Raw genomic sequence first — 230686 nt, 5'->3', positions numbered from 1 at the left:
GGCTTCACCCGCGTGCGCACCCCGTACGTGTCCGACGCGGATGCGGCCCGGGTCGCCGACGACACCGCCCGCCTGACCGAAGACCCGGCCGCGTACCTCGACGTCTATCCGGGCCCCGTCGACTGGAAGCCCGCCTTCATGGACGACGACGCCGACACCCTGATGACCGAAACTGCCTGACCACCCATGTAACTCGCTATCAAGAAAGGAGAGTTGGCCTGATGGCCGAGGATCGCCTCACGCAGCGCACCGTGACCGTGGTCATGGCGGTCATCGCCCTGCTGGCATTCGTGTTCTCCTTCGGCAACGTCTGGGCACTGGCCCTGCGTCTCGGGGTGCCCCGCCCGGTCGCGCCGCTGATCGCCCCCATGGTCGACCTGTCCGTGATCGGGCTCCTCGTCGGTCTGCGCCTGCTGTCCCTGCGCGGCGTCCCGCAGGAGGAGCTGACGGCCGCAACCCGGCTGACGCACCTGTGCGGCCTGCTGACCCTGGCCCTGAACGTCGCCGAACCCCTGGCAGCCGGACACTACGGCCGTGCCGCCGTCGATGCGGTCGCGCCGCTGCTGCTGCTCGGCTGGGGCCAGGTCGGCCCGCAGTTCCTCCGCCACTTCCACGCCCTGAGCGCCCTGAACCCGGCGCAGGCCCCCGTCCCTGTTCCGGCCGTGGAACACCAGCCGGACCCGATCACGTTGCTCGAACCCGCACCGGAGCCCGTCCTCACACCGCCCTCCGGGCTGGTGCCTGCCCCGGCTGTGGTCGTCACCGCTGAGCCCGATCCTGCTCCCGCGCCGGCCAAGAGGACCGCGTCCGCCGCGCTCCCGGCCGTCCCTGAGGCCCTGCTGACCGCTGCCCGGCGCATCGCCGAGACGCACCACGCTGAACAGGGCGAGCACATCACGCCCGGTCAGCTGAAGGCCCGCCTGGGCGTCACGCTGCCGCTGGCCACCGCCGCACACGCTCAGCTCTCCGCCTGAGCCCCGCCGGCCCTTTCCCCACCTGACCGAGCCGCCCGACCGGGCTCGGTTTGCCATGCCCCGAGCAGCACCAACACGCCTTTCTGCCTAGCTGGTTGCTGCTCGGGGCCACCCCACCCGACAGAAGGGACACGCCCCGAATGGTCACCCTGGACCTGCGCCACGTGGCAAGCCCCGCCGTGCGGGACCTGATCCACCTGGTCAACCTGCCCGACTTCGACCGCGCACACCAGCAGATCGACCGCCTCGGCGGCTGCACCGAACCCGTGCGCCTGATCGGCCAGACCACCACCATCGACACGGCCACCGGCGAGGTACTGCGCTCCTACACCACCGCCGCCGAGCCAACCGGCAGCCTGCTGACGGCCTGCGGCAACCGCCGCGCCTCACGCTGCCCGGCCTGCTCCCGCGTCTACGCCGCCGACACCTTCCAACTGATCCGGGCGGGCCTGACCGGCGGTAAGAGCGTGCCGGACACCGTCCGCACCCACCCCCGCGTGTTCGCCACGCTCACCGCGCCCTCCTTCGGCCCCGTCCACAACCGCCCCACCGACACGGGCGGCGCACTGCGGCCCTGCCGGTGCGGCAAGCTCCACGAACCCACGGACGCGCTGCTCGGCACGCCGCTGGACCCGAAGACCTACGACTACCCGGGCGCGGTGCTGTTCAACGCCCACGCCGGAGCCCTGTGGGCGCGCTTCACGATCTACCTGCGCCGCGAGATCGCCGCCCGGCTCGGCCTGACCCAGAAGGCGGCCCGCGCCGTGCTGCGTGTCTCCTTCGCCAAGGTCGCCGAGTACCAGAAGCGCGGCCTGGTCCACTTCCACGCCGTCATCCGCCTCGACGGCCCGGACGGCAGCACCCAGCCCCCACCGCCCTCCGCCACCGTCACCGTCACCATGCTCAACGACGCCATCCGGGCCGCCGCCGACCGCGTCTCGATCAACGTCGTCTCGGACGCGGTCGGAGAACGCGAACTCACCTGGGGCGAACAGCTCGACGTGCGCGAAATCGCCGCCTTCGGCACCAACGCCGAGCTCACCGATCATGCGGTCGCCGCCTACGTGGCCAAGTACGCCACCAAGTCCGCCGACTCCTCCGGCGCTCTCGACCGCGCCCTGTTCTGCCGCCCCTGCCAGGGACGCGGCATGACCCTGGCCGCGCACGGAACCCCGCTCACGTGCACCGCCTGCGGCGGCACCGGACAGGCCCGGCCGCTGCCGCGCCTCGCCGTCGAACGCCACGTGCGGCAGATGATCCGCACTTGCTGGGAGCTGGGCAAGCGCCCGGAGTTCGCCGACCTCAAGCTCTGGAAGTGGGCGCACATGCTCGGCTTCCGGGGCCACTTCTCCACCAAGTCCCGCTGCTACTCCGTCACCCTCGGCCAGCTGCGCGACGAGCGCCGCGCCTGGCGCACCGAACAGGCCCGCGCACACGCCGGCCTGCCCAACCTCGACCCGAGCACGACCCTCGTCATCAGCCACTGGTCCTACCACGGCTCGGGCTACAGCCCAGGCGCGGAACTCCTGGCCGCCGCTGTCTGGCACCGCAGAGAACTGGAGCGGCAGTTCACCGCAGAGGGCCGCTGCTGATGACCACACTGCTTACGGTTCCGAGCACGGGCGAAGACCTGCTGACGGTCCCCCAGGTCATGGCCCGCCTCCAGCTCGGCCGCTCCGCCGTCTACGACCTGCTCCGCTCCCGGCAGCTCGCCTCCATCACCCTCGGCCGCGCCCGCCGCATCCCCGCCCACGCACTCAACGACTTCATCCGCACCCGACTCGAACAGGACGCTTCCTAATGTCGTTGTCAAGCCGTCTCGGTCACTGGGGGTGTGATGTGGTAGCACCGTCGGTCACGGATCAGCGCCCACAGGACATTGACCCGTCGGCGGGCCAGGGCCATCACGGCCTGGACATGCTTCTTCCCCTCGGCGCGCTTCCGGTCGTAGAACACCCGCGAGTTCGGATCACAGCGGATGCTCACCAACGCCGAGGTATAGAAGACCCGTTGGAGCCTGCGGTGGTAGACGGTCGGCCGATGCAGGTTGCCACTGACCTTGCCCGAGTCGCGTGGCGCCGGGGCGACACCGGCGAAGGCCGCCAAAGCGTCCGGCGAGGCGAAGCCATCCAGGCTGCCGCCGACTCCGGCCAGGAACTCGGCGCCGAGCACGGCGCCGATGCCGGGGACGCTCTCGACTATCTCGGCGAGTTCGTGCTCGCGAAACCGGCCCTCGATGAGCTTGTCCATCTCGGTGATCTGCTCGTTGAGGGCCATCACCCCCTCGGCCAGAGTGTGGACCAGCCTGGCGATGGTCTTCTCCCCGGGGACGGAGGTGTGCTGGCGCTGGGCGGCCTCGACGGCCGCTTCGGCCAGGGCTCTGGCATTGCGGACCTTACGGTTGGCCAGCCACTTGGTCAGCCGCGCGACGCCGACGCGGCGGATCGCGGCCGGCGTCTGATGCTCGGTCAGCAGCTTGAGCGGACCGAGGTTGGTCACATCCAGGGCCCGCTCCAGGGACGGGAACATGCTCAGCAGGGTGCCGCGCAGACGGTTGACGGCGCGGGTGCGGTCCTCGACCAGGTCGGCACGGCGGCCGGTCAGCAGCTTGAGCTCGATCGCGGCCTCGTCGCCGGGACGGATGGGCTGCAGATCGCGGCGCATCCTGGCCTGGTCGGCGATCACGTAGGCGTCGCGGGCGTCGGTCTTGCCTTCCCCGCGGTAGCCGTCGGACGCGCGGTTCACCAGGCGGCCGGGGATGTACAGGACCTCCTGGCCGTGGGCGACGAGCAGGCTCAGCAGCAGGGCGGGTTCCCCGCCGGTCATGTCGATCGCCCAGGTCACCTGGTCGCCGCCGGCCAGGGCGAGGACGTCGCCGATCAGCTGCAGCAGCTCGGGCTCGTCGTTGGCGACCCGCCGCGACATCAGGGTCTTGCCCTCGGTGTCCAGGGCCAGGCCGTGGTGGTGGCCTTTGCCGCTGTCGATCCCCGCCCATATCCGGCTCATCGTGCTCCTGACGTGCGTGTTCGTTCTGTTCGTACCACGGACGACCTCGCCGGCATTGCTCTACTCAGCGACTTGCTCGCACTTCCTAATCGGCGGCCGAGTCGTCGTGGGGTGCTGGGCGGCGAAGCGTCGTATGCCACGAGACGGCAGCCGCCTGATAGCCACACCCAGCACCCCTGGGCGACCCAACCTTACGAGTGGCTCGATCAACCCAGCTCAGAAGGTAGAGCCGCCTGATGACCACACCCCGCGACACCCCCGCCTCCCGCCGCGTCCGGGCCAACGGCGACGGCACCGTCTACCAGCGCAAGGACGGCCGCTGGGAAGCCGCCGGCTACGTCCTCGCCCCCGGCGACACCCGCAAGCGCGTCCGCGTCTACGGCATCACCCGCAAGGAAGCCCTCGCCAAGCTCACCGAGAAGATCGCCACCAGCAACCGCGGCGTCCCCATGGTCTCCGCACAGGGCAGCGTCGCTGCCTACCTGACGTACTGGCTGGAGAACGTCGCCATCCACCAGCTCCGCGAGACCACCCACACCCGCTACACCGCCTGCGTCACCCAGTACCTCATCCCGGGCTTGGGCAAAAAGAAGCTCGCCAAGCTCGCCGCGAAGGACGTGCGAGCCTGGCTGAACGGGCTGCGGATCGTCTGCCAGTGCTGCGCTCGCGGCATCGACGCCCGGCGCAGGCCCGACGCCCAGGCCGACCGCCGGCCGCGCTGCTGCGCCATCGGGAAGTGCTGCCACAAGTACCTCTCCCCGCTGACGCTCGCCTACATCCACTCCGTCCTCAAGTCCGCGCTGGAGCACGCTGTCCGTGAGGAGGAGATCCCGCGCAACGTCGCCCGCAACGTCCGCACCGGCACACCCCGCCCCCGCCGCTTCGACCCCCTCACCGCCGACGAAGCCCGGCACTTCCTCACGGCCGCCCACGGCCACCGCTTCCAGACTCTGTTCGAACTCGCCCTTCGCACCGGGCTCCGCAAGGGCGAACTCCTCGGCCTGCGCTGGGAAGACCTCGACCTCGACAACGGCACCGCAAGCATCCGCCGCACCCTCCAGCGCACCCGGACCGGCGGGCTCACCACCCTGCCGACCAAGACCATCAGCTCGGAACGCCGCATCGTCCTCCCGACCGCCTGCATCACCTCGCTCCGCGCGCACCGCGACCGGCAGGCCCGCGAGAAGCAGCAGGCCGGTGAAGAGTGGGTGGACAACGGTCTCGTCTTCACACGCCCGGACGGCCACCCCATCGAACCCGCCACCCTCACCCGCCACTTCAACGCGCTCCTCCGCCGCTCTCGCCTGAGGGCGATCCGGTTCCACGACCTGAGGCACTCGACCGCGACCCTCCTCCTGGAACAGGGCGTCGAACTCGTCGTCATCAAGGAGTTGCTGGGGCATGCCCACATCGGCGTCACCGCGACGGTGTACGCCCACGTCCGCCTCCGCCTCCAGCGCGACGCCATCGACCTCCTTGGCCGCACCCTCGGCAAGACCTCCGAGGCCGCCACCAACCCCGACGACGGCGACGGCCCGCCGCTTTGTGCAGCCCCCGTCCGCTGACGTTGCCGTCAACTACTGCCGTCAAGACGCCATGTAGCCCTCCCCGGAACAGCTCCGGGGAGGGCTACATGGCGTCTTCATATACTTACTTTATGACGCGGACTCTTGAGTTCAGATCGCCTCTCAAAGATCCCAGTTGTTTAGTTCGGCAAACTCCTCGATAGAAGGAATCAGCTGCACGGCAAATGCGCTTGCTGATGCCTGCGCTTGAGTTGCCGCCGAGCGGCCAGTCACACCTTGAGCGGAATCTTCTGACCCCTGAGACAAAAGAGCAAGGACTTCACGCTCGGCGTCAATCTCCATTTGTACTAGCCGCCCCGGAGGAGGAGGCTCTTCTCCGTACCTTACAATTACGGGATTTTCTCCTGACAGCTTGAAGTCGAGCATGGAGAGCAGTGACCTGAGGGCATTGATGGACATCTCCACCTTCGGGACTGAAGGCCTCAAGGAGACGGCAAGAGCATTTCCCACGAGCCCCACCGCCTGAGTCACATAGAACTCTGGGCGAGAGGAATCATCCTCGCCATCCTGAGGTTCCATCTCCAGCTCATCCAACGCCTCGGCGCACTCGTCCTGGACAGACTCGCCAGCAGCTGCCGCCCAAGCAAGCTCAAGCGAGGCATCGACCCACGTCAAGTACTCCGAAGGGCCTAGGGCTCGACAGAAAGTCACCCCCCGTTCCGCAGCTGCAGCACAGATCAGCATCAGCTCAGAGTCCGAAGCGTTCGAAATTGCCTGAATTTCTGACGGAATCTCCATGTCCCTCTAGCCTCCAGTGGCCCAGAAGATTGTGAATGGGGAGTTCTGTGCAGCATGACCGCGGATCCCTGCGCCACCCAACGTCACCCCGCGAACGTTCAGCATGGGCGAACAGATGGCAACGCAGAAGTTTCGCGATGCCGCACCGAACACTGCATGCTCATTTGGCCCCAAGCTGTTAAGGATCCCTTCCTCTGCATGCCCAGCCGCCTGCACGAATTCCTCTCCCGGCCGAAGTGTCCATCCGGAAGGCATTGCACCGCCCCCATTGATTCCGATCCGAGTGGTGAATGCCTTCGTCTCAGAGTTGAAGACACCAATTACCGCCGTGGTGCCCTTCACGTCCGCCATGAAGTAATCATTGCGGGACGCCTGCAACTCTTCCGCACGGTTGAGAGCAAGCATTGCATCGTCTTCAGTTGCAACCCCAGGACCACAGTTGTGAACTAGGACCGGCGTGGCCCCCGCCAGCACATAGTACGTGTGGAGGCTGTCGACGGTCAGGTTGTACATATCCGCGGAGCCGGGCTTGATGCTCACGTCGAGGACGGTGACGTGCTGGTCGGTCGTGGTGACCAGGTTGTGGCCAGCGGTCAGCTGGCCCGCCGGTACCCATTCATGCGTGGTGTCGTCCCAGAAGCGGTGCTTGGAGGTGGTGTGGATGGTTTCGGGAGAGCCCCCGTCGGGCTGGACGGACAGGTCGATCAGATCGTTGTCGTGGTTGATCCAGGTGGCGATGACGGGGTGCGCGCCCTGATCCTTTGCCGTTCCGGGGTCAGCGGCCTCCACTTGGTCGCCGGGGATGATGGCGGCGATCGGCTTGGTCGTGCCGTCGCTCATGAGGACAGCGGTTTCGGGCGTGAAGCTGCACTTGCCTCCGACCGTTTCGGCGAGTCGCGAGGCTGCGCTGATCTCTTCGGCGTCTGCGGCGGCTGCGGCGCCCGCGGCGGGGACCGGTGCCACCTTCTTGGTGATCAGTGCAACGGCGGCAAGTGTGGTGATTTGCCCGCCGAGGTAGGCGTATTCGCCGTTCTGGTATTCGTCATACATGGCCTCGCCTGTGTGGTACAGGTCGACTCCAGCCTTCATGGCGAGGAGGCCGGGGTTGGCCATCGTGGCGACATTGCCGCACGACCCGAGGTCTCCGGTCACACAGCCCCCGACCTCGACGAAGGGCTGGGCAGCGCCCTTGACCATTCCGACGCCGGTATCCATGACCCCCTTCCAGAAGCCGCGCTTCTTCTTCTTGGGCGGGCTGTACGGCGGACTGGGTCGGTAGCCGTGGCCGTAGGTGTTGTTGATCTGGTTCTGCAGCTGGCCGGTGGTGCCGGCTGAGATGCCGGTTTCGGAGTCCCAGGCCATGAGGCCGGTGGGGTCGCTTCTGCCGATGGGGTTGCTGCCGGCGTAGTTGTAGCCGCCGAGTTGTTGGGCGTCGGTGGCTTCGAAGACGGGGTCGAGGCTGATGAAGCGGCCTGTGACGGGGTCGTACTGGCGGGCTCCGAGGATGGTGAGGCCGGTGGATCCGGAGGTGGGGGCGTTGAGGAAGCCGCGGTTGTCGGGCCAGGTGACGCTGGTGCCGCGAGGTGCGCCGTAGGGGGTGAACTGGCGCCAGGTGGGGGTTTGGCAGGTGTTGTCGAGGACCAGGCCGGCGGTGCCGTGGGGGTCGGCGATTTCGAATCGGTAGTTGGTGGTGCTGCCGGTGCGGACAACGGTTCCGCCGCCGGGCAGCGGGAGGTAGCGGGTGCTGGTGGTGGTGCCGAGGGTGGTGTTGAGGGCGATCTGCTGCCCGGGAAGGTAGAGGGTGGTGGTGCCGGGGTCCTTCTGGAGGAGGACGTTGCCGTCGGCGTCGTAGACGTAGTTGGTGTTTCCTGCGGTGCCGCCGGTGATGGAGCTGAGGCGACCCGCGTCGTCCCAGGTCAGGGTCTGGGTACCGGCGGCGGTGGTGGTGCGCTTGAGGGCGTTACCGGCGGTGTCGTACTGCAGGGCGGTGCCGCCGGTGGAGGCGGAGGTAAGCGTGTGCGGCTGGTTCTTGCCGTTGCCGTTGTAGGTGTAGGTGGTAGTGGTGTCGGCGCCGCCGGTGGTGGAATGCTCGGTCTGGTTGGTGCGGTTGCCGAGGGCGTCGAAGGACCAGTCGGTCCAGTAGGCGCCGCCGGTGATCGCGTCACCGACCGTCGAGTGGGCGGCTGGGGTGGGGGTGGCCGCGCAGGAGTCGGTGGCGGTCCAGGCCTGCTTGAGGCGGTCGAGCTGGTCGTAGCCGTAACACTGGGTCTCGGAGGTCGCGCCGAGACGGGTGGAGACCTGGCGGGTGACGTTGCCGGCCTGGTCGTAGTAGTAGTGCTGGCGGTCGACGTCGCTCGGGGCGCCGGTGGTGGCGCGCTGGGTGAGCTGCTCGGTCAGGCGGCCGGTGTGCGGGTCGTAGGTGTTGGTGAGGATGCCGTAGCTGGTGGTGCTGCCGATCTGGGTCTGCAAGACGCGGCTGTAGGCGTCGTAGGTGGTGTCCTGGGCATAGCCGTAGCTGGCGGTGGCCAGGCCGGCGGGCAGGTCGAAGACGGGCTTGTAGGTGTGGAGGGCGGTTTCGGACGGGAGGCCGTTTCCGCCGGGGTAGACGTCGGTGTAGGGCAGGCCGGCGTTGCTGGTGTAGGTGTGCGTGAAGACGTAGGGCTTGCCGAGGGTGGCGCCCTCCGTGGTCGACGGGATGGTGATGGTCTCGCCGAGGGATTCGCCAAAGACGTTGTATCCGGAGGCCTGGGTCACATAGGCGGCGCCGTTGCTGTAGGAGGTGCTGGTGGTGGCGTGGCCGATGGGGTTGGTCACGCCGACGACGCTGTTGTCGTTGTCGTAGACCCAGGAGGCGATCGCGTTCGCCGTGGCCTGTCCGGAGACCGGTGCCGTGTACGTGGCGGTCTTGCGGTTGAGCTTGTCGTAGGTGTAGCTGACGGTCTTTGTGCGGGAGTCGGTGGTCTGGGTGAGGTTGCCAACTGCGTCGTAGAGCATGGAGCTGGCGCCGGCGTCGGGGTCGTTCTTGCCGGTGACCTGGCCGAGCAGGTTGTAGGTGCTGGTCCAGGTGGAGCCGGCGGCGGTGACGGTGTTCTGCTTGCCGTGGCCGTCGAAGCCGTAGGTGATGGCCTGGCTGGTGCCGCCGGTGAGGGTGTAGGTGCCGGTGAAGGTGTCGGCCGGAGGGGTGACGGTCGGGCGCGCGGTGTAGTCGTCGAGTTCGACGGTGCGGCCGAGTGGGTCGGTGACCGTGGCCTTGACGGTGCCGCCGGCGGGCGGGATCACCGTGGTCCGGTCACCGCCGTAGACGGTGGTGGTGGTCTCCTGAACGACGGCGTTCTTCAGCGAGTCGACCTTGACCGCGCGGCCGAGGCCGTCGTAGGTGGTGACGTCCTGGCTCGGTACGGCGTTGTCATCGGACGACGCGAGCTCGAGGGCGGGCGTGTTCGCAGGATCCCAGTAGGCGTTGTTCTTCTTGCGAACCCAACCGCGGGAGTCGAAGAACGACTCGGTGACCAGGCGGCCGCCCTGCGGGGTCGGCGTCTGGGTCTGCCGCACCCGGCCGAACGAGTCGTAGACCGTGAGGGAGGTGACGTAGCCAAGCGCTTCGTTCAGGGTGTCGCTGGTGGTACCGGACAGCCCGGTGTTGGAGACCGTGTAGGAGAACTTCTTGTTCGCCGGGGCGGTGGTCGGGCGGGACTCGGTCCATACGCCGGTGAGTCGGCCCAGCGCGTCGGACTGACTGGTGGCGGTGATGTTGTTGGCGTCAGTCGCCGCCGTGGTCAGACCGCGGGCGGGGGCGAACGTCGTTTTGACCATCTGGTTCTTGGCGTTGGTGATGGTCGTGCCGGTGGTCAGACCGACGCTGTTGACCGTGTACGCGGTGATGGTGGTGTTGCCGTTGGCGTCGGTAGCGGCCAGCGGGCGGCCGTAGGTGTCGTAGGTAGTGCGCTTGGCGGTCTGCCAGGTGAACGCGCCGCTGGCGTAGTCGGCGGCCTGGCGGATCATGGTGGCGTTGCCGACGGTGGGCGGCGTGGTCTGCGGGAACGTGGTGGAGAAGTTGGTGTCGTCGTAGAAGGTGCGGGTCGCGGACTGCACCTGGGCGGGCCGGTTGACGCTCGCCGGGGCGGTCAGCGTGTTGTAGCCGGCCGGTGCCGAGGCGATCGTGCCCTCGGTGAAGCCGCCGCACGCCACCGAGTCGCTCTCCTGGGAGGCTGCGAGGCCGACCAGGTTGAGCGTGGTGTTCGCCGGGGCGTACGTGTAGGTGGTGCACTGGTCATACGCCGCAACCACCGGCACGGTGTGGCTGTAGCCGGCGGTCAATAGGCCGAAGTTGTTGTCGGCCAGGTCTGCAACGTAGGTGTTGTCGGTCTCGGTGACGCGCCAGGTGGTGCTGCCGGAGGAGGTGATGGCCTGGCGGGTGTAGGTCTCGGCCTCCTTGGCGGTGCCGGCGGTCAGCGCGGGCAGCCCGGTGCGGTTACGGGTCGCGGTCGCCGGCGAGACCCAGTAGGACGTGATCGTCAAGCTGTCGATCACCGTGCCGTCGCCCTTGTAGCTGGTGCTCTCCAGTTCGCTGCCGGAGAGCTTGTCGCTGTCGGTGTGTGCGGCGCCCTGCGAGTCGGTCAGGCTGACGGGACGGATGGTGACCGGGTTGACGGTGGCGTAGTCCCCGTCCATGCCGCGGTAGTAGCTGACGGTGTCCTTGGTCTTGCGGTCGTTGGTGCCGTCACCGGTGTAGGTGGTGACGGTGGCGTAGCCGCGGAACTGGCCCCAGGTGCGGTACTTGGCCTGGACGGTCTCGTTGTCGTCGTAGTGCCAGGCCGCGCCGCCGGTGTAGGCGTAGGTGCTGTCCTTTTTCAGGGCGCCGCCGGTCTGGTCGGATTCGAGGACCTGGGTGACGGCGTACTTCTCGAACCAGTCGGTGACCGGGTCGGTGTAGAACGGAGGGGTCCAGCTGACCGGGTAGCAGGAGGAGGTGTTGGTTGCGGGGTTGGCCGCGGCCACGTAGGCCGCGGTGCACGGGTTCGGCAGCCCGTAGGTGACGCCGATCAGTTCGCCGAGTTCGGTGGTGATCGAGGTAAGGCGGTAGCGGTACATGCCGGGGAAGTTGGCGGTGTCGACCCGGTTCTGCTTGGTGTCACCGCCGAAGACCACCGGCGGCAGCGGCAGCGGGATCGAGGAGCTGGAGCCGCCGGCGCTGGTGTCGTTGCCAGTACGGGTGACCTGGGTCAGCCACAGGGTGGGCGAAGTGCCGTCACCGGTGGGCGGCTCGCTCTGCAGCAGGTCGTAGGTGTCCACCGGCAGGTACTTGGCGGCGGAGGTGGAGTACTGGCTGGTGGTGATCTGCTTCAGACGGACGGTGGAGAAGAACGCCGGCGCGTGCGAGGTGCACGTGGCGCCGCTGTTGCAGATCAGATCGAACGGCACATCCGGATACTGGGTACCCGCGTTGGACCCCGAGATCGGGTCGCAGGTGGCAAGAGTGCAGCGCGACCCGGGTGTGAAGGCGATCTGGTCCGGGACGGTGCCATAGGCGCCGCTGTCGCGGAAGCCGTAGTCGATCCGCGCTAGGTAGGAGTCGCGGACGTACTTGGTGTTGGACTGGCCGTTGTTCTGGGCGTAGTAGTTGGTGTCCTGCGTGTACCAGTAGGACATCGCCTGGCTGCGGGCGTCCTTGACGTAGTCCAGGTGCCACTTGTAGGCCATGGTGCACACCGAGGAGGAGAACCCTGCGGCGTTGTAGCAGGGGTCGCCGGAGTGCGCGGAGTACACCGGCATCGAGTCGACGGAGTTGGTGACCGCCTTGCCCGAGGTCCAGCCAGGTAGCTGGTTGCGGCCGAAGGAGTACACCGTGCCGGTGCGGTCGGTGACCGTCCAGTAGTCGGTGTTGTAGGTGCCCGAGCCGTTGTTGGAGTTGGTGACGTGGGCGATCTTCTCGCCGTTGTCGCTCTGCGGCTTCCAGGTGCTCTTGGCGGAGTCCCAGACCAGCGCGGTCGACGAGCCGTTCAGCGACAGGGTCAGGATCGGCCCGGCGTAGCACTCGTCACTGGTCTCCGACGGCGACGCGGTGCCCTCGGGCTTGTCCGCACAGGAGGTGAACGTCTGCTCGATGAACGAGTCCGGGGTCGACCAGCCGTCACCGACCCACGAGGCCTGTGCCTGGGTGGAGGCGGTCTTGCCGTCCACCGACGCCGAGTCGTACCCGAGTGCGAACTTCGGGGTCAGCGAGGTCGACGCGCCGGGGATCTGGACCGGGTAGGCGTAGGTGAAGGATCCGCCGGCACCGCCTGCAGTCCACGAGCCGGACGGGGAGAGCGCGCCGGCGGCGTAGCTGCCTGCCGCACTGCCCTCCTGGCCGGTGGAGTCGGTGGCGGCCAAGACCTGCGGGGCCGCCGCGGTCGACGCCTGATGGGCAGTCGTGCCGTCACCGGACCAGACCGCGGGAACAGCACGCCCCATGGTGGCGTCCGCCGCGGTGTGGGTGACGGCGGGAGTGCCGAGCTCGACCTCGGCCGAGACGGTGGACGCCTTCGCGTCCCGCTGCGTGGCCAGGGGGGTCTGCACCCGGCACGAAGGGACATCCGGTGTGGTCAGTGCGCAGGCGGGCAGGGAGACCAGGTGCAGGCGGGAGGCGTAGTTGCCGCCGTAGGCCTCCGCGAAGGACGAGTAGTCGACGCCGATGCGGACTCCGCCCTGTCCGTTACCTGACGGAGCGACGCTGAAGACGACGCCGGAGACCCCGAGGCCGGCCGACTTCTGATGGTCCAGGACGGTGACACCGACGTCGGCCGGACCCTGATAAGTGCCGGTGGCGGACTTCTTGGCCTGAACCCAGATGGGCGTTCCGGCAGCGGTCTGCCTCGCGCCGTCAGCCTTTGCCGCAGGAGCTGCGAGGTGGGCGCTGCCCTTCGCCGCCTTCGGCCAAGCCGTGGCGCGCGGCATGTACGTCTGCTGCGTCTTGGCGGTCTGCTGAGCCACCTTGGGCTTGAGATTGCGCACACCCTTGACCGCCACCGTCGACGGCGCGGCCGGGGACCAGGCCGACGTGTGATCAGCGCCGTGAGCCGGTGCGGCAATCAGCGCAGAGAGCAACGCCACCGCGCTCACCCCGCCCAACCATCGCAAGGACGCTGGTCGCCCGGATATCAACGGCCGGCCTGATGGCGCGGCGGAGCGACTGTCGGTTCTATGGAGCATCGAGCGATCACACCTCTTGGATCGGCTACACGAGGGCAGCACTGATCACCCGGTGTGATCAACTCCCCCGGTTCGACGACTATCGCAAAGTCCACCGCTCCGCGTAACAAGGCAATGGCCCTCGCGGATCTTGATTGACCAACTCTTTACCTCCGCTGCCGTTGGCATATACGACATATCATCGGCAAACCTCCCAACCCGATATGACAGCAGTTCAGGTGCCTTGCCGAGTTGTCCTACCGCTGTGCGACGCTCCTGCCGGACGACCAGCTGACCTGCCACCGTCCGCATCCGAACATGACGAAAGGGCGGGGACTCCTGTGCCACCTTCTATGGCGACGAGACGTGCGCTCGCCGCGACACTGGGCGCGACGCTCACAGCTCTGTCACTGACCACACTCGTGGTGCCCGCACAGGCGGACACCACGCGCTCCACCACGAAGGCTTCGCCTGCCGCGCCCCTGACTGCCGAGCAGGCTGCCGTGAAGGCGCGTACGTCCCGGGCGGCCGTCGTGGTGGATGCCGCGACGACCGCCACTGACCAGCTGACGGCCAACCCGAACGGCAGTTTCACCCTTACCCAGGCCGTCATGCCGGTGCGCAAGTACCAGGACGGTTCTTGGAAGCCGCTCGACGCCACCCTGGTCAAGCACGCCGACGGCTCGATCGGCCCCGTGCTGTCCACCAGTGGCCTCACCGTCTCGGCGGGCGGCGACGGGCCGTTGGCCGTGATGAAGAACGGCGGCCGCTCGCTTTCGATATCGCTCCCCGCAGCACTGACCAACAAGCTGCCCAGCCCCGTCCTCGACGGCGCCACCGCCACGTACCACCTGCTGACCGGCATCGACCTCACGATCACCGCCGACGCACAGGGCGGCTTCTCCGAGGTCCTGGTCGTCAAGGACGCCACCGCGGCGGCCAACCCGGCCCTGAAGTCCCTCGCGTTCACCACGAAGACCACGGGCGTCGACCTCGCCACGGACGTGGCCGGCAACATCACCGCCAAGGACAAGTCCGGCAAGGTGGCGTTCTCCGCCCCCGCGCCTGTCCGCGGCGTCTGGGACTCCGCCATCGACACCGCGGCCCCGACCGTCACCGATCCCACCAACGGTGCGACGCTCGACGCCCACAGCGGCAGCCCCGCCCGCTCCAGCGCGGCGGCGCCGGGCGCCACCGCGCACACCGCGCCGCTGAAGGCCGCCTACAGCGAGGGCGCCATCACCCTCACCCCCGACGCGAGCCTGCTTTCCGGCACGAACACCGTCTGGCCGCTCTACATCGACCCGACATACTCTGCGGGCGGCTCCGTCCTTGGCTGGACCTACGTCAGCTCGTACTACTCCGGCACCAGTTACTGGAATACCACCGACCCCGAGGGTCTGCGCGTGGGTTACAACGACTGGGCCTCCCCGTACTACGTGGGCCGCGCCTTCGCCCGCATGTCGGTACCCAGCAGCATCTACGGCGCACAGATCAGCTCGTCCCGGTTCTACGCCACCGAGAGCTGGTCGCCCACGTGCAACCAGCCACGCGACGTCGAACTGTGGGGGACCGGCGCGATCTCCTCATCCACCACGTGGAACAACCAGCCGTCCTGGAACAGCAAGTCCGACACCCGGTACGTCGCCTTCGGCAACACCTGCAGCCCCCAATCGGTGGGGTTCGACACCACGAGCCTGATGCAGAGCGCCGCCAGCGGTTCCTGGCCTGACCTGACGCTGGGCCTGCGCGCGTCCAACGAGTCGGACGACTACGGGTGGAAGAAGTTCCAGCCGTCCACGATGTACATGTCCACCACGTACAACCACGCACCCAGCACGCCGTCCTCGCTGAGCACCTCGCCGGCCACGGCATGCGCGGCGGCCACCCCGACCGTCATCGGAAACGGCGACCTGACACTGCGGGCGGTCGTCTCCGACCCCGACGGCGGCAGCCTCGGTGTCGCGTTCAGCCTCGTGAAGACCGCCACCGGCGCGGTCGTCGCTTCCTCCAGCACCGGCGATCTGTCGGCCAACTCGGGGACCACGGCTAGCCTGCTCGTCGCACGGGACAAGCTCATCACAGAAGCCGGCGGCACGCCGACGACGTTCTCCTGGAACGTCTACACGAGCGACGGTTCCGTCAACAGTGGGACCAGCACCACCTGCAAGTTCACCTTCGACCCGACCGCACCGGGCAAGCCGAGCGCTGACGTGGGCTCTGGCCCCTTCACGGTCGGCACGCCGACCCAGGTGAGCATTAAAGCCAACCCGACCGGCACCACCCCGGCCAGCTACGTCTATCAGGTCAACGGCGCCGCTCCCACCACCGTGACCGCGGTCAACGGTGCCGCCACCGTCAGCATCAAACCGACCCGGGCGCACACCGTACTGACCGTCACCGCCCTGTCTGCAGGCGGAAACCCCAGCGGTGACAGCGACGTGGAGGAGATCGACGCGGCGCCCCCGGCTGACGCTCCGGAGAACGACCTCACCGGCGATGGCCGGGCAGACCTCACGACCGTCGGCAAGCAGGCCGCGCTGCCGTCCGGGCTCTGGCTAGCGAGCGGCACCACCACCCGCTCCCTCAACGCCGCCGCCGACGACATCGGCGCCCAAGGCATCACCGGGACCAACGGCTCTGCCGCCGACTGGAACGGCACCCAGGCGATCGTCGGCCACTTCCGGTCCGGATCCGGCTTCAACGACGTCCTCGAGTACAACCCCGCCACCGGCGCCGGCCAGGTCTTCTACGGCAACGGCGACGGCTCCGCGCTGTCCCCGCTGGTTGGCAAGGGCACCCCGTCGGTCGCATTCACCTTGCCTAACACCACCACCAAGGCCACCCGTGTCGCCAACGCCGGCCAGCTGTACATCACCGCGGCCGGCGGGGCGCCAAACCCCTTCCCGTCCCTGCTCACCATCCTCAACGGGTCGCTCTACCTCCAGGCCAGCTCACAACAGCCGGGCGGCTTTTTCCCACCCGACCAGGACATCAGCGACACCAACCCCACCGGCACGGGCAACTGGACCGGCTGGACCATCGTGACCGCACTGGTCAACAACCTCCCGGCGATGTTCGCCCGCTCCGACAACGGCGGCCAGCTGTACTACTACAGCCCCACCGACCTGGTCGCCCTGGCCGGCTATAACGCCGTCACCCCCGTCCCGTTCCCGGGCAGCGGCTGGTCCGCCGCCACCAAGCCGGTCATCCAGGCCGCCGATATCGACCGCGACGGCACTGTGGACCTGTGGGCACTCGACACGAACGGCTCGGCCACGGCCTACCTGTTCAACGGCACCACCCTCACTGGGCAGACCGGTCAGACCCTGGTCACCTCCGCCCACACCTGGGCCCTCGCCGATGGCACCGACGGCCAGGCCACCACCGCCGCCGACAGCACGGGCTCAGGCTCCCTGAACCTGACGGGTCAGACCGGCGCCACCTGGAGCATGAAGGACCTATTCAAGCCAGACGTCCACCTCGACGGCACCGCCACGGGTGTCATGAGCACCAGCACGAGCGCGCTGAACGTCGCGGCCGACTTCACCGTCTCAGTCTGGGCCAAGCCGGACGCCTCCGGCGGCGTGCTCCTGTCCCAGGACGGCAACAGCACCAGCGGCTTCATGCTCTACCCCGACAGTGCCACCAACCAGTGGTACTTCTGCCTGGCCAAGGCCGACAGCGGCTGGTCCTACGACTGCACGCATGCTGGCGTCGGCGGCGGGCTCGTCCAACCCGGGGTGTGGACGCACCTGACCGCGACCTACAACCACACCACCAGCGTGATGGCGCTGTACATCAACGGCATCGTCGTCGGATCCGCACCCCACAGCCTGGTCAACGGATTCACCAAGGGCTTCCGGGTCGGCGACTACCTCAACGCCGCCACCCACCAGTCCTTCTACACGGGCGCCGTCTCCAACGTGCAGGTCTGGGCCAATGCCCTGACTCCCACCCAGGCCGCGCTGCTGTCCGGCACCCCCGGATACGTGCTCTTCCCGAGTGACGACACGAACTACCCGAGCGGCAGCACCTGGACCGCCGGTCGGGCCAACATGTCGTTCAACGGCGGCTTGCTCACCATCAGCAACCCCGGGTACGGCACCTGGACGCTCGGCAGCACAGGCCACACCGGCGCGGTGATGTCCCTGCAGCTCGACGGCAATTTCGCTGCCTACCCGCAGGCGGCACACACCACCGGTACCTCGCTCTGGGCCAGCGGCACCTCACAGGCCGGCGATGCCATGTTCCTCCAGCCCGACGGCAACCTGGTCATCTACCGGCCCGACGGTACGGCCATCTGGTCTTCCGGCACCTACAGCCGGGGCCTGCACAACAACGCCGCGGTCGACGAGTCCGGCGGGACGGGCAAGCTCCGCTTCGCCGACTTCAACGGCGACGGCAAGGCCGACGCCATCACCATCGCCGACAGCGGCGCCATCAGTGTGTCGCTCAGCAACGGCGGCGACGGACACGGCGGTTGGACCAGCCTCGGGCAGGTCGCCACCGGCGTCACCAGCGACAAGACCCGGATCCGGTTCGCCGACTTCAACGGCGACGGCAAGGCCGACTACATCACCATCGGCAGCACAGGCGCCGTGAACGTCTTCGTGAACAACGGCGGCGACGGGCACGGCGGCTGGATCGGCCTCGGTCAGGTCGCCACCGGCGTGATCAGCAACCCCGACCAGGTCCGCTTCGCCGACTTCGACGGCGACGGCAAGACGGACTACATCGTCACCCAGACGAGCGGCGCGGTCGGCGTCTTCCGCAACACCAACGGCGCCGGCGGGTGGACCGACCTCGGCCAGGTCGCCACAGGGGTCACCAGCGACCGCACCCGGATCCGTTGGACCGACCTCGACGGCGACGGCAAGGCGGACTACACCATCATTAACACGGACGGGAGCGTCACCTCATACATCAACCACGTCGTCGGCGGCGGCGGCTGGGTCCTGCGCCCCAAGGTGTCGTCGGGGCACACGACCAACCAGAGCTTGGTCGACTTCACCGACATCGACGGTGACGGCCGTGGCGACTACCTGGTGATCAACGGCGCCACCAACGCCTACACCGCGAACGGCGGCGACGACTTCGCCACCCCGGGCTGGATCGACTACGGCCAGATCCTGGGCGCGGTCTGATCAACCCACATCCGCCCTCGGTTCACGGTCTGTTGTGCCGCGAACCGGGGGCGGACCTGTGTCCGCCCTTGTCAGCCGCAGCACTGGGCTCAGCCGACTGCGACGAGACGCTCCGCGTCCACGGGTTCGGCGGCGGTGCGGCAGTCGTGGCAGAGGGATGGTTCGGGGGCTCGGAAGGCGCGTTCGCAGCCGTCGCAGGTCTGGAGGGGGACCACCACCACGGGGTCGGGGGCGGTGGGTGGGAGGAGGGCGGCCAGGCGGTAGGCGAGGAGGCGGGCCGGGCGGCGTTCGATGTGGGTGGGGAGGCCGGTGGTGAGGGTGGTGGCGAGCTGGTGGGGTTCGATGCCTCGGGCGAGCCATTCGGTGACGGCCGGGGCGAGTTGGGCGATCTCATGTTCCGAGAGGAGGAGGCGCGGGTCTCGGCTGCGCAGGGAGCTCAGGACGGCGACGGCCTGCGGGTCGGCGGGCGCGGTCGGGGGCTCGACGGGGCGCCGAGGTTCAGGTGCGGGCTTCGGGGGCGGGGCGGCGGCGGTGCGCGGCACGTCGTACGCGAAGGTGCGGGTGCGGATGCGGCCGCCCGTGGTGCGCTCGCGGCGCCGCTCCAGGTAGCCGGCCGCTTCGAGTTCGTTGAGGGCACGCGCGATGAGGATCTCGCCCTCGCTGAAGTGCGCGCAGAGGGCGGCGATGCTCACGGGTGCGCCGTCCGGCAGCGAGAGGATGTACACCCCGACGCCCACCGTGACCGCGCTGCCCGGGAGTTGGGCCAGGCGGTTGGAGATCACGGTGAAGTTGGCGGTGAGGCGGGTGCGGACGTGGAGCACGCCGGACATGGGCGGGCTAGACTGCGAATCAGCCATCGGGAAGGTCTGACTTCCTAGGTGGTCAGGCCCTCGGCCGGGAGTGCAATCCCGCCGGGGGCCGTCTGCGTTTATGGGGGTTGTTTGCGGCGAGCGTACCCCCACCCGGCCCGCTGCCGCGCCCAAGTCACCCGTAGGAGTGACGGGTTGGCGGGAGGGTGGGTGGGGAGAGTTCTCTTCCAGGGTTCTTTCTGGTGATCACGTGCCTCACCGCCCCCTCGCCCGCCACGACCCGGTGAGCCCGCTCAGCCAGTGGGCCCGCTCAGGAGGCACGAGCCCGCGTGCCCGTCGCCACGAGGGCGGCGACCGGGAGAGCCCCGTCGTACTGCGCCACGAGGCGGTCGTAGGCGGCGCGGATCCGGCGGACGGTCCGGTCGTCCTGACCCTCGATCAGGGAGGAGGTGAGGACCGTCCCGGCGAGGACGTCCCGCCACCACCGGTCGGGGTCCACCGCGTGCGTCCAGCCGACCCGGGAGACCTGAACGTCCACCAGGCCTGCGTCGCGCAGCAGCCCCGCGAAGGCCTCCGGCGCGGCATACGCGGCGAACGGCGAGGTGCCGGGAAGGTCGGCCGGCGGGGTCGCTCCGGCGGCAGCCGCGGCGTCGAAGAAGACGCCCTGGGCGCGGTTGCGGGCGAGGGTGTCCCAGCAGGAGAGGACGACCCGGCCGCCCGGCCGGACGACCCGCTGCAGGTCCCGGGCGGCCGCCTGCGGGTCGGGCACGTGGTTGATCACGAAGGCGCCCACCGCGGCGTCGAACTCGCCCTCGGCGAAGGGGAGTCCGGGCAGCGCGGCGCACAGCACCTTGGCGCCGGGCAGCGCTTCGGCGGCCACCGCCACCATCTGCTCCACCGCATCGGTGGCGACCACCTCGGCCCCGCGGGCCAGAGCGAGCGCAGCCAACCTGCCACTGCCGCAGCCGACTTCCAGCATCCGGGTACCGGCGGCCACCCCGGCGGCGTCGAGAAGCGTCTCGTGCAGGCCGGCCGTCATCGCCCCGAACCCGTCGTCATAGGTACCGCTGCGCCGCGCCCAGCCACTGCGCTCGAACTCCGCGAAATCGGTCATGTCTCCTGCGCCTTCCGACGTGAGGGATCGTCTTCCGGCCGCGCCACCGCCACTATTGCACGTCGAACTCGTTGCCCTCCGGGTCGGCCATGTTCGTGAACTCGGCGCCCTGGGCCTTGACCTCCCGGAGGACGGTGGCGCCCAGGGACTGCAGCCGGGCGACCTCGGCGGCCCGGCGCTCGGGGCCCGCGTGCACGTCGATGTGCAGGCGGTTCTTGACCTGCTTGCCCTCGGGGACGGCCTGGAAGAGGATCCGGCGGCCCAGGCCCGTACCGGTGGCGGGGTCGACCTCGTCGTCCGGGTGGCGGACGGCGACCAGTTCACGGAAGGCCGGGCGTCCGCCGACCTCGACGAGGTCGTCCGGGGTGACCGCGCCGACGCCGAGCAGCCGCTCGATCAGCACGCTGTTGTCCTCGACGACGTACCCAAGGGCCTCGGCCCAGAAGGCGGCCTGCCGGTGCGGGTCGCCGCTGTCGATCACGAGCTTCCAGTTGAGTGCCATACGGCCAGTCTGTACCCCGGGTACGACAGAAGGGGCGGAGTGCCCAAGGACACTCCACCCCTTCTACGGGGTCACTCCGAGGTCACTCCGAGGCCGTGTTCTCCGGGAAGTGACAGGCCACCTGGTGCCCGGTCTTCGCAGCCACCAGCGGCGGCTCCTCCGAGGCGCAGATGTCCTGGGCCTTCCAGCACCGCGTACGGAAGCGGCAGCCGCTCGGCGGGTTGATCGGCGACGGTACGTCACCGGTCAGCAGGATCCGCTCGCGCTGTTCCTTGCGCTTGGGGTCCGGCACCGGCACGGCCGACATCAGCGCGGTGGTGTACGGGTGCATCGGGGACTTGTACAGCGAGTCCCGGTCCGCGATCTCGACGATCTTGCCGAGGTACATCACCGCGACCCGGTCCGAGACGTGCCGGACCACCGAGAGGTCGTGCGCGATGATCAGGTACGTCAGCCCGAGCTCGCTCTGCAGGTCGTCCAGCAGGTTGACCACCTGCGCCTGGATCGACACGTCCAGCGCCGAGACCGGCTCGTCCGCGACGATCATCTTCGGCTTGAGCGCCAGCGCGCGGGCGATGCCGATGCGCTGCCGCTGGCCGCCGGAGAACTCGTGCGGGTAGCGGTTGTAGTGCTCGGGGCTGAGACCGCAGAGCTCCAGCAGGTCCTGGACGGCGCGCTTGGTGCCGTGCTCGGTCTGGACCTTCTGCAGGCGGAACGGCGCACCGACGATGGTCCCGACGGTCTGCCGCGGGTTCAGCGAGGAGTACGGGTCCTGGAAGATCATCTGGATGTCGCGGCGCAGCGGACGCATCGCCCCGACACCCAGGTGGGTGATGTCCTTGCCCTCGAACTCGATGGTCCCGCTGGTCGGTTCGGCCAGCCGGGTGACCAGCCGGCCCATGGTGGACTTGCCGCAACCGGACTCGCCCACCACACCGAGGGTCTCCCCCGCGTTCACGGTGAAGTCGATCCCGTCCACGGCGCGGACCGCACCGACCTGCCGGCGCAGCAGGCCCTTGGTGATCGGGAAGTGCTTCGTGAGGCCCGACACCCGGAGCAGCGGCTCACGCTCGGAGGCCGGCACGGGCGAAGCCCCAGGGATTACTTTGGGCGTCGCCGTCTGACTGTCCGTCATGGGGGTATCTCCTGAGGGGTGGTGCGGGCTCACAGCCGGGGCGCGATCTCGTCGGTGAAGATCCGGTGCCGGTCGGCGATCGGCAGGTGGCAGGCGGCGAAGTGCTTGTCCGCGGCCTCGGCCAGCGTCGGCACCTCGGTCGTGGACCGGCCACCGGTCAGCTCCGCGTACGGGCAGCGCGGGTGGAACGCGCAACCGGACGGCACGTTGATCAGGCTGGGCGGGGTGCCCTTGACCGGGATCAGCCGGTCCTGGAGCTCCCGGTCGAGCCGCGGCATCGAACCGAGCAGACCCCAGGTGTAGGGGTGCTCGGGGGACTCGAACAGGGTCGAGGCCGGGCCGCGCTCGATGCACTTGCCGCCGTACATCACCAGGATGTCGTCGGCGAGTTCGGCGACGACGCCCAGGTCGTGGGTGATGATGATGACGGCCGAGCCGAACTCCTTCTGCAGGTCCCGGATGAGGTCCAGGATCTGCGCCTGGACGGTGACGTCCAGGGCGGTGGTCGGCTCGTCGGCGATCAGCAGGGACGGGTCGTTGACCAGTGCCATGGCGATCATCGCGCGCTGGCGCATACCGCCGGAGAACTCGTGCGGGTACGCGTCCACCCGCTTGTCCGGCTGCGGGATGCCCACGCGGTCGAGCATCTCGATGGCGCGGACGCGGGCCTGCTTCTTGCTGGTGCCCGGGTGGTGCGCCCGGTAGCCCTCGATGATCTGAGCGCCGACCGTGTAGTACGGGTGCATGGCGGTCAGCGGGTCCTGGAAGATCATGGCCATCTTCTGGCCGCGCAGCTGCCGGACCCGGTCCGGGGAGGCGCCGATCAGCTCCTCGCCGTCCAGCCAGACCTCGCCGCTGATCCGGGGGGCACCGCGCTTGGTGCCCATCCGGTGCAGACCCATGATGGAGAGCGAGGTCACGGACTTGCCGGAGCCGGACTCACCCACGATGCCGAGGGTCTTGCCCTTCTCCAGCGAGAAGTTGAGCCCGTCGACGGACTTGACCAGGCCGTCGTCGGTGGGGAAGTGCACCCGCAGGTCGCGGACGGTGAGGAAGCCCTCGGGGGCCTGGGGGGCCTCGGCGCGCACCTCGGCGGCCGTGGCGGTGTTCTCGGTCTTGCTCATGACAGCCTCACCCGAGGATCGACAACGGCGTACAACACGTCAACCAGCAGGTTTGCCAGGATGATGAAGAAGCCGGCGAAGAGGGTCACACCCATGATCACCGGGAGGTCGCTGGAGGCGATCGAGGAGACCGCCTCGTAGCCCAGACCACGGAAGTTGAAGGTGGTCTCGGTGAGTACCGCACCACCGATCAGGCCGCCGAGGTCCATGCCGAACACGGTGAGGATCGGGGTGAGGGTGGAGCGCATGGCGTGCTTGCCGATGACGGTCCGCTCGCCCAGGCCCTTGGCCCGCGCGGTGCGGATGTAGTCCTCGCCGAGCACCTCCAGCAGCGTGGCCCGGGTGAGCCGGGCGTACGTCGCGGCGTAGAGGAAGGCCAGGGTGATCCAGGGCAGGAGCAGGTTCTGGAACCACGCGACCGGGTCCTTGCCGAGGTCGACGTAGTCGTGCGGGAACCAGCCGAGCTGGTAGACGAAGATCGCGCTGGCCAGCATGCCGGTGAAGTAGATCGGCAGCGAGACACCGGCCAGGGCGGTGGTCATGGTGAAGCGGTCCAGCAGGGTGCGGCGCTTGAGCGCGGACACCACACCGGTCGCCGTACCGAAGACCAGCCAGAGCACGGAGGCACCGGCGGCGAGCGAGGCGGTGACGCCCAGTCGGTCGAGAAGGACCGGCCAGACCTCCTGCTCGGTCTTGAACGAGTAACCGAAGCACGGCGCCGCACAGTGGGTGATGTCGGTGCCGGTGCTGTAGTCGCGTCCGACGAACAGGCCCTTCAGGAACAGGTAGAACTGCTCGATGATCGGCTTGTCGAGGCCCATCTTGTGCCGGACACCCTCGACCGCGACCTTGTCGGCGATCTTGCCGACGTAGTAGAGCGCCGGGTCGGTACCGGTGAGCTTCGGCACCATGAAGAAGATGCCGAAGGTGACCGCGGAGACCACCAGCAGCATGGCGACGACATTGACGAGCCGTCGAATGAAATACACGAGCATTGCGGTCGACCCCGCCGGGCGCCGGCCGGAACCCCTGTAGGAGTTCCGGCCGGCCCCGGCAGAGCCTTCACCTGCCCTTCGGACTAGCTGTGCGAACTTCGGGAGCGGAGCGGGTCAGGTCACTTGCCGTCGGAGACGCCCAGGGCCTGGAAGTCCACCTCGCCGAAGGCGTCGTTGACGAAGACGTTGGTCAGGCGCGGGTTGCGGTAGTTCAGCGCCTTGTCGGCCACGATCGGCAGCCAGACGGCGGAGTCGACGACCGTGTGGTTGATCTGCTTGTAGATCTCGGCGGCCTTCGCCGGGTCCTTCTCCGCCGCGGCCTTGTCGAACAGCGCGTTGATCGCCGGGTCGTTGGTCTCCGGGTAGTTGCTGTTGCCGGTCTTGGTGATGAAGCGGCCGTCCATCAGCGGCTGCATGTAGCCGGCGCCGTTCGGGTAGTCAGCACCCCAGCCGGCCACGATCAGGCCGTAGCCCTTGCTGTGGACGGTGTCGGGCGAACCCGCGACGGAGGCGAGCAGCTTGCCGTCGTACTGGTCGACGTTCACCGTGACGTTGATGGCCTTGAGGGCGGTCTGCAGCGCGACGGCCGAGTTGACCTCCTTGGCCTTGTTGCCACGGACGGCGATGGTGGTGGTGAAGCCGTCAGGCTTGCCGCACTCCTTGAGCTCCGCCTTCGCCTTGTCCAGGTTCGGCTTGCCCTTGGTCAGCTCGAACGGGTCGTAGTCGTCGGAGCCGAGGATGTTCGGGGGCAGCATCGAGCCGAAGGTCGAACCGGCCACCGAGCCACCGCGAGCGGTCTGCAGGGCGGTGGTGTCGGCCGCGTACATCACGGCCTTGCGGCAGTGGATGTTGTCGAAGGGGGCGACCTTCGGGACGATCGAGATGAAGCGGATGAAGCCGTTGTACGGGTCGTCCGTGTTGGCCTTCAGCGCCGGGTCGGTCAGGACCTTGGCCTGGGCGGCCTGGGAGAGACCGGTCTGGGCCCAGTCGAGGTCCGCGGTGCCGTCGAGCTGACGGGCGTCCATGTCGTCGGCGTTGGTGGTGATCGTCAGCTTGACGACGTCCGGCAGCGCCTTGCGGAACGGGTCGGAGGCCGGGTCCCAGTTCTCGTTGCGGACCAGCTCGTAGTTCTTGCCGGGCTCAACGGTCTTGAACTTGTACGGGCCGGAGGAGACCGGCTTGTCACCGTACTTGGCACCGGTGTCCAGCTTCTGCGGGACCGGCGAGGCCGAGCCCATCGCGAGCAGGAACGGGAAGGAGGAGTCCGGCGCGGCCAGGTGGAAGACGATCGTGGTGTCGTCCGGGGTCTCCACCGTCTTCAGACCCAGCTTGTTCGGGTCGCTGTCGGTGTAGGGGCCCTTGTAGTTCTGGCCCTGGTCCAGGGAGTTGATCAGGTAGGTCGGGCCACCCGCGACGACGTCCTGCGCGAAGATGCGCTCGATGCCGTACTTGATGTCCTTGGTGGTGATCGGCGAGCCGTCCTCGAACTTCAGACCCTTCTTCAGCTTGAAGGTGTAGGTCTTGCCGTCGGCGGCGATCTCCGGCTGCGCGGCGGCGAGGTCCGGAACGAGCTTCAGGCCCTCCTTGCCCGGCTTGCCGTCGAAGGCGAGCAGGGTACGAGCGTAGAAGCGCTCGTAGTTCCACACCGAGGCGTAGTAGGCACGGCCCGGGTCCAGGGAGTCAACGTCCGTGCTGGACCACAGGTTGAGCGTGCCACCCTTCTTGTCGGAGGCGTTCAGCACCTTGTCGACTGCGGCATTGAAGCCGCCCTTCGAGCTGGCGCTGGCCTCGCTGCTCGTGCCGCCCCCCTTCGAGCCACCGCACGCGGCGGTGGTGAGGGCCAGCGTGGCCACCAGTGCGGCAGCGGCGAGCGTCCTGTTTCGCGTCATGGGTACGGATCCTCCTGAAGGTGTGCGGGCCTGAGCGGTCCGCCGGGGGGCTGTTAGTCCCCCGAGTGGGTGGGGCCGGATACGGGTGCCGGCCGGTGGGGGGTGCGGCTGTGCGGGCTCAGTTGCCCTTGGGGTCGAGCGCGTCGCGCAGGCCGTCGCCGAAGAGATTGAAGGCGAGCACCGTGATGAAGATCGCCAGACCGGGCACGATCATGTAGGTCGGGTCGACCTGGTAGATCTTCGTGGCATCGGAGAGCATCTGGCCCCAGGACGGCGTCGGCGGCTTCACACCGGCGCCGAGGAAGCTGAGGGCGGCCTCGCTCAGGATGTTGGTGGGGATGATCAGGGTCGCGTAGACCAGGATCGGCGCCACCAGGTTGGGGAGCAGCTCGCGCAGCAGGATGTGCACACTGCCGGCGCCGAGGCTGCGGGCCGCGTCGACGAACTCGCGTTCTCGCATCGACAGGGCCTGTCCGCGGACGATTCGCCCGATGTACGGCCAGCCGAAGAAGCCGATCACCAGGACCAGGATCGCCATTCGCACGCCGCTGCCGGTGAGACCGAGCAGCGAGTTCGGCATGACCGAGACCAGCGCGATGCTGAACAGCAGCTGCGGGAAGGCCAGCAGGACGTCCATGACCCTGCTGATCACCGAGTCGACCCAGCCGCCGAAGTAGCCGGCCGCGATACCCATCAGCACGCCGATGACCACCGAGACACCGGCGGCCAGGAAGGCCACGGTGAGGGAGATCCGGGCGCCGTACAGGATGCGGCTGAAGACGTCGCGGCCGAAGGTCGGGTCCACCCCGAACAGGAAGTCACCGCTGATGCCGCCGTAGGCGCCCTTCGGGAGCCCGAGGTCCGGGTTGATCTGGTCCGGGTGCGGCTCGTCGACCGGGTGGCCGAACAGGGAGGTCAGCACCGGGGCGAAGATCGCCGCGAGAATCAGCAGGATCACCACGATGCCGCCCGCGAGGGCGACCTTGTCCCGCTTGAGGCGGTCCCAGGCGATCCGGCCGGGCGACCGGCCCTGGATCTTCTTCGACGGGGCCTCTACGGGCGCCGCGTCAGGCTGGGCCTCTGCGGCGGAGCCGGTGGTCTCGGTGGGTGTGGTCATGAGTCAGTTCGTTCCCCTCGCCGACGGTGGCCGGCCCACGGTCCTGGCCGTACACGGTGCACCGGGCCCGGTAGGGCTCGGGCCGAGGACGGTCCGGTTATCGCGATTGGTGCGGTGTGGTGCAGGTGCGTCGGTGCGGTGGTGCCGTTCGCCGGTGCGGCGTTGCAGAAATCGTTGTTGGGGGGGTTGCGCACCGGGCCGACGTGCAGTGTGGGGGCACGTGGTCGGTGCACGGGAAGTGCGTAATGCCAGGGAAATGCGGGGCGGAGCAGGTGCACCGAGGTGCTGCCGCGCAGTGTGCGCATGCGCGGGATCCACAGGTCAGGACGCGCGTTGCCTTCGTGGGGCGGTCCCGCGCACTGCACTGCGCAGACTCTCCGTCATTCGGACAGGCTTACGCCAGACCTGCCAACCGAAGGATGCCCAACTGTGATCTGTCTGCATGCACAGGCGATCTTCCCGCATAACGCTCTTCACACAGCTGTTACACAGCTGTCAAGACGTGTGCCTACGGAACCTCAGATCGGCGCAAAAGCATGACCGATCGACCCATGGTGGGTGGACGAAGGAGCGGTGTCCGGGACGAGCGTCAGCGGCCCTGGTAGCCGGGCCAGGGCTGCTGGGGCCAGCCCGGGGCGGGCGGACCCTGGGGCGGGCCCTGAGGGGCGCCGCCGTAGCCGTAGCCGGGGTACGGCGCGGGGGGAGGCGGGGCCAGCTGCGCGTCGCGGTCGAAGAACGGCCGGGCGTGCGCCCGCATCCACATGGCGACCGGGTCGTACTCGTCGGCCAGCACGACGGTGGAGACCGCCAGGCCCTCGGGGGCGTGCGCGACCGCCCGCTGCACCAGGGCCCTCGCCGCCTCGACGGCGGGCGGGGAGGTGTCGTACAGCTCCAGGCCGATCGCCAGGTACGGCTCGCCGAGTGCCGGGCGCACCCAGGCCCGGCGCAGCGCTCGGACGGGGCGGACCTCGGCGGCCTGCTGCTCCAGCAGGCCGTAGAACTGCGGTGCCTGGACCTGGGGTTCACCCAGCTGGAGCGGGCCGGCCGGCAGCCGGTCGAGCCCGGCCGCGACCCGGCGCAGGTCGGCCCAGGGGATGCCGACGCCACCGCCGGGGACGTGCGGATTCAGCCAGAGGCCCCAGCGGGTGCGGTACAGCGCGTTCGCGATCTCCGGGCCGGAGATCACCTCGTGCGCGCGGGCCCAGCCGCTCGCGGCGAGCTGCTCGGGGGAGGTGACGGCGGGGGCGTAGCCGTGGCCGCTGATGTCCATGTTCCCGTACTGGGCGTCCGGGCTGCCGGGGGTGCCGTGCCAGAGCAGCATCCAGACCTGGCCCTCGGCCAGGGCGCGCAGCAGGTTCTCGTACGCCTCGTACCCCTCCGGCGCGACCTCGCCGAGGGCGCGCTCGATCGCGCCGCCGCCTGCCGCTCCGGAGCTCATGGGCCCTCTTCCGTCGTCTTCCGATGTCGCCGCACGGGTGTCGTTGCACGGTCTGTCGGGGAGCACCTTATTGGGCCGGGCCGACAGCCGTCATACCACCGTCCCCCTACCGGCCGGTCACCCCCGGGCGTAGAACGGCTGCACCCGGGTGAGCAGCCACTCCACGACCGGGTCCGCGACCAGGTCGAGCAGCACCAGATGGACGCCCCAGGGCAGCGGGGCGGTTCCCAGGGCGCGGCCGAGCGCCTCGTTGGCCTGGCCGGGATCGGTGGGCATGGCGGGGTCGAACTGGACGCCGACGAACAGCGCCGGGGCCTCCCCCTCCACACTCGCCAGCGCCCGGCGGGCCGTCAGGACGCCCGGCAGCGCGGCGAGTTCGGAGGCGGCTGCGGCAAGGAAGGCGTACGGCTCCTCGTGCGGCTCGAGCTCCCGCAGGGCGACCCGCGCGCCGTCCGGCTGCTGCTGCCAGCGCTCGCCCTGCGGACCGCGCCGCAGCTCGCCGACCCCCTCCGGCGGCACCGGGATGCCCACCGGGGCCTCCGGGTTGACGGCGATGCCGACGCCGAGCGGCAGCCCGCGGGCGAACTCCCAGACCGGGGCGATCGCGAAGGCCATCCCCGGGGCGTGCTGCAGGAACTGGTCCTGCGAGGAGAAGACCGGCACGTACGGGGTGCCCGCGAGCTCGATGGTGGGCAGGTCGAGCGCCTGGCCCTGCGGGTCGGCACCAGCCGGCAGCGGGATCCAGACCTGACTGCGTGCCAGCACCTCGATCACCCTGGGCGTCGCACCCGGGTCCCCGAGGGCGGCGGTGAGCACCTGCTCCAGCTCGTTGGCGGGCCAGCTGCCGCCGGGTGGAGCCGCGCCCGGCTCGGCCCATGCCTGTGTCTCGCCCGCCGGGTAGCCCATCGGCCTCTGTACCGCCCCTCGTCTGATCGCGCTGCGAAAAGCCTAGCGTCCGGCGCCAGGGCGCGGCCCCTCTCCCGCGGAGCGCTCGGGGCATGCCATGATGAGCGCGCCCAAACTTCATATCGGCCGTTCGAACCCGCGCGGGAGAGTCCGGAGTGCCCCTGGGGGTACAGCCGGCGCCGAAGGAGCAAGTCCTCCCCGGAATCTCTCAGGCACCCCTACCGCATGGGCGAGGCACATCTGGAAAGTGGACACGGCCGCGCCGTGCGCCCACCCACGGTGCAAGCCGCCATTCTTAGTGGCGGTGAAGCTCTCAGGTTGTGACGACAGACGGGGAGACTCCACCCCCGCATGCCCGTAAGCAGCCAAGGAGTCCCGCCACCATGTCCCCTCGCCTCACCGCACTCGACTCGCTGCACCGCGCCCTCGGCGCGACGATGACCGACTTCGCCGGCTGGGACATGCCGCTGCGCTACGGCAGCGAGCGCGAGGAGCACGTCGCGGTCCGCACCAAGGCCGGTCTGTTCGACCTGTCCCACATGGGCGAGATCACCGTGACCGGCCCGCAGGCCGGCGAGCTGCTCGACCACGCGCTGGTCGGCTTCATCTCGGCGCTGGGCGTGCTGCGCGCCCGCTACACCATGATCTGCCGCGAGGACGGCGGCATCCTGGACGACCTGATCGTCTACCGCACCGCCGAGAACGAGTACATGGTCGTCGCCAACGCCTCCAACGCCCAGGTGGTGCTGGACGCGCTGACCGAGCGTGCGGCCGGCTTCGACGCCGTCGTCCGCGACGACCGGGACGCGTACGCGCTGCTCGCCGTCCAGGGCCCCGAGGCCAACGGCATCCTCGCTTCCGTCACCGACGCCGACCTGCCCGGCCTCAAGTACTACGCGCTGCTGCCCGCCACCGTGGCCGGCAAGGACGTCTGGCTCGCCCGGACGGGCTACACCGGCGAGGACGGCTTCGAGATCTTCTGCGCCCCGGCCGACGCCGAGCACCTGTGGCAGGCGCTGACCGAGGCCGGCTCCGCCCAGGGCCTGGTCCCCTGCGGCCTGTCCTGCCGGGACACCCTGCGCCTGGAGGCGGGCATGCCGCTGTACGGGCACGAGCTGAACACCGACCTCACCCCGTTCGACGCCGGTCTCGGCCGGGTCGTCCGCTTCGACAAGACCACCAACGGCGGCGCCTTCGTCGGCCGCAAGGCCCTTGAGGAGGCCGCCGCACAGGCCGAGACCAACCCGCCGCGCAAGCTGGTCGGCCTGGTCTCCGAGGGCAAGCGCGTCCCGCGAGCCGAGTACGCCGTCGTCAGCACGGACGGCACGCCGATCGGGCGGATCACCTCCGGCGCCCCCTCCCCCACCCTGGGCAAGCCGATCGCCATCGCGTACGTGGACGCGGCGTTCGCCGAGCCCGGTACGGCCGTGGCCGTCGACGTGCGCGGCAAGCACGAGCCGGTCGAGGTCGTCGCGCTGCCGTTCTACAAGCGCGCCCGCTGAGCTCGCTGAGCCGTAGTACCCCCCATGTCCGGTCCGCTCAGCGGACGGCTTCGCCCTACCCTCTTGCGATCCTGGAGAATGACGCCATGAGCAACCCCACGCACCTGCAGTACACCAAGGAGCACGAGTGGCTGACCGCCGCTGCCGACGGTGTGTCGACGGTCGGCATCACCGCTCACGCGGCCGACGCGCTCGGTGACATCGTGTACGTGCAGCTCCCCGAGGTCGGGGAGACCGTCACCGCAGGTGAGACCTGTGGCGAGCTCGAGTCCACCAAGTCGGTCAGCGACCTGTACTCGCCCGCCACCGGCGAGGTCGTCGAGGTCAACCAGGCCGTCATCGACGACCCGGCCCTCGTGAACGCCGAGCCCTTCGAGGGCGGCTGGCTGTTCAAGGTCCGGGCCGAGGCGACGGACAGCCTGCTCGACGCCGACGAGTACGCCGCCTTCATCGGCGCCTGACCCACCTGTGACGGGGGCGGCCGCAGCGCGGCGGCCGCCCTTCCCCCCGCTTGGCCCCACTGCCCGCTCCGCCCCAGGGAAGACCCACTCATGACGGTTCTGAACCAGTCCCTGCACGCGCTCGACCCGGAGATCGCCGCCGCGGTCGACGCCGAGCTGCACCGCCAGCAGACCACCCTCGAGATGATCGCCTCCGAGAACTTCGCCCCCGTGGCGGTCATGGAGGCCCAGGGCTCGGTCCTGACCAACAAGTACGCCGAGGGCTACCCCGGCAAGCGCTACTACGGCGGCTGCGAGTTCGTCGACGTGGCCGAGCAGATCGCCATCGACCGGGTGAAGGCGCTGTTCGGCGCCGAGCACGCCAACGTCCAGCCGCACTCCGGCGCGCAGGCCAACGCCGCCGCCATGTTCGCGCTGATCCAGCCGGGCGACACCATCCTGGGCCTGAGCCTGGCCCACGGCGGCCACCTGACCCACGGCATGAAGATCAACTTCTCCGGCAAGCTCTACAACGTCGCCGCCTACCACGTCGACGAGAAGACCAACCTGGTCGACATGGCCGAGGTCGAGCGCCTCGCCAAGGAGCACCAGCCCAAGCTGATCATCGCCGGCTGGTCCGCCTACCCCCGCCAGCTCGACTTCGCCGAGTTCCGCCGCATCGCGGACGAGGTCGGCGCCCTCCTCATGGTCGACATGGCCCACTTCGCCGGCCTGGTCGCCGCCGGCCTGCACCCCTCCCCCGTCCCCTACGCGGACGTGGTCACCACCACCACCCACAAGACCCTGGGCGGCCCGCGCGGCGGCGTCATCCTCTGCAAGGAGCAGTGGGCCAAGAAGATCAACTCCGCGGTCTTCCCCGGCCAGCAGGGCGGCCCGCTCGAGCACGTGATCGCCGCCAAGGCCGTCGCCTTCAAGGTCGCCGCCTCCGAGGAGTTCAAGGAGCGCCAGCAGCGCACCCTCGAGGGCGCCAAGATCCTCGCCGAGCGCCTGCTCCAGGCCGACCTCACCGAGGCCGGCGTCTCCGTCCTCTCCGGCGGCACCGACGTCCACCTCGTCCTGGTCGACCTGCGCAACAGCGAGCTCGACGGCCAGCAGGCCGAGGACCGCCTCCACGAGGTCGGCATCACCGTCAACCGCAACGCCATCCCGAACGACCCCCGCCCCCCGATGGTCACCTCCGGCCTGCGCATCGGCACCCCGGCCCTCGCCACCCGCGGCTTCCAGGCCGAGGACTTCCGCGAGGTCGCCGACATCATCGCCGAGGCCCTCCTCCCCGCCTTCGACGAGGCCAAGGCCGAGGCCCTCAAGACCCGCGTCACCGCCCTGGCCGTGAAGTACCCGCTGTACCCGGAGCTGTAAAAGTTCCAGCTCAGGTGACCGGCCTCACCCCGCCGGGCCATCTGGAATTCCGGGGCACCGCGCACACTGGACAGTGCGTGCGGTGCCCCGTTCCGTGCTCAGTCCTTCCCCACGAGACCAGACAAGGACGTCACCCCGTGGCCATCAGCGTCTTCGACCTCTTCTCCATCGGCATCGGCCCATCCAGCTCGCACACCGTCGGCCCGATGCGAGCGGCCCGGATGTTCGCCCGCCGGCTGAAGTCGGAGGGGCTGCTCGCCGAGGTCACGTCCGTCCGCGCGGAGCTCTTCGGCTCCCTCGGCGCCACCGGCCACGGCCACGGCACCCCGAAGGCCGTCCTGCTCGGTCTGGAGGGCAACTCGCCGCGCACCGTCGACGTCGACCAGGCCGACGCGGACGTCGACCGGATCAAGGCCGAGAAGCGGCTCAGCCTGCTCGGCACCCAGGTCATCGACTTCGACCCGGACACCCAGCTGATCCTGCACCGCCGCCGCTCGCTGCCGTACCACGCCAACGGCATGACCCTGTGGGCCTTCGACGCCGCCGGGGCGACCGTCCTGGAGAAGACGTACTACTCGGTCGGCGGCGGCTTCGTGGTCGACGAGGACGCGATCGGCGCGGACCGCGTCGTCCCGGACGACACCCTGCTGCGCTACCCCTTCCGTACCGGCGAGGAGCTGCTGCGCCTCACCCGGGAGACCGGGCTCTCCATCTCCGGCCTGATGCTGGAGAACGAGAAGGCCTGGCGCAGCGAGGCGGAGATCCGGGCCGGGCTGCTGGAGATCTGGCGGGTCATGCAGGAGTGCGTCGCGGCCGGGATGGCACGCGAGGGCATACTCCCGGGCGGCCTCAAGGTCCGCCGGCGGGCGGCCAGCGGGGCGCGGGCGCTGCGCGCCGAGGGCATCGGCCCGGCCAACGCGATGGAGTGGGTGACCCTCTACGCGATGGCGGTCAACGAGGAGAACGCCTCGGGCCGCCGGGTGGTCACCGCCCCGACCAACGGCGCGGCCGGCATCATCCCGGCCGTCCTGCACTACTTCCTGAACTTCATCCCCGGCGCCGACGACGACGGCATCGTCCGCTTCCTGCTGGCGGCCGGTGCGATCGGCATGCTGTTCAAGGAGAACGCCTCCATCTCCGGCGCCGAGGTCGGCTGCCAGGGCGAGGTCGGCTCGGCCTGCTCGATGGCGGCCGGCGGTCTGGCCGAGGTCCTCGGCGGCACCCCCGAGCAGGTCGAGAACGCCGCCGAGATCGGCATCGAGCACAACCTGGGCCTCACCTGCGACCCGGTCGGCGGCCTGGTCCAGATCCCCTGCATCGAACGCAACGGCATGGCCTCCGTGAAGGCCGTCACCGCCGCCCGGATGGCCCTGCGCGGCGACGGACGGCACCACGTCTCCCTCGACAAGGCGATCAAGACCATGAAGGAGACCGGCGCCGACATGAAGGTCAAGTACAAGGAGACCTCGCGCGGCGGCCTCGCCGTGAACGTCATCGAGTGCTGACCTGACCGCACACAGCCGAAGGGCGCCGACCTCTGGTCGGCGCCCTTCGTGCTTCCCCGGCCCGGTCAGAGTTCCGTCAGGGCAGCGTCAGGCACGCGTGTTCGGATGTGCCGGAGAGACCCAGGACATGACGGAGGCAGCGACACGATGGCCGAGCGAACCCCGACGATCGAGAAGTTGGAAGCACTTCCCCGATCAGAGCGTGTGGACGCTCTCGAGTCGCTGGTGACGGCGGAGTTCAAGGACGCCCTGTTCATGGACGAGGACGAGGAGCTCCCGTTCGAGAGCCCCTTCTTCGAACTGGGTCTGACCTCGCTGCGACTCACCGAGATCAAGGAGCGTCTGGAGACGCTGCTCGGCGGCGAGATCGACACCAACGCACTGTTCAACAGCCCCACCGTGGCCCAGCTGCTGATCCACCTCACCAGCGACGTGCTGCCAGACCTCTTCGCCGGTACGTGAGCACGGAACCTTCGTCGCCGCACCGCCACCGCTACCCAGGGAAAGGAGGCACGGCAGTGCCAGACACTTCCGCGCCTGCGCAAGACCGGCTCCCCGCCGCCACCACCGCCAGCCAGTCACAGCAGGAGCCGGTCGCCATCATCGGTGTCGGCCTGCGGTTCCCAGGCGGGAACGACACCCTCGAAGGCTTCGACGAGTTCCTGCGCACCGGCAGCTCCGGCATCGTCCCGGTGCCCGAGGAGCGCTGGGACAAGTCGGTGTTCGCTCCGACCGGTGAGGAGGACCGCGGCAAGGTCCGCACCACCAGCGGCGGCTTCCTGGACGGGATCGACCAGTTCGACGCCCAGTTCTTCAACATCTCGCCGAAGGAGGCCCAGTACGTCGACCCCCAGCAGCGCATCCTGCTGGAGACCGTCTGGTCCGCCCTCGAGGACGCCAACGTCAACCCGGCCACCCTGCGGCACGGCAACGGCGGCGTCTACATCGGCACCAGCTCGATCGACTACGCGCTGGAGCTCGACTCCCTCCCGTACGAGGAGCTGGACGGCCACCTCGCCTCCGGCATCACCGCGTTCCCGATCTCCGGGCGGGTCTCGTACTTCCTCGGCTGGCGCGGGCCCAGCATGAGCATCGACACCGCCTGCGCCTCCTCGCTGACCGCGCTGCACCTGGCGGTCGAAGGGCTGCGCCGCGGCGAGTGCGACATCGCCCTGGCCGGCGGGGTGAACATCCTGCACCACCCCCGGATCTTCGTGATCTTCTCGAACGGCAACATGCTGGCCCCCGACGGCCAGTGCAAGACCTTCGACGAGTCGGCCAACGGCTACTCCCGGGCCGAGGGCGCCGGGGCGCTGGTCCTCAAGCGGCTCTCCGACGCGCAGCGCGACGGCGACCGCATCCTCGCCGTGGTGCGCGGCACCGCGATCGGCCAGGACGGCGAGAGTGCCGGCCTGACGGTGCCCAACGGCACCGCGCAGGAGACCGTGATGCGCACCGCCCTGGCCAACGCGGGCCTGGAGCCGGGCGACGTCCAGTACGTCGAGGCGCACGGCACCGGCACCCCGCTGGGCGACCCCATCGAGATGGGCGCGATCTGCGACGTCTTCGCCGACTCGCACACCAAGGACGACCCGCTGGTGGTCGGCTCGGTGAAGACCAACATCGGCCATGCCGAGCCCGCCGCCGGCGTGGTCGGCGTGGTCAAGACCGTGCTCCAGCTGCGGGCGAGCACGATCTACCCGCACCTCAACTTCAGCACCCCGTCCCCGCGCATCCCGTGGGACCGCTACGCGGTGACCGTGCCGACCGAGTGCCGTCCGTGGGACGCCGAGGTCAAGCGGGCCGCGATCAACAGCTTCGGCTTCGCGGGCGCCATCGCGGCGGCCGTCCTGGAGGAGGCCCCGCCCACCGCCGGTGAGGCGCAGCAGGCCACCGTCACCGGCGGCCACGTCTTCACGCTGTCCGCCAAGAACCGCAAGAGCCTGGCGCACCAGGTCGAGGCGTACCGGACCTTCCTCGCCGAGAACCCGGACGCGCCGGTCGGGGACATCGCCTACACCGGCAACGTCGGCCGCAGCCACTTCAACCAGCGCGTCGCCGGGGTCGTGCACGACCGCGCCGAGCTGGCCGCCTTCCTGGACAAGCAGGCGGCCGCGCTGGAGAAGGAGAAGAAGAGCGGTGGCGACTTCCGCAAGGTGGCCTTCCTGTTCACCGGGCAGGGTTCGCAGTACGTCGGCATGGGCAGCGCGCTCTACGAGCAGTTCCCGGTCTACCGCGAGCAGGTGGACGAGTGCGACCGGCTCTTCGCCCCGCTGCTCGGCCGCTCCATCAAGGACATGGTCCTCGGGCACTCGGACGACGCCGAGGAGATCCACCAGACCCGCTACACCCAGCCGGCACTGTTCACTGTCGAGTACGCACTCGCCAAGCTCTGGCTGTCCTGGGGAGCCCGGCCCAACGCGCTGATCGGCCACAGCATCGGCGAGGTGGTGGCCGCCGCCGTGGCCGGCCTCTTCAGCCTGGAGGACGCCGTCACCCTGGTGGCGGCCCGCGCCCGGCTGATGCAGTCGGTGACCGCTCCGGGCGGCATGGCCGCGGTCGCCGCGCCCGCCGACGAGATCGCCCCGCTGCTGGAGAGCTACCCCGACCTCGCGATCGCCGGCATCAACTCCCCGCAGCAGTGCGTGGTCTCCGGCGGCGAGGACTCCCTCACCGCGCTCGGTGCCGAGCTCACCGCGCAGGGCCTGAAGGTCAGCCGGCTCTCGGTCTCGCACGCCTTCCACTCGCCGCTGATGGCCGAGGTGTACGACGAGTTCCGGGCCGCCATCGCGCACATCACCTACCGCGAGCCGGTCTTCACCCTGATCTCCAACGTCACCGGCCAGGTCGCCCGCCCGGCCGAACTGTCCACGCCCGACTACTGGGTGCGGCACATCGGCGCCCCCGTCGACTTCCTCGCCGGGATGCGGACCCTGGAGCGCCGGGGCAAGCACGTCCTGATCGAGCTCGGCCCCTCCCCGACGCTCACCAGCCTCGCCCGGCAGTGCGTCACCCCGCAGGACCACCGCTGGCTGAGCAGCCTGCACCGCGACGACACCGACGGCAGCACGCTGCGCGCGGCCGTCGCCCAGTTCTACACCGCCGGACTCCCCTTCTCCTGGGCCGAGTTCCACCGCGGCCGGGAGGGGCGGCGCACCCCGCTGCCGCACTACGTCTTCGACCGCAAGCGCTACTGGCTGCCCTTCAAGGGCGAGCGCCACGGTCTCGGCTCCCGGCAGGCGTCCGGCGAGATCAGCCACCCGCTGCTCGGCGCCGAGATCACCACGCCGGAGCAACTGGCGGAGGGCGTACGCGAGTTCTCCACCCGGCTGTCCGCCGAGAACCCGGCCTACCTGGTCGACCACAAGGTCGCCGGTCAGGTCGTCTTCCCCGGCACCGGTTACCTGGAGACCCTGCTGGCCCTGCAGGACGCCGTGCACGGGGAGACCCGGCGCGCGATCCAGGACGTCACGATGCGCGAGGCGCTGTTCCTTCCCGAGGAGGGCGCCGTCGAACTGCGTACCCGGGTACGGCAGTTGCCCGACGGCACGGCCTCCGTGGAGGTCGTCAGCCTGGTCGGCGCGATCGAGCGGCTGCACACCACCGCCACGCTGGCCGCCGAGCCGGCGGCCGACCCGGCCCTCGCCCTGGAGCTGCGCGCCCTCGTGGACGCGGCCGGCGAGCCGGACGACGCCCTCGGCTCGGACGAGGTCTACGCCGCGTACTCGGGCGCGGGCCTGGACTACGGCCCGTGGTTCCGCCGGATGGGCCGGGTCGACCGGTACGGCGAGGACCTCGCCGTCGGCGAGCTGCAGGGCCTGGCCGCCGGTGCGCTCGAGCACATCCCGCCGGCCCTGCTGGACGCCGCCACCCACGCCTTCGCGGCGGTGGGCGACGACGGCAGCAGCTACCTGCCGGTGCGCTTCGGGAGCTTCCGGCTCTTCAAGAAGCCCAAGGCCGAGCAGCTGCGCGCGGTGCTGCGCCGGGGCGCGGCCGACCACCCCGAGGTGGACGTCTCGCTGGACCTGGTGGTCCTGGAGGGCGAGCAGCCGGTCTTCGAGCTGCGCGGCCTCGGGCTCAAGCGGATCGCCGACCCCGGCCGCCGCAAGCGGCACTTCCTGCACGAGCTGCGCTGGGTCAAGCGCTCGCTGGTGGCCCAGGGCGGCCTCGGCGCCCGGCATGCGCTGCTGGTCGGCCGGACCGCCGAGGAGCTCGCCGAGCTGGCCGCGGCGGCGCCCGGGGCGGAGGTGCGGCTCAGCTTCGCCGAGAACCCGGCCGCGGTCGCCCAGGCCCTGCGCGAGGGCCAGGTGACCGACGTCGCCTGGTTCTGGCGGGCGGGATCGGACGACCTGCGGGCCGAGAGCGAGCGCAACTACCGCGAGCTGCTCGAGCTGCTGGCCGTCCTCGACCAGGAGGGCTTCGGCCGCAACCAGCGGCTCTGGCTGGTGACCGAGCAGGGTCAGCAGCTGCCGGGCGACCTCGTGACGGCCCAGGGCCCGTCGGCCGCGGCCAGCCTCTGGGGCTTCGGCCACGTGGTGCTCAACGAGAGCCCGGTGTACCGGACCACGATGGTGGACCTGCCTGCCGAGGGCGGGGCGCAGGGCCTGCTGGACGAGTGGACCTCGCGGGACAGCGGCGAGTTCCAGGTGGCGTTCCGCGGCGGCCACCGCCACGTACGGCGCCTGCTGCCCCGCGCCGGCGAGACCGGGGACGGCAACGTCGAGCTGGCGGTCAAGGAGTACGGCCAGTTCTCCGGGATCAAGGTGGTGCCCGCCGAGGACGTCACCCCGGTCGGGGACCAGATCCAGGTGGAGGTCGAGGCCGCCGGCCTCAACTTCAAGGACGTGCTCAACGCGCTCGGCCTGCTCAAGGAGTTCGGCGAGCAGCCGCTCGGCTTCGAGTGCGCGGGCACCGTGGTGGCCACCGGCCCCGACGCCGGCTTCCGGGTCGGCGACCAGGTCATCGTCAACTACCTGGGCGTCTTCAAGCGCCGGATCACCGTCCCCTCGGCGGTGGCGGTGCGCAAGCCGGCCGCGCTCAGCATGACCGACGCCGCGGCGCTGATCTCGGTGTACGTCACCGCGTACTACGCCCTGCACCAGCTGGCCGGAATGAAGGCCGGTGACCGGGTGCTGGTGCACGCCGCCGCCGGTGGTGTCGGCCAGGCCGCGGTGCAGCTGGCCAAGCTGGCCGGGGCCGAGGTCTTCGCCACCGCCAGCCCGCACAAGTGGCCGCTGCTGCGGTCGCAGGGCGTGGAGCACCTGATGAACTCCCGCACGCTGGACTTCGCCGAGGAGATCGAGCGGATCACCGGTGGCGCCGGCGTGGACATCGTCCTCAACAGCCTCAACAAGGACTACATCCCGGCGGGCATGCGCGCCCTCGGGCAGGGCGGCCGGTTCATCGAGCTGGGCAAGGTCGGCGCCTGGACGCCGGAGCAGGTCAGCGCCGAGCGCCCGGACGTGACGTACCACAACTTCGACCTCAGCGAGCTGCCCGAGGAGCAGCTGATCCCCGTCAACCAGGAGATCATGGGCCGGATCGTGGCCCTGGTCGAGGCCGGTGAACTCCCGGCGATCCCGGCCACGGTGTACAGCCTGGACGAGGTCGAGGAGGCCTTCGGGGTCCTCAGCCGCGGCGCCAACATCGGCAAGCTGGTGCTGAGCTTCACCGATCAGCACGCCCCGGCGGCGCGCGAGGTCACCGTCCGGCCCGACCGCACCTACCTGATCACCGGCGGCCTGGGCGCCCTGGGCCTGGTGACGGCGCAGAAGCTGGTCGACCTGGGGGCCAGGCACATCGCCCTGGTGGGGCGTCGCTCGGCGGCCGCCGAGGACGTCGTCCACCTGGAGAAGCGGCTGCGCGAGCGCGCCGAGGTGACGGTGTTCCAGGGCGATGTGGCCGAGCCGGCCGACGTCGCCAGGATCTTCGCCGAGCTGCGGCAGCACCCTCCGGTGGGCGGCATCGTCCACTCGGCGGGCACCATCGCGGACAAGCCGGTGACCGCCCTCACCTGGGAGGACATCGACCAGGTGTTCCGGCCCAAGGTGTACGGCAGCTGGCTGCTGCACGAGGCCGCGGCGGACCTCCCCGAGCTGGAGTTCTTCGTCGGGTACTCCTCGGCGGCCGCGGTGATCGGCGCCCAGACCCAGGGCAACTACGCGGCGGCCAACGCCTTCCTGGACGACCTGATGATCCGCCGGTCCCGCCAGGGGCTGCCCGGGCTGAGCATCAACTGGGGCCCGTGGGGCGAGGTCGGCATGTCGGCCCGGCTCAGCGATCAGCTGATCAGGCGCTGGGAGGACGAGGGCGTCCGGCTGTTCACCCCCTCCCGGGGTACCAGGGCGCTGGCCCAGCTGCTCGGCGCGCCGGTGGCCCAGGTGGTGGCGGGCGAGTGCGACTGGGACACCTTCACCGCGTCCAAGCCGGTGGACAACGCGCTCTACCGGGAGCTGCTGCACGAGGGCGGCGCCGCGGTCCGCGGCCTCGACCTGGACGCGCTGCTCCTGCTGCCGGCCGAGGAACGCGCCGCCGCCGTGGACGAGTTCGTCCGCGCCCGGGTCGCCGATGTGCTGCACATCGAGGACGTGGACACGGTGGACTCCAACACGGCCTTCGGCCAGCTGGGTCTGGACTCGCTGATGGCGGTGGAGCTCAAGAACGGCCTGGAGACGGCCTTCCGGGTCCCGCTGCCCTCGACGATCGCCTTCGACTTCCCCTCCGCCGGGCTGCTCGCCGAGTTCATCGACCAGCAACTCTCCCCCGCACCGGAGCAGGCCGCCGCCTGAGCGCGCGGTACTCCGTCCGGTGAACGCCTCCGGGACCGCGAACCCTCGCGCGGTCCCGGAGGCGCACCCGCCTTCCGACGTCCGGCTTGCGGCCGGACCCGAGACCCATCGGATGCGAATGCCATGAACGACCACAGTCTGCGTACCCTCGCCGCGAGATCCGCCCATCACGCCGTGCACCGGGCCGACCATCCGGCCGTCATCTGCGAGGACCGGCAGCTCAGTTACGCCGAGCTGCACCGCGAGAGCAACCGCACCGCCCACGCCCTGCGCGCGGCCGGCCTGGAGCGCGGCTCCCGGGTGGCGTACCTGGGCCGGGAGTCCGAGCACTTCTTCGACATCGCCCTCGGCTGCGCCAAGAGCGGCGCCGTCGTCCTCGGTGTGAACTGGCGGCTGACGGCGGCCGAGATCGACCACATCCTGCGCGACTCGACCGCCGAACTGCTCTTCGTGGAGCGGGAGTTCCTGGCGGTCGCCGAGCGCGTCCGCCCGGAGCTGCCGACCCTGCGCGCGGTGGTCGCGATCGACACGCCGGAGGAGCGGTACGCCGGCTTCCACGCCTGGAAGGCCGGCCACCCCGACACCGACCTCGACCCCGGGACCGGCCCGGACGACGCGGTGGTGCAGATCTACACCAGCGGCACCACCGGCCTGCCCAAGGGCGCGGTGATCGCGCACCGGGCCTTCTTCACCTACATCGAGGAGACCGCCAAGGCCGGGAACGACTGGATCGACTGGCGGCCGGACGACATCAGCCTGATCGCCTTCAGCGGCGCCAGCGCGGCCGGTATGGGCTGGTTCATGCACGGCTTCAACGTCGGCGCCACCAACGTGGTGATGCGGCAGTTCATCGCCTCCGACGCCGTCCGGCTGGTCGAGCAACTCGGCATCACCACCACCTTCGTGGCCCCCGCGATGCTGGAGATGATGCTCGCCGAGACCACGGCCGACCTGCCCTTCCGGTCGCTGCGCAAGGTCGTGTACGGCGGCGCACCGATCGGCCGCGAGCTGCTGGAGCGGGCGCTGACCAGGGTGGGCAGCGAGTTCGCGCAGCTGTACTGCAGCACCGAGACCGGCAGCATCGTGACCGTGCTGCCGCCGGTCGACCACGTCCCCGGCAGCCCGCTGCTGGGCTCGGCGGGCCTGGCCTGCCCCGGCAACGAGGTCAAGATCACCGACAAGGAGGGCCGGACGCTTCCCCCCGGCACCCCCGGCCAGGTCTGCATCCGGACGCCCGCCGGCTTCCTCGGCTACTGGAACCGGCCGGAACAGACCGGCGAGACGCTGGTCGACGGCTGGATCCGGATGGGCGACGCCGGCCTCCTGGACGAGAACGGCTACCTCTTCCTGCTCGACCGGATCAACGACACGATCATCGTGGCCGGCCAGAACATCTACCCGGTCGAGGTCGAGAACGCCCTGCGCGAGCACCCCGCCGTGGCCGAGGCCGCGGTGGTCGGGGCCCCGCACCAGCGCTGGGGCGAGGCGGTGCACGCCTTCGTGGTGCCGCACCAGGACCAGCGGGTCCGCGCCCGCGAGCTGCTGCTCTTCCTGCGCGACCGGCTCGCCGACTTCAAGATCCCCACGGGCTACGACTTCGTCGACGCCCTGCCCCGCAACCCCAACGGCAAGGTGCTCCGCCGCGTGCTGCGCGAGGAACTGCAGCAGCGGGCGACGGAGCGCCGGTCCGCCTGAATCCCACCATGAGGAGTGCCCCATGAACCAGTGGCTCCAGCCCGCCGAGACCGACCCCGAGGCCCCGCTGCGGCTGTTCCTGTTCCACTACGCCGGCGGCGGCGCCTCGATGTACCGGGACTGGCCGCCGCTGCTGCCGGGCGACATCGCCTACCAGTGCATCCAGATGCCCGGCCGTCAGGAGCGCCGTACGGAGGCGGCGTTCACCGACATCGAGCCGCTGGTCGACATGATGGCCGAGCAGATCGCGGCCGACCTGGACGACCGCCCGTTCGCCTTCTTCGGCCACTGCATGGGCGGCCAGCTGGCCTACCGGACGGCGGTGGCCCTGGAGCGGGCGGGCGAGCGCGGCCCCTCGCTGCTGGGCGTCGCCTCCTGGGCGCCGGAGGGCTTCCACACCGTGCCGCCGGAGCAGGCCGACCGGCCGCAGGCGGAGATCCTGGAGTGGATGGGCAGCCTGGGATCGATGCCCGAGGAGATCCTCCAGGACAAGGAGATGCTGTCGATGCTGATCCCGGTGATGCGGGCGGACCTCCAGGTCTGCGCGAGTTACCGGGACGACGCCGCCGCGGTGTCCTGCCCGGTGGTGACGTACAGCGCCAAGACGGACCCGCTGGTGGAGTCCGCGGCGATGGCCTCCTGGCGCAGCCGTACGCCCGACTACCTGGGCAACAGCGAATTCGTGGGCGGGCACTTCTTCATCCACGACGAGGCGCTGGCCATCTCCGCCGACTTCACCCGGCTGATGCGGCGCTATGCGGGAGCGGTGACGCGCTAGCGGGCACACGGAAGGGGGCCGGTCTCGGTGAGGCCGGCCCCCTTCCGTGTGCCCGCTAGAACGCCGGGGGCTTGTCTATGAACTGGTACGAGCCGGCCACCCGGCCGTCCTCGGCGAGCACGAAGAAGTTGGAGCCGATCGAGGCGGCCTCGCCGTTCTCGGTGGAGACCAGGACCCAGCCGAACTTCACCGTGTGGTGGTGGCCCACCGCGTCGTTCGACGATCTGAAGGCGAAGCTGCCGCGCTCCGCGTAGTACTGCTGGGCGAAGGCGACCTGCTCGGCGATCGCCTGGTGGCCGCGCACGTGCACGACCTCGTTGACGTACTCCCCGTCCTCGGTCCACAGTTCCGCGACGGCGGCGCGGACGAGATCCGGGTCCTTCTCGTTCCACAGGGCGACGTAGCGGTCGGCGAGCTCGTTGTACCCGGCCATGGCGGGTCTCCTCTCGTTGGGTGCCTGGTGTGTCAGGTGGTGGTCGGGTGAGAACCCGGCGGCCAGCAGCAGCCGGTCCCACTCCGGCGGCGGCAGGGCCAGGTGCTCGGCCAGCCGGCGGACCATGCCCCGGCTGGGGGCCGAGCGGCCGGTCTCCACGAAGCTGAGGTGCCTGGTGGAGACCTCCGCCCGGATGGCGAGTTCGCCTTGCGTGAGCCGGCGCTGCTCGCGCCAGTGCCGCAGCAGCTCGCCCACCGGGCGGCGGATGTGGGCGTGGCCGCTCCGGCGGCCGACGCCGTTCATATAACTGGTACTCATGTGGCGGTCGCCGTCCCCGTTCTGGCTCTCCACGATCGGTCCAGGTAGCCGGAACGGCCGCACGGAGAACCCGTACGGCCGCTCCGACGCCCCTCTCACTTACCGGTGTTGCCTCGCGGCAGCAGCTGGACGATGGCGGCGAGCACCACGCCGATCCCGATCGAGTAGAAGAGGCTGAGCTGGAAGGCGTGCGCGTAGGTGGCCGGACCCGCCGACAGGTCGAGGGCGTTGTAGAAGATCAGGCCGATCAGCGCCACGCCCAGGGCGTTGCCGATCTGCAGTGCGGTGGACAGGACGCCGGACGCGGCGCCCGCGTACTGCGGGTTGATCCGGGTGAGCACGGTGGCCGCCAGGGGCGCGACCGCCATACCCATGCCCGCACCGTCGAGCACCAGGCCGGGGACCAGCCACCAGACGCTGCCGCCGACACCGATCTGGTGCACCTCGACGCCGACCAGGACCAGGCCGACCGAGCAGAGCAGACCGCCCAGCGCGAGCACCTGGCGCCCGAGCTTGGCCGCGATCTTGTGCGCGGTGGTCGAGGTGACCAGGTACCCGGCACCGATCGCCACGAAGACCACACCGGCCTCCAGAGCGTCCAGGCCCCGGCCGAACTGGATGTACAGCGCGAAGACCAGGAAGAACGAGGCCTGGCCCATCCAGAAGACCAGCTGGGCCAGCAGGCCCGCGGTGAAGGCCCGGTCGGTGAACATCGAGAGGTTGACCAGCGGGGAACCGCCCTTGGCCGTCAGCGCACGCTCGTACAGCGCGAAGGCCAGGAACAGCACCACGGAGCCGACCAGCGACGCCTCGGTCCACAGCGGCCAGCCCTGCTCACGGCCCTGGATCAGCGGCAGCACCAGGGCCACCAGCGCACCGGTGACCAGCACCATGCCGACCAGGTCGAGCTTGGACTTGACCGGCGACTTGGACTCCGGCACGTACTTGAAGGTCAGCAGCAGCGCGACGATGCCGATCGGAAGGTTGATCAGGAAGCAGGAACGCCACCCGAGGTCGAAGAGGTCGGCCTTCATCAGCAGACCGCCGATGAGCTGGCCGAAGACCGCGGCCAGGCCCATCGCCAGGCCGTACATGCTGAAGGCCCGGAGCTGGGCCGCGCCCTGGTAGACGGTCCGCAGCACGGCGAGGACCTGCGGCGACATCAGCGCCGCGGTCGCACCCTGGGCGAGGCGAGCCACGACCAGGAAGCCGGCGCTGGGAGCGACGCCGCAGAGCACCGAGGTGAGGGTGAACAGCGCCAGGCCGGTCGCGAACATCGCACGCCGGCCGAAGATGTCACCCAGCCGCCCGCCGGTGATCAGGCCGGCGCCGTACGTCAGGCCGAAGCCCGCGACGATCCACTGGATCGCCGAGGCGCTGGCCTTGAGGTCCTGCTGTGCCGAGGGGATGGCGACATTGACGATGAAGAAGTCGAGCGTGGCCATGAAGACGCCCGTGAGGACAATCCACATGGCCCCGGGGCCGGCGGCCGGCGGTGTCTGCGGCGGAGCGGGCTGCGCCGCCGCCACTTCTGGATTGGCATTAGTGGTCATGTGGAACTCCTGATCGATCATGGTTGCCGGCCTTCGCGGAAATGCGAGCCCGACGGGATTGGGAGGCCGACGGGATACCGGCCTCAGTGCCTCCATGTCGGTGACGCGGAAACAGGCATGAAGCCTTCGACCGCCCACGTATCAGAAACTCCCACGCGCCATGCAGGGGCGGCCAGTGATCCGCGCATCGATCAGATGTGAAAATCTCATGCCTGACACCAGGGCCCGCGACACCGTCACGCGAACGGTGCCAGCAGGCCCTGACGCCACGCTGACGCGACCCTGACACAGACCTGTCAGGTCAGGTCAGGCCGGGAGGATGTCGAAGAACTGGTAGTCGTACCGGATCCGGCCGTCCTCGTCGACGATGATGAAGTCGACGCCGCCCATCGACACCTCGTCACCACCGGCCGCCGGCACCATCTCCCAGGTGAAGCGCACCGAGTTGTTGTTGACGTCGGGCTTGCCGTTCGCGCCGACCCGGAACTTGAAGCCCTTGGTGACGAACTGCTCGTACACCTCGGTCACGACGGCCTCGATCGCCTCGTATCCACGCAGCGCGGCCTGCGGGAACACGTGCTCGCCGTCCTCCGTCCACAGCGAACGGATCTGGGCGCTGCGGCTCTCGGCGTCCGTCTCGTTCCAAACCGCGATATAGCGGTCGACGAGCTTCTCGAAGTCGGTCACAGCCAATTTCCTCTCTCCATCGGTAAAGTTCCGATGGCTCAAGGCTCGCAGCGCAAATGCGTCGCGTCGATTACGCCGGAGGTAATGCGCACAGCCGCCGGGGAGGAGGTCCGGCTGAGCTCAAGCGGGGCTCCAGGTGACGGTGTGACTCTCCGGACCGCCGCCACCCGGTACGGATGGGACGGCCTTCTCGAACGGGAGAGCCAATGAAGTTCACAGTTCTGGGATCCGTCGGGGCCGTCGTGGACGGCCGATTCAGCGCCATCTCGGGCACCCGGCAGCGCATCCTGCTGGCCACCCTGCTGATCAGGGCCGGCCGGCTGGTACCGACCGAGCAGCTCTACACCGAGCTGTGGGGCGACAATCCCCCCGACACCGTGGAGAACGCCCTGCAGGCCCACGTCTCCCGGCTGCGGCGCACCCTGCGGCAGCTCGCCGGCAGCTCGCCGGCGGCACCGGCGCTGATCACCCAGGCGTCCGGCTACGTCCTCGACGTCGCCCCCGACGATCTGGACATGAGCGTGTTCCGCGACCGCCTCACCCGCTCCAGGCTCGCGGTGGAGAACGACCCGGCGCAGGCAGGCCGGCTGCTGGACGAGGCGCTGTCCCTCTGGCAGGGCGCGCCGCTGCAGGACGTCACCGCAAGTGCGCTCTGCCGCAGCGTGGCCCTCCAGCTGGACGAGGAGTACCTGGCGGCCCTGGAGGACAAGCTGGAGCTGGGCATCCGCTGCAACCAGCCGGCATCGACGATCAGCGAGCTCCGGCGGCTGAGCGTCATCCACCCGTGGCGGGAGCGGATCACCGAGCTGCTGATGCTGGCCCTGTACCTCTCCGGCCGCCAGGCCGAGGCGGTCGAGGCCTACAACACGGCCCGTACCAGGCTGATCGACGAGCTCGGCATGGAGCCGTCGCCGCAGCTCAAGCGGCTCTTCCGGGAGATCCTCAACCAGGAGCCCTCGCTGCACCTGCCCTCCCCGCCGCAGCTCCAGCCGGTCTGAGCATCCGTCAACCGCGAAGGGCCCGCCGGAGATCCGGCGGGCCCTTCGCGTTGGCTCAGCGCTCGGTACCGCCACCGGGCAGCAGCCGGCGGAAGCCCGTGTACGGCACCAGCGCCTCGGGCAGCAGCACCGAGCCGTCGGGCTGGACGCCCTGCTCCAGCAGAGCCGCCAGGGTGCGGCCGATCGGCAGGGCCGAGCCGTTCAGGGTGGCCACCGGCACCTTTCGGCCGTCGGCGCTGCGGTACCGGACACCCGCGCGGCGGGCCTGGAAGGTCCCGCAGTCCGAGACCGAGGACACCTCGCGGAAGGCCCCGCTGCCGGGCATCCAGACCTCGAGGTCGTACGTCATCCGGGCGGAGAAGCCCATGTCGCCGGCCGGCAGCAGCATCACCCGGTACGACAGCCCCAGGCGCTCCAGGCACTCGGAGGCCTGGCGGACCATCAGCTCCAGCTCGTCCTGGGCCTTCTCGGGTTCACAGATCCGGACCAGCTCCACCTTTCCGAACTGGTGCAGCCGCAGGATGCCCCGGGTGTCCCGGCCGTAGGCTCCGGCCTCGGCGCGGTAGCAGGGGGTGTGGGCGGTGAACGCCAGCGGCAGCGAGCGCGGGTTCAGCAGCTCCCCGGCGACCAGGTTGGTGAGCGGCACCTCGGCGGTCGGGATCAGGAACAGCTCCCGGCCACCGACCGAGGTGGCGAACAGCTCCTCCTCGAACTTGGGCAGCTGCCCCGTCGCCGTCATGGTCTCCCGGGTGACCAGGTGCGGGACGGAGTACTCGGTGTACCCGTGCTCGGTGGTGTGCAGGTCGAGGAAGAACGCCGCCAGCGCCCGCTCCAGCCGGGCACCCGGACCGGCGGCCACGCTGAAGCGGGCCCCCGAGAGCCTGGCCGCCCGGGTGCTGTCCAGAATGCCCAACTCGGCGCCGACCTCGGCATGGTGGCGTGACTCGGCGGCGTCGCGGACCGGCGGCCCGCCCCGGCGCACCTCGACCGCCTCCTTCTCCGAGTCACCGTCGGGGACGGAGTCGAGCGGCAGGTTGGGGATCTGCAGCAGCAGCTCGGTGAGCTCCTGCTCGGCGGTCCGCACCTCGGCCTCTGCGGTCTGCACCTTCTCCCGCAGCAGCCGCGACTCCTCGCGGTCCGCCTCCGAGGGCCCCTGGGCACCGGCCTGCCGCGGACGCGAGGACGCCCGCTTGAGCTCGGAGCGCAGCAGGGCCACCTCGTCCAGGCCGGCGGCGCGGCGGCGATGCGCGGCCCACAGCCCGTCCAGGTCCAGTTGGTACCTGCGGCGGGCGAGCCGGCGGGTGGCCTCCGGCCCCTGATCGATCAGCTCACGTACGTCGTGCACAGGGCTCTCCTTCACGGATCGTCAGTCAGTTGCACTCTCACCGCCGCAGCGCTTGGGCACCCGATCGGCCATGCAGCACCCGGGGGCGCGGGGCTCTGCTCGATCAACTGCGCGCGCGACCAGCCCTCTACGGAGGTGCATGGTCTGTCGCGCAGTTCCCCGCGCCCCTGAGGAGCTGCTCCCACCTGCGAGGAACCGCGGGGACCGGTCCTCTACGGAGGCGCCTGGCCGGCAGCGCAGTTCCCCCGCGCCCCTGGGGAGCTGCCCCTAAGCGAGAACGGGTTCCGGGGTTTCCACGGCCGGAGTCCGGTCGGGCTCGGCGCTGCGGTGGGTCTGGGCCAGGTTGCGGTAGCGGTCGGGCTTGGCGGACTTCAGCCAGGCGGCGTAGACCAGGCCGATCACGGCCAGTGCCGGGAGCACCCAGGGGAGCTGGCCGACCACGGCGGACTGCGTACCGGTCAGCAGGTCGAAGTTCCCGACCACCAGCCAGACCGTGGCCGCCAGGCCCAGGAAGCCGAGCAGCGGCGCGACCGTCCCCTGCCACCAGCCGAGCCCGGGGGCCCGGCGCCGCAGCCCGAGCACGGAGAGCGCGGCGAGCGCCTGCAGCACCACGATGCCCAGCGTGCCGAGGCCCAGCATGCTGGTCGTCATGTCGGCGTACGGGTCCAGGCCGGCCACCGCGAAGCCCGTCGCGGCGAGCGCGTTGACCACGCTCTGCACGAGGCTCGCCCGGTGCGGCGCACCGTACTTGGGGTGTACGGCGCCCAGCCCGGCAGGCAGCAGCCCGTCGTCGGCGAGCACCTGGGCGTAGCGGTTGGCCGCGCTGTGCAGGGCCAGTGTCGCGGCGAAGAGGCTGGTGCAGAGCATCACCTCGAGCAGCGTGGCTCCCGTGCTGCCCAGGTAGTCGGTGCCCAGGCCGAAGAACAGGTTCCCCATCTGCTCGGTGGCCGTGCTGCGCACGCTGTCGCTGCCGACCGCGCCGACCGCGACCCAGCTGGTGAGCGCGTAGAAGCCGGCGATGAGCAGGACGGCGATGTACGTGGCACGCGGCACGCTGCGCTTGGGGTCCTTGGCCTCCTTGCCGTAGAGCGCGGCCGACTCGAAGCCGATGAAGGAGACGAAGGCGAACATGACCGAGACGCCCAGCCCCTGGCCGAACACCTCCTTGGGCGCGAAGGAGGCCGCGGGCAGGGCGTGGATGCCGTGCCTGGCCAGCACCGCCAGGTCCAGGACGAAGAGGATGCCGATCTCACCCAGCATCAGGACCGCCAGCACCCGCGCGCTGATCGCGATCTCCCGGTAGCCGAGGACGGCGACGGCGGCCACGCCCACGCCCGCGCACAGCTCCCAGGGGACGTCGATGCCGTGGCCGGCCAGCACCAGCTTGGTGAAGTAGCCCAGCGCGCCGACCAGTCCGACGGTCGCGCAGTTGTAGGCGAGGACGGCGAGGAAGCCGCCCGAGACCGCCGTCGGGCGGCCGAGGCCGTCGGCGATGGAGGCGTAGAAGCCGCCGGAGCCTCCGGTACGCCGGGCGCTCACGGCGTACCCGACCGAGAAGCAGAGCAGGGTCGCGCCGGCGAAGACGAAGGCGGCGGGGACGCCCGCGCCGTTGCCGATCGCGAAGGCCAGCGGCACCGTACCGACCATGGCGGACAGCGGCGCCGCGGCGGCGACGATCAGGAAGACGATGTGGCCGGTGCCCAGGCGCGCCGCGGCGCCGGGTCTGGCGGGTGAGGTGCTGCTGGATGACATGAGGATTCTCCAAGGGGAGGGGAGACTGCCGGTCAGGCAGCGGCTATCGCCAACACGGCGTTCTGGCCGCCGAATCCGAAGGAGTTGCTCAGGGCGAGGTCGACTCGCTGCGCGGTCGCCGCGGTGGCGACCGTGATGTCGAGCCGGGGATCGAGGGTCTTCAGGTTGGCGGTGGGCGGGACGAGGCCCTGTTCGATGGTGAGGACGCTGAACACCGCCTCCACCGCGCCAGCCGCGCCCAGCAGGTGGCCGGTCGACCCCTTGGTGGAGGTCACCAGCGGGGAGCCGGGGAGCACCCGTTGCAGCATCCGGGCCTCGGCCAGGTCGTTCAGCGGGGTCGAGGTCCCGTGTGCGTTGACGTGCCGGACGTCGCCCGGTGCGGCACCGGCGTCGGCCAGTGCGGCCCGTACGGCGGCCTCCACGCCCACCCCCTCGGGGTGCGGGGTGGTCATGTGGTGGGCGTCCGCGCTCGAGCCGTACCCGACCACCCGGGCGCGGACGCGGGCGCCGCGCGCCCGCGCGTCGGCCGTGCGCTCCAGGACGAGCACGCCGCTGCCCTCCCCCGCGACGAAGCCGTCACGGTCGGCGTCGAACGGGCGGGAGGCCGAGCCCGGGTCGTCCTCCCGCTTGGAGAGGGCGCCCATCTGGGCGAAGCCGGCCATGACCAGTGGGGTGATCATGGCCTCGCTCCCTCCCGCCAGCACGATGTCGCAGCGGTCCAGCAGCAGCAGGTCCCGCGCGGTGCCGATCGCGGTCGCGCCGGAGGCGCAGGCGGTGGCGACCACCAGGTTGGGGCCGGTGGCGCCGAACTCGATGGCCGTCTGACCGGCCAGCATGTTGGGCAGCTGCATGGGGAGCAGCAGTGGGGAGACCTTGGCCGGGCTCTGCTCGACCAGGATCCGGTGCTGCTCCTCGACCGTGCCGGGGCCGCCGTCCGCGCAGCCCAGCACGACGCCCACCCGGGCGCCGTCCCAGGTCTGCGGGTCGAGCCCGGCGTCGGCGATCGCCTCCCGGGCGGCGACCAGGGCGAACTGCGTGAAGCGGTCCAGGCGGTGGGCCCGGCGGCCGCCCAGCAGCGCGCCGGGGTCGAAGTCCGGCACCCGGCAGGAGATCTTCACCGGGTTGTGCTCGAGAACGGGGTCGTGGGCGGCGGTGGGCCGCCCTTCGCAGACCGCCGCCCAGCTCGGCCCGACCCCGATGCCTCCCGGGGTGACCAGGCCGAGCCCGGTGACGGCGATGTCGTGACGGTCCATCAGACCTTCAGGCTCCGGCTCTCGATCAGCTCGGCCATCTCGCCGATGGTCTCGGCCTCCAGCAGTTCGTCGTCGCTGATGGTGATGCCGAGCTCGTTCTCCAGCACCAGTGACAGCTCGACGACGGCCAGCGAGTCGAGCTCGATGTCGTCCTTGGTGGACTCCGGCGTGACCTGCTCCGGGGTCACCTTGAGCTTGCTGACCAGGATTTCCTTCAGGGTGTCGAACATGGTGGTTCCTTTCGATGCGGAAGGGTCGAGGTGCTCTGTTCCTCAGGTCCGGAGTTGGGGCCACACGACGGTCGCGGCGCCCCAGGCGAGGCCGCCGCCGAAGGCGGTGAGCAGCACCCGCTGACCGGCGGCCAGGCTGCCGTCGGCCGCCGACTCGGAGAGCAGCACCGGGATCGAGGCGACGCCGGTGTTGCCGACCCGCTCGATGTTGGAGAGCTGCCGCTCGGCCGGGATGCCGAGCCGCTCGGCGACGGCCGCGAGGATGCGGGCGTTGGCCTGGTGGGCGGCGAAGCGGTCGACGTCCTCCAGGGTCCAGCCGGCCGCGGCGACGGCCTGCTGGGAGGCGCTGGTCATCCGTTCCACCGCGTGGCGGTAGATGTCCCGGCCGCGCATCTTGAAGTACTCGTCGCCGGGCTCGGGTTCGCGGCCCGAGGACCGCTGGCGGGAGCCGCCGGCCGGCACCTCGATCAGGTCGCTGAGCTCGCCGTCGCTGCCCAGCACCACCGGGCCCAGCGCGCCGGGTTCGTCCGCGTTCCCGGCCCGCAGGACCACCGCGCCGGCGCCGTCCGCGAAGATGACGGCGGTGCTGCGGTCCTGCGGGTCGATGATGGTGGTGAAGGCGTCGGCGGCGATCAGGAGCACCCGGTCCGCGGTGCCGGCGGCGATCAGCCCCGCACCGGTGGCCAGGGCGTAGAGGAATCCGCTGCACACGGCCGAGACGTCGAAGGCCGCGACACCGCCCAGCCCGAGCCTGGCCGCCACGTCGGGGGCGGTGGCCGGGCAGGGGCGGTCGGGGGTGGTGGTGGCCAGCACGACCGCGTCCACCTGGGACTCGTCGGCGGACTTCAGCGCCCGCCGCCCGGCCTCCACCGCCAGGTCGGAGGTGGCCATGCCGGGCGACACGACGTGGCGGGTGGAGATGCCGGTACGGGTGCGGATCCACTCGTCCGAGGTGTCCAGTCGGGCCGTCAGGTCCTCGTTGGTCACCAGCTGCGGCGGCAGGTAGGAGCCGATCCCGGCGATCACCGCGGCCCGGCCGGCCGCCGCGGTCATGACCCGTCCCCGGAGACACCGGTGAGGAGTTCGAGCGGGATGCCCATGTAGGCCATCCGGCTCTCGGCCATCTCGTCGGTCCAGCGCTCGGCCATGTCGTAGCGCTGGTCCGGGGTGGTGTCCAGCATCCGTACGCCGGGCCAGATCTCGTAGTCGCCGATCAGGTCGGCGTGCTGGTGCATGCCCTCCTGGAACAGCTCCTCGCGGTGGATGACGAACTCCCGGTCCGGCACCTCGTCCCAGAGCTTGCGCCCGGCGGCCAGGATCTCGGCCAGCCGCGGCCGGTACTCCGGGTGCTTCACCAGGTGGTCGCGCAGGATGGTGGCGGCCACGGTGAGGTGGCGGATCTCGTCGATGCCGGTGCCGCGCGAGATCTCGCCGGTCGCCGGGGACAGCGGGGTCCACTTGCGCTCGCTGAGCTCGGCGGCCGGGGCGAGCACGCCCTCGATGACGATGGCGAAGACCGCCACTCCCCCGGCGAAGTCGCCCTGGTCGCGGATGATCTCCAGGGTGAAGTCCTCCACCGGCTGCAGCACCCGGCGGCGGTAGTCGGCGGCCATCTCGTCGATGTCGCGGAGCAGGGTCTCGGCGGGCAGGCCCAGCTCGACCAGGTGGTTGCGGAAGACCCGGGCGTGGCGGGCCTCGTCGATCAGCTGGGTGGCGTAGAACTCCAGCTCGGGGATCCCGGGGGCGGCGGCCACGTAGTGGGCGAGGAGCCGGGTGGCGATCTCCTCCGACAGGCCGCGGTACCCGAACTCCAGCACCAGGGCGTCGCGCAGCGGGCCCGGCTTGCGCAGGAAGTCCGGTACCAGGGCGTCCTTGTGGTGTCCGGTCTCGCCGCGCTCGCGCAGGGTGCCCTGCGCCACCTCGGTGATCCAGTACGCGAGGTTGCACTCCTCGGGGCCGAGGGTGAGATCCTTCGCACCGTCGAGCAGTCCGGGAGCCTCGTTCCAGTCGGCCTCCCGTGCCACGGAAACACTCATGGTGCCGTGTTCTCCTTCTTGGTGGGCGTGTCGTTCCTGGGTGCGACGGGGTTCAGGGCGCCGGCGAACAGGCCTCCGGCGAAGCTGAGCAGCGGGTCACCGTCGCCGGTGACGGCGTGGACCACCCGGCCCAGCAGGACCTCGTGGTCGCCGACCACCGTCGAGCCGACGAGCCGGCAGGTGTAGTGGGCCAGCGCCCCCTCCAGCAGCGGAGCGCGGCCGTACGGGTCGGCGTGCCACGGCAGCCCGGCGAACTGCTCGGCGCCGTCCGGGCGGGAGCTGTCGGCGAACCAGCGGGCCACCGGGCCCTGGGTGCCGCCGAGCACGTTGACCGAGAACCGGCCCTCGGCGGCGGCGAGTTCGGCGAAGACCGAGCCGGCCTTGAGGCAGGCGCCGAGGATCAGCGGGCTCAGCGAGACGGTGGTGACCGTGCTGACCGTGGTCCCGTGCAGCCGGTCCGAGTGGCTGACCGTCAGCACCGAGACCGGCGAGGCCAGGTGGCGCAGCGCCCGGCGGCGCTGGGCCGGGTCCGGGGCCGGCCGGCCGCCGGACCGCAGCGACTGCGCGGTCCGCGGCTCGGCTGCGACGCTCACCGCACCGCCTCGGCAGTGGCCCGCTCGGGCGTGCGCTCGGCGAGCGGCTTGACGATCCGGATGTGGCCGACCGGGGTCGGCTCGATCGCGTGGCCCACCGGCTTGGGGTGGTCCAGGCCGAGGTCGTCCAGCAGCCGCAGGTAGCCCTGCTGCCGTACGGGCTCGAAGGGGAGCGCGAAGGACTTCATGAAGTTGCCGAAGATGCCGCGGTCGCCGAAGAGGTGGAACGGCAGGACCAGCAGCGCCCACTCGGGCTTCACCAGCCAGCACCACAGCGCGGCGACCGCGCCCTGGGTGATCAGGCTGTGCATGGTGTTGTAGAGGACGTAGTACACCTTCGAGATCGGCCGGCCGCCGCTCTTCTTGAAGGCGATGGCGCCGGGGATGTAGCCGATCAGGTCGATGTAGAGGAACAGCCCGATGGCCGGCAGCCACCGGATGTCGCCGAGGTGGGCGATGATGAAGCCCGTGGTCACCGCGAGGGCGACGAGGTACTCCGCCCGGTGCAGGGAGTAGGTTCTGGGGCTCTCGAAGGGGTTGGCCTGGTCCACGGTTTCAGCTCCTAGGCAGTCGCAGCGGCGGGGGTGCCGAGATCGACGTCACCGGTGATCGAGACGCTCGCGAACAGGCCGGTGACGGCCCAGGCGACGGTCTCCTTGATGACCCGCTCGGCGATCGGGTCGAGGATGCCCTCGAGGCTGGGGATGCCGAAGTCGAAGTCCGCCTCGAAGTGGACGGCCACGTCGTCGCCGTCCTGGCGGAACACCCACTTGCCCTCGAAGCTGTCGAAGTCGCCGTCGGTCTGCTCGAAGCGGACCTCCAGGTCGTTCCTGAGGAAGTGGTCGTCCTCGGTCCAGCGCAGCAGGCCGCTGCGGAAGTGCAGCTCCCAACTGGAACTGCCCACCGGCTCCGGCAGGGTGGAGTGCACCGTGGTGGCCCGCACGTGCGGGGCCAGCTCCGGGTACCGCTCCCACTTCAGGACGTTGTCGAAGACGTCCTCGGCCCGCTCATTGCGCACCACGGCGTCGAGTTCTACGTGCCGCACGTCAGTTACCGCCTTCCGGCATCGTGGCCGAGCCCCGGACCAGATCCAGGGTCGCCTTGTCGAAGGAGTCGAGGAGGAAGTCCACATCGCGGTCGGTGAGGATGGCGGGCGGGGTGAACCGCACCACCGAACTGCCGTTCATCGAGTGGTTGGCGACGACCCCGTGGTTGAACAGCTCGATCAGGAGCTCGCCGGCGAGACCCGCCTCGACCAGCTCCAGACCGATGAGCAGACCCCGGCCGCGGACGTCGACCACCAGCTCGGGGATGTTGCGGTACGCGATCTCGGCGATCGCCGGCAGCAGCCGGGCGCCGAGGTCCATCGCCCGGGTGACCAGGCGCTCCTCCTGGATCGCGCGGACCGCGCCCTGGACGGCCGCCATCAGCAGCGGCTGGCCGGAGAAGGTGGCGGTGTGGATGTACGGGTCCTTGTCGAAGGGACGGAAGGCCTTCCGGGTGGCGATGGCCGCCGAGACCGGGACCACGCCGCCGCCCAGCGCCTTGCCGGCCAGCAGGACGTCGGGGGTGACGCCCTCGGCGTCGGCGCCCCACCACTCGCCGAGCCGGCCCATGCCGGTCTGCACCTCGTCCAGGATCAGGAAGCCGTCGTACTCGCGGACCAGCTCCTCGACCCGCTTGAGGTAGCCCGGGGGCGGAAGGATCACGCCGCCCTCGCCCTGGACCGGCTCGATGATGACGCAGACCTCGCCCGGGTGGGCGGCGAGCTCCTGCTCCAGGGCGTCCGCGTCGCCGAACGGCAGGTGCAGGAAGTCCGGGATGAGCGGCCGGAAGGGGGCCTGGTAGACCTCCTTGGCGGTCGCCGACAGGGCGCCCAGGGTCTTGCCGTGGTAGCCGCCGCGCATCGAGACGGTGCGCTTGCGGCCGTTGGCGCGGGCCAGCTTGAGGCCGGTCTCGACCGCCTCGGCGCCGGAGAGCGCGAAGTGCACCCGGTCGAGGCCGGGCGGCGTGATCGCGGTGAGGGCCTCCGCGGCGCGGGCGACGGTGGGCTCCAGCAGGATGCGGGTGGCCACCGGGTGGGTGTGCAGCTGGCGCTCGACGGCCTCGATCACGATCGGGTGCCGGGCGCCCATGATGAACACGCCGTACCCACCACAGTTGAGGAAGCGCTCCCCGTCGCTCGTGGTCAGCCAGGCGCCGGAGGACTCCACCTCCATGTGGCTGCCGAACAGCTCGGCGAGGGTGGCCCTGCCCTTGCTGAGGTGGGCCCGGTACAGGCCGAGGATCTCCTCCTCGGTGTCGACACCAGCTGCCGGTGCGATCGTCGTGGTCACGGGGTCTGCTCCTCCTTCGGTGGTCGGCCGGCCCGGTCAGGACAGCTCTAGTGGGGCGCCGTTGAAGTAGCGGGCCAGGGGCTCCGCACTGCTGCTCCGGGACGGCGGGTGGAAGGCCAGCGGCCGTACGGCGGTGGCCAGTCGGGCGTGGTCGGAGGACCGGATGAAGTCGAGCCCGCCCAGCAGTTCGAGGGCGAGGTCGGCGGCCCGGTTCATGGCGTCCTGGGCGGCGAAGCGGGCGAGCAGCACCTGGGCCACCGCCTCCTCGCCGTCCAGCCCGTCCCGGACGGCGCGGGCGGCGCCCTCCAGCAGGGCGTACGCGGACTCGCTGAGCACCGCGACCGCGGCGCGCTCCCCGGCGGTACCCCGGCCGCGCTCCAGCACCTGCTCGGTGAGCGCGGCGGCGGCGCCGGTGTAGCCGGCCGAGATCAGCAGCTCGAACCAGACGAAGCCGGCGGTCTGCAGGTCGTCCAGGCGGTGCGGGTCCTCGGCGGAGGTGCGGACGACCAGCTCCTCGGGGACGAACACGTCCTCCAGCCGGACCTCGTCGCTCTCCGCCGCGGCCAGCACGTCGTTGCCCCAGAAGGGGTGCACCGACAGCCCCGGGGAGTCCGCGGCGACCAGTGCGAGGGCGAGCTCCGGGTCGCCGGAGGCGCCGGGCACCGCGATGCTCGCGGTCAGCAGGTCCATCGAACCGGCCAGGCTGCACGGCTTCTTGGAGCCGGCCAGCCGGTAGCCGCCCTCCACCGGGGTGGCGGTGACCGAGGGGGTGAGGATGTTCTGCTGGGTACGGCCCTCGGCCCAGCCGGAGGCCATCAGCCGCTGCTCCGGGACGACGCTGTGCAGCAGCTGCAGCTGCGCCTCGCCGAGCCGGCCGGACTGGGCCGCGAGCGAGTACAGCATCGCGGCGGTGAAGTGGTGCATGGTCACCGCGGCCGCCAGCGAGGGCGACAGCGAGCCCAGCGCCCGCTGGACCCGCACCGCCTCCAGCGGGTCGGCCCCCAGGCCGCCGTACCCGACGGGCACCAGCAGGCCGACCCCGTCGTGCTTGCGGAACAGGTCGATCACGGGGCTGTCCGGCGCCTCGCGTTCGGCGTACGGGATGTCTGCCAGGGCCTTCACAAGCCCCGGGTGGAACCGCTCGCACGTGTCGCGAGCAGTGTCGAGTGAGCGCACGGGAACACCTCCGGTGGTGCGGCGCGGGTCGGCGGCCTCCCGGTCAGGAGCCGAAGACCGCCTCGCGCGGGCTGATGTCGTGGGCGATGCTCACGCCCTGGATGTGCGAGGTCTTGAGCATCGGGTAGTTGGCCTCGCCGTAGACGCCGCCGGTCAGGCCGGTGCCGCCGTGGCTGGGGAGGTACGGCAGGAAGCCGATGTGGGAGTCGTTGATCTTCAGCAGGCCACCGTTGGTGACGCGCTGCACGAAGGCGTTGATGACCCGGGCGGACCGGGCCCACAGGGAGTTCCGCAGGCCGTACTCGTTGCTGTTGACGAAGTCGATGAAGTTCGCCAGCAGTTCGTCGTTCGGGGCGGCCTCGGGGACGACGATCGGCAGCAGCGGGAAGAAGGTCTCGTGCCGGACGACGTCGTACTTGCGCGCCCCGGCCAGGCCGTCGACCCGGACCACGGTCGGCTGCAGGAAGACACCGGTCTCGGACGGCGTGCCGTCCAGCTCGGTGCGCTGGCCACCGGTGATCAGCTCGGCGCCGTTCTCCAGGGCCTGGTTCAGCAGGGTGAAGAACTTCTCGCTGCGGCGCACCGGCGAGAGCAGCACGTCCTCGTCCTCCGGGTACCCGGGGCGGACGGTCTTGACCTGCTCCTTGACCTCGGCGATCAGCTCCTCGGCCACGTTCGGGTGCACCAGCACGTAGTTGGGCACCATGCAGATCTGGCCGGAGCCGTAGAAGGACTCGGTGATCGCCTCGGCGGCGTGCTTGATGTTGGCACCCTCCCAGACGATGATGCCGTCGTTGCCGGCCAGTTCGAGGATGGGCTTCTTGCCGTTGGCGACGCACTGCTCCTGGAAGCGCAGGCCCTCCTGGCTGCCGCCGATGTAGAAGATGTCCTGGATCAGCGGGCTCTCCACCCAGCGGTCCAGGGTCTGCTTGGGGTTGCCGCACACCGCGTTGAGGACGCCGGGCGGGGCGCCGACCTCCTCCAGCAGCGGGGCCACCACGTCCCGGATCACGTACATGGTGCTGAGCGCGATGCTGCGGGGGGCGCGGACCACGACGGAGTTCCCGGCCATCAGGGCGAGCACGGCGAGGGCGGCGCTGGGGGCCGGGGCGTTCTGCGGCGGGTTGAAGGCCACCACTCCGTCCGGCTGGCGGCGCACGATCAGGCGGCGGCCGTTGTGCTCGAACTCGGTGTGCATACGCTCCCGGTACCAGCGCAGGCTCTCCTCGCTGTAGACCTGGAGCAGGCAGCTGAGCTCCCAGCGGGCCAGCTTGACCGGGTGCGCCTCGGCCACCAGCATCTCCAGGAACTCGTCCTGGCGGCGGATCAGCTCCTCACGAAAGAGGGTGCCCAGACGCATCCGCCGCTCCAGCGGAACGGCCGCCCACTCGGGGGCCGCGGCGGCGGCCGCCTCGGAGGCGAGGTCGATCCCGTTGTCGCCGGCGATGGCGCAGCGGCCCACCACGTACGGGTGGTGCTTGGCCTCGGACTCGGGGTCCTGCTCCAGGGCGCGCTTGAGGCTGACGCTGGTGAAGACGTCCTCCAGCAGTGACCGGGCGCTGACGGTGTAGACCCAGCCGTCGCCCTCCACGTCCTTTCCGGCGATGTACAGCTTGTAGCTGCGCAGCGCTTTCTCGCGCCCGGTTTCCCCGGGGTTCGCGGAGGACAAACCCTCCGCCTTTCCTCCAGCAAGTATCATCTGGCCTCTCCGATTCGGGCACGCGGGTTTTCGGTCCGAAGCACCTTGATGCTGGCAGCGGCTTCTGACCCGGCCCTGACCTTCCGCTGACATTTCACGGCGGGCCGGCCTGCGGACAGCGAAAAGCGGCCACGGATCCCGTGACCGCCTGGCGGAACGTTGTGGCGGAGAGGGCAGGATTCGAACCTGCGAAGGCGGGCTGACCACCCGACCAGGGCCGAAGCCCCGGTCCCCGATAAACCGCTCCGGGCACCTCTCCATGCTTCCTTGCTTTCCCGGCCGGTTTTCCCGTGCCGTTCACGTTGACGACTCTGACAGTCCGTTCTGACATCGGACTGACGCGCCGCTGACGCCTCCCAAGGAGTTCCGGCAACCCCTTCCGACGCCGTTTTATGAATGCTCTACTTTCCTCAATCCCACCGGCAATTCAGCAGGAGAAGGCGAGGAGACGACGTGACTACGGCAACGACTGCGGTGAATCCGGTCCTGGATGCCATCCGCACCCACACCCAGGCCGACAACCCGAGTTCCTTCCTGGCACTCAACAGCGGCAACAGCATCTTCACCACCCCCGACACCGAGGGCGTGGTGGTCTACCGCCAGGCCGGCCAGTACCTGGTCCAGTTCGGCGGACCGTTCGCCGCGGCGGACTCGTACGACACCCTGGTGGACCGCTTCGTCGAGCACGCGCAGGAGCGGCGGCTGAAGCTGGTGACCGTCCAGCTGCAGCACAGCGACGCGCTGGCGTACGCGCGCCACGGCTTCACGGTGAACCAGATCGGCGCCTCCTGGGCGGTGAACCTGCCCGAGTTCTCGCTGCGCGGCAGCCGCTTCATGCAGCTGCGCAACAAGATCTCCCGGGCGTTCCGCAACGGCCTGCAGGTCCAGGAGGTCGACGCCGAGCAGTGGTACGGCGCGCTGCACGAGATCGACTCGCAGTGGCTGCCCTCCAAGGGCGAGCACGCCCGCCAGCTGGACTTCCTGGTCGGGCAGTACGGCGGCCCGGCCCAGGAGCACCGCCGGCTGTTCGTCGGCACGATCGACGGCGCCCCGGTCGCGTACATCTCGTACTCCCCGGTGTACGGCAGCCGGGCCGGCTGGATGCACGACCTCAGCCGCCGGGTGCCGGGCGGCTCGCCGGGCCTGATGGAGGCGATCAACTCCACCGCCATCGAGGTCTTCCGCAGCGAGGGCGTGGAGTGGCTGCACTTCGGCTTCACGCCGTTCACCGGCCTGGACGCCGAGCGCGAACTGCCCGGCCACAGCGCGTCCTTCCAGTGGCTCATGCACTTCCTGTGGGAGCACGGCGAGGCCGTCTACCCGGCGCAGACCCAGCTCGCCTACAAGGAGAAGTGGGCGCCGGACCTGCTGCTCCCCGAGTACGTCGCCTTCCACGGGCAGGCCTCACTGGCCTCCTTCGCCCACATCTTCCGTGCCTGCAACGCCTTCTGACGAGGAGTCACAGTCATGACCGAGCAGCAGCCCACCGTCGAGGAGCTCCAGGGATCCCTGGTCGAGTCCTTCATGGCGATCGTCGGCGCACCCGACGACACCGAGATCGCCGACCGCGCCGACGAGATCGTCCGCACCCTGGACGCCAGACTCGCCGCGGCCTGAGCCCGTCGCCTGCGCCGACCCGCCCGGAAGCACCGTCAGCCGAGCATCAGTGCCGTATCAGTGCACTGACCGACGCTTGACCGTGCTTCCGCAGCGCATTCACGCCCAAGGAGTTCACGGTATGCAGTCTCTGAACACCGGCACCACCCGCACCGCCAAACTCGCGTCGGTCGACGCGCCACGCAAGTCCGCCGAGCCCGGCACAGGAGCGTCCGCGACCTTCGCCGAGCTGCTGCAGCGGGTGAAGGCCGAGGGCCTGCTGGACCTGGACCCGCGCTACTACGTCGGCAGGCTGGCCCTCAACACCTCGCTGATCCTGGCCGGTCTGGTCGCGTTCTTCGCGATCGGCGACTCCTGGTTCACGCTGATCGTCGCCGTGTGGATGGGTCTGTGCGGCGGCCAGAGCGCCTTCATGTGGCACGACGCCGGCCACAAGGCGATGTTCCGCAGCAAGAACCTGGCCAACGCGGTCGGTTACTTCCACGCCAACCTCGTCAACGGGGTGAGCTACGGCTGGTGGGTCAACCACCACAACCGGCACCACAGCCACCCGAACCACCTCGACATGGACCCGGACATCGGGCGCCGCACCGCGATCTTCGACCTCAAGCAGTACGCCAGCCGTACCCGCACCCAGAAGTTCGTGGTCCGCTACCAGTCGGTGCTCTTCTTCGTCCTGCTCGTCCTGGAGAACGCCAAGCAGCAGAAGACCGCGGTCAAGGCCATCGCCAAGGGCGAGACCAAGCACCCGGTGCTGGAGTCCGCGATCCTGGTTGCCCGCGCCGCGATCTACCTGGCGGCGGTCTTCACCGTGCTGTCCCCGCTGCTCGCCGTCGCGTTCATCCTGGTCCAGACGGCCGCCCTGGGCATCTACTTCGGCCTGATCTTCGCGCCCAACCACAAGGGCATGGCGATCCGTGACGGCGAGGAGGAGACCCTGGACTGGCTGGAGCGCCAGGTCCTCACCTCCCGGAACATCCGGCCCTCCTGGCTGATGGACTTCCTGTACGGCGGCCTGAACTACCAGGTCGAGCACCACCTCTTCCCGGCGATGCCGCAGAAGAGCCTGCCCCGCGCGCGGGAGCTGACCCGCGAGTACTGCGCCGAGCGCGGTGTCCCGTACGTCGAGATGGGGTTCTGGGCCTCGTACAAGGAGGTCGCCACCTTCCTGCACGACGTCAGCGCGCCCGTCCGCGCCGGCGAAGCCGCCTGATCGATCCGACCGCCCGGGGCGGCCGGTGGTACCCCGCACGTCGGGTACCACCGGCCGCCCCGCTTCATCCGCCGCCTCAAGGAGCGACATGTCCACCGACACCGCAGTACTGACCAGACCGCCGGCCCGGGGTTCGGTCGGGGACCGGCTCGACCGGATGCCGATCACCCCGATGCACCGCAGGCTCACGGCCGTCGTCGGCGTGGGCCTGTTCTTCGACACCTTCGAGAACAACCTCTCCGGCACCATCTCCAAGGTCCTCCAGCACGACTTCGCCCTCACCGGCACCAGCCTCAAGCTGATCCTGGCCTCGGCCTTCCTCGGGCAGTTCCTGGGATCACTGCTGCTGGGCCGGTTCGCCGACCGCTTCGGCCGCCGACGGGCCTTCCTGCTCAACCTCGCCCTCTACTCCGGCTTCTCCCTCGCGGGGGCCTTCTCGCCGAACGCGGCCTGGCTGATCGCCACCCGCTTCCTGGCCGGCATCGGCATCGGCGCCGAACAGGCCCTCTCCGACTGCTACCTGGCGGACGTGCTCCCCAAGTCCAAGCGCGGCCGGTACATCGCCTGGGCGTACACCATCGCCTTCTGCGGCGTCCCCGCGGTGGGCTTCGCCGCACTGTGGCTGGTGCCGCTGACGCCGCTGGGCGTGTCCGGCTGGCGCTGGCTCTTCGTGCTGGGCTCGCTGGGCTCGGCGGTGGTCTGGGTGCTGCGGCGTCAGCTGATCGAGTCGCCGCGCTGGCTCGCCGCCGTCGGCCGGCACGCCGAGGCCGAGCAGCTGGTGGCCAAGCTGGAGGGCACCACCCAGGTCGCGGCCCTGACCCCGGACACCGCCGTCCTGACCCGCCCGAAGGTGCGCGAGGTCTTCCGGGCGCCCTACCGCCGGCGCACCACGATGCTCTGGATCTTCTGCATCCTGTCGGTCGTCGGCTACTACGGCTTCGGCACGATGGCCCCGCAGCTGCTGGCCGCCAAGGGGTACGGCGTGGTCACCGGCCTCGGCTTCAGCGCCCTGTGCTTCCTGGGCTACCCGGTCGGCTCGGCCCTCGCGGTGCCGGTGATGGACCGGATCGAGCGCAAGGTGCTGGTCGCGCTCTCGGCCTCCGCGATGGCGCTGGCCGGCCTGGGCTTCGCGTACGCCGGATCGGCGGCGCTGGTGGTGGTCCTGGGCTTCGGCTACACGCTGGCCAGCAACATCTTCTCCACCGTCTCGCACGTCTACCTCTCCGAGCAGTACCCGACCGCGATCCGGGCGGCCGCCTCGGGGGCGGCGTACTCGCTGTCCAAGCTCAGCGCCGCGGCCCTGCCGTTCGTGCTGATCCCGGTGCTGCAGTCGTACGGCGCGGGGTCGCTCTTCCTGCTGATCGCAGCCGCGATGGCCGTCCTGGCCGTCAACGTCCTGACCCTCGGCCACCGCACCACCGGCACCTCGGTCAACTGACAGCCGGTTGCACCACCCAGGGGCGCGAGGAACTGCGCGAGGCGGGAGACCGCAGACCGTTGCCTTCCGCTGCGCGCAGTTCTCGCCCAGCGTTCGGCCGGGAGGTACCCCCACGCGCCCCTGGGATGCCCAATCCTGATCGGTGCACTGCCGGCGGAGCCCCTCGCTGCACAGCAGAAGGCCCGCGGACGGATCCTTGAGATCCTGCCGCGGGCCTTCTGGCTTCCGGCGTCAGTGGGTCAGCGACCCGGCCGACTCGGTGGCGAGGAAACCCGCCAGCTCCGCCACCGTGGGGTACTCCCAGGCCAGCGTCGGGTCCAGCGAGAAGCCGAAGGCGTCCTCGATGTCGCCGTAGAGGTGAAGGGCCGCGACGGAGTCCAGCCCGTACTCGGTGAACGGCACAGTCGCGTCCAGCTCCTGCACCGGACGGGAGACGTGCACACTCAGCCTCCCGATCAACCAATCACGGATGTCCTGCTCAGAGCTACCCGGTCCTGGTACCGCCATCTGACACTCCTTCAGAGAAAGGTTCCCACTCAGGTCACTGCGGCCAGGGTGCACCCGCAGCCTCAACGGTGGCTGGAGTCATCCTGGAGGCCGTCCGGCTCGGCGGAGTCCCAGCTCCGCGGGGTACGGAAGCCGCTGTCCCGCACCCAGGGCGCCCGCCCGCCGCCCCCGCCCGGCGCCGGCGCGCCGTCCTTCCGCCGCCGCAGGGCGGCCAGCAGCACCGCGCTGACGACCGCGATCTCCCAGTCCCGGGGAGAGCCGGCGGTGAAGACCAGGCCGCTCATACCGGCGGGTTCCCGTGCTTGCGGGCGGGCAGCGACTCCCGCTTGGCCCGGAGCATGGCGAGCGAGCGGATGAGCACCGCACGGGTCTCGGCCGGGTCGATGACGTCGTCCACGAGGCCGCGCTCGGCCGCGTAGTACGGGTGCATCAGCTGCTCCCGGTACTCCTTCACCCGCAGTTGGCGGGTCTCCTCCGGGTCGTCGGAGGCCGCGATCTCCCGGCGGAAGATGACGTTGGCCGCGCCCTCGGCACCCATCACGGCGATCTCGTTGGTGGGCCAGGCGAAGGAGAGGTCGGCGCCGATGGAACGCGAGTCCATGACGATGTAAGCACCGCCGTAGGCCTTGCGCAGGATCAGCTGGATGCGCGGCACGGTGGCGTTGCAGTACGCGTACAGCAGCTTGGCGCCGTGCCGGATGATGCCGCCGTGCTCCTGGTCGACACCGGGCAGGAAGCCGGGCACGTCCACCAGGGTCACCAGCGGGATGTTGAACGCGTCGCAGGTCTGCACGAAGCGCGCGGCCTTCTCCGAGGCCTGGATGTCCAGCACCCCGGCGAACCTGGCCGGCTGGTTGGCGATGACGCCCACCACCTTGCCGTCCAGGCGGGCGAGCGCGCAGAGGACGTTGGTCGCCCAGCTCTCGTGGACCTCCAGGAACTCGCCGTCGTCGACGATCTCCTCGATCACGGCGCGCATGTCGTAGGACCGGCCCGGGTCGGCCGGCACCAGGTCGAGCAGCGCGTCGTTGCGGCGGTCGGCGGGGTCCGCGGCCGGTTCGGCCGGGGGCAGCTCGCGGTTGTTCTGCGGGAGCAGCGAGAGGAGGTAGCGGACCTCCTCCAGGCAGCTCCGCTCGTCGTCGTGCACGAAAGCGGCGACGCCGGAGACGCCAGAGTGGACGTCGGCGCCGCCGAGCCCGTTGTGCGTGATCTTCTCGCCGGTGACGGCCTGGACGACGTCGGGGCCGGTGATGAACATCTGCGAGGTCTCGCGGACCATGAAGATGAAGTCGGTCAGCGCGGGCGAGTACGCGGCGCCGCCGGCGCACGGGCCGAGCATCACGCTGATCTGCGGGATGACGCCCGAGGCCTTGGTGTTGCGCTGGAAGATGCCGCCGTAGCCGGCCAGGGCGGTGACGCCCTCCTGGATGCGGGCGCCGGCGCCGTCGTTCAGCGAGACCAGCGGGGCACCGGCCGCGATGGCCATGTCCATGATCTTGTGGATCTTCTGCGCGTGGGCCTCGCCCAGCGCCCCGCCGAAGATCCGGAAGTCGTGGGCGAAGACGAAGACCGTACGGCCGTGCACGGTGCCCCAGCCGGTCACCACGCCATCGGTGTGGGGGCGCCGGTCCTCCAGACCGAAGCCGGTGGCGCGGTGCCGCCGGAACGGCTCGACCTCGGTGAACGAGCCCTCGTCCAGGAGCAGTTCGATCCGCTCCCGGGCGGTGAGCTTGCCCTTGGCGTGCTGGGCCTCGGTGGCCGCCGGACTGGGGCCCTGGCGGACCCGTTCCCGCAGACTGTGCAACTCCGCGGCGGCCGCGTGGAGATCGGCCCGGGGCACGAGAGCCTGGGGCCGCTCCGCCGGGCGCGGCACCACGGTGGTGGCGACGGATACGTCGGCCAGATCCTGAGTGAGCGTCATGGCGTCCTCTCGGGTCGGTCGGTGCTCGACAGCCGACCGTAGGAACGCCTTCTCGAGGGTCTCTGGAACCGTGGTGGAGCAGGAGCCTCCGGTGTCTCAGCCCACCAGCCGGTCGAGCTCCAGCCGCTCGGCGTCGAGGTCGTGGCTCAACCTCGGGTCGGCGACCAGGATCGACTGGTGCAACTGCTGGATCCGGGGCGAGGGTTCGAGCCCCAGCTCGGCGTCCAGCGTCCCACGCAGACGTCGGTACGTCTCCAGGGCCTGCCAGGCGCGCCCCGCCCGGTACTGGGCGATCATGAACTGGGCGTGCAGCCCCTCGTGCATCGGGTGCCGCGCGGAGAGCACGGTCAGCTCGCTGAGCAGGTCGGTGTGCCGCCCCAGCCGCAGGTCCGCCCCGATCCGGCCCTCCAGGGCGCCGAGCCTGGCCTCCTGCAGCCGCAGGGCCTCGATCTCCAGCACCCGGCCGATCTGCACGTCCACCAGGGCGGGGCCGCGCCACAGCGCCAGGGCCTGCCCGAGCAGCAGGGAGGCGGTCCGGTCGTCCCCGGCGTGCAGCGCGGCACGGCCGAGGCCGGCCTGCCGCTCGAACTCGTGGACGTCGATGTTCCCCGGCTGGACCTCCAGCAGGTACCCGCCGTGATGGGTGGTCAGGATATCCTTGGCGGAACACCCCGGACGGTCGCCGAGCGCCTCGGCGATCCGCCGGCGCAGCTGCAGCACGTACGTCTGCAGCGTGGTGGTGGCACTGCGGGGCGGGTGGTCCCCCCAGAGCTCCTCGATCAGCGTCGGTACGGTCACCACCCGGCCCGCCTGCAGCGCCAGCAGGGCGAGGACCTGGCGGGGCTTCGCTGCGCTGGGTACGACGGATGTCTCCTGTTCATGTGCACTCAGCGAGCCCAGAAGCCCGATCTCCATCAGAACCATCTCCTTACGAGGCGGGAGCCTTCAGAGCCTTGCAGAGCGACCGCCCCCGGGGCAGCGAGGAGATCATGCGATCCGTATGAATATTTCAGTCCGTCAGATTGTGAAATCCTCACGCCCACCCCGTGATCGCTCCACTGTTCGAACTCGCTCCCCCGCACCCAAACTCTTGGACAGCACCACACGCACCGGACAAGCGGATTCTCATTACCAACGGGAGTATCGACGTGATCATCGAGACCACGCACCGCAGACCGCACCGCACGCTTGATGTGGAACGTGACTGGCGCTTTGCCGAACTCGTCGTGCGGACCAGGATCGAGCCCGACCTCGAGGCCCGCTACGCGATCGACCCCACCTCCGTGCTGGCCGAGTTCGGCCTGCACCTCGCCCCCGGCGCGGCGGTCCCCGCCGTACGCCCCCACCAGGAGACCGGTCTGGTCATCGAGCGGCTGGACGAGGCCGCTCTGAGCGGGGTCGCCATGTTCACGTTCTGCTACGACGGCGTCTGACGCCCATGACGGGGGACATCTCAGCACTCGGCCCGCTGCTCGGCTTCAAGAGCCACCTGCGGGCCGAGGTGGTTTCCGGGGATGCCGTCTACCTCCTCTCCGACCGCGGGACGACGGTCCTCGACGGAGCCCATGTGGAGGCCCTGGCCCCGCTGCTCGACGGCACCCGGGACATGTACGCGGTGGTCAGGGAGGCGGACGCGCGGGTGCCGGCCGCCGCCACCGTCCAGGTACTGGCCTCGCTCGCCGAGGCCGGCCTGGTCTCCTACAGCGCCAGGTCGGCCCCGGCCGCCGGGCACGACCGCCCCTCGCTCGCCTTCTGGGAGCTGGCCGGACTACCGGGAGCGGGGGCCGCCGAGCGGCTCTCCGCCGCCCGGGTCCGGCTGGTGACCACCGGCGCGGTGGACGAACAGCAGGCCCGGTCCGAGCTGCGCTCGGCCGGACTCCCGGTGGCGACGGGGGCCTTCGCCGGGGAGTGCACCCTGACGGTCGTCCTGTGCGACGACTATCTCGATCCGCGCCTGGCGGACATCGACGCCGAGCAACGGGCCGCCGGGCTCCCCTGGCTGCTCGCCAAGATCGGCGGCTCCACCCCCTGGATCGGCCCGGTCTTCCAACCCGGCGCCGGGCCCTGCTGGAACTGCCTGGCCCACCGGCTGCGCGTGCACCGGCAGCCGGAGCTGGCGGTCCAGCGCGCCCTGGGACTCGACGCCCCGCTGACCGGCCCGGAGGCCTCCACCGCCCCCGGCCGCAGCGCGGGCCTCCAGCTGACGGTGCTGGAGACCGCCAAGTGGCTCGCCGGCTACCGCTACCAGGGCCAGCAGGCCGTGTACACGCTGGACGCCCTGAGCCTCGAGGGCCGCCACCACCCCGTCCAGCGCCGCCCGCAGTGCCCGGAGTGCGGTGACCCCGGACTCCTCTCGGCCCAGGTACGGCGACCGGTGATCCCGGTCTCCCGGCCCAAGCTCTCGCTGGACGGCAACGGGCACCGCTCGCTGACCCCGCAGCAGGTCATGGACCGCTTCGGGCACCTGGTCAGCCCGGTGACCGGCGTGGTGAAGTCGATCCGCCGCGACCCGCGCGGGCCGGCCTTCCTCAACTGCTACGACTCCGGCCCCAGCGCGGCCGCGGCCAACGCCGGCCCCGCGGCCGTACGGGCCGGACTGCGCAGCCGTAACGGCGGCAAGGGCGCCACCGACCTGGACGCCCGGGTCAGCGCGCTCTGCGAGGCCCTGGAGCGCACCTCCGGGACCTTCCACGGGGACGAACCGCGGCTCCGCGCCAGTCTCCTGGACGCCGGGGCCGATGCGATCCACCCCAACAGCTGCCAGCTCTACGCCGACTTCCAGTACCGCGACCGGGCCCGCTGGAACGCGAGTCACCACGCCTTCCAGGCCGTGTGCGACCCACTGGAGGAGAGCACCCCGATCGACTGGACACCGGTCTGGTCGCTCACCGCAGGGCGCCACCGGCTGCTGCCCACGTCCCTCCTCTACTACAACACCCCCCGGCCGGACGGCCGGTGCTTCGCCCGCGCGGACTCCAACGGGTGCGCCGCCGGGAGCAGCCTGGAGGACGCCATCGTCCAGGGCTTCCTGGAGCTGGTGGAACGGGACGCGGTGGCCCTGTGGTGGTACAACCGCACCCGGCAGCCCGCCGTGGACCTGGCGGCGTTCGACGACCCGTGGGTCGCCGAACTGCGCCGGGGCCACCGGGACCTGGGCCGTGAGACCTGGCTGCTGGACGTCACCTCGGACCTGGGCATCCCGGTCGTCGTGGCACTCTCCCGGCGCACCGACAAGCCGGCCCAGGACATCGTCCTCGGCTTCGGCGCGCACTTCGACCCGGCCGTGGCCGTGCGCCGTGCGCTGGCGGAGGTGAACCAGCTGCTTCCCGCCGCGGTCGCCGTGGGCCCCGACAGCAGCGGGTACGCCGGGCTCGCCCCCGAGCTGCGGGACTGGTGGCAGTCGGCCACCGTCGAGAACCAGCCCTACCTGCTGCCCGATCCGGGGCAGGCCGCGAGGACCGCGGCCGACTTCCCCCGCGTCGTCCGCACCGATCTGCGGGACGACGTGGCGGCCATCACCGACCTGGTCCAGGACCGCGGCATGGAGCTGCTGGTCCTGGACCAGACCAGACCCGACATCGGCCTACCGGTCGTCCGGGTCCTGGTCCCGGGGTTACGGCACTTCTGGGCGCGGTTCGGGCCCGGGCGGCTGTACGACGTGCCGGTACGGCTGGGGCGGCTGACCTCGCCCACCCCGCCCACCGAGCTCAACCCCATCCCTCTCTTCACCTGAAGCCGCGTCGATCCGGAGAACACCGTGCGCACGTCCTCCCGTACCCCAGAGGCGGGATCCCCCCGCCTCGTCCGTCTGTGGTCCCTGCGGGAGGACGTGCTGGTGGAGGCCGCGCCCGAGGGCGGTGGCGTACTGCTGCACGGCCGCTGGGGCACCGAGCGGGTGACGGACGCCGACCCGGTCACCGGCGAGGCGCTGCGGCGGATGTGCCTGGGGCCGGTCTCGCTGGAGAACGTGCTCTCCGAGGCCGAGCGCGGAGCCGCCGAGCGGATCACCGGGCTGCTGGAGCGCTTCCAGCACCTGGTGGTCCGCTCGCTGGCCCTGGAGGGCGGCGAGCACCCGCTGCTGTCGGTCGTCCCGATGTCCCCGCACGCGGCGCTCGATCCGCACGTGCCGGTACCGGACCGGCCGGTCAGGCTCTCCCGGTTCGCCGCGCTGCACAGCGACGGGGACGGATTCACCCTGGAGTCGCCGCTCTCGCTGCACCGCGTCCTGCTGGAGGACAGCGACTCCGTCGCGCTGGTCGGGGCGCTCGGCTGGGCATCCTCCCCCGAGGAGATCGCGGCCGCGTCCGCACTGCCGAGGACGGTGGTCCTCGAGATCATCGCCCTCCTGGTGGCCGCCGACCTCGCCGTGACCGGCGAGACGCCGCTGGCCGACTCGGGACCGGGGTTCGCCGAGGACTCCGACCCCGCGCTGGCCACCTGGTCGCCGGTGGACCTGCTCTTCCACACCCGCAGCACCACCGGCCGGCACGACAACGACTTCGGCGCCACCTACCCCAGCCTGGGCCGGCTGGCCCCGGAGCCCGCCGTCAAGCAGACCCCCGACGGGCCGCGCTTTCCGCTGCCACGGCCGACGCTCCGTCAGGTCCTGGCCACCGACCCGCCGTTCACCGTGGTGCTGGAGAACTGCCGCTCGCGCTGCCGCTTCGACCCGGACGGCACCGCGCTGACCGTCCATCAGCTCGGGGAGCTGCTGTACCGCGCGATGCGTGTACGGTCCATCGGCAGCGTGCCGGTCGGCCCGGTCGAGTACCAGGTCAGCGACCGCCCGTACCCGAGCGTCGGGGGCAGCCACCCGCTGGAGGTCTACCTGACCGTGGACCACTGCACCGGGCTGCCGCGCGGCGCCTACCACTACGACCCCGTCCGGCACAGCCTGACCATGGTCAACAAGGGCGAGGAGGAGCTCGACGAACTCCTCACCGTCGCCCGGACGGCCGCCGGCACGCCGACCGCCTGCCCGGTGCTGATCACCCTGGCCGCCCGGTTCCCGCGTACCGCCTGGAAGTTCAGCGGACTCGGCTACTCGATGGTGCTGCAGGAGGCGGGCACGGCGGTCCAGACGCTCTGCCTGGCCGGCACCGCGATGGGCCTGGCGACCGCGGCGCTCGGCACGGCCGACATCGACGTCGGCGCCAGGGCGGCCGGCACCGACTGGCGGGTCGAGTCAGCGGTGGGGCAGCTGATCGTCGGGCCGCGCGGCAGGCAACTGCCCGGCGGATCCGCCCCCGCTCCGGGGGGTGCCCCGCACTTCAGGTCCCTCGACGACCCGGACTGGGCGGAGGCGTCCGTGGAATGGCCTGTCTGACGCACCGTCTGCGGGTTACTATGCCACCCGGCCGCGGATCCTCGGGAGGTTTCGGGATGGCACGTGGAGCGAGCGCTTCCGAAGAACTGCCCGCACCATCCAGACCGTTACTCACCGAAGAGCCCGAACGCCGGGCCGTCCCACCGGTCGATCTGCCGAGCATCGCGCTGCACGCACCCGCGCCGCGGATCGCCATCGGCATCCTCTACTTCGCCCTGTCCGCGGTCCTGCTGCAGACGACGGTGAACCTGCTCTCGATCGATCCCCGCCCGGCCGTCCTGTTCATCTGCCTGGGCTGCTTCGCCCCGATCTACGTGATGCAGCTGGTGCACTCGCTGCCCCGGGCCAAGGCGCTCCGGGAGCGGTACCGCTACTGGACGCTGCCCGCCCAGGCCGTTCTGACCTACGCGCCGATCCTGGTGCTGGGCCGTAGTTGGGGGGCGGCGGCCGGGTTCCTCGCCGCCTCGATGCTCCTGCTCCTGCCGGGCAGGGCCTCCTGGGCGATGTTCGGCCTGGTGGCCGGCTCCATGGGCGTCCTCGGCATCATCACCGACTCCGGCCTGGTCGGGACCCTCTACATGGTGGTGTCCACCATGATGTCCGGGCTGATGGTCTTCGGCCTCAGCCGGCTCTCCAACCTGGTCACCGAACTGCACCAGGCACGCGGTCAGTTGGCCCGGATAGCCGTCGCACAGGAACGGCTGCGGTTCGCCCGCGACCTGCACGACCTGCTCGGCTACAGCCTCTCCTCGATCACCCTGAAGAGCGAGGTGGCGATCCGGCTGGTCTCCCGCCACCCCGACCGGACCCGCGACGAGTTGGCGTCCATCCTGGACATCTCACGGCAGGCGCTCGCTGACGTCCGGGCGGTGGCCAGCAGCTACCGGGACATGTCGCTGATCAGCGAGGCCGCCTCGGCCGAGGCGATCCTGGCCACGGCCGACATCACCGCGCACGTCAAGGTCGCCTGCGAGCCGCTCGCCGACCCCGCCGACACGGTGCTGGCCACCGTGCTGCGCGAGGGCGTCACGAACATGCTGCGGCACAGCAAGGTCCAGCACTGCCGCATCGAGGCCGACGAACGCGCCGGCGTGGTCACCCTCAGCATCGTCAACGACGGCCTGGGCAGCAATCCCGACGCCACGCCGGAGCCGCGCCGGGGCAGCGGGATCGACAACCTCCGGGCCCGGGTGCAGGCGGTCGGCGGCAGGCTGACCGCCGGGGTCTGCGAGGACGGCCTCTTCCAGCTCGTCGCCGAGGTGCCGCGCAACGGCCGACGCTGAGCGGCTGCGCCGCGGCAGCCAGTTGGACTGTCCAGGGGCGCGTGGGGGCACCTCCCGGCCGAAGGCTGGGGGAGAACTGCGCGAAGCCGGTAGGGCACAGGTCGTTGCCTTCCGATCTCGCGCCGTTCCTCGCGCCCCTGTTGTGGTTGCCCGACTGCCCTTGCCTACTGACGAAGAATCGTCACTGCAGCCAGCCCGCTTCTTCCGCGATCCGGATCGCGTCGACCCGGTTACGCGCGTTGAGCTTGGACACGGCATTGGTCAGGTAGTTGCGGACCGTCCCCACCGAGAGGAAGAGCACCCCGGCGATCTCCGCGGCGTCCGCACCCCGGGCGGCGATCCTGAGTACCTCGACCTCGCGTCTGGTGAGCGGGTTCTCCGCCGAGTCCCAGGCCGCCAGGGCGAGTTGCGGGTCGATCACCCGGTCGCCCGCCGCCACCTTCCGGATCGCCTCGGCCAACTGGTCCGGCGGCGCGTCCTTCAGGATGAACCCCGCCGCGCGGGCTGCCAGGGCGCGGCGCAGCGTACCCGGCCTGCCGAGGCTGGTCAGGATCAGCGTCCGGCAGGTCGGGACGTGCTCGTGCAGCAGTGCGGTGGCGGTCAGGCCGTCGATGCCCGGCAGGTCGATGTCCACCACGGCGACGTCGGGTTTGTGCAGTTGGGCCGCGGGGAGGATCTGGTTGCCGTTCTCGGCTTCCGCCACCACCTCGATGTCCGGTTCCAGTCCGAGCAGCACCACCAGTGCTCCTCTGACCATGTGCATGTCCTCAGCCAGCAGAATCCGGATCACAGGCCCCCCGCCTCGACAACCACCCGCAACAGCCGGGCCGCTCAGTGTGACTGCGCGATTGTAGCCCGATCACGGTCCGTTGACGGGGTTGCTGAGAGCACTCTCAGGAAGCGTCCAGGAGAGCCTGCATCAGGCCGTCGTCGAGCATGGTGTCGGCGGCTATGTCGTGGGTGTCGCCGAAGCCGGCGTCGTACAGGGCGGCGCTCACCGTGAAGCGCCGGTCGACGATCCAGGTGCCGAAGCTCCACTCCGCGCCGGTCCCCGGGGAGCCGTCCGGCCGCAGGACCTTGACCTCCGGTGCTCCGGGCTCGAAGCCGAACTCGGTGAAGCGGAACCGCAGGCCCTGCCCGATCGCCTTGCTGTACGCCTCCTTGAGCGTCCACAGGCGGACCAGGGCGGAGTTCCGTCTGGCCGGGGCCAGCTCCTCCAGGAGCGTGAGCTCGTGCGGGGTGCAGATCTGCCGCTCGGCGCCGGTGCCCAGCAGCACCCGGCTCTCCAGCTCGGCGTCCACGCCGATCCAGCCGCGCCGGGTGAGGCCGACCACCAGCAGGTCGTCGGTGTGGCTGAGGCTGATGTCGACCTGGTCGCAGCCCCGCAGGTAGGGCCGGCCGCCGGGCTTGTAGGCCAGCTCCACCGCCTCCGGGGGAGACTCCAGGGCCGCTCCGGCCGCGTGCTTGAGCAGCAGCCGGGAGGCCAGGAAGCGGGCGGCGATGTCCGGGTGCGTGATGGCCCGGTACCGGTCCCAGTCGCGCCCCAGCACGCCGGCCACCCACGGGCTGTCGGGCCTGGCGGGCCGCCAGTCGTCCAGGCCGGCCACCAGCAGGCTGCTGCCCCGTTCGCACAGCTCCCGGCGTACCGGCTCCCAGGGCCCCTCGGGTCCGCCGACCCACATCGGCTCGCCGACCCAGGAGACCTCCCGGCCGCCCAGCCGTCCCGGCAGGCCCACCGCGGTCACCGGCGGCACGGCGCCGCTCCCCTCAAGCACTGCGGGCATCAGTACGACTCCAGAAGCAGCAGCGAGCCGAGATACTCGGCCAGTGTCCGGACGCTCCTCATGCTGTCCACCATGTCCGGCAGGGACAGCTCGCCGAGCTCCGGAAGACGGCTCTCCAGGCGGTACTTCAGCTGCATCAGCATCACCGAGTCGAAGCCCAGGTCGTCGTGGAAGCGGGTCTCGCCGGTGGGCCGTTCAGCGTCCGTGCCGAGTATCTCGGCGGCCACCTGCGCGACCTCGGACAGCAGCACCGGTTCTGAGCTGGTGACGAGTGTTGCCATGAACGTTCCCTTCTTCTGGCTGCCGCTCAGTGCGCGGCCGGGGTGCGGTACAGGTCGAGGCTGCTGCCGTCGTGGTACCGGGCGAGCAGTTCCTGGAAGACGGGCTCCTCCAGGCCCTTCGGCTGCTGGGGGAGGTTCAGGCCGAGCCGGCGGCCGAGCCGGAAGAGGGCGGCGAGCAGCCACACCGGGTCGGCCAGGAAGTCGTCGGAGCCCCCGGTGCCGTGACGCCAGACGCCCAGGCAGGAAGCGACGGCCAGCATCAGGGTGTAGCGGTCGACCAGGGCGTAGCTGCGCGGGTTGGCCACCGACCGCCCCTGCAGCGACAACGAGCGGCAGGCGTCACGCAGTTCGGCCAGGTGCCCGGTCAGGTCGGAGACCAGGGTGCGGAGCAGCTCGCCGTACTCGCCGGCCGGCCCGTCCGGCCACGGCTCGCCCTCGGCGGCCACCAGTTCGGCGGCCAGCGGGTCGTAGGCCGCGGCGACCGGCCTCAGCCGGTCGTGGTCCAGCGGGGGGAGCCCGTCGCCCGGCCGGAACAGCGTGGCCGCGGGCGCCGGCCCGGCGAACCAGCGGGCGGCGAGCCCCGGCAGCTGCGGGATGATCGTGGACTGGCAGGCGGCGGCGCCCGAGTGGCCGAGGCTGGTCACCGGCAGGTCCCGGACGTGCTTCTGGAAGATCCCGAACTCGCCGTCCCGGAGGTACACGTTGGACCCGAGCAGGACCGACAGGTCGTACGAGGTGTCGGTGAGCACGATCGGCAGCAGGTACTTGGTGGCCGAGGCGTAGACCTGGGTGGCCTCCGGGTACAGGTGCGCGGCGCGGGTGCTGGTCAGGGCCAGGCTGTCGCAGATCAGCAGGTCCAGGAAGGCGCCGACCAGGCTGGCCCTGGCCAGCGGGTTCAGGACGCCGGGGCGGCCGCGGACGCCGCGCTCGACGGCGAACCGGGTGGTGGTGCGCAGCAGGGTGTCGGCGCCGGCCAGCACCATCGAGGGCAGCACGCTGCGGGTGAGCTGGAAGGAGCTCAGCGCCAGCTCCACGCCACCGCCCCAGCGGCCCAGCAGGGCGTCCTCGGGGACGGGGCAGTCGGTCAGGCCGAGCCCGCCCATCCGGCAGCCGCGCAGGCCCAGGGTCTGATGGCGCGGCAGGTCGCGCACCCGCTCGGCGGGCAGCGCCGTACGGTCGAGCAGCAGTGCCGAGTGGCTCTGGCCGCCCTGCGCCTCGCCGGTACGGCAGAACAGCACCAGCCCCTCGGCGCGGTCGGCGTTGGAGATCACCTTCTTCTCGCCGTCGACCAGGAAGCCGCCCTCGTGCCGACGCGCGGTGAACTCGTCCCGCAGGAAGGCGTTTCCATGCGCCAGGTCGCGGTACGCCACCGCGAGCCGGCCGCCGCCGAGCAGCTGCTCGGCCGTGCTCCGCTGCTGTTCCGGCGTCCCGGCCGCCCAGACGGCGGACGCGGCCAGGTAGGAGGTGGCGCCGTAGCCGAAGCCGAGCGAGGGGTCGCGGCGGAAGACCGGCCTGAGCACCCGGGCGAGGACGTCCGCGCGCTCCATCCGGCCGCCCAGCGCGGTCGGTACGAACTCGGCGTTCAGCCCGAACTCGTCGAGCACCCGCTCGGCCTCCGGCAGCACCTCACCGCGTTCGTCGGCCGCGAGCACCGCGGTGTGGCCGAGCGGGTTCGCCTCGTCCCACGGGTCGCCGAGCCGGCGTTCCAGGTCGGCGATCCGCAGCCGGGCGGCCGCCTCCGAGCCGGCGGCCTCCGGCGCCCCTGTGGCGCCGGAGGCCGTGGACGGCAGCGTGTCGGACGGTGTCGTGCTGGTCATCGGCAGGCCCTTCCGTTCCTCAGGAGACCGCGGGGAGGGTGGACCAACCCGGAGGCGAGTCGTGCCGCAGGCCCGCCAGGGAGGGCTCCACGAACTCGTGCAGGGGCTTCAGACGCCCGTCGAGGAACAGGCTGCGCATCGCGGCCCGCTCCAGCTTGCCGCTGGTGGTACGCCGCACGGTGCCGGGCCGGACCAGCAGAACTCCGCCCGCGCGCACCTCGAACTCCTCGGCCACGCACCGCCGGACCGCCGAGGCCAGGGCCGGCAGGTCGAGGTCGTGCCGGCCGACCCGCACCTCCTGCACCACGACCACCCGCTGCTCGCCGCCGGCCTCCTGGCCGACCCCGAACACCGCCCCGGAGGCGAACAGCGCGCTCACCTTCTGCACGGTGCGCTCGATGTCCTGGGGGTACAGGTTCCGGCCGGCCACCACGATGCTGTCCTTGAGGCGGCCGGTGACGAACAGCTCGCCACCGTCCAGGACCCCGAGGTCCCCGGTCCGCAGGTAGCCGTGCTCCTCGCCCAGCGACCCTCGGTTCTCGCCGGCGCCCGGCTGTTTCCAGTACCCCGGCGAGATACTCTCGCCGCGCAGCCAGATCTCGCCGACCTGCCCGTCCGGGAGCAGCTCGTGGGAGTCCGGGTCGACGATCCGCAGCTCCACGTCGTCCGCCTGGCCGCAGCCGACGACGGTGCGGGACGGTACGCCGGGCGACGCCTCGCGGAACCGGTTCCCGGCCAGCGCCTCGGCGTCCACGACCCGCTCGACCGGCGGCCGCGCGGTGCCCGAGGGTCTACCGCCGGTCACGTGCAGGGTGCCCTCGGCCAGGCCGTACGCGGGGACGAAGGCCTCGGGCCGGAAGCCGACCGGGGCGAAGCGCTCGGCGAAGCGCCGCATGGTCTCGGCGCTGACCGGCTCCGCACCGTTGACGGCGGTCTCCCAGTGCGACAGGTCCAGGCCCGCCAGCTGAGCGTCCGTCACCCGGCGTACGCACAGCTCGTACCCGAAGTTGGGGCCGGCGCTCGCGGTGATCCCGTACCGGCTCACCGCCTCCAGCCAGCGGACCGGCCGCCGCACGAAGGCGTAGGAGGGCAGCAGCACACCGGTGCCGCCCAGCCAGAGCGGGTGGAGCAACTGCCCGACCAGGCCCATGTCGTGGTGGTACGGCAGCCAGCCGCCGATCCTGGTGTCGGCGCCGGTGCGCATCGACCGCCAAATGGCCCGCTGGTTGGCCAGCAGCATCCGGTGGGTCACCATCACGCCCTTGGGGGCACTGGTGGAGCCGGAGGTGTACTGCAGCAGTGCCAGGTCGTCCTCGGTGAGCTCGGGCCGCTGCCAGTCGCCGGCCTCGGGCAGCTCGGCGGCGTCGACCGCGAGGCACGGGATGTCCTGGTAGCCGCCGGCCGCCAGCAGCTGGGAGACCACGAGGGCGTCCGACCGGCCGGTGAGGACCAGCGCGACACCGGCGTCCTTCACCGTGCCGAGCACCCGGTCGGCGTGGTGCAGGCCGTGCGGGGGTGCCACCGGCACCGCGACGGCGCCCGCGTACAGGCAGGCCAGGAAGCTGACGGCGAAGCTCCGCCCGTCGGACTGGGCGATCAGCACCCGCTCGCGCCGCAGGCCCCGCTCGATGAGCCAGGCGGCGAGCCTGCGGACCTCGTGGTCCAGCTCGCGGTAGGTGAGGTGCTGCGCGTCAAGGCTGTCCGGAGCGGCGTGCAGGAAGAGGTAAGCGTCCCGGTCCGGCCGCTCCGCCGCCCTCCCGAGCACCACATCGGTGAAGGTCCCCCGTTGAGACATGGCTCTCCCACCTCTATTCCCCCGTGTTCGTGGGCTCAGGATGGGGCCGGGCTCTCGAATCCCTCTCGAACACCGCTCGGAGCGGGAGAAACGACGGGACGGCCCGGATAATCACAGGCCGTGGCGCGGATTCATGCACAGACCGAAGGTGAACTAGGTTACAAACCTTCTAATCCAATTTGCTCACATACTGAGACCATGCGATAGTCGAACGAGTCCGGGCGCGCTGCGCCGGGCGCGATCCACGGCCCACCCCGACCCGGTTCGGCCGTCACCACTGCGCGGCACGCACCCCCATGGCCTGCGCGGTGACCTGCAGGGGCCCCCACACCACACATCGGTGGACGGGGGCCCCGCATCGTTTCCCAGGGATCAACCGCCCGCTCGCTCGCGGACCTTGAGCTCGAACCAGACACCCTTGCCGCGGGGCAGCAGATCCGCCCCCCAGCGCTCGGAGAGCGCCTCCACCAGCATCATGCCGTGGCCGGTCTCACTGCCGGGCTCGGCCACGATCAGACAGGGCAGTGCCCGCGAGGAGTCGCGCACCTCCACCCGCAGCCAGCCGGGCCGGCGGGCCAGCCGCAGCCCGATCGTCCGCCCGCCGGTGTGCCGGACCGCGTTGGCCGTCAACTCGCCGGTGAGCAGTTCACCCGCCTCGAGTAACGGGTGGAGCTGCCAGCGCTGCAGAACGGACAGGACGATTCGGCGGGCCACCCTGACGAGTTCGGGACGCGAGGGCAGGCACACCTCCTGCTCGGCCGCCACCTGCTCGCAGAGCCAGCCGAGATATTCGCGTTCCAACTCCTGCGGCGTCAGTCGCTCCAGCGTCTCCAGCGCGAACACCCCACTGCTCGACGGGTCGTCAGCGGCCAGGTTGGCCCCCGGATGTGATGCCCACTCTGACTCGCCCCATCCCGCCATGCGCCAATCATTGCGGAACGCATGCGGCCGCGTACGGACAATGACCAAACGATCACTATTCAATTGGCATATGACAGGTGCAAGTCGGAGGCCCGCCGAACAGGCCTACCACTCACCCCAGTTCACGTTCCAGCCGCTCAGGCCGTTCCACGCCTCCACCTTGGGGCCCTTGGAGTTGACGACCGTCACCACATCGCCGATCAGCGAGGAGTTGTAGAGCTTCCCGGCGTCGGAGCTGTTGCTGCCGTACCGCGCGTCCTCCACGCCGATGCAGCCGTGGCTCGCGTTGTACGACCCCATCGCGCCGGTGGCCCAGGAGTTGCCGTGGACGTACGTACCCGAGTCGGTCAGCCGCATCGCGTGCGGCACGTCGTCGAGGTCGTACTCGTCGCCCTTGGTGATGCCGCTGACGCCCTGGGAGGACATCCGGGTGCGCTCGGCCATCTCCTTGATGACCATCGTGCCGTTCCAGGAGTCGAATCCCGGCTTGCCCGCGGTGATCGGGATGTTGTCGACGACCTGGCCGTCCTTGACGACCTGCATCTCGTGCTTGGCCACGTCGACGGTACTGACCTGCGAGCGGCCGATGACGAACGGCTCGTCGGCGTCCACCCCGCCGTACACGTCCGGCGCCACCTCGACGCTCTTCAGCCGGTAGTGGATCGTCACCTTGGTGCCCGGCGTCCAGAACTTCTCCGGACGGAAGTCCACCCGGGTGCCGCCGAACCAGTGCCCCTTCACCACCGAGCCGTCGGAGGTCTCGAAGGTGATGCCCTTCTCCACCGCCGCCTTGTCCTTGACCGTGCGGTCGAAGGTCAGCGAGACGATCATCCCGACCCCGTAGGTCTGGCCGTCGGAGATGTTGTCGTGCGGGCCCGCGTCCTCGTCCGGGGTGAGCGTGGTGAAGCTGCTCTCCGCCGTCGCCACCAGGCCGTTGGCGTCCGCCGCCTGCGCGCTCACCCGGTACCGGGTGCCGACCGACAGGCCGGCCTTGGGCACCCAGCTCACCCCGTCGGCGGCGACCGAGCCCGGCACCTCCTTGCCGTCCTTGTCGGTGACCTTCACGGTGGTCAGCTTCCCGCTCGCCACCGACACCTTCACCGGGCCGGCCGGCTTCACGTCCTGGCTGCCGTTCTTCGGCTCGATGCTCAGCACCGCGGCCGAGACGGTCGGCTTGGGCGCCGCCGCGGCCGTGCTCTTCGCAGCCACCGGAGTGGCGTCTGTCGAACCGCCGCCGGCGCTCCCGCCGCTGCACGCGGCGGTCATCAGCACCAGCGCACCCCCGAGCGCCCCTGCGGCCACGCCCCTGCGCATCGACTTCAACGTCCCTCTCCCGTTCACCAGTTGTTCCAGCTCAGGTTCCAGCCGCTCAGGCCGTTGTCGGGGCTGACCTGTTCGCCCACCGAGTTCTTGATCGTGACCACGTCGCCCACGATCGAGGCGGCGTAGAACTTTCCGGCCGAGGAGTTGTCGTCGCCGTTGTCCGGGTCCGCCTTGGAGTCCTCGAGCCCGACGCAGCCGTGGCTGACGTTGTTGTGGCCGAACTCCGAGTGGTCGGACCAGTTGTTGCCGTGGACGTACGTACCCGAGTCGGTGAGCCGCATCGAGTGCGGCACCTTGTGCTTGTACGCCGAACCCTCCAGGCCGGGGACGGTCGAGGAGTCCATCAGGGCCGACCCCTCCTTGGCCTCGATCACCATCGTCCCGTTGTACGCGTTCCAGGACTTGGGCTCGGAGGCACCGGTGCTGATCGGGATGGTCTGGTACGGCTTCCCGTCCCGCTCGACCGCCATCTGATGGGTCGACGCGTCCACGGTGCTCACCTGCGAACGCCCGATGACGAACGGCTCGTCACTGTCCACCCCGCCGTACACGCCCGGCGCCACCTCGACGCTCTTCAGGCGGTAGTGGACCGTCACCTTGGTACCGGCCGTCCAGTACTTCTCGGGACGGAAGTCCACCCGCTGACTGCCGAACCAGTGCCCCTTCACCACCGAGCCGTCCGAGGTCTCGAAGGTGATGCCCTTCTCCACCGCCGCCTTGTCCTTGATCGCCCGGTCGAACCTCAGCGACACGATCATCCCGACCCCGTACGTCTGGCCGTCGGAGATGTTGTCGCGCGGGTTCGCGTCCTTGTCCGGGGTCAGCGTGGTGAAGCTGCTCTCCGCCTTGGCGACCACGCCCTTGTCGTCGGCGGCCTCCGCGCTCACCTTGTACTGCGTACCGACCGACAGTCCGCCCTTGGGCGCCCAGCCCGCACCGTCCGCGGTGATGGCCCCGGGCACCTCCTTGCCGTCCTTGTCGGTGACCTTCACGGTGGTCAGCTTCCCGCCCGTGACCGACACCTTCAGCGGGCCGACCGGCTTCACGCCCGTCGCGCCGTTCGCCGGCTCGATGGTCACCACCGCTGCCGAGACCGCCGCCTTGGACGCGGCCCCGGTGGTGCCCCCGGTCCCGCCGCCACCACCGCTGCTGCAGGCCGTGCTCAGCGCCAGTGCGCCCCCGAGCAGCCCGGCGACCACGCCCCTGCGTACCGACTTCACGTGCGCTCCCCCGTCCCTTGTTCCAGCCGTATACACGCTTCGTCCCACCGATAAGTTGCGCCCGCCCGAGGACGAACAGGTCACGAACGGACAACGGCCCGGCCACTCCGAGGAGCGGCCGGGCCGGACGTGCCCAGGAGGACGGGCTACCACTGGCTCCAGCTCAGCGTCCAGCCGCTGAGACCGTTGTCCGGACTGACCGTCTTGCCCTTGGAGTTGACGATCTTCACGACGTCGCCGATCAGCGACTCCGCGAAGAACTTGCCCGCCGTGGAGCCGTCGTCGCCGCCCTTGGCGTCCTGCATGGAGATGCAGCCGTGGCTGGCGTTGGACTTGCCGAAGGCGTTGCCCCAGTAGTTGCCGTGCACGTACGTGCCGGAGGAGGTGAGCCGCATCGCGTGCGGGACGTCCGGGACGTCGTACTCCTCGCCCTGGATGTTGGCGACGGTGGCCGAGTTCATCCGGGTCACCTTCTCCTTGCCGGAGATGACCATGGTGCCGTTCCAGGACGGGTTCTCGTCGTTGCCGGCCGTGATCGGGATGGTCTTGTAGACCGCGCCGTCCCGCTTGACGGTCATCATGTGCGTCCCCGCGTCGGCGGTGCTGACCTGGGACCGCCCGATGGTGAAGGGCTCGTCGCGGTCCACGTCGCCGTAGACGCCGGGCGAGACCTCGACGCTCTTCAGCTTGTAGTGGACGGTGACCTTGGTGCCGGCCTTCCAGTACTCGGCCGGACGGAAGTCCAGGCGCTGGGAGCCGAACCAGTGGCCCTTGACCACGGTGCCGTTGCTGCTCTCGAAGGTGATGCCCTTGGCGACGGCGTCCTTGTTCTTGATCGGCTTGCTGAAGGCCACCGAGACGATCATGCCGACGCCGTAGGTGGCGTTGTCGGAGATGTTGTCGTTGGTGGCGACCGTCTTCGCCGGGGTCAGCGTGGTGAAGGTGCTGGTCGAGGCCGCGACCAGGCCGTTGGCGTCCTTGGCCTGCGCGTTGACCTTGTAGACCATGCCGACCGCGAGGGCGCCGCTGGGCTTCCAGCTGAGACCGTCGGCGGAGATCGTGCCGGGAACCGCCTTGCTGTTCTTGTCCGTCACCTCGACGTTGGTCAGCGTGCCGCCCGCCACCGTGACCTGGAGACCGTTGGTGGGGGCCACGTCCTCGGCGCCGTCCTTGGGCGTCACGGTGAGCACCGCGGCCGAGGTCTTGGGGGCCGCCGGGCTGGACGCGGTGCCGGGCGTACCCGAGCCGCCGCCGCTCGCACCGTCCTTGGAGCCCCCGCCGCCACCGGAGCTGCAGGCCGCGCCGAGCAGCAGGACGCCGCCCATCAGCAGGGCAACACCCGCCTGGCGGCCCCGGCCGCGACCGGCCGCACCCTCAGTCGTACATATCGCGGCGTCGGCCGCCTGAACGGGCTTCACTCGGTGTGCTCCCCTCCCGGTATCCACGGTGAATACACGCGCTTTCGCCCGGATCAGTTGCACCGGGCCGAGACTGCTTCCACGCGGGCTCACAGGGCAGGGACCCGGGTCGGCGCGGGAGGTCAGGATAACTGGGCCGGATGAGTGAATCTTCGGGGGGAGGGGCGTGCCGACTCAGTGAACTCCCAGCGCGCTTCCGCGCACCCACTGGGCCCAGGAGAGGTTCCAGCCGTTCAGCCCGTTCTCCGGGGGAACGACGCTCCCCTCCTGCCCGCGCACCTCGATCACATCGCCGACGATCGAGTGCTCGAAGAACCAGCCGGCCGGGGTGTCCGGCGAGCCGCCCTTGGCGTCGGCCAGGCCGATGCAGCCGTGGCTGGTGTTCTCGCTGCCGAAGACCGAGACCGGGGCCCAGTAGTTGCCGTGCACGAAGGTGCCCGAGCTGGTCAGCCGCATCGCGTGCGGGACGTCCTTGATGTCGTACTCGTCGCCCATCCCGACGGTCTGCGAGTTCATCCGGGTGACCTCGAACTTCTCGGAGATCACCATGGCACCGAGGTACGTGGAGTGCTCGGGGCTGCCGCCCGAGACCTTGAGGGTGCGCAGCATCCTGCCGTCCTGCCGGACGGTCATGGTGCGGGTCGTCAGGTCGACGGTGCTGACCTGGGCGCGGCCGATGGTCAGGTGCACGTCCTTCGCCTGGGTGCCGTAGTAGCCCGCGGCGCCCTGGACATCCTTGAGGCGCAGCGCCAGCGTGACCCTGCTACCGGCCGCCCAGTACTTCTCCGGGCGGAAGTCCAGCCGCTGGCTGCCGAACCAGTGCGCACGCACCGCCACCGGCGGGTCTGCGGTCACGGTGACGGCCTTCTCCACCGCGGCGCGCTCGGTGATCGGCCGGGTGAAGCGCAGCGAGACCGGCATACCGACGCCGACGGTGCTGCCGTCCTCGGGGGTGAAGAACGCGGCGAAGGTGCGCGCGGGGGTGAGGGTCGAGAAGGCCACGTGCTGGGCGGCCTTCAGCCCGGCGCCGTCCTCGGCCACGGTGTCCAGGGTGTACGGGGTGGCCGGCGAGAGCCTGCCGTCCGGGGCCCAGGAGCCGCCGTCGGGGCTGACCCTCCCGACCAGGACGGCGCCCTTGTCGTCGGCCAGGCGTACCGAGACCAGCCTGCCCTGCGCCACGGTGACCCTGACCGGCCCCTCGGGGGCGACGTCCTGGCTGCCGTCCCCCGGGGTCGTGGTGATCACCGCGCGGGACACCGGCGGGCTCTGCACCGCCTGGTCGACGCTGGGCCCCGCCTGCCGCCCGCCGCCGGAGCACCCGGTGAGCAGGCACAGCCCGACGGCCGCCGCGCGCCGGGCCCAGACCCGTACTCCGGGGTGCATTCCGGCCCTCCATCTCAGTTGTCCCAGGCAGTGGTGCCTGACGCCGGGCATAACGACGGCACCCCCGGGCGGACACGAGGGAACGAATTCACTCAGCAGACGCCGGAAAGCCTCATAACGGGACAGAATCGTTCACGGTCCGTCACAAGATGATCCGCCACGTGACAGCGGCAGCCGATCAGGGAACAAGAGAGGGAAGCGGGGAACGGGACTCCCCGCGCTGGGAGGGTTCACCGATGACGGCGTGGCAGGAGCTGGGGCAGGACACGCGCCGAAGCGCGCCGGCGAGGACCCAACCCAACGGCAACGCCGCCCACCCCTCACCGGTCGCCACCTGGCCGGGCAGCTGGCAGCCGCTGGGCGCCCGCTTCCGCACGGACCCCGAGGGCACCCGCGGTACCAACTTCGCGATCTGGGCGGCGGGCGCCGAGGCCGTCGAACTCTGCCTCTTCGACGAGGCCGGCCACGAGACCCGGCACCCGCTCACCGAGCAGACCTTCCAGACCTGGCACGGCTACCTGCCCGGGGTCCTCCCCGGCACCCGCTACGGCTACCGGGTGCACGGCCGCTGGGACCCGTGGACCGGCGCCCGCTGGAACCCGGCCAAGCTGCTGCTCGACCCGTACGCCCGGGCCGTCGACGGCGCCTACACCGCCCACGACGCCACCTGCGCCGCCGTCCGGAACTGGCCCGAGCGCGAGGTGGCCGACACCGTACGGGACAACCGGGACTCCGCCCCGTACGTGCCCAAGGCCGTGGTGGTCCACGACGACGACGACTGGTACGACGACCACCGGCCCAAGACCCCCTGGGCCGAGACCGTGCTCTACGAGCTGCACGTCCGCGGCTTCACCATGCGCCACCCCGGCATCCCCCCGGAGCTTCGGGGCACCTACGCCGGGCTGGCCCACCCGGCGGCGATCCAGCACCTGGTCGGCCTGGGCGTCACCGCGGTCGAGCTGCTGCCCGTCCACCAGTACGCCGATGAGGACCACCTCCAGCAGCGCGGGCTCACCAACTACTGGGGCTACAACACCCTCGGATTCTTCGCCCCGCACGCCGGGTACTCCTCCTCCGGCAGCCGGGGGCAGCAGGTCGGCGAGTTCAAGCGGATGGTCCGCGCCCTGCACGCGGCCGGCATCGAGGTGATCCTCGACGTGGTCTACAACCACACCGCCGAGGGCGGCACCATGGGCCCCTCGCTCGCGCTGCGCGGCATCGACAACGCCGGCTACTACCGGCTCGACCGCAGCCGCCGCGGCTACGCCGACTACACCGGCTGCGGCAACACCCTCGACACCCGGCAGCCCCACGTCGTCCGGCTGATCACCGACTCGCTGCGCTACTGGGTCTCCGAGATGGGCGTGGACGGCTTCCGCTTCGACCTGGCCGCCGCGCTCGCCCGCGGCAGCGACGGCGTCGAGATGCACCACCCCTTCCTGGCCGCCGTCTCCCAGGACCCGGTGCTCAGCCGGGTCAAGCTGATCGCCGAACCTTGGGACGTCGGGGCCGGCGGCTACCAGGTCGGCGGCTTCCCGCCGCTCTGGGCCGAGTGGAACGACAAGTACCGCGACACCGTCCGGGACTTCTGGCGGGGCGCCCGGCCCGACGTCCGCGAGCTCGGCTACCGGCTCTCCGGCTCCTCCGACCTCTACCAGCGCGGCGGCCGCCGCCCCTACGCCTCGGTCAACTTCATCACCGCGCACGACGGCTTCACCCTGCGCGACCTGGTCTCCTACAACCGCAAGCACAACGAGGCCAACGGCGAGGACAACCGGGACGGGACCAACGACAACCGCTCCTGGAACTGCGGCGCCGAGGGCGAGACCACCGACCCCGCCGTCCGCGAGCTGAGGCAGCGCCAGCTGCGCAACCTGCTGACCACCCTGCTGCTCTCCACCGGCGTGCCGATGCTCACCGCCGGCGACGAGCTCGGCCGCACCCAGGGCGGCAACAACAACGCGTACTGCCAGGACAACGAGAACAGCTGGCTGGACTGGTCACTCCTGGGCGACCCCGAGTGGCGCTCGCTCCTCGACCTGACCTCCCGGCTGATCCGGCTCCGCCGCACGCACCCGGTACTGCGCCAGCGAGCCTTCTTCTCCGGCCGGGCCGCCGTCCCCGGCGGGCAGCGGGACCTCGCCTGGTTCACCGCCCGGGGCCGGGAGATGACCGAGGCCGACTGGTTCACCCCGACGGCCGTACTCGGCATGCTGCTCTCCGGCACGGCCATGTCGGAACGCGACCAGCACGGCTGCGCCCTGACCGACGACAGCTTCCTGCTGCTGCTCAACGCCGGCGAGCAGCCGGTCTCCTTCACGCTGCCGGGCGAGCCCTGGGCCTCCGCGTACCGCACGGTGGTGGACACCGCCCGCGCCGAGGCCCCGGAAGGGCGGCACCCCGCGCTGACGGCCATCACGGTGGGCGGACGCTCCTGTCGGCTGCTCAGAGTAGCCGCCACGGACCATGGCCGGTTCTCGCCGACAGGCGCGTAAAACCGGATGAGAAATGTCAGTGGCTCTGCCTACCCTCTCGGCGATGGCCGAGAACGAGAACCCCGACCAACCTGACACACCGTCCGAGACGGCACGCACACCGCGCCGGTCCACGCTGCGCTCGCTGCTGCGCCTGTGGCCGTACGCCCGCGAGGTGCGCTGGCGGATCGCCGGCGCGACGGCGGCCGCGCTGGTCGCCTCCGGCAGCGTGCTACTCGTCCCGCTGGTGCTCCGCCGCATCGTCGACGGCCCGATCGCCCACCACGACCTCGGTGCACTGTGGCCGCTCGCCGGGCTGCTCCTGCTGCTCGGCCTGATCGAGGCGGGGCTGTTCGGCGTCCGCCGGGTGATCGTGGCCCGCCCGCTCGCCCGGGTCGAGAGCGCCATGCGCGGTGACCTCTACGCCAAGCTGCAGCGGCTGCCGGTCTCCTTCCACGACCGCTGGCCGTCCGGGCAGCTGCTCTCCCGGGCCACCTCCGACATGTTCACCATGCGGCTCTTCCTGGCCTTCCCGCTGGTCTTCCTGATCGTCAACTCGATGGTGTTCCTCATCGGCTCGGTCATGATGTTCCTGCTGGACTGGCGGCTCGGCCTGATCACGCTGCTGCCCGCCGCGCCGCTGATGGTGCTCACCCGGCACTTCGAGAGCCGCTACTCCCGGGCCGCCCGCCGCGCCCAGGACCAGAACGGCGACCTCGCCACGGTGATCGAGGAGTCGGTCCTCGGCATCCGCATCCTCAAGGCCTTCGGCCGCCACCGCACGATGGCCGAGCGCTTCCGGCAGCAGACCCGCGAACTGCGCGGCACCGAGCTGCACAAGGCGGACATGCTGGCCAACCTCTGGGCCGTCATCGTCGGACTGCCGGAGTTCGCACTCGGCTGCGCGCTCGCCGTCGGCGCCGTCCGGGTCGCCGACGACCAGCTGACCGTCGGCACCCTGGTCGCCTTCCTCTCCATCGCGCTGGCCCTGCGCTGGCCGGTCGAGTCGCTGGGCTGGCTGCTGGCCTACGCCAACGAGGCCGCCACCGCGACGGACCGCTTCTTCGAGGTGATGGACGAGCCGGAGAAGCCGGAGCTGCCCTCCGAGCGTCACTCGGCGCTTTCGGCACCGGCGCGCTCTTGGGCTCAGGAGGCCGACAAGGGCATCCGCTTCAGCGGCGTCCGGTTCCGCTACCCCGACGCCCCCGCCGGCACGCCCGACCTGCTGTGCGGCATCGACCTGCACATCCGGCACGGCGAGACGATGGCCCTGGTCGGCGCCACCGGCAGCGGCAAGACCACGCTCACCGCACTGCTCCCCCGCCTCTACGAGGCCACCGGCGGCAGCATCACCCTGGACGGCCGCGACATCCGCGACATCCCCCGGCAACGGCTGCGTGAGCTGGTCTCCGTCGCCTTCGAGGAGCCGACGCTGTTCTCCGCCTCCGTCCGGGAGAACGTCCTGATGGGCGCACCCGACGCGGGCCCCGAGCAGCTCGACGCCGCTCTCGACACCGCCCAGGCCGGCTTCGTCCACAAGCTGCCCGCCGGGGTCGAGACCCAGGTCGGCGAGCAGGGGCTGAGCCTGTCCGGCGGGCAGCGACAGCGCCTGGCCCTGGCCCGTGCGGTGGTCGGCGAGCCCGGCTTCCTGGTGCTGGACGACCCGCTCTCCGCACTGGACGTGCACACCGAGGCCCTGGTCGAGCAGGCACTGCGGCAGGTCCTCGGCGGCACCACCGCCCTGGTGGTGGCCCACCGGCCGAGCACCGTCCTGCTGGCGGACCGCGTCGCCGTCCTCGACGAGGGCCGGATCGCCGCCGTCGGGACGCACCAGGAACTGCTGAGGACCTCCGCGGTCTACCGCGAGCTGATGACGGGCGAGGCCGCCCCCGCGCTGGAAGGGAGCCCCGCCCGATGACCACCACCGTCGAGGCCGCCGAGGACCTCGAGGAACTGCCGCACCCCGCCGAGGACGAGGACATCCCCGTCCCTCCCGGTGCCGCCCGCACCCTGCTGCGCGAGCTGCTCGGCCCGCACCGGCGGCGGATCGCCGGCGCCATGCTGGTGATCCTGGTCCAGCAGGCGGCGCTGCAGGCCGGCCCGCTGCTGGTCGCGGTCGCGATGGACCGGGGCATCCCGGCGCTGCGCGACCACCGCAGCGGTCCGCTGATCGCCGTGATCGCCGCCTACCTGGGCTGCGCCGGGGTGAGCACACTGCTGCAGCGGGCCTTCATCCGGCTGAGCGGGCGGATCAACCAGGACATCCTGCTCGACCTGCGCGGCCGGATCTTCCGGCACGCCCAGCGGCTCAGCCTGGACTTCCACGAGCGGTACACCTCGGGCCGGATCATCTCCCGGGCGACCAGCGACGTGGACGCCCTGCGCGAACTGCTCGCCGAGGGGCTCCAGGAACTCCTGACGGTGATCCTCTCGGTCTTCTACATCACGGTCGTGCTGCTGCTCATGGACTGGCGGCTCGGCCTGGCCGCGCTGGTCTCCTTCCTGCCGATGTACCTGATCATCCGGTCGTTCCGGCGCCGCTCGCTGCGGGTCTACCGGCGCTCGCGGACGGCCGTGGCCGCAGTGATCGTCAGGTTCACCGAGACCATGAACGGCATCCGCCCGGTGCAGGCGTTCCGCCGCGAGGCCGCCAACGACGAGTCCTTCGGCGTGGTCAACCGCCAGTCCGCCGCCGCCACCGCCGACGGCCTGCTGGAGATGGCCCGCTATGTCGGTCTCTCCCGGGCCACCGCCAACACCTGGATCACCGGCGTGGTGGTGCTCGGCGCCTTCCTGGTCACCGACGGCAGCCTGGAGCTCGGCGTGCTCACCGCCTTCGTGCTCTACCTGCGGCGGCTGTACGACCCGATCGACCAGCTGGCGATGTTCCTGAACAGCTACCAGTCGGCCGCCGCCGCCCTGGAGAAGATGGCCGGCCTGCTGGCGCACGAGCCCACGGTCGCCGAACCGGCCGCCCCGGCCGAGCTCCCCGCCACCACGATCAAGGGACGGGAGGTGGCCTTCCACGGCGTGCGCTTCGCGTACCGGACGGGGAAGGAGGTGCTGCCCTCCTTCGACCTGGTGCTGCCCGCCGGGCAGACCACCGCCGTGGTGGGCGCCACCGGCGCGGGCAAGTCCACGCTGGCCAAGCTGCTGGCCCGGTTCTACGACCCGACCAGCGGCCGGCTCACCCTCGACGGCATCGACCTGCGCGAGCTCTCCACCGCCGAGCTGCGGCGCGGCGTGGTGATGGTCACCCAGGAGTCCTTCCTGTTCTCCGGCACGGTCGCCGAGAACATCGCCATCGGCCGGCCCGGCGCCACACGCGCCGAGGTCGAGCAGGCGGCGCGGGAGATCGGCGCGTACGAGTTCATCTCGGAGCTGCCGGACGGCTTCGACACCGACGTCCGCAAGCGCGGCGGCCGGATCTCGGCCGGCCAGCGGCAGCTGGTGGCCTTCGCCAGGGCGCTGCTGGCGGACCCGGCGGTGCTGATCCTGGACGAGGCCACCTCCTCGCTGGACGTGCCGGGCGAGCAGGCGGTGCAGCGGGCGATGCGGACGGTGCTGGCCGGGCGGACGGCGGTGATCATCGCGCACCGGCTCTCCACGGTGGAGATCGCCGACCGGGTCCTGGTGATGGAGCAGGGCCGGATCGTCGAGGACGGCACCCCTGCCGACCTGATCAGCGGCCAGGGCCACTTCGCGGACCTCCACCAGGCCTGGCGCGACAGCCTGGTCTGAGACCGTCCGGGCATCCCCAGGGGCGCGGGGAACTGCGCGCAGCGGTAGGGCACAGGTCGTCGCCTTCCGATCTCGCGCAGTTCCTCGCGCCCCTTAGGTGGTGCAACTGGCTCGAGTGCCTCACCTACAGCAGCCGGTCGACCGCCGCCAGTGCCTGCCGCAGCCGCTCGGGGCGGTCACCGGTCAGTTCAAGCCAAGGAGTGTCACCGGCCGTGAGAACCTCGCGGAAGCGACCCGTCATCCAGGGCCGCAGGTGCTCCCCGTCCCGCAGCCCGTCGTCGTCGAAGGGAACGCCTTCGTCCGAGGTCAGCAGGTAGAGGGCGCGCGGCGACAGGGCCTCGGCAAGGTCGCGTACCGGACCCGTGACGGCACCTCGGTAGCGCTCCTGCCACACCGTGGTGGCGAGCGCGTCGGTGTCGCAGACCAGAACCGGGCCCCCGGCGCGCGCGGCGCGTTCCTCGTCGGCGGACTGCCTCCGGCAGACCAGTTCGAAGTCCCGGTCCGTCCACTCGAGGTCGAAGACGGTCGGTGCGGGCCCCGCCGGGTCGGCGAGGGCCCGGGCGACGGCAAGCTTGGCCACCGTCAACTCTCGACCGTACTCGGGCACCCAGCCGGTCCGCGCGTGCGGGCCGCCGCGGGCCCGAAGGGCGGCGGCGAGGTCGCGGGAGAGCGTGGTGGTACCGGTCGACTCCGCGCCCAGGACCACCACCCGCCGGCTGAACCAGGCGCGTACCGGCGGCTCCAGGTGGTCCCAGTGCGCCGCCGGGTCGGCGCGCACCTCGGTGCCGGAGACCGCGAAGGTCTCCCGGCCCTGGTCCAGCACCACCGGTGCGGCCCGGAAGCGCCGGGCGAGCTCCACCCCGTAGGGCTCGGAGCTGAACACCGCGTCGACGGCGGGCGCCCCCGCAAGGGCCTGCCGCATCAGCGCGACGTGTCCGGCCCAGATCTCCTCGCTCTCGTAGTCGACGGCGAGGTTGTCCACCACCCCGGCGACGTGCACGTGCGGGTGGTCCGCCCAGGCCTCCTCGATCCAGGAGACCCGGGCCGCCAGGGGGACGGTCTCGACGTCCGCGGCCATCACGACCACCGTGACCCGGTCGCAGGCGTCCGCGGCGGTGCGGATCAGGAAGTGGTGCCCGGCGTGCGGCGGGTAGAACTTGCCGATCACCAGCCCGTGCCCGAACCGGCCGCTCATGCCGGCACCGCCACGGGCTGCGCGGCCTCGGTCGTCAGCTCGCGCCGCCAGGCCCGGAGGCCCAGCAGGCAGAGGCCCAGGAAGAGCAGGTAGACGAGGGCGGTGAGGTCCAGCGCCTTCACGAAGTACAGCGGGACGTAGACCACGTCCGCCGCGATCCAGAAGTACCAGGTCTCGACCTGCTTGGTGTTCAGAAGCCACTGGGCCGCGAGCGAGAGCGCGGTGGTGAGCGCGTCCCAGAACGGCGCGCTGTCCCCGGCGCGTCCGAGCACGACGGTGAGCGCCCAGGTCACGGGCACCAGGAGCAGCAGCAGAACCACCAGCGTCCGGGGGCTCGCCCGGCGGACGGATCGCGCCGAGCGCTGCTCACCGCCGCGCAGCCACTGCCACCAGCCGTGGATGCCGAGAGCCAGGAACACCAGTTGCAGGGCCGCGTCGGCGTAGAGCCGGGCGCTCCAGAAGAGCACCAGGAAGAAGATGTTGTTCGCTATGCCGACCGGGAAGTTCCAGATCCTGGCCCTGACGGTGAGCCAGACGCCCACCGCCCCGGTGGCGAAGCCGAGCAGCTCGGCCCAGCTGACGGCGTCCTGGCCGACGTGGAACAGCACGGTGTTGAGGGGCTCGGTGAGCCCGCTCAGGAAATCGCTGACGGCCATGGCCACCCCTCACCCTTATGGTCGGAGTGACGATAACGGCAGCCGGGGGTGGGCGCAACGCCTGTGGCCCTGCGCTCACCCCCTGTCGCCTCAGCGCAGCAGCCCCGCGTCCATCCCGGCCGACTCGGCAGGCAGGACGACCAGCCCCAGCTCGGCCGGGGAGGCCAGCAGCTGATGGGCCGGCAGGACGCGCACGGTGTAGCCGAACGGGCCCGTACGGCAGAGCTCCAGCGAGCCCTCGTACCGGTGGCGGCCGTCGAGATCCGGCCCGCCGGAGGGCTTGAGGGCGAGCACCACGGCATCGGAGATGCCGTCCGTCTCGTCCACCCGGCCGGAGACCACCTGAACCTCCACGTCCGTCGGCTCCAGCGGCCCGAGCGAGACCTGGACGCGCAGGGTCAGCGTGCTGCCCAGCTCCTGGGCCTCGGCCGACCCCTCGGCCTCGACGTGCTCGACCCGGACGGCCGGCCAGGCGGCCCGGACCCGGGACTTCCACTCCGCCAGCTCCCGCGCTCCCGCGTGGGAGACCCCGCCGGGGACGGCCGCGGCCAGCTCCCGCTGGGCGGTGGCCGCGGGTGCGTACAGCCGCTCGACGTACTCCCGGACCATCCGGCCGGCCAGCACCTTCGGGCCGAGCGTGACCAGGGTGTGGCGGACCATGGCGATCCAGCGGTGCGGCAGCCCGTCGGAGGCGCGGTCGTAGAAGCGGGCGGCGACCTGGTGCTCGATCAGGTCGTACAGCGCCGCCGCCTCGATGTCGTCCCGGCGGTCGGCCTCGGCGCTCTCCGGGTCGAGGACCGACCCGACGCCGTCGGCGGTCGGGATGGCCCAGCCGTTCTGGCCGTCGTACCACTCGTCCCACCAGCCGTCCAGGACGGAGAGGTTGAGGCACCCGTTGAGCGCCGCCTTCATCCCGGACGTGCCGCAGGCCTCCAGCGGGCGCAGCGGGTTGTTCAGCCAGACGTCGCAGCCCGGGTAGAGGTGCTGGGCCATGGCCATGTCGTAGTCGGGCAGGAAGACGATCCGGTGGCGGACGGCCGGGTCGTCGGCGAAGGCGACCATCTGCTGGATCAGCCGCTTGCCGCCGTCGTCGGCCGGGTGGGCCTTGCCCGCCACCACGATCTGCACCGGCCTGGTCGGGTGCAGCAGCAGGGCCCGCAGCCGCGCCGGGTCCCGCAGCATCAGGGTGAGCCGCTTGTACGAGGGGACGCGGCGGGCGAAGCCGATGGTGAGCACGTCCGGGTCGAGCACCGAGCCGACCCAGCCGAGCTCGGCGTCGCCGGCCCCGCGCTGGCGCCAGGAGGCGCGCACCCGGTGGCGGGCCTCGTCCACGAGCTGCGAGCGCAGGGTGCGGCGCAGCTCCCAGATGTCGGCGTTGCCGATCCGCTCCAGGCCGGTCCAGCGCTTGGCCTCGCCCGTCATCATGGCGTCCTCGGCACGTTCGATGCCGATCTCGCCCGCGCCGAGCCGGACCACGGCCGGGTCGATCCAGGTGGGCGCGTGGACGCCGTTGGTGACCGAGGTGATCGGCACCTCCGCCGCGTCGAAGCCCGGCCAGAGGCCGCTGAACATGCCCCGGCTGACCTCGCCGTGCAGCGTGGAGACGCCGTTGGCCCGCTGGGCCAGGCGCAGGCCCATCGCGGCCATGTTGAAGAGCTTCGGGTCCCCGCCCTGCCAGCTCTCCGCGCCGAGCGCGAGCACCTGCTCGACGGGCACGCCGGGCAGTGCGGCGTCGCCGCTGAAGTGGCGGGCCACCAGGTCGCGGTCGAAGCGGTCGATCCCGGCCGGGACGGGGGTGTGCGTGGTGAAGAGCGTGCCGGCCCGGACGGCCTCGAGGGCGGCGGCGAAGTCCAGCCCCTCGGTGTCCTCGGCGGTCTTCTCCTGCTCGGTGACGAGCTCGCGGATGCGCTCGACGCCGAGGAAGCCGGCATGGCCCTCGTTGGTGTGGAACACCTCGGGGTCGGGGTGGCCGGTGAGCCGGCAGTAGGTGCGCACCGCACGGACGCCGCCGATGCCCAGCAGCATCTCCTGGAGCAGCCGGTGCTCACTGCCGCCCCCGTACAGGCGGTCCGTCACATCGCGGTCGGCGGCGGTGTTGGGTTCGATGTCGGAGTCGAGCAGCAGCAGAGGGACGCGTCCGACCTGGGCCTTCCAGACGTGGGCGGCGAGGGTGCGGCCTGCCGGTAGGGCGAGGTCGATCCGGCAGGGGGTGCCGTCGGCCTCGCGGAGCAGGCTCACGGCGAGCTCGTCCGGGTCGAGCAGCGGGTAGCGCTCCTGCTGCCAGCCGTCCCGGGAGAGGGACTGCCGGAAGTAGCCGTGCCGGTAGAACAGGCCGACACCGATGATCGGCACACCGAGGTCGCTCGCGGCCTTGAGGTGGTCCCCGGCCAGGATGCCGAGGCCGCCGGAGTACTGGGGCAGCGCGGCCGCGATGCCGTACTCGGGCGAGAAGTAGGCGATGGCGGCGGGCAGCGGGCTGCTGCCGTCGCCGGGTGGCATGGCTGACTGGTACCACCGCGGCCCGGTGAGGTAGTCGCGCAGGTCGTCGGAGAGGTCGCCGAGTCTGCGCAGGAAGCGGCGGTCGGCGGCCAGCGCGGCGAGCCGGGCCGCCGGGACCTCTCCGAGCAGCCGTACGGGATCCTCGCCGACGGCGGCCCAGACCTCCGGGTCGACGGAGCGGAACAGCTCCCTCGTCTCGGGGTGCCAGGACCAGCGGAGGTTCAGCGCCAGTTCGTGCAGCGGCTGGAGTTGTTCGGGCAGGACGGTGCGGACGGTGAATCTGCGGATTGCCTTCACGGCGTGAAGCCTAGACCCCGGAACCGAAATGATGGGGCGTCAACTATCGTATTGCGCACCCGTTCGGACCATTGGTGAGATCACAGTCGGCGCATTCCGCTGCACGAGGGGCGCACGGGGGCGCATTCACCCGAAAGGGTGCGCTCCTGGCGCGTGAACAGCCTGGAACGTCCACGTTTCCACTGGCTGATATGCCTCTGCCTACCGTCCGAAATCACGCGCTTACTCATCCGTAGGTCTTGCCGGTGGTGCGAGGATGCACAAAGGTCGTTGGTGCCGTGGGGAGTGCGATCCGGGTGGGCGCACCCCTGCTGTCCCACGTCCGGAATCCCTCTCGTTGACGAGCTCTCATCATCCTTAACCCGTTTGGCCTCCGCTGTGCCCGTGAGGCGTGTCCTGATGCCGTGCCCGATCGTTCTCGGATGGGTTGGGTCGCTCCGGGGCGTGCCCCGAGGGGCACGCGCTGGGACGCGCGCGGTCTCTCGGCCTCCGGGCCGCAGTCGTGGGCCGGGTGGGCAGGTTGCGGGGCACGACGGCGCGGGCAGGCTTCCGGTCGCACGTCCTCCCTCACCCAGTAGTCCCCCCGGTACTCCCCTGGCCCCGCACGGCCCGCGGGAGCTGCCGCCGATCTCGGGCAGGAGTTTGGCATGCACGGCGACACGCGGGACCAGTCGATCTCGACAACGGGCGACCCCGAAACATCGTCAGAGGCGGAGGCCCCGCTGCCGGCCCCGCGCGCAGCTCGCAGGACCGCCGCACCGCGCAAGGCCGCCGAGCCGCGCAAGGCCGCGGCACCGCGCAAGGCCACGGCCCGTCAGGGCGCCGAGGCCACGGCCGCGAAGCCCGCCGCCGCGAAGCCCACGGCCGCCCGCAGGACCACCACCCCACGCAAGACAGCTGCCCGCAAGACGACAGAGAGCGACACCGTGATCGGCCGCATCCCCGTCCTGGACGTGTCCCCCCTCATCGACGCCGGGCGCCGTCCGGCCAAGGCCGTGGCCGGCGAGAGCTTCCTCGTCACCGCCACCGTCTTCCGCGAGGGCCATGACGCGGTCAACGCCAACGTGGTGCTGCGCGACCCGCGCGGCCGCAGCGGCCCGTGGACGCCGATGCGCGAGCTGGCGCCCGGGACGGACCGCTGGGGCGCGCACGTCACCCCGACCGCGCCCGGCCGCTGGTCGTACCTGGTGGAGGCCTGGGGCGACCCGATCGCCACCTGGCGCAAGACCGCGGCCGTCAAGCTTCCGGCCGGGATCGACACCGCGCTCGTCCTGGAGGAGGGCGCGCAACTGCTGGAACGCGCCGCCGCCGGTGTACCGAAGAAGGAGGGCCGGGCGCACGTCCTGGCCGCCGTGGACGCGCTGCGCGACACCGGCATGCCGCCGCTGAGCCGGCTCGCCTCGGCGATGGCCCCCGAGGTGACCGACCTGCTCGCCCGGTACCCGCTGCGGGAGCTGGTGACCGCCTCGCGTCCGCTGCCGTTGCAGGTGGACCGTCAGCGGGCGCTGTACGGCTCCTGGTACGAGTTCTTCCCCCGCTCCGAGGGCGCCGTCGTGGACCCGGACGGCAACGCCGCGCCGATCTCGGGGACGTTCCGCAGCGCCGCCGAGCGGCTGCCCGCGGTCGCCGCGATGGGCTTCGACGTGGTCTACCTGCCCCCCGTCCACCCGATCGGCCGCGCCTACCGCAAGGGCCCCGACAACTCGCTGACGGCCGGTCCGCACGACGTCGGCTCCCCGTGGGCGATCGGCTCGCCCGAGGGCGGCCACGACGCCGTCCACCCCGACCTCGGCACCATCGAGGACTTCGACCACTTCGTCGCCACCGCGGCCGGCCTCCACCTGGAGGTCGCCCTGGACTTCGCCCTCCAGTGCTCGCCCGACCACCCGTGGGTCAACAAGCACCCCGAGTGGTTCACCCACCGTATCGACGGCACCATCGCTTACGCCGAGAACCCGCCGAAGAAGTACCAGGACATCTACCCCGTCAACTTCGAGCAGGACTTCGACGGCATCGTCAAGGAGACCCTGCGCATCCTGCGCTTCTGGATGGCCCACGGCGTCCGGATCTTCCGGGTGGACAACCCGCACACCAAGCCGGTCGTCTTCTGGGAGAAGGTCCTGGGCGACATCGCCCGCACCGACCCCGACGTGCTCTTCCTCGCCGAGGCCTTCACCCGTCCGGCGATGATGCACACCCTGGGGAAGATCGGCTTCCACCAGTCGTACACCTACTTCACCTGGCGGAACACCAAGCAGGAGCTCACCGAGTACCTGACCGAGCTCTCGGGCGACGCGGCCGCCTACATGCGCCCGAACTTCTTCGCCAACACCCCCGACATCCTCCCGGAGCACCTGCAGACCGGCGGCCCCGCCGCCTTCGCCGCCCGCGCCGTCCTCGCCGCCACCCTCGCCCCCAGCTACGGCATCTACGCCGGCTACGAGCACTACGAGAACGAGGCGGCCGCGCCCGGCAGCGAGGAGTACGCCGCCTCGGAGAAGTACGAGCTGCGCCCCCGCGACTGGAGCCGTACCGACACCCTCACGCCGCTGCTCACCACCCTCAACCGCCTGCGCCGGCGCCACCCATCCCTCCAGCAGCTGCGCAACCTGCGCTTCCACCCCACCGACAACGACCAGATCCTCGCCTACTCCAAGACCGCGACCACCGAGGACGGCCTGACCGACCACGTGATCGCCGTCGTCAATCTGGACCCGCACCACGCCCAGGAAGCCACCGTCACCCTCGACGGGGACGCACCTCTGACGGTGCACGACGAGCTCACCGGTGCCACCTACACCTGGACCCGGCACAACTACGTCCGGCTCGACCCGGCCACCGGGCCGGCCCACCTCCTCACGGTTCGGAGGAACCCTCAGTGACAGTCAACGAGCCCGTCCCCGACACCTTCGCCGAGACCCTGAAGAAGGACCTGGACCCGGAGTGGTTCAAACGCGCGGTCTTCTACGAGGTCCTGGTGCGGTCCTTCCAGGACAGCAACGGCGACGGCGTCGGGGACCTCAGGGGGCTCACCTCCAAGCTGGACTACCTTCAGTGGCTCGGCGTGGACTGCCTCTGGCTGCCGCCCTTCTTCGCCTCCCCGCTGCGCGACGGCGGGTACGACGTGGCCGACTACAAGTCGGTGCTCCCCGAGTTCGGCGACCTGGCCGACTTCGTGGAGTTCGTGGACGCCGCCCACAAGCGCGGCATGCGCGTGATCATCGACTTCGTGATGAACCACACGAGTGACCAGCACCCGTGGTTCCAGGCCAGCCGCAACGACCCTGACGGCCCGTACGGCGACTTCTACATGTGGGCCGACGACGACAAGCAGTACCCGGACGCCCGGATCATCTTCGTCGACACCGAGACCAGCAACTGGACGTACGACCCGGTCCGCAAGCAGTACTACTGGCACCGCTTCTTCTCGCACCAGCCGGACCTCAACTACGACAACCCGCGGGTCCAGGAGGAGATGATCGCGGGGCTGCGGTTCTGGCTGGACCTCGGGATCGACGGGTTCCGCCTCGACGCGGTGCCGTACCTGTTCGCGCGCGAGGGCACCAACTGCGAGAACCTCCCGGAGACCCACGAGTTCCTCCGCCGGGTCCGCAAGGAGATCGACGCGGACTACCCGGACACCGTGCTGCTCGCCGAGGCCAACCAGTGGCCGGAGGACGTCGTCGACTACTTCGGCGACTTCGCCTCCGGCGGCGACGAGTGCCACATGGCGTTCCACTTCCCGGTGATGCCCCGGATCTTCATGGCCGTCCGCCGGGAGTCCCGCTACCCGGTCTCGGAGATCCTCGCCAAGACGCCGACCATCCCCGGCGGCTGCCAGTGGGGCATCTTCCTGCGCAACCACGACGAGCTGACCCTGGAGATGGTCACCGACGAGGAGCGCGACTACATGTACGCGGAGTACGCCAAGGACCCGCGGATGCGCGCCAACGTGGGCATCCGTCGGCGGCTCGCCCCGCTGCTGGAGAACGACCGCAACCAGATCGAACTGTTCACCGCCCTGCTGCTCTCCCTGCCCGGCTCCCCCGTCCTCTACTACGGGGACGAGATCGGTATGGGCGACAACATCTGGCTGGGCGACCGGGACGGCGTCCGCACCCCGATGCAGTGGACACCGGATCGTAACGCGGGTTTTTCCTCCGCGGACCCGGGCAGGCTCAGTCTGCCGCCCATCATGGATCCGGTGTACGGCTTCCAGGTGACCAACGTCGAAGCACAGCAGAGCAGTTCGAGTTCTCTGCTGCACTGGACGCGTCGCATGATCGAGATCCGAAAGCTCAACCCGGCGTTCGGCCTCGGCAGCTACACCGAACTGCCCTCCAGCAACCCCGCGGTGCTGGCCTTCGTGCGCGAGTACGAGGGAGACCTGGTCATGTGCGTGAACAACTTCTCGCGCTTCGCGCAACCGACCGAGTTGGACCTGCGGAGGTACGGGGGGCGGTACCCGGTGGAGCTGATCGGCGGCGTGCGCTTCCCGTCCATCGGCGAGTGGCCCTATCTGCTCACCCTGGCCGGTCACGGCTTCTACTGGTTCCAGCTGCGCAGTCCTCGCGCACACTAGCGAGCCTCGCAAGAAGTAACGATCCACCACTTGGTTCCCCCGGGGGCGCGAAGAGCCATCATCCGCGCCCCCGGGACTCTCTGCACCACCGCGTACGGAGAACAGCCCAACGGCCACCCACACTATGGCGTGACACCCGAGCCCGGCTCGCGTGCCGTCGCCGTCGCGCCGCCGAAATCCGGAAGACTGACGGACCCGGCCAGACCCGTCGGGCAGTCGGCCCGCTTCCGGGGAAAGGGAGTCATGTCCGAAACCTCCCGTTCTCAAGCCCATGTGCACCGCGATCCCCCGAGCGGAGCCACCGGGCCCGTCGGGACACGCGGCACCGGGGTACGGAGAACCACCCCCGGGGTCAGCGAGCTGGTGAACGCCTCGCTGCCGCTGATCGCCGACTGGCTGCCGAGCCAGCGCTGGTACGCCGGCAAGGGGCGCGCCATCACCGGGCTCACCCCGGTGGTCGGCACGCCGCTGCAGGTCGGCGACCCGGCGCTGCTCCATCTGCTGCTGAGGGTCGAGCACGCGGGTGACGGGCCCGCCGCCCACGGCGACATCTACCAGCTGCTGCTCGGCACCCGCTCACAGGCGCCCACCGGCATCGGCCAGTCCGCCGTACTCGGGCGGCTCAGCGGCGGACCGTACGACGGCGCGGTCCTCTACGACGCGGTGCACGACCCGGAGCTGACGGGCCGCCTGCTGGAGCACCTGGCCACCGGCGACCGCTTCGGCTCGCTGTCCTTCCGCCGCACCCCGGGCCCCGGGCTGCCGAGCAACCTGCCCGGCCGGGCCAGCACCGCCGAGCAGAGCAACAGCTCGGTCATCTACGGCACCGCCTTCATCCTCAAGCTCTTCCGCCGCATCAGCCCCGGCACCAACCCGGACCTGGAGCTCTCGCTCGCGCTCTCCCGGGCCGGCTCCACCCGGATCCCCCGGGTCGCGGCATGGTTCGAGAGCCGTCTGGAGCGATCGGAACCGGCCACTCTCGGCCTGCTCCAGCGCTACCTGCCGGACGCGGAGGACGGTTGGGAGCTCGCCCTGGACCAGGTCGGCCGGCTGAAGGGCGACCCGTCCCCGGGCAACTTCGCGATCGAGGCGCACCGGCTCGGCCGCGCCACCGCCGAGGTGCACCGGGTGCTGGCCCGCTCGATGCCGGTGGCACGGCTGGACCGCGCCCAGACCAGCCTGCTGGCCGGGACGATGGCGGACCGGCTCGACAGCGCCGTCACCGCGGTCCCCGGCCTGCTGCGCTACCGCTCCGCGCTGCGCGCCGCCTTCCGGCAGCTCGCCGACGCCCACCCGGACGGCCTGCCCGTCCAGCGCATCCACGGCGACCTGCACCTGGGCCAGGCGATGCGCATCGCGCACGGCTGGGTGCTGCTGGACTTCGAGGGCGAGCCGGCCAAGTCGGTGGCCGAGCGCAGGCTGCCGCAGCCCGCGCTGCGCGACGTCGCGGCGATGCTGCGCTCCTTCGACTACGCGGCCGCCCACCTGCTGGCCGGCGCGCCGCCCGATCCGGAGCTGGCCCACCTCGCGGCGGCCTGGGCGGCCCGTAACCGCACGGCCTACTGCGCGGGTTACACCGCCGGCGGCGGCAGCGACCCGGCCGCCTCGCCGGAGCTGATGCGCGCACTGGAGATCGACAAGGCGGTGTACGAGGTGGTCTACGAAGCCCGCCACCGGCCCAGCTGGCTGCCGATCCCCCTGGCCGCCATCAACCGCCTGGCCCTCACCGTCTGACCCCCTCTCCAACTTCGCAGGAGGATTTAGCCGTGACCCCGCTCGGCCCGAAGCCCGACCGAACCACGCCCGTGCCAGCCACCTTCCTGCCCGGGCGGTCCGGGAGGCCCGGGCGGTCCGGGGAGCCCTCGCAGACGCGGGCCACCCCCGAGCGGACCGCGCGGCGGCGCGAGCCGGCGCGCACGGCACCCGTACCGGCGAAGCCCGCGCCCCAGCAGCGCCCCGCACCGGCGCACGCCGCACTACGGCTGCCGGACGCCCCGCTGCCGCCGGCCGAGATCGAGCGCCTGCTCTCCGGCGTGCACCACGACCCGCACTCCCTGCTCGGCGCCCACGTCACCTCCGAAGGCATCGCGATCCGGGTGCTGCGCCCCTTCGCGGAGCGGGTGGTGGTCGACACCGAGCAGGGCCCGGTGGAGCTGACGCACCTGCAGGGCGGCCTGTTCACCGGCCTGCTGGCGGGCCGGGAGATCCCCGCGTACCGGCTTCAGGTCACCTACCCGGGCGGCGAACCGCTGATCCAGGAGGACGGCTACCGCACCCCGCCCACCCTCGGCGAGCTCGACCTGCACCTGATCTCCGAGGGCCGGCACGAGCAGCTCTGGCAGGTCCTCGGCTCGCACGTGCGCACGGTGCACGGCGTCCTGGGCACCGCTTTCGCCGTCTGGGCGCCGAACGCGGCCGGCGTCCGCCTGATCGGCGACTTCAACCACTGGGACGGGACCGGGCACCCGATGCGCTCGCTCGGCTCCTCCGGCATCTGGGAGCTGTTCGTCCCCGGCCTGGGCGACGGCGCGCACTACAAGTACGAGATCCACACCCGTCAGGGCTGGGTCCTCAAGAAGGCCGACCCGCTGGCCCGCGCCACCCAGTGCCCGCCGGACACCGCCTCGGTCGTCCACACCTCCCGGTACGAGTGGCACGACGCCGACTGGCTGGCCCGCCGGGCGCAGACGGTGCACCACCGCGCCCCGATGTCGGTCTACGAGCTCCACCTCGCCTCCTGGCGCCCCGACCTCACCACCTACCGCGAGATCGCCGAGGAACTCCCCTCGTACCTCGAAGGGTTGAACTTCACCCATGTGGAGTTCATGCCGGTGATGGAGCACCCCTTCGGCGGCTCCTGGGGCTACCAGGTCTCCGGCTTCTACGCGCCCACCGCCCGCCTGGGCGGCCCGGACGACTTCAAGTACCTGATCGACACCCTGCACCGGCACGGCATCGGCGTGATCGTCGACTGGGTGCCCGCGCACTTCCCCAAGGACGACTTCGCCCTCGCCCGCTTCGACGGCGAGGCGCTCTACGAGCCGGCCGACCCGCTGCGGGCCGAGCACCCCGACTGGGGGACGCTGGAGTTCGACTACGGCCGCACCGAGGTCCGCAACTTCCTGGTCGCCAACGCCGTGTACTGGTGCGAGGAGTTCCACATCGACGGCCTGCGGGTCGACGCCGTCGCCTCGATGCTCTACCTCGACTACTCCCGCGAGGGCGGCGAGTGGTCGCCCAACCAGTACGGCGGGCGGGAGAACCTGGACGCCGCCTCGTTCCTCCAGGAGATGAACGCAACCGTCTACCGGCGCTGCCCCGGCGTGGTCACCATCGCCGAGGAGTCCACCGCCTGGGAGGGCGTCACCCGCCCCACCGACAGCGGCGGCCTGGGCTTCGGCCTGAAGTGGAACATGGGCTGGATGCACGACTCCCTGGTCTACATCTCCAAGGAGCCGGTGCACCGCAAGTACCACCACAACGAGATCACCTTCTCGATGGTGTACGCCTACTCCGAGAACTACATCCTGCCGATCTCCCACGACGAGGTCGTGCACGGCAAGCAGGCCCTGGTCTCCAAGATGCCCGGCGACTGGTGGCAGCAGCGCGCCAACCACCGCGCCTACCTCGGCTTCATGTGGGCCCACCCGGGCAAGCAACTCCTGTTCATGGGGCAGGAGTTCGCGCAAGGGTCGGAGTTCCACCACGAGCAGGGCCCGCAGTGGTGGGTGCTCGCCGACGACTGGCCGGCCGCCGCCGACCACCAGGGCGTCCAGCGGCTGGTCGGCGACCTCAACCGGGTCTACCGGGCCACCCCGGCGCTGTGGGAGCAGGACACCACGCCGGACGGCTTCCGCTGGCTCGACGGCGGGGCCGCCGAGGACAACGTGCTCTCCTTCGTCCGGTACGCAGCCGACGGCTCGCCGCTGGTCGCGATCTGCAACTTCTCCCCGGTCGTCCGGCACTGCTTCCGGGTCGGCCTGCCCGCCCAGGACGGGCCCGAGCAGCTCTGGGAGGAGGCGCTCAACACCGACGCCGAGCAGTACGGCGGCAGCGACGTCGCCAACTCCCGCCCGGTCAAGGCCGAGCCCACCCCCTGGAACGGCCAGCCCCGCAGCGCCGAGCTGATCCTCCCGCCCCTCGCCACGGTCTGGCTCCGCCCGCTGACCGCATAGGGCAACCACAGCTGGGGCCCGGTGGGTGACAGCTCACAGCAACCACAGCAGGGGCGCGGGGAACTGCGCGATCAACCGTGCACGTACGTCGTGCCCTGGTCGCGCGCGCAGTTGATCAAACAGAGCCCCGCGCCCCTGGGGGACCCCAGTGCGTACGTTTCGCCTCCTCGGCTTCGTTCACGTGCGCCCGTCCGTTCGAAATGCGAAGGTATGGTCGACGGCCGGACGAGCGAACGGAGACACCCACGTGGCGCGCAGCGTGTACGTGACCGGGATCGACCGAGGGGACGGCCGGCAGGCCGTCGAGCTCGGGGTCATGGAGCTGCTCACCCGCCAGGTGGACCGGGTCGGTGTCTTCCGCCCGCTGGTGCACGCCGCCGGGCCCGGCGAGCCGGGCTCGGACCATGTGGTCGAGCTGCTCCGCAACCGCTACCGCCTCGACCTTCCCTCCGCCGAGCTCTACGGGCTCACCTACGAGGAGGCCGCCGCCCTGCAGGCCGCGCAGGGGCAGGACGAGCTGGTCTCCACGCTGGTCGACCGCTTCCGCGCCCTGGAGCGCAAGTGCCAGACGGTGCTGGTGCTCGGCACGGACTTCGCCGACACCAACATCCCGGACGAACTGGCCTTCAACGCCCGGCTCGCCAACGAGTTCGGCGCCTGGGTGCTCCCGGTGGTCGGCGGCCACGACGAGGACCCCCAGGCCGTCATCGCCGAGGTCCGCAACGCCCACCGCGCCTACCGCGACCTCGGCTGCTCCACCCTCGCCATGATCGCCAACCGGGTCGCCCCCGCCGCCAAACAGCAGATCCAGCGCGCCCTCACCGAGAAGCTGCCGATCCCCGCGTACGTGATCCCCGAGGAGCCGGCGCTGGCCGCGCCGACGGTGGCCCAGCTGGTCGAGGCGACCGGCGCCGAGGTGCTGCTCGGGGACGCCGCCGGCCTCGCCAGGGACGTCCGCAGCTTCGTCTTCGGCGGCGCCATGCTGCCCACCTTTCTGACCGCGCTGACCGAGGGCGCCCTGGTGGTCACCCCCGGGGACCGCGCCGACCTGGTGATCGGCTCGCTGGCCGCGCATGCCGCCGGCGCGCCGCCGATCGCGGGCGTCCTGCTGACCCTCGGCCAGCACCCCGGCCCGAACGTGATGGCGCTGGCCGCCCGGCTGGCCCCCGGCACACCCGTCGCCGTCGTCCCCGAGGGCAGCTGGATCACCGCCGCCGCCCTCACCCATCTGGAGGGCAGGCTGACCTCGGCGAGCCCCCGGAAGGCCGAGATCGCCCTGGGCCTCTTCGAACTCCACGTCGACACCGCCGAGTTGACCAGCCGGATCGAGCTGAGCCGCTCCGAGCGGGTCACCCCGATGATGTTCGAGCACGAGCTGCTGGAGCGGGCCCGCGCCGCCCGCCGGCACGTCGTCCTGCCGGAGGGCACCGAGGAACGGGTGCTGCGCGCCGCCGAGGTCCTGCTGCGCCGCAACATCTGCGATCTCACCCTGCTCGGCGATCCGGACAGCGTCCGCCGGAAGGCCGCGAGCCTGGGCATCGACCTCCCGCACGAGGGCGCCGGCCAGAACCGCGCCCAGATCCGGATCGTCGACCCGGCGACCAGCCCGCTGCGCCAGCAGTTCGCCGAGCACTACACCAGGCTGCGCGCCCACAAGGGCATGACCGTCGAGCTCGCCCTGGACGTCGTCACCGACGTGTCGTACTTCGGCACCCTGATGGTCCAGGAGGGCATCGCCGACGGGATGGTCTCCGGCGCCGTGCACTCCACCGCCGCGACCATCCGCCCCGCCTTCGAGGTGATCAAGACCTCGCCCGGCGCCGCGATCGTCTCCTCCGTCTTCTTCATGTGCCTGGCCGACAAGGTCCTGGTGTACGGCGACTGCGCGGTCAACCCGGACCCGGACGCCCAGCAGCTGGCCGACATCGCCATCCAGTCCGCCGAGACGGCTGCCCAGTTCGGCGTCGAGCCGCGGGTCGCGATGCTCTCGTACTCGACGGGCACGTCGGGCTCGGGAGCGGACGTGGAGAAGGTCCGCAAGGCCACCGAGCTGGTCCGCGGGCTGCGGCCCGACCTGCTGGTGGAGGGGCCGATCCAGTACGACGCCGCGGTGGACGCCCATGTGGCGGCCACCAAGCTGCCGGGATCGCCGGTGGCCGGGCGGGCCACCGTGCTGATCTTCCCGGACCTCAACACCGGCAACAACACCTACAAGGCCGTCCAGCGCTCGGCCGGTGCGGTGGCGGTCGGCCCGGTGCTGCAGGGGCTGCGCAAGCCGGTCAACGACCTGTCCCGCGGGGCTCTGGTGGAGGACATCGTCAACACCGTCGCGATCACCGCCATCCAGTCGCAGAACCCCGAAGGAGCAGCCAAGTGAGTGGGGCGACCCGCGTTCTGGTCCTCAATGCGGGGTCCTCCTCGGTCAAGTACCAGCTGATCGACATGCTCGACGGCTCCCGCCTCGCCTCCGGCCTGGCCGAGCGGATCGGCGAGGGCAACGGCCGCCTCGTCCACACGCCGCTGAGCGGGGTGAGGCGGGAGTCGCTCCAGGCCTTCCCGGACCACGACGCGGCACTGAAGGCCGTCGCCGAGGAGCTCGCCGCCGACGGGGTCGGCCTGGACTCCCCCGAGCTCGCCGCGATCGGCCACCGGGTGGTGCACGGCGGCAAGCGGTTCACCGCGCCGACGCTGATCACCGACGAGGTGCTGGCCGAGATCCGCCGCCTGATCCCGGTCGCCCCGCTGCACAACCCGGCCAACATCACCGGCATCGAGGTCGCCCGGTCGCTGCGCCCCGACCTCCCGCAGGTCGCGGTCTTCGACACCGCCTTCCACGCGACCATGCCGGAGTACGCCGCCCGGTACGCGATCGACAAGGCGGTGGCCGACGAGCACCGGGTGCGCCGGTACGGGTTCCACGGCACCTCGCACCAGTACGTCTCCCGGGCCGCCGCGCACCTGCTCGGCAAGGACCCGGCCGAGGTGAACGTGATCGTGCTCCACCTGGGCAACGGCGGCTCCGCCTCCGCCGTGGCGGGCGGGGTCTGCGTGGACACCTCGATGGGTCTCACCCCGCTGGAGGGGCTGGTCATGGGCACCCGTTCGGGCGATGTCGACCCGGGCGTCGTCTTCCACCTGCACCGGGTCGGCGGCCTGACGATCGATGAGATCGACGAGCTGCTGAACCGTCGCAGCGGCCTGCTCGGCCTCTGCGGGGACAACGACATGCGCGAGATCATGCGCCGCGCCTCCGAGGGCGACGCGGACGCGAAGCTGGCCTTCGACACCTACATCCACCGGCTGCGCAAGTACATCGGCGGGTACTACGCGGTGCTCGGCCGGGTCGACGCGATCGCCTTCACGGCCGGGGTGGGCGAGAACGCCGCGCCGGTGCGGGAGGCGGCCACGGCGGGGCTGGAGGAGCTGGGCATCGCGGTGGACCCGGAGCTGAACTCGGTCCGTTCGGGGGAGGCCCGGGTGATCTCGCCGCAGTACTCGCGCGTGGCCGTCGCCGTCGTCCCGACCGACGAGGAACTGGAGATCGCACAGCAGACCTTCGCGCTGGTCCACACTGCGTGAGATGACGGCCCGTCACGGTCTCACGCCTTGAAATGGTTCGTTGTCGATTCCTCACCATTCGAGCGGAATGCACCCATAACACGAACGGATAGACTGACGGATATGCGCCGAGCGAAAATTGTCTGCACCTTGGGTCCGGCGACGGACTCCTACGAACAGCTGAAGGCCATCGTCGAGGCGGGCATGAACGTCGCCCGACTGAACATGAGCCACGGCTCCCACGCGGACCACCAGGAGCGGTACCTCAAGGTCCGCCAGGTGTCCGAGGACACCGGCCGCACCATCGGTGTACTGGCCGACCTGCAGGGCCCGAAGATCCGTTTGGCGACCTTCGCCAACGGCCCCGTGACCGTCGACAACGGCGACGAGTTCACCATCACCACCGAGGATGTGCCCGGGGACCAGCACATCTGCGGCACCACCTACAAGGGCCTGCCCGGCGACGTGAAGCCCGGCGACCCGATCCTGATCAACGATGGCGTCATCGCCCTGGAGGTCGTCAGCGTCGACGGCCCGCGGGTGAGGACCGTGGTCATCGAGGGCGGCGTGCTCTCGAACAACAAGGGGATCAACCTCCCCGGCGCGGCCGTCAACGTCCCGGCCCTCTCCGAGAAGGACAAGGACGACCTGCGGTTCTCCCTGCGGCTGGGCGTCGACATGGTCGCGCTCTCCTTCGTGCGGAACGCGAGCGACATCCACGACGTGCACAAGGTGATGGACGAGGTCGGTATCCGCGTCCCGGTCATCGCCAAGATCGAGAAGCCGCAGGCCGTCGAGGCCATGGAGGAGATCGTCCTCGCCTTCGACGCCGTCATGGTCGCCCGCGGCGACCTCGCGGTCGAGTACCCGCTGGAGAAGGTCCCGCTGGTGCAGAAGGAGCTCATCACCCTCTGTCGCCGGAACGCCAAGCCGGTCATCGTCGCCACCCAGATGATGGAGTCGATGATCCACGCCTCGCGGCCCACCCGCGCCGAGGTCTCGGACGTCGCCAACGCCATCCTGGACGGCGCGGACGCGGTCATGCTCTCCGCCGAGTCCAGCGTCGGCAAGTTCCCGGTCGAGACGGTCAAGACCATGAGCCGGATCGCCGAGACGGCCGAGGAGGAGCTGGCCCGCCAGGGCCTGCAGCCGCTCAACCCGGGCCGCAAGCCGCGCACCCAGGGCGGCTCGATCGCCCGCGCCGCGTGCGAGCTGGGCGACTTCCTGAACGCCAAGTCGCTGGTGGCCTTCACCAAGTCCGGTGACACCGCCCGCCGGCTCTCCCGCTACCGCTCGCCGATCCCGGTCGTCGCCTTCACACCGGACGCCGCGACCCGCAACCAGCTGTCACTCAGCTGGGGCGTCGAGGCGTACGTGACGGAGCAGGTCGGCTCCACCGACGAGATGGTGGCCCAGGTCGACCGCGAGCTGCTGAGCATGCGGCGGCTGGACGAGGGCGACACCGTCATCGTCACGGCCGGCTCGCCGCCCGGCATCCCCGGCAACACCAACATGGTCCAGGTGCACCACCTCGGCACGCGCGCCTCTCTCTGACGCGCAGACGCCCGCGGGGCGCTCCCTCCGATCGGTGGAGGGGGCGCCCCGCGGGCGTTGTCCGGCGTGGCCCTGGAGGCTCACCGATCAGGATCGGGTCGCCCCTGTGGTTGGCCGGCTGCCCCAGCTACGGGCGGAGCCCCTTACCCCTAGTACGGCACGTCGTCGTTGAACAGCCGCATGCCGGGGATCTTCAGGGTGCCGCCGAACTGGCCGGCCTGGACGGCCTTGGCGTTGGTCAGCGTGAGGTCGAGCGGGATCGGCACCGTGCTGATCAGGTCGAACAGCCACTTCGGCAGGGTGTCCGGGGTGATGGTGATCTCGCCGAGGTCGATCGGGATCGGGAGGCCGATGATCTCCGCCAGGTGGCCGGAGAGGCTCTCCACGTACATCGTGATCGGGCCGCTGCGCATGGTCGAGGTCGAACCGGGGGCGCTCTTCACGTGGAAGGTCTTGCCCGGGATCTCGATCGTCGACATGTCGAGATCGCCGATGTCGACGCTCGCCGTGGTGAACTTCAGCACCCGCTTGGTGCCCGTCGGGGTCTTCACGTCGTACACGCCGTTGAAGACCGAGCCGTGCAGGGCCAGTCGGGTGGAGCGCAGCGTCCAGTTCTGCTGGGGGACGACGTGGCCGCTGCTCGCCTGCTTGGCGGTCACGCCCCGGGCGTCCACCGTGCAGTTCGGGCCGGTCGAGGCCGTCGCGGACGGGGTGGCGCCGGCCTTGGGCTTCGCGGTCGCCGTACCGGAGGGTACGACGGCGCCGGGCACGGTACCGGTGGCCGGGGCGACGGCACCGGAGGCCGGCGGCGTGGCGCCCGGAGCGGGGGTCGTGCTCGGGGTCGGCTTGGCCGGCGCCGGGGCCGGGGTGGGCTTGGCCGTCGGCGTCGGGGTCGGGGTGCTGCTGCCGCCCGGGTGCAGGATCGTGTCGAGGATGTCGCCGATGATGCCGTTCGACTGAACCGACGCGGAGCTCGCGGTCGCCGAGGGGCTGGGAGCCGCCTGCGGAGCCGCTGCCGCCACCTGTGGGGCCGCCGCCTTGATGGTGGGGCCGGGGGCGGGCAGGACGGGCCGCTGGGTCGGCAGCTTGGTCGGCAGGCTCGTCCGGGTGGGCGTCGCCGTCGGGCCCGGTACCGGGGTGAGGTCGCTCTTCGGGACCGGGGTCTCCTCGAGCACCGTGTCCGGGGCGCTCGCGCAGGCCTTGTCCTTCGGGGTGTCCGCCATCGCCAGGCTCGGGACGGTGCCCATCAGCAGTGCCGTGGGCACGGCGGCTATGGCGAGCGTGCGGCCGCGCAGACGGGTGCGCAGGCCCACCCGGACGGCCGCGTGGCGCGGGCCGGGTGCGGGGGTCGCCGAGTCGTCCGTGTCGGTCACCGCTGCTCCCCCGGGCCGGCGGCCTCCTCGGCGGCCGCGTGCTCTGCGACGGCGTGCTCAATGACTGCGGGCTCTTCGGCGGCCTGCTCGGGCTCGTCCGTGACCGACTCGGCGAGGCCTTCCGGCTGGACCTTCAGCGGGGCCCAGGAGACCAGCAGGCCCCCGCCCAGCAGACCGGCGATCAGCCCGGCGCCGAAGCCGCCCAGGTTGGAGACCGGGATGGAGATCAGGGCGAGCACGCTGGTGGCCACGCCGCAGAAGATCCTGACCAGCGGCTGGAACCAGGAGGTCAGCCCGAGCGCGATCAGCAGCAGGCCGATGACCAGCGAACCGGCGCCACCGGTGGTCGCCATCGCGACGGTGAGCCCGCCGATGCTCAGGTGCGCGTACGGGAAGTACAGGATCGGGAGGCCGGCGATCATGGCCAGCAGGCCGCCCCAGAACGGCCGTGTGCGGCGCCAGCTGCGGAACTTCAGCCGCAACCGGGTGAAGGCGCCCGCCTGTTCGGGCCACGCGTGGACAGTTGCGCTGGACACGATGCAGCTCCTCGATGGTGCGTGCGAGGGGGAAAGACTGGTGGTACAGCCGGAGGCGGGTGGGTACCCGCCCCCGGCCGCAGGGTCCGTCACGACGGTGCGCCGGGAGGTGCGCCGTCAGCTCGGGATCAGTAGCACTCGACGCCGTTGCCGGAGCCCTTGACGATGTTCAGCTTCAGGCCGTTGAGCGTGAAGGTGCCCGCCGAGGTGGCCCAGGCGGTCTGCTGCACACCGGTGAGGTGGGCAACGTCGGCCGCCTGCGCGAAGCCCTTGTCACCGGTCGGCAGCTTGCCCGCCTTGCGGACGAGGTCCACCGCGTCGCCGTTCTTGTTGCCGAGGGTGGAGGCGTCCTGGCCGATGTTGATGTTGGTGAACTCGGCATCGGCGTTCAGCTGGTTCAGGTCGATCAGCAGGTTCTTGGCGTCGACCGGCTTCTCGCCGTCACCCGCGTTGAGCACCAGGGTCCAGTAGCCGAGCGGACCGAGGTTGGTCTTCACGGACTGGCACAGACCCTTGAGGGTCGCGTGGTCGAAGGCCGAGATGGCGACCACGTGCGGAGTGCCGTTGGTCTCGAAGTCCACCCCGCCGAACTGGGAGAAGTGCTCGCCGGTCAGGTCCTTGACAGTGACCTTGAAGTCCTGGCCGGAGACGCTGAACGAGGCGGCGAGCGCGTTGTTCGCCAGGCTGACGCCGATGGCGGCCGTCGCGGCGATGCTGGGCACCATCACCAGGGCGAAGCGCTTCCAGCGGGTCTTGCCGAAAGTCTGGGACATGCGTGTCCTCCTTCTAGGACGTACATCTCCGGCCGTGTCCGGTGCGTCCCGCACTGGTCCCGGCCTGGGATGGGAGAGAGCTACGTCCTCGGTAGCGGAGAGCGCCATGGGCATCGGCGGACCCGGGGGCGGCCGTCACAGCGGCACTCCCGTCCCAGCACCGGCCGCCACAAGGGCAGCGGGTACGACCGACGACATCGGCGATCACCCCCGAGCGACAACCAACGACCGCGCGGGCTGCGCGGCCGCACAAAGGACAGGAACCGCGCGTGGGACCGCGGATACCCCCCTGCCCTTCAGCCTCCGGCCGGAGCCGGTGACCACCCGGTGGGGATCCCCTGGAGGGGACCGGGCGTGGCCGATCGTGCTTGAATCCCGGGAGAAGCACAAGGGGTTCGTTACTGACGGGTAATCCAACATCAGATGCCGTCGATCATGGAATCCAAGGCTTCGTCACACAGCGTGACGCCATGAAGGTTTCGTGCTGATGAAATCCCCTGGAAACAGGAGCGAAACACCCCCCGACGGTCACCCGAGGTGACTGCCGGGGGGCGTTGTCAAGATTTGGTAAAGCTCTGCGACTTTGACCGTTTTGTCGCTAAATCCCCAGCGACACCGCAGGTCACCTACCGTGCCACCAGGGCTCTCGGCTCAGAACAGCACCCGGGCCAGCGCACTGCGCGCCGCCGTCACCCTGGGGTCGTCCGAGCCGATGACCTCGAAGAGCTCCAGCAGCCGGAGCCGCGCGGCGTCCCGGTCCTCGCCGAAGGTCCGGCCCACGGTGTCGACCAGCCGCCCGAAGGCGTCCTCGACATGCCCGCCCACCAGGTCCAGGTCGGCCGCGTCCAGCTGGGCGGCGACGTTCTTCGGGTCCGCGGCGGCGGCCGCACGGACGGCCTGCGGCTCCAGCGACTCGACCCGGCGCAGCAACTGCGCCTGGGCCAGGCCCAGCTTGGCCTCGGCACTGCCCGGCTGGTCGGCCAGCACGTTCTCGTACGCCTGGATGGCGCCGCCCAGGTCACCGCGGTCCAGTGCCTCGTGCGCCGCCGCCAGGGCCGGGTCCTCCGGCACGTACGGAGCCGCCGGGCCCTCGCCGCCCGGTGCGGCCGAGCCGCCGACGATGCCGAAGCGCTGCTCGGCGACGGCGATCAGCTGGTCCAGGATCTTGCGGACGTTGGCCTCGTTCTCGGCGCCCTGGAAGAGCGGGACGAGCTGGCCGGCGACCACGGCCATCACGGCCGGGATGCCCTGGATGCCGAACTGCTGCGCGATCAGCTGGTTGGCGTCCACGTCGATCTTGGCGAGCACGATCCGGCCGGAGTACTCCTCGGCCAGCCGCTCCAGGATCGGGCTGAGCTGCTTGCACGGGCCGCACCACTCGGCCCAGAAGTCGACGACCACCGGCACCTCGGCCGAGCGCTGCACGACCTCGGCCTCGAAGGTTTCCTCGGTGACGTCGATGACGAGCGGGTACGCCGCCTCCTGCGGGGCGGAGCCGTCCGCTCCGGCGGCGGCTGCCTGGCGGGCCCGCTCGGCCCTGGCCTGCTCGGCCTTCTGGGCGGCCTCGCCGGCCGCCTTCACTGCGGCGAGGTCCACCGCACCGCGCAGGGCGGAGCTGTTGAGACGCGAATTCCGTGGCTGCATGGCACTATCCTCCCCCGTCCGCGCGGGTGACGGGTGCCAACCGCCGGGAAAGGTCGTACCAAGCTGGTCTGTACGCCCAGTGGCCGTCCGGCGGGAGCCTGTCTCCCGGGTAGCAGTTCGATGCCGACGCGGATCCCCATCCACGCCCCGCGCCCCTCCGGTCCCTCGGATCCGGGCGCGTGGTTGCCGCTCTTTCGCTACGAGTCGTAGCGTATCTGCAACGGGGGCTCCCCTCGCAAGCCCATCCGCACATCTCGGGACGTGACCTGCCCCACTTTCCCGGGCCGTCCGGCTGCCCACGAGGGCGACCTGTCGCTACCGTGGCCGGACCCAGAAAAGTTACTCGCAGGTAAACCGCAAGCAAGGAGGCTCGGTGGCCCCCACCACCCAGCAGCCCGCGGCCCCGGACCAGACCGCGCCCCCACGCGGCAAGGGCCGCCCCCGCAGCGCTGCCGCCGACCGGGCGATCCTCGACGCCACCCGCGAGGCGCTCGCCGAGCTCGGCTGGGGCGGGCTCACCATGGGCCACGTCGCAACCCGGGCCGGCGTCGCCAAGACCACCCTCTACCGCCGCTGGCCGTCCAAGAACGAACTCGTCGTGGACGCGGTGGCCAGCCTCTTCGACGAGTTGGAGATGGCCGACCTCGGCAGCCTGCGGGCCGACATCGAGGCCGTGGTCGGCCAGTTCGCCGGCCTGCTGGCCCGGCCGGAGACCCAGGCCGCCCTGCTCGCCCTCTTCGCCGAGGGCACCCGGGACCCGCTGCTGCGGCGGCGGATCCGGGAGCGGATCGTCGACCCGCAGAAGCACCTGGTGCGGCTGGGGCGGGCCCAGGCCCAGCAGCGCGGCGAGCTTCGGCCGGACCGGGACGCGGCCACCGCCTGCGAGGAGATCGACATCATCTTCGACACCATCGCGGGCACCGTCGAGCACCGCATGCTGGTGAGCGGCGAACCCGTCACCCCGGAGTGGATCCACCGCTTCACGACCCTCCTCCTGAGCCCCCTCCCCGGCCTGGCGGAGCAGTAGGAACCCCTGCGCAGAGGGCCAAGCACAGCAGGGGCGCGGGGCTCTGCTCGATCAACTGCGTGCGCGACCAACCGTGCACCTTCGTGGTGCCTTGGTCGCGCACGCAGTTGACTAGCAGAGCCCCGCGCCCCTGGGTAGTGCAACTGACTCAGCTGCCTCGCTCTCAGAACATCGCGGTCTCGCGGTAGATGCCCCACTCGTCCCGCAGTGCGTTGCAGATCTCGCCGAGGGTGGCCTCCGCGCGGACGGCCTCGAGCATCGGCGGGATCATGTTCGCGCCCGAGCGGGCCGCGGCCAGCATCGCGTCCAGGCCGGCCTTCACCGCCGTCTCGTCACGGGCCTCCTTGCGCGCGGCCAGCACCCGCACCTGCTCGCGCTCCACCTCGTGGCTGACCCGGAGGATCTCCAGCTCGGGGGTGACGCTGCGCGGGTGGCAGTTGACGCCGACCACGCGCTTCTCGCCCTTCTCGAGCGCCTGCTGGTACTGGAAGGCCGCCTCCGCGATCTCCCCGGTGAACCAGCCCTCCTCGATGCCGCGCAGGATGCCCGCCGTCATCGGCCCGATCGGGTGGTCCGCGCGTCCCTTGTCGAGAATGCGCTGGAAGATCGCCTCCGCCTGCGCCTCGATCCGGTCGGTCAGCGCCTCGACGTACCAGGAACCGCCCAGCGGGTCGGCCACGTTGGCGACGCCGGTCTCCTCCATCAGCACCTGCTGCGTGCGCAGCGCGATCTCGGCGGCCTGCTCGGACGGCAGCGCCAGGGTCTCGTCCAAGGCGTTGGTGTGCAGCGAGTTGGTACCGCCGAGCACGGCCGAGAGCGCCTCGACCGCCGTGCGCACCACGTTGTTGTACGGCTGCTGCGCGGTGAGCGAGACGCCGGCGGTCTGGGTGTGGAAGCGCAGCCACTGCGCCTTGTCGGTCTTGGCGCCGTACCGGTCACGCATCCAGCGGGCCCAGATCCGGCGCGCGGCGCGGAACTTGGCGATCTCCTCGAAGAAGTCCAGGTGCGCGTCGAAGAAGAACGACAGGCCGGGCGCGAAGACGTCCACGTCGAGACCGCGCGAGAGGCCGAGCTCCACGTACGCGAAGCCGTCGGCCAGCGTGTACGCGAGCTCCTGCGCGGCCGTCGCCCCGGCCTCGCGGATGTGGTAGCCGGAGACGGAGAGCGGCTTGTAGGCGGGGATGCCCTCGGCGCAGTACTCCATCAGGTCGCCGATCAGGCGCAGGTGCGGCTCGGGGGCGAAGAGCCACTCCTTCTGCGCGATGTACTCCTTGAAGATGTCGGTCTGCAGGGTGCCGTTGAGCACCCCGGGGTCGACACCCTGGCGCTCGGCGGCGACCAGGTACATGCAGAAGATCGGGACGGCCGGGCCGCTGATCGTCATCGAGGTGGTGACGTCGCCGAGCGGGATGCCGTTGAACAGCACCTCCATGTCGGCGGCCGAGTCGATGGCGACCCCGCAGTGGCCGACCTCGCCGAGCGACTTGGCGTCGTCGGAGTCGTAGCCCATCAGCGTCGGCATGTCGAAGGCGACCGAGAGCCCGCCGCCGCCCGAGTCCAGGATCATCCGGTAGCGCTCGTTGGTCTGCTCGGCGTTGCCGAAACCGGCGAACTGCCGGATGGTCCAGGTGCGGCCCCGGTAGCCGGTGGCGTGCAGGCCTCGCGTGTACGGGTACTCGCCCGGCCAGCCGATCCGCTCGAAGCCCTCGACCGGCTGCCCGGCCGGCGGGCCGTAGACCGGCTCGACCTCGTCGCCGCTCAGGGTGGTGAAGTCCGCGTCGCGCTTGCGCGCCTTGTCGTACCGCTGCTGCCAGCGTCGGCGGCCGGCCTCGATCTCGTCGGCGTCCATCGACTCGAACTCCACTCCGTACGGCCGCCACGGCATCGGGACGGCACAGCTACTAGGACGTCCTACCAATTTACTCGGACGTCCTAGTATCTGTCGATGGGCTCCTCCCCCGCGATGCGCCACGCAGCACGAAGGCGCCCCTTCCGGATCGGGAAGGGGCGCCTTCGAGGCCGTGCAGAAGAGGCCGTGCAGAAGAGGCCGTGCAGAAGAGGCTGCGCAGAGGAGGCCGTGCCGCCGGTCAGGCGCCGGCCGGCTCCGGAGCCGCGACGAGGCCGGAGATCTCGCGGGAGACCTTGCGCTCGACGAAGAAGACCGCGGTCGGGATGGTCCCGGCGAGCAGCACCCAGGCGAGCTTGCCCATCGGCCACTTGGCCTTCGTGCCGAGGTCGAAGGCGAAGACCAGGTAGACCACGTACAGCCAGCCGTGCGCGATGCCGACCGCGGTGGTGAAGCCGGCCGCGCCCGAGACGTCCAGCACGTACTTGGCGATCACGCCCAGGGTCAGCAGGATCAGGAGGACGCCCGTGACATACGCCATGGCCCGGTAGCGGGTCAGCACACTCTGCTTCATGCCCAAGAGGGTAACCGTCCGCTTCGGGTGCTTTTGCGCTGCCCCTACTCCTTGGGCGTCGGCGGCGTGAAGTCCCCCGCGTCCACCCGGAGCGGCCGGAGCAGTTCGAAGACCTGGCGGCACTGCTCCTCGGAGTACCCCTCCAGGCCGAAGTCCATGGCCATCAGCTCCCTGGTCGCCTCCTCGACCACGTCGCGGCCGCGCCCGGTGATCGCCGCCAGCACGCCGCGGCCGTCCAGCGGATTGGGGCGACGGGAGACCAGGCCGGCCCGCTCGAGGCGGTCGACCGTGTTGGTGACGCTGGTCGGGTGGACCATCAGGCGCTCGCCGATCTTGGAGAGCGAGAGCTCGCCGGTCCGGCTGAAGGTGAGCAGCACCAGCGCCTCGTAGCGGGCGAAGGTCAGCCCGTACGGCTTGACCACCGCGTCCACCCGGGAGAGCAGGATCTGGTGGGCACGCATGATCGAGGTGATCGCCGACATGGCGGGGACTCCGCCCCAGCGGCGGGTCCAGAGCTCGTCGGCGCGGGCGATCGGATCGAAGTCGAGTGCGAGGGGCTTGGCCACATCCCCACCGTACCGGCGGGCCCGCAGGCGGGTAGCAGGTGTCCACGATGGTGGACAAGGGCCGGTCTCTGGCGAGGTCTCGCCACCCGTTGCTTCTGGTACGTACCAGGACGGCCGAGACGGGCTATATTCCGGCAATATATCAGTTAAATCTGTTCAATTGCTGGAATTCGCTGGGAGTTCAGCCTCCGTTCGGACGGAAACCTCTTGTAAGCGCGGCATTTTGACCGTTTTGCACCAATTCTCCGAGCGGGCCGGACGGTCCGTCACCTGCCCACACCTGGCGGGATTTTGCCAACTATTGCCCCGGACCTGTCATTTCATCATTCCGGTTGTCATGCTTCTGGCCAGCCCCGTTCGGCAAGGCCGCCCCACCTCACCGGCCCTGCCGCTTGACCGCACGGAGCAGCACGTCAGCGTCCGTTCCGCCCCAGACGGCACTAACCCCGGTGCCCCGGGACGCGGCGCGACCGCGCACACGCGGTTGATTTGGAAGGAATCCGTACGTGAAGCGAAAGCTGACAGTCGGAGCCGTTCTCTCCGCCTCGGCGATCCTCGCCGGCGCGATCCAGGTCAGCGCCGGTACGGCGCAGGCCATCACCAGCCCGGTCGGACAGGCGACCGTCGGCGCGCAGCACACCGAGCTGATCGCTCTGGCCCGCAACGAGGCTCCGGCCGCCGCCCACGCCCTCGGCCTCGGCGCCCAGGAGCAGCTCATACCCAAGGACGCCATCGTCGACAAGGACGGCACCCGCCACCTGCGCTTCGAGCGCACCTTCGGCGGCCTGCCGGTCCTCGGCGGCGACCTGATCGTGCACCAGAAGGCCAACGGCTCGCTGAAGTCGGTGGACCGCGCGGTGAACGGCAAGCTCAGCCTCGGCTCCCTCACCCCGAAGCTCTCCGCCGACAAGGCCGCCGCGCAGGCGACCGGTGCCGTCCAGGCCACCGTCGGCATCGCCAAGGACGCCGACGAGCCGGCCATCACCTCGGTCGGCAAGGCGAGCCCGGCCAAGCTGGTCGTCTGGGCGGCCTCCGGCAGCGCGCGCCTGGCCTACGAGACCGTGGTCGAGGGCATGCGTGCCGACGGCACGCCCAGCAACCAGCACCTGGTCACCGACGCCACCACCGGTGAGCTGCTCTACACCCACGAGGACATCCGGACCGCCAACGCCAGCGGCACCGGCACCGGCGTCTTCGTCGGCAGCGTGCCGCTGACCACCAACTACACCGGCAGCACGTACCAGCTGAAGGACGCCACCCGCGGCGGCCAGTACACCACCAACCTGGCCAACAGGACCTCGGGCAACGGCACCCTCTACACCGACGCCGACAACGCCTGGGGCACCGGCGCGGTCTCCAACGGCCAGTCGGCCGCCGTGGACGCGCAGTTCGGCGCCGCGGCCACCTGGGACTTCTACAAGAACTCCTTCGGCCGCAACGGCATCCGCAACGACGGTGTCGGCGCGTACAGCCGGGTCCACTACGGCCGCAACTACGTCAACGCGTTCTGGAGCGACTCCTGCTTCTGCATGACGTACGGCGACGGCGCCAGCAACACCCACCCGCTGACCGAGCTGGACGTGGCCGGCCACGAGATGACGCACGGCGTCACGGCCAACACCGCGGGCCTGAACTACTCGGGCGAGTCCGGCGGCCTCAACGAGGCCACCTCGGACATCTTCGGCACCATGGTGGAGTTCTCCGCCAACCTGGCGAAGGACAACCCGGACTACCTGATCGGCGAGCTGATCAACATCAACGGTAACGGCACGCCGCTCCGTTACATGGACAAGCCCTCCAAGGACGGCGGCTCGGCCGACTACTGGTCCTCCACCGTCGGCAACCTGGACGTCCACTACTCGTCCGGCGTGGGCAACCACTTCTTCTACCTGCTGGCCGAGGGCAGCGGCGCGAAGACCATCAACGGCGTCAGCTACAACAGCCCGACCTACAACGGCTCCACGGTGACCGGCATCGGCCGCACCAAGGCCGCCGCGATCTACTACCGGGCGCTGACCGTCTACTGGACCTCCACCACCGACTACAAGGGCGCGCGCACCGGCACCCTGCAGGCGGCTGCCGACCTGTACGGCTCCGGCTCGGCCGAGTACAACGCCGTGGCCGCGGCCTGGTCCGCGGTCAACGTCAACTAGCCGTCGGACTCCACTGACGGCACCCCCTGAAACGCGCGGGTGCCGGGCCCTCCGGAGGGGAGGCCCGGCACCCGCGTCACCATGTTCAGGCCGTGGCGGGCTCGGCCTCGGCCCGGAGCTCGCCGCGTTCCTCCTTGGCGAGCATCCGCTCGGCGAAGAAGCCACCCGTCGGCAGCACCGACAGGACGAGGAGCAGCAGGCCGCGCTTGGCGTCCCAGCGCCGCCCCTGCCACGCCAGGGCGAGGAAGACCACGTACAGGATGAACAGGATGCCGTGCACCATGCCCATCACCGGCACGGCGTCGAAGCTGGTGGTCCGCTTCAGCACCGAGCAGATCAGCAGCAGGATGAAGGAGAGGCCCTCGGGCCCGGACACAAGGCGCAGGCGGTGGACGGCGCTGCTGCTCTTCACGGTGTTACCTCATAAGCGGTCGGCGAGCGGGCTTGTGAACCGGCTCACAAGCCCGGGTCCATTATCACCGACCTCACACCCGGCCCAGGCCCGGGGTGCCGAGCGTCACAGCGGCGCCACAGAATCGGGCCGGACCGGCTGATCAGGGCCGCGCACCCCTATTCTTCTGCCGCACGGCCTGACGGTCAGGCCGGCGACTCTCGCGGGGGAGCCACCGTTGTTCAAGATCGACTGGAACCGCCGGACGTGCTCCAGGCGCGGCCACACCACGTACGCCCCGGACGAGCCCGAGCTGCGCTCGCGGCTGCACGCGCACACCGCCCTCGGCGACGCCTGGCGCTGCCTGCGCTGCGGGGACTTCTCGCTCGGCGCGCCGCACGGCTCGGGCCCGGCCGACGAGGCTCCGCTGGTACCGCGCGGCAAGGCGCTGCGCGACCTCTTCATCCTGCGCTTCCTCGCGGTCGAGCGGTTCCTGCGCGGTCTGCTGATCATCGTGGTGGCCTGGGCGGTCTGGAAGTTCTCCAACAGCCAGGACGCAGTGCGCGAGTTCTTCGACGAGAACCTGACGGTCTTCAAGCCCGTCACCGACCACTTCCACTGGGACCTCGAGCACTCGCCCATCGTGGACACCATCCGCAAGAGCTTCGACTTCAAGCACAGCACCCTGCTGATCGTGGCGGTCGCCCTGCTCGCGTACGCGGTGATCGAGATCGTCGAGGCGGTCGGCCTCTGGATGGGCAGGCGCTGGGCCGAGTACCTCACGGTGGTGGCCACCGCCGCCTTCCTGCCGCTGGAGGTGTACGAACTCAGTGAGCACGTCAGCGCGGTGAAGATCTGCACCCTGGCGCTGAACATCATCGCGGTGCTCTGGATCCTGCTCTCCAAGCGGCTCTTCGGCCTGCGCGGCGGCGTGGTCGCCTTCGAGGCCGAGCGGCACTCCGCCTCGCTCCTGGAGGTCGAGCAGGCGGCCGGCACGGTGCCCGCCGCGGTCTGATTTGTTCCAGATCCGTACCAGACGGCCCACAGCCTCTCCCCTGGAGTCGACCGCTACCGCTACATTCGCCCGGTGGCACAGTTTCGACTCCAGGGGTCCAAGGTCCTCGCCGTAGACATGGCGGGCGACTCCGTGAAAGCCCGTAACGGTTGCATGGTCGCGTACACGGGCCAGATGAACTTCAAGAAGCTCAGCGGTGGCGGTGACGGCCTGCGTGGCATGGTCACCCGCCGGCTGACAGGTGAGCAGATGGAGGTCATGGAGGTGAAGGGGCAGGGCACCTGCTACTTCGCCGACAAGGCCACCGAGGTCAACCTGGTGCGGTTGAACGGCGAGACGCTCTTCGTCGAGTCGGACAACCTGCTCTGCACCGAGGCGACGCTGCACACCGGTACCAGCTTCACCGGTCTCAACGGCATGGCCTCCGGCAACGGCCTCTTCACCACCAAGGTCGAGGGCAGCGGCTGGGCCGCGCTCACCTCCAAGGGCCCGGCGATCATCCTCCGGGTCTCCCAGGGCATGCCGCTGCGGGTCGACCCGGGCGCGTACGTGGCGCACACCGGGAGCCTCAACCGCAGCCTGAAGTCGGGCGCGGGCTGGACCACCCTGATCGGCGAGGGCGGCGGCGAGGCGATGCAGGTGGAGTTCACCGGCGAGGGCCTGGTGTACGTCCAGCCGTCCGAGAAGATGACCTTCGGGGGTGACGTCTGATGGCCTTCACGAAGATCAACAACAAGATGGTCGAGGCGAAGATCTTCCCCGGCCAGCGGGTGTTCAGCCAGCGCGGCGCGATGCTCGCCTACACCGGCGAGGTCACCTTCAAGCCCAACGTGATGGGCGGCCAGGGCGGCGTGATGTCGATGATCGGGCGCCGGGTGGCCAACGAGGACACCCCGCTGATGACCGTCGAGGGCCAGGGCAGCGTGATGTTCGGCCACGGCGGCCACAACGTCCACGTGATCGACCTGGCCGGCGACACCCTCTACGTGGAGGCCGACCGGCTGCTGGCCTTCGACGGCACGCTGCAGCAGTCCACCATGTTCATGGGCTCGCAGGGCGGCGTGATGGGCATGGTCCGCGGCCAGGTCACCGGCCAGGGCCTGTTCACCACGAAGCTGGACGGCCAGGGCTCGGTCGCGGTGATGGCCCACGGCGGCGTCATCGAACTGCCGATCGCCCCGAACCAGCCGGTGCACGTGGACCCGCAGGCGTACGTGGCGCACCGCGGCCAGGTCACCAACAAGCTGTCCACCGCGCTGGGTTGGCGCGACATGATCGGACGCGGTTCCGGCGAGGCGTTCCAGCTGGAGCTGTCCGGGCACGGCGTGGTGTACGTGCAGGCGAGCGAGGAGAAGCTCTGATGTCCTACCCTCCGCAGCAGCCGTACGGCCAGCAGCCCGGCTATCCGCAGCAGCCGCCGCAGGGTTACTCCCAGCAGCAGTACCAGCAGGCGTACCAGCCGACCCAGGTCGGCATGCCGATGCCGCCGCAGGGCCAGTACGGCGCCCCGCTGCCGCAGCCCCAGGGCGGCAGCGGCCCGGTGGTGCACGACGCCAACAGCCTGCCGGTCAACGACAACGTCAACCCGTACGCCTTCTCGGTCGACCTGAACGGCCCGTACTACCTGCAGAAGGGCAAGATGATCGCCTACTACGGCGACATCCGCTTCTCGGGCGTCGGCCGGGGCGTGATCGACCAGGTGCTGGAGCGGAACTTCAACTCCCCGCTGCACGCGGCGGACTGGACGCTGGCCGAGGGCCGCGGCAAGCTGCTGCTCGCCGACCGGGCCTTCGACCTGAACTCGTACGACCTGGAGCAGGGCAACCTGACGGTCCGTTCGGGCAACCTGCTGGCCTTCGAGCCCACGCTGGCTCTGAAACAGTCGATCATCCCGGGCTTCCTGACCCTGATCGGCTCCGGCAAGTTCGTGGCGGCGTCCAACGGTCCGGTGCACTTCGTGGAGCCACCTATCCGGGTGGATCCGCAGGCGCTGGTCGGCTGGGCCGACTGCCCCGCGCCCTGCCATCATTACGACCACAGCTACATGCACGGCCTGATCGGCGGGCTGCGTCACCTGACCGGTCTCGGTGGGGCCTCCGGCGAGGAGCACCAGTTCGAGTTCATCGGGGCCGGGCAGGTGCTGCTGCAGTCCACCGAGACGCTGATGGCGGAGCGTTCGGTGGGTGTGGTGCACGCGGAGGCCGGGGTGCCGGGCGGTGGGATGCCGCACCAGCAGGCCGGGCATGCCGGCGGTCAGCAGCTGCCGAACATCAACGTGCCGGGGCTCGGGAACCTGGGCGACCTGGGGCGGCGGTTCGGGCTCTGAGGCTGCTCGGCGCCCCCGTGGGCGAATAAGTCATATTGTACAACATTTAACAATCTCGGCTATGCTTGTCCGCATGGACACGCACACCACCGACCCCGCAGCGGCCTCCTCCTCTCCCCCCGTGGCAGAGGAGGAGGCCCCTTGGCTCTCCGCCAAGGAGCAGCAGTTCTGGCGTGCCCACCTGGAGGTCAGCAAACTCCTGGACTACCAGCTGGGCCGCGAGCTGCAGCCGCACAACCTGGCGAGCAACGACTACGAGATCCTGGTCGTGCTCTCGGAGGCCCCCGAGCGCCGGATGCGGATGACCGACCTGGCCACCGCGACCCTGCAGTCCAAGAGCCGGCTCTCGCACCAGATCACCCGGATGGAGAACGCCGGGCTGGTACTCCGTCAGGAGTGTCCCGGCGACCGCCGCGGCCTCTACGCGAACCTGACCGACCTCGGCTGGGAGACCATGCAGAAGGTCGCGCCCGACCACGTCCGCAGCGTCCGCCACCACTTCATCGACCGGCTCACGCCCGAGCAGATCGACGCGATGTACGCGGCGCTGTCCCCGATCGCCGAGCACCTCCGCGCCCTCCGCGGCCGGGCGTAGCACCGAGCTTGGTTGGCCATGGCCTTGGGCACGAGCTCAGCCATGCACCACCCAGGGGCGCGAGGAACTGCGCGAAGCGGGAGAGTGCGGCGTCGACTCTTCCGGATTCGCGCAGTTCCCCGCGCCCCTAGTGGTTGGCCCGAAGCCTCGCCTTGTTCACGAGGCGGCAAAGTGCGGCGTCGAGCCTTCCGGACTCGCGCAGTTCCCCGCGCCCCTGATGAGTGCCCGATTGCGCCGCCAAGGGTTGGCCGGATGGCCAGTGGGTCAGGGGTTGGTGAGGCTTGAGATGAGTTCGTCGGCGGCGCCGTAGGGGTCGAGGTCGCCGGCTGCGACGCGTTCGGCCAGGGCGGAGAGGTGGCGGTCGCCGTGGAGGTCGCCGATCCGGGCGCGTAGGGCCGCGAGGGCGATTGCCTCGACCTCGTCGGCGGCCCGGCGGCGGCGGCGGGTGGCGAGTTCGCCGGTCTCGGCCAGCCAGGCGCGGTGCTTCTCGAGCGCCTCGACCACCTCGTCCACGCCTTCGCCGCGCGCCGCGACCGTCTTGACGATCGGCGGCCGCCACTCACCCGCCTCGCGGGCCTCGCCGAGGCCGAGCATGTGGTTGAGCTCGCGGGCGGTGGCGTCCGCGCCGTCCCGGTCGGCCTTGTTGACCACGAAGACGTCACCGATCTCCAGGATCCCGGCCTTGGCCGCCTGGATGCCGTCGCCCATGCCGGGGGCCAGCAGGACCACGGTGGTGTCGGCCTGCGCGGCCACCTCGACCTCGGACTGGCCGACGCCGACGGTCTCCACCAGGATCACGTCACAGCCCGCCGCGTCGAGTACCCGAAGCGCCTGCGGCGCGGACCAGGAGAGCCCGCCCAGGTGACCCCGGGTGGCCATCGAGCGGATGAAGACCTCGGGGTCGGTGGCGTGCTCCTGCATCCGCACCCGGTCGCCGAGCAGCGCGCCGCCGGAGAACGGCGAGGACGGGTCGACGGCCAGCACCCCGACCCGCTTGCCGAGCCTGCGGTACGCCGAGACCAGGGCGGAGGTCGAGGTGGACTTCCCCACCCCGGGCGAGCCGGTGAGCCCCACCGTGTACGCCTGCCCGGTGTACGGAGCCAGCGCGGCCATCACCTCGCGCAGCTCGGGTGCCGCGTTCTCGACCAGCGTGATCAGCCGGGCGACGGCCCGCGGCCTGCCCTCGCGGGCCTGCTCGACCAGCGTGGGGACGTCGATCATCAGGGTGCTCCTAGATCCCGAACGGGCCGTGAAGCGCCGACAGCGCTTCACGGCCCCGAAGGTACGTCAGATGCTCAGGCCTTGGGGACCCGGACGATCAGCGCATCGCCCTGGCCGCCGCCGCCGCAGAGCGCGGCCGCGCCGACGCCGCCGCCGCGGCGCTGCAGCTCCAGCGCCAGGTGCAGCACCACGCGGGCGCCGGACATGCCGATCGGGTGGCCGAGCGCGATCGCGCCGCCGTTGACGTTGACCTTCTCGTCGCTGACGCCCAGGTCCTTCATGGACTGGTGGGCGACGGCCGCGAAGGCCTCGTTGATCTCGATCAGGTCGAGGTCCTCGACGCCGATGCCCTCCTTGGAGAGCGCGTGCTTGATGGCGTTGGACGGCTGCGACTGCAGCGAGTTGTCCGGGCCCGCCACGTTGCCGTGCGCGCCGATCTCGGCGATCCAGGTCAGGCCCAGCTCCTCGGCCTTGGCCTTGCTCATCACGACCACGGCGGCGGCGCCGTCCGAGATCTGCGAGGAGGTGCCGGCGGTGATGGTGCCGTCCTTGGTGAAGGCCGGGCGCAGCTTGCCCAGGGTCTCCGCGGTGGTCTCGGCGCGGATGCCCTCGTCCTGGCTGAAGACGACCGGCTCGCCCTTGCGCTGCGGGATCTCGACCGGGACGATCTCGGCCTCGAAGACGCCGTTCTGCTGCGCCTTGGCGGCCCGCTGGTGCGAGGCGGCGGCGATCGCGTCCTGCACGTCGCGCGGGATGCCCAGGCGGGTGTTGTGCTTCTCGGTGGACTCGCCCATCGGGATGTTCTCGTAGGCGTCGGTCAGACCGTCGTACGCCATCGCGTCGAGCATCTCGATCGCGCCGTACTTGAAGCCCTCGCGGGACTTCGGCAGCAGGTGCGGGGCGTTGGTCATCGACTCCTGGCCACCGGCCACCACGATGTCGAACTCGCCCGCGCGGATCAGCTGGTCGGCCAGGGCGATGGCGTCCAGGCCGGAGAGACAGACCTTGTTGATGGTCAGGGCGGGGACGTTCATCGGGATGCCGGCCTTGACGGCGGCCTGGCGGGCCGGGATCTGGCCGGCACCGGCCTGCAGCACCTGGCCCATGATCACGTACTGGACCTGGTCACCGGTGATGCCGGCCCGCTCGACGGCGGCCTTGATGGCGAAGCCACCGAGGTCCGCGCCGGAGAAGCCCTTGAGCGAGCCGAGGAGACGGCCCATGGGGGTTCGGGCACCAGCGACGATCACTGAAGTAGTCATGAGACGAGCCCCTTCGCGCGTCAAAGGCCAGGAGGGTGTGGGGATGCCGCTCAATGTACTGACCCGTAACCCGTGCGTCACCGGAGCGACGGTGTGATCAGCGGCACGTGTCACTCTCCAGTCAACACCGTGTCAGCGCGGTGCGGGTGAAACATGGACTGTGAGCAGGCTCGCACGCTGCGCAGTGGCGCCGGTTCGGCCGGATGCGCTGCACTGGGTGCCACCCTCATCGACTCCCCACCATGGAGGCCCGCCGTGCTGACCCGAATCGACCACATCGGCATCGCCTGTTTCGACCTCGACAAGACGGTCGAGTTCTACCGTGCCACGTACGGCTTCGAGGTCTTCCACAGCGAGGTCAACGAGGAGCAGGGGGTGCGCGAGGCGATGCTGAAGATCAACGACACCGGTGACGGCGGCGCCTCGTACCTGCAGCTGCTGGAGCCCACCCGCGAGGACTCCACCGTCGCCAAGTGGCTCGCCAAGAACGGCGAGGGCGTGCACCACATCGCCTTCGGCACGGCGGACGTCGACGGCGACGCGGCGGACATCAGGTCCAAGGGCGTCCGGGTGCTGTACGAGGAGCCGCGGATCGGCTCGATGGGCTCGCGGATCACCTTCCTGCACCCGAAGGACTGCGGCGGGGTGCTGACCGAACTGGTCACCTCGGCGGCCACCGAACACTGATGTGGACGGGGCCGTTCCGCGCGGCCCCAATTCACGACTCGTCGGTAACCTCCGAAAACCCCTACTCGGCCATTCCCCTCGAAGCCGCGCAGACTACAATGCGCTGGTGCGCCAATGCTCCGGGGAGGACCGGTCCGCTGGGCACGGCCGAAGGCGAGGAAAGCCGATCTTCTGACGGCTCGTCTCGCCACAGGGGAGTCCATAACGCGGGCACGGCTGAACAGTCGCAGTTCGGATCTGTCACCATTCTCCACTAGGCAAGAGTTCGCTCAGGAGTCCACCCGGACGGCGGAGCGCGGTTCGACCGCGCGCCGCCGCACGAGAGCTCCGACCGTGGCACCCGCCGCGGATGCAAGGACCAGCCGCTCCGGCCCCGCACAGTGGGGGGAACCGGTACGGCCGGGTCGAGGACGCGACCAGGAGATGGATGGGACCGCGGAGTGCGGGGCAACGACCGCTACGAGGCTGAGGATCACCTCTCCCAGTTCGAGGCCGAGATGGATCGGACTCGGAAGGAGCGGGACAAGACCGTCGAGCATGCCGAGGACCTCGCCTACCAGGTGGAGGTGCTCCGGGCCAAGCTGCACGAGGCCCGTCGGCAGCTCGCCCAGCCGCGCGCCTTCGACTCCGTCTCCGGTCAGGCCGAGCAGCTCCTGCGCAACGCCGAGATGCAGGCCCAGCAGCTGCGCGCGGACGCCGAGCGCCAGCTCCGCGAGTCCCAGGCGGCCACCCAGCGGCTGATGGCCGAGGCCGCCGAGCGTACGGCCCGCCTGGAGGCCGAACTCGCCGCCCGCCGCCACCAGCTCGACGAGGAGCTCGCCGAGCTGCGCCGCAGCGCCGAGCGGCACGTCAACGAGAACGTCTCCTGGGCCGAGCAGACCCGGATGGGCACCGAGCAGGAGGCCCAGCGCCTGCTCCAGGAGTCCCGCGCCGAGGCGGACCGGCTGATCGCCGCCGCCCGCGCCGAGGCCGCCGCCCTCGCCGACCAGGCCCGCGCCCAGACCGCCGCCGACGTGGACGCCGCCCGCGGCGAGGCCCAGGCCGCCGCCGAAGCCGCCCTGCTGCGCGCCCAGAACGACGCCGAGCGACTGCTGCGCGCCGCCTCCGAGCAGGCCCAGCAGGCCGTCGGCCAGGCCGAGGAGCTCCGCGGCACCGCCGCCAATCAGGCCCAGCAGCAGCTCGCGGGCGCCCAGGCCGCCGCCGAGCAGCAGCTGGCCGCCGCCCAGGCCGAGATCAACCGGCTCAAGCAGCAGGTCGTCGAGGACCAGCAGCGTGCCGCCGAAGCCCTCGACCGCGCCCAGGCCGAGATAGAGCGCCTGCGGGCCGAGGCTCTGGCGGAGGCCGAGCGGGCCCGCCAGGAGGCCGCCGAGCTCCGCGCCCGGGCCGAGGCCGCCGCCGAGCAGCAGCTGGCCGACGCAGAGCGCGCCGTCGAACGCCTGGTCGCGGACGGCGAGGCCGCCAGTGACCAGCGCTCGCAGACCGCCAAGGCCGAGATCGCCCGGATGGTGGCCACCGCCACCAAGGAGGCCGACCGGATCAAGGCCGAGGCCGCCAACGCCAAGGCCGAGGCGGAGGCCGCCAAGGCCGCCGCCGCCGAGGAGAGCGAGCGCCTGCGCGGCGCCGCCGAGAGCGTCGCCACCCAGCTGCGGGCCGAGGCCGAGGCCGCGATCGCCGAGCTGCGGGCGGAGGCCGAGCGCGAGCTCGCCGAACTGCGCGCCGAGGCCCGGGCCGCCGCCGAGGCGCTGCGCGCCGAGGCTCACGAGCAGGGCCGCGCGGACGGCGCCAAGGACGCCACCGTGCACCTGGCCAAGGCCGCCAAGCAGGCCGAGGAGGTCCTCTCCCGGGCCGATCGGGACGCCGAGTCCACCGTCTCGGCCGCCGCCGCCGAGGCCGAGCGGATCCGCGCCGAGGCCACCACCGAGGTCGAGCGGCTGCGCGAGCAGGCCCAGGCCGCCGTGGAGCAGGCGCAGAACGCCGCGCTGGACGACGCCGCCGGTATCCGCGAGCAGATGGAGCGGATGCACGACGAGGCCGCCCAGCTGCGCGCCGAGGCCGAGGAGCTCCGCGCCCAGGCCGCCGCCGAGGCCGAGCGGGTGCGCAGCGAGGCCCGCCGGCAGGCCGTGGTCCAGATCGAGGAGTCGGCGAAGAACGCCGAGGAGCTGCTCACCAGGGCCAAGTCCGACGCGGACGAGCTGCGCGCGGGCGCGGCCGCCGAGGTCGAGCGGCTGCGCGAGCAGGCCAAGGCCCAGGCCGTCGAGATGCAGGGCCGGGCCGAGCAGACGCTGACCCGGGCCCGTACCGAGGCCCAGAAGCTCGCCGCCACCGCCGAGCAGCAGGGCCAGGAGGCCATCGCCGCCGCCAAGGCCGCGGCCGCCGAGAACCGCGCCGCCGCCGAGCGGGAGACCGCCGAACTGCGCCGCGAGGCCACCGAGTTCGACCAGCGCGTACGCGCCGAGGCGCACGCCTACGACGAGCAGCTGCGGGCCGAGGCGCAGACCGCCGGCGAGGCGCTGCGCGCCGAGGCCCGGGCCGCCGCCGAACAGCTGCAGGCCGAGGCCGAGAACTGGTCCCGCCAGGAGCGCGGCGAGGCCGAGGCCGCCGCCAACGCCCTGCGCGAGGAGAGCCGCCGGGAGCGCGAGGAGGCCTCCGCCGGGCTTCAGCGCGAGCGCGAGGAGACCACCGAGCTGCTCGCCGCGGCCAAGACCGCCCGCGAGACGGCCGAGACACAGGCCGCCGAGCTGACGGAGCGTACGGCCGCCGAGACGGCCGAACTGCGCTCCGAGGCGGAGCAGACCCTGGAGGCCGCCCGGGCGGGCGCCGCCGAGCAGCTGGCCGAGGCCGAGAGCGCCGCCGAGGCGGTCCGGGCCGAGGCGAAGGCGTACGACGAGGAACTGCGGGCCGAGGCGCAGGCTGCCGCCGACGCGCTGCGGGCCGAGGGCGCGGAGGAGCTGGCGCAGGCCCAGCAGCGGGCGGCCACCGCCGTGGCGGAGGTCAAGGAGCTGCGGGCCGAGGCCGCCGCCGAGTCGGCCGAGCTCACCGCCGCCGCCGAGCGGCAGGCCGCCGAACTGGTCGCCGCCGCCGAGGACGAGGCCGCCGAGACCCGGCAGTCCGTCGCCGGGATGCACGAAGCGGCCTCCCAGCAGGTCGCCGAACTGCGGGCCGCCGCCGAGCGGGACGCGGCCGAGACCCGCGAGCTGGCCGAGCTGGAGGCCGCCGAGCTGCGCGAGCGGACCGGCACGGAGCTGGCCGCCGAGCGGGAGGTCGCCGCCGCCGAGATCTCCCAGCAGCGGGCCGAGGTACAGGCGTACGACGAGCAGCTGCGCGCGGAGGCCGAGGCCGAGCGGCAGGGTGCCCGGGAGTTCGCCGAGCAGCACCGGGCGGAGGCCGAGGCTCAGGCCCGGAAGACCGTCGCCGAGGCCGACGAGCGGGCCGCCGCCGCGATCGCGGAGGCGGAGGAGTTCGCCGCCGCGCTGCGCGCCGAGGCCGAGGAGTACGCGCTGGCCACCCGGACGCTGGCCGAGGACTACGAGGCCGACCTGCGGGGCCGGGCCGACGCGTACGACACCGAGACCCGCGAGGCGGCCGAGCAGTTCGACAAGGCCACCCGCGAACAGGCCAAGTCGGTACTGGAGAAGGCCTTCGCGGACGCCGAGGCGCTCGGGGAGGACGCCCAGACGGGTGCCCTGGCCACCACCGCCGCCGCCGAGGAGCAGGCCGACGCGATGGTCGCCGCCGCCCGCAAGGAGGCCGAGCGACTGGTCGCGGCCGGCGAGGCGGCCGGGCAGGCCGAGGTCGAGAAGGCCCGCGCCGACGCGGACGCCCTGCTCTCCGAGGCCCGCCGGGACGCCACCGCGATCCGCGAGCGCGCCGAGGAGCTGCGGGAGCGCACCGACGCCGAGATCGAGGCGCTGCACGAGCGGGCCCGCAAGGAGAACGCACAGGCCATGAAGTCGGCCGGCGAGCGCGTCGACGCGCTGGTGACGGCGGCTCAGGAGCAGCTCACCGAGGCCGAGGAGCAGGCCGTCGCGGCCGTCGCCGAGGCCGAGGAGCGCGCGGCGGCGCTGGTCGCGGCGGCGGAGGAGCGCGCGGCCGAGCTGACCTCGGAGGCCTCGGCGGAGGCCAGCAAGGTCCGGATCTCCGCCGTCCGCAAGGCCGAGGGCCTGCTCAAGGGCGCGGACCAGAAGGTCGCGGACTCCACCGCCAAGGCGGAGAAGCTGCAGTCCGAGGCCGAGGCCGAACTGAAGGCCGCGCAGGACGAGGCCGAGGAGCAGATCGAGGCGGCGTCCGCGGAGGCCGAGAAGCGCCTGCGCAAGGCCGACGAGGGCGCCGAGGAGCAGCTGCGGCTGGCCAAGGAGGAGGCCGAACGGCTTCTCACCGAGGCCAGGTCGGAGGCGCAGCGCGTGACCGACGAGGGCCGTCGGGAGTTGGACGAGCTGGTCCGCCGGCGCAAGGACATCAACACCGAGATCTCCAGGGTCCAGGACGTGCTGTCCGCGCTGGAGGCCTTCGAGGCGCCGTCACCGGTCGCACAGACCAACGGGGGAAGCAGTAACAAGAAGGATGGGGCGCCCAAAGCCGGCGCCGGAGTGGGCGCTCCCCGGTCGGGTGGCAATCGCTCCGGTGGCGCACCACCCGATTGAGCGGACATTGTCCGCGAAGCATCGGCATTTCGCCGATGACACTCCGGTAACGTGTCAGGATTCCCTCAACCACCTCAGCGGTTTGACGACAGGAAGCCCAGAACCCCATGAGCGACAGTCACTCCCCTCACGGCTTCGACCTGGTGCGCCGTGGGTACGAGCGTGCCCAGGTCGACGAGCGGATCACCAAGCTGGTGGCCGACCGTGACAGCGCGTTGTCCCGGATCGGTGCGCTCGAGAAGCGCATCGAGGAGCTTCACCTGGAGACTCAGAGCGCGCAGGCTCAGGTCACCGAGTCCGAGCCCTCGTACGCCGGTCTCGGCGCGCGGGTCGAGAAGATCCTCCGTCTCGCCGAGGAGGAGGCCGCCGACCTGCGCAACGAGGCGCACCGCGCGGCCGAGCAGCACCGCGAGCTGGCCGAGGCGGCCTCGCAGCAGGTCCGCACCGAGGCGGAGAACTACGCCAAGGACCGCAAGGCCAAGGCCGAGGACGAGGGTCTGCGGATCGTCGACAAGGCCAAGAGCGACAGCGCCCAGCTGCGCGCCGAGGCCAACAAGGACGCGCAGACCAAGCGCGAGGAGGCGGACGCCCTCTTCGAGGACACCCGCACCAAGGCCGCCCAGGCCGCGCTGGAGTTCGAGACCAACCTGGCCAAGCGCCGCGAGCAGTCGGAGCGTGACCTGGCGGCCCGTCAGGCCAAGGCCGAGAAGCGCCTCGCCGAGATCGAGCACCGCGCCGAGCAGCTCCGCCTGGAGGCCGAGAAGCTCCGTACGGACGCCGAGCGTCGCGCCCGCCAGACGGTGGAGACGGCCCAGCGCCAGTCCGAGGACATCGTGGCCGACGCCAACGCCAAGGCCGACCGGATCCGCAGCGAGTCCGAGCGCGAGCTGGCGGCGCTCACCAACCGCCGCGACAGCATCAACGCCCAGCTGACCAACGTGCGCGAGATGCTCGCCACGCTGACCGGCGCGGCCGTGGCCGCCGCCACCCTGCCGACGGACGACGCCCTGGGCGTCCCCGCCCAGCAGTCGCGCTAAGCACACGCACCACCAGGGGCGCGGGGAACTGCGCGCAGCGGAAGGCTTCGGTCCATCGCCTTCCGCCTCGCGCAGTTCCTCGCGCCCCTCGTGGTTGGCCCAACTCTCGGCAGTAGGTTGCCGCTCTCGCATGTTCACCCAAGCTTCAGTCCGAATCCGCGTGGGTGGCAGGGCCTCAGGCCGATGCTGTGTGGCCATGCGACTTTCCCGTCTGACCTCCCTGGCTGCCGCGACCGCGATCGTGACCCTGCTCGCCCCGGCGGCCGCCGCCGCGCCGGCTCCGCAGCACGACGGCACCTGGACGTACCGGAATCCCACCGACATCGGCAACGGCCTGAATCTCGGCGGCTTCAGCGACCTGTTCCCCGCCGACGACTCCGGCAAGGTCTTCTGGACCGTCACCGACCGCGGTCCCAACGCGGACGCCCCCGCCGACACCGACAAGATCTTCCTGAAGCCCGACTACACCCCGCAGATCCTGAAGATCCGGCTGGCCGAGGGCGGTTCCCTCGAGATCCTCAAGCGCATCCCGCTGCGCGTCCCCAAGGGGCAGACCGACCCGGTCACCGGCACCCGGTTCCTGACCGGCCTGCCGCCCGCCGCACTGACCGCCGAGCGGCCCGTGGACACCGCGGGCAAGGTGCTGCCCAACGACCCGTACGGGCTGGACAGCGAGGGCCTGGTGCGGGCGCACGACGGCTCGTTCTGGGTGAGCAGCGAGTACGGTTCGTCGATCCTGCACTTCTCGAAGCACGGCGTGCTGGAGACGGTGCTGGTCCCGGCCGGGTCCTCGTTCGAGGCGCCGGGTGTGCGGGTGCTGAAGATCCTGCCGGCCGTCGAGGCCAAGCAGAAGAACAACAAGGGCCTGGAGGGTCTCACCGTCTCGGCGGACGGCCGGACCCTCTACGCCGCCCAGCAGACGCAGCTCGCCAACCCGGACGCCAAGGCGGCCAAGAAGTCCCGCGTGCAGCGGATCTTCCGGATCGACATCGGCGGCCGTACGCCCGCCGTCACCGGCGAGTTCACCAACGTCCGGGAGGCCGACAGCGCCACCGACGGCGGCTGGAGCACCTCGGCGATCAGCTGGCTCGGCACCGACCGCCTGCTGGTCGAGGAGCGCGACGCCGCCCGTCCGACCGCCCACACCCAGCTGTTCGAGGTGGACCTGCGCAAGGCCACGAACCTGCTCGGCACCAAGTGGGACGACCCGGCCACCACCCCGGCCCTGGAGCTGGACGCCTCATCGGTCACGCCCGGCACCAAGCGCCTGGTCTTCGACGCGGCGTCGGCCGGTCTGGACAACGGCAAGATCGAGGGCGTGGTGCTCCGCCCTGCCGGGCACGGCCGGGTGGAGCTGTTCCTGGTCAACGACAACGACTTCGGCGTGGACGGCTTCAAGGACGGCGCGGTCGTCCCCAACAACGCCGTCACCAGGGTCGACCGCTACACCCTCCCCGCCGGCACGGTGACCTTCGGCCGCTGAGGCCCTGCGGGCCCTGCTCCGCCGCTACGGCCGCCCCACCCGGCGGAGCAGGGCCCGCACCGCCTGGTTGAAGGTCTCCGGGGCCTCCAGGGAGCTCAGGTGGCCCACGCTGGGGATGACGGTGAGTTCGGCGTCGCGGAGCACGTCGGCCATCAACTGGGCCTCGGGGAGCGGCGTGAGCACGTCCGCCTCGCCGACGATGACCGCGGCGGGGACGTCCAGCTCCGCCAGGACGTCGAGCGAGTCGGGGCGGGCGGCCATCGCGCGCTGGGCCCAGGCGACGGCCCGCGGCGGTGCCTCGGCGATCATCGCCCGGACGTGGGCGACCAGTTCGGGCGTGGTGGACGGGCCGAGGAGGCTGTCCTCGAGCTTCTCCTCCGCCAGGATCCGTACGCTGTCGCGGGCCAGCACGGCCTGGGCGATCCGCTCGCGGTTCGCGCGGGCCTGGTCGGTGTCGACCGTGGCCTTGGTGTCGGCGAGCAGCAGTCCGGCGAGCCGGCCGGGATGACGGCGGGCGAAGGCCATCGCCACGTACCCGCCCATCGACAGCCCGGCGAGTACCGCGCGCTCGATGCCGGCCCGGTCCAGCAGCCGCGCCACGTCGTCGGCGGCCACGTCGAGGGAGGGCTCGTCGTCGCCCGGCTCCGTGCCGCCGAAGCCGCGCTGGTCGGGGGCGATCACCCGGGCCTCCTCACCCGCCGGGCCGGGCAGCAGCTCCAGTTGGGTCTCCCACATCCTCGCGGAGAGCGGGAAGGCGTGCAGCAGGACGAGCGGGGTGCCGGTGCCGTTCTCGCGGACGGCCGGCGCAGCGGGGAGGGTCATATGGCCACCGTATTGCGGCTCGCCGACCCGGCGCAGCCAGCGCGCCCTTATGTCTGATTTGTCATAATCTGACGGAGAGTGAGGGAGCGCCCATGATCGAGCTGCACGACCTGACCAAGCGCTACGGCGACACCCTGGCCGTCGACGGGCTGAGCTTCCAGGTGCCGCAGGGCGTGGTCACCGGCTTCCTCGGCCCGAACGGCGCCGGCAAGTCCACCACCATGCGCATGATCCTCGACCTCGACCGCCCCACCCGTGGCAGGGTCACCATCGACGGCAAGCGCTACGGCGTGCTCAGCGAGCCGCTCAAGTACATCGGCGCCCTGCTCGAGGCCAAGGCCGTCCACCCGGGCCGCACCGCCTACGACCACCTGCTCTGGCTGGCCCAGAGCAACCGCATCCCCACGTCCAGGGTGAACGAGGTGCTCAGCCTGGTGGGCCTCAGCTCCGTGGCGAGGAAGCGCTCCCGCGGCTTCTCCCTGGGCATGAGCCAGCGGCTGGGCATCGCCTCCGCCCTGCTCGGCGACCCCGAGATCCTGATGTTCGACGAGCCGGTCAACGGGCTCGACCCCGAGGGCATCCTGTGGATCCGCAACCTGATGAAGGGGCTGGCCGCCGAGGGCCGCACCGTCTTCGTCTCCTCCCACCTGATGAGCGAGATGGCACTGACCGCCGACCACCTGGTGGTGATCGGCAAGGGGAAGCTGCTCGCCGACCTCTCGATGGCCGACTTCATCAAGCAGAACTCGCGATCCGCCGTCCGCGTCCGCACCCCGCAGCCCGAGCAGCTGCTGACCGCCCTGACGGGGGCCGGGCTGCGCGCGGAGGCGGGCCCTGACGGCTCGTACGAGATCGAGGACGGCGACCTGGCGCACATCGGCGAGCTGGCCGCCACCCACGGCATCACGCTGCACGAACTGAGCCCGCAGCAGGCCTCGCTGGAGGAGGCGTTCATGCAGATGACGGCGGACTCGGTGGAGTACCACGCCGGCGACGGCGAGGGCAGGGACGCGGCGGGCGCGTGGGGTGCCACCTGGCAGCCCAAGGCAGGCGAGAAGGAGCAGAACTGAGATGGCGTCGTTCCCCGCGGTCCTGCAGTCCGAGTGGACCAAGATCCGCAGCGTCCGCTCCACGATCTGGACGCTGGCGCTGACCTTCCTGGTCACGCTCGGCCTCGGCGCGCTGCTGTCGCTGCTCACCAACAAGAACTTCCAGGAGTTCGCCGGCGACCGCAGAACCCCGTTCGACGCCACCGGAACCGCCTTCTCCGGGATCATCCTGGGCGAGCTCGCCATCATCGTCTTCGGCGTGCTGGCGATCGGCAACGAGTACAGCAGCGGGATGATCCGGGTCAGCCTGGCCGCCGTACCCCAGCGCGGCACGCTGCTCACCGGCAAGGCGGTCGTGCTCGGCGCGCTGGCACTGGCGGTCTCGCTCGTCACCGCCTTCGTCACGTTCTTCGTCGGCCAGTCGCTGCTGGGCGGCCACTCCACCACCATCGGCTCGCCGCACGTGCTGCGCGCGGTGTTCGGCGCGGCCCTGTACCTGACCATGCTCTGCCTGTTCGCGGCCGGGGTGACCGCGATGCTGCACAACCAGACCCTCGCGCTGGGCGTACTGGTGCCGTTCTTCTTCCTGCTCTCGCCGATCCTCTCGGCGGTGCCGAAGGTCAAGACCCTGGCGCGCTACTTCCCCGACTACGCGGGCTCGCGGATGCTGCTGGTGTACGAGCAGAGCGGCCAGCCGTACGGGCCCTGGAGCGGCTTCTTCATCTGCCTGGGCTGGACCCTCGCCGCGCTGGTCGGCGGGGCACTCGTCCTGAAGAACCGCGACGCCTGACGAAGTGTTCGGTACCCGGTCAGTACCTCGGTGCGCCCCGGCCCCGCTGGATGTCGGAGCCCCGTCGCTCGCGGGCGGCCCAGCAGGCGCGGTGCCAGTGCCGCCGGTCGTCCACCCCGGCGCCGTGGCTCGGCCAGGCGACCACGTGCCCGACGCCCGGCGGGATCTCCTGGTCGCAGCCCGGGCAGCGGTAGTGGCGGCCGGCCGTGCCGGCCACCGTCTGCACCACCCAGTCCTCGCCCCGGAAGCTCTCGGTGCGCCGCAGCGAACCGCCCAGCGGCGCTGCCGCCGGGGACTCACGGTCGGCGGCGCTCTTGCTCCAGCTCCGGGTCTGGTTGCGTCGGGGCGACACGGCGACTACCTCTCGGCCGGGATCGGGGTGCTACCAGGGTAAGGGCCGACGATGTCGCGTACGGGCCACTATCACGGCTTGGTCGGACACTCCCCTGTTTCTCCTGAGATCCACCCGATCTTCTGGGAATTTGGTGATTCGGCGTGCCAATGGCACATGACATCGGTTACTCACAAGGTGACAAGGCGGGGCTCGCAGACCCTGCGGCACCCGAGGAGGCCACCCGATGACCAAGACCAGCCCGCTGCCCGGCACCCATCCGTCGGTCGACGCGGCCCGTGGACCAGCCCCCGAGCGTACCGGCGGACACTCCGCCGCGACCGACTCGATCCGGGTCGGCGCGTTTCTGCTCTCCGCCCAGTTCCCCGGCCAGGGCCACGCGGAGGCACTGGAGCGCACCGTCAGCGCGGCCGTCGCCACCGAGCGCGCGGGCCTGGACAGCGTCTGGCTGGCGGAGCACCACTTCGTCCCGTACGGCGTCTGCCCCAATGCGGCGACGCTCGCAGCACTGCTGCTCGGCCGCACCCGCCGGATCGGGGTCGGCACGGCGGTGAGCGTGCTGTCGACCACGCACCCGGTGAGCCTCGGCGAGCAGGCCGCGATGCTGCACCTCACCTCGGGCGGGCGGTTCTCGCTCGGGGTCGGCCGCGGCGGTCCGTGGATCGACCTGGACGTCTTCGGCACCGGGGTGGACGCCTTCGAGCACGGCTTCCCCGAGCGCCTGGACCTGCTGCTGCGCTGGCTGCGCGGCTCGAGAGTGGGCGCCGACGGCCCCCAGTTCAGCTTTCCCGAGGTGGCCGTGGTGCCCCGCGCCGCCGAGCGGCCGGCGGCGGGCCCCGACCAGGCCGAGCCGCTCGGTTCGTCCTCCCGGCGGCCGGCCCTGTCCGACTGGCTCGGCCTGGACCCGGAACCGGGCGCGCTGCTGCGCTTCCCCCGGCAGCGCAAGGACGGCGCGCAGGGCGCACCCGCCCCGTCCGGACCGCCGGTGATCGTCGCCTGCACCTCCCCCGGCGGCGTACGGCTGGCGGCCGAGCGCGGCCTGCCGATGCTGCTCGGCATGCACTCGGGGGACGAGGACAAGCAGCAGATGCTGGCCGCGTACCGGGCCGCCTGGCGGGCCTGCGGACGCGGCGAGGAGCAGCTCGCCCGGGTCGAGCGGGAGCACATCGCCGCCGGGGTCGCCCAGGTCGACGACCGCACCTCCCAGGCGCGCGCGAGCCTGCTGCGGGCGATGCCCGGCTGGTTCGAGTACGGGCTCGGCGCGCACCGCACGGTGGACGGCCGGGAGCGCAAGATGCGCGACCCGCGCGAGTACACCGAACTGCTCTGCGACCTGCACGCCGTCGGCACACCGAAGCAGTGCGCGGACCGGCTGCTGGCCACCGCCGAGCGGACCGGCATCCGCCGCTTCGCCCTGCTCGCCGAGGGCTCCGGCGAGCGCGCGGAGACCCTGCACAACATCGCCCGGCTGGGCGCCGAGGTGCTGCCGCAGCTGAGCTGATCCGGTCCGCGCACACGTGTGCGGGCCGCCACGGGAGAACCCGGGGCGGCCCGCACGGTACGTCAGCAGTCGCGCAGCTCGGCGGACTGGTTGAGCAGCTGGGCCCGGACGGACGTGAAGCGCTGGTAACGCTCCGCGGCCTCCTCGGTCGGCGCGAACACCGCGACCCGGTGGCAGTTCTGGAATGCCAGCTGGACGCCGAAGTGCCGCTGCAGGGCCCCCCGGATCGCGTCGCTGGCCATCGCGCGCAGCAGCTGGCCGCGGGCCTGCTCGCTGGGCGGCGGTACCTGATTGTCGGCGAAATCGGTGCCGTCGACCTTCACCTGGGCGACCAGCGAGCTGATCAGCTCCCAGGCGTACGGCAGGGAGGTGCGGACGCAGTCGACGAACTCCCTCTCGTCGACCTCTCCTCTCTCGGCCTTCTCCAGCAGGGCCGGTGAGACGTCGAGCGACATGGGTTCTCCTCTCGCGGTCCACCCGGGCGCGGCCCGCCGGGGTGGTCTTGCGGTTGGTGCGGATGGTGCCGTGCCGTACTCAGAGTGGTGCCGGGTGGCAGCCGGCCCGAACGGGCTCACACCCGACCAGGCTGACGTACCGTCAGTTGACAACGACTGGAGCCGTGCTCGCACGGGCCCTGGGGGCCCGGAGGGCATGGCGGGATGCGGCGAGCGGGTTCGGACGTACGGCACACTGGTGCACGGAAAGTGACACACCGGTGCCCCGGCTACGGCCGCGGGTGGAGCGACGACCGCTCACCACAGAGTGACAGGCGATTGTCAGCGCGACTGGCGAATCCGCCGATTTACACCGGAATCGCCGGTCGAAGGGCCAGATTGGCCGGATCCCGTCGGATCGTTCATCTCAGATCTCCATCCCCGTTGAGTGGACCCCGACGACCGGACCGGCCGATGCCGTAGTGGCGGGAACGTGGGGGTGCCGGACTCCATGGTTCGCCGCCTCCCCGGTTTCTTCACCCCGCTGTCGCGGAATCGCATCAACTGGCCCCGGTGGGTTAGCGTGGTCGACCGTGCGTCTCGTAATTGCCCGTTGCTCAGTCGACTATGCCGGTCGGCTCTCCGCCCATCTGCCGTCCGCCACTCGCCTCATCCTGGTGAAGGCCGACGGCAGCGTCAGCATTCATGCCGACGACCGCGCCTACAAGCCGCTCAACTGGATGTCACCGCCGTGCAGCCTCAAGGAGGCGGACGGCACCTGGACGGTGACCAACAAGGCCGGTGAGAAGCTGATCATCAGCCTGGAGGAGGTGCTGCACGACTCCTCGCACGAGCTCGGGGTCGACCCCGGCCTCGTCAAGGACGGCGTCGAGGCCCACCTCCAGGAGCTGCTGGCCGACCGGATGGAGGTGCTCGGCGCCGGCTGGTCCCTGATCCGCCGCGAGTACCCCACCGCGATCGGCCCGGTCGACATCCTGTGCCGGGACTCGGACGGAGCCACCGTCGCCATCGAGATCAAGCGCCGCGGCGAGATCGACGGCGTCGAGCAGCTGACCCGCTACCTGGAGCTGCTCAACCGCGATCCGCTGCTGGCCCCGGTCAAGGGCGTGTTCGCCGCGCAGGAGATCAAGCCGCAGGCCCGCGTGCTCGCCACCGACCGGGGTATCGGGTGCGTGGTGCTGGACTACGACGAGCTGCGCGGCATCGACGACGACAAGCTGAAGTTGTTCTAGGGCTGTTCCGAGGCTGTTCTAGGGGGACGGCGAGGTCGGCGGGTCGGTCGGCGCCGTCGTGCTGGGGGACGGTGCGGGGCTCGACGAGGTCGGCGGTGCCGGCTTCGTCGACGACGGGGCCTGGGACGGCTTGGTCGGCGGCTGCGACGGAGTGTCGGACGGGCTGCCCGACGACGACTTGGTCGCGGTCGGCTTCTTCGAGGTCCGCGAGCTGCTGGCCGAGGTGCTGGGCGAGTCCGAAGCGGACTCGTCGGCGCTTGCCGAATCGCTCGCCGAGGGGGACGGGCTGCGGGTGCCCAGGTTGAGGTCACCCGAGAGCGATCCGTCGTCCAGCGATCCGCCCGGCTGCGTCTGGCCGGGACCCGAGGACTCGGGCCCCGCGAGGCTCAGCCCGACCGCCGTACCGAGCACACCGAGTGCCAGCACGGCCGCCGCGGCCGCCAGGACGGTGCGGCTGGTGCCACCGCCCGTCCCCGGGGTGGTCCTGAACCGCCAGGGCACCTGGGCGATGGCCCGCATGACGGGCCGTCGGCCGGCGGCCGAAGGCTCGGGGTCACCCGCGGTCAGCTGCTTGGTGTCGGCCCGCAGCAGGTTCAGCATCCGCCGGGCGGCCGCGCTGCCGCGCGGTTCGCCGAGCGCGGCCCGCAGCGCGACGGCTGCCTCGAGTTCGGCGGTGGCCCGCTCGGTGGTCCGCACGCACAGCCCCAGCACACCCAACTCGTGGTGGAACCAGGCCTCGTCGACGGCGGAGCCGGTCGACCTGGCGGCCTCCAGACCGAGCTGCAGCGCCCGCTCCCAGGCCCCCCAGCGAAGCGACAGTGCCAGTGCCGGGGCGGCGGCCCGCGCCAGCTGCAGGACGGCCTCCGGGCGTCCCGCGGCCCGGTCGGCGAGCAGCGCGCCGAGCACCACCTCCGCCTCGGCGGCGATCTGCTCGGTGCTCACCGAGCTGTGCCCGACCCACCAGGAGAAGTGCTGGGCCGCGCCGTACGCGATCTCACCCGGCTCCCAGTGCGGCGTCAGCAGCTCCGTGACACCGGCGGTGAGCCGGTGGTGGCCGCCGATCGAGACGGCGAGGCCGCAGTCGGTGAGTTCGTGCAGGGCGCTCTCGCCGAGGCCGACGTCGATCAGCGCCGGCAGGTGCGGTGCGGTCGGACACTCGCCGCCGAGAGCCAGCGCGAGCCGCAGCACGGCCTTTGCGGACTCGCTGAGGCCCTCCGCGAGCCGTACGGCGGGCGCGGCGCTCTCCGCCACCGAGGGCAGCGGTACGGAGCGGCGCAGCTGGCCCTCCAGGACCGCCGGGTCGTCCGGCTCCTCGATCTCCTTGACCATCCCGAAGACGCTGTGGCGGTCCTCCTGGGCGGCCACCAGGGCGTCGACCGAGACGTCGCGCTGCCGCAGCAGAGCGGCCGCCTGGACGAAGCGCAGCGGCAGACCCTCCGACTCGAACCAGAGGTCCACCGCCCAGGCCCGTTCGGCGTCGTCCAGCTGCCGGCCGGCCAGCCGGGCCGTCAGGGCGAGACAGGCGGGCCGGGAGAGGCCGGCCACCGGGTGGTCCTCCAGCCGGGAGCCGAGGGGGAGCAGCGGGCTGCCCGGCGCGACGGAGATCAGGAAGGCGCACTCGGGCGCGGTGGCGAGCAGGTCCTCCAGCTCCTGGCCGGACGGTTCGACGTCGTCGATCACCACCACGGCACCCACCCCGGCGAGCAGCTCGGGCAGTTGGTGGGGGTCCGGCCGGAAGCCGGGGGCCCGGTGGGTGGCCGCGAAGAGGTCCTGGAGCAGGTCCTGGGCCGTCCTGCGGTGGCCGCTGAGCCGGACGACGCCGTCCGGCGCGAGGCCTCCCGCGGCGTCCGCGACGGCGGCCAGCAGTGCGCTGCGGCCCGAGCCGGCCTGGCCGACCAGACGTATCGAGCGGCCCTCGGCGAGCAGGCCGAGGAGTTGGGCCGTGTCGGCCTCGCGGTCGAGCAGCGGCAGGTCGGTGGCGGCGCTGCCGAGCGCCAGCGGGCCTACCGCCGGGCTCGGGCCGAGCGCCGAGGCGCTCGCCGGGCGGTGGCCGCCGGTGCGTCGCGGCTCGGGGCACCACTCGTCGGGGCAAGGACGCGCCTCGGAACCGTCCGGGGTGCCCACCGTGAGCAGCAGCTCGCCGGAGACGACCTCACCGGTCCGAGGGCGCAGGCCTTCCTGTCGGAAGTCACCGGGTGGCTGTCCCACGTTCCGCTCCGCCCATGCTCGGCCGCCAGGGCTCTGTGAGCTCCGTGGCGTTGACGACCGGCCGCTGCCGGGGCAGCAGAAGCCCCGTTGGCCGTATTCCTGAGCGCAGACTCTCGCACACTCGCGCCCATCAGCACAGGCCGGGGAGCTCTTATCAGGCTCGGCTCGCCGCCGGGCGCTCTGACCCGGTGCCGACACTCGTCGCTCCCGCGGTCTCCCTCCTTGCCCGCCAACGGGCAGGAGGGGCCCACCGCTCCCTTCCTCGCTCCTCGCTTTCGGCACCGGCGCGCCCTTTGGCTCGCTCGCACTGTGCCTGGCGGGGGTCAGGGCCGCGCAGCGTTGGCTCGCTCGCAGCGAGCCGGCTCCGGTCCTGCTCGGGTCAGAGGGAGGGGGCCACCATGGGCGGGGGCGCCACGCCGAGGGCGGGCATGGAGGTTCCGTACGCGTCCGGGACGGTGCCCTCGACCGCGAGGATGCGGTGCAGGCGGGTGGCCACCAGGAGGCGCTGCAGCTGGGCCGGGACGGCCCTCAGGACGAGGCGCCGGCCCAGGCGGCCGGCCCGGCGGTGGGTGCCCATGATCACGCCGAGGCCGGTGGCGTCCCAGGACTCCAGACCGGCCAGGTCGAGTACGAGGTCCCCCTGCCCGCCGTCGACCGCCCGGTGCAGCCGGGCCCGGGCATCGGCGGCGCTGCGGACGTCGAGGCGGCCCTTGAGGGCCAGACCGCTGTGGTCGCCGGTGATGCGCACGTCTCCTCCTCCGCTTTGCCGGTCGGGGCTGTCGGGGCTCTGCCCGGTGCGGGCGCCCTGGCGCCGCGCCACCCGGGGGCCACGCCGGGTCTCCCCCTCATCTGACGGTGAACCAGCTCTGCAGGTTGCTGTTACCCGGCAGATCTGAAGCAACTTCACTCGTCCGAGGGAATATACGCAGTCAGGCCCCATACCCACGCTCGATTACCGCCCAAATCACCCGTCTGCGGCAGAGGCGTGAGCAAACTCACCCGTGAGCCATGAGCCGTGGGCCGGATGGCCCACGGCTCACAGCCGCTACTTCTCGTACCCGTAGAACCCGCGGCCGCTCTTGCGTCCGAGGTCACCGGCGGTGACCATGCGGGCCATGATCTCGGGGGCGGCGAACTTCTCGTCCTGGGTCTCCGCGTAGATGTTGCGCGCGGCGTGCAGCAGGATGTCGACGCCGGTCAGGTCGGCCGTCTGCAGCGGGCCCATCGGGTGGCCGAAGCCGAGGCGGCAGGCGGTGTCGATGTCCTCGGCGCTCGCGACGCCCGACTCGTACAGCTTGGCGGCCTCGACCACCAGCGCGGTGATCAGGCGGGTGGTGACGAAGCCGGCCACGTCGCGGTTGACCACGACGACCTCCTTGCCCACCCCCTCGGCGAAGGCGCGGGCGGTGGCCAGCGTCTCGTCGCTGGTCTTGTAGCCGCGCACCAGCTCGACGAGCTTCATCAGCGGCACCGGCGAGAAGAAGTGCACGCCGACCACGCTCTCCGGCCGCGAGGTCGCGGCGGCGATCCGGGTGATCGGGATGGCCGAGGTGTTGGAGGCCAGCACCGCGCCGGGCTTGGCGATCTTGTCGAGCTCGCGGAAGACGGCTTCCTTGACCTCCAGCTGCTCGAACACCGCCTCGACGACGATGTCGGCACCGGCGACCGCGCCCAGGTCGGTCGTCGTGGTGATCCGGCCCAGCGCCGCCTCGGCCTCGTCGGCCGTCAGCTTGCCCTTGGACACGAACTTCTCGTACGAGGCACGGATGCCGTCCAGACCGCGCTGCAGCGCAGCGTCGGTGACATCGCGCAGCACCACCGGGTGCCCTGCCTGCGCCGAGACCTGGGCGATGCCTGCGCCCATGAGTCCGGCGCCGATCACGGCAATCTGCTGGGTGGATGCGTTGCTCATGGCTTAGTCTCCCGAGTCCCGTCCTGAAGGCGGCTCAGGACAGGGATCGCCTCCCCCGGAGCCGCGCCGCTCACGGCCCGGACTCTAATGCCCCGGAACGCTCCGTGGTGAGATTGGCCGGTGTGATCTGCGCCCAAGAGAGGTGATCCGTGCGCGCACTGGGGACGATGCTGATCTCGCTCGCGGTCCTGGGCGTGCTGATCCTGCTGCTGCGCTGGACGTACGGCACCGGCAAGTCGCTGGTCGCCCGCCCACCGCGGACGGGCGCGCCGCAGGAGTACGGCCTGCTGGTCCCGGTGGCCGCCCCGGCCGACGCCGCCGAGGCCGAGCGGCTGGCCGCACTGCTCACCGCCGCCGGGCTGCGCCACACCCTGGTGTCCACCAGCGAGGGCCTGCGCCTGATGGTCTGGCCCGCCGACGAGCAGGCCGCCCGCGAGGCACTGCGGCAGTCCTAGAGCGGACCGCAACCGGGCAACTCCCAGGGGCGCTGGGGGCACCTCCCGGCCGAAGGCTGGGGGAGAACTGCGCTGCCGGCCATGCACCTCCGTAGAGGGCTGGTCACGCCGTTAGGTGGCCCCACGCGCCCCTGGAGGAACGCGCCGCGCTGGCTAGGGCGCGAGCCCCAAGTCCTGGGCAAGGATGGCGGCCTGGACGCGGCTGCGCAGGCCCAGCTTGGCCAGGATCCGGCTGACGTGGGTCTTGGTGGTCGCCTCCGCCATCTCCAGCCGGCGGGCGATCTCCCCGTTGGAGAGGCCCGCTCCCAGGCAGGCCAGCACCTCCCGCTCACGCGGTGTCAGGCCGTCCACCGCCTCGCGGGCCCGTGGCTGGTCCGGGCGCTCGGGCCTGGCGAAGGTGCCGATCAGCCGACGGGTGACCGAGGGCGCCAGCATGCCGTCGCCGCGCGCGACCGTACGGATGCCCTCGATGAGCGTGTCCGCTTCGAGGTCCTTGAGCAGGAAGCCCGCCGCGCCCGCCCGCAGCGCGCCGTAGACGTACTCGTCGAGGTCGAAGGTGGTCAGCATCAGCACCTGGGCGGCCCCTGCGGCCACCACCTGGCGGGTGGCCGAGACACCGTCCAGCCGGGGCATCTGAACATCCATCAGCACCACGTCGGGCCGCAGCTCCAGCGCCAGCCGTACGGCCTGCTCGCCGTCGGCCGCCTCGCCGACCACCTCCAGGCCGGGCTCGGCCCGCAGGATCATCACCAGCGCGGCCCGTACGGCCGCCTGGTCCTCCGCCACCAGGACCCGAATCGTCATGACGCCTCCGCCGCCCGGGGTTCGCGCGGCAGCACCGCCCGGACCCGCCATCGCCCGTCGTGCGGCCCGGCCTCGAAGCTGCCGCCCAGCAGCCCGGCCCGCTCCCCCATCCCGACCAGGCCCGCCCGTGCCCCGGGCAGTACCCGGGCCTCCCCCGGGCGGTACGGATTGTCCGCCACGATCTCGACCTCCTCCGGCCGGAAGGCCAGGCGCAGCCGTACGGTGCCGGGCGCCGCGTGCTTGAGTGCGTTGGTCAGGGACTCCTGGACGATCCGGTAGGCCGCCAGCTCCACCGGGGCGGACAACTCGCCGCGTTCGCCCTCCTCCTCGGCCTCGAAGGCCAGCCCGGTCTCCCGGCCCGCCGCTCCGGCCTGGGCCAGCAGGGTGTCCAGCGCGTCCAGCTTGGGCGCCTCGTACGAGCCCTCGGCGCCGGCCCGCAGCAGGCCGATCATGCGGCGCATCTCGGCCAGTCCCTGCACGCTGTTCTCCCGGATGACCGCCATCGCCGCCATCAGCGGGTCCTCCTGGGAGCGCTGCTGACGGCGGGCCAGGGACTGCGCGCCGGTCGCGTGGATGGCGATGGCGGAGAGGTGGTTGGCGACCACGTCGTGCAGCTCCCGGGCCATCCGGGCCCGCTCGGCCACCACGGCCTCGCGCCGGTCGAGTTCGGCGAGCAGGGCGGTCTGTTCGGCCCGCAGCCGCTCGGTCTCCGCCTTGTCCCGGTGCTCGCGCAGCAGGTCGGCCGTCCAGACCGGGGCCAGGAAGACCAGCGCGCAGACCACGGCCACCAGGAGGGCCGCCGAGACCGTCCCGTACAGGAAGGTCAGACTGCTCAGCACGATCGTGGAAGCGATCCCGGTGAGGTGCAGGATCCGCGACATCCGGGGGCTGCCGTACAGCACGGCCGCGTAGAGCAGGTCGGTGTACATCAGGACGGTGGCGATCAGCGAGCCCGCGAAGACGCTCCCCGCGAAGACCAGCCCGCCGAGGCTCACCGTCCAGACCGGGTGGCTACGGCGGAAGAGCTCCAGCGCGGCGGTGGCGGCCAGCGGCAGCACCACCAGCCATGGCGGGATCGCGCCGGAGTTGTCGTACGCGCGGAAGGCGATCAGCAGCAGACCGCCGAGCAGCCCGGCCGCGGCGATGGCGCGGTCCTCCTGACGCGGGGTGAGGCTGAGCTTGAACACGCTCCCCATCTCATCACCCCGTGGGCCGCCCTGGCGCGTACCCAGCGGAGGAGGCCGCTACATCGAAGGTCGCACCCCGGAATCGGCTCGGGCGACGAGGTACCCGGGCGGGCCGGCGGGTCAGGCTGAGAAGGCAGCCTGACCGGAGGAGCCCATCGTGATCGTGTCCGTCGTCATCGCCGGAGAGGCCGGCTTCTGGGTGGTGCTCGCCCTGGCGCTGGCCTCCCGCTACCTGATCGGGTGGCGCCGGGTCAGCACGGCTCTGCTCCTCGCGCTCCCGCTGATCGACCTGGTGGTCCTCGGCGCGACCGTGCTGGACCTGCGGCACGGCACCACCGCGAGCTGGACGCACGGCCTGGCCGCCGCGTACGTCGGCTTCTCGGCAGCGTACGGGCACTACCTGGTGACCTGGGCGGACGCCCACTTCGCGCACCGCTTCGCCGGCGGGCCCACCCCGGTGAAGCCCCCGAAGTACGGCGCGGCCAGGGCCGCCCACGAGTGGCGGATCTTCGCCCGGACCCTCCTCGCCGCCGCGATCACCGCAGGCCTGGTCGCCGGCATGGCCGCCCTGGTCGGGGACGCCGCACAGACGGCGGGGCTCACCCGCTGGTACGGCACCATGGGCCTGGTCACCGGGATCAGCCTGGTGATCGCGGCCAGCTACACGGTCTTCCCCAAGAAGCAGCCCTAAGGGCTCCGCCAGTAGGTAGGCAACCGATCAGCCACAACAGGGGCGCGGGGAACTGCGCGAAATCGGAAGGCAACGGTCTGCAGCCTCCCTCCCCCAGCCTTCGGCCGGGGGACCCCCACCGCGCAGTTCCCCGCGCCCCCGGGTTCCCCGTACTAGCGGTTCTCGCCCGGCACCCAGAGCACGTCCCCGCGCTCCTTGTTCGCCGCGCGCGCCAGGATGAAGAGCAGGTCGGAGAGCCGGTTGAGGTACTTGGCGGTCAGCGGGTTGACGGAGTCGCCGTGCACCTCGATCGCCGCCCAGGTGGCGCGCTCGGCCCGCCGGACCACCGTGCACGCGAGGTGCAGGTACGCCGCACCGGGCGTCCCGCCGGGGAGGATGAAGCTGCGAAGCTTCTCCAGCTGCTCCAGGTAGTGGTCGCAGTCGGTTTCCAGCCGGTCGATGTAGGTCTGCAGGACCCGCAGCGGCGGGTACTTCGGCTCCTCGACCACGGGGGTGGCGAGGTCCGCGCCGACGTCGAAGAGGTCGTTCTGGATCCGCGTCAGCACGGCCACGACGTCCTCGGACAGCGCCCCCGCCGCGATGGCAACCCCGATCGCGGCGTTGGCCTCGTTGGTGTCCGCGTACGCGATCAGCCGGGGATCGGTCTTGGTCGTGCGGCTCATGTCACCGAGCGCGGTGGTGCCGTCGTCGCCGGTACGGGTGTAGATGCGCGTGAGGTTGACCATGAGCCGCAGCCTAGCGGGTCGGTTAGGGGGCGTTAACGGGACGGCTGGACGAGGCCCAGCAGGTTGCCCTCGCTGTCCTTGAACCACGCGCCGCTACCGTCGGGCCACTCGACGACACCGTCGGTGGTCTTGAGCCCGGGCATGTCGTACTCCTCGAAGACGACGCCCCGCGCGCGCAGCTCGGCGATCTCGGCCTTGAGGTCGGTGACCGTGAGCCCCACCTGGGTGTGACCGCCGCGCTCGGTGATGGCGGTCGGGAAGAGGTAGAGGCTCGTCCCGTCGGCGAGGGAGAACTGGGCGCCGCCCTCGTCCTCCTTGCTCGGTGTCAGGCCGAGCTTCTCCTGGTACCAGGCCTTGGCCCGCTTCATGTCGGTGGCGGGCAGGCACGCGTCGGCTCTGGCTTGCGACAACATCAGTCGGCCTCCTTGGCTCAGAGACCCCCTGTAACCAGCCTCGACCCCGTCGCCGGGGGAGGCAAAGGCTACGCGACGTCGACTCTCCCCCACCCTTCGGGCGGGGGACCCCCATCCGAGAGTCCGTCGCTACGCGACGTTGACTCTCTGGCCGGGCGGGGCGGCCTCCAGCCAGGCGAGGAAGCCGGTCAGCGCGTCGTCGCTCATCGCTAGCTCCAGCGGCCGGCCGTTGTGCAGGCATCGGAGCACGACCGAGCCCGAGAGCAGGGCGAGCTCCTCCTGGCCCTCGGGGTAGCGGCGGCCGAGCACCTCGATCTCCCGGCGGGGAAGGATCTTGCGGGGGCGCGGGGCGTAGGAGAAGACCCGGAACCACTCGATGGAGTCACCGCTGTAGCGGCCGATACCGAAAACCCACCCCTTGCCATCGGTCACGGGGACCGGGGCGGAGGTGGGTTTGCCGTTCTCGTCGAGGTCGGGCTGCGTGGAGGCGTCGGCGGGCATTTTGAGGCGGTAGCTGCAGTCGAAGGTGCCGCCCACGCGCTGGATCACGCGCCTGCGTACCGCGAAGGCCACCAGGCCCACCACTCCGAGTGCCACGACCGCCGCACACACCACAAGGGCGAGGACCATGCTCACCGACCTCCTCGCTGACCTGCGTTCCCCGATCGGTCGTATCAACGACCGCACTGTCCTACCAACTGATACGACAGTCCCGGGGTCACGCTCTCGCGTCCCCGGGACCGTCGGTCGGCCCGGTCTCGGGCCGACATGGTGCTCAGGCGGCCTTGAGGCCGCGTGCCGCGAAGAGACGGACCTCGGCGCGGCGCTCGGCGTGCTCGTCGAGCTCGGCCTGCGCCCGCTCCAGCGCCCGCTCGGCGCGGGTGATGTCGATCTCGTCCGCCAGCTCGGCGATCTCCGCGAGCAGAGACAGCTTGTTGTCGGCGAAGGAGATGAAACCGCCGTGCACGGCCGCCAGGACCGTTCCACCGTCGGTGGTCCGGATGGTGACCGGGCCGGACTCCAGCACGCTCAGCACCGGGGTGTGACCCGGCATGATGCCGGTGTCACCGGAGGCCGTACGGGCGACAACGATGGTGGCCGCACCGGACCACACCTTGCGGTCGGCTGCGACCAGCTCGACGTGCAGCTCAGCCAACGTGGGCTCCTAGGCTCTTGCAACCACCGGATTACTCGGCAGTTGCGGTAAGAATAACGGGCCCGTGCCCCCGAGATGAAACGAAGGACACGGAGATGACCGGGATCACAGCCGATTGAGCCGTGAGGGGCGGCCCCCAGGGACGGGGACCACCCCTCACGGTCAGTCAGCCATCAGCCGGCCTTATTACTTCTTGGCGAGCTCGGCGGCGTTCTTCTCGAGGTCCTCGATGCCACCGCACATGAAGAAGGCCTGCTCCGGGACGGAGTCGTACTTACCGTCCGCGATGCGGTTGAAGGCCTCGATCGTCTCGGACAGCGGCACGGTCGAACCCTCGACGCCGGTGAACTGCTTCGCCACGTAGGTGTTCTGCGAGAGGAAGCGCTCGATGCGACGGGCACGGTGGACGACGATCTTGTCGTCCTCGCTGAGCTCGTCGATGCCGAGGATCGCGATGATGTCCTGGAGGTCCTTGTACTTCTGCAGGATCCCCTTGACCCGGATGGCCGTGTCGTAGTGGTCCTGCGCGATGTAGCGCGGGTCCAGGATGCGGGACGTGGAGTCCAGCGGGTCGACGGCCGGGTAGATGCCCTTCTCGGAGATCGGACGGGAGAGAACCGTCGTCGCGTCGAGGTGGGCGAAGGTGGTCGCCGGGGCCGGGTCGGTCAGGTCGTCCGCGGGGACGTAGATCGCCTGCATCGAGGTGATCGAGTGACCGCGGGTCGAGGTGATGCGCTCCTGCAGGAGGCCCATCTCGTCGGCCAGGTTCGGCTGGTAACCCACCGCGGAGGGCATACGGCCGAGCAGGGTCGACACCTCGGAACCGGCCTGGGTGAACCGGAAGATGTTGTCGATGAAGAGCAGAACGTCCTGCTGCTCGACGTCACGGAAGTACTCCGCCATCGTCAGAGCGGACAGGGCGACGCGCAGGCGGGTGCCCGGCGGCTCGTCCATCTGGCCGAAGACCAGGGCGGTCTTGTCCAGAACGCCCGAGTCGACCATCTCGTGGATGAGGTCGTTACCCTCACGGGTGCGCTCACCGACACCGGCGAAGACCGACACACCACCGAAGTTCTCGGCGACGCGGTAGATCATCTCCTGGATGAGAACGGTCTTACCGACACCGGCACCACCGAACAGACCGATCTTGCCACCCGTGACGTACGGGGTGAGAAGGTCGATGACCTTGATACCGGTCTCGAACATCTCGGTCTTGGACTCGAGGTCCTTGAAGTCCGGGGCCTTGCGGTGGATCGGCCAGCGGACCTCGACCTGGGAGTCGAACTCCGCCTTGTCGACGTTCAGCACCTCACCGAGGGCGTTGAAGACCTTGCCCTTGGTGATCTGGCCGACCGGGACGGTGATGGCCGAACCGGTGTCGGTCACGACCGCGCCGCGGACCAGGCCGTCGGTCGGCTGCATCGAGATGCCGCGCACGACGCCGTCGGCGAGGTGCTGCGCGACCTCGAGGGTCAGGGTCTTCTTGCCGGTGCCGTCGGGCGCCTCGACCTCGACGTGCAGGGCGTTGAACATGTTGGGAATCGCGTCGACGGGGAACTCCACGTCGACGACCGGGCCGATGACCCGCGCGACGCGGCCCGTCGCCGTGGTCGGCTCAACTGTGGTGGTCATTCTCATTCGCTCCCGCGGCTAGCGTCGGCGAGCGCGTTGGCACCGCCGACGATCTCGCTGATTTCCTGGGTGATCTCGGCCTGACGGGCCGAGTTGGCAAGCCGCGTGAGCGACTTGATGAGCTCTCCCGCGTTGTCGGTCGCGGACTTCATCGCGCGCCGGCGTGCGGCGTGCTCCGAGGCGGCCGACTGCAGCAGCGCGTTGTAGATCCGGCTCTCGACGTACCGCGGCAGCAGGGCGTCGAGAACGCCCTCCGCCGACGGCTCGAAGTCGTACAGCGGGAAGATCTCGTGCTTGGTCTTCGACTCCTCGCCGAGCTGGACCTCGTCCAGCTTCAGCGGCAGCAGCCGAGCGTCCACCGCGGTCTGAGTCAGCATGGACTCGAACTTGGTGGAGACCAGGTGCAGCTCGTCGACCCCGCCGGTCTCCGCGGTGAACGCCTCGATGAGGTCGCTCGCCACGGCCTTCGCGTCACCGTACGTCGGCTTGTCCGAGAAGCCCGTCCACGACCCCGTGACCTCAAGGTGACGGAAGTTGTAGTACGAGACGCCCTTACGGCCGACGATGTAGGTCACCACGTCCTTGCCCTCGGCACGCAGCTGCGCGGTGAGCGCGGTCGCCTGCTTGATGGCGTTGGCCGAGTAGCCGCCGGCCAGACCACGGTCCGCCGTGATCAGCAGGACCGCGGCGCGGTCGGCGCCGGGCTTCTCGGTGGTGAGCGGGTGCTTGGCGTTGGACCGGGTGGCCACCGCCGTCACCGCCCGGGTGAGCTCATCGGCGTACGGAGTGGAGGCGGCCACCGCGCGCTGCGCCTTGACGATGCGCGACGCGGAGATCATCTCCATCGCCTTGGTGATCTTCTTCGTCGCGGTGACAGAGCGGATCCGGCGCTTGTAGACCCGAAGCTGTGCTCCCATGGGTCGTTACGTCCTTTCCCTCGCTACCGGACTCAGGCCTGCTCGGAGAGCAGCTTGCCGTCGGCCGTCGTGAAGCCCAGCTTGAAGGCCTTGATCGCCTCGGTCAGCGCGTCGATGGTGCCGTCCTCGAGCTTCGAGGTCTCGACGATGCCGGCCAGCAGGCCCTTGTGCTCGGTGCGCAGGTGAGTCAGGAACTCGCGCTCGAAGCGGCGGATGTCCGCCACCGGGACGTCGTCCAGCTTGCCGGTGGTGCCGGCCCAGATGGAGACGACCTGCTCCTCGACCGGGAACGGCTGGTACTGGCCCTGCTTCAGCAGCTCGACCATGCGCGCACCGCGCTCCAGCTGGGCCTTGGAGGCCGGGTCCAGGTCGGAACCGAAGGCGGCGAACGCCTCCAGCTCGCGGTACTGGGCCAGGTCCAGGCGCAGGCGGCCGGCGACCGACTTCATGGCCTTGATCTGGGCGGAGCCACCGACGCGGGAGACCGAGATACCGACGTTCACGGCCGGGCGGATGCCGGCGTTGAACAGGTCGGACTCCAGGAAGCACTGGCCGTCGGTGATGGAGATGACGTTGGTCGGGATGTACGCCGAGACGTCGTTGGCCTTGGTCTCGATGATCGGCAGACCGGTCATCGAGCCCGCGCCCAGCTCGTCGGAGAGCTTCGCGCAGCGCTCCAGCAGGCGGGAGTGCAGGTAGAAGACGTCACCCGGGTAGGCCTCGCGGCCCGGCGGACGACGGAGCAGCAGCGACACGGAACGGTACGCCTCGGCCTGCTTCGACAGGTCGTCGAAGATGATGAGGACGTGCTTGCCGTCGTACATCCACTCCTGGCCGATGGCCGAACCGGTGTACGGGGCGAGGTACTTGAAGCCGGCCGGGTCGGAGGCGGGAGCAGCCACGATGGTGGTGTACTCCAGCGCGCCGGCCTCCTCCAGGGCGCCACGGACGGACGCGATGGTGGAACCCTTCTGGCCGATGGCGACGTAGATGCAGCGGACCTGCTTCTTCGGGTCGCCCGAGCGCCAGTTGTCGCGCTGGTTGATGATCGTGTCGACAGCCACCGCGGTCTTGCCGGTCTGGCGGTCGCCGATGATCAGCTGACGCTGGCCGCGGCCGATCGGGGTCATCGCGTCGATGGCCTTGATGCCGGTCTGCATCGGCTCGTGGACCGACTTGCGGACCATGACGCCGGGGGCCTGCAGCTCCAGGGCGCGACGGCCGTGAGAGGCGATCTCACCCAGACCGTCGATCGGGTTGCCCAGCGGGTCCACGACGCGGCCGAGGTAGCCCTCGCCGACCGGGACGGAGAGGACCTCGCCGGTGCGGTGCACCGTCTGGCCCTCCTCGATGCCGCTGAACTCACCGAGGATGACGACACCGATCTCGCGGGTGTCGAGGTTCAGCGCGAGACCGAGGGTCCCGTCCTCGAACTTCAGCAGCTCGTTGGCCATGACCGAGGGCAGGCCCTCGACCTTGGCAATACCGTCCATGGCCTCGGTGACCGTACCGACCTCTTCACGCGAGGCGGCGTCCGGCTGGTACGACTGGACAAAGTCGGCCAGCGCGTCCCGGATCTCCTCCGGACGGATCGTAAGCTCCGCCATCAGGCTTCCCTGCTCTCCTAGTTTGCGATCCTCGGCCCGCCATTGAGGGCCGCAAGTATTCGACTCTCGGCCGGGTCGTTGCGAACCGGCCGTACGATTTACCGGCTCCCGTGGAGCCGGCGCCCGACCGAGGGTCGGATGTTTCCGAGGTGCCTAGCCCTCCAGGGCCTGACGAGCGCCTTCCAGGCGGCTCTCCACGGTGCCGTCGATGATCTCGTCACCGATCTGCACCCGCACACCGCCGACGACCTCGGGGTCGACGTCGATGTTCAGGTGCACCTGGCGGCCGTAGAGCCGGCCCAGAGCACCGGTGAGGCGCTCCTTCTGGCTGTCCGACAGCGGAACGGCGGTGGTGACCAGGGCCACCACACGGCCCCGCCGGGCGGCGGCGAGCTTGGAGTAGTACTCCAGGCCCTGCTCCAGGCTACGACCACGCGGGCTGGTGACCAGCGAGCTGATCAGGCGGACGGTGCCTGCGTTGGCACGGCCGCCGAGCAGCTTGACGACCAGCTCCGCCTTGGCGGCCTTGCCGGCCTTGGGCTCGGTCAGCGCGCTGCGCAGCTCGTGCGAACCGTTGGCGATCCGGCCGAAGCGGAACAGCTCGTCCTCGACGTCGTCCAGCTTCCCGGCCTTGTCGGCCGCGATGACCTCGGCGTACGCGGCGAGCTCCTCGACCGCGTCCACCAGGTCACGGGAACCCGACCAGCGGGAGCGGACCAGGCCGGAGACCAGGTCCAGCGTCTCGCCGGAGACCTGGCCGGCCAGCAGCGAGCCGACCAGCTGGGCCTTGTCCTGGCCCGACCGCGACGGGTCGGTCAGCACGCGGCGCAGCGAGACCTCGCGGTCCAGCAGGACCGTGACGGCGGTGAGCTCCTCGGCGAGCTTGACCGCGTCCACCGAGGTGTTGTCGGTCAGGCTCTCCAGGTTCTCGCGACCGGCGGCCAGGGCCTCACGGCTGGCGCCGATCACTTGGACGCACCCTGGGCAGCGGCGGCCTTGGCCTCCAGCTCGGCCAGGAAGCGGTCGATCACGCCGCTCTGCCGGGCGGAGTCCTCCAGGGACTCACCCACGATGCGGGACGCCAGCTGCGAAGCGAGCGAGCCCACGTCCTGGCGCAGGGCGGCAGTCGCCTGCTTCTTGTCGGCGTCGATCTGCGCGTGGCCGGCGGTGACGATGGCCTCGCGCTGACGCTGGCCCTCCTCACGCATCTCGGCGATCAGGGCAGCGCCCTGCTCACGGGCGTGCTCGGTGATCCGAGCGGCCTCGTGACGCGCCTCGGCGAGCTCGGCGCGGTACTGCTCCAGCAGGGCCTGAGCCTCCGCCTGAGCGGCCTCCGCACGCTCCATGCCGCCCTCGATGGCGTCACGGCGCTCCGACAGCACCTTCTCGATGCTGGGCAGGAGCTTCTTGCCGAGGAGACCGAAGACGATGAAGAAGCAGAGCAGGCCGATGATGACCTCGGGCCATGCGGGGAGGAGCGGGTTCATCTGCTCCTCTGCCGCAAGGGCGAAACCGGGGTTCATATCAGAACCTTTCGTCGAAAAGGGCTTACGACAGTAATTACTTGCCGGTGCCGAAGACGAACGGCATGACGATGCCGATGAGGGCGAGCGCCTCGGTCAGCGCGAAGCCGATGAACATGTTGGAGCGGATCAGGCCGGCAGCCTCGGGCTGGCGGGCCATGGCCTGGACACCGTTACCGAAGATCAGACCAACGCCGATGCCGGGGCCGATGGCGGCGAGACCGTAACCGACGGAGGCGATGGAACCGACGACCTCAGCGACCTGAGTCATTTCAGCTTGTCCTTTGCGGGATGGTGAACCGATGGTGGTTGGCCACCGGAAATTCGAGGGGTGGTGCGGGTGGGTCAGTGCGCTTCTTCGAGGGCACCGGCGATGTAGCTGCTCGCCAGCATCACGAAGATGTACGCCTGCAGGAACTGGACCAGCAGCTCGAAGGCGGTCAGGCCGATCGTCACGATGAAGGACGTCGTGCCGTAGAGCGCACCGAGGCTCGGGCTGAGCAGGTACCAGGAGGCGATGGAGAACATCACGATCAGCAGGTGGCCGGCGAACATGTTCGCGAAGGCTCGGACCGCGAGCGTGAAGGGGCGCACGAAGATGTTCGAGAAGAACTCGATCGGCACCAGGATGAACATGACCCAGCCGGGGATGCCCGAGGGCCAGCAGAGGTTCTTCAGACCGCCGACGAAGCCGTGCTTCTTGAAGGTCAGGGTCATGTACGTGATCCAGACGATGCCCGCGAGGCCCGCCGGGAACGCGATCGCCGCCGTCACAGGGAACTGTGCGAACGGGATGATCGACATGATGTTCATGATCCAGATGAAGAAGAACATCGAGACCAGCATCGGGACGTACTTCTCGCCCTTTTTGCCGATGGTCTCCAGCACGATGCTTCGCTTGACGAAGTCGTAGCCGATCTCACCGACCAGCTGCAGCTTGCCCGGGAGCAGCTTCGGCTTGGCGAAGGCGGCCCAGAAGAACCCGATCACCAGCAGTGCCGCGATCATCGACAGCAGCATCGGCTTGTTGAACTCGACGCTGCCGATCGTGAAGATCGGCTTGAAGTCGAACTCGTTCAAGCCAGGGGCGGGGAAGCCGCAGCCGGAGAACAGGTGGCACCCGGCCTCAGAGGCGACGTGCGTTACGTCAGCACCCACCACAGACTCCTTCGTCATGACGCATGGTTACGGCAACCTCGGTGTGTCGGCGTGGCCTGCGGCCACGGAGCGGCACTGGAACTTGTTGGATTTCTCGCGGACCCTGCGCGGCGCCACACTCTGCCGCGGGACCTTCGAAAGCTTCGCGAGTCCGGGGGGCGATCCGTCCGATCATCGGATAGACCTGGCCGCTTCCCGTACTCCGTTGTTGCGACGGACGATAGCAGTCCGTCAGTACGGCATAAACACCGCCCCCCTCGCGCGGGGGACAGCCGGCGCTCGTCACTGTTGACGCCCCGACTTCGGGTCCTTGTCGTCGGACGAGCCGGGATCGACGTAGTAGACCTTGGCCTTCATCGCACCGCGCACCTGGAAGCCCGTCCAGATCAGAGCGCAGCCGAGCAGCGTGAAACCGAAGACCTTGGTGTCGAAGAGTGTCGTCTCCTTGAACACCGCGAGAACAATCGCCACCAGCAGGATCTGGGTGGTGTACACCAGCAGCCCGGCGGCCATCAGCATCTGCGGATTGTTCCTGGTCAGCCGGTCGAGAGCGACCTGGCCGAAGGAGAAGAAGGCGAGCACCAGCAGGGTCGCGAAGAGTGCACCGATCAGGCCCTTCGTCCCCACCAGTGCGGTGGAGATCGCAAGGGCGACAACTCCGGCGACCGCAGTGGGAATTGCGGCGCCGCGGAGGGGGATCCGGGCGTCGTGGGACGGCATGTCGGCAGCTCCGGCGGCATGTCGAGGTGACGGGGGACGGGCACTAGGACGCGGTGGTGACACCGCACCGAGAACTTCTGCCGCAGGCCGGCCGTTCGACGGCGAGCCCGTCGAGGGAGACCGACCGGGGACGGAAGTCCTCCACCTGTCAGGTCTTTCGGCGTGTTCTCGGTACTCGTGAACGGTATCACAAACTATTTGATTAGAGCTTTACCATGTAGGTGTGGCACCTGTCACACCGACGGCCCAACAGTGCCGCCGTACAGGTGAAGGGAGTTGACGACGAGTCAGTTCGCCCGCTCGCGTCGGCCGCCGACCGCGGTGGCCCCCGTCCCGAGCCGGCCGAGCAGCGCCTTGTCGTCCGCCGAGAGCTCCGCCATCGCGGGCGCCTGGGCGGCCTCGGGTGCCGTGGCCTTGCGGTAGCGCGGCGGCACGAAGGCCTGGACGGCGCGCGGCGCGTGCGGCCGGAAGCGCGGCATCAGCAGCACCACGATGCCCACCAGGCAGAGCGCGGCGAAGCTCAGCACCAGCGCCCGGCCGGTGCCGGGCACCGAGAAGGCCACGGTGCCGAAGGCGATCAGGGCGGCCCAGAAGTACATGATCAGGACGGCCCGGCTGTGCGAGTGCCCGACCTCCAGCAGCCGGTGGTGCAGGTGCTGCTTGTCCGCCGCGAAGGGCGACTTCCCGGCCCAGGTGCGGCGCACCACGGCCAGGAGCAGGTCGGCCAGCGGAAGCGCGATGACGGTCAGCGGGAGCAGCAGCGGGATGTAGATCGGCACCAGCTCGTGCACCGTGGCGGTCTGCGAACCCGTCCGGGCGGTGATCAGGTCGGGGTCGACACGGCCGGTGATGGAGATGGCCGCCACCGCCAGCATCAGGCCGAGCATCATCGAGCCCGAGTCGCCCATGAAGATCCGCGCGGGGTGCAGGTTGTGCGGCAGGAAGCCCAGGCACATCCCGATCAGCACGGCGCTGAACAGCACGGCGGGGGCGGCGTCGTTGATCCCGTAGCCGTACCAGAGCCGGTACGAGTACAGGAAGAAGGCCATCGCGGCGATGCAGACCATGCCGGCGGCGAGGCCGTCCAGGCCGTCGATGAAGTTCACCGCGTTGACCATCACGACCACCAGGGTGACCGAGATGATCATGCCCTGGGTCGGGGTGACGGCGACCGAGCCGACGCCGGGGACGGGGATGGAGATCACCGTGACCCCCTGCCAGACCATCACACCGGCGGCGATCATCTGGCCGCCCAGCTTCACCAGGGCGTCCACGCCCCACTTGTCGTCCAGCACGCCCAGGACCCACATGATCCCGGCACCCGAGAGCAGCGCGCGGACGTCCGCGCTCTGGCTGAAGAGATGCCCGAGGTTGGTGAGTTGGGAGGAGACCAGCAGGCCGGCGCAGAGCCCGCCGAACATCGCGATACCGCCGAGCCGGGGTGTCGGCTCGCGGTGCACGTCACGGGCGCGTACGGGGGGCATCGCGCCCGCCACGATGGCGAACTTCCGGACGGGGCCGGTCAGCAGGTAGGTGACGGCCGCCGTGGTGAACAGCACCAGCAGAAACTCACGCACCACTGGCCTCCTGCACGACGGTCCGACGGGTGAGTACCGAAGGTACTCCCGTGATTGCCCGGGGTTCGAGGTGCGTCGCCACGGTGCACACCTTATTGAGTTGGACGACACTCGTGTGCACCGCGGTTCGCCCTGACGCGATTCGTCCGGCGGTCAGCGCCCCGCGAAGGCCCTCGCCAGCTCCCGTACCCGCTCCCCGATCCGGGCGTCCACACCCCCGCTGAGCAGGCGCCCGATCAGCTCGCCCACCTCGCGGAGCTCCTCGGCCCCCATCCCCTGCGAGGCCACCGCGCCGGTACCGAGCCGGATGCCGGAGCTCTCGGAGGCCGGAGCCGGATCGTACGGCAGTGCGCATTTGCCGAGCATCAGCCCGGCCGCCGAACAGCGCCGCTCGGCCTCGACGCCGGTCACCCCGAGCGGGCTGACGTCCGCCGTCACCAGGTGGGTGTCGGTGCCACCGGTCAGCGGACGGGCCCCGGCCCGCTCCAGGGCCCCGGCCAGGGAGCGCGCGCCGTCCACCGCACGCCGGAGGTACACACCGAACTCCGGCGTGGCCGCCTCTGCGAGGGCGACCGCCTTGCCCGCCACCTCGTTCATCGCCGCGCCACCCTGGCTGAACGGGAACACCGCCCGGTCCACCCGCTCCGCCAGCTCCGCCGTGCAGAGCAGCATCCCGCCCCGCGGGCCGCGCAGCAGCTTGTGGGTGGCCGCCACGGTGACGTCCGCGTACGGCACCGGGGACGGCGCCATCCCCCCGGCGACCAGGCCGGTGATCTGCGCCGCCGAGGCGATCAGGTAGGCGTCGACCTCGTCGGCGATCTCCCGGAAGGCCTCCCAGTCGATGTGCCTGGGGTAGGAGATCCCGCCCGCGATGATCGCCTTGGGCCGGTGCAGCTTGGCCAGCTCCCGCACCTGGTCGAGGTCGATCAGGCTGTCCTGTTCCCGTACGCCGTAGCCGATGAAGTCGAACCAGCGGCCCGAGAAGTTGGCGCGCGAGCCGCAGCTGAGGTGGCCGCCGTGCTCCAGCGACATGGCGAGCACCACGTCGCCGGGCTTGAGCAGCGCCGCGTAGGTCGCCAGCATCGCCGAAGTCGCCGACCTGGGCTGGACGTTGGCGTGGTCGGCGGCGAACAGCCGCTTGGCCCGGTCGATGGCGAGCAGCTCGGCCGCGTCGGCCAGCGCGCAGCCCGCGTGGTGGCGGCGGCCGGGGTAGCCCTCGGCGTACTTGTCGATCAGCGGGCCGGAGAGGGCGGCCAGTACGGCCGGGCTGGTGAGGTTCTCCCCCGCCAGCAGCTGCAGGCTCTCGGACCTGCGCTCGGCCTCGGCGGCCAGCAGGTCGGCCAGCTCGGGATCGGCCTGCCGGAGGGCCTCGGGAGCCTCCCAGCGGCGAGCCTCGACGGATCCGTGCACGGCATCGGTGACAGACATGGCGCGACTCCCGGGCAGCGGCGGGCTGGGTCCTTCCCAGCGTAGGACCGGAGCCCGGACCGGGCCCGCCAACACGGGGGCCGTACACCCGTACGGCCAGGGGCACCGATCAGGTCTGGCCAACCCAGGGGCCGGGGAACTGCGCGAGATCGGAAGGCAACGGCCTGCAGTCTCCCGCTTCGCGCAGTTCCTCACGCCCCTGTGTGGTTGCCCGACTGCCTGGGGCTACCGGCGGGGAATGCCCGTGAGAGCGGTGACGACGGGGTCGAGGGCGTCGAATATCTCCTCGCCGCAGTTGCGGAACATCCCGATCGGCGCGCCGTACGGGTCGTCGACCTCGTCCGCCTCCGGGGTCGCCGCCAGCAGCCAGCCCCGCAGCGCGGCGGCCGCCCTGACCAGCGCACGGGCCCGCTCGGTGACGTGGACCCCGCCCCGCGGGTCGGGGAGGGTGCTGGGGTCTATCCGGCGCACCAGCCGGGTGAACTCCTTGAGCGTGAAGGTCCGCAGGCCGGCCGCGTGCCCCATGGAGATCACCTGGGCGCGGTGGTCCAGGGTCGCGGTGAGCACCAGGTCGGCGTCGACCACGTGCTCGTCCAGCAGCTCGCGCCCGACGAAGCCGCCGCTGTCCACGCCGTACTCGCCGAGCACCGTGGCGGCGTGCGCCTCCATCGGTGCGCCCTCGTGGCCCCAGGTGCCCGCGCTCTCGACCACGATCCGGCCGGCCGCCGTGCCGCTGAGGCGGGTGTCCAGCTCATGCCGGGTCAGCCGCTCGGCGATCGGCGATCGGCAGACGTTGCCGGTGCAGACGAAGAGGATCCGGAAGGAGTCCAGCGGCCGCGGCGAGACCGTGACGTACGCGGGAAGGCCAGGGCCCAGACCGGAGCCGAGGCCGTGCAGCGAGGCCGCTGTCAACTGCCGGCCTCCAGGTCCGGGACGACCTCCCTCAGCTGCTCGGCGCTGATCGCGCCGGCCCGCAGCAGGACCGGAACCTTGCCCGTGACGTCGACGATGCTGGAGGCCTGTGCGAAGTCGGCCGTCCCGCCGTCGAGGTAGACCGAGATCGAGTCGCCGAGCTGGGCGAACGCGTCGTCGCAGTTGGCCGGCGACGGGCCGCCGCTCTTGTTGGCACTGGAGACGGCGAGCGGTCCCGTGGTGTTGAGCAGCTCGATGGCGACCGGGTGCAGCGGCATCCGGACGGCCACCGTGCCCCGGGTCTCGCCGAGGTCCCAGCGCAGCGAGGGCTGGTGCTTGGCGACCAGGGTCAGCCCGCCCGGCCAGAAGGCGTCGACCAGCTCCCAGGCCTGCTCGGAGAAGTCGGTGACCAGGCCGTGCAGGGTGGTCGGCGAGCCGACCAGCACGGGCGAGGGCATGTCGCGGCCGCGGCCCTTGGCGGCCAGCAGGGCGGCGACGGCCTCGGGGCTGAAGGCGTCCGCGCCGACCCCGTAGAGGGTGTCGGTGGGCAGCACGACCAGCTCGCCCCGGCGGATCGCCGAGGCGGCCTCGCGCAGCCCGGTGGCACGTTCCCCTGCGTCGGCACAGTCGTAGCGGCGGCTCATCGGTGCGGTCCCCTTCCGAGATGGCTCATGGCGTTGACGACGGTCACAGCGAGGCCTTGCGGGCCGTTGTGCTGCGCTGCATGTTCACAACGACGCCTTACGGGCCGTCGTGCTGCGTTGCATCCTCACAACGACGCCTTACGGGCCGTTGTGAAGCGCGGCCGGTTGTTCAGGTCGCGGTGGTCGGCGGTGTCCGTCCAACCGCCCTCTTCGTTGAAGATCCACGGCACCTGGCCGCCCTGGGTGTCGGCGTGCTCGATCACGACCGCCCCGCCGGGCCGCAGCAGCCGGGCCGCGACCCGCTCGATGCCGCGGATGGTGTCCAGCCCGTCCTCGCCGGAGAACAGCGACATCTGCGGGTCGTGGTCGCGTGCCTCGGGCGCCACGTACTCCCACTCGGTGAGCGGGATGTACGGCGGGTTGCTGATCACCAGGTCGAAGCGGCCGTCCCAGGAGCGGTCGTCCTCGAAGGCGCGGGTGGCGTCCCCCGCGTGCAGGGTGACCCGGGCACGGTCGGAGCTGGCGGCGATGTTGCGCCGGGTGTACTGCATGGCGCCCTCGTCCAGCTCGAAGGCGTGCACGGTCGAGCGCGGCAGCTCCTGGGCCAGCGCCAGCGCGATCGCGCCGGAGCCGGTGCACAGGTCGACCACCAGCGGCTCGGCCACGTCCATGTCCCGGACGGCGTCTATGGCCCACTCGACCACCGACTCGGTCTCCGGCCGGGGCACGAAGACGCCCGGGCCGACCTCCAGCTCCAGGTACCGGAAGAACGCGCGGCCGGTGATGTGCTGCAGCGGCTCGCGCGCCTCACGGCGCGAGATCGCCTCCCAGTAGCGGGCGTCGAAGTCGGCGTCCGGCACGGTGTGCAGCTGGCTGCGCTTGACGTTGTGGATGTGTGCGGCGAGCTCCTCCGCGTCGAAGCGCGGCGACGGCACGCCGGCCGCGGCCAACCGCTGGGTGGCCTGGGCCACCTCGGCGAGCAGCAGGTTCATCCGTACGCACCTCTGGTTTCTGCGAGCCGGCCTTCGGGCTCGGGTCAGTTCTCCTGGGCGGCGGCCAGCTTGGCAGCCGCGTCGGCGTCCACGCAGGACTGGATCACCGCATTGAGGTCGCCGTCCAGGACCTGGTCCAGGTTGTACGACTTGAAGCCCGTCCGGTGGTCCGAGAGGCGGTTCTCCGGGTAGTTGTACGTCCGGATCCGCTCCGAGCGGTCCACCGTGCGGACCTGGCTGCGACGCGCGTCCGAGGCCTCCTGCTCGGCGGCCTCCTGCGCGGCGGCCAGCAGCCGCGAACGCAGGATGCGCATCGCCTGCTCCTTGTTCTGCAGCTGGCTCTTCTCGTTCTGGCAGGACGCCACGATACCGGTCGGCAGGTGGGTGATCCGGACCGCCGAGTCGGTGGTGTTGACGGACTGCCCGCCGGGGCCCGAGGAGCGGTACACGTCGATCCGCAGGTCGTTCGCGTGGACCTCCACCTCGACCTCCTCGGCCTCCGGCGTGACCAGCACGCCCGCCGCCGAGGTGTGGATCCGGCCCTGCGACTCGGTGGCCGGCACACGCTGCACGCGGTGCACGCCGCCCTCGTACTTCAGCCGGGCCCAGACGCCCTGACCGGGCTCTATGGTGCCTCTGGTCTTCACGGCGACCGAGACGTCCTTGTAGCCGCCGAGGTCGGACTCGTTGGCGTCGATCAGCTCGGTCTTCCAACCGACCCGCTCGGCGAAGCGCAGGTACATCCGCAGCAGGTCGCCGGCGAACAGGGCGGACTCCTCGCCGCCCTCGCCGGCCTTGACCTCCAGGATGACGTCCTTCTCGTCGTTGGGGTCACGCGGGACGAGCAGCAGGCGCAGCTCCTCGGTCAGCTCGTCGCGCCGGGCCTCGGAGGACTTGACCTCGGCGATGAAGTCCGGGTCCTCGGTGGCGAATTCACGGGCCGCCTCGATGTCCTCGCCGGCCTGCTTCCAGGCGCGGTAGGTGGCGGTGATCGGCGTCAGCTCGGCATAGCGCTTGGAGAGCTTGCGGGCGTTCGCCTGGTCCGCGTGGACCGACGGGTCGGCCAGCCGCTCTTCGAGGGCTGCGTGCTCGACGAGGAGCTCTTCGACTGCCTCGAACATGGGGTGGGCCTACTTCCCGTGAAGAAATTGACTGAGGGGTGAGGAGACGCGAACGGCGCCGGCCCGGACGCCCCCGCCGAAAAGCGGGAACGCCAGAGACCGGCGCCGTGCGAGCGCTAGGCCTGCTTCGCGCTGTGGGTCTTGCCGAAGCGCGCCTCGAAGCGGGCCACGCGGCCACCGGTGTCGAGGATCTTCTGCTTGCCCGTGTAGAACGGGTGGCACTGCGAGCAGACCTCGGCGCGAATGACGCCGCTGGTCTCGGTCGAGCGGGTGGTGAACTCGTTGCCGCAGGTGCAGGTCACCGAGGTGACCACGTACTCGGGGTGAACGTTGGGCTTCAAGGGGTTCTCCTAGTGATCGGGAGGGCACCGGGTCGGCAGCTGACAGCCGCACGTGAACCGGGACCGACGGACCAGTCTGCCAGGACTGACCGCTTCTTCCCAAACCGGGTGACGGCCGCCGATATTCCGCAGGTCATCCGGCCTGGGCGGAGGCGCTCGCGGTCGGGTCGGCCGGGTTGGTCGGCTGCGAGCTCACGATGGCCTGCGGCACCGACCGGTCCGCCTTCAGCGCCGCCCACAGCTGGTCGGCCTGCGGCTTCTTCGCGACCACCCGGTTCGGGTCGGAGGGCGCCGTCACCACGGGCAGGGTGACCATGGTCAGCTCCTCGGGCCCAACCCCCTTGAGGGTGTCGGCCAGGCCCACCAGCGTACTGACCGAGGCCAGGTCGGAGTCGGTGGTGATGCTCCTGGTGAGCTTGTCACCCACCGACCAGAGCTTGGCCGGGTTGGACGTCAGCCCCATGTCGCCCACCTGCGACAGGATCGACTTCACCATCTGCTTCTGCAGCTCGATCCGGCCCAGGTCACTGCCGTCGCCGACACCGTGCCTGGTCCGTACGAAGGCGAGTGCCTGGTCGCCGCCCAGGTGGTGGGTGCCGGGGGCGAGGTTGAGGCCGCTGTCCTTGTCGTTGATGGCCACGGTGGTGGTCACGGTGACCCCGCCGATCGCGTTTATGAAGGACGCGAAGCCCGAGAAGTCGATCTCCACGAAGTGGTCCATCCGCAGACCGGTGAGCTGCTCGGTGGTCTTCACCGCACAGGCCGGGCCGCCCACCTCGAAGGCGCTGTTGTACATCGCGCTCCTCGCCGCCGCCACGCTCTTGCCGCCGGCACCGGTGCAATCCGGGCGGGACACCAGCGTGTCGCGCGGGATGCTCACCACGTCGGCGTGGTTGTGGGCCTGGTTGACGTGCACCACCATCGCGGTGTCGGAGCGCGCGGTGCCGTCGGTGTTGCCGCCGGCCAGACTGCCGTTGCTGCCGGCCCGCGAGTCCGAGCCCAGCACCAGGATGTTGAACGAGCCGTCGGTGGCGGCCGGCGGCCTGGCGGTGCCGAGCTGGGAGTTGATGTCCACGCTCTTGATGTTGCCGTTGAGCTTCCAGTACGCGTACCCGGCGGCCCCGGCGCCCGCCACCAGCAGGCCGGCCAGCGTCAGCAGGGCGATCCGCAGCCACCTGCCGCGTCTGCTGCGGACCCTTCGGTGATCGGTCATATCGTCTCGTCCTCGCACTGTGCGACATATGTCGCGTTTGCTCGTTCTGGTCGGTATGACCTCATATCGAGCATAAGCGAAGCCGATAGGCCTGGCCCGGGTCTTAAGCCGGCCTTGGAAAGCCGTGAGAACCCCGGGCGGGGAAGCCGTGAAGCCCCGGGCCGTCGAAACGGCCCGGGGCTTCACGGGATCAGCTGCCGATGCGGTGTCAGTCGCCGGAACCAGGGGTGGTCTTGGCGATCTGCATCAGGAACTCGGCGTTGCTCTTGGTCTGCTTCATCTTGTCCAGCAGCAGCTCGATCGCCTGCTGCGAGTCGAGCGCGTGCAGCACCCGGCGGAGCTTCCAGGTGATGGCCAACTCCTCGTTGCCCAGCAGGATCTCCTCCTTACGGGTGGAGGACGCATCGACGTCGACGGCCGGGAAGATGCGCTTGTCCGAGAGCTTGCGGTCGAGCTTGAGCTCCATGTTGCCGGTGCCCTTGAACTCCTCGAAGACGACCTCGTCGGCCCGGGAGCCAGTCTCCACCAGCGCGGTGGCGAGGATGGTCAGCGAGCCGCCGTTCTCGATGTTGCGCGCGGCACCGAAGAACTTCTTCGGCGGGTACAGCGCGGTCGAGTCGACACCACCGGACAGGATGCGGCCGGAGGCCGGCGCCGCCAGGTTGTAGGCGCGGCCAAGGCGGGTGATCGAGTCCAGCAGGATCACCACGTCGTGGCCCAGCTCCACCAGGCGCTTGGCGCGCTCGATGGCCAGCTCCGCGACCACGGTGTGGTCCTCGGCCGGGCGGTCGAAGGTCGAGGAGATGACCTCGCCCTTCACCGACCGCTGCATGTCGGTGACCTCTTCCGGACGCTCGTCGACCAGGACGACCATCAGGTGGCACTCGGGGTTGTTGTGGGTGATCGCGTTGGCGATCGCCTGCATGATCATCGTCTTGCCGGTCTTCGGCGGGGCGACGATCAGACCACGCTGGCCCTTACCGATCGGCGACACGAGGTCGATGATGCGGGTGGTCAGGATGCCCGGGTCGGTCTCCAGACGCAGGCGCTCCTGCGGGTACAGCGGGGTGAGCTTGCCGAACTCGGGGCGGTTGCGGCCGCTCTCCGGGTCCATGCCGTTGACGGAGTCCAGGCGCACCATGGCGTTGAACTTCTCGCGGCGCTCACCGTCACGCGGCTGGCGCACGGCGCCGGTGATGGCGTCGCCCTTGCGCAGGCCGTTCTTGCGGACCTGGGCGAGCGAGACGTAGACGTCGTTCTGGCCCGGCAGGTAGCCGGAGGTCCGGACGAACGCGTAGTTGTCGAGGATGTCCAGGATGCCCGCGACGGGGATCAGCACATCGTCGTCGCCGATCTGCGGCTCGGCCGGACCGGCCTCGAAGCCCTCGCGACGGCTGCCACGGCCACGGCGGTCGCGGTAGCGGCCACGGCGGCCGCGGCGACCGTCACCGAACTCGTCGTCCTCGAAGCCGCCGCCGGCCTGCTGCTGCCCGGCCGGCTGACGGCCCTGCTGGCCGCCGCCCTCCGGGGCACCCTGCTGGCCCTGCTGGCCGCCCTGGCGCTCACCGCGGTCGGTACGGTCGCGGCGGTTGCGCCGGTCGCGGCGCGACTCGCGGGACTCGCCGTCCTGCGCGGCCTGGCCCTCGCCGGCCTCCGGGCGCTCGCCCTCGCGGCGGTCCCGCCGGTCGCGGCGGTCACGGCGGGTCTCGGTACGGGCGTCGGCCTCGAGGCCACGGGCCTCGGCCGACTTGGTCTCGGTCTTGGCCTCGGCGACCACGGCCGCGGCCGGCTCGGCGGGGGCCTCGAGGGTCGGGGCACCGGCGGCCGAGGTGGCCCGACGGCGGGTGCGCTCGGCACGCGCCGGGGCACCGGCGGTCTCGGCGGCGGCCTGGACCGGGATCTCGATCTGTGCCTGCGCCTCGGCGGCAGCCGCGGCGGCGGCACGCGTACGGCGGGCCGGCTTCTCCTCCTCGGCAGCGGCCGGAGCCGGCTCTGCGGCGGCAGCGGCGGCCTTGGTGGCCCGCTTGGCGGCAGGCGCGGCCGGGGCGGCGCCGCCGGCGAGCAGCGGGTCCCCGCCGCTCTTCTCCTTGATGGCCTCGATCAGCTGGCTCTTGCGGAGGCGTCCGGTACCGCTGATACCGAGAGTCGAGGCGAGCTTCTGAAGCTCGGCCAGGACCAGGCCGTCCAGGCCCGCGGCGGCGGTGCGACGGCGCTTGGCCGGGGCCGCGGGGGCGGCGGCATCCGACGCCTCGGCGTCCGGGCGCGCGCCCATCAGATCGGTGGTGTCGCTCACTAAGGGTCCTTCCCTGGAGCGGACGTCGGCCTGTCTGGCACGGCGACCGGTTGTGCTGTCCTGACCAACGCTTGTCTGCGCTGGTCCGAGGCGGTGGTCCCCCGAACGGCGGAGCCAATCGGGAGAGAGCTGCGATGTGCGGTGCACTGTGGTGCGAAGTGGCGCGGCGGGTCGGTACTCGTGCCGACCCCGCTGCCTGCGATACCCGGGCCCCCGTCGCGTGGCGGTACCCCGGGCTCCGCCCGGCCGTGCCTCAGGTTGGAGGCCGCGGGAGCGAGTCAGGTGCCGTCACGGCTTCGGGATGCGGCCGCAATCGCGCAGGCAGGCTGCGTACGCGCTGTGGCGGGCTCCCGGAGAATCGTGGTCCCGTACTTCCGGAACCCGCGGGCGCGGGATGCTGGGATCGGGACGCGGCGCACCGGGCCCCGGAGGGCATCTGGTGCAGCAATGAGGTTAACACTACCGACCCCCTGACACATTCCCCAGCCCTGTTCTTGTCAATCGTTTCTGTCTCACCAATCGTGCCGGTGCGTTCCCGCTGCTCAGCGCGTCAGGCGTCACGCGTCGAGCGGCAGGACGGATGCCCCGGCACGGTCCAGCTTCAGCCGGTGCGCGGCGAAAGCCGGCCCGACGAACTGAAGCAGCTTGTCGGCGCCCGCCTCGTCGGAGAGGGCGAGCACGGTCGGCCCCGCGCCGGAGATGACCGCGGGGATGCCCTCGGCGCGCAGCGCGCCCACCAGGGCGGCGCTGTCGGGCATCGCGGAGGCGCGGTAGTCCTGGTGCAGGCGGTCCTCGGTGGCGGCCAGCAGCAGCTCGGGACGCCGGGTGAGGGCCTCGACCAGCAGCGCCGCACGGCCCGCGTTGGCGGCCGCGTCGGCGAGCGGGACGGTCCTCGGGAGCAGTCCGCGCGCGGTCTCGGTGAGCACCTCGGTGGCCGGGATGAAGACGACCGGGACGACCTGCTCGGCCGGCTCCAGGGTGACCGCCTTGGCCGACTCCTCGTCCGTCCACGCGACGGTGAATCCACCGCGCAGACAGGCGGCGACGTTGTCGGGGTGACCCTCCAGCTCGGAGGCGAGGGCCAGCAGTGCGGCGTCGTCCAGCGCGGACGGGCCGCCGATGGTGACGGCGCGGGCGGCCACGATGCCCGCACAGATCGCGGCCGAGGAGGAGCCCAGGCCACGGCCGTGCGGTATGCGGTTGGCACAGACCACCTCGAGGCCGCACGGCTGGCCGCCGAGCCGGTCGAAGGCGGCGCGCATCGAGCGGACCACCAGGTGGCGCTCGTCACGGGCCAGGGTGTCGGCGCCCTCGCCCGCGATGTCCACGGTCAGGCCGGAGTCGGCGACCCGGACGACCACGTCGTCGTAGAGACCCAGGGCGAGTCCGAAGGCGTCGAAACCGGGGCCGAGGTTGGCGCTGGTCGCGGGGACCCGGACCCGGACGGCGGCGGCACGGAACGCAGGACCGGCCATGTGCTTGGACTCTCCTGGGAAGTTGGGCGGTGGCACGCGGGGGTCGCGCACAGCGCGTCGTCGAAAGCTGCCCGATTGCGTACGGGCCTCGGTGGTGCATGGGCGGGGTCTGCACGACAAGCCCCGGCGAGGCGGGCGGTCACGGTCATGGCGCGGCCCGCTGGATCCAGACTATCGAAGAGAGGTTCCACAGCGGTACACCCCGCCACCCTCCGATCTGCCGTGTTGCCGGTTCTGGCCGGAATGTGCACGAAATCGGTGCCGCTTGCCGTCCGGAAATTGACACAAAAGGTGTCATCCGAAACCCGCAGTGGACCGACCCCCGAAAGAGTCGGCCCACTGTTGACACAATGTCAGTCGAGCGGAATCAGTCGAGCAGTCCGAGGCGCCTGGCCGCGGCCTCGGCGTCGATCGGCACGACGTGCGGCTGCGGCGCACCGGCCACCGCCCAGTCCGGGTCCTTGAGGCCGTTACCGGTCACCGTACAGACGATCCGCTGGCCCGGGTCGACCAGGCCCTGCTCGGCCTTGGCCAGCAGGCCGGCCACGCTCGCCGCCGAGGCGGGCTCCACGAAGACGCCCTCCTGGGAGGCCAACAGTCGGTAGGCTGCGAGGATCTGACGGTCGGTCACCTTGTCGATGAGGCCGCCGGACTCGTCCCGCGCGGCGATCGCGTAGTCCCAGGAGGCCGGGTTGCCGATCCGGATCGCGGTCGCGATGGTCTGCGGCTTGAGGATCGGGTGGCCGTCCACGATCGGCGCCGAACCGGCCGCCTGGAAGCCCCACATCCGCGGGTTCTGCGAGGCGAGCCCGTCCCGGGTGTACTCGCGATAACCCTTCCAGTACGCGGTGATGTTGCCCGCGTTGCCGACCGGGAGGACGTGGATGTCGGGCGCGTCACCGAGCATGTCCACGATCTCGAAGGCGGCGGTCTTCTGACCCTCGATCCGGACCGGGTTCACCGAGTTGACCAGCGCCACCGGGTACTTCTCGGACAGTTCACGCGCAAGGGTGAGGCAGTCGTCGAAGTTCCCGTCCACCTGCAGGATCTTCGCGCCGTGGATCAGCGCCTGGCCCATCTTGCCGAGCGCGATCTTGCCCTGCGGAACGAGCACGGCCGAGACCATGCCGGCCCGCACCGCGTACGCGGCGGCGGAGGCGGAGGTGTTGCCGGTGGAGGCGCAGATGACGGCCTGGGCGCCGTCCTCCTTGGCCTTGGAGATCGCCATCGTCATGCCGCGGTCCTTGAAGGACCCGGTCGGGTTGGCGCCCTCGACCTTGAGGTAGACCTCGCAGCCGAGCCGCTCGGAGAGCACCTGGGCGGGGACCAGGGGCGTGCCGCCCTCCAGCAGGGTGACCACGGGGGTGGTGTCGCTGACCGGCAGGCGGTCGCGGTACTCCTCGATGAGGCCGCGCCACTGGTGGGTGTGGGCGCCTCTGTCGATCACGGCGTTCATGGTGGTTCCTACTCCCCTTCAACCCGCATGATGCTGGCCACGTCACGCACGCTGTCCAGCGCGCGGAGCTTGTCGACCGTCGCCGACAGGGCGGCGTCGGTGGCGCGGTGGGTGACCACGACGAGCGAGGCGTCGCCGTCGCGGCCCTGCTGGCGCACGGTGTCGATGGACACGCCGTGCTCGGCGAAGGTGGACGCCACCTGGGCGAGCACCCCCGCGCGGTCGTCCACGTCCAGGCTGACGTGGTAGCGGGTGACGACCTCGTCCATCGGCTTGGCCGGCAGCTGGGTGTACACCGAGTCACCCGGGCCGGTCGCACCGGCGAGCTTGTTGCGGCAGACCGCCACCAGGTCGCCGAGGACGGCGGAGGCGGTCGGCGCGCCACCGGCGCCCGGGCCGTAGAACATCAGCCGGCCGGCCGCCTCGGCCTCCACGAAGACCGCGTTGTACGCCTCGCGCACGGAGGCCAGCGGGTGGCTGAGCGGGATCATCGCCGGGTGGACGCGGGCGGTCACGGACTCGCCGTCGGCCGAGCGCTCGCAGATCGCGAGCAGCTTGACCACGCAGCCCATCTGCTTGGCGGAGGCGATGTCGGCGGCGGTGACCTCGGTCAGGCCCTCGCGGTAGACGTCGGCCGCGGTCACCTTGGTGTGGAAGGCGATGCCCGCCAGGATGGCGGCCTTGGCGGCGGCATCGAAGCCCTCGACGTCGGCGGTCGGGTCGGCCTCGGCGTAGCCGAGCGCGGTGGCCTCCTCCAGCGCCTCCGAGTACCCGGCGCCGGTGGTGTCCATCTTGTCGAGGATGAAGTTGGTGGTGCCGTTGACGATGCCCAGCACCCGGTTGACCTTGTCGCCCGCGAGGGACTCGCGCAGCGGGCGGATCAGCGGGATGGCGCCGGCGACGGCGGCCTCGTAGTACAGGTCCACGCCCGCGTCGGCGGCCGCCTGGTGCAGCTCGGCGCCGTCCCTGGCCAGCAGCGCCTTGTTGGCGCTGACCACCGAGGCGCCCTGCTTGAAGGCCGAGAGGATCAGGTGTTTCGAGGGCTCGATGCCACCGACCACCTCGATGACGACGTCGATGTCACCGCGGCCCACCAGCGCCTCGGCATCGGTCGTGATCAGGTGATCGGGCACCCCCGGACGGGTGCGGCCGGCCCGGCGGACGGCGATGCCGGCGAGCTCGACCGGCGCGCCGATCCGCGCGGCGAGGTCGGCGGCGTCCGTCGTCATGATGCGCGCCACCTCGGAGCCCACCACACCACAGCCCAGCAACGCCACCTTCAGCGGGCGCGTACGCATCATCCGACTCCGCTCTGCATTCTTGGTATCCGGCGGGCGGTTTCTCGGCGCTTTCCGAGTGCCCGCGCGGGTTCGGTCTGTTCCAGTCTCCGGGACTTTCCGCACGAAACTACGGTCGTTCCAGAATCTGAGACAAGAATTTCGTCATCCGATATCGAGACGCAGGAGATCCTCTTCCGTCTCGCGCCGGACGATGACCCGGGCGCTGCCGTCCCTGACGGCGACGACCGGAGGCTTCAGGGCGTGGTTGTAGTTGCTGGCCATCGAGCGGCAGTACGCCCCGGTGGCCGGCACCGCGATCAGGTCACCGGCGGCCAGATCGGCGGGGAGGAACGCGTCCCGGACCACGATGTCGCCGGACTCGCAGTGCTTGCCGACCACGCGCACCAGCATCGGCTCGGCCCCACTGGTCCGGGAGACCAGCGCGACGGAGTACTCGGCGTCGTAGAGCGCGGTGCGGATGTTGTCGGACATGCCGCCGTCCACGCTGACGTACGTCCGCAGGTGCTCCAGCGGCTTGATGGTGCCGACCTCGTACAGCGTGAAGGCGGTCGGGCCGACGATGGCCCGGCCCGGCTCCACGCTCAGCCTCGGCGCCCGGAGGTTCGCGGCGGCGCACTCGCGCCGGACGATCTCGGCCAGCGAGGCGGCGATCTCGGCGGGCTCGCGCGGGTCGTCCTCGCTGGTGTACGCGATGCCGAGGCCGCCGCCGAGGTCGATCTCGGGGAGCTCGATGCCGTGCTCGTCACGGATCTCGGCCAGCAGGCCGACCACCCGGCGGGCGGCGACCTCGAAGCCGGCCGTGTCGAAGATCTGCGAGCCGATGTGGGAGTGGATGCCGCGCAGTTCGAGGCTGCCGTGCGCGAGGGTCCGGCGCACGGCCTCCGCCGCGGCGCCGCCGTTCAGCGAGAGGCCGAACTTCTGGTCCTCGTGGGCCGTGGCGATGAACTCGTGGGTGTGCGCCTCGACGCCGACCGTAACCCGGATCAGCACCGGCTGGCGCACGCCCTGGCTCTCGGCGATCGCGGCGAGCCGGTCGATCTCCTGGTACGAGTCGACCACGATGTGCCCGACGCCCGCCTTGACGGCCTGCTCCAGCTCGTACGGCGACTTGTTGTTGCCGTGCAGGGCGATGCGGTGGCCGGGCATGCCCGCCGCCAGCGCCACGGCGAGCTCGCCGCCGCTGCACACGTCGAGGCTGAGGCCCTCCTCGTGCAGCCAGCGGACGATCGCCTTCGAGAGGAACGCCTTGCCCGCGTAGTACACGTCGGCGTCGATGCCCTCGGAGCTGAAGGCCTCGTGCCAGGCGCGGGCGCGGGCGCGGAAGTCGTCCTCGTCCAGGAAGTAGGCCGGGGTGCCGAACTCCTCGGCGAGCGCCGCGACGTCCAGCCCGCCGACGGTGACCACACCGTCGGCGTTGCGCGCGACCGTCCGGGACCACACCTTGGGGTCGAGGGCGTTGAGATCGCTCGGCGGGGCCAGATAGTGGCCCTCGGGCAGCACGTCGCCGTGGCGGGGGCCTGCGGGGTGTGCGGAGCGGCTCATGTGCTTGGTCTCTTCCTCGGTCCTCGGTCATGGCGAGGGGCGGTGTTATGGCGAGGGGCGGTGACGATTCCTGATGGATCGTCACCGCCCCCGTGTGCTGCGGGGGCCGGCTACATCCGCTCGGGCGTCGAGACGCCGAGCAGACCGAGGCCGTTGGCGATGACCGTACGCGTCGCGTCGGCCAGCCAGAGCCGGGCGTGCGTGAGGTCGGTGACCGGCTCGTCGCCCTTGGGCAGGATCTGGCAGTGGTCGTAGAACCGGTGGTACTTGGCCGCCAGTTTCTCCAGGTACGTCGCCACCCGGTGCGGCTCACGCAGCTCGCCGGCGCCGGCCAGCACGCGCGGGAACTCCCCGAGGTGGCCCAGGAGGTCGGACTCCCACTCGGTGGCGAGCAGCTCCGGCTTGAAGTCCTCGGCCGCGCACTTGACGATGCCGCGCTCGTTCGCCTTGCGCTGGACGCCGCACATCCGGGTGTGCGCGTACTGGACGTAGAAGACCGGGTTCTCGTTGGTCTGGCTGGTCAGCACGTTGATGTCGAGCGTGATCGTGGAGTCGGTGGAGGACCGCGCCAGCGTGTACCGGGCCGCGTCCACGCCGATCCAGTCGATGACGTCGTCGATCGTGATGATGTTGCCGGCCCGCTTGGACATGCGGACCTCTTCGCCGTCGCGAAGCATCTTCACGAACTGGCCGATCTTCACCTCGATGTTCCGGTCCATGTCGTCGCCCGCACAGGCGGCGATGGCCTTGAGCCGGTTCACGTAGCCGTGGTGGTCGGCGCCGAGCATGTAGACCGAGACCTCGCTGCCCCGGTCCCGCTTGCTCAGGTAGTACGCGGCGTCGGCGGCGAAGTACGTCGTCTCACCGTCGGCCTTGATCAGCACCCGGTCCTTGTCGTCACCGAAGTCGGTGGTCCGCAGCCAGATCGCGCCGTCCTGGTCGAAGACGTGGCCCTGCTCGCGCAGCCGCTCGATCGCCTTCTCCACCGCACCGGAGTCGTGCAGCGACTTCTCCGAGAAGTAGGTGTCGAAGTGCGTACCGAACTCGTCCATCGACCGCTTGATCTCGGCGACCATGAGCTTGAGGCCCTCGGTCCGGAAGACCTCCAGCTGCTCGTCCTCGGGCAGGTCGAGCACACCCGGGACGCCGTCGGTGATCGCCTTGGCGATGTCGACGATGTACTCGCCGACATAGCCGTCCGACGGGACGGGCTTGCCGTTGGCGGCGGCCTGGAGCGAGGCGGCGAACTTGGTGATCTGCACGCCGGCGTCGTTCAGGTAGTACTCGGTGGTGACCTCGGCGCCGGTGGCCTTGAGGACACGCGCGAGCGAGTCGCCGACGGCCGCCCAGCGGACCCCGCCGATGTGGATCGGGCCGGTCGGGTTGGCCGACACGAACTCCAGGTTGATCTTCAGGCCCTTGAGGGCCTCGTTCCGGCCGTACGCGGCACCGGCCTCGACGATCGAGCGGGCCAGCTCGCCCTGGGTGGCGGCGTCGAGGGTGATGTTCAGGAAGCCCGGTCCCGCGATGTCGACCTTGGCGACGCCGGGCAGCTCTCGCAGGCGCGCGGCGACCAGTTCGGCCACGGCTCGCGGCGGCGTTCCGGCCGCCTTCGCGAGCTGGAGGGCCACATTGGTGGCGTAGTCGCCGTGGTCCCTGTTCTTGGGCCGTTCTACCGTCACGTGCTCGGGCACGGCGACGGTCAGCTCGCCCGCCTCTACGGCGGCGCTCACTGCGGCCTGGACTGCCTGGGAAAGCTCTGCGGGTGTCACGACGCCAAGCGTAGGCGAGAGGGGGGATGGGCCCGCCACTCGGTTTACCCGTTGAGACGTGCGTGCCGCCCGGAAATGTCGTCAGCCGCGCTCTGTTCGCTGAGAGCGGAACCCTCCGGGGTCGTCCCGCGAGCTCTCGCGTGAGCCGTCCCTTGAGCTGTCACCGAAGCCGTACGCGAAGCCGCCGGGCCGGCCGGAGCCGCCCTCCTCGCTCAGCACCATCAGGCGCCGGACCAGGGCCACCAGATCCGCCGGGTCGAAGGGCTTGCCGAGATAACCGTCCACGCCGACCGACTCACCGCGGTCGAGGTCGGCGGGGGTGCACGCGCTGACGATCGCGATCGGCAGCCGGCTTGTGGCGGGGGCGGCACGAAGGCGGGCCGCCGTCCTGAGCCCGTCCAGCCGCGGCATCACCACATCCAGCGTCACCACGTCGGGCCTCACCCGGCGGACGACCTCCAGACACTCCGCCCCGTCGGCAGCCGTCACCACCTGGAAGCCCTCGAGCTCCAGGTTGACTCTGATCAGCTGGCGGATCACCTCGCTGTCGTCCACCACGAGGACCCGCCCGGACGTTCCGGACACCTCACCGAGGGTAGCCGCGCACCCACCGGCCCGTCCGGCCTTTCCCGACTTCCACCACCCCGCCCACCAAAACCCGTGCACGGACAACGCCCCCGGCCTGGTAGTGTTCTCCACGTCGCAGCAAGCAGTACAGCGACACCAAGCAGGCCCCCGTAGCTCAGGGGATAGAGCACCGCCCTCCGGAGGCGGGTGCGCAGGTTCGAATCCTGCCGGGGGCACTTCGCAAGAAGTGCGCAATAGGCCCAGCCCAGCGGTTAGTTACCGCAGGACTGGGCCTTCGTTGCATCTCGGGCCAGATCCAGCCCGTACCACTCACGTGCCAGACGCGTTCCGCACGGAAGAATCAGAGGCGGGCCATAGTCTCCTGCCACCGTTTGGTCGGCCTGATGACCCCCCGTGGGCATCGCGACCCAAGGGGGGTGGCCCGATAGAGGTCCCCGGGCCCTCGTCTAGGGGTCTCGAACAGCATCAACCCCACCCCCCTCTCCACTACGAGTCGGCGACGGCCTGCTTGTAGAGGGTGCCGATGGTGGAGTCGAAGTAGGCACTGTAGGAGGTGTCGTCGGTGTTGCCGCCCTCCTGGTAGCCGCCGATGACGCCGATGACCTGGCCGGTGCCGGTGTCGATCCAGGGGCCGCCGCTGGTGCCGCCCGAGTAGGAGGGGCAGTCGATGCGGCGCTGGTTGGTGTCCTGGCGGGTGGTGACGTTGGTGCAGAGGATCGGGGACTCGCTGTCGTCGGGGACGCCGTAGAGGCGGACCACCGTGGTGTAACTCGCCTTCAGACCGAGGGTGTTGCCTCCGACCACGTCCTCGATGTCGCGGCCGTCGTCGCGGGCGACCTGGAGGATGGCGAAGTCCTCGTCCTCGTCGGTGTCCGTGCTCCAGCCGGTGGTCGTGTAGACCTTGGTGACCTGCCAACTGCCGTACGGGGCCTTGCCGTCGCGGTAGCCGGGGACGAACTTCACCCCGTCGGTGCCGGAGACGCAGTGTGCGGCGGTGAGGATGAGGTTCTTGGTGCTGCTGTGGAGCACGCTGGCGGTACAGAAGTGGTTGCCCGCCGAGATGCTGCCGGAGAAGAGTGCGCCGACCCGGTTCGACTCGGGGGTCGAGGGCGCGGTGGCCGTGGTGCCGAGCGCGGCCGGCGCGACCAGGACGGAGGTGTTGTCCGAGCTGCCGCCGGAGGACACGACCTCCTTGGAGTCCGTGGTGGGGGCGCTCGACGGAGAGGGGGATGCGGACGCGGAGGGAGCCGGGGAGGACGAGGGGGCGGCGGCGGACGCCGAGGTGTGGTCGTTGAAGGCCGTGGCCTCGCTGGTGAGCGTACTGACGCCCGCTATGGCGGCGGCCATGCCCAGGGCGAGGAGGGAGGTCAGCGCCACAGGTCGTCGGTACATCTGTCCGCGCGCCTTTCGATGACGGCTCATCAAGTACGTCACTCCTGCCCAGCAGATGGTTCAATCACGCGCCCGGTGCTGCGCGTACGTCCCGACTATGAGCTGATCAACTGGGATTCCTGTGATCCTATGCTGGGAGACACGTGAGAATCTCCCGTTCGGCCACGAAGATGACCGCTGAAGATGACCACTGAAGATGACCAAGAGAGGGATGGCCGGACAGCGGACAGGCGAAACCCCCCACGGGTGTGATTCCGCAGGGGGCTGCAGGTAGCGCAGATCAGGCCGCCACCTGGGCGGTGGACTCTGCGCTCTCCCCGGCTGCCTCGCCCGGCGCCGGTCTGTGACTGATCATCAGGAAGGCGATCAGGGCCGCGAGGAGCAGGATGCCCATCGCCACCGCCGTGGCCACGGCGTACCCGTGCACGGCGCCCTGAGCCTGGACCTGCGGGTCGGACGCGATCCGGGAGGCCAGATAGCTGGTGGTGACGCTGGCCGCGATGGTGTTGAGCAGCGCCGTGCCGAAGGAGCCGCCCACCTGCTGGGCGGAGTTGATGGTGGCGGAGGCTGCACCCGCCTCGTTCGGCGCCACGCCCAGGGTGGCCAGGCTCATCGCGGGCATGAACACCATGCCCATGCCGAAGCCGAGCAGGAGCTCGGCGGGCAGCACCATGGCCACGTACGGACTGTCCACCTTCATCTGGGTCAGCCAGGCCATGCCCCCGGCGGCCAGCAGCAGACCGGGCGTGATCAGGTTCCGGGACGGCACCCGGGTCATCAGCCGGGCGGCGATGCCGGTCGAGCTGATGACGATCGCGGCCGTCATCGGCAGGAACGAGACGCCGGTCCGGATCGGCGAGTAGCCCTTGATCACCTGCAGGTAGTAGGTGAGGAAGAGGAACAGGCCGAACATCCCGACCATGGCCAGGCCCACCGAGAGCGCCCCTCCGCCTCGGTTGCGCTCGGCGACGATGTGCATCGGCAGCAGGGCATGGGCGGTGCGCTTCTCCACCAGGACGAAGAGCGCCAGCAGAGCCACGCCGAGGGCGAGCGTGCCCAGCACGAGCCAGTCACCCCACCCGCGGGTCGTGGCCTCCGAGGTGCCGTACACGATGGCGAGCAGGCCGCCGCAGCCCAGGAACGCGCCGGGAAGATCCAGCTTCACCCGGCGGCCCTTGGCGATGTGGTCGGCCGTCAGCACGTAGTACGCGGCGAAGGCGGTGGCGATCGCGATCGGCGTGTTGACGAACAGGCACCAGCGCCAGTTCAGGTACTCGGTCAGCAGGCCGCCCATGATGAAGCCGATCGCGGCGCCGCCGGCGGCGATCGCTCCGAAGATGCCGAAGGCCGTGCTTCGTTCCTTCGGGTTGGAGAAGGTGGTGGAGAGCAGCCCCAGCGCCGACGGGGCCAGGAGCGCGCCGAAGGCGCCCTGCAGGGCGCGGGCCGCGAAGAGCATCGTCGGTCCGACGGCGCCGCCGCCGAGCGCGGAGGCCGCCGCGAAGCCGAGCAGGCCTATCACGAAGACCCGTTTTCGGCCGAAGAGGTCACCGAGTCGGCCGCCGAGAAGCAGGAGGCCGCCGAACGCCAGGGTGTAGGCGGTGATCACCCACTGGCGATCGGCGTCGGATATGCCCAGGTCGTGCTGGGCCGAGGGGAGCGCGATGTTCACGATGGTGATGTCGAGGACGATCATCAGTTGGGCGATCGCGATGACCGCCAGCGCCCACCAGCGACGGGATTCCGCCGCGGCATCACCAGGGGGAGGTTGTGAAGACACTGGGATCGCCTTCCGGGGGATCGGAGAGGACACGCAGCCGCCTTCCAGCCAAACTCGCGCGCGAGTGATTGGCAAGAAGATATGGGGTGTAACACCCCCAATCGGGACTAAAGTCCCAAGGCGCATCATTCTCCGGGCCCAGGCCGGATCCGGAACTGATCCAGGCCCGCCGGGTTGGGGTCCCCGCCCCCCTGTCCTGCCGGGGACCCCCGCGCGCACCGGCCTTACAGCGCGCTGAGCTCCGCGACCAGGTCGTCCAGGCCGAGCGACCCCTGGGAGAGGGCCGCCATGTGCCAGGACTTGAGGTCGAAGGTCTCGCCCCGCGTCTCGGCGGCCGCCTTGGCCTGGGCACGGCCCTGCAGCCAGGCGCGCTCGCCCAGCTTGTAACCGATCGCCTGGCCGGGCATGCCGAGGTAGCGGACCAGCTCGCTGTCCAGGAAGTCGGCGGAGAGCCCGCAGTACTGGCCGAAGAACTCCCGGGCGTCGTCCGGGACCATCAGCTCGCCCGGCTTGTACGGGGAGTCCGCCGGGAACTCCAGGCCGACGTGCATGCCGATGTCGACGATCACCCGAAGCGCCCGCATCATCTGGGCGTTGAGGTAGCCGAGGCGGTGGCCGGGGTCGGTCAGGTAGCCGAGCTCGTCCATCAGGCGCTCGGCATAGAGGGCCCAGCCCTCCAGGTTTGCACTGACCCCGCCGAGGGTGACCTGGTAGGTGGAGAGCCGGTCGGCGACGTACGTCCACTGCGCGAGCTGCAGGTGGTGGCCGGGAACGCCCTCGTGGTACCAGGTGGAGACCAGGTCCCAGACCGGGAAGCTCTCCCGGCCGAGGGTCGGCAGCCAGGTGCGGCCGGGGCGGGAGAAGTCCAGCGAGGGCGCGGTGTAGTACGGCGCGGCAGCGCTGCCGGAGGGGGCGAGCTTCGACTCGACGTTGAGCAGCGGGTCGGCGAGGTCGAAGTGGACGCCCTGCAGGTCGTTGATGGCCTGGTCCATCAGGCCCTGGAGGTACTCGCGGGCGTTCTCCTCGCCCTTGATCGCCGGGCCGTCGGTCTCGAGCCACTTCATGGCTTCCATGGGGGTGCTGCCCGGCAGCACCTTCTCGGCCTCGGCGCGCATCTGGGCGTCCAGGTCGTGGAACTGCTCCCAGGCCCAGCGGTACGCCTCGTCGAGGTCCAGGTCGGCGCCGGTCCAGTAGCGGACCCAGCGGGCGTAGCGCTCGCGGCCCGCGGTGTCGGGGGCCTCGGCGGCCGCGGGCCCGTAGACGTCCCGGAGCCAGTCGCGCAGCCCGGCCAGCGCATCGGAGGCGGCGACGGCGGTGGCGGTCAGGCCTTCGCGCTGAGCCTCGGGCGCGTCCTGGACGAAGGAGCCGAACCAGCCGCCCGGGGCCTCGCCCTCCAGCCACTCGCCGATCTGCCCGATCACGGTGGTGACCTGGCGGGGGCCGGACAGCAGACCCTTCTCGATGCCCTCGGCGAGCAGCGCGCGGTACTGCTCCACGGCGACCGGCACGCGGGCGAGCCGGCGGCCGACGACCTCCCACTGCTCGTCGGTGTCGGTGCTCATCAGGGTGAAGACCTCGCGCACGCCGTGGACGGGCGAGCCGAGGTTGCGTACGGCGCGGAAGCTCTCGCCGGCGTCGTGCACGGCGAGCTCGGCGGTGAGCCGCTCGCGGAGCAGGCGGGCGCAGCGGCGCTCGGCCTCGTCGTGCGCGGCGCCGGCCGCCTCGGCGGCGTCGAGGTCGGCGAGGGTGCGGCGGGCGAGCTCGGCGAGGGCCTCGTGACCTGCCGGGGAGAGGTCGGGGAGTCTGTCGTCCTCCGGGTTGAGCCCGAGATACACCGCGGTCAGCGGGTCGAGGTCGGCGAGAGCGTGGACGTAGGAGTCGGCGATGCGGCGAGGGGTGGTGCCGTCTGCGTGGGAGTTGATCAGTTCTTCAACCATTCGGCCATCTTTTCGCAGCTAGGCCGGTTTGCAAGCCCCTTTGGGGGAGCTTGACCTCGCTGATCCAACGCTCGGCCCGCCACTCGATCGGTCGAACGATCGGACGGTCGTCCGTCCGGACGGTCCGTCACCGGACGGCCCGCCGCCGGTCCCGCCAGGTCCGCCAGGCGGCGAGCGGGTCCCAGGTCGGCCGGCCGCGGGCGAAGCGGTAGAAGCTCAGGCCGATCAGGACGGAGCAGAAGTGCCCGAGGTCGGTGAAGGTGTGCGAGACGATCAGCGGGATCAGGTAGAAGAGGAGCAGGACACCGCCGTAGAGCCGGCGCCACCAGCCCGCGAAGCGGTACGTGAGCACGCCCTCGACACCGGCCAGCGCATACGAGACGCCGACGTCGACGGTGTCGGCCATGTTCGCGGGAAGGCGGCCGGCGTCGACGCCCCGGGCAACGATGCCCTCGCTGATGAGGGTGGCCAGGACGTGGGCGGTGAGCGCGACGGTGAGCCAGCGGCGGGTGCCCAGCCAACGCTCGGCGGGCACGTGGAAGATGGTGAAGATCAGGAAGTAGAAGGCGAAGTCGGCCTGCTCGGTCCAGATCGCGCTGGCGAGCAGGGCGTGCACGGGGTGGCTGCGCAACTGGTCGACGTTGGTGCTGCGTTTCGCGAGGAACCAGTGCAGGTTCGCCGGGTCCATCCGGGCCACGACGAAGCTGGTGACGGCCAGGAGCAGCAGCCAGACGTAGGTCCCGGGGGCGGCGCGGACCCAGGCCCACGCACGGCGCAGAATCCGGGCCGCGATTCCGTCCGCTCGTTCGCTCTCGACCGCCTGCTGCATGTCCCTCTCTCCCGCCGGGCCGCCCACGCTGACGCCTGGTCACATCATGGGGGCGGTGCGCCGCCCCTCGGAGGATGACCCGCCGGGCCTCCCCGAGGTGAGGAGAGCGGCTCCGACCAGGGGTAAATAGGTGCTGCGGCCATTACGCTGGCCGCCATGGCAGCCAGTTCAGCGATCTCCCCCGACTCCTCGTCCCTGGCAGGCACCGCGGGCACCGCGGCCTCCCAGGGCACCACGGAGCCCCGCGCGCGCCGCTCCGGCTACCGGCGGCTGCCGGTGCAGCAGCGGCGCGAGCAGCTGATCTCCGTCGCGCTGGAGCTGTTCAGCTCCCGTCCGCCGGAGGAGGTCAGCCTGGACGACGTGGCCGAGGCGGCCGGCGCCTCCCGCCCGCTGGTCTACCGCTACTTCGCGGGCGGCAAGCAGCAGCTGTACGAGGCCGCCCTGCGCAGTGCGGCCGAGGAGCTGACCAGCCGGTTCTCGGTGCCCGCCGAGGGCACGCCGACCGAGCAGCTGGCCGCCGTACTGGACCGCTACTTCGAGTTCGTCGCCGAGCACGACGCCGGTTACGGCGCACTGCTGCGCGGTGGCTCGGTGGTGGAGACGGCGCGGACCTCGGCGATCGTGGACGAGGTGCGGCGGGCCGCGCTGCGCCGGACGCTGCGTCACATGGGCGTGCGGGAGGCCGGGCCGCGGCTGACGCTGCTGGTGCGGTCGTGGATCTCGGTGGTCGAGGCATCGGCGCTGACCTGGCTGGACGAGGGCCGGCAGATCCCGCAGGCCTCGCTGCGCGACTGGTTGGTGGACGAGTTCGTGGCGATGAGCGTCGCGACCGCCGTGCACGACCCGCAGACCGCGGAGGTGCTGGCCGGGCTGCTCACGCTGGAGACGGCGGACGGGCCCGCGGCAGCGCTGGTGCAGCGGCTGCGCACCCTGCCGACGGTCCCCGAGTAGACCCGGGGTCATGGGCGCCCGACCCCCGTGCCAAGGGTCGGGAGCGCCGCGGGCGCTACGCCTTGCCGAGCACCTGCCGCTGTCGGCCGAGGCCCTCGACCTCCAGCTCGACCACGTCGGCCGGGCGCAGGAACGGCGTACCGGGGTGCCCCAGGGTCACGCCGGCCGGCGTACCGGTGACGATCACGTCGCCCGGCTCCAGCACCATGAACTGGCTGAGGTAGCGGACGATCTCCAGCACCGGGAAGATCATCTCTGCGGTGCTGCCGTTCTGCCGCAGGTCACCGTTGACCCAGAGCTTGAGGCCGAGCCGCTGCGGGTCGGCGACCTCGTCCGCGGTGACCAGCCAGGGGCCGAGCGGGGTGAAGGTCTCGGCCGACTTGCCCTTGTCCCACTGGCCGCCGCGCTCGAACTGGAAGGCGCGCTCGGTGACGTCGTTGACCGTCGCGTACCCCGCGATGACGGCCGCCGCCTCCTGCTCGCTCTCCAGGTAGCGGGCGGTACGGCCGATCACGATGGCGAGCTCGACCTCGTAGTCGGTCTTCTCGCTGCCGCGCGGCACCAGCACCTCGTCGTACGGGCCGACGACGGTGTTGCTGGGCTTGAGGAAGACCACCGGCTCGGCGGGGATCTGGGCCCCGGCCTCGGCGGCGTGGTCCCGGTAGTTCAGGCCGATCCCGACGACCTTGCCGGGCCGGACCACCGGGGCGCCGATCCGCTGCCCCGCGATGTCGGCGACCGGCAGTTCGCCGCTCTCGACGGCCCGGGCCAGCTCGGCCGGGTCGAGGCCGGCCAGGAACGCACCGTCGATGTCCGAGGTCCGGCCGGACAGGTCGTACGCGGCGCCGTCCCGGCCGAGTACCACCGGGCGCTCGGCGCCCGGGGGGCCTACACGGAGGAGCTTCACTGCCCATCACCACCTGGTTCGTCGCATGTCACCGGGGAGGCCGCACACCTCTCCCGTCATATGCATCCGAGGTATATCAAGGGCTTCCACCTGCGAACCAGGGGGTGCGACTCGGCGAATTCCTATCAATTCATCCAAGCTGCCGACCCGACGAATCAGGTGCCCACACGCTTGACAGGCGCACGCCGCCGGGCTTATGGGCGCGGGGCCCCGTCAGGTCTCCCGCTGCGGGTGGTAGTCGACCTCGGTCACGCCGAAGGTCCAGGCGACGCCGGCCCGGGCGGTCCGGGTGCCGGGCGGGACCCTCAGCCAGTAGGTGCGGAAGGTGCCGTCCGGCTCCGCGGTGGAGTTCACCACCTCCACCACCACCACCGGCTCGTCGTCGGGCAGCTGGATGCGCCAGAGGATGCCCGTCTCGTCGCGGTGCAGCGGCTCGGCGCCCGAGTCGGCCAGGTAGCGGTCGTAGCCGTAGTACTCGACCATCACGCGGCGCAGCTCGGCGTTCTCCTCCTCCCGGATCCGCTCGGCGGTGAGGCCGGCCAGGCCGGTGAGGAAGTCGGGCGGCACCGGCATGCCGCGCCAGGCGTGCAGGGCGAACCCGTCGGCGTACGCAAGGGCCGGCCCGTCGGCCCGGTCGAGCCGGCCCGCCTCGTCGCGGTGGAGCTCGGTGGGGCGCTCGCTGAGCAGCACCACCTGCTCGTACGGCCACCACCAGCCGGCACTGCGCGCCACCTCGGCCGGACCGCCGAGCCCGTCGAGCCCGTCCAGCTCGCCGGCCGCGTCGAAGGCGGCGAGCCAAGGCGCGTCGTGCTGGCCGAGGACGGCGTCGAGCAGGGCCAGCCGGACGGCGGACACCGCACGGGCCGTACGTTCCCGCAGGTCGCCGTCGGCGTCGTCCGCGAGCTCGGCGGAGCTCGTCAGCCGGTCCACCAGCGCGGTGCGGATGCGGGCGCTCAGCGCCTGCGTCTGCGGCCGGAGCTCGCCACCCGTCAGCGCCCACAGCTCGGCCCAGCCCCCGGCGCCCACCTGTTCGACCACCCTTCGGCGGCTCTGCTCCCAGGGCCGCGTCCGGACCGCCTCGCGGACGCTCGCGCCGCCCGCCCGCACTCCCGCCGCCGCCAGCCGGATCGCGGCCTGGTCGAGCAGCGGCTCCGCCGCCTCGCCGCCCGGACCGGCCCGGACCTCCTCCGCACCACCGCCGAGCAGCAGCGCCGCCGCTGCCGCCTGGAGCGGCGAGTCGAACCACAGCACGGCCGTCGGCTGAGCGAGCCCCGCCGCGCGATAGGCCGCCCGTACGCCCTGCTCCGCGCCCGCGCGGTCGGCCGGGGCGGTGGCCAGGGACGTGCGCCGCCACTGCGCGGCCACCTCGAGCGGCCTGGCCTGAATGCTCGTCATCGGTCGTCTCTCCTAGTCCGCCACGTACCGGACGGCGCCCGGCACGTACTCCCGCTGGCGCACCACGCGGTACCAGCCCCTGGGCAGCGGGATCACCGCGTGCTCCTCGTGCACCACCCGGCCGCCCTCCGGAAGGTGCAGCCACGCGGCGCCGAACGGGCCGGTCTCACGCCGCAGTTCGCCGGGGCCGACGACCGCGTGCGCATGGCCCGTCACCTCGCCGAGCGCGAGCACCAGGCGCCCCCGTACGTCGCGCTGCTGCGGCGGCAGCGCCGCGGCCGACGCGGGCACGGCGGCCTCCTCGACCGGCACGATCAGCACATCACCCTGGCGGTACATACGGCCCTCCCACCCTTGTTCCGGACGGGCCGTCAGGCCCACGTCGGGAACGCTAGGACGGGGGTCTGACAACGCCTCCCCCACTCCGCTCCTTGTCGGACCTGCCTGATAGACAAGGCGCGGCCCCACCACCACGAGGAGACGCGCGATGGCCATTGGCAAGCACATCGAGGAGTTCCACGGACTGCCGGTCTTCGACTTCTTCCCCGAGGAGGAGCCGGAGCAGGACCGCGAGCTGCCCGCGCCGGGCGCGGCGGCCTGGCGGGTGGGGCTCGACTACGACGCCGAGGAGTCCTTCGAGGAGCGCTGGACGGCCTTCCTCGACGCGGTGGAGTGCAGCGAGGTCCGGGCCGTCGTCATCGGCCCGTGGTGGGCGGAGGACTACGAACCCCTGACGGAGGCGCTGGCGGCGATCGTCCGCAGCGCCGGCCGGCTGCCCGCGCTGCGCGCGCTGTTCATCGGCGACGTGACGTACGAGGAGTGCGAGATCTCCTGGCTGCAGATGACGGACGTCACGCCCGTACTGGAGTCCTTCCCGCAGCTGGAGGAGCTGGTGGTGCGCGGCGCGTCCGGCGACTACGACGGGAAGAGCCGGCTGGCGCTGCGTCCGGTGCGGCACGACCACCTGCGCGCCCTGCGGTTCGAGGCCGGCGGGCTGCCCGGGGAGGTGGTGCGGGCGGTCGGCGAGTGCGAGCTGCCGGCGCTGGAGCGGCTGGAGCTGTGGCTCGGTCTGGACGAGTACGGCGGCGACGCGAGCATCTCCGACCTGGCACCGTTCCTGGCCGGCGCCCGCTTCCCGGCGCTGCGTCACCTGGGTCTGGAGAACAGCGAGATCCAGGACCAGATCGCCGAGGCCGTCAGCAACGCGCCGGTCGTGGCGCAGCTGGAGCGGCTCAGCCTGGCCCTGGGCACCCTCACCGACGAGGGCGCCATCGCGCTCCTGGCGGGTCAGCCGCTCACCCACCTGAAGTCCCTGGACCTGCACCACCACTTCCTGAGCGAGGAGCTCCAGCAGCGGCTGCGCGACACCCTCGGCGCCGCCGGGGTCGACCTCGACCTGTCGAAGCAGAAGGAGCCGGACGACGACTGGCGCTACGTGGCCAACGGCGAGTAGCAGCAGGCCATGACGCTCCCCCACCTCACCGTGCTCGGCCATCCGGGCCACCGGCGGGTCGCGCTGTTCGGCGCCGCCGCCCGGGCCGCCGGGCTGCCCGAGCCTGTCGTGCTGCCCTGGCTCTCGGTACTCCGCGGCGATTTCCGGATCACCCCCGGCACGCTGCTGCGGGTCGACTCGCCGGGTGAGGACGCGGCGGTCGACGAGCTGCTGCGCGGCGCGGCGCTCGGCCCGGGGTACGCGCCGACGAGGGTGGAGGGCACCGCCGCTTGGTACGCGGGGGTGACGGCCGCGCTCGGGCGGGTGGCGGAGAGCGTCCGGCAGACCCCGGGCGCCCGGCTGCTCGGCGATCCCGGGGAGATCGCGGTGATGTTCGACAAGCGCCGTACGCACCGGGCGCTCTCGGCCGCCGGCGTACCGGTGCCTCGCGCGCTCGAGCAGGAGGTCACCGGCTGGGAGGGGCTCAGGGAGCGGCTCGGCGCGGCCGGGCTGCGGCGGGTCTTCGTGAAGCCCGCGCACGCCTCCTCCGCGTCCGGCGTGCTGGCGCTGGAGTTCGGGCCGCGCGGGCAGGTGCGGGCCACCACCTCCGTGGAGCTGGTGGCGGGCGAGCTGCACAACTCGCTGCGGGTACGCCGGTACTCGGACGAGCGCGAGATCGCCGCCGTCGTGGACGGGCTCGCGCCGGACGGGCTGCACGTCGAGCAGTGGATCCCGAAGGCCGCTCAGCGGGGCCGCTCGGCCGACCTGCGGGTGGTGGTCGTGGCGGGGCGGGTCACCCACGCGGTGGTGCGGACCAGCGCCGGCCCGCTGACCAACCTCCACCTGGGCGGCGCACGGGGCGACCTTGCGCTCGTACGCGAGGCGGCTGGGCGCGGCTGGCCCGTGCTGCTGGAGCTCTGCGAGCGCGTCGCCGCCTGCTTCCCGCGCTCCCCCATGGTCGGCATCGACGTACTCCCCGGCGCGGGCTGGCGGCGCTGGTACGTCGGCGAGGTGAACGCCTTCGGCGACCTGCTGCCCCGTCTCACCGGCCTGCCCGACGGCCCCGCCGAAGGCCTGGACGCGTACGGCGCCCAGGTCGCCGCCCTGCTCGAAACGGCCCTGCTCGAAACGGAACTGCCATGAAGCACCACCAGATACCCGACATGAACGCCGTGGTCGGCAGCCACGACCTGCTCCTGGTCACCCTCGACACGCTTCGCTTCGATGTCGCCGAGGAGCTGGCCGAGGCCGGGCGGATCCCGAATCTCGCGGCCGTGCTGCCCCGCGGCCGCTGGGAGCGCCGGCACTCCCCCGGCAGCTTCACCTACGCCGCCCACCAGGCGATGCTGGCCGGGTTCCTGCCCACCCCGGCGAGCCCGGACGGGCCGCATCCGCGCCTGTTCGCGGCCCGCTTCGCCGGTTCGGAGACCACCGAGCCGCGCACCTGGGTCTTCGACACCCCCGACCTCCCCTCCGCCCTGGCCGCCGCCGGGTACCGGACGGTCTGCATCGGCGGTGTCGGCTTCTTCAACAAGCAGGGGCCGCTCGGCTCGGTGCTGCCCGGCCTGTTCCAGGAGAGCCACTGGGAGCCGGAGTTCGGCGTCCCCTCGCCCACCTCCTTCGAGGCGCAGGTCGCCCGGGCCGAGCGGGTGGCCGCCGAACAGCGGCCCGAGCAGCCGCTGTTCCTCTTCGTGAACGTCCCGGCGCTGCACCAGCCGAACTGGTTCCACCTGCCGGGCGCCACCCGGGAGCACGGCGACACCCGGGCCAGCCACGCCGCCGCCCTGGAGTACGTGGACGCCCACATCGCCCGGCTCTTCGCGGCGATGAGCCGCCGCCGTCCGTGCTTCGCGATCGTCTGCTCCGACCACGGCACCGCGTACGGCGAGGACGGCTACACCGGCCACCGGATCGGCCACGAGGTGGTCTGGACGGTCCCGTACGCGCACTTCACGATCCCTGCAGCCGAAAAGAGCTCATGAGCGAGTCGCCGTACCAGTCGTACGTCTACGCCTACCCGCACAAGACCGCCTACCGCCCGCTGCGCCCCCGCCCGGCGCTGAGCGAGCTGTGGGCGGGCGAGCCGCAGCATGCGCTCTCGCTCTACCTGCACATCCCGTTCTGCGAGGTGCGCTGCGGCTTCTGCAACCTGTTCACCAGGATCGGCAGCCCCGACGGCCTGACGACGGCCTACCTGGACGCGCTGGAGCGGCAGGCCGGTGCCGTCCGGGCGGCGCTGGCCGAGGACGCCCACTTCGCACTGGCGGCCTTCGGCGGCGGCACCCCCACCTATCTGACCCCCGCCGAGCTGGAGCGGCTCTGCGACATCACCGAGCAGCGGATGGGCGCCGACCTGCGCGCGATACCCCTCTCCGTCGAGGCCTCGCCCGACACCGCGACGGCCGACCGGCTGGAGGTCCTCGCCGCCCGCGGCACCACCCGGCTCAGCCTGGGCGTGCAGTCCTTCCTGGACGAGGAGGCCAGGTCGGCCGTCCGCCCGCAGAAGCGCGCCGCGGTCGAGGCCGCACTCGGGCGGATCCGGGCGGCGGGCATCCCGGTGCTGAACATCGACCTGATCTACGGCATCGACGGCCAGACCGAGGCGAGCTGGCTGCGCTCGCTGGACGCCGCGCTCGCCTGGCAGCCGGAGGAGCTCTATCTCTACCCGCTGTACGTCCGGCCGTTGACCGGCCTCGGCCGGCGGGCCGCCGACGAGTCGCCCGCCGGTTGGGACGCTCAGCGCCTGGCGCTGTACCGGGCCGGCCGGGACCACCTGCTGGCCAACGGCTACCAGCAGGTCTCGATGCGGATGTTCCGTCGTTTCGGCTCCCCCGAGGCCGGCAGCAGCGAGTACAGCTGCCAGACCGACGGCATGGTCGGCCTGGGCTGCGGCGCCCGCTCGTACACCTCGGGGCTGCACTACTCCTTCGACTACGCGGTCAGCGCGTCGGAGGTCCGCGGCATCATCGACGACTACGTGGCCACCGAGGACTTCGGCCATGCGGAGGTGGGCCGGGTGATCGTGCCGGAGGAGGCCCGGCGGCGGCACCTGATCCAGTCGCTGCTGCAGGCCGAGGGCCTCGAACCGGCCGACTACCGCCGAAGGTTCGGCTCCGACGTGGCCGAGGACTTCGGCGCCGAGCTGGCCGCCCTGACTGATCAGGGCCGGCTCGAGGAGTCCCGGGGCAGGCTCGTCCTCACCCCCGAGGGCCTGGCGCACTCGGACTCCGTCGGGCCGGCCCTGTTCTCCTCGGCGGTCCGCACCGCCATGGCCTCGTACGAGCTGAAATGACCTACCTCGGCCTGCCGGGCCTGCGCCCGGCCCAGGACACGCCACTGGATCTGACGATCCTCTACCGCGGCCCGCTGGCCTCCTGCGACTACGACTGCCCGTACTGTCCGTTCGCCAAGCGCCGGGACTCCCCGGCGCAGCTGCGCACCGACCGGGCGGCGTTGGAGCGGTTCGCGGGCTGGGCCGCCGGGCAGACCTCGGACACCCTGTCACTGCTGTTCACCCCGTGGGGCGAGGGCCTGGTCCGCTCCTGGTACCGCAGCGCGCTGGCCGAACTGAGCCACCTGCCGCACATCCGCCGGGTCGCGATCCAGACCAACCTGAGCTTCCGTACCGACTGGCTCGCCGAGGCCGACCTGGGCACCCTCGCCCTCTGGACGACCTACCACCCGGGGCAGGTGACCCACGAGCGGTTCCTCACCAAGTGCGGCGAGCTCGACGCGCTCGGCGCACGGTACAGCGTCGGCGTGGTCGGCGAGCCCGAACACCTGGGCGCGGCACGGCGCCTGCGCGCCGAGCTGCCGCCGGAGATCTATCTCTGGGTGAACGCCGCCGAAGGCCGCAGCTACACCGACGCGGAGGCCGAGGACTGGACGGCGCTCGACCCGCTGTTCGGCTACAGCCGCCACCCGCACCCGAGCGCCGGGCTGCCCTGCCGTACCGGGGAGTCGGTGATCTCCGTGGACGGCGACGGCGCGGTGCAGCGCTGCCACTTCGTCCGGGCCCCACTGGGCAACCTCTACGACGGCTCGTACCGGGCCGCACTGGGCCCGCGCCCCTGCCCGCTGGACGTCTGCGACTGCCACATCGGCTATGTGCACCTGGAGTCGCTGCCGCTGTACGACGTCTTCGCCGGCGGGGTGCTGGAGCGGATCCCGGCGGGCTTCAGCTTCTGAGCAGCGGGGCGAGCTCGCCGGTGGGGACGGCGGCGCGGCGCGGAAGGGCCCGTTCGAAGCGGGCGAGGTCGACGGCGGCGGCCGCGGCGATCTCGCCGGAGATGCCGGTGCCGAGGATCTCGCGGAGCAGGCCGACCGCGGCGGCCGGGTGGCCGTCGGCGGCGAGCCAGAGGGCGAGGTCGTGGCAGGTCCGCAGGGTGCGGGGGTCGTCCGGGCCGCACTCGCGGGCGAACTCGGCGATCAACGGCTGCAGTTGGCGTACGGCGGCGCCCGGGTCGCCGGCTGCGCCGAGGGCCCAGGCGGCGTCGGCGCGCGCCTTGAGCTCGGCGGCGCGGTCGAAGCGCACCTCGCCGAGCCGTCGGCGCACCTCGGCGGCGTCCGCCGGGCGGTCGGCGGAGGCCTTGGCGAGCAGGTCGAGCATCAGCTCCTCCAGCTCGGCGGGCAGCGACGGCACCAGCGAGCGAGGCGGCACCGGCGCCACGTCGAGGTGCCGGTACATCAGCTCGGCGACGGAGTCGGCGTCGAACGCCCTTCGGCCGGTGCAGAGTTCGTACAGGATGCAGCCGACCGCGTAGAGGTCCGCCCGCCCGTCGACCGCGCCGCCGGACCACCGTTCGGGGGCCAGGTAGAGCGGACTGCCGATGACCGTGCCGGTGCTGGTGAGGCCGATACTGCGGCCCTCCAGGCGGGCGATGCCGAAGTCCAGCACCTTCACCTGACCGGTGTCGGTGAGCATGATGTTCTCGGGCTTGATGTCCCGGTGCACGATCCCGGCCCGGTGGGCGGCGTCCAGGGCGGAGCACACCTGCCCGATCCAGTCGAGCGCGAGCCCTGCTTCGGGACGGCCGTCCTTGAGCACGGCGGCCAGCGAGCGTCCGGTGATCAGTTCCATCACCAGGTAGTGCCCGGACGGCGCCTCGGCGAGATCGTGCAGCGTCACGATGTTCGGGTGGTTGAGCCTGGCCACCGCTCGCGCCTCGTCGTCGAAGCGCCGGACGTCACGGGGGTCGGCCACGTACCGGTCCGAGATGACCTTCACCGCGACCTCGCGGTCCAGCCGGGTGTCCTCCGCCCGCCAGACCACGCCGAACCCGCCCCGGCCCAGCTCACCGACCAGGAGGTACCGACCGTGCAGCATGTCCCCGGATTTCATCGCGCCCCCGCACCCAAGTGCCGCCGAATCGAACAGACTTCACGATAGCGGCGGCACCGGGCTCGGGCGGGCTTGGACCGGCCGGCAATTGGGGGGCGGTCTTACTTGTCGGTCTTCGGCAGCCCCGGCGGGTTGATCTCGGAGGTCTGGACGGCCTCGTTGTCCAGGCCCCAGCGCTTCAGCACCTGGCCGTAGGTGCCGTTCCTGATGACGGTGTTGAGGGCCTCGTTCAGCGCCTTGACCAGGCCGTTGTCCTTCCTGGTGGTGGCCCCGATCTTGCCGAGCACCTCGGCGCCGGCGCCGGAGTAGGTGCCGATCACCTCGGTCTCGCCGGTCTGGCCCGCGTGGAAGGCCAGGCTGGGGTTCGGGCCGAGGTAGGCGTCGATCCGGCCGGAGGAGAGCGCCAGGTAGTAGTCGGAGGAGTTCTGGAAGTACTTGATGTCGACGGGCTTCAGGCCGGCCTTGACGTTCTGCTCGTTCCAGGCGATCAGCAGCTTCTCCTGGTTGGTGCCGGAGGAGACGGCGATGGTGTGCCCGGCCACGTCCTTGGGCCCGGCGACCTTCCAGCCGGAGCCCTTCTTCGCCTCGAAGCCGAGGATGTCGAGGCGGTACGTGGTGAAGTCGTACTTCTCCTTGCGGGCCTCCGTCACCGTGATGTTGGTGAGGCCGACGTCGTACTTGCCGCTGTCCAGCCCGACGAAGACGTTCTCCCACGAGACCGGGTTGAGTTCGACCTTCAGGCCGAGCACGTCGCCGATCAGGTACGCGATGTCGGGCTCGACGCCGATGATGGTCCTGTCGTCGGTGGCGTGGAAGTCCAGCGGCGGCACGGTGCCGAGCGAGTCCACGACCTGCAGGGTGCCTCTCCTGCGGATCTCCTCCGGTACGAGCGCGGCCACCGCGTCCACCTTGGCGGTGGTGACCCTCTTCTGGTCGGCCGTCAGGTTCACCGTGACCCCGTTGGGTGCGACGCTGCCCTTCGTGCCTCCCGGATCGGCCGAGGCGGTGGAGGAGGAGCCGCAGGCGGTCAGCACCAGGGTGGCCGAGAGACCGGCAGCGGCGGCGATGAGGGCACGACGGGGTAGGGACATGGCACAACTCCTGAGCCGAAGGGGAAGGTCAGAGGACCTTGGAGAGGAAGGCGCGGGTGCGCTCGTGCTGCGGGTCGTCCAGGACGGCGGCGGGCGGGCCCTGTTCGACCACCACCCCGCCGTCCATGAAGACCACGGTGTCCGCCGCCTCGCGGGCGAACCCGATCTCATGGGTGACGACGATCATGGTGGTGCCGGTGCGGGCCAGGTCCTTGATGACGTCCAGGACCTCGCCGACCAGCTCGGGGTCGAGCGCCGAGGTGGGCTCGTCGAAGAGCAGCACCTTGGGCTCCAGGGCCAGCGCGCGGGCGATCGCCACCCGCTGCTGCTGGCCGCCGGAGAGCTGGCGCGGGTAGGCGTCCGCCTTGTCGGCGAGACCGACCCGGGCGAGCAGTTCGAGGGCGTGGGCCCGCGCCTCGGCCTTGGGCCTGCGCAGCGCGCTGACCGGCGCTTCCACGATGTTCTCCACCACCGTGAGGTGCGGGAAGAGGTTGAAGTTCTGGAACACGAACCCGATGTGGGTGCGCTGGCGCAGCACCTCGCGTTCCTTGAGTTCGTGCAGCTTGCCGCCCGCGCGACGGTAGCCGATCAGCTCACCGTCGATGGAGACGTAACCCCGGTTGAGCTTCTCCAGGTGGTTGATGGCGCGCAGCAGGGTCGACTTGCCCGAGCCGGAGGGCCCGAGGATGACGGTGACCGAGCCCGCCTCGACCTGGAGGTCGACGCCGCGCAGCACTTCGAGCCGGCCGAAGCTCTTGTGGACGCCTCGGACGTCCACCATGGTCGCGGTCATGTGAGGCCTCCAGGGGCGATCAGGCGCGTGGCCCGGATGTGGCGGACGAGTGCTCGGGCCCGCTGCAGCGGGGTCGGCGGCGGGTTGCGGTCGGCGCCCCGGGCGAAGTACCGCTCGACGTAGTACTGACCGATCGACAGCAGCGTGGTGAGCAGCACGTACCAGACGGTGGCCACCATCAGCAGCGGCACCACCCGGCCGGTGCGGCCGTAGATGACCTGCACCTGGTAGAAGAGCTCGCCGATCGCCATCACATAGACGATCGAGGTGCCCTTGAAGAGCGAGACGACCTCGTTGGCGGCGTTCGGCAGGATGGCCCGCATCGCCTGCGGCAGCACGATCCGCCGGATCTGCCGCAGCCGGGGGATGCCGAGCGCGGCGGCCGCCTCCAGCTGCCCGCCGTCGACCGAGATGACCCCGGCCCGGATGATCTCGGCGGCGTACGCGGCCTGGTGCAGCGCCAGCCCCAGCACGGCCGCACCGAGCGCGCCGAGCACGTCGACGGTGCTGAAGGACCACACGGTGGGGCCGAACGGGATGCCGATGCCGAGCCGCTTGTAGAGGTACGAGAGGTTGAACCAGAAGACCAGCTGGACGATCAGCGGGATCGACCGGAACGCCCAGACGTACGTCCAGGCGATGGTCTGGAGGATCGGGCTGGGCGAGAGCCGCAGGAAGGCGACGACGGCACCCAGCGCGAAGCCCAGGACCGTGCCGTAGAAGGTGAGTTGGAGGGTGACCCAGACCGCCCGGAGGATGGTCTCGGTGGTCAGGAAGGCGTTGAAGGTCTGCCAGTCCCAGCCGGGGTTCGTCGCCAGGCCGTGCAGGAACTGGGCGACCACGACGACGGCGACGGCCCCGGCCACCCACCGCCAGGGGTGCCGGGCGGGGACGACCGGGAGGTCGGCGAGGTCATCGGGTCTGGCACTCACCGGTTTCTCGGTGGTGGCTGTGCTGCTGCTCATGGGGGTATTCCTTCGCGGGGCGAGGGCCGACACGGGGTCACGGGTGCTCGGGCGGGCTGATCCTGGACTCCGTGATCGCGGAGCGGAGAGCGGGGAGGGTCGTCTCGAAGGAGGCGTCCTCGCGCTGGATGGTGATGCCCAGCACTTTGGCCACCGCGTCCGCGAAGTCGACGTCCAGGCCGGCCGCCTTCTTGGTGGCCGGGTCCGGGTAGAAGGCGGTGGGCGGGCTGCCGACGGCGGCGCCGAGCCTGAGACTGCCGGCCTTGCGCACGTCCTCCGGCAGCAGCGCGGCGACGGCGTCGACCTTCCGCTCCCCCGAGACCACGTCCTGGCTCGCCGCCGCGATGGCCGAACTCCCGGCCGGGGCTGCCGTCTTGGTGGTGGCCGGGTCGGAGCTGCAGGCCGCGAGCGCGAGCGTCGGCAGCAGAGCCGCGGTGGCGAGAAGGGTACGTCTCACGGGGTTGGCGCCTTCCAGGAGTGGTCGGACCGGTGGTTCTCGGACCGGTGGTTCTCGGACCGGGGCCTCTCGAACAGGGGCTTCGCGGGCAGGTGCTTCTCGAACGGCAGCGGCCGGAACTCCGCCGGCACGTCCGCGACGTCGAAGAGCGGGGTGTAGCCGGTGGCCAGGTAGAGGCCCTTGGCCTCGGGCTGTCGCGGCCCGGTGGTGAGGTGGATCCGCCGGTAGCCCGCGGCCTCGGCCGCCCGCTCCAGCTCCACCAGGACCCGGCGGGCCAGGCCCCGACGGCGGTGCCCGGAGTGCGTCCACATCCGCTTGAGCTCGGCCGTGCTCGCGTCGTAGCGGCGGTACGCTCCGCCCGCCACGGGTACGCCGTCCTCCAGCAGGAGCAGCAGCACCCCGTCCGGCGGCTCGAACTCCGCCGACGGATAGCGGCTCATCTCCTGGTGCGCCTGGGGCCCGTAGCGGCTGACGTACTCATGGGTGAGCTCGCGCACCAGCGGCTCGGTCAGCGGGTCGTCCAGGGTGACCCGGCGTACCTCCACCAGCAGGGTCATGCCTGCACCGCGATCAGCTGGTGCCGGTCGCGCTCGCGCGCGGCGGCCTTCGCGGCGTCCCGCTTGGCGACCTCCTCGCGGACGATCGGGATCACGTACCGGCCGAAGTCGATCGCGTCGCCGAGCAGGTCGTAGCCACGGGCGGAGAGGATGTCGACGCCGAGGTCGTAGTAGTCCAGCAGCGCCTGGGCGACGGTCTCCGGCGTGCCGACCAGGGCGTTGGAGTTGCCGGCCCCGCCGGTGGCGGCGGCGGTCGGGGTCCACAGCGCGCGGTCGTAGCGCTCGCCGGCCTCGGCGATCTCGATCAGGCGCTGGGAACCGGTGTTCTCGGGCGTGCCCGCGTACCGGCGGATCAGCCCGCCACCCGCCCGCCGGGTCTTGATGGCGTCGACGGTCCGGTAGGCCTTCTCCCAGGCCAGCTCCTCGGTCGGGGCGATGATGGGCCGGAAGGCCACCTGGATGCGCGGGGTGTCGGTCCGGCCCGCCGCCTTCGCGGCCGCCCTGACCGTCTCGATCTGCTCGGCGGTCTGCGCCAGCGGCTCGCCCCAGAGGCAGTAGATGTCCGCCTCGGCACCTCCGGCCGCGTACGCCGCCGGCGAGGAGCCGCCGAAGGAGACGCCGGGCCGGGGCTGCTGGACGGGGAGGACGTCGGAGACGAAGTCGTTGAAGCGGTAGTACTCGCCCTCGTGGTCGAAGGGCTCCTTGCTCGTCCAGGCCTTCTTCACGATTCGGATGTACTCGCGGGTGCGGTCGTAGCGCTGGTCCTTCGTCAGGAAATCGCCCTCGCGCTGCTGTTCGTGATCGTTGCCACCGGTGATGAAGTGCACCGTGAGGCGGCCGTTGCTGATCTGGTCGAGGGTGGCGAAGGTCTTGGCTGCGAAGGTGGGGTACGACACGTTCGGCCGGTGGGCCAGCAGGATCTGCAGCCGGTCCAGCTTGGACGCGATGTACGCGGCGGCGGGCGCCGGATCGGGGGAGCCGGCCCCGTAGGCGAAGAGGACACGGTCCCAGCCGTGGTCCTCATGGGCACGGGCCAGGCGCAGGGTGTAGTCGCGGTCGAAGGCGGCCGTGGTGCGGGGCGTGGTCTCCGAGCCGTCACCGGTGGCGGCGATACCGAGGAACTCGACGGGCATGGGGGATGGGCCTTTCGGTCGTGCCGCCGCGGCGGTGCGCGGGCAGGCCGGAGCGAGCCCCGGCGCGCGGCGGCTGAACTGGACAAGCTGGGACTGAACAGGCTTGGGAGGAGGTGCGCGTGACGGCTGGAGTGAGAGATGGCGGCAGCGTGCGCCCGTGTTCCGTCAGGGCAGACGGCATCCCGGCCCGCGAACGGGGAAAACCGAGGGAGGGTCTCCGAAGGAGAGAAAGGGCCGGTCAGACGGCCCGCTGCCGGGTCAGCCGCAACACGCCGCCGACCACACTCGACCGAAGTCGATGTGGCAGCGCGTGACGAGGGGCTGCTCGGCGTTCATGCCGTAAGTTGAGCAGCGAACCTTGGAGTTCGTCAACCACTGTCCATTTCCAGGACCGGTCACCCCGACGGTTCTTGACAGTGCCCGATCGGGCATGCGTACGATCCCGTACGGAGTGAGTGCAACCAGGAGCCCCGCCAAGTGCCGGCGGCTCCGGCCGCGTTGAGGGACGTGGCCCATCGCGTGTGACGGCCGGCCGATTCTCGCCTGCCCATTCCCGCCCTGGAGCACCCTCATGGCCACGACGCACGACGTCCTGCCCGCCTCCTCGCCGCCTCTGGCCAAGACCGCCGACGCCCCGATCGTCTCCCGCCGACGCCCCGGCCGGCTGCTCGCCTCGGCCGCCGCGCTGCTGCTCCCGGCCATGGTGCTCAACTCCGTGGTACGCAACCGGGCCTTCCAGTGGGACGTGGTCGGCCAGTACTTCACCACGACCTCGATCGTGAACGGCCTGCTGCTCACGCTCTGGCTCACCACCGCCGTCATGGTGCTCGGCTTCGCGCTCGGCACGCTCCTCGCGGTGCTCCGCCTCTCCGACAACCCCGTACTGCGGACGCTCAGTTGGGGCTACGTCTGGATCTTCCGCTCCACCCCGATCCTGGTGCAGCTGCTGTTCTGGTTCAACATCGGCGCGCTCTACCCGACGCTGAGCCTGGGAATCCCGTTCGGCCCGGAGTTCCTCACCGTCAGGACCGTCAACCTGCTCGGCCCGACCCTCACCGCCGTCATCGGACTCACCCTGCACGAGGCCGCGTACGCCGCCGAGGTGGTCCGCGGCGGGATCATCTCCGTCGACCAGGGCCAGCTGGAGGCCGCCCAGTCGCTCGGCCTCGGCCGGGCCCGCGTGCTGCGCCGGATCGTCATCCCGCAGGCGATGCGCTCGATCGTGCCGACCGCCGGGAACATGCTGATCGGCACCCTGAAGGGCACCAGCATCGTCAGCGTGCTGGCCGTCCAGGACCTGCTGTACTCGGCTCAGGTGATCTACAACCAGACGTACCAGGTCATCCCGCTGCTGCTGGTCGCCACGGTCTGGTACATCGCCGTGACCAGCGTGCTCTCCGTCGGCCAGTACTACCTGGAGCGCCACTACGCGCGCGGCTCCACCAGCGGTGAGCTGCCGCCGACCCCGTTGCAGCGCGCCCGCGCCTTCTTCGCCGCTCTCGACGCGAAGGCAGGTGCCCGGAGTTGAGCACTCTCGTGATCATCGGCGCCGGCCCGCGCGGCACCGGCCTGCTGGAGCGGCTGGCCGCGAACGCCGCCGAACTGCTGCCCGCCGACCGGCCCCTGCACATCCACCTGGCCGACCCGTACCCGCCCGGCGGCGGCCGGATCTGGCGGTACGAGCAGTCCCCGCTGCTGCGGATGAACTCGATGGCCGAGGACGTCACCATGTTCACCGACGAGTCCTCGACCATCGAGGGCCCCGTCCGCCCCGGCCCCTCCCTGGCCGAATGGGCCCGCCACACCGAGGAGTTCGAGCCGTACGAGCCGATCGCCGACCCGGCCGTACGGGAGGAGCTGCGCACCCTGGCGCCGACCGACTTCCCGACCCGGCGGGCCCAGAGCGCGTACCTGGCCTGGGTGTTCCGCCGCGCGGTCGCCGACCTGCCCGAACACGTCACCGTCACCGTGCACCGGGACACCGCCCGCTCGGTCACCGGGCCGGCCGACGGACCGCAGCTGGTGCAGCTGACCGACGGCGTCCTGGTGGCCGACCAGGTGGTGCTGGCCCTCGGCCATCTCGGCTCGGCGCCCGACCCCCGGCACGACGCGCTCGCCGCCTTCGCGGCCCGCCACGGCCGCTTCCACCTGCCGCCCGCCTTCTCCTCGGACGTCGACCTCTCCGGGATCGCACCCGGCGAGCAGCTGGTCCTGCGCGGCTTCGGACTGGCCTTCGTGGACCTGGTGGCGCTGCTCACCGAGGGCCGGGGCGGCCGCTTCGAGCAGACCGCCGAGGGGCTGGTCTACCACCCGTCCGGCCGGGAGCCGGTGATCCACGTCGGCTCACGGCGCGGCGTCCCGTACCACTCGAAGACCGGCTACCGGCTCCAGGGCCCGCCCGCACCGCTGCCCCGCTACTTCGACGCCACCGCCGTGGACGCCCTGCTGGCCGGGCACGGCCCGCTCGAACTGCGCCGCGACGTCTGGCCGTTGATGGCCAAGGACATCGGCTTCGGCTACTACCACGAGCTGTTCCACGCCCACCCGGAGCGCACCGCCCTGCCCTGGGCGGAGTTCCTGGCCGGGTACGACCGGTGGGACTGGTACTCCCCCGAGCTCACCCGCCTGGTCGGGACGGCCGTCCCGGACCCCGCCGACCGGCTGGACTTCGAGGCCCTGGACCACCCGCTGGCCGGACTGCGGCTGGACGATGCCGAGCAGCTCCAGCAGCACCTGCGCGACTACATCACCACCGACGCCGACCGCCGGGCCGACCTCTCGTACAGCGCCGATCTCGGCGCCTTCCTGGCGCTGCTCTCGCTCTTCGCCCAGCTGCCCCGGGTGATGGAGTCCGGGCGGCTGACGGCCCGCTCGGTGGCGGCCGAGCTGGACGAGTGGTGGTTCGGGTTCTTCAGCTTCCTGGCCTCCGGGCCGCCCGGCTTCCGGCTCCGCCAACTGCTCGCGCTCTCCGAGGCCGGCGTGGTGCGCTTCCTGGGCGCAGACCTCCGGGTGGAGGCCGACGAGGCCACCGGCACCTTCCTCGCCACCAGCCCGACCGTCCCCGGCCACACCGTACGGGCCACCGCGCTGATCGAGGGCTACCTGCCCAAGCATGTGCTGGACCGCACCGACGACCCGGTGCTGCGCAGGCTGCACCGGGCCGGGGAGATCGTCGAGGAGGTGGTCGACGACGCCACCCACACCCACCGCTCCGGTCTGCTCACCGTCTCACCGGCCGACGGCCGGATCATCGACCCCACCCTCGGCGACGTCCCGCACCCGCGCCGCACGGCGCTCGGCCCGCACACCAACGGCCGGGCGTACGCGGCCTTCTCCCGCCCGCGCACCGATTCCCCCGCCTTCCGCCAGAACGACGCCACCGCCCGGGCCCTGCTGCGCGCCCTGGCCGGCCGACGGGCCGCCGAGAGCATCGTGGCGGCCGCCCGCTGACCGGTCCGTCCGCAGGTGACAGGATTGGGCGCAGGGCCGGCAACGGCGCGTGGCCCCGAGAAGCAGGAGGTGGGCGGTCATGGCCAAGCAGGCCCCGCAGAGTGACCCGGCGCAGGACGCGCCCCGGGTGGGAGAGCCCCAGCACGCGGCGGCCGGTCTGCCCGCCATCGGGCACAGCCTGCGGATGGCCGGGGAGCAGATGGGGGCCCGGCGGACGCTGTCCACCCTGCTCAAGGTCAACCAGCCGGACGGCTTCGACTGTCCGGGGTGCGCCTGGCCGGAGCCCGGCAAGACGCACACCGCCGAGTTCTGCGAAAACGGCGCCAAGGCCGTCGCCGAGGAGGCCACCGAGCGCCGGATCACCGCCGAGTTCTTCGCCGCCCACCCGGTGGCCGAGCTGGCCGAGCGCTCCGGGTACTGGCTCGGCCAGCAGGGCCGGCTGACCGAGCCGATGCTGCTGGACGAGGGTGCCTCCCACTACGTCCCGGTCTCCTGGGACCGCGCCTTCGCGATCGTCGCCGATGAGCTCACGGCGCTGGACACCCCCGACGGCGCCGCCTTCTACACCTCGGGCCGGACCAGCAACGAGGCCGCCTTCGCGTACCAGCTGTTCGCCCGGCAGCTCGGCACCAACAACCTCCCCGACTGCTCGAACATGTGCCACGAGTCCTCCGGCTCCGCGCTGGTGGAGACCCTGGGCGTGGGCAAGGGCAGCGTCAGCCTCAAGGACCTGTACCAGGCCGACCTGATCATCGTGGCCGGCCAGAACCCGGGCACCAACCACCCCCGGATGCTCTCCGCCCTGGAGCGCGCCAAGCGGGCCGGCGCGAAGATCGTCAGCGTCAACCCGCTGCCGGAGGCCGGGCTCGAACGGTTCAAGAACCCGCAGAACGCCCGCGGCCTGGTGGGCCACGGCACCAAGCTCACCGACCTCTTCCTGCAGATCCGGCTCGGCGGCGACCTCGCGCTGTTCCGCGCGCTGAACCAGCTGATCCTGCAGGCCGAGGACGGCGTCGACCGCGCCTTCATCGACGAGCACTGCCTGGGCTTCGAGGAGTTCGCCGCCGAGGCCGGTTCCACCGACCGCGAGGCCGTGCTGGCGGCCACCGGCCTGCCGTACGAGCAGATCGAGGAGCTGGCGCGGCTCGTCCTGGCCTCGGACAAGATCATCGTCTGCTGGGCGATGGGCCTGACCCAGCACAAGCACGCTGTCCCGACCATCCGCGAGGTCGTCAACTTCCTGCTGCTGCGCGGCAACGTGGGCCGGCCGGGCGCCGGCGTCTGCCCGGTGCGCGGGCACAGCAACGTGCAGGGCGACCGCACGATGGGGATCTTCGAGCGCCCGAGCGCGGCCTTCCTGGACGCGCTGGCCAAGGAGTTCGACTTCGAGCCGCCGCGCGAGCACGGCTACGACTCGGTGGACACCATCCGGGCGATGCGCGACGGCAAGGTCAAGGTCTTCTTCGCGATGGGCGGCAACTTCGTCGCGGCCACCCCGGACACCGAGGTCACCGAGGCCGCGATGCGCCGCTGCCGGCTCACCGTGCACGTCTCCACCAAGCTCAACCGCTCGCACGTGATCACCGGCGCCCGGGCGCTGATCCTGCCGACACTGGGCCGTACCGACAAGGACCGGACGGCCAAGGGCGACCAGTTCGTCAGCGTCGAGGACTCGATGGGCATGGTGCACTCCTCGCGCGGCGGGCTGCGGCCGCCGAGCCGGGAGCTGCTCTCCGAGGTGGCGATCGTCTGCCGGCTGGCCCGGGCCTCGCTGGGGCCCGAGAACACCGTGCCGTGGGAGGAGTTCGCCGACTCCTACGACAGCATCCGCGACCGGATCGCCCGGGTGGTGCCGGGCTTCGAGGACTTCAACACCAAGGTGCGCAAGCCCGGCGGCTTCGCCCTGCCGCACGGCCCGCGCGACAGCCGCACCTTCCCGACCGCCACCGGGAAGGCCAACTTCACCGTCAACCCGCTGACCGCCCCCGAGGTCCCGGCGGGCCGGCTGCTGCTGCAGACGCTGCGCTCGCACGACCAGTACAACACCACCATCTACGGCCTGGACGACCGCTACCGCGGCATCACCGGCGGCCGGCGGGTGGTCCTGGTGAACCCGGCCGACGCCGCGGAGCTCGGGCTCGCCGAGGACTCGTACGTCGACCTGGTGAGCGAGTGGCGGGACGGCGTGGAGCGCCGGGCGCCGCACTTCAAGGTGGTGCACTACCCGGTGGCCCGGGGCGGCGCGGCCGCGTACTACCCGGAGACCAACGTGCTGGTGCCGCTGGACTCCACGGCGGACGTCAGCAACACGCCGACCTCCAAGGCCGTCGTGGTGCGCTTCGAGGCCGACAGCGGGGTGTGAAGGTAGGGCAGCGGGCCAACCACAAGGGGCGCGGGGAATGCGCGAGGCGGCAGGCCGGTGCCTTCCGACCTCGCGCAGTTCCCCGCGCCCCCTGGGGTGCCCCTACCTGCAGGCGAACCGGCTCCGGCCCGGTCCTGCTGGGGGTCAGCCCCGGCCGGAGCGGTCCGGGTCCGAGGAGGCGGAGACCGAGGCCGAGCTTGAGGTGGAAGCCGAGCTCGACGTGGAGGCCGACGTGGAGGCCGAGGCGGACGGCGACCCCGTGCCGGTGGGCGTGCCCGGGGTGCTGGGCGTACCCGGCGCGGTCGGGGTGACCGGCGGCGCGGTGGTCGGCGGCTGAGTGGTCGGCGGCGCCGTCGGCGTGGGCGGGTTGGTGGGCGCGGGAGGCGTCGGCAGCGTGGTCGGCTTCGAGGGCTGGATCGGGGTCGCTCCGTCCGACCCCTTGGGGATCTCCGGCACCTTCCAGCTACCGCCCTTGTCGTCCGCACCCGACTCCGGGTCCGGGCGGACGGCGCCGAGGATCGGCAGGGCCCCGATCGGCGCGACCTTCACCACCGCGCCGGTGTGCGGCGCGACCACCACCAGACCGCCGCCGATGTACATCGCGATGTGCGTGGCACCGCCGAAGTAGACCACCAGGTCGCCCGGGCGCAGCTGGTTCAGCGGGACGTGCTTGAGCTCCGCCCACTGCTCCTGGCTGGTGCGCGGGATCGGCTTCCCCGCGTGCAGCCAGGCCTGGGAGGTGAGCCCGGAGCAGTCGAAGACGTCCGGCCCGGCGCCGCCCCAGACGTAGTCCTTGCCGAGCTGCGCCAGCGCGTACGCGACCGCCTTGCGCCCGGCCTGCGAGGGCGTGCGCTCGCCCTTGCCGAGGGCGCCCGAGGCGAGGAAGGCCAGCTGCGCCTCGTCGGCCTGCTGCTTCTCCAGCTGCTCGAGCTCGCTGCGCTGGGCTCCGGTGAGCGAGCCGACCATGTCCTCGACCGCCGCCAGCCGCTTGGCCACGTCGGTCTTGGCCAGCTCCTGCTGGGCGGCCAGGGCCTGGGCCTGGGCGAGGGCCTGCTCGGCCTGCTGCTTCAGGCCGGTCAGCGACTCCCGGTCGGCCTTGAGCCGGTCCAGGAAGGCCGACTGCGAGCGCCCGGCGGCGGCCAGGAGCTCGGCGATGGTGACGGCCTCGTAGGGGTCCTTGGCGAGCAGCAGGTCGGCGTACTCGGAGGCGTTGCCGTTGCGGTACTGCGCGGCGGCCAGCTGGGAGGCGAGGTCGGTGCCCGCCTCGACGGCGGCCTGCTGGCGGGCGAGCCGGCCGCGAAGCTCGGTGACGGCGGCCTGCTGCTGGGCGAGCCTGGCGACCGTCGCGTTGTACTGCTCGGTGGCGGCCTCGGCCTCCTGGTAGAGCTGGTGCAGGCGGTCGAGCATCGGGCCGAGGGTGGCCTTGGCGTCGGCGAGCGGGTCGGCGCCGGGAGCGACCTTGATGGTGGGCTCGGGCGTGGAAGGGGCGGCGTACGCGGCGCCCGCGAACGGGAGCGAGAGGGCGGCCACCGCCAGCACCGCTCCGCAGCGCAGAGCAGCCCGCACCCATGGCCTCACGCCGCTCGCCTCGACCCGCTGTGCAGCCCCCATCGGCCCGCCCTCCCCTGTGCCGGCGCTGCCGGAGGTCTCACTGCCGGCCCCGCCGGATTGCTTCAATGCCTGGCGTTACCGCTTGATCCTGCCATGGCGGGCCGGGCTCCAGACAGGGGGTATCCCCCAGGGCTGACGAATTCTCAGCCCGGTCTCAGACGCACTGTGAGACAGGTCTCAACAAACCAGCACCAAAGCGGACCATAGCGGACAAACAGCCAGCTCAAGGGCTCAATCTCCACGGTTTCACAGTTTCCACGCAACCCTCACGACACCATCCGAACCGCGAATCCCGATCCAGTTCACCTTCCGTTCACCAACCGTCCCTACGGTCGCCCGTGACACCAACGTCAGTCCGACAACTACGACGATTGTTTGGGTATGGAACACATCACGTTCCTGGTGGCCGTTGTGATCATCACGGCGCTCGCCTTCGACTTCACCAACGGGTTCCACGACACCGCCAACGCGATGGCCACCTCCATCGCCACGGGGGCCTTCAAGCCCAAGGTCGCGGTCACCGTCGCCGCAGTCCTCAACTTCGCGGGCGCCTTCCTCTCCGTGAAGGTCGCCACCACCATCTCGGGCGGCATCGTCAACGAGAAGGCGGGCCTCCAACCGTCGATCATCTTCGCGGCGTTGGCCGGCGCCATCCTCTGGAACCTGCTCACCTGGCTCCGGGGTCTGCCCTCCAGCTCCTCGCACGCGCTGTACGGCGGCCTGATCGGTGCCACCGTCGTCGGCGTCGGACTGCACGGCGTGAACTTCGCCGTCGTGCTCTCCAAGATCCTCATCCCGGCCGTCGCCTCCCCGATCGTGGCCGGCCTGGCCGCCTGGGGCGCCACCAAGCTGGCGTACCGGCTCACCCGCAACGGGCGCGAGGCGACCACCAACAAGGGCTTCAAGACCGGCCAGGTCTTCTCGGCCTCGCTGATCTCGCTCGCCCACGGCACCAACGACGCGCAGAAGACCATGGGCATCATCACCCTGACCCTGGTCTCGGTCGGCGCCCTGCCCAAGCATGCGCTGCCCCCCACCTGGGTCATCGTCAGCGCCGGTGCGGCGATCGCGCTCGGCACCTACATGGGCGGCTGGCGGATCATCCGCTCCATGGGCAAGGGCCTGGTCGACATCCAGCCGCCGCAGGGCTTCTCCTCGGAGACCGCGGCCGCGACGGTCATCCTGACCTCCTCGCACATGGGCTACGGCCTGTCGACCACCCAGGTCTGCTCGGGCGGCATCATGGGCGCCGGCCTCGGCGGCCCCAAGAAGCAGGTGCAGTGGAGCCTGGCCCGCCGCATGGTCTACACCTGGGGCCTGACCCTGCCCGCCGCCGCCACGGTGGCCGGCGCGGCCGCCTTCCTGGCGGACCAGGGTGCCTGGGGTGTCGCACTGGTCGGCGCCGCGCTGGTGATCGGCTCGGGCGCGATGTGGGTCATCTCCCGCCGCCAGCCGGTGCACGCGGGCAACGTCAACGAGGTCACCCCGGTCGAGGTCACCCCCGTCCCGGCCCCGCTGACCCCCACCCCCGCCTCGACCACCGTCGCGGCCTGAGCCCGGAAGGATCACCCATGACCATCAAGTGGAACGCCCTGGCCCAGACCGCCGGCTTCAGCTTCGTCATCACCGTCGCCACCGTCGCGGTCTTCGCCCTCGGCATCCTGGCCCTCTCCCGCCGCGAGGCGGCGCTGGAGGCCAACAAGGCCGGCATCGACGGCGCGGGCAAGGGCAACCTGGCCCTGGCCGGCGCGTCCGTCTGCTTCGCCGCCTGCGCGGGCGTCGTGCTGTACGGGCTCTCGCTCATCGCGGGCTGACCCCGCACCTACGCCGAGAGGGCCGTGAAGCGCTGAGCTTCACGGCCCTCTCGGCGTAGCCGTACGTCAGTCCTTGACCAGCTCCGGCGACCGCTCCGCCGGCACGTCCTGGACGGTGCGCAGCGGCACCTCGCGGATCAGCAGCACCACCAGGAAGGCCAGCAGCGCGAAGGGCGCGGCCACCAGGAACACCGTCGCCACCCCGTGCCCGAAGGCGTCGGTGACCAGTGGGACGAGCGGCGCGGGCAGCTTGTGCAGGTCCGGGATCTCGCCCCCGCCGAGGCTCCCGCCCGTGGCCGGGAGGCGGGCGGCCGCCAGGTTCTCGGTCAGGTAGCGGGTGACCCGGTCGGACAGCAGGGCGCCGAGCGCCGAGACGCCCATCGCCCCGCCCATGGTGCGGAAGAAGGTGACCGTCGAGCTGGCGGCGCCGAGCTCGTGGCGGGGCACGGTGTTCTGCACCGCGAGCACCAGGTTCTGCATGGTCAGCCCGAGGCCGATGCCGGTCGCCGCCATGTAGAGCGCCAGCAGCCCGTACGAGGTGTCGTCCCGCACCGCGCCGAGCAGGCCGAAGCCGAGCGCGAGCATGAAGGTGCCCGCCACCAGGTAGCCCTTCCAGCGGCCGTACTTGGTGATCAGCTTCCCGGCCACGGTGGAGGAAACGGCCAGGCCCAGGATCATCGGCAGCGTCAGGATGCCCGCCATGGTCGGCGACTTCTCCCGGGCCAGCTGGAAGTACTGGCTGAGGAAGGTGGTCGCGCCGTACATCCCGACGCCGATCAGCACGCTGGCGATGGCGGCGAGGGTCACGGTGCGGTGGCGGAAGAGGGCCGGCGGGACGATCGGCTCGGCGGCCCGGCGCTCGGCGAGCACGAAGAGCGCGGCCAGCGCGAGGCCGCCGCCGACCATGGCGCCGGTCTGCCAGGAGAGCCAGTCGTAGTTCTTGCCGGCCAGACTGATCCAGATCATCAGCAGGCTGACGGAGGCGGTGATCAGCAGCGCGCCGAGGTAGTCGATCTTCGCCTTCCGCTTCACCACGGGCAGGTGGAGGGTGCGCTGCAGGACGGCGATGGCGATCAGCGAGAACGGGATCCCGACGTAGAAGCACCAGCGCCAGCCGAGCCAGCTCGTGTCCACGATGACGCCGCCGATCAGCGGGCCGCCGATGGTGGCCAGCGCGAAGACCGCGCCGAAGTAGCCGCTGTACCGTCCGCGTTCGCGCGGCGGGACCATCGCGGCCAGGCAGATCTGGGCGAGCGCGGTCACCCCGCCGGCGCCGATGCCCTGCAGAACGCGGCAGGCGATCAGCTGCCCGGCGTTCTGCGAGAGGCCGGCCAGCGCGGACGAGGCGATGTAGATCACCAGCGCGATCTGGACCAGCAGCTTCTTGCTGACCAGGTCGGAGAGCTTGCCCCAGATCGGGGTGGACGCGGTGAGCGAGAGCAGCGCGGCGGTGATCACCCAGGTGTACGCCGACTCGCCGCCGTGCAGGTCGGTGAGGATGCGGGGCAGGGCGTTGGAGACGACGGTCGAGGAGAGCACCGCCACGAACAGGCCGAGGAGCAGACCGGACAGGGCTTCGAGTACTTGACGATGGGTCATGGGGGCGGTCGGCGTGTCGGTCATCTGGGTCCTTCGGCTTGAATTTCGTTGCCTTGGGCAACCATAAAACGAGATAGTTGACTTAGGCAACATTCTTCAAGTCGAAGTAAAGCCTGGGCTGCAGGCCTCGCTCAGGCGTCGACGGGCTCGCCGGTCAGCTCGTTGAAGCGCTGCAGCAGGTCGGCGAACTGCTCCACGTCCGCCGTCTCCCAGGTGGCCATCAGCGCACGGAACCGCGCCATCCGCCCGTCCCGGGCGCGCAGGAACCGCGCCGCGCCGTCCGGGGTGAGCGAGACCAGCGAGGAGCGGCGGTCCAGCGGGTCCACCTCGCGGGCCACCAGACCCAGCCCCTCCAGCACCTTGATCTGCCGGCTGATGGTGGCCTTGCCCACACCGAAGTGCAGGCCGATGTCGGTCGACCGCACCCGGCCGGACTCCTCGATGAACCCGAGCATGCTGTACGCGACACCCTCCAGCTGCGGGTGCACCCGCCGGGACATGTCACCGGCCCGCGCCCGCCCCCGCCGGAACAGCAGCGCGACCTCGCGCTCCACAGCCAGGAAGGCCTCCTCGGCCGCAGTCTCGTCGCTCATGGCGTCAGTATCCCGCAGCCCGCTGCTTCATCGAACGGAAACTGTTTCATGATATGAAGTATCCGTTCTGCCCCTAAATCTGAGGAGATGTTGGATGGCCGGCCAGGGTCAGGGACTCATCGCAGAACTGAAGGACGCCGTGACACCACGCGCCGCGATGCTGGTGATCGCCGTCCTGCTGCTGCAGCTCGGCTTCATCACCTCGTACGTCGGCGCCCTGCACCACCCCACCCCGCACCAGCTCTCCATCGCCGTCGTGGCCCCGCCACAGGTCAGCCCGAAGCTGGTGGCCGCGCTGGAGTCCGTACCGGACGACGCGGTCAAGGCCGTCACCGCCACCGACCGGGCGGACGCCCTCGCGCGGATGAACGACCAGAAGATCTACGCGGCGCTGGTCGTCGACCCGGCGGGCACCGAGGACACCCTGCTGGTCGCCGAGGCGCGCGGGCCGGCGGCGGCGACGGCGGCCGAGAGGATCGTCACCGCGCTGGACAAGTCGCAGGGACGGACGGTCAAGGTCGAGGACGTCATCCCGCTGGCCAAGGGCGATGCGGAGGGGCTCTCCTCCTTCTACCTCGTGGTCGGCTGGTGCGTCGGTGGCTATCTGGTCGCCTCGATCCTCGGCATCAGCGCCGGCGCCCGGCCCGCCAACCGTGACCGGGCGCTGATCCGGCTGGGCACACTGGCGCTGTACTCCGTCGCGGCGGGCATCGGCGGTGCGCTGATCATCGGGCCGATCCTGGGCGCGCTGCCCGGCTCCATCTGGGGGCTGATCGGTCTGGGCAGCCTGGTGGTGTTCGCGGTCGGGACGATCACCATGGCGCTGGAATGCCTCTTCGACATCGTCGGCATCGGGCTGGCTGTACTGATCTTCGTGGTGCTCGGCAATCCGAGTGCGGGTGGCGTCTTCCCGCCACCGATGATGCCGCCGTTCTGGCGGGCGATCGGCGCCTGGATCCCGAACGGCGCGGGCACCGACGTCGCCCGGTCGATCGCCTACTTCGGCGGCACCAACATCGCCGTGCCCCTGCTGGTGCTGGCCGCGTGGGCCGCGGTCGGCATCGCCGTCACCATGGCCGCCGTGATCCGCAGGCCGCGCAGCGGCCGCGAGGCGGTCCCCGTCGAGGCCCCGGCTCTGCGGGTCGGCCAGGCAGCCGAGTAACCACCGTTGGGGCGCGAGGAACTGCGCGAGATCGGAAGGTGACGACCCGTGCCCTGCCGTTTCGCGCAGGTCCCCGCGCCCCTGGGGATACCCAAACCTGATCGGCCGCCCACCGCCTCCCATAGGCAACCGGACAACCACAACAGGGGCGCGAGGAACTGCGCGAAACGGAAGACCGCAGGCCCCAGCCTTCCGAACCCGCGCAGTTCCCCGCGCCCCTGGGGATGCCCTACTGGTCGGCCGTGGCGAAGCGTCCCGGGTCGGCGATGATGGCCCGGACCACGCCGACCGCCGCGCCCAGCAGCGGCCCCCGCCGTCCGAGCCGCGACACGGTCAGCCACTCGTCCGACCACGGCCGCACCGTCACGCGCCCACGCAGCTCCGCCCGCATCGCCGGCAGCAGCCACTCCCCCAGCTCCGCGTACCCCCCGCCCAGGACGAGCTCCGCCGGGTCCAGCAGGTTGACCGCCCCGGCCGCCGCGATGCCGAGCGCCGCCCCGGCCTCGGCCAGCGCCTCCCGTACGGCCGCGTCCCCGGCCGCCGCCCGCTCGGCGAGCAGCGCGACCCAGTCGCCGCGTACGCCCTCCAGGCCCGCCGCCCGCAGCACCGCCGACTCGCCCGCGTACTGCTCCAGGCAGCCGCGTGCCCCACAGGCGCACTCGGGTCCGTCCGGGCGCACGGGAACGTGACCCAGCTCGCCCGCGAAGCCGCGCGCCCCTCGCAGCAGCCGCCCGCCGACCACGATCGCCGAGCCGATGCCCGCCTCGGCCGAGAGGTGGATGAAGTCGGCGGGTCTGCCACCCAGCCAGAGCTCGGCGAGGCCGCCCAGGTTGGCCTCGTTGTCCACCTCGATCGGCAGCGCTGCGAGTTCGCCCGCGCCGGCCGCCCGCAGCGCCAGTCTCAGTTCGGCAGCGGCCGGCACGCCCGACCACCCCAGGTTGGCGGCCCGTTCCACCACTCCCTCGGCCGCCCCGACCAGTCCGGGAACGGCCAGCGTCAGCCCTGCCGTTCGCAGGCCCGCGTCCTCGGCGGCGCGGCGCAGCAGCCCGGCGAGCTCGGCCAGGACGGCGGCCGACGCGCGGCCCCGGTTGCAGACCTCGACCCGGTGCCAGCTCCGCACCTCCCCGCGCAGGTCCACCACGCAGGCCGCCAGGTGCTCCACCCCGACCTCGGCTCCCACACCGCCGGGCCCCTCCGGATTGAGCGCCAGCGCGGTGCCCGGCCGACCCACCCGGCCGCTCGGCACCGCAGGGCCGGGTTCGGTGAGCAGCCCGGCCGCCAGCAGCTCCTCCACCAGGGAGGAGACCGCCGCCCGGGTGAGCCCGGTGGCCGCCGCGACCTCGGCCCGGGAGCGCGGTTCGGCCGCGATCTCCCCCAGGACGAGGGCCAGGTTGGCCCAGCGCATGCCCTGCTGGCTCGCGGGCCCGGCCCGCCGCACGTCCGTCTCCCGCATGTTCGTCACCCCGACTCTGGACCGGTCGAACAGCCGGTCGGACGCTTGCAGCGTAGCCGTCGTCTGTTCCGGCGGCCTTTCCGCGCCGCGTCGCGCCGACGAACCGTCAGCCCCGCCCCAGCAGCCCCGCGCCCTCCGCGAGCGTCGACGCGATCCGCGCGAGCGCCGCCTCGTCCCGGGCCACCGGCTCGAGCACCGGCCCGGCCGCCGTGCCCCAGCGTCGGGCGACGGCCGCCGGGTCCTCTCCGGTCAGAAGCCCCGCGGCCTGCGCCGCCGCCCCCAGCGCCACCAGCTCGCCCGCCGCCGGCACCTGCACCGCCCGCCCGGACAGCCGGCGGACCGTCTCCCGCCAGGCCCGCCCCTTCGCCCCGCCGCCGATCAGCAGCAGCGGCGCGTCCGACGCTTCCTCAGCTCCGGCGCGCAGCACCTCGTCCAGTGCCCCCAGCAGTGCGTAGGCCGCGCCGTCGTACGCCGCCTGCAGCAGCTGGCCCGCGGTGGTGTCGTGCCGCAGGCCGTGCACCAGCCCGGAGGCGTACGGCAGGTCGGGGGTGCGCTCGCCGTCCAGGAACGGCAGCATCACCGCGCTGCCACCCGGCTCGACGGCCTCCCGGTCGCGGCCGAGCAGGGCGGCCACCCGGTCGACGGCGAGCGTGCAGTTGAGCGTGCAGGCCAGTGGCAGCCAGCCGCCATGAGCCGCCGCGAACCCGGCCACCACCCCGCTCGGGTCGGCCGGCCGACCGCGCGTGACGGCGTACGCGGTGCCCGAGGTCCCCAGCGAGACGACCGGCTGACCGTACGTCAGCCCGAGCCCGAGCGCCGCCGCCGCGTTGTCCCCTGCCCCCACCGCGACGGGCGTGCCCGGCCGCAGCCCGCCGGCCTCGCCGCGCACCTCGCCCGCCGCCGCTCCCGGCGCCACGACCTCCGGCAGGTACGAGCGTTCGAGCCCGACCAGCTCGAGGATCTCCTCGTCGTAGCCGCCCTCGCCCCACCAGCCGGTGCCCGAGACGTCGCTGCGCTCGGTGACCGGACGGCCCGTCAGCCGTTCGGTGAGGTAGTCGTGCGGCAGCCGTACCGCCGTCACCGCGTCCGCGAGCCCGTGCTCGCGCAGCCAGGCCCACTTGGTGACGGTGAACGAGGCGCCCGGCACGCTGCCCGTCCGGCGCGCCCACTCCTCCCGGCCGAGCGCCCCGACCAGCGCCGCCGCCTGCCCGGCGGAACGGGTGTCGTTCCACAGCAGCGCCGGGTGCACCGGGCTGCCGCCGGCGTCCAGGGCGACCAGTCCGTGCTGTTGGCCGGCGACCGAGACCGCCTCGGCCGCCGCCGCGTGGCCGGTGGCGGCCACGGCGTCCAGCAGGGCCCGCCACCATGCCTCCGGGTCGCTCTCGCGGGCCCCGCCGACCCCGCTCACCAGGTGCGCGGCCCGTCCCTCGCCCAGCACCTCGCCGGTGTCCGCGTCGACCGCGAGGGCCTTGGTGGCCTGGGTCGAGCTGTCCACCCCGATGACGATCCGCCGCGCTGCAGCCATGCCGCACCCTCCTTCGCCTCGCACCGGGCCTTCCCAACGGTGCGGACGGATATTAGTTTGTTTTCTGCCATGACGAATAGAGGAGCTGCCCATGCCCACCCCCGTCCCCTCCGACAAGTTCACCTTCGGCCTGTGGACCGTCGGCTGGCAGGGCCGCGATCCCTTCGGTGACGCCACCCGTCCGGCCCTGGACCCGGTCGAGACCGTCACCCGGCTGGCCGATCTGGGCGCGTACGGCGTCACCTTCCACGACGACGACCTGATCCCCTTCGGCGCCTCCGAGGCCGAGCGCGAGACGGCGGTCAAGCGCTTCCGGCAGGCGCTGGACGTCACCGGCCTCAAGGTGCCGATGGCCACCACCAACCTCTTCACCCACCCGGTCTTCAAGGACGGCGCCTTCACCGCCAACGACCGCGACGTCCGCCGGTACGCGCTGCGCAAGACCATCCGCAACATCGACCTCGCCGTCGAGCTGGGCGCGACCACCTACGTCGCCTGGGGCGGCCGCGAGGGCTCGGAACACGGCGCGTCCAAGGACGTCCGGGTGGCGCTGGACCGGCTGAAGGAGGCCTTCGACCTGCTCGGCGAGTACGTCGAGAGCCAGGGCTACGACCTGCGCTTCGCGATCGAGCCCAAGCCCAACGAGCCGCGCGGCGACATCCTGCTGCCGACCGTCGGCCACGCGCTGGCCTTCATCAACTCGCTCGAGCGCCCCGACCGGGTGGGCCTCAACCCCGAGGTGGGCCATGAGCAGATGGCGGGCCTGAACTTCACCCACGGCATCGCGCAGGCCCTGTGGCACGGCAAGCTCTTCCACATCGACCTGAACGGCCAGTCGGGCATCAAGTACGACCAGGACCTGCGCTTCGGCGCCGGCGACCTGCGCAGCGCGTTCTGGCTGGTGGACCTGCTGGAGAGCGCCGGCTACGACGGCCCGCGCCACTTCGACTTCAAGCCGCCGCGCACCGAGGACATCGACGGCGTCTGGGCCTCGGCGGCGGCCTGCATGCACAACTATCTGGTGCTCAAGCAGAAGGCGCTGGCCTTCCGCGCCGACCCGGCCGTCCAGGAGGCGCTGCGGGCGGCCAGGCTGGACGAGCTGGCACTGCCCACCGCACAGGACGGCCTCGCTGCACTGCTCACCGACCGCTGCGCCTTCGAGGAGTTCGACATCGAGGCGGCGGCCCGTCGGGGTATGGCCTTCGAGCAGCTCGACCAGTTGGCGATGGACCACCTGCTGGGCGTCTGAAGCAAGGGCGTCCGCACAAGAAAGGGGTGGGCCCTGGAAGGCCCACCCCGGTCACACGTGCTCGGGCTGCGGCTGCTCGACCGGTGCCTCGCGGTGGACGAAGACCCAGCGCTGCATGGCCCAGTACCGGAAGACCATGGCGAGCAGTGTCCCGATGATCATCCCGCTGAGGAAGTCGGCGACCTCCTGGGTGAACGAGCTGACGTCGGGCTCGCGCAGGTCCAGGACGTACCGCGAGACCACCAGCGGCGCGTCGTTCACCAGCACCGCCAGCGCGCTGACCACGGCGAACAGCACCGCCTCGCGGTGTCTGCCGTTGGTCCGGAACGACCACTGCCGGTTCAGGATGTACGACACGACGGTCGCGATCACGGTGGCGATGGTCAGCGCGACCACCGGCTTGGCGTGCAGGACCGTGAGCTTGAGGCCGAAGTTGATGGCCATGGTCAGCAGGAAGCAGGTGCCGCCAACCAGGAGGAACTTCACCAGCTTGCGGTGCTGCACCAGGAACGGACGCAGTCGGCCCGGGACTCGGGCCAGCGCCTTCTGAGTAGGTGACGGCATTCCGGCAGTGTGGCATGCGAAGGTTTCGCGGTGGTATTCGGGAGACCCCCGCGGGGGGTACTACCGAACGCTTATCCGCGCGCCCTCGGTGGCCGTGCCCTGGAGCACCACTCCGCCGCTCTCCCGTTCGACCTCGGCATAGTAATAGAGGTAGAGGATGGCACCCATGGTGGCGTGCTGACGAATATTCTCACAAGAGCGTCTCGCACTGCGAGAGGCGCCGACCCCAGGGGCGCGGGGGGTGCCCTCCGCGCCCCTGATGGGTTCACGCGGCCACCAGGACCTCCGCCGGCTCCAGGGCCAGCCTCAGCACCTCCCGTACGTCGGCCACCGGGTGCACCGTCAGCCGCTCCAGCACCTCGGCCGGGACGTCGTCCAGGTCGGGCTCGTTGCGCTTGGGGATGACCACCGTGGTGATCCCGGCCCGGTCGGCGGCGAGCAGCTTCTGCTTCACCCCGCCGATCGGCAGGACCCGCCCGGTCAGCGAGACCTCGCCCGTCATCGCCACGTCCGTACGGACCTTGCGCCCCGAGAGCAGCGAGGCCAGCGCGGTGGTCATGGTGATGCCGGCGCTCGGCCCGTCCTTGGGGACGGCTCCGGCGGGGACGTGCAGGTGGATGCCGCGGTCCCGCAGGCCGGTGACCGGCAGCTCCAGCTCGGCGCCGCGCGAGCGCAGGTAGGAGAGCGCGATGTGCGCGGACTCCTTCATCACGTCGCCCAGCTGCCCGGTGAGGGTGAGCCCGGTGGAGCCGGTCTCGGCGTCCGCCAGCGAGGCCTCGATGTAGAGGACGTCGCCGCCCGCGCCGGTGACCGCCAGCCCGGTGGCCACGCCGGGGACGGCGGTGCGCCGCTCGGCCGGCTCCTGCGCCGACTCGGGGACGTGGTGCGGCCGCCCGATCAGCGCCCGCAGCTCGTCCGGGCCGATCGCGGCGGGCAGCTCCCGCTCGCCCAGCTCGTTCTGCGCGGCGATCTTCCGCAGGATGCGGGCGATCGAGCGCTCCAGGTTCCGGACGCCCGCCTCGCGGGTGTACTCGCCGGCGAGCCTGCGCAGCGCGAGCTCGTCCACCGCGACCTCGTCGGCCTTCAGGCCTGCCCGCTCCAGCTGTCGCGGCAGCAGGTGGTCGCGGGCGATGACGACCTTCTCGTCCTCGGTGTAGCCGTCGAGGCGGACCAGCTCCATCCGGTCGAGCAGCGGCTCGGGGATGGCCTCCAGCACGTTCGCCGTCGCCAGGAAGACCACGTCGGAGAGGTCGAGCTCGACCTCCAGGTAATGGTCTCGGAAGGTGTGGTTCTGCGCCGGGTCCAGCACCTCGAGCAGGGCCGCCGCCGGGTCGCCCCGGTAGTCCGAGCCGACCTTGTCGATCTCGTCGAGCAGCACCACCGGGTTCATCGACCCGGCCTCCTTGATGGCGCGAACGATCCGGCCGGGGAGTGCGCCGACGTACGTGCGCCGGTGGCCGCGGATCTCCGCCTCGTCACGTACGCCGCCGAGCGCCACCCGGACGAACGTGCGCCCCATCGCGCGCGCCACCGACTCGCCGAGCGAGGTCTTGCCGACCCCGGGCGGGCCGACCAGGGCCAGCACCGCACCGCCACGGCGCCCGCCGACCTGCCCGAGCCCCTGCTCCTCGCGCCGCTTGCGCACCGCGAGGTACTCGACGATCCGGTCCTTCACGTCGGCGAGGCCCGAGTGGTCGGCGTCCAGCACCGCACGGGCACCGGTGATGTCGTAGGAGTCCTCGGTCCGCTCGTTCCAGGGCAGCTCGAGGACGGTGTCCAGCCAGGTGCGGATCCAGGAGCCCTCGGGCGACTGGTCCGAGGAGCGCTCGAGCTTGTCGACCTCCTTGAGCGCGGCCTCCCGCACCTTCTCCGGGAGGTCGGCGGCCTCGACCCGGGCCCGGTAGTCGCCCTCCTCGTCGGCCGGCTCGCCGTTCAGCTCGGCGAGCTCCTTGCGGACCGCCTCCAGCTGGCGGCGGAGCAGGAACTCCTTCTGCTGCTTGGCCACGCCCTCCTCGACGTCCTTGCGGATGGTGTCGTTGACCTCCTCCTCGGCGAGGTGGTCGCGGAGCAGCTGCAGGGCGTACTCGAGCCGGGCCGACTGGTCGGCCTCCAGCAGCACCTTGAGCTTCTGCTCGGCGGTGGCGAACGGGGCGTAGCCGATGTTGTCGGCGAGTTCGCCGACGCCCTCGATCTGGGCCACCCGGTCGACGATCTGCCAGGCGCCGCGCTTGCGCAGCCACTGGGTGGAGAGCGCCTTGTACTCCTTGACCAGCTCCAGCGCCCGGCCGGCCACCGGCAGGCCCACCGAGGACTCGCGGAACGCGCTGGTCTCGACCCAGAGCGCGGCGCCCGGTCCGGTGGTGCCGGCGCCGATCCGGACCCGGCGGACGGCCCGGACCAGGGCCGCCGGGTCGCCGTCCGCGAGCCGGCCGACCTGCTCCACGGTGGCCAGGGTGCCGACGGCGGCGTACGAGCCGTCCAGCCGCGGCACCAGCAGGACCTGGGGCTTGGCCGCACCGGAGGCGGCCGCCCTGGCTGCCTCGACGGCGGCGCGCACCTCGGTGTCGGACAGGTCCAGCGGCACCACCATGCCCGGCAGCACCACCTCGTCGTCGAGCGGCAGCACGGGCAGGGTGAGCGGTGTGGACGTCGATGCCATGATCTCTCCCCAGTCAGTGAAGTTGAGTTGACCTGACTAAGGATTGGGAGGCGCCGGTTGTTCCCCCGGTCACGTTCGCCCTGAGCGATCAGCCCTGAGAGGCTCCGCCGCAGAACCAGCGGCGCGAGGAACTGCGCGAGATCGGAAGGCGACGACCTGTGCCCTACCGCCTCGCGCAGTTCCCCGCGCCCCTGGGATGCCCATTCCTGATCGGCTGCTCACCTGCCGGCGGCGCCTCTCAGGGGACCCGGATCACACCTCCGACGGTGCCATCCGGCGCACGGCCGGCCTGCGCAGCCGCAGCGGACGCCCGGGCCCGCGCCGCAGCCAGCGCCACAGCGAGACGCCTATCAGCAGCGCCGCCGGGTGGCCGACACTGGTGACCAGGTCCTGGTCGGTCAGGAGCTGGTGCCCGATCAGCCCGCCCGCCCCGGCCAGGGCCAGCAGCCGCCCCCGGGGGCGCAGCAGGCCGGCGAGCGCGCCCAGACTGGCGAGCACGCCGTAGCTGACGCCGATGTCCAGGTTGTCCAGGGCTTCAGGGCCGAGCCGCCCGGCCGCCACGGTGACCGCGACGACGAGCTGCGAGAGCAGGGTGGCCAGCACGTGCCCGGCGGCGAACACCGCGGCCGCCCGCCATCCGCCGACCCGGCGCTCCAGCGGCGCCACGGTGAGCGCAAAGGCCCACAGGTACGGCATCCAGACCGGCCCGGCCACCCAGAGCCCGCTGAACAGCAGGGCCGGGAGAGGGCAGTGCAGCAGGTTGTGGACGTCCGTGCTGGACAGGGACTGCAGCCGGTGCACCAGCTCCGGATCGGCGAAGCGCGAGAACAGCGTGGTGCCGAGCAGCACCGCGAGATAGCCGAGCGCGAAGGGGTTCCGGCGCGGGGTCGGGACCAGCCCCAGCAGCCGGCCGAGCACGCCGACCCGGAGCCCGTGTCTGAGCCCGCCGTAGGGCGGCGCCGGCACGGGCCGCGTCATGAGGCCACCTCGCTGCGTGTCCGACATTCCGCCTCCGCTCCCAGCCGCACTGCTCCCCCGGGACTTGTCGTGCCCACGGTACGTCGAGGTCCTGAGAACCGGCTGAGGAAGACCTGTGAAGATCGGACCCCCGCCAGGCGCGACCGGCTCTCATATTTGGTCCGGACCAACCCTTTGTTTACGGACAAGTAGCCTCCCCGCTGAGGAGTCTGTCATCACATCGGCCGCATACGCACAGATACAGTCGATATTTTTGCCGGGTAAGGTATCGCCCCGTGCCCCGTCCCCAACGGGATCGGCACCGGCCGCCAGGCCGGATATGTCCGGTTCACCTGCCGGGATGCTCGCGGTGTCCGTACGCTGCGATGAGAGCGGAACGGTACGCAGACCCACACCTGCGCACCCTCCGGTGCCGACGGCGGACGGCACCCCGCAGAGACTGCGGGCCGGGCACAGCCCACGACGGAACAAGACGACTACGAGCGGAGCCCGCTGTCCCCACAGGCAGCCGGCCCGCAGCCCTGGGGGCGGTGGCGTGACCGTGACAGAGATTCAGCAAGAGACCATCAGCAGCAACGCGGTGAGCACACAGCGACGCGTACTCGTCGTCGAGGACGAGCCCACCATCGCCGAGTCCATCGCGGCCCGGCTGGGCGCGGAGGGCTTCAAGGTCGCCGTGGCCCATGACGGCCCGGGAGCGGTGGACGGCTTCCACACCTGGCAGCCGGATCTCGTCGTGCTCGACGTGATGCTCCCCGGCTTCGACGGCCTGGAGGTGTGCCGCCGGATCCAGGCACAGCGCCCGGTGCCGGTCCTGATGCTGACCGCCCGCGACGACGAGACGGACCTGCTGGTCGGCCTCGGGGTCGGCGCGGACGACTACATGACCAAGCCGTTCTCCATGCGCGAGCTCGCGGCCCGGGTCAACGTCCTGCTGCGCCGCGTCGAGCGCGCCCAGCAGGCGGCCAGGACACCCGCCCTCGGCTCGCTGCGCTTCGGCGAGCTGGAGATCGACCACGTCCAGCGCCGGGTGCGGCTCGGTGCGGGCGACGTCCACCTGACGCCGACCGAGTTCGACCTGCTGGCCTGCCTGGCCGCCCAGCCGCGCGCGGTGCTCACCCGTGAGCAGCTGCTCGCCGAGGTCTGGGACTGGACCGACGCCTCGGGCACCCGCACGGTCGACAGCCACGTGAAGGCGCTGCGCCGGAAGATCGGCGCGAGCTGGATCCGTACGGTGCACGGCGTCGGGTACGCCCTGGAGGCACCGCTCTCCTAGTGGCACCGAGGGCTTGGGCCTCCGGGGGGCCCAACGCCTTGACGTGTCACGTCGCAGCACCGTCGGGGGACGACTCAGAGGCGACATGACCTTTCCACAGCAACGCAACGGGGACACCGCGGGCGAGCGCCCGCGCCGAGGCCTGGCCAAGCGCGCCGCGAGCCGCGTCTGGGCCGACATCCGCCCGCTCGATCCGGTCCGGTCGATCAAGGGCAAGCTCACCCTGCTGGTGATCGTCTCGGTCTTCCTCGCCACCGGCATGGTGGTGGTCGCGATCCGGTCCGAGACCCAGATCCGGATCATCATGATCTTCTCGATGATCGCCTCGCTGCTCTTCATGCAGTTCCTGGCGCACGGGCTGACCGCCCCGCTGCGCGACATGACCGCCGCCGCCCGCGCGATGGCCGGTGGCGACTACAGCCGCCGGGTGGAGGTCTCCTCCCGCGACGAGATCGGCGAGCTGGCCGCGACCTTCAACCGGATGGCCGCCGACCTGGAAGCCTCCGACCGGCACCGCCGGGAACTGGTGGCCAACGTCTCGCACGAGCTGCGCACGCCGATCGCCGCGCTGCGCGCCGTGCTCGAGAACGTGGTGGACGGCGTCGTCCAGCCCAACCCCAGGACCCTCGGCGCCGCCCTGGAGCAGACCGAGCGGCTCGGCCGCCTGGTCACCCACCTGCTCGACCTCTCCAAGCTGGACGACGGCGTCGTCCCGCTGGACGCCCGGCCCTTCGAGGTGCGGCCCTTCCTGGACGGCGTGCTGCGCGGCGTCAGCGTGGACGGCGCGACGGCCGGCGGCGCGTACGGGCGGCGCGGCGACGTGCACCTGCAGCTGGAGGTCCGCCCGGCCGGCCTGACCGGCGTCGCGGACCCCGAGCGGCTGCACCAGGTGGTCGCCAACCTGGTCGACAACGCCTGCAAGCACTCCCCCGCCGGCGGCACCGTGACGGTGCGCGCGCGTCCCGGCGACGAGCCGGGCGCCCTGCTGCTGGAGGTCGAGGACCAGGGCCCGGGCATCCCCGTGCAGGACCGCAGCCGGGTGTTCGAACGCTTCGGCCGCAGCGGTACGGCGACCGCCCAGGGCCCGGGCAGCGACGGCGGCACTGGCCTCGGTCTGGCCATCGCCCGCTGGGCCGTCGACCTGCACGGCGGCGAGATCCGGGTCGCGGAGTCGGCACACGGCTGCCGGATCGAAGTGGTACTCCCGGGCGAGACTCCTGTGCGCGTGTAGTTGTCACACAACTGGGACATAGCGAGCGTCAGGACTCCGTCAGGTGTTCGACAGCGACCTCAACCTGCGATATTGTCCGAAATTGTAGGGATTTGCCCCCACAGTGGAGTCGATCGCTTCCCCGCCGGTCGAGCTTTCTAACGCTTGTTTTCGGCCATATTGCAGGTCAGGACTGTGATCTGGACGACGCCTGACCCCCGGGGACTGCGCGATCACTGGTCAGAGGCGTAGCCTTAATCCCCGCTGTCCACCATCCCAAAAGGAAGCGGAAGAGGGCGGTTGCCCCGTGTCGCCACACCCTGAAACCCCCGTCAGCTCGGCAAGCTCCACTGGCTTCGGCCCCAACGAGTGGCTCGTCGACGAGATCTACCAGCAGTACCTCCAGGATCCCAACTCGGTTGACCGAGCCTGGTGGGACTTTTTCGCCGACTACAAGCCCGGTACCGAGGTGACTCCAGTGACCCAGGCCGCGACCCAGGCCGGCCCCACGCCGACCGCCGTTGCCGCCCCTGCCCCTGCTGCTGTTCAGGCGGCGCCCGCCCCCGCTGCTCCGGTCGCCGCCCCCGTGGCCGCACCGGCTCAGCCGGCGCCCGCGCCGCTCGCCGCAGCTCCGGCCGCGCCGCCGGCGCCGAAGGCGGCCGCCCCGGCCGCTGCCGCGCCCGCCGCCGCCGAGGGCCCTGAGCTCGTCCCGCTGCGTGGCCCGGCCAAGGCCGTCGCGACCAACATGGACGCCTCGCTGGAGGTGCCGACCGCGACCTCGGTCCGCGCCGTCCCGGCCAAGTTGCTGATCGACAACCGCATCGTCATCAACAACCACCTGCAGCGCGCCCGTGGTGGCAAGGTCTCCTTCACCCACCTGATCGGGTACGCGCTGGTGCAGGCCATCAAGGCCAGCCCGGGCATGAACCACAGCTACCAGGTGAAGGACGGCAAGTCCTTCCTGGTGAAGCCCGAGCACGTGAACCTCGGTCTGGCCATCGACCTGGTCAAGCCGAACGGCGACCGCCAGCTGGTCGTCGCGGCCATCAAGAAGGCCGAGACCCTCGACTTCTTCGGCTTCTGGCAGGCCTACGAGGACATCGTCCGCCGGGCCCGCGCCAACAAGCTGACCATGGACGACTTCACCGGCGTCACGGTCTCGCTGACCAACCCGGGCGGCATCGGCACCGTGCACTCCGTGCCCCGCCTGATGCAGAACCAGGGCACCATCGTAGGCGTCGGCGCGATGGAGTACCCGGCCGAGTTCCAGGGCTCGTCCCCGGACACCCTGGCCAAGCTGGGCATCTCCAAGATCATGACCCTGACCTCGACCTACGACCACCGGGTCATCCAGGGCGCGGCGTCGGGCGAGTTCCTGCGCACGATCCACCAGCTGCTGCTGGGCGAGCACAACTTCTACGACGAGATCTTCGAGTCCCTGCGGATCCCGTACGAGCCGGTCCGCTGGGCGACGGACGTCGCGACCACCCACGACGACGAGGTCAACAAGACCGCCCGCGTCATGGAGCTGATCCACGCCTACCGGGTGCGCGGTCACCTGATGGCGGACACCGACCCGCTCGAGTACAAGCAGCGTCGCCACCCCGACCTGGACGTCGTCGAGCACGGCCTCACCCTGTGGGACCTGGAGCGCGAGTTCGCGGTCGGCGGCTTCGGCGGCCAGAAGATGATGAAGCTCCGCGACATCCTCGGCCTGCTGCGCAACACGTACTGCCGCACCGTCGGCATCGAGTACATGCACATCCAGGACCCCAAGCAGCGCAAGTGGCTGCAGGAGCGCCTGGAGAAGCCGTACACCAAGCCGGAGCGCGAGGAGCAGCTGCGCATCCTGCGCCGCCTGAACTCCGCCGAGGCCTTCGAGACCTTCCTGCAGACGAAGTACGTCGGCCAGAAGCGCTTCTCGCTGGAGGGCGGCGAGTCCCTCATCCCGCTGCTGGACGCGACCATCGACTCGGCGGCCGAGCACCGCCTGGACGAGGCCGTGATCGGCATGGCCCACCGCGGCCGCCTGAACGTGCTGGCCAACATCGTCGGCAAGCCGTACGGCAAGATCTTCGGCGAGTTCGAGGGCAACCTCGACCCGAAGTCCATGCACGGCTCCGGCGACGTCAAGTACCACCTGGGCGCCGAGGGCACCTTCACCGGCCTGGACGGCGAGACCATCAAGGTCTCGCTCGCCGCGAACCCCTCCCACCTGGAGGCCGTGGACCCGGTCGTCGAGGGCATCGTCCGCGCCAAGCAGGACGTCCTGGACCAGGGCGGCACCTCGTTCCCGGTGCTGCCGATCCAGATCCACGGCGACGCGGCCTTCGCGGGCCAGGGCGTGGTCGCGGAGACCCTGAACATGTCGCAGCTGCGCGGCTACCGCACCGGCGGCACGATCCACCTGGTGGTCAACAACCAGGTCGGCTTCACCGCCGCCCCGGCCAGCAGCCGCTCGTCGATGTACTGCACCGACGTGGCCCGCATGATCGAGGCGCCGATCTTCCACGTGAACGGCGACGACCCAGAGGCCGTGGTCCGCGTCGCGCGGCTCGCCTTCGAGTTCCGCCAGGCGTTCCACAAGGACGTCGTGATCGACCTCATCTGCTACCGCCGCCGCGGTCACAACGAGGCCGACAACCCGTCGTTCACCCAGCCGCTGATGTACGACCTGATCGACAAGAAGCGCTCGGTGCGCAAGCTGTACACCGAGGGTCTGATCGGCCGTGGCGACATCACCATGGAAGAGGCGGAGCAGGCGCTCCAGGACTTCCAGGGCCAGTTGGAGAAGGTCTTCTCCGAGGTCCGCGACGCCGCCTCCGCGCAGGTCGCGCACACCAACGGCAAGCCGGTCGCCGACTTCCCGGTCAACATCCAGACCGGCATCTCCGAGGAGATGGTCAAGCGGATCGCCGCCTCGCAGGTCAACCTGCCGGACTGGCTGACCGTCCACCCGCGTCTGCTGCCGCAGCTGCAGCGCCGCGCGGCCTCCGTCGAGGACAACACCATCGACTGGGCCATGGGCGAGACGCTCGCCATCGGCTCGCTGCTGATGGAGGGTCACCCCGTCCGCCTGGCCGGCCAGGACAGCCGCCGCGGCACCTTCGGCCAGCGCCACGCGGTGCTGATCGACCGGGCCACCGGCGAGGACTACACCCCGCTGCTGTACCTGACCGAGGACCAGGCCCGCTACACCGTCTACGACTCGCTGCTCAGCGAGTACGCGGCGATGGGCTTCGAGTACGGCTACTCGCTGACCCGCCCGAACGCGCTGGTCATGTGGGAGGCGCAGTTCGGTGACTTCGTCAACGGCGCGCAGACCATGGTGGACGAGTACATCGCCTCCGCCGAGCAGAAGTGGGGCCAGCACTCCGGCGTCACCCTGCTCCTGCCGCACGGCTACGAGGGCCAGGGACCGGACCACTCGTCCGCCCGCCCGGAGCGCTTCCTGCAGCTGTGCGCGCAGAACAACATGACGGTCGCGATGCCGACCCTGCCGTCGAACTACTTCCACCTGCTGCGCTGGCAGGCGCACAACCCGCACCACAAGCCGCTGGTCGTCTTCACCCCGAAGTCGATGCTGCGTCTGAAGGCTGCGGCGTCGTCCACCTCGGAGTTCCTCGCCGGCTCGTTCCGTCCGGTCATCGGTGACACCACCGTCGACCCGGCGAACGTGCGCAAGGTGGTCATCACGGCGGGCAAGTTCTACTACGACGTCGAGGCGGCCCGTGCCGAGCGCGGGATCACCGACACGGCGATCGTCCGCGTCGAGCGGCTCTACCCGCTGCCGGTGGCCGAGCTCCAGGAGGAGCTGGCCAAGTACGGCGAGAACGTCCAGTTCGTCTGGGCGCAGGAGGAGCCGGCCAACCAGGGTTCCTGGCCGTTCATCGCGATGAACCTGGTCGACCACCTGCAGGTCGTCATCGGCCGCAGCGCCAACGGCTCCCGCCTGCGTCGCGTCGCCCGTACGGCCTCGTCCGCCCCGGCGGTCGGCTCGGCCAAGCGTCACGCCGCCGAGCAGCAGGCGCTGCTGGAGGAGATCTTCACCATCTGACGCACAGTCGGTTCACGAAGGCCCGGTTCCCGCTTCGGCGGGGGCCGGGCCTTCGTGTCGACCGAGCCCCCGGTCTATCCTGACCTGGTCGAACCCCCATCCGGACCGGAGCACACCGTGTACTTCACCGACCGCGGCATCGAGGAGCTGGAGAGCCGGCGCGGCGACGAGGAGGTCACCTTCGAGTGGCTGGCCGAGCGCCTGCGCGAGTTCGTCGACCTCAACCCGGACTTCGAGATCCCGGTCGAGCGGCTGGCCACCTGGCTGGCCAGGCTCGACGACGAGGACGAGGACTGAGCACAGCTCACAGCTCACAGCTCACAGCTCACAGCTGCAGCCGTCAGGGCCCGGGAGGCGACACCGCCTCCCGGGCCCTCGGCGTTTTCCGTACCGGCTTCCGCGAGGCGCTTGACTTCCGCATCACGCGATATATCGTGTTCTTCAGGGAGACGCGATACATCGCGATTCGCAACGGGAGGAAGCACCATGAGCCAGTGGACGGTCAGCGAACCTGACAAGATCACCATCGACGAGCCGGTCGGCACGCTGCACGTGCGGATCATCAGCGGTGCGGTGAACGTCGTCGCCGCCGAGGGCCCGGCCCGGCTGGAGGTCACCGAGCTGGAGGGCGAGCCGCTGCAGGTCACCCTGGAGAACGGTGTGCTGACGGTCGCCTACAAGGACCTCAGCTGGGGCGAGCTCTCCGAGACCGTGAAGTCGGTGCAGTCCGTCAAGGGCTTCTTCGCCTCGCTGCGCCGCAAGCGCAGGGCCGTGGTCTCGCTGGCCGTCCCGGCCGGTGCGGAGGTCAAGGTGGGCACGGCCTCCGCCGACGTCACGGTCTCCGGCGTCTCGGGCCATGTCGCGGTGCACGGCGCGAGCGGCGAGACCACCCTGGTCGGCCTCTCCGGCCGTACCGAGGCCAACACCGTCTCGGGCAACGTGGACGCCCAGTCGGTCTCCGGGGAGCTGCGCGTCAACACCGTCTCCGGCCACCTGACCGTGGTCGCCGGTACGGCCGACAAGGTGCTCGCCAAGTCCGTCAGCGGCGCCGTCACCCTCGACCTCGACGTCGAGACCGCGGCCGACATCACCGTCACCACCGTCAGCGGCCCGGTCGGCGTCCGGCTGCCCTCGCTCGCCGACACCAAGGTCGAGGCCGGCACCACCACCGGCGACCTCACCAGCACCTTCGACGAGCTCAAGATCGGCGGCTCCTGGGGTGCCAAGCGGCTCTCCGGCGAGCTCGGCTCGGGCTCCGGCAAGCTCCAGGTCACCACCGTCTCCGGCGCCGTGACGGTACTCCGTCGGCCGGACGCCGAGGACGACAAGCCGAGCCTCGTCAAGGAGCTCCCGGGCAGCTCCACCGGCACCGAGGAGGCCTGACATGACCCCCGTCTTCGGCCACGGCCGCCTGCGCCTCTACCTGCTGAAGCTGCTCGACGAGGCCCCGCGCCACGGCTACGAGGTGATCCGACTGCTGGAGGAGCGCTTCCAGGGCCTGTACGCGCCCTCGGCCGGCACCGTGTACCCGCGGCTGGCGAAGCTGGAGAAGGAGGGCCTGGTCGCGCACAGCACCGAGGGCGGCCGCAAGGTCTACCGGCTCACCGCCGCCGGCCGCACCGAGCTGGCCGCCCGTCAGGGCGAGCTGGCCGAGCTGGAGGTCGAGATCCGCGAGTCGGTCGCCCAGCTGGCCGGGGCGATCCGCGAGGACGTCCGGGACAGCGCCAAGGACCTGCGCGAGGAGCTCTGGGGGGAGGCCAAGCAGGCGCCGAGGCCGAAGTCCGAGCCCGGCGGCGACCCGTGGGCCGGGCCGTGGGGGGACAAGGAGTCCTGGCAGCGTGCCAAGGAGGAGTTCGCCCAGTTCAAGACGCAGGCCAAGGAGCAGGCGAAGCGGGCCAAGGAGCAGGAGCGGGCAGCCAAGGCGCAGGCCAAGGCCGCCGAGGAGGAGGCCCGCAGGCTCCGCGAGCAGGCCCGGGCGTCCCGCACCGCCGCCCAGCAGGAGGCCCTGCGGATCAAGCGCCGGGTGGAGCAGCAGGTCCGCGAGCACGCCTCGCGCGGCGACTGGTCCACCGGACTGTCCGAAGGGCTCTCCGAGCTGACCCGGAGTCTGGCGGGCCTGGCGGACGCCGCCAAGTGGGGCCAGCCGCACAGCCCGGAGGAGGAGGCCACCGTCACCCGGATCGACCTCGACAAGGAGGAGGCCACCCCGGCCGACCTCCCCGCCTGGGCCGAGACCGACCCCACCGCCGACCCGGCCCGCGAGCTGGAGCGCCTGCTGGACCGCTTCCGCGACCAGGTCAGGGACGCCGCCCGCGACAGCGGCGTGACGGCTGATCAGCTCACCCAGTCCCGGGCGGCCCTGGCCACCGTGGCCGACCGCATCCGCCGGATTCTGGGCTGAACCTTTACCCCGTGGTGGCGCGGATCATTGTTCGCTCGCAGCAAGGCTGCCAGGCAGCAGCTGTACGGTGAGTACTCCTCCTACCGCAGTGACGGCTTCCGAGGGTGGCTCCGGTGATGCCTGGGAAGAACCCGGCCGAGTGGTGTGAAGAGAAGCTCACCCGTGTCGTGTCCGGCGAGGCCCCGCGTCATTCGGTGGAGCCGGATCAGGGCGTCAGGACGAGCTTGCCGAAGACGTCGCCCTTGGCGAGGCGGGCGAAGGCGTCGCGGGCCTCGGTGAGGGGGAGGGTGGAGTCGATCACCGGGCGGATGCCGGTGTTGGCGCAGAGGGCGAGGAGGCCGGCCAGTTCCTCCTTGGTGCCCATGGTGGAGCCGACGACCTTGAGCTCGAGGAAGAAGATGCGGTTGAGCTCGGTCGCCGGGGGGTTGTGGCCGGAGGTGGCGCCGGAGATGACGATGGTGCCGCCGGGCTTGAGCGACTTGACGGAGTGGGACCAGGTGGCGGCACCGACGGTCTCCATGACGGCGTCGACGCGCTCGGGGAGGCGGGCGCCGCTCTCGAATGCGGCGTCGGCGCCGAGCTCGACGGCCCGGGCGCGCTTGGCCTCGTCCCGGCCGGTGATCCAGACGCGCAGGCCGGCCGCCTTGGCGAGGACGACCAGGGCGGTGGAGACTCCGCCGCCGGCACCCTGGACGAGGATGGTGTTGCCGGGCTTCACGTCCGCCTTGGTGAAGAGCATCCGATAGGCCGTCAGCCAGGCGGTGGGGAGGCAGGCGGCCTCGGCGAAGGAGAGTTCGGCGGGCTTCGGCAGCAGGTTCCAGGTCGGGACGGCGACGCGTTCGGCGAAGGTGCCCTGGTAACGCTCGGTCAGGATCGAACGTGGCTCGTCCGGGCCGACGCCGTGGCCGCTCTGGCCGATCACGGAGTGGATGACCACCTCGTTGCCGTGCTCGTCGACACCGGCGGCATCGCAGCCCAGGATCATCGGCAGCCGCTCGGCGGGCAGGCCGACCCCGCGCAGCGACCACAGGTCGTGATGGTTCAGGGTGGCGGCCTTGACCGTCACCACACTCCAGCCCGGACGGACCTCCGGCTCGGGCCGGTCCCCCAACTCCAGGGCACTCAGCGGGTCGTCGGCGTCGATACGTGCGGCGTAGGCGGCGAACATGCCCCGGACGATAGCGGTGAACGCCCGTGAACCGGAACCACGCACGGGTGTGACCTCCAGCGCGTCGGGCTCGCCGCCGCAAGGAGCGCGGGGTTCACGTACGCAGCCGGGTACCCACAAGGGGCGCGGGGAACTGCGCGCGGCGTCCGGGCCGAAGCCTTCCGCCGCGCGCAGTTCCCCGCGCCCCTGGGGTAAACGCTCCCGCAAGGTTGCCCGTGCCTACCGGCGGGCGACGCCCTCCGCGCGGGCGGCCTCGGCCACGGCCTTGGTGACCGCCGGGGCGACGCGCTCGTCGAACGGGGAGGGGATGACCTTCTGCGCCGTCAGCTCGTCGGCGACCACCGCGGCCAGCGCCTGGGCGGCGGCCAGCTTCATGCCCTCGGTGATCCGGGTCGCCCGGACCTGCAGGGCGCCGGCGAAGATGCCGGGGAAAGCCAGCACGTTGTTGATCTGGTTCGGGAAGTCCGAGCGACCGGTGGCCACCACGGCCGCGTACTTGTGCGCGACCTCGGGGTGGATCTCCGGGTTGGGGTTGGCCATCGCGAAGATGAAGCAGTCCTTCGCCATGGTGGCCACCGCCTCCTCCGGCACGGTGCCGCCGGAGACGCCGATGAAGACGTCCGCGCCGTTCAGCGCGTCGGCCAGCGAGCCCTTGAGCCCGGCCTTGTTGGTGATCCCGGCGATCTCGGCCTTGACGTCCGTCAGGTCGCCCCGGCCCTCGTACACCACGCCGCGCCGGTCGCAGACCGAGACGTCGCCGATGCCGGCCGCGACCAGCATCTTGGCGATCGCGATGCCGGCCGCGCCCGCGCCGGAGATGACGGCGCGCAGCTCGCCGATCTCCCGGCCGGTCACCTTGGCGGCGTTCCACAGCGCGGCCGTGGTCACGATCGCGGTGCCGTGCTGGTCGTCGTGGAAGATCGGGATGTCCAGCGCGTCCTGCAGGCGGCGCTCGATCTCGAAGCAGCGCGGGGCGGAGATGTCCTCCAGGTTGACGCCGCCGAAGGACGGGGCCAGCCGGACGACGGTCTCGACGATCTCGTCCACCTCGGTGCAGGCCAGCGCGATCGGGACGGCGTCCACCCCGCCGAACTGCTTGAACAGGATCGCCTTGCCCTCCATGACGGGCAGGGAGGCCTCCGGGCCGATGTCGCCCAGGCCCAGCACCGCGGTGCCGTCGGTGACGACCGCGACCACGTTGGACTTCCAGGTGTAGTCGTTGACCAGCTCGGGCTGCTCGGCGATCGCGGTGCAGACCCGGGCCACGCCCGGCGTGTAGGCAAGGGACAGGTCGTCCGCGTCGCGCACCGGCACCGTGGCACGCACCTCCATCTTGCCGCCGCGGTGAAGCGCGAAAACG

At 71.0% G+C, this 230686-nt stretch carries 182 protein-coding genes, 2 tRNA genes, 1 pseudogene and 1 riboswitch (2 of these 186 running past the window's edge); of the genes and pseudogenes, 70 read left to right on the top strand and 115 right to left on the bottom strand.

Annotation, left to right across the window (positions count from 1 at the left end):
- The 4 genes from FB465_RS23355 to FB465_RS23340 all read left to right on the top strand — a co-directional run.
- Positions 1–180: the 3' portion of a P-loop NTPase family protein gene (locus FB465_RS23355; RefSeq protein ID WP_246192796.1), read on the top strand. The gene continues 1230 nt to the left of window position 1, outside the view; only the last 180 of its 1410 coding nucleotides appear in the window; the start codon falls outside the window, past its left edge; the stop codon is at positions 178–180.
- A 41-nt stretch (positions 181–221) separates the two neighbouring features.
- Positions 222–974 (top strand): DUF2637 domain-containing protein, encoded by a 753-nt coding sequence (locus FB465_RS23350; RefSeq protein WP_145793491.1) that lies wholly within the window; start codon positions 222–224, stop codon positions 972–974.
- A gap of 140 nt (positions 975–1114) precedes the next feature.
- Positions 1115–2566, top strand: coding sequence for a replication initiator (locus FB465_RS23345; protein ID WP_145793489.1), 1452 nt, complete (start codon positions 1115–1117; stop codon positions 2564–2566).
- On the top strand, positions 2566–2775 hold the full coding sequence (locus FB465_RS23340; protein ID WP_145793487.1) for a helix-turn-helix domain-containing protein: 210 nt from the start codon (positions 2566–2568) through the stop codon (positions 2773–2775). Before FB465_RS23345 ends, FB465_RS23340 begins: the two co-directional genes overlap by 1 nt.
- Positions 2776–2783: 8 nt before the next feature.
- On the opposite strand, the gene FB465_RS23335 is transcribed toward FB465_RS23340, so the two are convergent.
- The gene (locus tag FB465_RS23335; protein ID WP_145791507.1) at positions 2784–3980 is read right to left on the bottom strand and encodes an IS110 family RNA-guided transposase; all 1197 of its coding nucleotides are present in this window, start codon (positions 3978–3980) and stop codon (positions 2784–2786) included.
- A gap of 236 nt (positions 3981–4216) precedes the next feature.
- Between FB465_RS23335 and FB465_RS23330 the strand changes: the two genes are divergently transcribed.
- Positions 4217–5545, top strand: a complete 1329-nt coding sequence (locus FB465_RS23330; RefSeq protein WP_145793486.1) for a tyrosine-type recombinase/integrase — start codon at positions 4217–4219, stop codon at positions 5543–5545.
- Between the two features lie 123 nt (positions 5546–5668).
- Here FB465_RS23330 and FB465_RS23325 read toward each other — a convergent pair whose 3' ends face one another.
- Both FB465_RS23325 and FB465_RS37555 read right to left on the bottom strand, forming a co-directional pair.
- Positions 5669–6304: a hypothetical protein gene (locus FB465_RS23325; RefSeq protein WP_145793484.1), complete on the bottom strand. Its 636-nt coding sequence runs from the start codon at positions 6302–6304 to the stop codon at positions 5669–5671.
- Positions 6305–6310: 6 nt separating this feature from the next.
- Positions 6311–13396 carry a polymorphic toxin-type HINT domain-containing protein gene (locus FB465_RS37555; protein ID WP_145793482.1) on the bottom strand — a complete coding sequence of 2362 codons (7086 nt, stop codon included), beginning with the start codon at positions 13394–13396 and terminating at the stop codon, positions 6311–6313.
- 431 nt (positions 13397–13827) lie between these two features.
- On the opposite strand from FB465_RS37555, the gene FB465_RS23315 reads away from it, so the two are divergent.
- Positions 13828–18621, top strand: coding sequence for an FG-GAP-like repeat-containing protein (locus FB465_RS23315; RefSeq protein ID WP_145793480.1), 4794 nt, complete (start codon positions 13828–13830; stop codon positions 18619–18621).
- An 89-nt stretch (positions 18622–18710) separates the two neighbouring features.
- Here the strand turns inward: FB465_RS23315 and FB465_RS23310 are convergent, their stop codons facing one another.
- The 10 genes from FB465_RS23310 to FB465_RS23265 form a co-directional block, all read right to left on the bottom strand.
- The gene (locus FB465_RS23310; protein ID WP_145793479.1) at positions 18711–19478 is read right to left on the bottom strand and encodes a hypothetical protein; all 768 of its coding nucleotides are present in this window, start codon (positions 19476–19478) and stop codon (positions 18711–18713) included.
- A gap of 262 nt (positions 19479–19740) precedes the next feature.
- Positions 19741–20544 carry a class I SAM-dependent methyltransferase gene (locus tag FB465_RS23305; RefSeq protein ID WP_145793477.1) on the bottom strand — a complete coding sequence of 268 codons (804 nt, stop codon included), beginning with the start codon at positions 20542–20544 and terminating at the stop codon, positions 19741–19743.
- A 52-nt stretch (positions 20545–20596) separates the two neighbouring features.
- Complete coding sequence (locus tag FB465_RS23300) at positions 20597–21046, bottom strand: VOC family protein (protein ID WP_145793475.1); 450 nt, start codon at positions 21044–21046, stop codon at positions 20597–20599.
- An 82-nt stretch (positions 21047–21128) separates the two neighbouring features.
- A complete protein-coding gene (locus tag FB465_RS23295; protein ID WP_145793473.1) occupies positions 21129–22181 on the bottom strand; it encodes an ABC transporter ATP-binding protein in 1053 nt (350 codons plus the stop codon).
- 29 nt (positions 22182–22210) lie between these two features.
- Positions 22211–23305: an ABC transporter ATP-binding protein gene (locus tag FB465_RS23290; protein ID WP_145793471.1), complete on the bottom strand. Its 1095-nt coding sequence runs from the start codon at positions 23303–23305 to the stop codon at positions 22211–22213.
- On the bottom strand, positions 23302–24300 hold the full coding sequence (locus FB465_RS23285) for an ABC transporter permease (protein WP_145793469.1): 999 nt from the start codon (positions 24298–24300) through the stop codon (positions 23302–23304). Before FB465_RS23285 ends, FB465_RS23290 begins: the two co-directional genes overlap by 4 nt.
- Positions 24301–24419: 119 nt before the next feature.
- Positions 24420–26189 carry an ABC transporter substrate-binding protein gene (locus tag FB465_RS23280; RefSeq protein WP_145793468.1) on the bottom strand — a complete coding sequence of 590 codons (1770 nt, stop codon included), beginning with the start codon at positions 26187–26189 and terminating at the stop codon, positions 24420–24422.
- Between the two features lie 118 nt (positions 26190–26307).
- Positions 26308–27306, bottom strand: coding sequence for an ABC transporter permease (locus FB465_RS23275; RefSeq protein WP_145793466.1), 999 nt, complete (start codon positions 27304–27306; stop codon positions 26308–26310).
- 589 nt (positions 27307–27895) lie between these two features.
- Positions 27896–28744: an enhanced serine sensitivity protein SseB C-terminal domain-containing protein gene (locus tag FB465_RS23270; protein ID WP_145793464.1), complete on the bottom strand. Its 849-nt coding sequence runs from the start codon at positions 28742–28744 to the stop codon at positions 27896–27898.
- A 117-nt stretch (positions 28745–28861) separates the two neighbouring features.
- Positions 28862–29650 (bottom strand): enhanced serine sensitivity protein SseB C-terminal domain-containing protein, encoded by a 789-nt coding sequence (locus FB465_RS23265; RefSeq protein WP_145793463.1) that lies wholly within the window; start codon positions 29648–29650, stop codon positions 28862–28864.
- A 131-nt stretch (positions 29651–29781) separates the two neighbouring features.
- Positions 29782–29884, top strand: a riboswitch (glycine riboswitch).
- 149 nt (positions 29885–30033) lie between these two features.
- Between FB465_RS23265 and gcvT the strand changes: the two genes are divergently transcribed.
- The 8 genes from gcvT to FB465_RS23225 all read left to right on the top strand — a co-directional run bounded on the left by gcvT (position 30034) and on the right by FB465_RS23225 (position 43738).
- A complete protein-coding gene (gcvT, locus tag FB465_RS23260; protein WP_145793461.1) occupies positions 30034–31152 on the top strand; it encodes a glycine cleavage system aminomethyltransferase GcvT in 1119 nt (372 codons plus the stop codon).
- Positions 31153–31238: 86 nt separating this feature from the next.
- Positions 31239–31613: a glycine cleavage system protein GcvH gene (gene gcvH, locus FB465_RS23255; RefSeq protein ID WP_145793459.1), complete on the top strand. Its 375-nt coding sequence runs from the start codon at positions 31239–31241 to the stop codon at positions 31611–31613.
- Between the two features lie 90 nt (positions 31614–31703).
- On the top strand, positions 31704–32972 hold the full coding sequence (gene glyA, locus FB465_RS23250; RefSeq protein WP_145793457.1) for a serine hydroxymethyltransferase: 1269 nt from the start codon (positions 31704–31706) through the stop codon (positions 32970–32972).
- Between the two features lie 137 nt (positions 32973–33109).
- Positions 33110–34477, top strand: coding sequence for an L-serine ammonia-lyase (locus tag FB465_RS23245; RefSeq protein WP_145793455.1), 1368 nt, complete (start codon positions 33110–33112; stop codon positions 34475–34477).
- Between the two features lie 204 nt (positions 34478–34681).
- Positions 34682–34939, top strand: a complete 258-nt coding sequence (locus FB465_RS23240) for an acyl carrier protein (protein WP_246192794.1) — start codon at positions 34682–34684, stop codon at positions 34937–34939.
- Between the two features lie 56 nt (positions 34940–34995).
- Positions 34996–41265, top strand: coding sequence for a type I polyketide synthase (locus FB465_RS23235; RefSeq protein ID WP_145793451.1), 6270 nt, complete (start codon positions 34996–34998; stop codon positions 41263–41265).
- A gap of 123 nt (positions 41266–41388) precedes the next feature.
- Positions 41389–42960 carry a long-chain-fatty-acid--CoA ligase gene (locus FB465_RS23230; RefSeq protein WP_145793450.1) on the top strand — a complete coding sequence of 524 codons (1572 nt, stop codon included), beginning with the start codon at positions 41389–41391 and terminating at the stop codon, positions 42958–42960.
- Positions 42961–42982: 22 nt separating this feature from the next.
- Complete coding sequence (locus FB465_RS23225; protein ID WP_145793448.1) at positions 42983–43738, top strand: thioesterase II family protein; 756 nt, start codon at positions 42983–42985, stop codon at positions 43736–43738.
- Between the two features lie 55 nt (positions 43739–43793).
- Here FB465_RS23225 and FB465_RS37070 read toward each other — a convergent pair whose 3' ends face one another.
- From FB465_RS37070 to FB465_RS23210, 3 genes are all read right to left on the bottom strand, one after another.
- On the bottom strand, positions 43794–44489 hold the full coding sequence (locus tag FB465_RS37070) for a helix-turn-helix domain-containing protein (RefSeq protein WP_246192793.1): 696 nt from the start codon (positions 44487–44489) through the stop codon (positions 43794–43796).
- A gap of 95 nt (positions 44490–44584) precedes the next feature.
- Complete coding sequence (locus FB465_RS23215; protein WP_211785843.1) at positions 44585–46042, bottom strand: MFS transporter; 1458 nt, start codon at positions 46040–46042, stop codon at positions 44585–44587.
- 306 nt (positions 46043–46348) lie between these two features.
- On the bottom strand, positions 46349–46729 hold the full coding sequence (locus FB465_RS23210) for a nuclear transport factor 2 family protein (protein ID WP_170290671.1): 381 nt from the start codon (positions 46727–46729) through the stop codon (positions 46349–46351).
- Between the two features lie 206 nt (positions 46730–46935).
- Here FB465_RS23210 and FB465_RS23205 point away from each other — a divergent pair, with 206 nt between their 5' ends.
- A complete protein-coding gene (locus FB465_RS23205; protein ID WP_145793444.1) occupies positions 46936–47727 on the top strand; it encodes an AfsR/SARP family transcriptional regulator in 792 nt (263 codons plus the stop codon).
- A 55-nt stretch (positions 47728–47782) separates the two neighbouring features.
- On the opposite strand, the gene serS is transcribed toward FB465_RS23205, so the two are convergent.
- From serS to FB465_RS23140, 13 genes are all read right to left on the bottom strand, one after another.
- A complete protein-coding gene (gene serS, locus FB465_RS23200) occupies positions 47783–49072 on the bottom strand; it encodes a serine--tRNA ligase (protein ID WP_145793442.1) in 1290 nt (429 codons plus the stop codon).
- A gap of 267 nt (positions 49073–49339) precedes the next feature.
- Positions 49340–50824, bottom strand: coding sequence for an APC family permease (locus FB465_RS23195; protein WP_145793440.1), 1485 nt, complete (start codon positions 50822–50824; stop codon positions 49340–49342).
- Between the two features lie 32 nt (positions 50825–50856).
- Positions 50857–52077, bottom strand: a complete 1221-nt coding sequence (locus FB465_RS23190) for a beta-ketoacyl-[acyl-carrier-protein] synthase family protein (RefSeq protein ID WP_145793438.1) — start codon at positions 52075–52077, stop codon at positions 50857–50859.
- Positions 52077–52307, bottom strand: a complete 231-nt coding sequence (locus FB465_RS23185; protein WP_145793436.1) for an acyl carrier protein — start codon at positions 52305–52307, stop codon at positions 52077–52079. Before FB465_RS23185 ends, FB465_RS23190 begins: the two co-directional genes overlap by 1 nt.
- A 42-nt stretch (positions 52308–52349) precedes the next feature.
- Positions 52350–53360, bottom strand: coding sequence for a beta-ketoacyl-ACP synthase III (locus FB465_RS23180; RefSeq protein WP_145793434.1), 1011 nt, complete (start codon positions 53358–53360; stop codon positions 52350–52352).
- Positions 53357–54343: a ferritin family protein gene (locus tag FB465_RS23175; RefSeq protein ID WP_145793432.1), complete on the bottom strand. Its 987-nt coding sequence runs from the start codon at positions 54341–54343 to the stop codon at positions 53357–53359. The genes FB465_RS23180 and FB465_RS23175 overlap by 4 nt, the downstream gene beginning before the upstream one ends.
- Positions 54340–54936 carry a flavin reductase family protein gene (locus FB465_RS23170; RefSeq protein WP_246192792.1) on the bottom strand — a complete coding sequence of 199 codons (597 nt, stop codon included), beginning with the start codon at positions 54934–54936 and terminating at the stop codon, positions 54340–54342. The genes FB465_RS23175 and FB465_RS23170 overlap by 4 nt, the downstream gene beginning before the upstream one ends.
- A complete protein-coding gene (locus FB465_RS23165) occupies positions 54933–55487 on the bottom strand; it encodes a hypothetical protein (protein ID WP_145793430.1) in 555 nt (184 codons plus the stop codon). Before FB465_RS23165 ends, FB465_RS23170 begins: the two co-directional genes overlap by 4 nt.
- A gap of 11 nt (positions 55488–55498) precedes the next feature.
- The gene (locus tag FB465_RS23160; protein WP_145793428.1) at positions 55499–55981 is read right to left on the bottom strand and encodes a type II toxin-antitoxin system RatA family toxin; all 483 of its coding nucleotides are present in this window, start codon (positions 55979–55981) and stop codon (positions 55499–55501) included.
- A 1-nt stretch (position 55982) separates the two neighbouring features.
- A complete protein-coding gene (locus FB465_RS23155) occupies positions 55983–57272 on the bottom strand; it encodes an aspartate aminotransferase family protein (RefSeq protein ID WP_246192791.1) in 1290 nt (429 codons plus the stop codon).
- Positions 57273–57308: 36 nt separating this feature from the next.
- Positions 57309–58448, bottom strand: coding sequence for an acyl-CoA dehydrogenase family protein (locus FB465_RS23150; RefSeq protein WP_145793426.1), 1140 nt, complete (start codon positions 58446–58448; stop codon positions 57309–57311).
- Positions 58449–58491: 43 nt separating this feature from the next.
- Entirely contained in the window at positions 58492–60117 is a 1626-nt protein-coding gene (locus FB465_RS23145) for an aldehyde dehydrogenase family protein (RefSeq protein WP_246192790.1), read from the bottom strand.
- Positions 60118–60309: 192 nt separating this feature from the next.
- Positions 60310–60406: transfer RNA gene (locus tag FB465_RS23140), tRNA-Arg, on the bottom strand.
- Positions 60407–60600: 194 nt separating this feature from the next.
- Between FB465_RS23140 and FB465_RS23135 the strand changes: the two genes are divergently transcribed.
- From FB465_RS23135 to FB465_RS23125, 4 genes are all read left to right on the top strand, one after another.
- Positions 60601–61599, top strand: coding sequence for a bifunctional lysylphosphatidylglycerol flippase/synthetase MprF (locus tag FB465_RS23135; RefSeq protein WP_145793419.1), 999 nt, complete (start codon positions 60601–60603; stop codon positions 61597–61599).
- 15 nt (positions 61600–61614) lie between these two features.
- Positions 61615–61764, top strand: coding sequence for a hypothetical protein (locus FB465_RS35945; protein WP_170290670.1), 150 nt, complete (start codon positions 61615–61617; stop codon positions 61762–61764).
- Positions 61765–61885: 121 nt separating this feature from the next.
- Positions 61886–62977, top strand: coding sequence for a fatty acid desaturase family protein (locus FB465_RS23130; protein ID WP_145793417.1), 1092 nt, complete (start codon positions 61886–61888; stop codon positions 62975–62977).
- An 88-nt stretch (positions 62978–63065) separates the two neighbouring features.
- A complete protein-coding gene (locus FB465_RS23125; RefSeq protein WP_145793415.1) occupies positions 63066–64415 on the top strand; it encodes an MFS transporter in 1350 nt (449 codons plus the stop codon).
- A 231-nt stretch (positions 64416–64646) separates the two neighbouring features.
- Here the strand turns inward: FB465_RS23125 and FB465_RS23120 are convergent, their stop codons facing one another.
- The 4 genes from FB465_RS23120 to FB465_RS23105 all read right to left on the bottom strand — a co-directional run bounded on the left by FB465_RS23120 (position 64647) and on the right by FB465_RS23105 (position 67758).
- A complete protein-coding gene (locus FB465_RS23120) occupies positions 64647–64856 on the bottom strand; it encodes an acyl carrier protein (protein WP_246192789.1) in 210 nt (69 codons plus the stop codon).
- 128 nt (positions 64857–64984) lie between these two features.
- Positions 64985–65206 carry a hypothetical protein gene (locus FB465_RS23115; protein ID WP_145793411.1) on the bottom strand — a complete coding sequence of 74 codons (222 nt, stop codon included), beginning with the start codon at positions 65204–65206 and terminating at the stop codon, positions 64985–64987.
- Complete coding sequence (locus tag FB465_RS23110) at positions 65203–66843, bottom strand: acyl-CoA carboxylase subunit beta (RefSeq protein ID WP_145793409.1); 1641 nt, start codon at positions 66841–66843, stop codon at positions 65203–65205. Before FB465_RS23110 ends, FB465_RS23115 begins: the two co-directional genes overlap by 4 nt.
- 96 nt (positions 66844–66939) lie before the next feature.
- A complete protein-coding gene (locus FB465_RS23105; protein WP_145793407.1) occupies positions 66940–67758 on the bottom strand; it encodes an AfsR/SARP family transcriptional regulator in 819 nt (272 codons plus the stop codon).
- A 233-nt stretch (positions 67759–67991) separates the two neighbouring features.
- Between FB465_RS23105 and FB465_RS23100 the strand changes: the two genes are divergently transcribed.
- From FB465_RS23100 to FB465_RS23085, 4 genes are read left to right on the top strand one after another with little or no spacing between them, the layout of a single operon-like run.
- Complete coding sequence (locus FB465_RS23100; RefSeq protein WP_145793405.1) at positions 67992–68276, top strand: hypothetical protein; 285 nt, start codon at positions 67992–67994, stop codon at positions 68274–68276.
- 5 nt (positions 68277–68281) lie between these two features.
- Entirely contained in the window at positions 68282–70576 is a 2295-nt protein-coding gene (locus tag FB465_RS23095) for a TOMM precursor leader peptide-binding protein (RefSeq protein WP_145793403.1), read from the top strand.
- Between the two features lie 24 nt (positions 70577–70600).
- Positions 70601–72169, top strand: coding sequence for a SagB family peptide dehydrogenase (locus tag FB465_RS23090; protein ID WP_145793401.1), 1569 nt, complete (start codon positions 70601–70603; stop codon positions 72167–72169).
- A gap of 56 nt (positions 72170–72225) precedes the next feature.
- A complete protein-coding gene (locus FB465_RS23085; protein ID WP_170290669.1) occupies positions 72226–73452 on the top strand; it encodes a histidine kinase in 1227 nt (408 codons plus the stop codon).
- A 181-nt stretch (positions 73453–73633) separates the two neighbouring features.
- Here FB465_RS23085 and FB465_RS23080 read toward each other — a convergent pair whose 3' ends face one another.
- The 10 genes from FB465_RS23080 to FB465_RS23035 form a co-directional block, all read right to left on the bottom strand.
- The gene (locus FB465_RS23080) at positions 73634–74242 is read right to left on the bottom strand and encodes a response regulator transcription factor (RefSeq protein WP_145793398.1); all 609 of its coding nucleotides are present in this window, start codon (positions 74240–74242) and stop codon (positions 73634–73636) included.
- Between the two features lie 103 nt (positions 74243–74345).
- Entirely contained in the window at positions 74346–75236 is an 891-nt protein-coding gene (locus FB465_RS23075; RefSeq protein WP_342791829.1) for a 4'-phosphopantetheinyl transferase family protein, read from the bottom strand.
- Positions 75236–75517: an acyl carrier protein gene (locus FB465_RS23070; protein ID WP_145793396.1), complete on the bottom strand. Its 282-nt coding sequence runs from the start codon at positions 75515–75517 to the stop codon at positions 75236–75238. Before FB465_RS23070 ends, FB465_RS23075 begins: the two co-directional genes overlap by 1 nt.
- Before the next feature lie 26 nt (positions 75518–75543).
- Positions 75544–77334 (bottom strand): acyl-CoA dehydrogenase family protein, encoded by a 1791-nt coding sequence (locus FB465_RS23065; RefSeq protein ID WP_145793394.1) that lies wholly within the window; start codon positions 77332–77334, stop codon positions 75544–75546.
- Between the two features lie 19 nt (positions 77335–77353).
- Positions 77354–79129 (bottom strand): fatty acyl-AMP ligase, encoded by a 1776-nt coding sequence (locus tag FB465_RS23060; protein WP_145793392.1) that lies wholly within the window; start codon positions 79127–79129, stop codon positions 77354–77356.
- 372 nt (positions 79130–79501) lie between these two features.
- Positions 79502–80050 carry an ATP-binding protein gene (locus tag FB465_RS23055; protein ID WP_145793390.1) on the bottom strand — a complete coding sequence of 183 codons (549 nt, stop codon included), beginning with the start codon at positions 80048–80050 and terminating at the stop codon, positions 79502–79504.
- A gap of 105 nt (positions 80051–80155) precedes the next feature.
- Positions 80156–81364, bottom strand: coding sequence for a L,D-transpeptidase (locus tag FB465_RS23050; RefSeq protein WP_170290668.1), 1209 nt, complete (start codon positions 81362–81364; stop codon positions 80156–80158).
- Positions 81365–81387: 23 nt separating this feature from the next.
- Positions 81388–82593, bottom strand: coding sequence for a L,D-transpeptidase (locus FB465_RS23045; RefSeq protein WP_145793386.1), 1206 nt, complete (start codon positions 82591–82593; stop codon positions 81388–81390).
- A gap of 146 nt (positions 82594–82739) precedes the next feature.
- On the bottom strand, positions 82740–83918 hold the full coding sequence (locus FB465_RS23040) for a L,D-transpeptidase (protein WP_145797533.1): 1179 nt from the start codon (positions 83916–83918) through the stop codon (positions 82740–82742).
- Positions 83919–84185: 267 nt separating this feature from the next.
- A complete protein-coding gene (locus FB465_RS23035; RefSeq protein ID WP_145793384.1) occupies positions 84186–85394 on the bottom strand; it encodes a L,D-transpeptidase in 1209 nt (402 codons plus the stop codon).
- A 236-nt stretch (positions 85395–85630) separates the two neighbouring features.
- Between FB465_RS23035 and glgX the strand changes: the two genes are divergently transcribed.
- From glgX to FB465_RS23020, 3 genes are read left to right on the top strand one after another with little or no spacing between them, the layout of a single operon-like run.
- Positions 85631–87889: a glycogen debranching protein GlgX gene (gene glgX, locus FB465_RS23030; protein WP_145793382.1), complete on the top strand. Its 2259-nt coding sequence runs from the start codon at positions 85631–85633 to the stop codon at positions 87887–87889.
- A gap of 43 nt (positions 87890–87932) precedes the next feature.
- Positions 87933–89786: an ABC transporter ATP-binding protein gene (locus FB465_RS23025; RefSeq protein ID WP_145793381.1), complete on the top strand. Its 1854-nt coding sequence runs from the start codon at positions 87933–87935 to the stop codon at positions 89784–89786.
- Positions 89783–91609 (top strand): ABC transporter ATP-binding protein, encoded by a 1827-nt coding sequence (locus tag FB465_RS23020; RefSeq protein ID WP_145793379.1) that lies wholly within the window; start codon positions 89783–89785, stop codon positions 91607–91609. The genes FB465_RS23025 and FB465_RS23020 overlap by 4 nt, the downstream gene beginning before the upstream one ends.
- A 124-nt stretch (positions 91610–91733) precedes the next feature.
- On the opposite strand, the gene FB465_RS23015 is transcribed toward FB465_RS23020, so the two are convergent.
- The 3 genes from FB465_RS23015 to glgP all read right to left on the bottom strand — a co-directional run bounded on the left by FB465_RS23015 (position 91734) and on the right by glgP (position 96256).
- Entirely contained in the window at positions 91734–92804 is a 1071-nt protein-coding gene (locus tag FB465_RS23015; RefSeq protein ID WP_145793377.1) for an AAA family ATPase, read from the bottom strand.
- On the bottom strand, positions 92801–93460 hold the full coding sequence (pnuC, locus tag FB465_RS23010) for a nicotinamide riboside transporter PnuC (RefSeq protein WP_145793376.1): 660 nt from the start codon (positions 93458–93460) through the stop codon (positions 92801–92803). The genes FB465_RS23015 and pnuC overlap by 4 nt, the downstream gene beginning before the upstream one ends.
- 90 nt (positions 93461–93550) lie before the next feature.
- Positions 93551–96256, bottom strand: coding sequence for an alpha-glucan family phosphorylase (gene glgP, locus FB465_RS23005; RefSeq protein ID WP_145793374.1), 2706 nt, complete (start codon positions 96254–96256; stop codon positions 93551–93553).
- A 926-nt stretch (positions 96257–97182) separates the two neighbouring features.
- Between glgP and FB465_RS23000 the strand changes: the two genes are divergently transcribed.
- The 7 genes from FB465_RS23000 to pyk all read left to right on the top strand — a co-directional run bounded on the left by FB465_RS23000 (position 97183) and on the right by pyk (position 110125).
- Positions 97183–99138 (top strand): maltotransferase domain-containing protein, encoded by a 1956-nt coding sequence (locus tag FB465_RS23000; RefSeq protein ID WP_145797532.1) that lies wholly within the window; start codon positions 97183–97185, stop codon positions 99136–99138.
- Positions 99135–100838 (top strand): maltose alpha-D-glucosyltransferase, encoded by a 1704-nt coding sequence (gene treS, locus FB465_RS22995; RefSeq protein WP_145793372.1) that lies wholly within the window; start codon positions 99135–99137, stop codon positions 100836–100838. Before FB465_RS23000 ends, treS begins: the two co-directional genes overlap by 4 nt.
- 243 nt (positions 100839–101081) lie before the next feature.
- Positions 101082–102572, top strand: a complete 1491-nt coding sequence (locus FB465_RS22990; protein WP_170290667.1) for a maltokinase N-terminal cap-like domain-containing protein — start codon at positions 101082–101084, stop codon at positions 102570–102572.
- Entirely contained in the window at positions 102521–105013 is a 2493-nt protein-coding gene (glgB, locus tag FB465_RS22985) for a 1,4-alpha-glucan branching protein GlgB (RefSeq protein ID WP_425461257.1), read from the top strand. The genes FB465_RS22990 and glgB overlap by 52 nt, the downstream gene beginning before the upstream one ends.
- Positions 105014–105260: 247 nt before the next feature.
- Positions 105261–107390: a phosphate acetyltransferase gene (gene pta / locus FB465_RS22980; protein ID WP_145793369.1), complete on the top strand. Its 2130-nt coding sequence runs from the start codon at positions 105261–105263 to the stop codon at positions 107388–107390.
- Complete coding sequence (locus FB465_RS22975) at positions 107387–108592, top strand: acetate kinase (RefSeq protein WP_145793367.1); 1206 nt, start codon at positions 107387–107389, stop codon at positions 108590–108592. Before pta ends, FB465_RS22975 begins: the two co-directional genes overlap by 4 nt.
- A gap of 102 nt (positions 108593–108694) precedes the next feature.
- Positions 108695–110125, top strand: coding sequence for a pyruvate kinase (gene pyk, locus FB465_RS22970; protein WP_145793366.1), 1431 nt, complete (start codon positions 108695–108697; stop codon positions 110123–110125).
- 149 nt (positions 110126–110274) lie between these two features.
- Here pyk and FB465_RS22965 read toward each other — a convergent pair whose 3' ends face one another.
- From FB465_RS22965 to trxA, 4 genes are all read right to left on the bottom strand, one after another.
- Complete coding sequence (locus tag FB465_RS22965) at positions 110275–111498, bottom strand: hypothetical protein (protein WP_145793364.1); 1224 nt, start codon at positions 111496–111498, stop codon at positions 110275–110277.
- Positions 111495–112034, bottom strand: coding sequence for a DUF6114 domain-containing protein (locus FB465_RS22960; protein ID WP_211785840.1), 540 nt, complete (start codon positions 112032–112034; stop codon positions 111495–111497). The genes FB465_RS22965 and FB465_RS22960 overlap by 4 nt, the downstream gene beginning before the upstream one ends.
- A gap of 128 nt (positions 112035–112162) precedes the next feature.
- Positions 112163–112807: a DUF6230 family protein gene (locus tag FB465_RS22955; protein WP_145793362.1), complete on the bottom strand. Its 645-nt coding sequence runs from the start codon at positions 112805–112807 to the stop codon at positions 112163–112165.
- Between the two features lie 651 nt (positions 112808–113458).
- Positions 113459–114451, bottom strand: coding sequence for a thioredoxin (gene trxA / locus FB465_RS22950; RefSeq protein WP_145793361.1), 993 nt, complete (start codon positions 114449–114451; stop codon positions 113459–113461).
- Positions 114452–114824: 373 nt separating this feature from the next.
- Here trxA and FB465_RS22945 point away from each other — a divergent pair, with 373 nt between their 5' ends.
- Complete coding sequence (locus FB465_RS22945) at positions 114825–115478, top strand: TetR/AcrR family transcriptional regulator (RefSeq protein WP_145793359.1); 654 nt, start codon at positions 114825–114827, stop codon at positions 115476–115478.
- A 163-nt stretch (positions 115479–115641) separates the two neighbouring features.
- On the opposite strand, the gene icmA is transcribed toward FB465_RS22945, so the two are convergent.
- From icmA to FB465_RS22930, 3 genes are all read right to left on the bottom strand, one after another.
- Complete coding sequence (gene icmA / locus FB465_RS22940) at positions 115642–117327, bottom strand: coenzyme B12-dependent isobutyryl-CoA mutase large subunit (RefSeq protein WP_145793357.1); 1686 nt, start codon at positions 117325–117327, stop codon at positions 115642–115644.
- A 238-nt stretch (positions 117328–117565) separates the two neighbouring features.
- A complete protein-coding gene (locus FB465_RS22935) occupies positions 117566–117898 on the bottom strand; it encodes a DUF3817 domain-containing protein (protein ID WP_145793355.1) in 333 nt (110 codons plus the stop codon).
- A 44-nt stretch (positions 117899–117942) separates the two neighbouring features.
- Positions 117943–118464 carry a MarR family winged helix-turn-helix transcriptional regulator gene (locus tag FB465_RS22930; protein WP_145793354.1) on the bottom strand — a complete coding sequence of 174 codons (522 nt, stop codon included), beginning with the start codon at positions 118462–118464 and terminating at the stop codon, positions 117943–117945.
- Between the two features lie 506 nt (positions 118465–118970).
- On the opposite strand from FB465_RS22930, the gene FB465_RS22925 reads away from it, so the two are divergent.
- Positions 118971–120617: a M4 family metallopeptidase gene (locus FB465_RS22925; RefSeq protein ID WP_145793352.1), complete on the top strand. Its 1647-nt coding sequence runs from the start codon at positions 118971–118973 to the stop codon at positions 120615–120617.
- A gap of 85 nt (positions 120618–120702) precedes the next feature.
- Here the strand turns inward: FB465_RS22925 and FB465_RS22920 are convergent, their stop codons facing one another.
- Positions 120703–121029 carry a DUF3817 domain-containing protein gene (locus FB465_RS22920; RefSeq protein ID WP_145793350.1) on the bottom strand — a complete coding sequence of 109 codons (327 nt, stop codon included), beginning with the start codon at positions 121027–121029 and terminating at the stop codon, positions 120703–120705.
- Between the two features lie 217 nt (positions 121030–121246).
- Between FB465_RS22920 and FB465_RS22915 the strand changes: the two genes are divergently transcribed.
- From FB465_RS22915 to FB465_RS22895, 5 genes are all read left to right on the top strand, one after another.
- Positions 121247–122023: a DUF2127 domain-containing protein gene (locus FB465_RS22915; protein ID WP_145793349.1), complete on the top strand. Its 777-nt coding sequence runs from the start codon at positions 121247–121249 to the stop codon at positions 122021–122023.
- 72 nt (positions 122024–122095) lie between these two features.
- Positions 122096–122734: an AIM24 family protein gene (locus FB465_RS22910; protein ID WP_145793347.1), complete on the top strand. Its 639-nt coding sequence runs from the start codon at positions 122096–122098 to the stop codon at positions 122732–122734.
- Complete coding sequence (locus FB465_RS22905; RefSeq protein ID WP_145793345.1) at positions 122734–123384, top strand: AIM24 family protein; 651 nt, start codon at positions 122734–122736, stop codon at positions 123382–123384. The genes FB465_RS22910 and FB465_RS22905 overlap by 1 nt, the downstream gene beginning before the upstream one ends.
- Before the next feature lie 119 nt (positions 123385–123503).
- Complete coding sequence (locus tag FB465_RS22900; protein ID WP_145797530.1) at positions 123504–124349, top strand: AIM24 family protein; 846 nt, start codon at positions 123504–123506, stop codon at positions 124347–124349.
- A 73-nt stretch (positions 124350–124422) separates the two neighbouring features.
- On the top strand, positions 124423–124944 hold the full coding sequence (locus FB465_RS22895) for a MarR family winged helix-turn-helix transcriptional regulator (RefSeq protein ID WP_145793344.1): 522 nt from the start codon (positions 124423–124425) through the stop codon (positions 124942–124944).
- Positions 124945–125208: 264 nt separating this feature from the next.
- Here the strand turns inward: FB465_RS22895 and meaB are convergent, their stop codons facing one another.
- Together meaB and FB465_RS22885 are read right to left on the bottom strand one after the other, a co-directional pair.
- The gene (meaB, locus tag FB465_RS22890) at positions 125209–126165 is read right to left on the bottom strand and encodes a methylmalonyl Co-A mutase-associated GTPase MeaB (protein WP_145793342.1); all 957 of its coding nucleotides are present in this window, start codon (positions 126163–126165) and stop codon (positions 125209–125211) included.
- A 74-nt stretch (positions 126166–126239) separates the two neighbouring features.
- Entirely contained in the window at positions 126240–127427 is a 1188-nt protein-coding gene (locus FB465_RS22885) for an acetyl-CoA C-acetyltransferase (protein WP_145793340.1), read from the bottom strand.
- A 255-nt stretch (positions 127428–127682) separates the two neighbouring features.
- Between FB465_RS22885 and mce the strand changes: the two genes are divergently transcribed.
- The 4 genes from mce (at position 127683) to FB465_RS22865 (ending at position 135274) form a co-directional block, all read left to right on the top strand.
- Entirely contained in the window at positions 127683–128114 is a 432-nt protein-coding gene (mce, locus tag FB465_RS22880) for a methylmalonyl-CoA epimerase (RefSeq protein ID WP_145793338.1), read from the top strand.
- Positions 128115–128554: 440 nt separating this feature from the next.
- Entirely contained in the window at positions 128555–132754 is a 4200-nt protein-coding gene (locus FB465_RS22875) for a hypothetical protein (RefSeq protein ID WP_145793337.1), read from the top strand.
- Between the two features lie 107 nt (positions 132755–132861).
- Positions 132862–133791, top strand: a complete 930-nt coding sequence (locus FB465_RS22870) for a coiled-coil domain-containing protein (protein WP_145793335.1) — start codon at positions 132862–132864, stop codon at positions 133789–133791.
- Positions 133792–133987: 196 nt separating this feature from the next.
- Positions 133988–135274, top strand: a complete 1287-nt coding sequence (locus FB465_RS22865) for an esterase-like activity of phytase family protein (protein WP_170290666.1) — start codon at positions 133988–133990, stop codon at positions 135272–135274.
- A gap of 24 nt (positions 135275–135298) precedes the next feature.
- Here FB465_RS22865 and FB465_RS22860 read toward each other — a convergent pair whose 3' ends face one another.
- Positions 135299–136096 carry an alpha/beta fold hydrolase gene (locus tag FB465_RS22860; RefSeq protein ID WP_145793331.1) on the bottom strand — a complete coding sequence of 266 codons (798 nt, stop codon included), beginning with the start codon at positions 136094–136096 and terminating at the stop codon, positions 135299–135301.
- 92 nt (positions 136097–136188) lie between these two features.
- Between FB465_RS22860 and FB465_RS22855 the strand changes: the two genes are divergently transcribed.
- Together FB465_RS22855 and FB465_RS22850 are read left to right on the top strand one after the other, a co-directional pair.
- Entirely contained in the window at positions 136189–137166 is a 978-nt protein-coding gene (locus FB465_RS22855) for an ATP-binding cassette domain-containing protein (RefSeq protein ID WP_145793330.1), read from the top strand.
- Between the two features lies 1 nt (position 137167).
- On the top strand, positions 137168–137935 hold the full coding sequence (locus FB465_RS22850) for an ABC transporter permease (protein ID WP_145793328.1): 768 nt from the start codon (positions 137168–137170) through the stop codon (positions 137933–137935).
- 19 nt (positions 137936–137954) lie between these two features.
- Here the strand turns inward: FB465_RS22850 and FB465_RS22845 are convergent, their stop codons facing one another.
- Positions 137955–138287: an ATP/GTP-binding protein gene (locus FB465_RS22845; RefSeq protein WP_211785839.1), complete on the bottom strand. Its 333-nt coding sequence runs from the start codon at positions 138285–138287 to the stop codon at positions 137955–137957.
- A 328-nt stretch (positions 138288–138615) separates the two neighbouring features.
- Here FB465_RS22845 and FB465_RS22840 point away from each other — a divergent pair, with 328 nt between their 5' ends.
- A complete protein-coding gene (locus FB465_RS22840; protein ID WP_246193291.1) occupies positions 138616–139788 on the top strand; it encodes an LLM class flavin-dependent oxidoreductase in 1173 nt (390 codons plus the stop codon).
- A gap of 62 nt (positions 139789–139850) precedes the next feature.
- Here the strand turns inward: FB465_RS22840 and FB465_RS22835 are convergent, their stop codons facing one another.
- A complete protein-coding gene (locus tag FB465_RS22835) occupies positions 139851–140243 on the bottom strand; it encodes an SCO5389 family protein (protein ID WP_145793325.1) in 393 nt (130 codons plus the stop codon).
- Between the two features lie 572 nt (positions 140244–140815).
- Here FB465_RS22835 and nucS point away from each other — a divergent pair.
- The gene (gene nucS / locus FB465_RS22830; protein WP_145793323.1) at positions 140816–141475 is read left to right on the top strand and encodes an endonuclease NucS; all 660 of its coding nucleotides are present in this window, start codon (positions 140816–140818) and stop codon (positions 141473–141475) included.
- 18 nt (positions 141476–141493) lie between these two features.
- Here nucS and FB465_RS35940 read toward each other — a convergent pair whose 3' ends face one another.
- From FB465_RS35940 to FB465_RS22815, 3 genes are all read right to left on the bottom strand, one after another.
- The gene (locus FB465_RS35940; RefSeq protein ID WP_170290665.1) at positions 141494–143683 is read right to left on the bottom strand and encodes an ATP-binding protein; all 2190 of its coding nucleotides are present in this window, start codon (positions 143681–143683) and stop codon (positions 141494–141496) included.
- 379 nt (positions 143684–144062) lie between these two features.
- Positions 144063–144431 carry an STAS domain-containing protein gene (locus FB465_RS22820; protein ID WP_145793321.1) on the bottom strand — a complete coding sequence of 123 codons (369 nt, stop codon included), beginning with the start codon at positions 144429–144431 and terminating at the stop codon, positions 144063–144065.
- A 297-nt stretch (positions 144432–144728) separates the two neighbouring features.
- Positions 144729–145595 carry a 3-hydroxyacyl-CoA dehydrogenase family protein gene (locus FB465_RS22815; RefSeq protein ID WP_145793320.1) on the bottom strand — a complete coding sequence of 289 codons (867 nt, stop codon included), beginning with the start codon at positions 145593–145595 and terminating at the stop codon, positions 144729–144731.
- Positions 145596–145744: 149 nt separating this feature from the next.
- On the opposite strand from FB465_RS22815, the gene FB465_RS22810 reads away from it, so the two are divergent.
- Positions 145745–146050, top strand: coding sequence for a hypothetical protein (locus FB465_RS22810; protein WP_145793318.1), 306 nt, complete (start codon positions 145745–145747; stop codon positions 146048–146050).
- A gap of 153 nt (positions 146051–146203) precedes the next feature.
- Here FB465_RS22810 and FB465_RS22805 read toward each other — a convergent pair whose 3' ends face one another.
- Together FB465_RS22805 and FB465_RS22800 are read right to left on the bottom strand one after the other, a co-directional pair.
- On the bottom strand, positions 146204–146854 hold the full coding sequence (locus FB465_RS22805; protein WP_145793316.1) for a response regulator: 651 nt from the start codon (positions 146852–146854) through the stop codon (positions 146204–146206).
- Complete coding sequence (locus FB465_RS22800) at positions 146851–148050, bottom strand: sensor histidine kinase (RefSeq protein ID WP_145793314.1); 1200 nt, start codon at positions 148048–148050, stop codon at positions 146851–146853. The genes FB465_RS22805 and FB465_RS22800 overlap by 4 nt, the downstream gene beginning before the upstream one ends.
- Positions 148051–148198: 148 nt before the next feature.
- Here FB465_RS22800 and FB465_RS22795 point away from each other — a divergent pair, with 148 nt between their 5' ends.
- Positions 148199–148732 (top strand): hypothetical protein, encoded by a 534-nt coding sequence (locus FB465_RS22795; RefSeq protein ID WP_145793313.1) that lies wholly within the window; start codon positions 148199–148201, stop codon positions 148730–148732.
- Between the two features lie 152 nt (positions 148733–148884).
- Here FB465_RS22795 and FB465_RS22790 read toward each other — a convergent pair whose 3' ends face one another.
- From FB465_RS22790 to FB465_RS22660, 27 genes are all read right to left on the bottom strand, one after another.
- Positions 148885–149457: a cob(I)yrinic acid a,c-diamide adenosyltransferase gene (locus FB465_RS22790; protein WP_145793311.1), complete on the bottom strand. Its 573-nt coding sequence runs from the start codon at positions 149455–149457 to the stop codon at positions 148885–148887.
- Between the two features lie 32 nt (positions 149458–149489).
- Complete coding sequence (locus tag FB465_RS22785; protein WP_145793309.1) at positions 149490–149870, bottom strand: VOC family protein; 381 nt, start codon at positions 149868–149870, stop codon at positions 149490–149492.
- A gap of 129 nt (positions 149871–149999) precedes the next feature.
- Positions 150000–150500, bottom strand: a complete 501-nt coding sequence (locus tag FB465_RS22780; RefSeq protein ID WP_145793308.1) for a DUF2550 domain-containing protein — start codon at positions 150498–150500, stop codon at positions 150000–150002.
- A gap of 145 nt (positions 150501–150645) precedes the next feature.
- Positions 150646–151026, bottom strand: coding sequence for a F0F1 ATP synthase subunit epsilon (locus tag FB465_RS22775; RefSeq protein WP_145793306.1), 381 nt, complete (start codon positions 151024–151026; stop codon positions 150646–150648).
- A gap of 186 nt (positions 151027–151212) precedes the next feature.
- A complete protein-coding gene (atpD, locus tag FB465_RS22770; RefSeq protein ID WP_145793304.1) occupies positions 151213–152658 on the bottom strand; it encodes a F0F1 ATP synthase subunit beta in 1446 nt (481 codons plus the stop codon).
- Between the two features lie 2 nt (positions 152659–152660).
- On the bottom strand, positions 152661–153575 hold the full coding sequence (locus FB465_RS22765) for a F0F1 ATP synthase subunit gamma (protein WP_145793303.1): 915 nt from the start codon (positions 153573–153575) through the stop codon (positions 152661–152663).
- A 32-nt stretch (positions 153576–153607) separates the two neighbouring features.
- Positions 153608–155182, bottom strand: coding sequence for a F0F1 ATP synthase subunit alpha (atpA, locus tag FB465_RS22760; protein WP_145793301.1), 1575 nt, complete (start codon positions 155180–155182; stop codon positions 153608–153610).
- A 153-nt stretch (positions 155183–155335) separates the two neighbouring features.
- Positions 155336–156151 (bottom strand): F0F1 ATP synthase subunit delta, encoded by an 816-nt coding sequence (locus FB465_RS22755; RefSeq protein ID WP_145793300.1) that lies wholly within the window; start codon positions 156149–156151, stop codon positions 155336–155338.
- Positions 156148–156705, bottom strand: coding sequence for a F0F1 ATP synthase subunit B (locus tag FB465_RS22750; protein ID WP_145793298.1), 558 nt, complete (start codon positions 156703–156705; stop codon positions 156148–156150). The genes FB465_RS22755 and FB465_RS22750 overlap by 4 nt, the downstream gene beginning before the upstream one ends.
- A 37-nt stretch (positions 156706–156742) precedes the next feature.
- The gene (gene atpE, locus FB465_RS22745) at positions 156743–156976 is read right to left on the bottom strand and encodes an ATP synthase F0 subunit C (protein WP_145793296.1); all 234 of its coding nucleotides are present in this window, start codon (positions 156974–156976) and stop codon (positions 156743–156745) included.
- A 74-nt stretch (positions 156977–157050) separates the two neighbouring features.
- Positions 157051–157881, bottom strand: a complete 831-nt coding sequence (gene atpB / locus FB465_RS22740) for a F0F1 ATP synthase subunit A (protein ID WP_145793294.1) — start codon at positions 157879–157881, stop codon at positions 157051–157053.
- Positions 157882–158145: 264 nt separating this feature from the next.
- Entirely contained in the window at positions 158146–158583 is a 438-nt protein-coding gene (locus FB465_RS22735; RefSeq protein ID WP_145793292.1) for a Cg1360 family ATP-synthase-associated protein, read from the bottom strand.
- Between the two features lie 287 nt (positions 158584–158870).
- Positions 158871–160160 carry an MraY family glycosyltransferase gene (locus tag FB465_RS22730; protein ID WP_145793290.1) on the bottom strand — a complete coding sequence of 430 codons (1290 nt, stop codon included), beginning with the start codon at positions 160158–160160 and terminating at the stop codon, positions 158871–158873.
- Between the two features lie 153 nt (positions 160161–160313).
- Entirely contained in the window at positions 160314–161588 is a 1275-nt protein-coding gene (locus FB465_RS22725; protein ID WP_145793288.1) for a serine hydroxymethyltransferase, read from the bottom strand.
- Between the two features lie 225 nt (positions 161589–161813).
- The gene (locus tag FB465_RS22720) at positions 161814–162464 is read right to left on the bottom strand and encodes an arsenate reductase/protein-tyrosine-phosphatase family protein (protein ID WP_246193290.1); all 651 of its coding nucleotides are present in this window, start codon (positions 162462–162464) and stop codon (positions 161814–161816) included.
- 32 nt (positions 162465–162496) lie between these two features.
- Positions 162497–163144, bottom strand: coding sequence for an L-threonylcarbamoyladenylate synthase (locus tag FB465_RS22715; protein ID WP_145793287.1), 648 nt, complete (start codon positions 163142–163144; stop codon positions 162497–162499).
- Between the two features lie 125 nt (positions 163145–163269).
- A complete protein-coding gene (prmC, locus tag FB465_RS22710; protein WP_145793285.1) occupies positions 163270–164136 on the bottom strand; it encodes a peptide chain release factor N(5)-glutamine methyltransferase in 867 nt (288 codons plus the stop codon).
- A 44-nt stretch (positions 164137–164180) separates the two neighbouring features.
- Positions 164181–165257 (bottom strand): peptide chain release factor 1, encoded by a 1077-nt coding sequence (prfA, locus tag FB465_RS22705; protein ID WP_145793283.1) that lies wholly within the window; start codon positions 165255–165257, stop codon positions 164181–164183.
- Between the two features lie 116 nt (positions 165258–165373).
- Positions 165374–165598, bottom strand: a complete 225-nt coding sequence (gene rpmE / locus FB465_RS22700; protein WP_145793282.1) for a 50S ribosomal protein L31 — start codon at positions 165596–165598, stop codon at positions 165374–165376.
- Between the two features lie 133 nt (positions 165599–165731).
- Positions 165732–166811, bottom strand: a complete 1080-nt coding sequence (locus FB465_RS22695) for an LCP family protein (RefSeq protein ID WP_145793280.1) — start codon at positions 166809–166811, stop codon at positions 165732–165734.
- Between the two features lie 208 nt (positions 166812–167019).
- The gene (gene rho, locus FB465_RS22690) at positions 167020–169104 is read right to left on the bottom strand and encodes a transcription termination factor Rho (RefSeq protein WP_211785837.1); all 2085 of its coding nucleotides are present in this window, start codon (positions 169102–169104) and stop codon (positions 167020–167022) included.
- Positions 169105–169661: 557 nt separating this feature from the next.
- Positions 169662–170579: a homoserine kinase gene (thrB, locus tag FB465_RS22685; RefSeq protein WP_145793279.1), complete on the bottom strand. Its 918-nt coding sequence runs from the start codon at positions 170577–170579 to the stop codon at positions 169662–169664.
- Between the two features lie 367 nt (positions 170580–170946).
- Complete coding sequence (gene thrC, locus FB465_RS22680; RefSeq protein WP_145793277.1) at positions 170947–172035, bottom strand: threonine synthase; 1089 nt, start codon at positions 172033–172035, stop codon at positions 170947–170949.
- An 8-nt stretch (positions 172036–172043) separates the two neighbouring features.
- A complete protein-coding gene (locus FB465_RS22675; RefSeq protein WP_145793275.1) occupies positions 172044–173336 on the bottom strand; it encodes a homoserine dehydrogenase in 1293 nt (430 codons plus the stop codon).
- Between the two features lie 141 nt (positions 173337–173477).
- Positions 173478–174878: a diaminopimelate decarboxylase gene (gene lysA / locus FB465_RS22670; protein WP_145793273.1), complete on the bottom strand. Its 1401-nt coding sequence runs from the start codon at positions 174876–174878 to the stop codon at positions 173478–173480.
- Positions 174879–174988: 110 nt separating this feature from the next.
- Positions 174989–176650, bottom strand: a complete 1662-nt coding sequence (argS, locus tag FB465_RS22665) for an arginine--tRNA ligase (RefSeq protein WP_145793271.1) — start codon at positions 176648–176650, stop codon at positions 174989–174991.
- Positions 176651–176731: 81 nt separating this feature from the next.
- The gene (locus FB465_RS22660) at positions 176732–177235 is read right to left on the bottom strand and encodes a response regulator (RefSeq protein WP_145793269.1); all 504 of its coding nucleotides are present in this window, start codon (positions 177233–177235) and stop codon (positions 176732–176734) included.
- Positions 177236–177381: 146 nt separating this feature from the next.
- Here FB465_RS22660 and FB465_RS22655 point away from each other — a divergent pair.
- A tRNA-Arg gene (locus FB465_RS22655) sits at positions 177382–177453 on the top strand.
- A 271-nt stretch (positions 177454–177724) separates the two neighbouring features.
- On the opposite strand, the gene FB465_RS22650 is transcribed toward FB465_RS22655, so the two are convergent.
- From FB465_RS22650 to FB465_RS22635, 4 genes are all read right to left on the bottom strand, one after another.
- Entirely contained in the window at positions 177725–178630 is a 906-nt protein-coding gene (locus FB465_RS22650; RefSeq protein WP_145793268.1) for a trypsin-like serine peptidase, read from the bottom strand.
- Between the two features lie 280 nt (positions 178631–178910).
- Complete coding sequence (locus FB465_RS22645; RefSeq protein ID WP_246193289.1) at positions 178911–180323, bottom strand: MFS transporter; 1413 nt, start codon at positions 180321–180323, stop codon at positions 178911–178913.
- Between the two features lie 308 nt (positions 180324–180631).
- A complete protein-coding gene (locus FB465_RS22640; protein WP_145793266.1) occupies positions 180632–182344 on the bottom strand; it encodes a DUF885 domain-containing protein in 1713 nt (570 codons plus the stop codon).
- Positions 182345–182471: 127 nt separating this feature from the next.
- Positions 182472–183173 (bottom strand): rhomboid-like protein, encoded by a 702-nt coding sequence (locus FB465_RS22635; RefSeq protein ID WP_246192787.1) that lies wholly within the window; start codon positions 183171–183173, stop codon positions 182472–182474.
- Between the two features lie 156 nt (positions 183174–183329).
- Between FB465_RS22635 and FB465_RS22630 the strand changes: the two genes are divergently transcribed.
- Positions 183330–184124, top strand: a complete 795-nt coding sequence (locus tag FB465_RS22630) for a TetR/AcrR family transcriptional regulator (RefSeq protein WP_145793264.1) — start codon at positions 183330–183332, stop codon at positions 184122–184124.
- 55 nt (positions 184125–184179) lie between these two features.
- Here FB465_RS22630 and FB465_RS22625 read toward each other — a convergent pair whose 3' ends face one another.
- From FB465_RS22625 to FB465_RS22615, 3 genes are all read right to left on the bottom strand, one after another.
- Positions 184180–185031 carry a fumarylacetoacetate hydrolase family protein gene (locus tag FB465_RS22625; protein ID WP_145793262.1) on the bottom strand — a complete coding sequence of 284 codons (852 nt, stop codon included), beginning with the start codon at positions 185029–185031 and terminating at the stop codon, positions 184180–184182.
- Between the two features lie 213 nt (positions 185032–185244).
- Complete coding sequence (locus FB465_RS22620; RefSeq protein ID WP_145793260.1) at positions 185245–186426, bottom strand: DUF6745 domain-containing protein; 1182 nt, start codon at positions 186424–186426, stop codon at positions 185245–185247.
- A 12-nt stretch (positions 186427–186438) separates the two neighbouring features.
- Complete coding sequence (locus FB465_RS22615) at positions 186439–186765, bottom strand: hypothetical protein (RefSeq protein ID WP_145793258.1); 327 nt, start codon at positions 186763–186765, stop codon at positions 186439–186441.
- Between the two features lie 148 nt (positions 186766–186913).
- Here FB465_RS22615 and FB465_RS22610 point away from each other — a divergent pair, with 148 nt between their 5' ends.
- From FB465_RS22610 to FB465_RS22590, 5 genes are read left to right on the top strand one after another with little or no spacing between them, the layout of a single operon-like run.
- On the top strand, positions 186914–187879 hold the full coding sequence (locus tag FB465_RS22610; protein ID WP_145793257.1) for an STM4015 family protein: 966 nt from the start codon (positions 186914–186916) through the stop codon (positions 187877–187879).
- 9 nt (positions 187880–187888) lie between these two features.
- On the top strand, positions 187889–189001 hold the full coding sequence (locus tag FB465_RS22605; protein ID WP_145793255.1) for an STM4014 family protein: 1113 nt from the start codon (positions 187889–187891) through the stop codon (positions 188999–189001).
- A 20-nt stretch (positions 189002–189021) separates the two neighbouring features.
- Complete coding sequence (locus FB465_RS22600; RefSeq protein WP_145797524.1) at positions 189022–189840, top strand: STM4013/SEN3800 family hydrolase; 819 nt, start codon at positions 189022–189024, stop codon at positions 189838–189840.
- A complete protein-coding gene (locus tag FB465_RS22595; RefSeq protein WP_145793254.1) occupies positions 189837–191150 on the top strand; it encodes an STM4012 family radical SAM protein in 1314 nt (437 codons plus the stop codon). The genes FB465_RS22600 and FB465_RS22595 overlap by 4 nt, the downstream gene beginning before the upstream one ends.
- Before the next feature lie 44 nt (positions 191151–191194).
- On the top strand, positions 191195–192046 hold the full coding sequence (locus tag FB465_RS22590; protein WP_211785999.1) for an STM4011 family radical SAM protein: 852 nt from the start codon (positions 191195–191197) through the stop codon (positions 192044–192046).
- Here FB465_RS22590 and FB465_RS22585 read toward each other — a convergent pair.
- From FB465_RS22585 to FB465_RS22555, 7 genes are all read right to left on the bottom strand, one after another.
- The gene (locus FB465_RS22585; protein ID WP_170290664.1) at positions 192036–193184 is read right to left on the bottom strand and encodes a serine/threonine-protein kinase; all 1149 of its coding nucleotides are present in this window, start codon (positions 193182–193184) and stop codon (positions 192036–192038) included. The two genes, FB465_RS22590 and FB465_RS22585, sit on opposite strands and share 11 nt — an antisense overlap.
- Positions 193185–193300: 116 nt before the next feature.
- The gene (locus tag FB465_RS22580) at positions 193301–194290 is read right to left on the bottom strand and encodes an ABC transporter substrate-binding protein (RefSeq protein WP_145793249.1); all 990 of its coding nucleotides are present in this window, start codon (positions 194288–194290) and stop codon (positions 193301–193303) included.
- Positions 194291–194318: 28 nt separating this feature from the next.
- Positions 194319–195083, bottom strand: a complete 765-nt coding sequence (locus FB465_RS22575; RefSeq protein WP_145793247.1) for an amino acid ABC transporter ATP-binding protein — start codon at positions 195081–195083, stop codon at positions 194319–194321.
- Positions 195080–196048: an amino acid ABC transporter permease gene (locus FB465_RS22570; protein ID WP_145793245.1), complete on the bottom strand. Its 969-nt coding sequence runs from the start codon at positions 196046–196048 to the stop codon at positions 195080–195082. The genes FB465_RS22575 and FB465_RS22570 overlap by 4 nt, the downstream gene beginning before the upstream one ends.
- Positions 196049–196085: 37 nt before the next feature.
- Complete coding sequence (locus tag FB465_RS22565; RefSeq protein WP_145793243.1) at positions 196086–196505, bottom strand: transporter substrate-binding domain-containing protein; 420 nt, start codon at positions 196503–196505, stop codon at positions 196086–196088.
- Complete coding sequence (locus FB465_RS22560; RefSeq protein WP_145793241.1) at positions 196502–197062, bottom strand: GNAT family N-acetyltransferase; 561 nt, start codon at positions 197060–197062, stop codon at positions 196502–196504. Before FB465_RS22560 ends, FB465_RS22565 begins: the two co-directional genes overlap by 4 nt.
- Positions 197059–198195, bottom strand: a complete 1137-nt coding sequence (locus FB465_RS22555) for an LLM class flavin-dependent oxidoreductase (protein ID WP_145793239.1) — start codon at positions 198193–198195, stop codon at positions 197059–197061. The genes FB465_RS22560 and FB465_RS22555 overlap by 4 nt, the downstream gene beginning before the upstream one ends.
- A gap of 571 nt (positions 198196–198766) precedes the next feature.
- Between FB465_RS22555 and FB465_RS22550 the strand changes: the two genes are divergently transcribed.
- The 3 genes from FB465_RS22550 (at position 198767) to FB465_RS22540 (ending at position 204007) form a co-directional block, all read left to right on the top strand.
- Positions 198767–199723 (top strand): amino acid ABC transporter permease, encoded by a 957-nt coding sequence (locus FB465_RS22550; protein WP_145793238.1) that lies wholly within the window; start codon positions 198767–198769, stop codon positions 199721–199723.
- Positions 199720–201645 (top strand): FAD/NAD(P)-binding protein, encoded by a 1926-nt coding sequence (locus FB465_RS22545; RefSeq protein WP_145793236.1) that lies wholly within the window; start codon positions 199720–199722, stop codon positions 201643–201645. Before FB465_RS22550 ends, FB465_RS22545 begins: the two co-directional genes overlap by 4 nt.
- Positions 201646–201724: 79 nt before the next feature.
- The gene (locus FB465_RS22540; protein ID WP_145793235.1) at positions 201725–204007 is read left to right on the top strand and encodes an FdhF/YdeP family oxidoreductase; all 2283 of its coding nucleotides are present in this window, start codon (positions 201725–201727) and stop codon (positions 204005–204007) included.
- Between the two features lie 144 nt (positions 204008–204151).
- Here the strand turns inward: FB465_RS22540 and FB465_RS22535 are convergent, their stop codons facing one another.
- A complete protein-coding gene (locus FB465_RS22535; protein ID WP_211785836.1) occupies positions 204152–205618 on the bottom strand; it encodes a C40 family peptidase in 1467 nt (488 codons plus the stop codon).
- 381 nt (positions 205619–205999) lie between these two features.
- Here FB465_RS22535 and FB465_RS22530 point away from each other — a divergent pair, with 381 nt between their 5' ends.
- Together FB465_RS22530 and FB465_RS22525 are read left to right on the top strand one after the other, a co-directional pair.
- Positions 206000–207172 (top strand): inorganic phosphate transporter, encoded by a 1173-nt coding sequence (locus FB465_RS22530; protein WP_145793233.1) that lies wholly within the window; start codon positions 206000–206002, stop codon positions 207170–207172.
- A gap of 17 nt (positions 207173–207189) precedes the next feature.
- Positions 207190–207432, top strand: coding sequence for a hypothetical protein (locus tag FB465_RS22525; protein ID WP_145793231.1), 243 nt, complete (start codon positions 207190–207192; stop codon positions 207430–207432).
- Between the two features lie 114 nt (positions 207433–207546).
- Here FB465_RS22525 and FB465_RS22520 read toward each other — a convergent pair.
- Positions 207547–209031, bottom strand: a pseudogene (locus FB465_RS22520) (MDR family MFS transporter); the annotation flags it as partial.
- A gap of 131 nt (positions 209032–209162) precedes the next feature.
- Entirely contained in the window at positions 209163–209624 is a 462-nt protein-coding gene (locus FB465_RS22515) for a MarR family winged helix-turn-helix transcriptional regulator (RefSeq protein ID WP_145793228.1), read from the bottom strand.
- Positions 209625–209718: 94 nt separating this feature from the next.
- On the opposite strand from FB465_RS22515, the gene FB465_RS22510 reads away from it, so the two are divergent.
- Positions 209719–210786, top strand: coding sequence for a DUF3533 domain-containing protein (locus FB465_RS22510; RefSeq protein WP_145793226.1), 1068 nt, complete (start codon positions 209719–209721; stop codon positions 210784–210786).
- A 229-nt stretch (positions 210787–211015) separates the two neighbouring features.
- On the opposite strand, the gene FB465_RS22505 is transcribed toward FB465_RS22510, so the two are convergent.
- Positions 211016–212239: an ROK family transcriptional regulator gene (locus FB465_RS22505; protein WP_145793225.1), complete on the bottom strand. Its 1224-nt coding sequence runs from the start codon at positions 212237–212239 to the stop codon at positions 211016–211018.
- Between the two features lie 106 nt (positions 212240–212345).
- Positions 212346–213764 carry a xylulokinase gene (xylB, locus tag FB465_RS22500; RefSeq protein WP_145793223.1) on the bottom strand — a complete coding sequence of 473 codons (1419 nt, stop codon included), beginning with the start codon at positions 213762–213764 and terminating at the stop codon, positions 212346–212348.
- Between the two features lie 91 nt (positions 213765–213855).
- Here xylB and xylA point away from each other — a divergent pair, with 91 nt between their 5' ends.
- Positions 213856–215013, top strand: a complete 1158-nt coding sequence (gene xylA / locus FB465_RS22495; protein WP_145793221.1) for a xylose isomerase — start codon at positions 213856–213858, stop codon at positions 215011–215013.
- Positions 215014–215064: 51 nt separating this feature from the next.
- Here xylA and FB465_RS22490 read toward each other — a convergent pair whose 3' ends face one another.
- The 3 genes from FB465_RS22490 to FB465_RS22480 form a co-directional block, all read right to left on the bottom strand.
- Positions 215065–215577, bottom strand: a complete 513-nt coding sequence (locus FB465_RS22490; RefSeq protein WP_145793219.1) for a GtrA family protein — start codon at positions 215575–215577, stop codon at positions 215065–215067.
- Between the two features lie 265 nt (positions 215578–215842).
- Complete coding sequence (lon, locus tag FB465_RS22485; RefSeq protein WP_145793217.1) at positions 215843–218236, bottom strand: endopeptidase La; 2394 nt, start codon at positions 218234–218236, stop codon at positions 215843–215845.
- A 252-nt stretch (positions 218237–218488) separates the two neighbouring features.
- A complete protein-coding gene (locus tag FB465_RS22480) occupies positions 218489–219214 on the bottom strand; it encodes a rhomboid-like protein (RefSeq protein WP_211785835.1) in 726 nt (241 codons plus the stop codon).
- 541 nt (positions 219215–219755) lie between these two features.
- On the opposite strand from FB465_RS22480, the gene FB465_RS22475 reads away from it, so the two are divergent.
- The 6 genes from FB465_RS22475 (at position 219756) to FB465_RS22450 (ending at position 228158) form a co-directional block, all read left to right on the top strand.
- Positions 219756–220490 (top strand): response regulator transcription factor, encoded by a 735-nt coding sequence (locus tag FB465_RS22475; protein WP_211785834.1) that lies wholly within the window; start codon positions 219756–219758, stop codon positions 220488–220490.
- An 85-nt stretch (positions 220491–220575) separates the two neighbouring features.
- Positions 220576–221721 (top strand): sensor histidine kinase, encoded by a 1146-nt coding sequence (locus tag FB465_RS22470; protein WP_145793214.1) that lies wholly within the window; start codon positions 220576–220578, stop codon positions 221719–221721.
- Positions 221722–222007: 286 nt separating this feature from the next.
- Positions 222008–225757 carry a multifunctional oxoglutarate decarboxylase/oxoglutarate dehydrogenase thiamine pyrophosphate-binding subunit/dihydrolipoyllysine-residue succinyltransferase subunit gene (locus FB465_RS22465; RefSeq protein WP_145793212.1) on the top strand — a complete coding sequence of 1250 codons (3750 nt, stop codon included), beginning with the start codon at positions 222008–222010 and terminating at the stop codon, positions 225755–225757.
- 117 nt (positions 225758–225874) lie between these two features.
- The gene (locus FB465_RS22460) at positions 225875–226054 is read left to right on the top strand and encodes a DUF6104 family protein (RefSeq protein ID WP_030267971.1); all 180 of its coding nucleotides are present in this window, start codon (positions 225875–225877) and stop codon (positions 226052–226054) included.
- Positions 226055–226243: 189 nt separating this feature from the next.
- The gene (locus tag FB465_RS22455; protein WP_145793211.1) at positions 226244–227140 is read left to right on the top strand and encodes a DUF4097 family beta strand repeat-containing protein; all 897 of its coding nucleotides are present in this window, start codon (positions 226244–226246) and stop codon (positions 227138–227140) included.
- A 1-nt stretch (position 227141) separates the two neighbouring features.
- The gene (locus tag FB465_RS22450) at positions 227142–228158 is read left to right on the top strand and encodes a PadR family transcriptional regulator (RefSeq protein WP_145793209.1); all 1017 of its coding nucleotides are present in this window, start codon (positions 227142–227144) and stop codon (positions 228156–228158) included.
- 205 nt (positions 228159–228363) lie between these two features.
- Here the strand turns inward: FB465_RS22450 and FB465_RS22445 are convergent, their stop codons facing one another.
- Together FB465_RS22445 and FB465_RS22440 are read right to left on the bottom strand one after the other, a co-directional pair.
- Entirely contained in the window at positions 228364–229326 is a 963-nt protein-coding gene (locus tag FB465_RS22445; RefSeq protein ID WP_145793207.1) for a zinc-binding dehydrogenase, read from the bottom strand.
- A gap of 219 nt (positions 229327–229545) precedes the next feature.
- On the bottom strand, positions 229546–230686 hold the 3' portion of the coding sequence (locus FB465_RS22440; RefSeq protein WP_145797523.1) for an NAD(P)-dependent malic enzyme. 56 nt of this gene lie beyond the right edge of the window; 1141 of the gene's 1197 nt are visible here — the last part of the coding sequence; the start codon falls outside the window, past its right edge — the gene reads right to left on this strand; it ends in the stop codon at positions 229546–229548.

It is taken from the genome of Kitasatospora atroaurantiaca (assembly GCF_007828955.1).
GTDB lineage: Bacteria > Actinomycetota > Actinomycetes > Streptomycetales > Streptomycetaceae > Kitasatospora > Kitasatospora atroaurantiaca.
This window is presented reverse-complemented; position numbering and strand designations above follow the sequence as displayed.

Coding starts and splice junctions, on each gene's coding strand:
- FB465_RS23350 (WP_145793491.1), top strand. CDS start 222: ATGGCCGAGGATCGCCTCACGCAGCGCACCGTGACCGTGGTCATGGCG.
- FB465_RS23345 (WP_145793489.1), top strand. CDS start 1,115: ATGGTCACCCTGGACCTGCGCCACGTGGCAAGCCCCGCCGTGCGGGAC.
- FB465_RS23340 (WP_145793487.1), top strand. CDS start 2,566: ATGACCACACTGCTTACGGTTCCGAGCACGGGCGAAGACCTGCTGACG.
- FB465_RS23335 (WP_145791507.1), bottom strand. CDS start 3,980: ATGAGCCGGATATGGGCGGGGATCGACAGCGGCAAAGGCCACCACCAC.
- FB465_RS23330 (WP_145793486.1), top strand. CDS start 4,217: ATGACCACACCCCGCGACACCCCCGCCTCCCGCCGCGTCCGGGCCAAC.
- FB465_RS23325 (WP_145793484.1), bottom strand. CDS start 6,304: ATGGAGATTCCGTCAGAAATTCAGGCAATTTCGAACGCTTCGGACTCT.
- FB465_RS23315 (WP_145793480.1), top strand. CDS start 13,828: ATGGCGACGAGACGTGCGCTCGCCGCGACACTGGGCGCGACGCTCACA.
- FB465_RS23310 (WP_145793479.1), bottom strand. CDS start 19,478: ATGGCTGATTCGCAGTCTAGCCCGCCCATGTCCGGCGTGCTCCACGTC.
- FB465_RS23305 (WP_145793477.1), bottom strand. CDS start 20,544: ATGACCGATTTCGCGGAGTTCGAGCGCAGTGGCTGGGCGCGGCGCAGC.
- FB465_RS23300 (WP_145793475.1), bottom strand. CDS start 21,046: ATGGCACTCAACTGGAAGCTCGTGATCGACAGCGGCGACCCGCACCGG.
- FB465_RS23295 (WP_145793473.1), bottom strand. CDS start 22,181: ATGACGGACAGTCAGACGGCGACGCCCAAAGTAATCCCTGGGGCTTCG.
- FB465_RS23290 (WP_145793471.1), bottom strand. CDS start 23,305: ATGAGCAAGACCGAGAACACCGCCACGGCCGCCGAGGTGCGCGCCGAG.
- FB465_RS23285 (WP_145793469.1), bottom strand. CDS start 24,300: ATGCTCGTGTATTTCATTCGACGGCTCGTCAATGTCGTCGCCATGCTG.
- FB465_RS23280 (WP_145793468.1), bottom strand. CDS start 26,189: ATGACGCGAAACAGGACGCTCGCCGCTGCCGCACTGGTGGCCACGCTG.
- FB465_RS23275 (WP_145793466.1), bottom strand. CDS start 27,306: ATGACCACACCCACCGAGACCACCGGCTCCGCCGCAGAGGCCCAGCCT.
- FB465_RS23270 (WP_145793464.1), bottom strand. CDS start 28,744: ATGAGCTCCGGAGCGGCAGGCGGCGGCGCGATCGAGCGCGCCCTCGGC.
- FB465_RS23265 (WP_145793463.1), bottom strand. CDS start 29,650: ATGGGCTACCCGGCGGGCGAGACACAGGCATGGGCCGAGCCGGGCGCG.
- gcvT (WP_145793461.1), top strand. CDS start 30,034: ATGTCCCCTCGCCTCACCGCACTCGACTCGCTGCACCGCGCCCTCGGC.
- gcvH (WP_145793459.1), top strand. CDS start 31,239: ATGAGCAACCCCACGCACCTGCAGTACACCAAGGAGCACGAGTGGCTG.
- glyA (WP_145793457.1), top strand. CDS start 31,704: ATGACGGTTCTGAACCAGTCCCTGCACGCGCTCGACCCGGAGATCGCC.
- FB465_RS23230 (WP_145793450.1), top strand. CDS start 41,389: ATGAACGACCACAGTCTGCGTACCCTCGCCGCGAGATCCGCCCATCAC.
- FB465_RS23225 (WP_145793448.1), top strand. CDS start 42,983: ATGAACCAGTGGCTCCAGCCCGCCGAGACCGACCCCGAGGCCCCGCTG.
- FB465_RS37070 (WP_246192793.1), bottom strand. CDS start 44,489: ATGAGTACCAGTTATATGAACGGCGTCGGCCGCCGGAGCGGCCACGCC.
- FB465_RS23215 (WP_211785843.1), bottom strand. CDS start 46,042: ATGACCACTAATGCCAATCCAGAAGTGGCGGCGGCGCAGCCCGCTCCG.
- FB465_RS23205 (WP_145793444.1), top strand. CDS start 46,936: ATGAAGTTCACAGTTCTGGGATCCGTCGGGGCCGTCGTGGACGGCCGA.
- FB465_RS23195 (WP_145793440.1), bottom strand. CDS start 50,824: ATGTCATCCAGCAGCACCTCACCCGCCAGACCCGGCGCCGCGGCGCGC.
- FB465_RS23190 (WP_145793438.1), bottom strand. CDS start 52,077: ATGGACCGTCACGACATCGCCGTCACCGGGCTCGGCCTGGTCACCCCG.
- FB465_RS23185 (WP_145793436.1), bottom strand. CDS start 52,307: ATGTTCGACACCCTGAAGGAAATCCTGGTCAGCAAGCTCAAGGTGACC.
- FB465_RS23180 (WP_145793434.1), bottom strand. CDS start 53,360: ATGACCGCGGCGGCCGGCCGGGCCGCGGTGATCGCCGGGATCGGCTCC.
- FB465_RS23175 (WP_145793432.1), bottom strand. CDS start 54,343: ATGAGTGTTTCCGTGGCACGGGAGGCCGACTGGAACGAGGCTCCCGGA.
- FB465_RS35945 (WP_170290670.1), top strand. CDS start 61,615: ATGACCGAGCAGCAGCCCACCGTCGAGGAGCTCCAGGGATCCCTGGTC.
- FB465_RS23130 (WP_145793417.1), top strand. CDS start 61,886: ATGCAGTCTCTGAACACCGGCACCACCCGCACCGCCAAACTCGCGTCG.
- FB465_RS23125 (WP_145793415.1), top strand. CDS start 63,066: ATGTCCACCGACACCGCAGTACTGACCAGACCGCCGGCCCGGGGTTCG.
- FB465_RS23115 (WP_145793411.1), bottom strand. CDS start 65,206: ATGAGCGGCCTGGTCTTCACCGCCGGCTCTCCCCGGGACTGGGAGATC.
- FB465_RS23110 (WP_145793409.1), bottom strand. CDS start 66,843: ATGACGCTCACTCAGGATCTGGCCGACGTATCCGTCGCCACCACCGTG.
- FB465_RS23105 (WP_145793407.1), bottom strand. CDS start 67,758: ATGGAGATCGGGCTTCTGGGCTCGCTGAGTGCACATGAACAGGAGACA.
- FB465_RS23095 (WP_145793403.1), top strand. CDS start 68,282: ATGACGGGGGACATCTCAGCACTCGGCCCGCTGCTCGGCTTCAAGAGC.
- FB465_RS23085 (WP_170290669.1), top strand. CDS start 72,226: ATGGCACGTGGAGCGAGCGCTTCCGAAGAACTGCCCGCACCATCCAGA.
- FB465_RS23075 (WP_342791829.1), bottom strand. CDS start 75,236: ATGCCCGCAGTGCTTGAGGGGAGCGGCGCCGTGCCGCCGGTGACCGCG.
- FB465_RS23070 (WP_145793396.1), bottom strand. CDS start 75,517: ATGGCAACACTCGTCACCAGCTCAGAACCGGTGCTGCTGTCCGAGGTC.
- FB465_RS23065 (WP_145793394.1), bottom strand. CDS start 77,334: ATGACCAGCACGACACCGTCCGACACGCTGCCGTCCACGGCCTCCGGC.
- FB465_RS23060 (WP_145793392.1), bottom strand. CDS start 79,129: ATGTCTCAACGGGGGACCTTCACCGATGTGGTGCTCGGGAGGGCGGCG.
- FB465_RS23055 (WP_145793390.1), bottom strand. CDS start 80,050: ATGGCGGGATGGGGCGAGTCAGAGTGGGCATCACATCCGGGGGCCAAC.
- FB465_RS23050 (WP_170290668.1), bottom strand. CDS start 81,364: ATGCGCAGGGGCGTGGCCGCAGGGGCGCTCGGGGGTGCGCTGGTGCTG.
- FB465_RS23040 (WP_145797533.1), bottom strand. CDS start 83,918: ATGGGCGGCGTCCTGCTGCTCGGCGCGGCCTGCAGCTCCGGTGGCGGC.
- FB465_RS23035 (WP_145793384.1), bottom strand. CDS start 85,394: ATGCACCCCGGAGTACGGGTCTGGGCCCGGCGCGCGGCGGCCGTCGGG.
- glgX (WP_145793382.1), top strand. CDS start 85,631: ATGACGGCGTGGCAGGAGCTGGGGCAGGACACGCGCCGAAGCGCGCCG.
- FB465_RS23025 (WP_145793381.1), top strand. CDS start 87,933: ATGGCCGAGAACGAGAACCCCGACCAACCTGACACACCGTCCGAGACG.
- FB465_RS23020 (WP_145793379.1), top strand. CDS start 89,783: ATGACCACCACCGTCGAGGCCGCCGAGGACCTCGAGGAACTGCCGCAC.
- FB465_RS23015 (WP_145793377.1), bottom strand. CDS start 92,804: ATGAGCGGCCGGTTCGGGCACGGGCTGGTGATCGGCAAGTTCTACCCG.
- pnuC (WP_145793376.1), bottom strand. CDS start 93,460: ATGGCCGTCAGCGATTTCCTGAGCGGGCTCACCGAGCCCCTCAACACC.
- FB465_RS22990 (WP_170290667.1), top strand. CDS start 101,082: ATGTCCGAAACCTCCCGTTCTCAAGCCCATGTGCACCGCGATCCCCCG.
- pyk (WP_145793366.1), top strand. CDS start 108,695: ATGCGCCGAGCGAAAATTGTCTGCACCTTGGGTCCGGCGACGGACTCC.
- FB465_RS22955 (WP_145793362.1), bottom strand. CDS start 112,807: ATGTCCCAGACTTTCGGCAAGACCCGCTGGAAGCGCTTCGCCCTGGTG.
- trxA (WP_145793361.1), bottom strand. CDS start 114,451: ATGCAGCCACGGAATTCGCGTCTCAACAGCTCCGCCCTGCGCGGTGCG.
- icmA (WP_145793357.1), bottom strand. CDS start 117,327: ATGGACGCCGACGAGATCGAGGCCGGCCGCCGACGCTGGCAGCAGCGG.
- FB465_RS22935 (WP_145793355.1), bottom strand. CDS start 117,898: ATGAAGCAGAGTGTGCTGACCCGCTACCGGGCCATGGCGTATGTCACG.
- FB465_RS22905 (WP_145793345.1), top strand. CDS start 122,734: ATGGCCTTCACGAAGATCAACAACAAGATGGTCGAGGCGAAGATCTTC.
- FB465_RS22900 (WP_145797530.1), top strand. CDS start 123,504: ATGCCGCCGCAGGGCCAGTACGGCGCCCCGCTGCCGCAGCCCCAGGGC.
- FB465_RS22895 (WP_145793344.1), top strand. CDS start 124,423: ATGGACACGCACACCACCGACCCCGCAGCGGCCTCCTCCTCTCCCCCC.
- meaB (WP_145793342.1), bottom strand. CDS start 126,165: ATGATCGACGTCCCCACGCTGGTCGAGCAGGCCCGCGAGGGCAGGCCG.
- FB465_RS22885 (WP_145793340.1), bottom strand. CDS start 127,427: ATGACTACTTCAGTGATCGTCGCTGGTGCCCGAACCCCCATGGGCCGT.
- FB465_RS22870 (WP_145793335.1), top strand. CDS start 132,862: ATGAGCGACAGTCACTCCCCTCACGGCTTCGACCTGGTGCGCCGTGGG.
- FB465_RS22865 (WP_170290666.1), top strand. CDS start 133,988: ATGCGACTTTCCCGTCTGACCTCCCTGGCTGCCGCGACCGCGATCGTG.
- FB465_RS22860 (WP_145793331.1), bottom strand. CDS start 136,096: ATGACCCTCCCCGCTGCGCCGGCCGTCCGCGAGAACGGCACCGGCACC.
- FB465_RS22855 (WP_145793330.1), top strand. CDS start 136,189: ATGATCGAGCTGCACGACCTGACCAAGCGCTACGGCGACACCCTGGCC.
- FB465_RS22850 (WP_145793328.1), top strand. CDS start 137,168: ATGGCGTCGTTCCCCGCGGTCCTGCAGTCCGAGTGGACCAAGATCCGC.
- FB465_RS22835 (WP_145793325.1), bottom strand. CDS start 140,243: ATGTCGCTCGACGTCTCACCGGCCCTGCTGGAGAAGGCCGAGAGAGGA.
- FB465_RS22815 (WP_145793320.1), bottom strand. CDS start 145,595: ATGAGCAACGCATCCACCCAGCAGATTGCCGTGATCGGCGCCGGACTC.
- FB465_RS22805 (WP_145793316.1), bottom strand. CDS start 146,854: ATGACGATTCGGGTCCTGGTGGCGGAGGACCAGGCGGCCGTACGGGCC.
- FB465_RS22800 (WP_145793314.1), bottom strand. CDS start 148,050: ATGGGGAGCGTGTTCAAGCTCAGCCTCACCCCGCGTCAGGAGGACCGC.
- FB465_RS22790 (WP_145793311.1), bottom strand. CDS start 149,457: ATGGTCAACCTCACGCGCATCTACACCCGTACCGGCGACGACGGCACC.
- FB465_RS22785 (WP_145793309.1), bottom strand. CDS start 149,870: ATGTTGTCGCAAGCCAGAGCCGACGCGTGCCTGCCCGCCACCGACATG.
- FB465_RS22780 (WP_145793308.1), bottom strand. CDS start 150,500: ATGGTCCTCGCCCTTGTGGTGTGTGCGGCGGTCGTGGCACTCGGAGTG.
- atpD (WP_145793304.1), bottom strand. CDS start 152,658: ATGACCACCACAGTTGAGCCGACCACGGCGACGGGCCGCGTCGCGCGG.
- FB465_RS22765 (WP_145793303.1), bottom strand. CDS start 153,575: ATGGGAGCACAGCTTCGGGTCTACAAGCGCCGGATCCGCTCTGTCACC.
- atpA (WP_145793301.1), bottom strand. CDS start 155,182: ATGGCGGAGCTTACGATCCGTCCGGAGGAGATCCGGGACGCGCTGGCC.
- FB465_RS22750 (WP_145793298.1), bottom strand. CDS start 156,705: ATGAACCCCGGTTTCGCCCTTGCGGCAGAGGAGCAGATGAACCCGCTC.
- atpE (WP_145793296.1), bottom strand. CDS start 156,976: ATGACTCAGGTCGCTGAGGTCGTCGGTTCCATCGCCTCCGTCGGTTAC.
- atpB (WP_145793294.1), bottom strand. CDS start 157,881: ATGACGAAGGAGTCTGTGGTGGGTGCTGACGTAACGCACGTCGCCTCT.
- FB465_RS22735 (WP_145793292.1), bottom strand. CDS start 158,583: ATGCCGTCCCACGACGCCCGGATCCCCCTCCGCGGCGCCGCAATTCCC.
- FB465_RS22725 (WP_145793288.1), bottom strand. CDS start 161,588: ATGTCTGTCACCGATGCCGTGCACGGATCCGTCGAGGCTCGCCGCTGG.
- FB465_RS22715 (WP_145793287.1), bottom strand. CDS start 163,144: ATGAGCCGCCGCTACGACTGTGCCGACGCAGGGGAACGTGCCACCGGG.
- prmC (WP_145793285.1), bottom strand. CDS start 164,136: ATGAACCTGCTGCTCGCCGAGGTGGCCCAGGCCACCCAGCGGTTGGCC.
- prfA (WP_145793283.1), bottom strand. CDS start 165,257: ATGTTCGAGGCAGTCGAAGAGCTCCTCGTCGAGCACGCAGCCCTCGAA.
- FB465_RS22695 (WP_145793280.1), bottom strand. CDS start 166,811: ATGACCGATCACCGAAGGGTCCGCAGCAGACGCGGCAGGTGGCTGCGG.
- thrB (WP_145793279.1), bottom strand. CDS start 170,579: ATGGCCGGTCCTGCGTTCCGTGCCGCCGCCGTCCGGGTCCGGGTCCCC.
- thrC (WP_145793277.1), bottom strand. CDS start 172,035: ATGAACGCCGTGATCGACAGAGGCGCCCACACCCACCAGTGGCGCGGC.
- FB465_RS22675 (WP_145793275.1), bottom strand. CDS start 173,336: ATGATGCGTACGCGCCCGCTGAAGGTGGCGTTGCTGGGCTGTGGTGTG.
- lysA (WP_145793273.1), bottom strand. CDS start 174,878: ATGAGCCGCTCCGCACACCCCGCAGGCCCCCGCCACGGCGACGTGCTG.
- FB465_RS22650 (WP_145793268.1), bottom strand. CDS start 178,630: ATGTACCGACGACCTGTGGCGCTGACCTCCCTCCTCGCCCTGGGCATG.
- FB465_RS22645 (WP_246193289.1), bottom strand. CDS start 180,323: ATGATCGTCCTCGACATCACCATCGTGAACATCGCGCTCCCCTCGGCC.
- FB465_RS22640 (WP_145793266.1), bottom strand. CDS start 182,344: ATGGTTGAAGAACTGATCAACTCCCACGCAGACGGCACCACCCCTCGC.
- FB465_RS22635 (WP_246192787.1), bottom strand. CDS start 183,173: ATGCAGCAGGCGGTCGAGAGCGAACGAGCGGACGGAATCGCGGCCCGG.
- FB465_RS22630 (WP_145793264.1), top strand. CDS start 183,330: ATGGCAGCCAGTTCAGCGATCTCCCCCGACTCCTCGTCCCTGGCAGGC.
- FB465_RS22620 (WP_145793260.1), bottom strand. CDS start 186,426: ATGACGAGCATTCAGGCCAGGCCGCTCGAGGTGGCCGCGCAGTGGCGG.
- FB465_RS22615 (WP_145793258.1), bottom strand. CDS start 186,765: ATGTACCGCCAGGGTGATGTGCTGATCGTGCCGGTCGAGGAGGCCGCC.
- FB465_RS22610 (WP_145793257.1), top strand. CDS start 186,914: ATGGCCATTGGCAAGCACATCGAGGAGTTCCACGGACTGCCGGTCTTC.
- FB465_RS22605 (WP_145793255.1), top strand. CDS start 187,889: ATGACGCTCCCCCACCTCACCGTGCTCGGCCATCCGGGCCACCGGCGG.
- FB465_RS22600 (WP_145797524.1), top strand. CDS start 189,022: ATGAACGCCGTGGTCGGCAGCCACGACCTGCTCCTGGTCACCCTCGAC.
- FB465_RS22595 (WP_145793254.1), top strand. CDS start 189,837: ATGAGCGAGTCGCCGTACCAGTCGTACGTCTACGCCTACCCGCACAAG.
- FB465_RS22585 (WP_170290664.1), bottom strand. CDS start 193,184: ATGCTGCACGGTCGGTACCTCCTGGTCGGTGAGCTGGGCCGGGGCGGG.
- FB465_RS22580 (WP_145793249.1), bottom strand. CDS start 194,290: ATGTCCCTACCCCGTCGTGCCCTCATCGCCGCCGCTGCCGGTCTCTCG.
- FB465_RS22575 (WP_145793247.1), bottom strand. CDS start 195,083: ATGACCGCGACCATGGTGGACGTCCGAGGCGTCCACAAGAGCTTCGGC.
- FB465_RS22570 (WP_145793245.1), bottom strand. CDS start 196,048: ATGAGCAGCAGCACAGCCACCACCGAGAAACCGGTGAGTGCCAGACCC.
- FB465_RS22560 (WP_145793241.1), bottom strand. CDS start 197,062: ATGACCCTGCTGGTGGAGGTACGCCGGGTCACCCTGGACGACCCGCTG.
- FB465_RS22555 (WP_145793239.1), bottom strand. CDS start 198,195: ATGCCCGTCGAGTTCCTCGGTATCGCCGCCACCGGTGACGGCTCGGAG.
- FB465_RS22550 (WP_145793238.1), top strand. CDS start 198,767: ATGGCCACGACGCACGACGTCCTGCCCGCCTCCTCGCCGCCTCTGGCC.
- FB465_RS22540 (WP_145793235.1), top strand. CDS start 201,725: ATGGCCAAGCAGGCCCCGCAGAGTGACCCGGCGCAGGACGCGCCCCGG.
- FB465_RS22535 (WP_211785836.1), bottom strand. CDS start 205,618: ATGGGGGCTGCACAGCGGGTCGAGGCGAGCGGCGTGAGGCCATGGGTG.
- FB465_RS22530 (WP_145793233.1), top strand. CDS start 206,000: ATGGAACACATCACGTTCCTGGTGGCCGTTGTGATCATCACGGCGCTC.
- FB465_RS22525 (WP_145793231.1), top strand. CDS start 207,190: ATGACCATCAAGTGGAACGCCCTGGCCCAGACCGCCGGCTTCAGCTTC.
- FB465_RS22515 (WP_145793228.1), bottom strand. CDS start 209,624: ATGAGCGACGAGACTGCGGCCGAGGAGGCCTTCCTGGCTGTGGAGCGC.
- FB465_RS22510 (WP_145793226.1), top strand. CDS start 209,719: ATGGCCGGCCAGGGTCAGGGACTCATCGCAGAACTGAAGGACGCCGTG.
- FB465_RS22505 (WP_145793225.1), bottom strand. CDS start 212,239: ATGCGGGAGACGGACGTGCGGCGGGCCGGGCCCGCGAGCCAGCAGGGC.
- xylB (WP_145793223.1), bottom strand. CDS start 213,764: ATGGCTGCAGCGCGGCGGATCGTCATCGGGGTGGACAGCTCGACCCAG.
- xylA (WP_145793221.1), top strand. CDS start 213,856: ATGCCCACCCCCGTCCCCTCCGACAAGTTCACCTTCGGCCTGTGGACC.
- FB465_RS22490 (WP_145793219.1), bottom strand. CDS start 215,577: ATGCCGTCACCTACTCAGAAGGCGCTGGCCCGAGTCCCGGGCCGACTG.
- lon (WP_145793217.1), bottom strand. CDS start 218,236: ATGGCATCGACGTCCACACCGCTCACCCTGCCCGTGCTGCCGCTCGAC.
- FB465_RS22480 (WP_211785835.1), bottom strand. CDS start 219,214: ATGACGCGGCCCGTGCCGGCGCCGCCCTACGGCGGGCTCAGACACGGG.
- FB465_RS22470 (WP_145793214.1), top strand. CDS start 220,576: ATGACCTTTCCACAGCAACGCAACGGGGACACCGCGGGCGAGCGCCCG.
- FB465_RS22455 (WP_145793211.1), top strand. CDS start 226,244: ATGAGCCAGTGGACGGTCAGCGAACCTGACAAGATCACCATCGACGAG.
- FB465_RS22450 (WP_145793209.1), top strand. CDS start 227,142: ATGACCCCCGTCTTCGGCCACGGCCGCCTGCGCCTCTACCTGCTGAAG.
- FB465_RS22445 (WP_145793207.1), bottom strand. CDS start 229,326: ATGTTCGCCGCCTACGCCGCACGTATCGACGCCGACGACCCGCTGAGT.